This window comes from Luteimonas sp. RC10 (assembly GCF_014192745.1).
Lineage (GTDB): Bacteria > Pseudomonadota > Gammaproteobacteria > Xanthomonadales > Xanthomonadaceae > Luteimonas.
The window spans coordinates 222660-453345 of sequence record NZ_JACHYJ010000002.1 but is presented as its reverse complement, the minus strand read 5'-3'; the positions used below and the strand labels follow the sequence as shown (position 1 = coordinate 453345).

Annotated in this window: 201 protein-coding genes, 6 tRNA genes and 1 pseudogene (2 of these 208 only partly in view); 128 read left to right on the top strand and 80 right to left on the bottom strand. The window is 69.0% G+C overall.

Annotation, left to right across the window (positions count from 1 at the left end):
- The 9 genes from FHW73_RS05835 to ccmA all read right to left on the bottom strand — a co-directional run.
- A protein-coding gene (locus tag FHW73_RS05835; RefSeq protein ID WP_183425766.1) for a tetratricopeptide repeat protein crosses the window boundary here: on the bottom strand, positions 1-909 show its 5' portion. 114 nt of this gene lie to the left of the window's left edge; 909 of the gene's 1023 nt are visible here — the first part of the coding sequence; the start codon lies at positions 907-909; the stop codon falls past the left edge of the window.
- The gene (locus FHW73_RS05830) at positions 909-1352 is read right to left on the bottom strand and encodes a cytochrome c-type biogenesis protein (RefSeq protein WP_183425765.1); all 444 of its coding nucleotides are present in this window, start codon (positions 1350-1352) and stop codon (positions 909-911) included. The genes FHW73_RS05835 and FHW73_RS05830 overlap by 1 nt, the downstream gene beginning before the upstream one ends.
- Entirely contained in the window at positions 1349-1912 is a 564-nt protein-coding gene (locus FHW73_RS05825) for a DsbE family thiol:disulfide interchange protein (protein ID WP_183425764.1), read from the bottom strand. The genes FHW73_RS05830 and FHW73_RS05825 overlap by 4 nt, the downstream gene beginning before the upstream one ends.
- Positions 1909-3843: a heme lyase CcmF/NrfE family subunit gene (locus tag FHW73_RS05820; protein ID WP_183425763.1), complete on the bottom strand. Its 1935-nt coding sequence runs from the start codon at positions 3841-3843 to the stop codon at positions 1909-1911. Before FHW73_RS05820 ends, FHW73_RS05825 begins: the two co-directional genes overlap by 4 nt.
- 36 nt (positions 3844-3879) lie before the next feature.
- Positions 3880-4356, bottom strand: a complete 477-nt coding sequence (ccmE, locus tag FHW73_RS05815; protein WP_183425762.1) for a cytochrome c maturation protein CcmE — start codon at positions 4354-4356, stop codon at positions 3880-3882.
- Positions 4353-4526: a heme exporter protein CcmD gene (gene ccmD, locus FHW73_RS05810; protein ID WP_183425761.1), complete on the bottom strand. Its 174-nt coding sequence runs from the start codon at positions 4524-4526 to the stop codon at positions 4353-4355. The genes ccmE and ccmD overlap by 4 nt, the downstream gene beginning before the upstream one ends.
- A complete protein-coding gene (locus FHW73_RS05805; RefSeq protein WP_183425760.1) occupies positions 4523-5281 on the bottom strand; it encodes a heme ABC transporter permease in 759 nt (252 codons plus the stop codon). Before FHW73_RS05805 ends, ccmD begins: the two co-directional genes overlap by 4 nt.
- A 105-nt stretch (positions 5282-5386) precedes the next feature.
- Positions 5387-6076 (bottom strand): heme exporter protein CcmB, encoded by a 690-nt coding sequence (gene ccmB / locus FHW73_RS05800; RefSeq protein ID WP_183425759.1) that lies wholly within the window; start codon positions 6074-6076, stop codon positions 5387-5389.
- A complete protein-coding gene (gene ccmA / locus FHW73_RS05795) occupies positions 6073-6708 on the bottom strand; it encodes a heme ABC exporter ATP-binding protein CcmA (RefSeq protein WP_183425758.1) in 636 nt (211 codons plus the stop codon). The genes ccmB and ccmA overlap by 4 nt, the downstream gene beginning before the upstream one ends.
- Before the next feature lie 212 nt (positions 6709-6920).
- On the opposite strand from ccmA, the gene FHW73_RS05790 reads away from it, so the two are divergent.
- The 3 genes from FHW73_RS05790 to FHW73_RS05780 all read left to right on the top strand — a co-directional run bounded on the left by FHW73_RS05790 (position 6921) and on the right by FHW73_RS05780 (position 9539).
- Positions 6921-8066, top strand: coding sequence for a pyridoxal phosphate-dependent aminotransferase (locus FHW73_RS05790; protein WP_183425757.1), 1146 nt, complete (start codon positions 6921-6923; stop codon positions 8064-8066).
- A 157-nt stretch (positions 8067-8223) separates the two neighbouring features.
- Positions 8224-8808, top strand: a complete 585-nt coding sequence (locus FHW73_RS05785; protein ID WP_221187431.1) for an SCO family protein — start codon at positions 8224-8226, stop codon at positions 8806-8808.
- 83 nt (positions 8809-8891) lie between these two features.
- Entirely contained in the window at positions 8892-9539 is a 648-nt protein-coding gene (locus tag FHW73_RS05780) for a response regulator (protein ID WP_183425755.1), read from the top strand.
- A 246-nt stretch (positions 9540-9785) separates the two neighbouring features.
- Here FHW73_RS05780 and FHW73_RS05775 read toward each other — a convergent pair whose 3' ends face one another.
- The gene (locus FHW73_RS05775) at positions 9786-13055 is read right to left on the bottom strand and encodes an Rne/Rng family ribonuclease (protein ID WP_183425754.1); all 3270 of its coding nucleotides are present in this window, start codon (positions 13053-13055) and stop codon (positions 9786-9788) included.
- Between the two features lie 400 nt (positions 13056-13455).
- On the opposite strand from FHW73_RS05775, the gene FHW73_RS05770 reads away from it, so the two are divergent.
- Complete coding sequence (locus FHW73_RS05770; protein ID WP_183425753.1) at positions 13456-14418, top strand: RluA family pseudouridine synthase; 963 nt, start codon at positions 13456-13458, stop codon at positions 14416-14418.
- Positions 14419-14437: 19 nt separating this feature from the next.
- On the opposite strand, the gene FHW73_RS05765 is transcribed toward FHW73_RS05770, so the two are convergent.
- Both FHW73_RS05765 and FHW73_RS05760 read right to left on the bottom strand, forming a co-directional pair.
- On the bottom strand, positions 14438-14830 hold the full coding sequence (locus FHW73_RS05765; protein WP_183425752.1) for an energy transducer TonB: 393 nt from the start codon (positions 14828-14830) through the stop codon (positions 14438-14440).
- Positions 14830-15171 carry a 4a-hydroxytetrahydrobiopterin dehydratase gene (locus FHW73_RS05760; protein WP_183425751.1) on the bottom strand — a complete coding sequence of 114 codons (342 nt, stop codon included), beginning with the start codon at positions 15169-15171 and terminating at the stop codon, positions 14830-14832. The genes FHW73_RS05765 and FHW73_RS05760 overlap by 1 nt, the downstream gene beginning before the upstream one ends.
- A gap of 99 nt (positions 15172-15270) precedes the next feature.
- On the opposite strand from FHW73_RS05760, the gene FHW73_RS05755 reads away from it, so the two are divergent.
- Positions 15271-15864, top strand: a complete 594-nt coding sequence (locus FHW73_RS05755) for an NfuA family Fe-S biogenesis protein (protein WP_183425750.1) — start codon at positions 15271-15273, stop codon at positions 15862-15864.
- A gap of 31 nt (positions 15865-15895) precedes the next feature.
- The gene (locus tag FHW73_RS05750; RefSeq protein ID WP_183425749.1) at positions 15896-17524 is read left to right on the top strand and encodes a hypothetical protein; all 1629 of its coding nucleotides are present in this window, start codon (positions 15896-15898) and stop codon (positions 17522-17524) included.
- Positions 17525-17775: 251 nt separating this feature from the next.
- On the opposite strand, the gene FHW73_RS05745 is transcribed toward FHW73_RS05750, so the two are convergent.
- Positions 17776-18171: a cytochrome c gene (locus FHW73_RS05745; RefSeq protein WP_255492769.1), complete on the bottom strand. Its 396-nt coding sequence runs from the start codon at positions 18169-18171 to the stop codon at positions 17776-17778.
- Between the two features lie 38 nt (positions 18172-18209).
- Positions 18210-18575 (bottom strand): cytochrome c, encoded by a 366-nt coding sequence (locus FHW73_RS05740; protein WP_183425747.1) that lies wholly within the window; start codon positions 18573-18575, stop codon positions 18210-18212.
- Positions 18576-18812: 237 nt separating this feature from the next.
- Here FHW73_RS05740 and FHW73_RS05735 point away from each other — a divergent pair, with 237 nt between their 5' ends.
- From FHW73_RS05735 to FHW73_RS05725, 3 genes are read left to right on the top strand one after another with little or no spacing between them, the layout of a single operon-like run.
- Entirely contained in the window at positions 18813-19937 is a 1125-nt protein-coding gene (locus tag FHW73_RS05735) for an efflux RND transporter periplasmic adaptor subunit (RefSeq protein ID WP_183425746.1), read from the top strand.
- Positions 19937-23443, top strand: a complete 3507-nt coding sequence (locus tag FHW73_RS05730; protein WP_183425745.1) for an efflux RND transporter permease subunit — start codon at positions 19937-19939, stop codon at positions 23441-23443. Before FHW73_RS05735 ends, FHW73_RS05730 begins: the two co-directional genes overlap by 1 nt.
- A complete protein-coding gene (locus tag FHW73_RS05725) occupies positions 23440-26526 on the top strand; it encodes an efflux RND transporter permease subunit (RefSeq protein ID WP_183425744.1) in 3087 nt (1028 codons plus the stop codon). The genes FHW73_RS05730 and FHW73_RS05725 overlap by 4 nt, the downstream gene beginning before the upstream one ends.
- An 85-nt stretch (positions 26527-26611) precedes the next feature.
- On the opposite strand, the gene FHW73_RS05720 is transcribed toward FHW73_RS05725, so the two are convergent.
- The 7 genes from FHW73_RS05720 to ykgO form a co-directional block, all read right to left on the bottom strand.
- The gene (locus FHW73_RS05720) at positions 26612-27823 is read right to left on the bottom strand and encodes a TraB/GumN family protein (RefSeq protein WP_183425743.1); all 1212 of its coding nucleotides are present in this window, start codon (positions 27821-27823) and stop codon (positions 26612-26614) included.
- A gap of 4 nt (positions 27824-27827) precedes the next feature.
- On the bottom strand, positions 27828-28373 hold the full coding sequence (locus FHW73_RS05715; RefSeq protein WP_345776149.1) for an N-acetyltransferase family protein: 546 nt from the start codon (positions 28371-28373) through the stop codon (positions 27828-27830).
- 5 nt (positions 28374-28378) lie between these two features.
- On the bottom strand, positions 28379-29281 hold the full coding sequence (locus FHW73_RS05710; RefSeq protein WP_183425742.1) for a carbon-nitrogen hydrolase: 903 nt from the start codon (positions 29279-29281) through the stop codon (positions 28379-28381).
- A 91-nt stretch (positions 29282-29372) separates the two neighbouring features.
- Positions 29373-30575 (bottom strand): serine hydrolase domain-containing protein, encoded by a 1203-nt coding sequence (locus FHW73_RS05705; RefSeq protein ID WP_183425741.1) that lies wholly within the window; start codon positions 30573-30575, stop codon positions 29373-29375.
- Between the two features lie 88 nt (positions 30576-30663).
- On the bottom strand, positions 30664-31716 hold the full coding sequence (locus FHW73_RS05700; protein ID WP_183425740.1) for an agmatine deiminase family protein: 1053 nt from the start codon (positions 31714-31716) through the stop codon (positions 30664-30666).
- Between the two features lie 4 nt (positions 31717-31720).
- A complete protein-coding gene (locus tag FHW73_RS05695) occupies positions 31721-32044 on the bottom strand; it encodes a hypothetical protein (RefSeq protein WP_183425982.1) in 324 nt (107 codons plus the stop codon).
- Between the two features lie 237 nt (positions 32045-32281).
- The gene (gene ykgO / locus FHW73_RS05690; protein ID WP_005913193.1) at positions 32282-32407 is read right to left on the bottom strand and encodes a type B 50S ribosomal protein L36; all 126 of its coding nucleotides are present in this window, start codon (positions 32405-32407) and stop codon (positions 32282-32284) included.
- A 107-nt stretch (positions 32408-32514) separates the two neighbouring features.
- On the opposite strand from ykgO, the gene cmk reads away from it, so the two are divergent.
- The 7 genes and pseudogenes from cmk (at position 32515) to galU (ending at position 40704) form a co-directional block, all read left to right on the top strand.
- Positions 32515-33195, top strand: a complete 681-nt coding sequence (cmk, locus tag FHW73_RS05685; protein ID WP_183425739.1) for a (d)CMP kinase — start codon at positions 32515-32517, stop codon at positions 33193-33195.
- A gap of 264 nt (positions 33196-33459) precedes the next feature.
- Positions 33460-35148, top strand: coding sequence for a 30S ribosomal protein S1 (gene rpsA, locus FHW73_RS05680; protein ID WP_183425738.1), 1689 nt, complete (start codon positions 33460-33462; stop codon positions 35146-35148).
- Between the two features lie 39 nt (positions 35149-35187).
- Positions 35188-35514 (top strand): annotated as a pseudogene (locus tag FHW73_RS05675) (integration host factor subunit beta); the annotation flags it as partial.
- 181 nt (positions 35515-35695) lie between these two features.
- Complete coding sequence (gene lapB / locus FHW73_RS05670) at positions 35696-36874, top strand: lipopolysaccharide assembly protein LapB (RefSeq protein WP_183425737.1); 1179 nt, start codon at positions 35696-35698, stop codon at positions 36872-36874.
- Positions 36875-37879: a glycosyltransferase family 4 protein gene (locus tag FHW73_RS05665; RefSeq protein WP_345776148.1), complete on the top strand. Its 1005-nt coding sequence runs from the start codon at positions 36875-36877 to the stop codon at positions 37877-37879. It begins immediately after the preceding gene.
- A 6-nt stretch (positions 37880-37885) separates the two neighbouring features.
- On the top strand, positions 37886-39805 hold the full coding sequence (locus FHW73_RS05660) for a nucleoside-diphosphate sugar epimerase/dehydratase (protein ID WP_183425736.1): 1920 nt from the start codon (positions 37886-37888) through the stop codon (positions 39803-39805).
- Positions 39802-40704, top strand: a complete 903-nt coding sequence (galU, locus tag FHW73_RS05655; RefSeq protein ID WP_183425735.1) for a UTP--glucose-1-phosphate uridylyltransferase GalU — start codon at positions 39802-39804, stop codon at positions 40702-40704. Before FHW73_RS05660 ends, galU begins: the two co-directional genes overlap by 4 nt.
- A gap of 60 nt (positions 40705-40764) precedes the next feature.
- On the opposite strand, the gene FHW73_RS05650 is transcribed toward galU, so the two are convergent.
- Both FHW73_RS05650 and FHW73_RS05645 read right to left on the bottom strand, forming a co-directional pair.
- On the bottom strand, positions 40765-41781 hold the full coding sequence (locus FHW73_RS05650) for a DUF6624 domain-containing protein (protein WP_183425734.1): 1017 nt from the start codon (positions 41779-41781) through the stop codon (positions 40765-40767).
- A gap of 39 nt (positions 41782-41820) precedes the next feature.
- A complete protein-coding gene (locus tag FHW73_RS05645) occupies positions 41821-42015 on the bottom strand; it encodes a hypothetical protein (RefSeq protein ID WP_183425733.1) in 195 nt (64 codons plus the stop codon).
- Between the two features lie 190 nt (positions 42016-42205).
- On the opposite strand from FHW73_RS05645, the gene FHW73_RS05640 reads away from it, so the two are divergent.
- Entirely contained in the window at positions 42206-43315 is a 1110-nt protein-coding gene (locus tag FHW73_RS05640; protein WP_183425732.1) for a hypothetical protein, read from the top strand.
- A 197-nt stretch (positions 43316-43512) separates the two neighbouring features.
- Here the strand turns inward: FHW73_RS05640 and tsf are convergent, their stop codons facing one another.
- The 7 genes from tsf to FHW73_RS05605 all read right to left on the bottom strand — a co-directional run bounded on the left by tsf (position 43513) and on the right by FHW73_RS05605 (position 50900).
- The gene (gene tsf / locus FHW73_RS05635) at positions 43513-44391 is read right to left on the bottom strand and encodes a translation elongation factor Ts (protein ID WP_183425731.1); all 879 of its coding nucleotides are present in this window, start codon (positions 44389-44391) and stop codon (positions 43513-43515) included.
- A gap of 138 nt (positions 44392-44529) precedes the next feature.
- Positions 44530-45315: a 30S ribosomal protein S2 gene (rpsB, locus tag FHW73_RS05630; protein ID WP_183425730.1), complete on the bottom strand. Its 786-nt coding sequence runs from the start codon at positions 45313-45315 to the stop codon at positions 44530-44532.
- Between the two features lie 288 nt (positions 45316-45603).
- A complete protein-coding gene (locus FHW73_RS05625) occupies positions 45604-46653 on the bottom strand; it encodes a spore coat U domain-containing protein (RefSeq protein WP_221187430.1) in 1050 nt (349 codons plus the stop codon).
- Positions 46653-48989: a fimbria/pilus outer membrane usher protein gene (locus FHW73_RS05620; RefSeq protein WP_183425728.1), complete on the bottom strand. Its 2337-nt coding sequence runs from the start codon at positions 48987-48989 to the stop codon at positions 46653-46655. The genes FHW73_RS05625 and FHW73_RS05620 overlap by 1 nt, the downstream gene beginning before the upstream one ends.
- Positions 48989-49762: a fimbria/pilus periplasmic chaperone gene (locus tag FHW73_RS05615; protein WP_183425727.1), complete on the bottom strand. Its 774-nt coding sequence runs from the start codon at positions 49760-49762 to the stop codon at positions 48989-48991. Before FHW73_RS05615 ends, FHW73_RS05620 begins: the two co-directional genes overlap by 1 nt.
- Positions 49763-49796: 34 nt before the next feature.
- Positions 49797-50348 (bottom strand): spore coat U domain-containing protein, encoded by a 552-nt coding sequence (locus FHW73_RS05610; RefSeq protein ID WP_183425726.1) that lies wholly within the window; start codon positions 50346-50348, stop codon positions 49797-49799.
- 9 nt (positions 50349-50357) lie between these two features.
- Entirely contained in the window at positions 50358-50900 is a 543-nt protein-coding gene (locus FHW73_RS05605; protein WP_221187429.1) for a spore coat U domain-containing protein, read from the bottom strand.
- Between the two features lie 332 nt (positions 50901-51232).
- Between FHW73_RS05605 and map the strand changes: the two genes are divergently transcribed.
- The 8 genes from map (at position 51233) to FHW73_RS05565 (ending at position 61816) form a co-directional block, all read left to right on the top strand.
- Positions 51233-52015 carry a type I methionyl aminopeptidase gene (map, locus tag FHW73_RS05600; RefSeq protein ID WP_183425725.1) on the top strand — a complete coding sequence of 261 codons (783 nt, stop codon included), beginning with the start codon at positions 51233-51235 and terminating at the stop codon, positions 52013-52015.
- A gap of 1 nt (position 52016) precedes the next feature.
- Positions 52017-54632: a [protein-PII] uridylyltransferase gene (gene glnD / locus FHW73_RS05595; RefSeq protein WP_183425724.1), complete on the top strand. Its 2616-nt coding sequence runs from the start codon at positions 52017-52019 to the stop codon at positions 54630-54632.
- Between the two features lie 30 nt (positions 54633-54662).
- Positions 54663-55496 (top strand): 2,3,4,5-tetrahydropyridine-2,6-dicarboxylate N-succinyltransferase, encoded by an 834-nt coding sequence (dapD, locus tag FHW73_RS05590; protein WP_183425723.1) that lies wholly within the window; start codon positions 54663-54665, stop codon positions 55494-55496.
- An 81-nt stretch (positions 55497-55577) separates the two neighbouring features.
- The gene (locus tag FHW73_RS05585; protein ID WP_183425722.1) at positions 55578-55934 is read left to right on the top strand and encodes an arsenate reductase; all 357 of its coding nucleotides are present in this window, start codon (positions 55578-55580) and stop codon (positions 55932-55934) included.
- A 96-nt stretch (positions 55935-56030) separates the two neighbouring features.
- Positions 56031-57173, top strand: a complete 1143-nt coding sequence (gene dapE / locus FHW73_RS05580; protein ID WP_183425721.1) for a succinyl-diaminopimelate desuccinylase — start codon at positions 56031-56033, stop codon at positions 57171-57173.
- 70 nt (positions 57174-57243) lie between these two features.
- Positions 57244-57732 carry an 8-oxo-dGTP diphosphatase gene (locus FHW73_RS05575; protein ID WP_183425720.1) on the top strand — a complete coding sequence of 163 codons (489 nt, stop codon included), beginning with the start codon at positions 57244-57246 and terminating at the stop codon, positions 57730-57732.
- A 164-nt stretch (positions 57733-57896) separates the two neighbouring features.
- The gene (gene mprF, locus FHW73_RS05570) at positions 57897-60464 is read left to right on the top strand and encodes a bifunctional lysylphosphatidylglycerol flippase/synthetase MprF (RefSeq protein ID WP_183425719.1); all 2568 of its coding nucleotides are present in this window, start codon (positions 57897-57899) and stop codon (positions 60462-60464) included.
- The gene (locus FHW73_RS05565) at positions 60461-61816 is read left to right on the top strand and encodes a virulence factor family protein (RefSeq protein ID WP_183425718.1); all 1356 of its coding nucleotides are present in this window, start codon (positions 60461-60463) and stop codon (positions 61814-61816) included. The genes mprF and FHW73_RS05565 overlap by 4 nt, the downstream gene beginning before the upstream one ends.
- A gap of 3 nt (positions 61817-61819) precedes the next feature.
- Here the strand turns inward: FHW73_RS05565 and FHW73_RS05560 are convergent, their stop codons facing one another.
- The 4 genes from FHW73_RS05560 to rlmJ all read right to left on the bottom strand — a co-directional run bounded on the left by FHW73_RS05560 (position 61820) and on the right by rlmJ (position 67703).
- Entirely contained in the window at positions 61820-62425 is a 606-nt protein-coding gene (locus FHW73_RS05560; protein WP_183425717.1) for an HD domain-containing phosphohydrolase, read from the bottom strand.
- A complete protein-coding gene (gene mfd, locus FHW73_RS05555; RefSeq protein WP_183425716.1) occupies positions 62425-65952 on the bottom strand; it encodes a transcription-repair coupling factor in 3528 nt (1175 codons plus the stop codon). Before mfd ends, FHW73_RS05560 begins: the two co-directional genes overlap by 1 nt.
- A 197-nt stretch (positions 65953-66149) precedes the next feature.
- On the bottom strand, positions 66150-66737 hold the full coding sequence (locus FHW73_RS05550) for a GNAT family N-acetyltransferase (protein ID WP_183425715.1): 588 nt from the start codon (positions 66735-66737) through the stop codon (positions 66150-66152).
- A 108-nt stretch (positions 66738-66845) separates the two neighbouring features.
- Positions 66846-67703, bottom strand: coding sequence for a 23S rRNA (adenine(2030)-N(6))-methyltransferase RlmJ (gene rlmJ / locus FHW73_RS05545; RefSeq protein ID WP_183425714.1), 858 nt, complete (start codon positions 67701-67703; stop codon positions 66846-66848).
- Between the two features lie 68 nt (positions 67704-67771).
- On the opposite strand from rlmJ, the gene creB reads away from it, so the two are divergent.
- The 3 genes from creB (at position 67772) to creD (ending at position 71367) form a co-directional block, all read left to right on the top strand.
- Positions 67772-68452, top strand: coding sequence for a two-component system response regulator CreB (gene creB, locus FHW73_RS05540; RefSeq protein ID WP_183425713.1), 681 nt, complete (start codon positions 67772-67774; stop codon positions 68450-68452).
- Between the two features lie 9 nt (positions 68453-68461).
- A complete protein-coding gene (gene creC / locus FHW73_RS05535) occupies positions 68462-69910 on the top strand; it encodes a two-component system sensor histidine kinase CreC (protein WP_183425712.1) in 1449 nt (482 codons plus the stop codon).
- Positions 69911-69987: 77 nt separating this feature from the next.
- A complete protein-coding gene (gene creD / locus FHW73_RS05530) occupies positions 69988-71367 on the top strand; it encodes a cell envelope integrity protein CreD (protein ID WP_183425711.1) in 1380 nt (459 codons plus the stop codon).
- 97 nt (positions 71368-71464) lie between these two features.
- Here creD and FHW73_RS05525 read toward each other — a convergent pair whose 3' ends face one another.
- From FHW73_RS05525 to FHW73_RS05495, 7 genes are all read right to left on the bottom strand, one after another.
- Positions 71465-71998, bottom strand: a complete 534-nt coding sequence (locus FHW73_RS05525) for a phosphatase PAP2 family protein (RefSeq protein WP_183425710.1) — start codon at positions 71996-71998, stop codon at positions 71465-71467.
- Positions 71979-73166, bottom strand: coding sequence for a glycosyltransferase family 1 protein (locus FHW73_RS05520; RefSeq protein WP_183425709.1), 1188 nt, complete (start codon positions 73164-73166; stop codon positions 71979-71981). Before FHW73_RS05520 ends, FHW73_RS05525 begins: the two co-directional genes overlap by 20 nt.
- Positions 73167-73278: 112 nt before the next feature.
- Positions 73279-74823 (bottom strand): exopolyphosphatase, encoded by a 1545-nt coding sequence (gene ppx / locus FHW73_RS05515; protein WP_183425708.1) that lies wholly within the window; start codon positions 74821-74823, stop codon positions 73279-73281.
- Between the two features lie 133 nt (positions 74824-74956).
- A complete protein-coding gene (ppk1, locus tag FHW73_RS05510; protein ID WP_183425707.1) occupies positions 74957-77107 on the bottom strand; it encodes a polyphosphate kinase 1 in 2151 nt (716 codons plus the stop codon).
- Entirely contained in the window at positions 77104-78432 is a 1329-nt protein-coding gene (gene phoR, locus FHW73_RS05505; RefSeq protein WP_183425706.1) for a phosphate regulon sensor histidine kinase PhoR, read from the bottom strand. The genes ppk1 and phoR overlap by 4 nt, the downstream gene beginning before the upstream one ends.
- A 141-nt stretch (positions 78433-78573) precedes the next feature.
- Entirely contained in the window at positions 78574-79263 is a 690-nt protein-coding gene (gene phoB / locus FHW73_RS05500; protein ID WP_183425705.1) for a phosphate regulon transcriptional regulator PhoB, read from the bottom strand.
- Between the two features lie 148 nt (positions 79264-79411).
- The gene (locus FHW73_RS05495) at positions 79412-81085 is read right to left on the bottom strand and encodes a M48 family metalloprotease (RefSeq protein ID WP_183425704.1); all 1674 of its coding nucleotides are present in this window, start codon (positions 81083-81085) and stop codon (positions 79412-79414) included.
- Between the two features lie 207 nt (positions 81086-81292).
- Between FHW73_RS05495 and grxC the strand changes: the two genes are divergently transcribed.
- From grxC to FHW73_RS05480, 3 genes are all read left to right on the top strand, one after another.
- Complete coding sequence (gene grxC, locus FHW73_RS05490; protein WP_183425979.1) at positions 81293-81541, top strand: glutaredoxin 3; 249 nt, start codon at positions 81293-81295, stop codon at positions 81539-81541.
- Positions 81542-81603: 62 nt separating this feature from the next.
- A complete protein-coding gene (locus FHW73_RS05485; protein WP_221187460.1) occupies positions 81604-81939 on the top strand; it encodes a carboxymuconolactone decarboxylase family protein in 336 nt (111 codons plus the stop codon).
- 141 nt (positions 81940-82080) lie between these two features.
- A complete protein-coding gene (locus tag FHW73_RS05480; RefSeq protein ID WP_183425702.1) occupies positions 82081-83088 on the top strand; it encodes an isocitrate dehydrogenase in 1008 nt (335 codons plus the stop codon).
- A gap of 85 nt (positions 83089-83173) precedes the next feature.
- Here FHW73_RS05480 and FHW73_RS05475 read toward each other — a convergent pair whose 3' ends face one another.
- Positions 83174-83935 carry a Bax inhibitor-1/YccA family protein gene (locus FHW73_RS05475; RefSeq protein ID WP_183425701.1) on the bottom strand — a complete coding sequence of 254 codons (762 nt, stop codon included), beginning with the start codon at positions 83933-83935 and terminating at the stop codon, positions 83174-83176.
- Between the two features lie 145 nt (positions 83936-84080).
- Here FHW73_RS05475 and FHW73_RS05470 point away from each other — a divergent pair.
- Positions 84081-84157, top strand: a tRNA-Pro gene (locus tag FHW73_RS05470).
- Positions 84158-84189: 32 nt separating this feature from the next.
- A tRNA-Arg gene (locus FHW73_RS05465) sits at positions 84190-84266 on the top strand.
- A 160-nt stretch (positions 84267-84426) separates the two neighbouring features.
- Here FHW73_RS05465 and FHW73_RS05460 read toward each other — a convergent pair.
- The 3 genes from FHW73_RS05460 to FHW73_RS05450 all read right to left on the bottom strand — a co-directional run bounded on the left by FHW73_RS05460 (position 84427) and on the right by FHW73_RS05450 (position 86418).
- Entirely contained in the window at positions 84427-84924 is a 498-nt protein-coding gene (locus tag FHW73_RS05460) for a ferritin-like domain-containing protein (protein ID WP_183425700.1), read from the bottom strand.
- A gap of 256 nt (positions 84925-85180) precedes the next feature.
- Positions 85181-85474, bottom strand: a complete 294-nt coding sequence (locus FHW73_RS05455) for a hypothetical protein (RefSeq protein WP_183425699.1) — start codon at positions 85472-85474, stop codon at positions 85181-85183.
- Between the two features lie 152 nt (positions 85475-85626).
- A complete protein-coding gene (locus FHW73_RS05450; RefSeq protein ID WP_183425698.1) occupies positions 85627-86418 on the bottom strand; it encodes an isochorismatase family cysteine hydrolase in 792 nt (263 codons plus the stop codon).
- Positions 86419-86483: 65 nt separating this feature from the next.
- Here FHW73_RS05450 and FHW73_RS05445 point away from each other — a divergent pair.
- The 7 genes from FHW73_RS05445 (at position 86484) to lon (ending at position 93805) form a co-directional block, all read left to right on the top strand.
- Positions 86484-86560, top strand: a tRNA-His gene (locus FHW73_RS05445).
- A 75-nt stretch (positions 86561-86635) separates the two neighbouring features.
- Positions 86636-86711, top strand: a tRNA-Lys gene (locus FHW73_RS05440).
- Positions 86712-87287: 576 nt separating this feature from the next.
- A tRNA-Leu gene (locus FHW73_RS05435) sits at positions 87288-87372 on the top strand.
- Between the two features lie 347 nt (positions 87373-87719).
- Positions 87720-89027 (top strand): trigger factor, encoded by a 1308-nt coding sequence (gene tig, locus FHW73_RS05430; protein WP_183425697.1) that lies wholly within the window; start codon positions 87720-87722, stop codon positions 89025-89027.
- A gap of 58 nt (positions 89028-89085) precedes the next feature.
- Positions 89086-89712, top strand: a complete 627-nt coding sequence (clpP, locus tag FHW73_RS05425) for an ATP-dependent Clp endopeptidase proteolytic subunit ClpP (RefSeq protein ID WP_047137988.1) — start codon at positions 89086-89088, stop codon at positions 89710-89712.
- 112 nt (positions 89713-89824) lie between these two features.
- Positions 89825-91114: an ATP-dependent Clp protease ATP-binding subunit ClpX gene (gene clpX / locus FHW73_RS05420; protein ID WP_183425696.1), complete on the top strand. Its 1290-nt coding sequence runs from the start codon at positions 89825-89827 to the stop codon at positions 91112-91114.
- A gap of 231 nt (positions 91115-91345) precedes the next feature.
- Positions 91346-93805: an endopeptidase La gene (gene lon / locus FHW73_RS05415; protein ID WP_183425695.1), complete on the top strand. Its 2460-nt coding sequence runs from the start codon at positions 91346-91348 to the stop codon at positions 93803-93805.
- Positions 93806-94116: 311 nt separating this feature from the next.
- Here the strand turns inward: lon and FHW73_RS05410 are convergent, their stop codons facing one another.
- A complete protein-coding gene (locus FHW73_RS05410) occupies positions 94117-94662 on the bottom strand; it encodes a Smr/MutS family protein (protein WP_183425694.1) in 546 nt (181 codons plus the stop codon).
- A gap of 123 nt (positions 94663-94785) precedes the next feature.
- Here FHW73_RS05410 and surE point away from each other — a divergent pair, with 123 nt between their 5' ends.
- The 4 genes from surE to FHW73_RS05390 are packed head-to-tail and all read left to right on the top strand — an operon-like array spanning position 94786 to position 97566.
- Positions 94786-95568 carry a 5'/3'-nucleotidase SurE gene (gene surE, locus FHW73_RS05405; protein ID WP_183425693.1) on the top strand — a complete coding sequence of 261 codons (783 nt, stop codon included), beginning with the start codon at positions 94786-94788 and terminating at the stop codon, positions 95566-95568.
- Positions 95565-96260 carry a protein-L-isoaspartate(D-aspartate) O-methyltransferase gene (locus tag FHW73_RS05400; RefSeq protein WP_183425692.1) on the top strand — a complete coding sequence of 232 codons (696 nt, stop codon included), beginning with the start codon at positions 95565-95567 and terminating at the stop codon, positions 96258-96260. The genes surE and FHW73_RS05400 overlap by 4 nt, the downstream gene beginning before the upstream one ends.
- Entirely contained in the window at positions 96260-96844 is a 585-nt protein-coding gene (locus FHW73_RS05395) for a YqaA family protein (RefSeq protein ID WP_183425691.1), read from the top strand. Before FHW73_RS05400 ends, FHW73_RS05395 begins: the two co-directional genes overlap by 1 nt.
- Positions 96778-97566: a peptidoglycan DD-metalloendopeptidase family protein gene (locus FHW73_RS05390; protein WP_183425690.1), complete on the top strand. Its 789-nt coding sequence runs from the start codon at positions 96778-96780 to the stop codon at positions 97564-97566. Before FHW73_RS05395 ends, FHW73_RS05390 begins: the two co-directional genes overlap by 67 nt.
- Positions 97567-97640: 74 nt before the next feature.
- Here the strand turns inward: FHW73_RS05390 and FHW73_RS05385 are convergent, their stop codons facing one another.
- Both FHW73_RS05385 and yhbY read right to left on the bottom strand, forming a co-directional pair.
- Complete coding sequence (locus FHW73_RS05385; RefSeq protein ID WP_183425689.1) at positions 97641-98024, bottom strand: Mth938-like domain-containing protein; 384 nt, start codon at positions 98022-98024, stop codon at positions 97641-97643.
- Between the two features lie 15 nt (positions 98025-98039).
- Positions 98040-98345, bottom strand: coding sequence for a ribosome assembly RNA-binding protein YhbY (gene yhbY / locus FHW73_RS05380; protein ID WP_183425688.1), 306 nt, complete (start codon positions 98343-98345; stop codon positions 98040-98042).
- An 83-nt stretch (positions 98346-98428) separates the two neighbouring features.
- On the opposite strand from yhbY, the gene rlmE reads away from it, so the two are divergent.
- From rlmE to FHW73_RS05280, 20 genes are all read left to right on the top strand, one after another.
- Positions 98429-99055 (top strand): 23S rRNA (uridine(2552)-2'-O)-methyltransferase RlmE, encoded by a 627-nt coding sequence (gene rlmE, locus FHW73_RS05375; protein WP_183425687.1) that lies wholly within the window; start codon positions 98429-98431, stop codon positions 99053-99055.
- 116 nt (positions 99056-99171) lie between these two features.
- The gene (gene ftsH / locus FHW73_RS05370; RefSeq protein WP_183425686.1) at positions 99172-101100 is read left to right on the top strand and encodes an ATP-dependent zinc metalloprotease FtsH; all 1929 of its coding nucleotides are present in this window, start codon (positions 99172-99174) and stop codon (positions 101098-101100) included.
- 135 nt (positions 101101-101235) lie between these two features.
- Positions 101236-102135 carry a dihydropteroate synthase gene (folP, locus tag FHW73_RS05365; RefSeq protein ID WP_183425685.1) on the top strand — a complete coding sequence of 300 codons (900 nt, stop codon included), beginning with the start codon at positions 101236-101238 and terminating at the stop codon, positions 102133-102135.
- Positions 102136-102256: 121 nt separating this feature from the next.
- A complete protein-coding gene (locus FHW73_RS05360) occupies positions 102257-103678 on the top strand; it encodes an amino acid permease (protein WP_183425684.1) in 1422 nt (473 codons plus the stop codon).
- A 22-nt stretch (positions 103679-103700) separates the two neighbouring features.
- Positions 103701-104687, top strand: coding sequence for a tRNA (adenosine(37)-N6)-dimethylallyltransferase MiaA (miaA, locus tag FHW73_RS05355; protein ID WP_183425683.1), 987 nt, complete (start codon positions 103701-103703; stop codon positions 104685-104687).
- 155 nt (positions 104688-104842) lie between these two features.
- Positions 104843-105121 carry an RNA chaperone Hfq gene (hfq, locus tag FHW73_RS05350; RefSeq protein WP_183425682.1) on the top strand — a complete coding sequence of 93 codons (279 nt, stop codon included), beginning with the start codon at positions 104843-104845 and terminating at the stop codon, positions 105119-105121.
- A gap of 20 nt (positions 105122-105141) precedes the next feature.
- On the top strand, positions 105142-106464 hold the full coding sequence (hflX, locus tag FHW73_RS05345; protein ID WP_183425681.1) for a ribosome rescue GTPase HflX: 1323 nt from the start codon (positions 105142-105144) through the stop codon (positions 106462-106464).
- A gap of 196 nt (positions 106465-106660) precedes the next feature.
- Complete coding sequence (hflK, locus tag FHW73_RS05340; RefSeq protein WP_183425680.1) at positions 106661-107821, top strand: FtsH protease activity modulator HflK; 1161 nt, start codon at positions 106661-106663, stop codon at positions 107819-107821.
- Entirely contained in the window at positions 107818-108681 is an 864-nt protein-coding gene (hflC, locus tag FHW73_RS05335) for a protease modulator HflC (RefSeq protein WP_183425679.1), read from the top strand. The genes hflK and hflC overlap by 4 nt, the downstream gene beginning before the upstream one ends.
- Before the next feature lie 8 nt (positions 108682-108689).
- Positions 108690-108881, top strand: a complete 192-nt coding sequence (locus FHW73_RS05330) for a DUF2065 family protein (RefSeq protein ID WP_183425678.1) — start codon at positions 108690-108692, stop codon at positions 108879-108881.
- A 239-nt stretch (positions 108882-109120) separates the two neighbouring features.
- Entirely contained in the window at positions 109121-110413 is a 1293-nt protein-coding gene (locus tag FHW73_RS05325) for an adenylosuccinate synthase (protein ID WP_183425677.1), read from the top strand.
- Between the two features lie 182 nt (positions 110414-110595).
- Entirely contained in the window at positions 110596-111651 is a 1056-nt protein-coding gene (locus FHW73_RS05320; protein WP_183425676.1) for a DUF2931 family protein, read from the top strand.
- A gap of 204 nt (positions 111652-111855) precedes the next feature.
- Positions 111856-112458, top strand: coding sequence for an RNA polymerase sigma factor (locus FHW73_RS05315; protein WP_183425675.1), 603 nt, complete (start codon positions 111856-111858; stop codon positions 112456-112458).
- Entirely contained in the window at positions 112451-113605 is a 1155-nt protein-coding gene (locus tag FHW73_RS05310) for a FecR domain-containing protein (RefSeq protein ID WP_183425674.1), read from the top strand. Before FHW73_RS05315 ends, FHW73_RS05310 begins: the two co-directional genes overlap by 8 nt.
- A gap of 133 nt (positions 113606-113738) precedes the next feature.
- On the top strand, positions 113739-116000 hold the full coding sequence (locus FHW73_RS05305; protein WP_183425673.1) for a TonB-dependent receptor: 2262 nt from the start codon (positions 113739-113741) through the stop codon (positions 115998-116000).
- Between the two features lie 124 nt (positions 116001-116124).
- Positions 116125-118242 carry a TonB-dependent receptor gene (locus tag FHW73_RS05300; RefSeq protein WP_183425672.1) on the top strand — a complete coding sequence of 706 codons (2118 nt, stop codon included), beginning with the start codon at positions 116125-116127 and terminating at the stop codon, positions 118240-118242.
- A gap of 54 nt (positions 118243-118296) precedes the next feature.
- A complete protein-coding gene (locus FHW73_RS05295; protein ID WP_183425671.1) occupies positions 118297-120447 on the top strand; it encodes a prolyl oligopeptidase family serine peptidase in 2151 nt (716 codons plus the stop codon).
- Positions 120448-120844: 397 nt separating this feature from the next.
- Positions 120845-121546, top strand: a complete 702-nt coding sequence (locus tag FHW73_RS05290) for an EAL domain-containing protein (RefSeq protein WP_183425978.1) — start codon at positions 120845-120847, stop codon at positions 121544-121546.
- Between the two features lie 160 nt (positions 121547-121706).
- Positions 121707-122147, top strand: a complete 441-nt coding sequence (locus FHW73_RS05285; RefSeq protein WP_183425670.1) for a DUF2231 domain-containing protein — start codon at positions 121707-121709, stop codon at positions 122145-122147.
- Positions 122144-123553, top strand: a complete 1410-nt coding sequence (locus FHW73_RS05280; protein ID WP_183425669.1) for a sorbosone dehydrogenase family protein — start codon at positions 122144-122146, stop codon at positions 123551-123553. The genes FHW73_RS05285 and FHW73_RS05280 overlap by 4 nt, the downstream gene beginning before the upstream one ends.
- A 75-nt stretch (positions 123554-123628) precedes the next feature.
- Here the strand turns inward: FHW73_RS05280 and FHW73_RS05275 are convergent, their stop codons facing one another.
- Positions 123629-124030 (bottom strand): RidA family protein, encoded by a 402-nt coding sequence (locus tag FHW73_RS05275; RefSeq protein WP_183425668.1) that lies wholly within the window; start codon positions 124028-124030, stop codon positions 123629-123631.
- A gap of 124 nt (positions 124031-124154) precedes the next feature.
- Here FHW73_RS05275 and FHW73_RS05270 point away from each other — a divergent pair, with 124 nt between their 5' ends.
- From FHW73_RS05270 to FHW73_RS05255, 4 genes are all read left to right on the top strand, one after another.
- Positions 124155-125081: a LysR family transcriptional regulator gene (locus FHW73_RS05270; RefSeq protein WP_183425667.1), complete on the top strand. Its 927-nt coding sequence runs from the start codon at positions 124155-124157 to the stop codon at positions 125079-125081.
- A 438-nt stretch (positions 125082-125519) separates the two neighbouring features.
- On the top strand, positions 125520-126287 hold the full coding sequence (locus FHW73_RS05265) for a histidine phosphatase family protein (protein ID WP_183425666.1): 768 nt from the start codon (positions 125520-125522) through the stop codon (positions 126285-126287).
- Positions 126284-127180, top strand: coding sequence for an NAD(P)H-hydrate dehydratase (locus FHW73_RS05260; protein ID WP_183425665.1), 897 nt, complete (start codon positions 126284-126286; stop codon positions 127178-127180). The genes FHW73_RS05265 and FHW73_RS05260 overlap by 4 nt, the downstream gene beginning before the upstream one ends.
- A gap of 291 nt (positions 127181-127471) precedes the next feature.
- Positions 127472-127801 carry a hypothetical protein gene (locus tag FHW73_RS05255; RefSeq protein ID WP_183425664.1) on the top strand — a complete coding sequence of 110 codons (330 nt, stop codon included), beginning with the start codon at positions 127472-127474 and terminating at the stop codon, positions 127799-127801.
- A gap of 133 nt (positions 127802-127934) precedes the next feature.
- On the opposite strand, the gene FHW73_RS05250 is transcribed toward FHW73_RS05255, so the two are convergent.
- Positions 127935-129326, bottom strand: coding sequence for an NAD-dependent succinate-semialdehyde dehydrogenase (locus tag FHW73_RS05250; protein ID WP_183425663.1), 1392 nt, complete (start codon positions 129324-129326; stop codon positions 127935-127937).
- Positions 129327-129573: 247 nt separating this feature from the next.
- Between FHW73_RS05250 and FHW73_RS05245 the strand changes: the two genes are divergently transcribed.
- Positions 129574-130122: a hypothetical protein gene (locus FHW73_RS05245; RefSeq protein ID WP_183425662.1), complete on the top strand. Its 549-nt coding sequence runs from the start codon at positions 129574-129576 to the stop codon at positions 130120-130122.
- A gap of 5 nt (positions 130123-130127) precedes the next feature.
- Here FHW73_RS05245 and FHW73_RS05240 read toward each other — a convergent pair whose 3' ends face one another.
- A complete protein-coding gene (locus FHW73_RS05240; RefSeq protein WP_255492672.1) occupies positions 130128-130895 on the bottom strand; it encodes a hypothetical protein in 768 nt (255 codons plus the stop codon).
- Between the two features lie 194 nt (positions 130896-131089).
- Between FHW73_RS05240 and FHW73_RS05235 the strand changes: the two genes are divergently transcribed.
- Positions 131090-131638, top strand: a complete 549-nt coding sequence (locus FHW73_RS05235) for a YaeQ family protein (protein ID WP_183425661.1) — start codon at positions 131090-131092, stop codon at positions 131636-131638.
- 209 nt (positions 131639-131847) lie between these two features.
- Here the strand turns inward: FHW73_RS05235 and FHW73_RS05230 are convergent, their stop codons facing one another.
- Positions 131848-133041, bottom strand: coding sequence for an MFS transporter (locus FHW73_RS05230; RefSeq protein ID WP_345776147.1), 1194 nt, complete (start codon positions 133039-133041; stop codon positions 131848-131850).
- Between the two features lie 112 nt (positions 133042-133153).
- Here FHW73_RS05230 and FHW73_RS05225 point away from each other — a divergent pair, with 112 nt between their 5' ends.
- From FHW73_RS05225 to FHW73_RS05215, 3 genes are all read left to right on the top strand, one after another.
- Positions 133154-134092: a LysR family transcriptional regulator gene (locus tag FHW73_RS05225; RefSeq protein WP_183425660.1), complete on the top strand. Its 939-nt coding sequence runs from the start codon at positions 133154-133156 to the stop codon at positions 134090-134092.
- Between the two features lie 183 nt (positions 134093-134275).
- Entirely contained in the window at positions 134276-136480 is a 2205-nt protein-coding gene (locus FHW73_RS05220) for a diguanylate cyclase (protein ID WP_183425659.1), read from the top strand.
- A gap of 172 nt (positions 136481-136652) precedes the next feature.
- Positions 136653-138275: a hypothetical protein gene (locus FHW73_RS05215; protein WP_183425658.1), complete on the top strand. Its 1623-nt coding sequence runs from the start codon at positions 136653-136655 to the stop codon at positions 138273-138275.
- 228 nt (positions 138276-138503) lie between these two features.
- On the opposite strand, the gene FHW73_RS05210 is transcribed toward FHW73_RS05215, so the two are convergent.
- The 3 genes from FHW73_RS05210 to FHW73_RS05200 all read right to left on the bottom strand — a co-directional run bounded on the left by FHW73_RS05210 (position 138504) and on the right by FHW73_RS05200 (position 143291).
- Positions 138504-140996, bottom strand: a complete 2493-nt coding sequence (locus FHW73_RS05210; RefSeq protein WP_183425657.1) for an AAA family ATPase — start codon at positions 140994-140996, stop codon at positions 138504-138506.
- Between the two features lie 64 nt (positions 140997-141060).
- Positions 141061-142911, bottom strand: a complete 1851-nt coding sequence (locus FHW73_RS17555; protein ID WP_183425656.1) for a DUF2075 domain-containing protein — start codon at positions 142909-142911, stop codon at positions 141061-141063.
- 29 nt (positions 142912-142940) lie between these two features.
- Complete coding sequence (locus FHW73_RS05200) at positions 142941-143291, bottom strand: nucleotide pyrophosphohydrolase (RefSeq protein ID WP_255492671.1); 351 nt, start codon at positions 143289-143291, stop codon at positions 142941-142943.
- A 66-nt stretch (positions 143292-143357) separates the two neighbouring features.
- Between FHW73_RS05200 and FHW73_RS05195 the strand changes: the two genes are divergently transcribed.
- From FHW73_RS05195 to FHW73_RS05165, 7 genes are all read left to right on the top strand, one after another.
- Entirely contained in the window at positions 143358-144053 is a 696-nt protein-coding gene (locus tag FHW73_RS05195; protein WP_183425654.1) for a DUF429 domain-containing protein, read from the top strand.
- 356 nt (positions 144054-144409) lie between these two features.
- A complete protein-coding gene (locus FHW73_RS05190; protein WP_183425653.1) occupies positions 144410-145063 on the top strand; it encodes a hypothetical protein in 654 nt (217 codons plus the stop codon).
- 187 nt (positions 145064-145250) lie between these two features.
- Positions 145251-145670, top strand: a complete 420-nt coding sequence (locus tag FHW73_RS05185; RefSeq protein WP_183425652.1) for a hypothetical protein — start codon at positions 145251-145253, stop codon at positions 145668-145670.
- A complete protein-coding gene (locus tag FHW73_RS05180) occupies positions 145636-146088 on the top strand; it encodes a sigma-70 family RNA polymerase sigma factor (RefSeq protein WP_221187428.1) in 453 nt (150 codons plus the stop codon). Before FHW73_RS05185 ends, FHW73_RS05180 begins: the two co-directional genes overlap by 35 nt.
- Before the next feature lie 131 nt (positions 146089-146219).
- Positions 146220-147035 carry a hypothetical protein gene (locus FHW73_RS05175; protein ID WP_183425650.1) on the top strand — a complete coding sequence of 272 codons (816 nt, stop codon included), beginning with the start codon at positions 146220-146222 and terminating at the stop codon, positions 147033-147035.
- Between the two features lie 120 nt (positions 147036-147155).
- Complete coding sequence (locus FHW73_RS05170; RefSeq protein ID WP_183425649.1) at positions 147156-147776, top strand: type IV toxin-antitoxin system AbiEi family antitoxin domain-containing protein; 621 nt, start codon at positions 147156-147158, stop codon at positions 147774-147776.
- A 70-nt stretch (positions 147777-147846) separates the two neighbouring features.
- Entirely contained in the window at positions 147847-148635 is a 789-nt protein-coding gene (locus FHW73_RS05165; protein WP_221187427.1) for a nucleotidyl transferase AbiEii/AbiGii toxin family protein, read from the top strand.
- 19 nt (positions 148636-148654) lie between these two features.
- Here the strand turns inward: FHW73_RS05165 and FHW73_RS05160 are convergent, their stop codons facing one another.
- The 3 genes from FHW73_RS05160 to FHW73_RS05150 are packed head-to-tail and all read right to left on the bottom strand — an operon-like array spanning position 148655 to position 150870.
- Complete coding sequence (locus FHW73_RS05160) at positions 148655-149254, bottom strand: TetR/AcrR family transcriptional regulator (RefSeq protein WP_221187426.1); 600 nt, start codon at positions 149252-149254, stop codon at positions 148655-148657.
- 19 nt (positions 149255-149273) lie between these two features.
- The gene (locus FHW73_RS05155; protein ID WP_183425647.1) at positions 149274-149864 is read right to left on the bottom strand and encodes an NAD(P)H-dependent oxidoreductase; all 591 of its coding nucleotides are present in this window, start codon (positions 149862-149864) and stop codon (positions 149274-149276) included.
- A 52-nt stretch (positions 149865-149916) separates the two neighbouring features.
- Complete coding sequence (locus FHW73_RS05150) at positions 149917-150870, bottom strand: LysR family transcriptional regulator (RefSeq protein WP_183425646.1); 954 nt, start codon at positions 150868-150870, stop codon at positions 149917-149919.
- A 92-nt stretch (positions 150871-150962) separates the two neighbouring features.
- On the opposite strand from FHW73_RS05150, the gene FHW73_RS05145 reads away from it, so the two are divergent.
- Positions 150963-152168 carry a serine hydrolase domain-containing protein gene (locus tag FHW73_RS05145; protein ID WP_183425645.1) on the top strand — a complete coding sequence of 402 codons (1206 nt, stop codon included), beginning with the start codon at positions 150963-150965 and terminating at the stop codon, positions 152166-152168.
- A gap of 208 nt (positions 152169-152376) precedes the next feature.
- Here the strand turns inward: FHW73_RS05145 and FHW73_RS05140 are convergent, their stop codons facing one another.
- Positions 152377-153201: a formate/nitrite transporter family protein gene (locus tag FHW73_RS05140; RefSeq protein ID WP_183425644.1), complete on the bottom strand. Its 825-nt coding sequence runs from the start codon at positions 153199-153201 to the stop codon at positions 152377-152379.
- Positions 153202-153407: 206 nt separating this feature from the next.
- On the opposite strand from FHW73_RS05140, the gene FHW73_RS05135 reads away from it, so the two are divergent.
- The gene (locus tag FHW73_RS05135; protein ID WP_183426003.1) at positions 153408-153593 is read left to right on the top strand and encodes a hypothetical protein; all 186 of its coding nucleotides are present in this window, start codon (positions 153408-153410) and stop codon (positions 153591-153593) included.
- Between the two features lie 241 nt (positions 153594-153834).
- Here the strand turns inward: FHW73_RS05135 and paoC are convergent, their stop codons facing one another.
- The 5 genes from paoC to fabR form a co-directional block, all read right to left on the bottom strand.
- The gene (gene paoC, locus FHW73_RS05130) at positions 153835-156033 is read right to left on the bottom strand and encodes an aldehyde oxidoreductase molybdenum-binding subunit PaoC (RefSeq protein WP_183425643.1); all 2199 of its coding nucleotides are present in this window, start codon (positions 156031-156033) and stop codon (positions 153835-153837) included.
- On the bottom strand, positions 156030-156989 hold the full coding sequence (locus tag FHW73_RS05125; protein ID WP_183425642.1) for a xanthine dehydrogenase family protein subunit M: 960 nt from the start codon (positions 156987-156989) through the stop codon (positions 156030-156032). The genes paoC and FHW73_RS05125 overlap by 4 nt, the downstream gene beginning before the upstream one ends.
- Entirely contained in the window at positions 156986-157639 is a 654-nt protein-coding gene (paoA, locus tag FHW73_RS05120; RefSeq protein WP_183425641.1) for an aldehyde dehydrogenase iron-sulfur subunit PaoA, read from the bottom strand. The genes FHW73_RS05125 and paoA overlap by 4 nt, the downstream gene beginning before the upstream one ends.
- Positions 157640-157982: 343 nt before the next feature.
- Complete coding sequence (locus FHW73_RS05115; RefSeq protein WP_183425640.1) at positions 157983-159029, bottom strand: XdhC/CoxI family protein; 1047 nt, start codon at positions 159027-159029, stop codon at positions 157983-157985.
- A gap of 510 nt (positions 159030-159539) precedes the next feature.
- Entirely contained in the window at positions 159540-160211 is a 672-nt protein-coding gene (fabR, locus tag FHW73_RS05110) for an HTH-type transcriptional repressor FabR (protein WP_255492670.1), read from the bottom strand.
- Positions 160212-160345: 134 nt separating this feature from the next.
- Here fabR and FHW73_RS05105 point away from each other — a divergent pair, with 134 nt between their 5' ends.
- Both FHW73_RS05105 and FHW73_RS05100 read left to right on the top strand, forming a co-directional pair.
- Complete coding sequence (locus tag FHW73_RS05105) at positions 160346-161452, top strand: ferredoxin reductase (RefSeq protein WP_183425638.1); 1107 nt, start codon at positions 160346-160348, stop codon at positions 161450-161452.
- Positions 161453-161470: 18 nt separating this feature from the next.
- On the top strand, positions 161471-162607 hold the full coding sequence (locus tag FHW73_RS05100; protein WP_183425637.1) for an acyl-CoA desaturase: 1137 nt from the start codon (positions 161471-161473) through the stop codon (positions 162605-162607).
- A gap of 22 nt (positions 162608-162629) precedes the next feature.
- Here the strand turns inward: FHW73_RS05100 and FHW73_RS05095 are convergent, their stop codons facing one another.
- Together FHW73_RS05095 and FHW73_RS05090 are read right to left on the bottom strand one after the other, a co-directional pair.
- A complete protein-coding gene (locus FHW73_RS05095; protein ID WP_183425636.1) occupies positions 162630-163121 on the bottom strand; it encodes a GNAT family N-acetyltransferase in 492 nt (163 codons plus the stop codon).
- Positions 163118-163453: a DUF1778 domain-containing protein gene (locus tag FHW73_RS05090; RefSeq protein ID WP_255492669.1), complete on the bottom strand. Its 336-nt coding sequence runs from the start codon at positions 163451-163453 to the stop codon at positions 163118-163120. Before FHW73_RS05090 ends, FHW73_RS05095 begins: the two co-directional genes overlap by 4 nt.
- Before the next feature lie 107 nt (positions 163454-163560).
- Between FHW73_RS05090 and FHW73_RS05085 the strand changes: the two genes are divergently transcribed.
- The 4 genes from FHW73_RS05085 to FHW73_RS05070 all read left to right on the top strand — a co-directional run bounded on the left by FHW73_RS05085 (position 163561) and on the right by FHW73_RS05070 (position 171765).
- On the top strand, positions 163561-166083 hold the full coding sequence (locus FHW73_RS05085) for an excinuclease ABC subunit UvrA (protein ID WP_183425635.1): 2523 nt from the start codon (positions 163561-163563) through the stop codon (positions 166081-166083).
- Between the two features lie 210 nt (positions 166084-166293).
- Complete coding sequence (locus FHW73_RS05080) at positions 166294-168552, top strand: S9 family peptidase (RefSeq protein ID WP_255492762.1); 2259 nt, start codon at positions 166294-166296, stop codon at positions 168550-168552.
- A 29-nt stretch (positions 168553-168581) separates the two neighbouring features.
- Complete coding sequence (locus tag FHW73_RS05075; protein ID WP_183425973.1) at positions 168582-170372, top strand: DUF885 family protein; 1791 nt, start codon at positions 168582-168584, stop codon at positions 170370-170372.
- Positions 170373-170430: 58 nt separating this feature from the next.
- Positions 170431-171765 carry a DUF763 domain-containing protein gene (locus FHW73_RS05070; protein WP_183425633.1) on the top strand — a complete coding sequence of 445 codons (1335 nt, stop codon included), beginning with the start codon at positions 170431-170433 and terminating at the stop codon, positions 171763-171765.
- 179 nt (positions 171766-171944) lie between these two features.
- Here FHW73_RS05070 and FHW73_RS05065 read toward each other — a convergent pair whose 3' ends face one another.
- Positions 171945-172523 (bottom strand): nucleoside triphosphate pyrophosphatase, encoded by a 579-nt coding sequence (locus FHW73_RS05065; protein WP_183425632.1) that lies wholly within the window; start codon positions 172521-172523, stop codon positions 171945-171947.
- A gap of 255 nt (positions 172524-172778) precedes the next feature.
- Here FHW73_RS05065 and FHW73_RS05060 point away from each other — a divergent pair, with 255 nt between their 5' ends.
- The 8 genes from FHW73_RS05060 to fabF all read left to right on the top strand — a co-directional run bounded on the left by FHW73_RS05060 (position 172779) and on the right by fabF (position 179280).
- Entirely contained in the window at positions 172779-173297 is a 519-nt protein-coding gene (locus FHW73_RS05060) for a YceD family protein (RefSeq protein WP_183425631.1), read from the top strand.
- 22 nt (positions 173298-173319) lie between these two features.
- Positions 173320-173514, top strand: coding sequence for a 50S ribosomal protein L32 (gene rpmF / locus FHW73_RS05055; protein ID WP_183425630.1), 195 nt, complete (start codon positions 173320-173322; stop codon positions 173512-173514).
- Positions 173515-173697: 183 nt separating this feature from the next.
- A complete protein-coding gene (locus FHW73_RS05050; protein WP_183425629.1) occupies positions 173698-174681 on the top strand; it encodes a beta-ketoacyl-ACP synthase III in 984 nt (327 codons plus the stop codon).
- A gap of 72 nt (positions 174682-174753) precedes the next feature.
- On the top strand, positions 174754-175548 hold the full coding sequence (locus tag FHW73_RS05045; protein ID WP_183425628.1) for a serine/threonine protein phosphatase: 795 nt from the start codon (positions 174754-174756) through the stop codon (positions 175546-175548).
- A 139-nt stretch (positions 175549-175687) separates the two neighbouring features.
- The gene (fabD, locus tag FHW73_RS05040; RefSeq protein ID WP_183425627.1) at positions 175688-176635 is read left to right on the top strand and encodes an ACP S-malonyltransferase; all 948 of its coding nucleotides are present in this window, start codon (positions 175688-175690) and stop codon (positions 176633-176635) included.
- A gap of 137 nt (positions 176636-176772) precedes the next feature.
- Positions 176773-177516: a 3-oxoacyl-ACP reductase FabG gene (fabG, locus tag FHW73_RS05035; RefSeq protein ID WP_183425626.1), complete on the top strand. Its 744-nt coding sequence runs from the start codon at positions 176773-176775 to the stop codon at positions 177514-177516.
- 131 nt (positions 177517-177647) lie between these two features.
- Positions 177648-177887 carry an acyl carrier protein gene (gene acpP, locus FHW73_RS05030; protein ID WP_047137282.1) on the top strand — a complete coding sequence of 80 codons (240 nt, stop codon included), beginning with the start codon at positions 177648-177650 and terminating at the stop codon, positions 177885-177887.
- Positions 177888-178041: 154 nt separating this feature from the next.
- Positions 178042-179280, top strand: a complete 1239-nt coding sequence (fabF, locus tag FHW73_RS05025) for a beta-ketoacyl-ACP synthase II (protein WP_183425625.1) — start codon at positions 178042-178044, stop codon at positions 179278-179280.
- A 661-nt stretch (positions 179281-179941) separates the two neighbouring features.
- Here the strand turns inward: fabF and cysS are convergent.
- Positions 179942-181309 (bottom strand): cysteine--tRNA ligase, encoded by a 1368-nt coding sequence (cysS, locus tag FHW73_RS05020; protein ID WP_183425624.1) that lies wholly within the window; start codon positions 181307-181309, stop codon positions 179942-179944.
- Between the two features lie 182 nt (positions 181310-181491).
- Between cysS and FHW73_RS05015 the strand changes: the two genes are divergently transcribed.
- From FHW73_RS05015 to FHW73_RS04950, 14 genes are all read left to right on the top strand, one after another.
- The gene (locus tag FHW73_RS05015) at positions 181492-181965 is read left to right on the top strand and encodes a hypothetical protein (RefSeq protein ID WP_183425623.1); all 474 of its coding nucleotides are present in this window, start codon (positions 181492-181494) and stop codon (positions 181963-181965) included.
- Positions 181966-182239: 274 nt separating this feature from the next.
- Positions 182240-183250: an N-acetylornithine carbamoyltransferase gene (locus FHW73_RS05010; RefSeq protein ID WP_183425622.1), complete on the top strand. Its 1011-nt coding sequence runs from the start codon at positions 182240-182242 to the stop codon at positions 183248-183250.
- Between the two features lie 52 nt (positions 183251-183302).
- Entirely contained in the window at positions 183303-184511 is a 1209-nt protein-coding gene (locus FHW73_RS05005; protein WP_183425621.1) for an argininosuccinate synthase, read from the top strand.
- Positions 184512-184628: 117 nt separating this feature from the next.
- The gene (locus FHW73_RS05000) at positions 184629-185723 is read left to right on the top strand and encodes an acetylornithine deacetylase (RefSeq protein ID WP_183425620.1); all 1095 of its coding nucleotides are present in this window, start codon (positions 184629-184631) and stop codon (positions 185721-185723) included.
- Between the two features lie 105 nt (positions 185724-185828).
- Entirely contained in the window at positions 185829-187145 is a 1317-nt protein-coding gene (locus tag FHW73_RS04995; RefSeq protein WP_183425619.1) for an acetylglutamate kinase, read from the top strand.
- Between the two features lie 10 nt (positions 187146-187155).
- Positions 187156-188103 (top strand): N-acetyl-gamma-glutamyl-phosphate reductase, encoded by a 948-nt coding sequence (gene argC, locus FHW73_RS04990; RefSeq protein ID WP_183425618.1) that lies wholly within the window; start codon positions 187156-187158, stop codon positions 188101-188103.
- Between the two features lie 75 nt (positions 188104-188178).
- The gene (gene argH, locus FHW73_RS04985) at positions 188179-189474 is read left to right on the top strand and encodes an argininosuccinate lyase (protein ID WP_183425617.1); all 1296 of its coding nucleotides are present in this window, start codon (positions 188179-188181) and stop codon (positions 189472-189474) included.
- Positions 189471-189737 carry a YciI family protein gene (locus FHW73_RS04980; RefSeq protein WP_183425616.1) on the top strand — a complete coding sequence of 89 codons (267 nt, stop codon included), beginning with the start codon at positions 189471-189473 and terminating at the stop codon, positions 189735-189737. Before argH ends, FHW73_RS04980 begins: the two co-directional genes overlap by 4 nt.
- Before the next feature lie 11 nt (positions 189738-189748).
- A complete protein-coding gene (proB, locus tag FHW73_RS04975) occupies positions 189749-190897 on the top strand; it encodes a glutamate 5-kinase (RefSeq protein WP_183425615.1) in 1149 nt (382 codons plus the stop codon).
- Positions 190894-192369: a PA2928 family protein gene (locus FHW73_RS04970; RefSeq protein WP_183425614.1), complete on the top strand. Its 1476-nt coding sequence runs from the start codon at positions 190894-190896 to the stop codon at positions 192367-192369. The genes proB and FHW73_RS04970 overlap by 4 nt, the downstream gene beginning before the upstream one ends.
- Positions 192366-193184 (top strand): hypothetical protein, encoded by an 819-nt coding sequence (locus FHW73_RS04965; RefSeq protein WP_183425613.1) that lies wholly within the window; start codon positions 192366-192368, stop codon positions 193182-193184. The genes FHW73_RS04970 and FHW73_RS04965 overlap by 4 nt, the downstream gene beginning before the upstream one ends.
- 73 nt (positions 193185-193257) lie before the next feature.
- Complete coding sequence (locus FHW73_RS04960) at positions 193258-194508, top strand: glutamate-5-semialdehyde dehydrogenase (RefSeq protein ID WP_183425612.1); 1251 nt, start codon at positions 193258-193260, stop codon at positions 194506-194508.
- A gap of 341 nt (positions 194509-194849) precedes the next feature.
- On the top strand, positions 194850-201959 hold the full coding sequence (locus FHW73_RS04955) for an FG-GAP-like repeat-containing protein (protein ID WP_183425611.1): 7110 nt from the start codon (positions 194850-194852) through the stop codon (positions 201957-201959).
- A complete protein-coding gene (locus tag FHW73_RS04950; protein ID WP_183425610.1) occupies positions 201943-202380 on the top strand; it encodes a hypothetical protein in 438 nt (145 codons plus the stop codon). Before FHW73_RS04955 ends, FHW73_RS04950 begins: the two co-directional genes overlap by 17 nt.
- A gap of 40 nt (positions 202381-202420) precedes the next feature.
- Here the strand turns inward: FHW73_RS04950 and FHW73_RS04945 are convergent, their stop codons facing one another.
- Complete coding sequence (locus FHW73_RS04945; protein ID WP_183425609.1) at positions 202421-204100, bottom strand: AMP-binding protein; 1680 nt, start codon at positions 204098-204100, stop codon at positions 202421-202423.
- A gap of 168 nt (positions 204101-204268) precedes the next feature.
- On the opposite strand from FHW73_RS04945, the gene FHW73_RS04940 reads away from it, so the two are divergent.
- On the top strand, positions 204269-204622 hold the full coding sequence (locus FHW73_RS04940; RefSeq protein ID WP_183425608.1) for a hypothetical protein: 354 nt from the start codon (positions 204269-204271) through the stop codon (positions 204620-204622).
- A gap of 17 nt (positions 204623-204639) precedes the next feature.
- Here FHW73_RS04940 and FHW73_RS04935 read toward each other — a convergent pair whose 3' ends face one another.
- A complete protein-coding gene (locus FHW73_RS04935) occupies positions 204640-205884 on the bottom strand; it encodes an MFS transporter (protein WP_183425607.1) in 1245 nt (414 codons plus the stop codon).
- Positions 205885-205968: 84 nt separating this feature from the next.
- Positions 205969-206045: transfer RNA gene (locus FHW73_RS04930), tRNA-Pro, on the bottom strand.
- A gap of 186 nt (positions 206046-206231) precedes the next feature.
- On the opposite strand from FHW73_RS04930, the gene cydD reads away from it, so the two are divergent.
- Genes cydD through FHW73_RS04900 form a run of 6 tightly spaced genes read left to right on the top strand, consistent with a single transcriptional unit; the run spans position 206232 to position 213640 of the window.
- Complete coding sequence (gene cydD, locus FHW73_RS04925) at positions 206232-207950, top strand: thiol reductant ABC exporter subunit CydD (protein WP_183425606.1); 1719 nt, start codon at positions 206232-206234, stop codon at positions 207948-207950.
- The gene (gene cydC / locus FHW73_RS04920) at positions 207947-209629 is read left to right on the top strand and encodes a thiol reductant ABC exporter subunit CydC (protein ID WP_183425605.1); all 1683 of its coding nucleotides are present in this window, start codon (positions 207947-207949) and stop codon (positions 209627-209629) included. Before cydD ends, cydC begins: the two co-directional genes overlap by 4 nt.
- 39 nt (positions 209630-209668) lie before the next feature.
- Positions 209669-211054 carry a histidine--tRNA ligase gene (gene hisS / locus FHW73_RS04915; protein ID WP_183425604.1) on the top strand — a complete coding sequence of 462 codons (1386 nt, stop codon included), beginning with the start codon at positions 209669-209671 and terminating at the stop codon, positions 211052-211054.
- Positions 211051-211368, top strand: a complete 318-nt coding sequence (locus FHW73_RS04910; RefSeq protein ID WP_183425603.1) for a hypothetical protein — start codon at positions 211051-211053, stop codon at positions 211366-211368. The genes hisS and FHW73_RS04910 overlap by 4 nt, the downstream gene beginning before the upstream one ends.
- Positions 211365-213281: an aromatic amino acid lyase gene (locus FHW73_RS04905; protein WP_183425602.1), complete on the top strand. Its 1917-nt coding sequence runs from the start codon at positions 211365-211367 to the stop codon at positions 213279-213281. Before FHW73_RS04910 ends, FHW73_RS04905 begins: the two co-directional genes overlap by 4 nt.
- Positions 213278-213640: a hypothetical protein gene (locus FHW73_RS04900; protein ID WP_183425601.1), complete on the top strand. Its 363-nt coding sequence runs from the start codon at positions 213278-213280 to the stop codon at positions 213638-213640. The genes FHW73_RS04905 and FHW73_RS04900 overlap by 4 nt, the downstream gene beginning before the upstream one ends.
- A gap of 79 nt (positions 213641-213719) precedes the next feature.
- On the opposite strand, the gene FHW73_RS04895 is transcribed toward FHW73_RS04900, so the two are convergent.
- Positions 213720-214043 carry a tetratricopeptide repeat protein gene (locus tag FHW73_RS04895; RefSeq protein ID WP_183425600.1) on the bottom strand — a complete coding sequence of 108 codons (324 nt, stop codon included), beginning with the start codon at positions 214041-214043 and terminating at the stop codon, positions 213720-213722.
- A 232-nt stretch (positions 214044-214275) separates the two neighbouring features.
- Here FHW73_RS04895 and FHW73_RS04890 point away from each other — a divergent pair, with 232 nt between their 5' ends.
- From FHW73_RS04890 to hisIE, 9 genes are read left to right on the top strand one after another with little or no spacing between them, the layout of a single operon-like run.
- A complete protein-coding gene (locus tag FHW73_RS04890; RefSeq protein ID WP_183425599.1) occupies positions 214276-214605 on the top strand; it encodes a YerC/YecD family TrpR-related protein in 330 nt (109 codons plus the stop codon).
- Between the two features lie 9 nt (positions 214606-214614).
- Positions 214615-215529 carry an ATP phosphoribosyltransferase gene (gene hisG / locus FHW73_RS04885; RefSeq protein WP_183425598.1) on the top strand — a complete coding sequence of 305 codons (915 nt, stop codon included), beginning with the start codon at positions 214615-214617 and terminating at the stop codon, positions 215527-215529.
- Positions 215526-216863: a histidinol dehydrogenase gene (hisD, locus tag FHW73_RS04880; RefSeq protein ID WP_183425597.1), complete on the top strand. Its 1338-nt coding sequence runs from the start codon at positions 215526-215528 to the stop codon at positions 216861-216863. The genes hisG and hisD overlap by 4 nt, the downstream gene beginning before the upstream one ends.
- On the top strand, positions 216860-217942 hold the full coding sequence (hisC, locus tag FHW73_RS04875; RefSeq protein WP_183425596.1) for a histidinol-phosphate transaminase: 1083 nt from the start codon (positions 216860-216862) through the stop codon (positions 217940-217942). The genes hisD and hisC overlap by 4 nt, the downstream gene beginning before the upstream one ends.
- Entirely contained in the window at positions 217939-219018 is a 1080-nt protein-coding gene (gene hisB, locus FHW73_RS04870; protein ID WP_183425595.1) for a bifunctional histidinol-phosphatase/imidazoleglycerol-phosphate dehydratase HisB, read from the top strand. The genes hisC and hisB overlap by 4 nt, the downstream gene beginning before the upstream one ends.
- Positions 219015-219632, top strand: coding sequence for an imidazole glycerol phosphate synthase subunit HisH (gene hisH, locus FHW73_RS04865; protein ID WP_183425594.1), 618 nt, complete (start codon positions 219015-219017; stop codon positions 219630-219632). The genes hisB and hisH overlap by 4 nt, the downstream gene beginning before the upstream one ends.
- Positions 219629-220366: a 1-(5-phosphoribosyl)-5-[(5-phosphoribosylamino)methylideneamino]imidazole-4-carboxamide isomerase gene (gene hisA / locus FHW73_RS04860; RefSeq protein ID WP_183425593.1), complete on the top strand. Its 738-nt coding sequence runs from the start codon at positions 219629-219631 to the stop codon at positions 220364-220366. Before hisH ends, hisA begins: the two co-directional genes overlap by 4 nt.
- Positions 220360-221133 (top strand): imidazole glycerol phosphate synthase subunit HisF, encoded by a 774-nt coding sequence (gene hisF / locus FHW73_RS04855; protein WP_183425592.1) that lies wholly within the window; start codon positions 220360-220362, stop codon positions 221131-221133. The genes hisA and hisF overlap by 7 nt, the downstream gene beginning before the upstream one ends.
- Positions 221134-221188: 55 nt before the next feature.
- On the top strand, positions 221189-221797 hold the full coding sequence (gene hisIE / locus FHW73_RS04850; protein WP_183425591.1) for a bifunctional phosphoribosyl-AMP cyclohydrolase/phosphoribosyl-ATP diphosphatase HisIE: 609 nt from the start codon (positions 221189-221191) through the stop codon (positions 221795-221797).
- A 51-nt stretch (positions 221798-221848) separates the two neighbouring features.
- On the opposite strand, the gene FHW73_RS04845 is transcribed toward hisIE, so the two are convergent.
- The 3 genes from FHW73_RS04845 to xseA all read right to left on the bottom strand — a co-directional run bounded on the left by FHW73_RS04845 (position 221849) and on the right by xseA (position 226397).
- Positions 221849-223309 (bottom strand): aldehyde dehydrogenase family protein, encoded by a 1461-nt coding sequence (locus tag FHW73_RS04845; RefSeq protein WP_183425590.1) that lies wholly within the window; start codon positions 223307-223309, stop codon positions 221849-221851.
- A gap of 34 nt (positions 223310-223343) precedes the next feature.
- A complete protein-coding gene (locus FHW73_RS04840; protein ID WP_183425589.1) occupies positions 223344-224990 on the bottom strand; it encodes an acetolactate synthase large subunit in 1647 nt (548 codons plus the stop codon).
- 78 nt (positions 224991-225068) lie between these two features.
- Positions 225069-226397: an exodeoxyribonuclease VII large subunit gene (xseA, locus tag FHW73_RS04835; RefSeq protein ID WP_183425588.1), complete on the bottom strand. Its 1329-nt coding sequence runs from the start codon at positions 226395-226397 to the stop codon at positions 225069-225071.
- A gap of 118 nt (positions 226398-226515) precedes the next feature.
- Between xseA and FHW73_RS04830 the strand changes: the two genes are divergently transcribed.
- Together FHW73_RS04830 and FHW73_RS04825 are read left to right on the top strand one after the other, a co-directional pair.
- Positions 226516-227022 (top strand): copper chaperone PCu(A)C, encoded by a 507-nt coding sequence (locus FHW73_RS04830; protein WP_183425587.1) that lies wholly within the window; start codon positions 226516-226518, stop codon positions 227020-227022.
- A 521-nt stretch (positions 227023-227543) separates the two neighbouring features.
- Complete coding sequence (locus tag FHW73_RS04825) at positions 227544-227735, top strand: hypothetical protein (RefSeq protein WP_183425586.1); 192 nt, start codon at positions 227544-227546, stop codon at positions 227733-227735.
- Between the two features lie 129 nt (positions 227736-227864).
- Here the strand turns inward: FHW73_RS04825 and mtnC are convergent, their stop codons facing one another.
- The 5 genes from mtnC to FHW73_RS04800 all read right to left on the bottom strand — a co-directional run.
- Complete coding sequence (mtnC, locus tag FHW73_RS04820; protein WP_183425585.1) at positions 227865-228554, bottom strand: acireductone synthase; 690 nt, start codon at positions 228552-228554, stop codon at positions 227865-227867.
- A 38-nt stretch (positions 228555-228592) separates the two neighbouring features.
- Positions 228593-229150 (bottom strand): acireductone dioxygenase, encoded by a 558-nt coding sequence (locus FHW73_RS04815; protein ID WP_183425584.1) that lies wholly within the window; start codon positions 229148-229150, stop codon positions 228593-228595.
- 110 nt (positions 229151-229260) lie between these two features.
- Complete coding sequence (locus FHW73_RS04810) at positions 229261-229905, bottom strand: methylthioribulose 1-phosphate dehydratase (RefSeq protein WP_183425583.1); 645 nt, start codon at positions 229903-229905, stop codon at positions 229261-229263.
- 30 nt (positions 229906-229935) lie between these two features.
- Positions 229936-230187, bottom strand: a complete 252-nt coding sequence (locus FHW73_RS04805) for a hypothetical protein (protein WP_183425582.1) — start codon at positions 230185-230187, stop codon at positions 229936-229938.
- Positions 230184-230686: the 3' end of an amino acid permease gene (locus tag FHW73_RS04800; protein WP_183425581.1), read on the bottom strand. Its footprint extends 805 nt past the window's final position; the window shows 503 of its 1308 coding nt (coding positions 806-1308); its start codon lies off the right edge, out of view; its stop codon occupies positions 230184-230186. Before FHW73_RS04800 ends, FHW73_RS04805 begins: the two co-directional genes overlap by 4 nt.

Sequence of the window (230686 nt, the reverse complement as noted above, 5' to 3'; positions counted from 1 at the left end):
GATCCGGGCGACGACTTCGACCTCGTCCAAGGCCGACAACGGCTGGGTCGGCATCGGGCTGTCGTCGTCATCGAGCACGATGTCGAGCGGCAACGCGGACAGGCGGTGGCGCTGCGCGGCCACCGGCATCGGCGGGCCACCGGGCTGGCGGGCCATCACGAACACACTGGCCTCGGGCGGCAGTCGCGCGGCCAATGCCGCGGCGTCGCCCGCGATACGCACGCGCACGTGCAATGCGCGCGCCGGGCTCGCAGTGGCTGTCTCGGTAGCCGGGGCCACGGCTGCGGGCATGCCCGCAGCCTCGCGCGCGGCGGCGATCTGCTCGCGCAAAGTGGCGGCGGTCTCGCCGTCGAGTTGGGCCAGCAGCGGCTCCCAGGTCGCGACTGCAGCGGCGTCGTCGCCGGCCTGGCGCTGGGCGATGCCCAGGAACCAGCGCGCGTGCTGCTGCTCGGGGTTGCGCGCGAGCACCGTGCGCAGGATCTCGACGGCGGTATCGTCGAAGCGGCGCTGCGGATGCGCCTCGGCGCGGGCCCGGGCGTATTCGACCTGCAGCGTGTCGTCGTCGGGCAGCAGCTTGGCCGCACGCTCGATCGCATCGCGCGCCTTGCCCGGCTCCTGCATCGCCGCATAGCTGCGGCCCAGCAGCAGCCAGCCCTCGGGCTGGCGCGGGTCACGTTCCAGGTCGGCCTGCAGGCGGGTGATCGCCTCTTCCAGCGAACCGGGCGCGCGCAGCGACTGCGGATCGAGCGCGGCGGGGGTGCCGACGATGGTGTACAGGCCGCCGACCAGCACCGGCACCAGCACGGCCACCGCCAGCGCCACGCGCGGCGCACCGGTGCGCAGGACATGGACCAGCATGGCGACGGTCGCCAGCGTGATGCAGATCGCGATCGCAACGAAAACGGCCATTACCACTCCTGGGGTTCATCGATCGGCGGCAACGGCTCGCGACGACGCGCGGCCACGATCCGCCAGATCACCACGCCACCGGCGCCGAGCACGAGCAACGGGCCGAACCACAGCAGCCAGGTCGCCGGCCCGACACGCGGGCGATAGAGCACGAACTCCCCGTAGCGCGCGACCAGATGCTCGCGGATCTGCGCATCGCTCTGCCCGCGGCGCATCAGCGTGAGCACTTCACGGCGCAGGTCATGGGCGATCTGCGCATTGGAATCGGCCAGCGACTGGTTCTGGCACATCACGCAGCGCAATTCGAGGATCAGACTGCGGAAGCGCTTTTCTTCGGCGGCGTTTTCGAACGTCAGTGGCGCCGGATCGACGGCCGCCTGCGCGCGGGCCGCGGGCGGCCAGGCCAGGCACAGGGCCAGTGCGAGCAAGAGCGCACGGATCATGGCGCCTCCAGCCGTTCGACCTGCGGCAGCAACTGCGTGCGCAGCACCTCGGGGGTCATCGGGCCGACGTACTTCCAGACGATGGTGCCGTCGCCGTCGACCAGGAAGGTCTCCGGTGCGCCGTAGATGCCCCAGTCGATCGCCGCGTGGCCCTCGTAGTCCACCAGCACCAGCCAGTACGGATTGCCGAACTGCTCGAGCCAGCGCAGCGCATCGCTGTGCTCGTCCTTCCAGTTGTAGCCGATCACGCGCACGCGCTTGGTCTTGGCGAACTCGCTGATCACCGCATGTTCCTCGCGGCAGCCCGGACACCAACTGCCCCAGACATTGAGCAGGTAGGGTTCGCCGCGCAGCTCGGCCGCGGTCACCATCCGGCCCGGCTCATGCAGCGCCGGCAGGCGGAAGTCGGGCGCGGGCTTGCCGATCAGCGGCGAGGGCAGGGCGTCGCGATTGGGATTGCGGCTCAGCCAGACGCCCGCGGCGAGCAGCACGGCGATTGCCGCGAAGACCGCCAGCGGCAACCAGCGGCCGCGGGAGCGACGGGTCGGGGACGTGCTCATGCGGACGGCTCCCTGCGCGGCGACGGCGGGCGGCGGAAACGGCGATCACCGGCGACAATGAACGCCCCCAGCGCCATCAGGAACGCGCCGGCCCAGATCCAGCGCACGAACGGCTTGACGTGCACACGCAGCGCCCAGGCGCCGCCGCCGAGCGGCTCGCCGAGCGCGACATAGACGTCGCGGGTCACCCCCGCCTGGATCGCGCTCTCGGTCATCACCTGGCCGCCGCTGACGTAGGCACGTTTCTCGGGGTGCAACGTGGCGACCAGGCGGTCGTCGCGCAGCATGCGCACGGTGCCGCGGTCGGAAATGTAGTTCGGTCCCTCGTGGTGCTCGACGCCGTCGAGCACGAACGCATCGCGGCCCATCTCCAGCGTCTGACCGGGTGCCAATGCGACTTCGCGCTGGACATTGAGCGCCTCGACCAGCAATGCGCCGACCAGGAACACCGCGATGCCCAGGTGGCCGAGCAGCATGCCGGTCATCTCGGGCGTAAAGCGCTTGGAGCCGGTGCGCAGCCGCACCCAGACGAAGCGCAGCGTGCCGGCGGCGACCCACACCGCACCCGCGATGCCCATCGCGACCTTCCACGGGCCTTGCGGGGCCACATAGAAACCGATCGCGCCGAGCACCAGCGCCAGCACCGCCCAGGGCGCAAGCATGCGCAGCGGGCGGCTGGCCGCGTCGTTCTGCCACCGTGTCAGCGGGCCGAACGGCAGCAGCAGGACCAGTGGCGCCATCAGCACCAGGAACAGCAGCGAGAAGTACGGCGGACCGACCGAGATCTTGCCCAGGTCCAGCGCGTCGGCCAGCAGCGGATACAGCGTGCCCAGCAGCACCATCGCGCAGGCCGCCACCAGCAGCAGATTGTTGGCCAGCAGCAGGGTTTCGCGCGAGGTCGCGGTGAACGGCTTGCCGCCGCGGCCATCGGGTGCGCGCAGCGCATAGAGCAGCAGTGAGCCGCCGACGACGACCCCCAGGAACACCAGGATGAACAGGCCGCGTGCCGGGTCGGCCGCGAAGCTGTGCACGCTGGTCAGCACACCCGAGCGCACCAGGAATGCGCCCAGCAGCGACAGCGAGAATGCGGCGATCGCCAGCAGCAGCGTCCAGCCGTGGAAGCTGCCGCGCTTCTCGGTCACCGCCTGCGAATGGATCAGCGCCGCGCCGGCCAACCACGGCATGAAACTGGCGTTCTCGACCGGATCCCAGAACCACCAGCCGCCCCAGCCCAGTTCCGCATACGCCCACCACGAGCCGAGCGCGATGCCGATGGTCAGAAACGCCCAGGCCACGTTGGTCCACGGCCGCGTCCAGCGCAGCCAGCGCGCATCGATGCGACCGTCGAGCAGCGCGGCGATCGCGAATGCGAACGGCACCATGAAGCCCGAATAGCCGATGTAGAGCATCGGCGGGTGCACGATCATGCCCGGGTCCTGCAGCAGCGGGTTGAGATCGCGGCCGTCGAGCGGCATCGGCAGGATGCGGTCGAAGGGATTGCTGGTGAAGATCAGAAACGCCAGGAAGCCGAAGCAGATCGCGCCCATGATCCCGAGCACACGGGCCAGCACCACATCGGGCACGTCGCGCGAGCCCCAGGCCACCGCGCCGTTCCAGCACGCCAGCAGAAAGCCCCACAGCAGCAGCGAGCCTTCATGGCCGCCCCACACCGCGGTGATCCGGTAGACCATCGGCAGCAGCAGGTTGGAGTTGTCGGTCACGTAGCGCACCGAGAAGTCCTGCACCATGAAGGCGACGGTGAGCAGCACCCAGGCGGCGAGCAGCAGGATCGCCTGCGCGTAAGCGGCCGGTCGCGCGGTCGCCATCCACGGCGCGATGCCGCGCCGCGCGCCGAGCAGCGGCAGCACGGTCTGCAGCAGCGAGGCGACCAGCGCCAGCAGCAGGGTGATCTGACCGAGTTCAGGCAGCATCGGTGCGCTCCGGGCGCGGCCCGCAGACCATCGCCGTCATTGCGCGGCCTCGGCCGGCGTCGCGACCCCGTGCTTGTCGTGGGCCAGGCCCATCTTGTCGGCGACCTCCTTGGGCACGTAGGTCTCGTCGTGCTTGGCCAGCACCTGTTCGGCGACGAATACGCCGTCGGCCATGCGCCCGGTCGCGACGACGGCCTGGTTCTCGCGGAACAGGTCGGGGAGGATGCCGGTGTAGCTGACCGGCAGCTCGGCATCGCCATCGGTGACGCGGAAGTGCGCTTCCATCGAGCCGGTGGCGCGCGAGAACGATCCATCGGCGACCATGCCGCCGAGGCGGAAGCGCGCTTGGCCCGAGGCGACCGCGGGGCCGGCGGTGCCGGCCAGCACCTCGGCCGGGGTATAGAGATACGAGACGTTGCGCTGCAACGCGAAGGCGATCAGCGTGGCCGACAGCGCGCCGGCGGCGGCGAGCGCGACGACGAAGCCCAGGCGGCGTTTGCGGACGGGGTTCATCGGGTCAGCTCCGTATCGGGGGCGGGGACGACGGCGGCCTGGCGGCGCGCCTCGAGGGTGCGGACCGCACGCAGCGTCTGCGCGATGCGGATGCGCGGGGCGACGAAGTCCCACACCAGCACGGCCGCGAACACCGCGTAGGCGGCGACGACGTATTCCAGATAGCTCATGCGTGTTCTCCCGGTGCGCCGGCCATCCGCCGCACCCAGTCCTTGCCCGCTTCGCGGCGCAGGTTGTCGGCGCGCGCGCGCGCCAGCAGCGACCCGACGAACCAGAACTTGGTCGCCACGATCATCCACAGCAATGGGCCGATCATGCTCGCGTCCATGCTCGACTGGCCGAACACGCGGATCGTCTGGCCCTGGTGCAGCGAGTCCCACCACACCACCGAGTAGCGGATGATCGGCAGCAGCGCGACGCCGACGATCGCCAGCAGCGATGCCGCGCGTGCGGCCGTGCGGCGGTCCTCGATCGACTGGTACAGGCCGATCACCCCGAGGTACAGGAACAGCAGGATCAACTGCGTGGTCAGGCGCGGATCCCAGTCCCACCAGGTGCCCCACATCGGCTTGCCCCAGATCGAGCCGGTCACCAGCGTGATCACGGTGAAGGCCGCCCCGATCGGCGCGCAGGCCATCGCCAGGATCTCGCACAGCTTGATCCGCCAGATCAGCGCGATCGCGCCGTAGAGCGCCATCAGCGCGAATACCGCCAGGCTCATCCAGGCGCTGGGCACATGGATGTAGAGGATCCGGAAGCTGTCGCCCTGCTGGTAGTCGGCCGGGACCTGGAACAGCGCGCCGTACAGGCCGACGGCCATCGTCAGCAGCGCCAGGCCATAGGCCCATGGCGCCCAGCGCCGCGCGAAGCGGTCGAAGGTCGGTGGCGAGCCGAGCTGATGGAACCAGAGGACGATGGGATTCATGCGTGCGGGCGTGCTGGCGTGAACGGGCTGGCGGGAGCGTGCGGCGCGGCACCGGGCCGCGGGCGGAACGGTGATGCATCGGTGGCGGTCATTGGCTGCATGACCTCAGGTCAGCGCGATGCGGATGGCGGCGGCGGCGGCGACGGGCGCCAACACCACGGCGGCGACGAGCCCGGCGCCGAGCAGCAGCAGGCCGCCGGTCGGATCGTGGCCCTGGGCCGAGATCGCCACGCTGCCGGCGCCGAACACCAGCACCGGGACGTACAGCGGCAGCGCGAGCAGCGCCAACAGGATACCGGAACGGCGCATGCCGATGGTCAGCGCGGCGACGACCGCACCGAGCAGGCTCAGCAGCGGTGTGCCCAGCGCGAGTCCCGCCAGCAGCACCGGCAGCTGCGCGCGAGGCAGCCCCAGCAGTTCGGCCAGCAGCGGCGCGGCCAGCAGCAACGGCAAGGTCGTGGTCGCCCAATGCGACACCGTGCGCACCAGCACCAGCCAGGCCAGCGGGACCGGGGCGAGCATCCACTGCTCGAGCGAGCCGTCGTCGGCATCGCCGCGGAACAGCGTGTCGAGCGCCAGCAGTCCCGACAGCAGCGCCGCGACCCACAGCACGCCCGGCGCGACCCGGGCCAGCATCGCCGCGTCGCTGCCCAGCGCCAGCGCGAACAACACGATGACGATCAGCGCGAACAGCGCCGGCTGGAACGCGTCGCCGCGCCGGCGCCACAGCAGTCGCAGATCGCGTGCGATCAGCGCCCGGGCGCTGCCGGCGAGGGTGGGCAGCGGCGCACTCATGCCGCTGGATCCAGGCACAGCTCGCGGGTGCGCACCGGCGGCGCGGCATAGGCGCCATGGGTGGTGACCAGCGCCGCGCCGCCGTCGTCGAGCTGGGCGCGGACCATGCGGTTGACCAGCTCGATGCCCTGCAGGTCGAGATTGGCGTAGGGCTCGTCGAGCAGCCACAGCGGGGCGGGCGACATCCACAGCCGCGCCAGCGACAGGCGCTTCTTCTGCCCGGCCGACATCTGCCGCACCAGCAGATGCGCGTGCGCGGCCAAGCCGACGACAGCGAGCGCACGCTCGGTCGTCTGGCTCGTCCGGCAGCCCTGCAGGCGCGCCAGGAACGCGAGGTTCTCGACCGCGTCCAGGTCGGCCTTCAGCCCGGGCAGATGGCCCAGATAGGCCATGGTGCCGGCGCGCATCGCGCGGGCGATCGGGCGGCCGGCGACTTCGACCGTGCCGTCGTCGGCCTCGAGCAATCCGGCCAGCACGCGCAGCAACGTGGTCTTGCCAACGCCGTTGCCGCCGCGCACCAGCAGCGCCTCGCCGGCCTGCACCGCGAAGTCCAGCGGCCCGAAGACCGGACGCTCGTCACGCGAGAAGCGCAGGCCGCGGGTGGCGAGCAGGGGCGGAACGGCAGCGGGCATCGGGCAGGCGGTCGGCGGGCAGAAGGGCCGCGTCGGACGTGCATTCTAGGGACTGCCGACGCCCCCGGCATTGCGCTGGGTCAATGCCGCCCCCGACGCGCACCCCAAAACCCGGGTCAGAGTGCAATTTTCTGGTGAAATTGCACGCTGACCCCGGTTTTGGGGCAGATGGCCCGTACACTCGGTGCCCTTTCACGATGGACGCAGGCCAGATGATCCGGACCAAGCTGCCCAAGGTCGGCACCACGATCTTCACCGTGATGTCGCAGTTGGCGGCCGAGCACGGCGCGGTCAATCTCGGACAGGGCTTTCCGGACTTCGAGGTGCCCCAGCGTCTGGTCGACGCGCTCGCCGAGGCGATGCGTGCCGGCCACAACCAGTACGCGCCGATGACCGGTATCCCGGCGCTGCGCCAGGCGATCGCCGAGAAGACCGCGCGCGTCTACGGCCATTCCCCCGATCCCGAGACCGAGGTCACCGTGACCAGCGGTGCGACCGAGGCGCTGTTCAATGCGATCCACGCGGTCGTGCGCGCCGGGGAAGAGGTGATCGTGCTCGACCCGGCCTACGACAGCTACGAGCCGGCGATCGAGCTGGCGGGCGCGGTCGCGGTGCACGTGCCGCTCGATCCGGCCACCTTCGCACCCGACTGGCAGCGCGTGCGCGAGGCGACCACGCCGCGCACCCGCCTGCTGATCGTCAACAGTCCGCACAACCCCTCGGGCGCGATGTTCACGGCCGACGACATGCAGGCAATCGCCGACATCGTCGCCGAGACCGGCATCTACCTGCTGTCGGACGAGGTCTACGAGCACATCGTCTTCGATGGCGCGCGCCATGAGTCGGCGCTGCGCTATCCGGCGCTGCGCGAGCGTGCATTCGTGGTCTCGAGCTTCGGCAAGACCTATCACTGCACCGGCTGGAAGCTCGGCTACTGCATCGCGCCGCCGGCGCTGAGCGCGGAGTTCCGCAAGGTCCACCAGTACAACGTGTTCTGCACGTTCGCGCCGGCCCAGCACGCGTTTGCGGCGATGCTGCGCGAGGAACCCGAGCACTACGAGCAACTGGGTGCGTTTTATCAGGCCAAGCGCGACGCCTTCGCCGCGCAGTTGGCGACGACCCGCCTGCGGCCGCTGCCGGTGCCCGGCGGCTACTTCCAGCTCGTCGACTACTCGGCGGTCAGCGACCTCGACGATGCGGCGTTCTGCCGCTGGCTGACGACCGACAAGGGCGTGGCCGCGATCCCGCTCTCGCCGTTCTACGCCCGGCCCCCGCAGGGCCAGCGGCTGGCACGGCTGTGCTTTGCCAAGAATCCGGCCACGCTCGACGCGGCGATTGCGCGGTTGCGCACCCTGTAGCCGGTCTTCGACCCCGCGGGCCCGGGCCGCCGCGCGGGGGCTGCGACGATCGGTCGCAACCGGGCCTTCAGCGCCCAGCGCCTAGAATCATGGGGCCTGGCGCTCACGCGGCGCTGTGGTTGTCCTTCCCGAATCCTCAAACGTCCCCGTGCGATCGTTGCTGCCCCCTGTTCTTTGTCTCGCGCTCGCGCTGTCGGCCTGTGCGTCGCCGCCTGCCGGCCCGTTCCACGGCACCGACCTGTCGGGCGTGTCGTACGGGCGCAGTCTGGATCTGCAGGACACCGACGGCCACCCGCGTGGCCTGGGCGATTTCCGCGGCGACTACGTCCTGCTGTCGTTCGGCTATACCCATTGTCCCGAGGTCTGCCCGACCAGCCTGCTCAAGGCCACTCAGGTGCGCCGCGCGTTGGGCGAGGACGGTCAACGGCTGCGGATCGTGTTCGTCACCGTCGATCCCGAGCGCGACACCGGCGCGGTGCTCGAGGAATACGTGCGTGCATTCGGCGACGGCATCGTCGCCTTGCGCGGCGATGCGATGCAGACGCGGCTGGCGGCGCAGACGTTCCGCGTGACTTACCGGCAGGTGCCCACCCGGTCGTCGTATGCGATGGACCACACGATGGTGAACTACGTGATCGGGCCCGACGGCCGCCTGCAATTGGCCTTCCAGTACGATCAGCCGGTCGCACAGATGGTCGACGACCTTCGGGTCCTGATGACGCGCGAGCGCGGCACCCACTGACCTTGCGGTCGGATTTCTCCGACTTGCGGCCACCGCGACGCAACGCTTAGCCTCGTTCTGGGGAATACAACGGGACAACAAGGATGAAGATTCGTGTGTTCATGGTCGACGACCATGCATTGGTACGCACTGGCATGCGCATGATCCTCGACGGCCAGGACGATATCGAGGTCGTCGGTGAGGCCCAGAGTGGCGAGGAGGCGCTGCCGCAGATTCGCAAGCTGCAGCCCGACATCGTGCTGTGCGACCTGCACCTGCCCGGGGTCAGTGGCCTGGAGGTCACCGAGCGCATCGTGCGTGGTGGCTCACCGACACGGGTGATCGTGGTGTCGATCCTCGAGGACGGCCCGATGCCGCGGCGGCTGATCGAAGCCGGCGCCTCGGGCTATGTGGGCAAGGGCGGCGATGCCGGCGAACTGGTGCGTGCGGTGCGCGATGTCGCGCGTGGCAAGCGTTACCTCGCCAGCACCATCGCGCAGAATCTGGCGCTGGCCGGCGTCGACGGCGATGGAACGCCGTTCGATGCGCTGTCGAGCCGCGAACTCGAGGTCGCGATGCTACTGCTGCACGGGTTGCGGCAGGAAGACATCGCCAAACGCCTGAGTCTGAGTGCGAAGACCGTCAATACCCACAAATCGCGGTTGTTCGAGAAGTTGCAGATCCAGGATGCGATCGCGTTGGCGCGCTTGGCGAGCCAGTACGGCATCGCGCCACCCGACATGGCGGTGTAGGCGCGCCGCGCCCACCGATACCTGCGCGCACGCGCACAGGCGGCTGCCGCAACGCGGAGTGCACCGCGGCTCGGTCGCCTGGTGCGGCGAGGCAGGGCCGTTGCGCTGTTCTCTCAGTCCTGCGGTCGTGCGGCATCTGCGGCCAAGCATCATGACTGGCGATCGAGTGCGCGGGCATCGCGGAGCCCCAGCCCCAGGCGCAAGACCAAAAAAAGCCCCGGACATGCCGGGGCTTTTTCGTGTGGCTCAGGCCTCGCGGCTCGGACGTGGGTCTGGCTGCGCGTCCTGCTTGGCCTCGGCGTCGGTCGCCGACGGCGCCCCCGTCGGGGCTGCGGACCCGGGCGCGTCAGTGCGCTCGGCGTCGGCCTCGGGCTGCGCCTCTGGCTCGGCCGCATCCCCCGATTCTGCCTGGGACGGCGCCGCCACGTCACTACCGACCGGCGCCGTGTCCGCTGCCGGATTTGCGTCCGTGGCCTGCGGCGCTGCGTCGGTCGCCTCGGGCCGCTCGACCTCGGCGGCCTTGGCCTCGACCGCTTCGACCTGCTCGACCGCGTCGGTCGCCGGGTCGACGGGCGTCGGCGCATCGAACAGGCCCGGGGCCGTGTCGCGGCTGCTGGTGTCCGCCGTCGGTCGCTCGACCGGTGAGGCGGGGACGGCAGCATCGGCATCGGCCTGGGCGGTCTCGACCGCGGACGGGATCGACAGCATTGCGGCGGGGTCGACCGGGTCGGCGTCCTGTGCCGGACCGGCCGTGTCGGCCATGCCCGCATCGACGGCCGTCTGCGGAGCTTCGGTCGTCGACAGGGGCGGCGCGGTCGGCGGGGCCGATGCGGGTGCCGGCGATGACGATTCGGACGCGATGTCGACAGGCGCCGGCGCCGCGACCTCGGCGCCGGTCGCGACCACGGCCGCGGCGGCTGCCGGGACCGGAGCCGGCGCTGCGACGGGCGTGGGCGCAGGTGCCGACGTCGGCGCCTGGACCGGAGCCGCCGGCAGGTCGTCGAAATCGAACTCGGGCTGGGCGCGGTCGGACGGGACGATCCCGTGGTCGTCCGCGGCCTCGTCATCGTCCTGCTGCGACTCGTCGCCCGCGACGCTGCCGTCGCCAGCCTTGCCACGGCGACGACGGCGGCCGCCGCGACGACCGCGACGGCGACGGCCATTGCCGGCCTCGTCATCGTCGCTCGCGGCCGGTACCTCGTCGGTCTGGTCGTCGTCGGTCGGATCGGCAGCGACCACCGCCGGGGCGACCGGGGTCGACGCGGCGTCCGCTGCCAAGGCGGAGACGTGCCGATCGGCCTCGGCTGCGGCCGAGGCCTCGGGCTTCGGCGACGCGGCCGGTGCCGGGGCGGCCGACGGTGCCGTGGCGACCTCCGTGCGTGCGGGGGCCGTGGCCTGGGCCGCCGGCGTCGACACTGCCGCGACGGCCGGAAGCGTCATCGAATCGACGGCCTCGTCCTCGTCTCTCGGCGGACGCGGGGCACGCGGCGGCTTCTGCTTCTGGCGACGCTCCTGGGGGCGCTTGTCCTGGGCGGACGGCTGCTCACGGCGCGCTTCGCGCTGCGGCGCGGCCGCCTGCTCCTCGCGAGCGGGTGCCGGGGCGCCTGTCTGCGCCCCCTGAGCACCCTGGCCACCCGAACGCGACCCTCGGCGGTCGCGGCGCTGACCATTGCGGCCGTTACCGCGTCCTTCGCCGCGCGGCTGACCGTCGCGGGCCTGGCCCTGGCCGTCGGGACGCGGTGCGCGGGTGTCCTGGCGCGCGGGCTGCGGCGCAGCCGGTGCGGGCGCGGCGAACAGCGTCTTGAGCCAGCCGACGAAACCGCCGGACGAGGCGGGGGCCGGCGCAGGCGCGGGTGCGGCCACGGGCGCGGGCGCCGGGGCGGGGGCTGGCTCGGGCTTGGGTTCGCGGACCGGCGCAGGCTGGGCCGGGCGGACATTGGTCACGGCCGGCGGCGGCACGTTGAGGTTGCTCTTGCTCAGCGCGATGGTCGCCACGCGACGCGGCGTGCCGCGCTGGTAGCTCGGTCGGCTGGTCTCTTCGCCGAGCTCGTTCTCGCGAATGCGCGAGACCTCGTAATGCGGCGTGTGCAGTTGCTCGTCGGCGACGATGATGATCGGGGCGCCGTGGCGCTTCTCGATCTCGGCCAGCGCGCTGCGCTTCTCGTTGAGCAGGTAGTTGGCGATCTCCACCGGCGCCTGCACCAGCACCTGCCCGGTGTTGTCCTTCATTGCGTGCTCTTCGGCGACGCGGATGATCGACAGCGACAGCGATTCGATGCTGCGCATGCGGCCGTGGCCTTCGCAGCGCGGGCACACGATCTGGCTGGACTCGCCCAGGCTCGCGCGCAGACGCTGGCGGCTCATCTCCAGCAGCCCGAACTTGGAGATCCGGTTCTGCTGCACGCGCGCGCGGTCGTACTTGAGCGCGTTCTGCAGCCGGTTCTCGACGTCGCGCTGGTGCTTGTTGGACGACATGTCGATGAAGTCGATCACCACCAGACCGCCCAGGTCGCGCAGGCGCAGCTGGCGGGCCACTTCGTCGGCCGCCTCCAGGTTGGTGTTGAACGCGGTCTCCTCGATGTCGCCGCCCTTGGTGGCGCGCGCCGAGTTGACGTCGATCGCGGTCAGCGCCTCGGTCTGGTCGATGACCAGTGCACCGCCCGAGGGCAGGCGCACGGTGCGCTCGTAGGCGCTCTCGATCTGCGACTCGATCTGGTAGCGGTTGAACAGCGGCACGTCATCGGTGTAGTGCTTGAGCTTGCGCAGGTTGTGCGGCATCACCTGCTCGACGAAGTCGCGCGCCTCGGCGTACATCTCGGGCGTGTCGACCAGGATCTCGGCGATATCGGCGCGCATGTAGTCGCGCAGCGCCCGGGTGATCAGGCGCGACTCCTGGTAGATCAGGAACGGCGAGGGCTTGCTGAGTGCGGCCTCGGCGATCGCCCGCCAGATGCTCAGCAGGTAGTCCAGGTCCCACTGCAGTTCTTCGGCGTCGCGGCCGACGCCGGCGGTGCGGATGATCACGCCCATGTCGTCGGGGATGTTCAGCGCGTCCATCGCCTTCTTCAGCTCGGCGCGGTCCTCGCCCTCGATCCGGCGCGAGACGCCGCCGGCGGTCGGCGAGTTGGGCATCAGCACCATGTAGCGGCCGGCCAGCGAGATGAAGGTGGTCAGCGCGGCGCCCTTGTTGCCGCGTTCTTCCTTGTCGACCTGGACGACGACCTCCTGGCCCTCGCGCAGCAGTTCCTTGATCGAGCCCTTGTTGGGGTCGACGCCGGCCTGGAAATAGTCGCGCGAGACCTCCTTGAGCGGCAGAAAGCCGTGACGGGCGGCGCCGTACTCGACGAATGCGGCCTCAAGCGAGGGTTCGATCCGGGTGATCCGGCCCTTGTAGATGTTGGACTTCTTCTGTTCCCGCGACGGCTGTTCGATATCGATGTCGTACAGGGACTGGCCGTCGACGATGGCGACGCGCAGTTCTTCTGCCTGCGTCGCATTGATGAGCATGCGCTTCATGAATTGCGTTCCTCAACGCGCTCTCGCGCGCGGAACGTCGGGGCGTTTCGCCTGGATGAAGCCTGAAGCCGCCGCGCACGCGCAGCGACGAACCGGATTTTCCAGCGCTACGACACCACGGCGGGCCGCGGGAGCGCTCGTTGTTGTCTGGGTGTTGCGGGCCGCTGGCCGCTCGCGACCGGTCTTGGACCGGGACGGGCGCCGCGCGGGACGTGTTCAGCGCCGATGCCAGGCATCGGGCGATAAGCAGCGTTGCCGTCCAGCCGCTAACATGGCCGCCCCTGGGGCGGTGGCCGCGCACTGTCCGGAGACCTTCGGAAGGTGGGCTTTTGGCCCGTGATCTTCCAGGGAAATCAGCACCTTATATCGCGGGCCGAGTGTAGCAGATAAATAAGCGACGATGACTGACAACGATTCCGGCCCGGCCGGCGGCGGTGTGCGGCTGGTCCGGGTGACCGACGACCGCGCCGGCCAGCGCCTCGACAACTTCCTGCTGGGCCAGCTCAAGGGCGCGCCGCGGTCGATCGTCTACAAGATCGTGCGCAGCGGCCAGGTGCGGGTGAACGGCGGCCGCGCCAAGGCCGAGCGCAAGCTCGAGGCCGGTGATGAGGTCCGGATCCCCCCAGTCAGGCTGGCGCCGGCCGGGGAGGCGGGCACACCGTCGCGCGGACTGCTGGCGGCGATGGAGGCGAGCATCGTGTTCGAGGATGCGCGGTTGCTGGCGATCAGCAAACCGTCGGGAATCGCCAGCCATGGCGGCAGCGGGATCAGTTTCGGGGTCATCGAGACCTTGCGTGCGCTGCGCCCGAATCAGTCGTTGGAGCTCGTGCACCGGCTCGACCGCGACACCTCGGGGCTGATGGTGCTGGCCAAGAAGCGCTCGGCACTGACTCAACTGCAGGCGCTGATGCGCGAGGACCACGGCGCGGGCATCCGCAAGCGCTATCTGGCGCTGCTGGCCGGGCGCCTGCCCTCCGGCACGATGAGCGTCGATGCGGCGTTGCACGTGGGGCTGCGCCAGGGCGGCGAGCGCCATGTCCAGGTCAACGCCGCGGGCAAGCCCTCGCTGAGCCATTTCCAGGTGCTCGAGCGCCGTGGCGGGCACTCGTACTGCGAGGTGCGGATCGAGACCGGGCGCACTCACCAGATCCGGGTGCACGCCCAGCACATCGGCCATCCGGTGGCTGGCGACGACAAATACGGCGATCTTGCGGTCAACCGGCGGCTGCGCGAGCAGATCGGGCTGCGGCGGCTGTTCCTGCACGCCGCATCGCTGGAATTCGCGCTCGACGATGGCGAGGCCTACGTCCTCAACGCGCCGCTGGCCGATGATCTGCGCGAGGCGCTGGATCGGCTCGGCTGATCAGGGCGCGGGCCGGACTTCAGTTCTGCAAGGTGAACGTCTGCGGAATCCGGACATGGCCCCGCACCGGTTTGCCGTTGCGCCGCGCGGGGGCGTAGCGCCAGTGTCGTGCTGCTTCCATCGCGGCGGCATCGAGCGGGGGGCTGCCGCTGCTCTTGACGATCCGCACATCCCGGAAGGCGCCATCGGCACCGACCTCGATTTGCATCTCGACCGTGCCGCTGACGCCCTCGCGGACGGCCTCCGCCGGATACTTGGGCGGGTGGCTACGGACACTGCGGATGTCGACCGACGCCCCCACGGTGTTGGTGTCGGCGTCGGCGGCCTCGCCGGAGCTGGCCACCTGGCTCGATACGCAGGCCGCAAGCCAGACGGCGAGGGCGGCGGCGAGGGCGATTCTGCGAACGGCCATCAGGCGACCAGCGCGTCGGCCTTGGCCGCGCAGATGAAGTCGTTCTCGCTCAGCCCGCCGACATCGTGGGTCGAGTAGCGGACCTCGACGCGGTCGTAGTGCACACCCAGATCGGGGTGGTGGTCCTCGCGGTGGGCGATGAACGCCAGTGCGTTCACGAACGCCATCGTCCGATGGTAATCCTCGAAGCGGAACGTGCGGGTCAGCGCGCGTCCGTCCTCGGCGAGGGCCCATTCGGGCAGTTGCGGCAGCAACTCGCGCACCCGCGCTTCGGTCAGGCGGTGCTCGGCGCCGCGGCGGGCGATGCAGTGGGCCTGGGCGAGGGGGATGAGATCCGACATCGGCAACTCCTTGGGCAGCGGCGGCCGTTCCCGGACGGCCATTCATGCGACAGACGGCGACCGGCATGTGCGCCGGCGCAGGCTCGCTAGAATACCCCCATGATCAATATCACCGAATCCGCACAGACGCATTTCCGCAAGCTGATCGAGCGCGAAGCGCTCCCGGGGCTGGGGGTGCGCCTGGCCGCGGTCCACGCCGGCACCACGCGCGCGGACGTGCGGCTGGAGTTCGCCGAGCCCGGCGATCTGACCGGCGACGAATGGGCGATCGACTGCGAGGGCTTCACGTTGTGGCTCGACGCGCCGAGCGTGCCCTATCTGGACGGCGCGCAGATCGACTACGAGGCCCGCGCCACGGGCGGGCAGTTGCAGATCCGGGCGCCGAAGATCAAGGGCGAGGCGCCGCCGGAAGCCGCATCGCTGGTGGAGCGGGTGCACTGGGTGGTCGAGAACGAGGTCAATCCGCAGCTCGCCCAGCATCGCGGCAACGTCTCGGTGCAGGAGATCACCGCCGAAGGCGTGGTGGTGCTGCGCTTCGGCGGTGGCTGCCACGGCTGCGGCCTGGTCGATGTGACGCTCAAGCAGGGCATCGAGAAAACGCTGATGGAGAAGGTGCCCGGCGTCACTGCCGTGCGCGACGCGACCGATCACGACAGCGGCAGCGCGCCGTACATGCCGCGCGACGCGGCCTGATCCAGGTCCGGCAGCCGGCGGCCTGCGACGGATGTTCACCTCTGCCGACCTGATCGAGGTGCTCCGTCGCCGGCGGCGGTCGGCCGGATCGACCGAAACGCCGGGGCGCTTTCCGCCCGGATGGGCCGACTGGTTCGCCACCATGCGGGTGCGCGGCGGTGCGGTAACCGGCGCGGCTGCGGCGGCGATCGCCACAGCGCTGGCCGGCCGCCCAGTGCCTCCGCGTCGTCGCGGCACGCCGCCGGCCCATGCGCTGGCCGCCTGGGCCAGCCTGGCCTATCCGCTGTGGGAGCACGATCCCCGGGACGAACGCGGCCTGCGGATCGTGTCGCTGGTGAGTACGCTGCTGATCCAGCTGACGTGGCTGGGCCTGTTGCTGCTGCTGATGCAGGCGCGGTTCCTGGCCGTGACCGACGCTGCCCAAGGCGAGGAACATGTCGTCGAGGCGGTGTTCATCGGCGACGGCACGCCTCGTGACGCCGGGGGCGGCGCAGGCGAGCAGGCACCGGCGCCGCCGACGCCGACGGCTGCCGTTCCGGCTCCGCCTGTCGAGCCTGCCTCCGCACCGGCGCCCGCACCCGTGGCGCCACCAGCGGCCCAGGATCCCGCGCCCGCGAGCACGGTGGCCGATGCGGACGGCGCGCCTGCGCAGGACGTGCTGCAGGTCACCGAGACGCCGCTGCCCGACAGCGCATTCACCTTGCCGCCGCCGCGTCCGGCGGTGCCGGTGCCGGAAGTCGCGGTCCGCGAGCGCCAGGTGCCCGACGCCACGCTGCAGGCGGTCGAGGTGCCGGCCATCCGTGGGCCGCAACGCATCGACCTGGCGCCACCTAGGCCCGAGGCACCGACATTGGAGGTCGAGGTCCGCGAGCGGGCGGTGGCGCAGGCGACCGAGACGGTGCGCCTGCCGACCGCGACGCGGCCGCAAGTGGCGGTCGAGGCCCCGACGCCGGCATCGCGGCCCACGCCCGAGGTGGCCGCGCGCGAACGCTCGGTGCCGCTGCGCGATCCCGCGCCTGCGCCTGCTGCCGAGGTCGCGGCCACCCCGGCCCCGGCCGCGGTGCCGGCGCCGCCCGTACCAAGTGGCGCGGCGACGCCCGTGCCTGCGCCAGGCGCGGGCGAACGGACGCCGGCGTCGACTGCCGGTCGCGGGCCTAGCGTTGCGTCCCCGCCGGGGGCTGCGCCGTCGACCCGTGCCGCCGATGACTGGGGCGACGCCGACACCGCGCGCGACGGCGGCCGTCCCGGCAGCCCGTCGGGCCTGTTCGGCGCCGATGGCCGCCCGCGCCTGGCCGACGGTGGGCGTGTCGGCGGCGGACTGCCGCCGGGCACGATCACCGAGGATTTCGAGAAGATCGACCGCATGGGCACCTGGCTGCGGCGGCCGGCGCCGGGCTACGAGTCGACACGCTTCGACCGCTACTGGGTGCCCAGCGAGTCGCTGCTGGAAGAATGGGTGCGGCGCAGCGTGCAGACGGTGCTGATCCCGATTCCCGGCACCAGCAAGACCATCCAGTGCAGTGTTGCGTTGCTGGCGTTCGGCGGCGGCTGCGGGATCACCGATCCGAACATGCAGGACGTCGAGACCGACGGCCGTCCGCCGCCGGACGTGCCGTGGAAGCCGGAGTTGCAGGAAGACCGCGACAGCCTGCGCAAGTGAGGCCGCGGGACGCCGAGCTTTTTCGATGACCGAACACGCAGCCCAACCTCGGGCGAGGGCTGCGCTTCGACCCATCGCGCAGTAATGCTGGGCTCGCTCTACGGCGCGCAGGTCAGGCCAAAGGCTGAAACCCGCAGCCGACTAGACCCAATAGCAGCGCAGATGCAGAGCGGATCAACGTGTTGATCCGCGCACGGGGCCCCATCCTGCGTTGAGAGAACGCACCCGGACTTGCGCGACGGCAACGACGGTTAGCGGTCGTGCACGCCGCGCAGATCGCGCAGCTGGCTGGGCTGGTCGGCGAAGTAGGCGGCGAGGTCTGCAATCTGCTGATCGCTCAGGCCCGTGGCCTGCTGCGACATCAGTGCGTGCTCGCGTGTCCCGTCGCGGTAGGCCTGGAGTGCATGGGCGATGTAGTCGCGGTACTGCCCACCGATCTTCGGATAGGTCGGGTCGAGCGGCGCATTGCCGCCGGCGCCGTGGCAATCGATGCAGGTCTGGCCGGTGGCGGCGCTCTTGACGTTGGCGGCGCGCTCGCCTGCCTGCACAGAGCCATTGGGCAGGCCGGCCGAAGACGTGCCGCCGCTGGCATGCGCCTGGTCATCGGCAGCGGGGCCGCTGCAGGCGGCCAGCGCCAGGCAGGTCATGGCGGGGATCAACACAAAGAGGGTCCGGTTCATGCCGCTCACTGGGTCAGCTCCGAAAGAAACGCGGCGATGTCGGCGATGTCCTGGTCCGAGAAGCTCTGCGCCTGCGCCTGCATCGTCGGATGCCGGCGGGTGCCGCGCTTGTACTCGTTGAGCGCATTGACCAGGTACTGGGAGGATTGACCGCCGATCCGGGGCACGTGGTAGTGCGGATACACGTTGCGGTAGCCCTCGACGCCGTGGCAGCCCTGACAGGTGTAGGTCAGGGTCCGGCCGTTGCCGGCATCGCCCACCAGCGGCGCATTGGACGCGGTGGCAGGGGCGGCGGCGGTCTGCGCAGGGGCGGAGGGGGACGCCATCGCGGCGAGGGTGAGGCAGGAGGCGAGCAGCAGCGGTCGCGTCATCTTGGTATCCGCAATCCTGAGTGGCTGGAACGGCTGTCGGGGGAGCGTCGGACGTGACCCGCGGGCGGTCGCTGAACCGCGGGCAACCAGTCCAGTATAGCCATGGGTGTTGTGCAAACCCAACGACTCCGCGTGGACCATGCCTGACGCCGGAGGTCACCATGACCAATGGCGGATGGAACCCGTATGTTCGGGTGAACTACATTGCTACCACACCGTAGGGGTCATTCCATTCCAATGTCGACACTGCTCGTCCGCGCGTCCACGGGACGCATCCTCACTGGTGGCCTGTTGCTGGCGGCCGCCCTTGGCTTGAGCGCTTGCAAGGGGGGCGGGGGCGATGCCCAGGCCAAGCCCGGCGAGGCGGCGCAGGCGCCGGTGCCGGTGGAGACCGACACCGTGGCGCGGCGCAGCGTGGCGGCGAGCTACGTGGGCACCGCGTCGCTGGAGGTGCCCCGTGGCGCGGATGTGGTCGCCAAGACCTCGGGCATCGCGCTGGAGGTGCTGGCCGAGGAGGGCGATGCGGTCCGTGCCGGCCAGCCGCTGGTGCGACTCGACCCCGACCGTGCGCGCCTGGCGGTGCTGCAGAGCCGGGCGACGATGGGCAAGCTGGAGAACAGCTACCGCCGCGCCCAGCAACTCGTCGGCCAGCAGATGATCAGCGCCAACGACCTGGACCAGATCAAGTTCGATCTCGACACCGCGCGCGCGCAGTACGAGATGGCGCAACTGGAACTGTCCTATACGACGGTCACCGCACCGATCGCCGGGGTGATCTCCCAGCGCATGATCCGTACCGGCAACTTCGTGCAGATCAACACGCCGATCTTCAGCATCGTCGACAACGCGCGCATCGAGGCGACGCTCAATGTCCCGGAGCGCGAGTTGCGCGTGCTCAAGCGTGGCCAGCCGGTCCGGTTGCAGGTCGATGCACTGCCGGGCGAATCGTTCGAGGGCGTCGTCGAGCGCGTCGCCCCGGTGGTCGAATCGCGCAGCGGCACGTTCCGCGTGGTGACCGCTTTCGCTGGCACCGATGCGCTGCGCGCGGGCATGTTCGGGCGCATCCACATCGACTACGACCAGCGCGCCGACGCGCTGGTGATCCCGCGCGCCGCGCTGCTCGACGACGGCGACCAGGCCGCAGTGTTCACCGTGCGTGACGGCAAGGCGGTGCGCGTGCCGGTGACGCTGGGCTATGTCGACGGCGATCTGATCGAAGTTCGTGACGGCCTTGCGGACGGCATGCAGGTGGTGACCGCGGGCAAGGTCGCGCTGCGCGAGGGCAGCCCGGTGCAGGTGATCGGCGCGGCCCCCGTCGCAGCTGCCAAGCCCGCCACCGACGCCAAGAGCGACGCGCAGTAATGGCCGGCGCCTCCCACGAGGGCCCCGCCGGCGACGGCCCGGCCGCGGACCCGCACGCCACTGCGCCCAGGCGCTTCGATCTGGTCGAGTTCTCCACGCGCCGCCGCGTGACCGTGTGGATGGTCGCGATCAGCATGATGCTGTTCGGCCTGATCGCGCTGACCAACCTCAAGGTCAACCTGCTGCCCGATCTCAGCTATCCCACGCTGACCGTGCGCACCGAATACACCGGCGCGGCGCCGTCGGAGATCGAGACGCTGGTCAGCGAGCCGGTCGAGGAGGCGCTGGGCGTGGTCAAGGGCGTGCGCAAGCTGCGCTCGATCTCGCGGACCGGTCAGAGCGATGTGGTGCTGGAGTTCGCCTGGGGTACCGACATGGACCAGGCGAGCCTGGAGGTGCGCGACAAGCTCGAAACCCTGCAGTTGCCGCTCGAGGTCAAGCCGCCGGTGCTGCTGCGCTTCAACCCGTCCACCGAGCCGATCCTGCGCCTCGCACTGACCGCGGGCGACAAGGGCGATGCGGTCGACGAGCTGACCCGCATGCGTCGCTACGCCGACGACGATCTGAAGAAGAAGCTCGAGCCGGTGGGCGGCGTGGCCGCGGTCAAGGTCGGCGGCGGCTTCGAGGACGAAGTGCAGGTGGAGCTGGACCTGCAGCAGATGGCGCGCATCGGCCTGCCGATCGAGAACGTGATCCAGCGCCTGCAGCAGGAGAACATCAACCTGTCGGGTGGTCGTCTCGACCAGGGCACCCAGCGCTACCTGGTGCGCACGGTCAACCAGTTCGCGAGCGTCGAGCAGATCGGCGAGATGCTGGTGGCCACGCAGTCGGGTGGCGACAACGCCGCGGCCAGTGCGGCGCAGCAGATGGCCGCGATCGCGGCGGCGAGCGGCTCGCAGGCGGTGCTCGCGGCGGCGGCGTCGGTGCAGAACGCCTCGGGCGCGGACGGCGCGACGATCGCGGGGGGGCGTGCGATCCGCCTGCGCGACATCGCCACCGTGCGCCAGGGCTTCAAGGAGCGCGAGAGCATCATCCGGCTCGGCGGCGACGAGGCGGTGGAGCTGGCGATCTACAAGGAGGGCGATGCGAATACCGTGTCGACCGCCGATGCGATCCAGGCGAGGCTGGAGGTGATCCGCAAGGATCTGCCGACCGGCATGACGCTGACCGTCGTCGACGACCAGTCCAAGTTCGTGCGGGCGGCGATCAACGACGTGCGCACCGATGCGCTGATCGGCGGCACCCTGGCGGTGCTGATCATCTTCCTGTTCCTGCGCAACGGCTGGAGCACGCTGGTGGTGAGCCTGTCGCTGCCGGTCTCGATCATCACCACGTTCTTCTTCATGGGCCAGCTGGGGCTGAGCTTGAACGTGATGTCGCTCGGCGGCCTGGCGCTTGCGACCGGCCTGGTGGTCGACGATTCGATCGTTGTGCTCGAGTCGATCGCCAAGGCGCGCGAACGCGGGCTGGGCGTGCTGGAGGCCGCGATCACCGGCACGCGGGAAGTGGGCATGGCGGTGATAGCCTCGACGCTGACGATCATCGCGGTGTTCCTGCCGCTGGTGTTCGTCGAGGGTATTGCCGGCCAGTTGTTCCGCGACCAGGCGCTGACGATCGCGATCGCGGTCGGCGTGTCGCTGCTGGTGGCGATGACGCTGATCCCGATGCTGGCCTCGCTCAAGGGCCGGCCGCCGCTGGCGTTCCCGGAAGAAGCGCCGCATCCGCAGTGGCGCCCGGAGCGCCGCTGGCAGAAACCGTTCGCAGCCACCGGCCGTGGCATCGGTGCCGGCATCCGCGGCGTGCTGTTCGGCCTGGCCTGGCTGCTCATCCGTCTGTGGCGCGGCGTCTCGCACGTGGTCGGCCGCGTGATGGGACGCGCCAGTGATATGGCGATGGCGCCCTACGAGCGCGCCGAGCGCGGCTATATGCGCATCCTGCCGGCGGCGCTGGCGCGTCCGTGGCTGGTGCTGGGGACCGCGACTGCGGTGTTTGTGGTCAGCATGTTCGCCGTGCCACTGCTGGGTACCGACCTGATTCCGCAGCTGGCACAGGACCGGTTCGAGATGACCGCCAAGCTGCCACCCGGCACGCCGTTGCGCGAGACCGACCGCATCATGCGCGAGGTGCAGCAGGCGCATCGCGACGATGACGGCGTGGCCTTGCTGTTCGGCGTGAGCGGCAGCGGCACCCGGCTGGACGCGAATCCCACCGAGAGCGGCGAGAACATCGGTCGGCTGAGCATCGTCATGAGCGGTGGTGGCAGCCGTGAGTTCGAGGCGCAGCAGACCGACCGTCTGCGCGAGACCATGCGCCGGTATCCCGGGGTCGCGGTCGACTTCTCGCGGCCGCAGATCTTCAGCTTCTCCACGCCGCTGGAGATCGAGCTGCGCGGCCAGGATCTCGAGGGGCTGGCGAAGGCCGGGCAGCGCATGGCCGAACTGTTGCGGGCCAATCCGCACTACGCCGACGTCAAGAGCACGGTGGAACAGGGCTTTCCCGAGATCCAGATCGTCTTCGACCAGGAGCGTGCGGGTGCGTTCGGCCTGACCACGCGGCAGATCGCCGATGCGGTGGTACGTGCGGTGCGCGGCGAAGTGGCCACACGCTACAACTTTCGCGACCGCAAGATCGACGTGCTGGTGCGTGCGCAGGAGCACGAGCGCGATTCGGTGGAGCGCATCCGCAACCTGATCGTCAACCCGGGCAGTGGCGCTGCGGTGCGGCTGGATTCGGTCGCCGACGTGATCGCGACCATCGGCCCGAGCGAGATCCATCGCGCCGACCAAGTGCGCGTGGCGGTGGTGTCGGCGAACCTGCGCGACATCGATCTGGGCGCGGCGATGGCCGAGGTGCGGCAGATGGTCGCCCAGAATCCGCTCGGCCCCGAGATCGGGTTGCACATCGGTGGCCAGGGCGAAGAGCTGGCCGAGTCGATGCGCTCGCTGCTGATGGCGTTCGCGCTGGCGATCTTCCTGGTCTACCTGGTGATGGCCTCGCAGTTCGAGTCGCTGCTGCATCCGTTCGTGATCCTGTTCACGATCCCGCTGGCGATGGTCGGTGCGATCGGGGCGCTGCTGCTGACCGGCAACACGATCTCGGTCGTCGCCTTCATCGGTTTGATCCTGATGGTGGGCCTGGTGGTCAAGAACGCGATCATCCTGATCGACAAGGTCAACCAGCTGCGCGAGGCCGGCATGGCCAAGCGCGAGGCACTGGTCGAGGGCGCGCGCTCGCGTCTGCGTCCGATCGTCATGACCACGCTGGCGACGCTGTTCGGCTTTCTGCCGCTGGCGCTGGCGCTGGGCGAGGGCGCGGAGGTGCGCTCACCGATGGCGATCACCGTCATGGGTGGCCTTGCGGTGTCGACCGTGCTCACGCTGCTGGTGATTCCGGTGGTCTACGACCTGCTGGATCGCAAGTCCGATGCGTTCTACGCCGAGCGCGGTCGTCGCGCGCGCCTGGGCGCGGCGGCCGAGCGTGATGGGGCGGAGGCCGGCACGCCATGAGCATCGCCGAGCTGAGCCTGCGTCGCCCGGTCACCACCATCATGTGTTTCGTCTCGATGGTGGTGATCGGTCTGATTGCCGCGGTCCGCCTGCCGCTGGAGGCGTTGCCCGATCTGACGATGCCGATCCTCTACGTGCAGATGCCGTATGCCGGCTCGACGCCGGCGGAAGCCGAGCAGAATCTGCTGCGCCCGGCCGAGGAAGCGCTGGCGACGATGGGTGGGATCAAGCGCATGCGCGGCGAGGCGAGCGCGGATGGTGCGGGCGTCTTGCTGCAGTTCTCGGACTGGGACCGCGACATCGCGATCAGCGCGGCCGAGGCGCGCGAGAAGATCGACGCGATCCGCAGCGACCTGCCCGACGACTTTCGTCGCTATTTCGTCCACAAGTGGACGACCAGCGACGAGGCGGTGCTGCGCCTGCGGCTGGCCGCCAATGTCGACCTGTCGGGCAGTTACGAAATGATCGACCGGCAGCTCAAGCGCCGGCTCGAACGGGTGCCCGGTGTGGCGCGGGTGGAGATCAGTGGCGCGGCGCCGAACGAAGTCGAGATCGCGGTCCAGCCCGATCGCCTGACCGCACACGGCATCGAACTCAACGCCCTGGCCACCCGCCTGCGCGCATTGAACTTCTCGGTCTCGGCCGGCCAGATTCTCGATGGCGGGCAGCGCCTGCGGGTGCAGCCGCTGGGTGAGATCCAGGACCTTCAGCAACTACGTGACCTGGTGATCGACCAGAAGGGGCTGCGGCTGTCGGATATCGCCGATGTGCGCTTCAAGCCGCAGCGCATGGATTACGGCCGGCGCCTCGACGGGCGCGCGGCGGTGGGGCTGGAAATCTTCAAGGAGCGCGACGCCAACCTCGTCGAGGTCGCGCGTACCGTGCTGGCCGAAGTCGAGACCGCGCGCAGCGAACCGGGGCTGGAGGGCATCGACGTCAAGGTCATCCAGAACATGGGTGAGGAAGTGACGTCCTCGCTGCTGGAACTGGTCGAGGCGGGCGCGATCGGTCTGGTGCTGTCGATCGTCGTGCTGTACTTCTTCCTGCGTCACTGGCCATCGACGCTGATGGTGACGCTGGCGATCCCGATCTGCTTCATCATCACCCTGGGCTTCATGCATTTCTTCGATGTCACGCTCAACGTGCTGTCGCTGATGGGCTTGCTGCTGGCGGTCGGCATGCTCGTCGACAATGCCGTGGTGGTGGTGGAGAGCATCTACCAGGAACGCGAACGCATGCCCGACCAGCCCTGGCTGGCCTCGGTGCTGGGTACGCGGCACGTCGCGATCGCGCTGTCGGCCGGCACGCTGTGCCACTGCATCGTGTTCGTGCCCAACATGCTGGGCGAGACCAACAACATCAGCATCTTCATGAACCAGCTGGCGATCACCATTTCGGTGTCGTTGCTGGCCTCGTGGCTGGTCGCCGTGAGTCTGATCCCGATGATGTCGGCGCGCATGAAGACGCCGCCGGCGGTCTCGCGGCCCAATGGGCTGATCCCGCGCATGCAGCGCGGCTATGCGCGGGTGCTGCGCTGGTCGCTGCAGCACCGGGGCTGGTCGGTGGCCGGCATCGCCTTGGTGGTGGCGTTGAGCCTGCTGCCGATGAGCCAGATCAAGTTCGATATGTTCGGCGACAGCGGCGGCGGCAAGGAAATCCAGCTCTACTACCAGTGGAAGGGCAGCTACAACCTGCAGCAGCGCTCCGAGGAGGTGCGTCGCTACGAGACGTTCCTCGACGAGCACCGAGAGCAGTATCGGATCCGGCAGCTCTATTCGTGGTTCGGTGAGGGCGGCGACTCGGGCACGATCATCACGTTCAATGACGATGTGGGGGACACCCGGGTGCTGTCGGACGCGATCAGCGAGGCGCTGCCCAAGTCCGCGCGCGCCGATGTGGGCGTGCGTGGCGGCGGCGGTGGGGGCGGCGGTGGCGGGGCCGGCGGCAGCCAGGGTGTGCAGGTGCAACTGGTCGGCGATTCGACCCAGGTCCTGCGCGAGATCGCCGATGGCGTGATCCCGATCCTGGCGGCCAATCCGGCGCTGCGCGACGTGCGCGTGGACTCGGGCGATCTCAACCACGAGCTTCGGATCAGCGTCGATCGCGACCGTGCGGCCGCCTTTGGATTCTCGGCCGAGCAGGTGTCGAACTTCGTCGGCCTGGCCCTGCGCGGCAGCCAGTTGCGCGAGTTCCGGCGTGGCGACGACGAGGTGCCGGTGTGGGTGCGCTTCGCGGGCGCGGAGACCTACAGCGAGGCCGATATCGCCGCGTTCATGGTCCGCGCGCCCGATGGTCGCAGCGTACCGCTGACCAGCCTGGTCGAGATGCGCGTCGAGCCCTCCTCCAGCAAGATCACCCGCAACGACCGGCAGACGTCGTTGACGCTGCAGGCCAACCTTGCCGGTGGAACCACGATGCCCGACGCCCGCAAGGCGCTGGAGCAGACGCTGGACACGGTCGCGTTCCCCGCCGGCTACGGGTACAGCTTCTCGGGCAGCGGCTTCGAGGACGATGCGGCAGCCAGCCAGCAGATGCTGTTCAACCTGCTGATCGCGGTGATCATGATCTACGTGGTGATGGCGGCGGTGTTCGAATCGCTGCTGTTCCCGGCGGCGATCATGAGCTGCGTGCTGTTCTCGGTGTTCGGCGTGTTCTGGCTGTTCTGGCTCACGGGCACCGCGTTCACGGTGATGGCCTTCATCGGCATCCTGGTGCTGATGGGCGTGGTCGTGAACAACGGCATCATCATGGTCGAGCACATCAACAACCTGCGCCGACGCGGCATGCCGCGCCTGGAAGCGCTGGTGGAGGGCAGTCGCGAGCGCTTGCGCCCGATCATGATGACAATGGGCACCGCGATCCTGGCGATGGTGCCGATCTCGCTCAGCGACACTGTCGTCCTCGGTGGTCTGGCGTACTCGCCGATGGCGCGTGCGGTTGCCGGCGGGTTGGCGTTCTCGACCGTGGTCAGCCTGCTGTTCCTGCCGACGATCTACGCGATTCTCGACGACCTGCGGCACGGCACGGCGCGCATGCTCCGCCGCGCACGGGGCGTGCCGGCGAGCGTATCCACGGCGTCGTAGCCTCCGTGGTCCGCGTCGCTCGGCGGCGCGGGCCATGCCGTCTTGAGATCCGGTGGTCGGCGCCGGACCTGCGTGTCCGCGGCGGTCAGTGCAGCAGCTTGCCGAAGATCCGAAGACCGGCCACCCACACGCCGATGCTCGATCCCAGGTTGGTGAACAGGAAGTTGAGGATCGTCCGCGAGACGCGGTTGCGGTACCAGCCGCGGAACGTGCCGGCATCGTCGCGCAGGGCCAGGAAGTCGCCGTAGGCGGGCTTGCGCATGTGCGCCTCGATCAGCGCACTGAACAGACCGGGCGACACGCCCGGTGGGCGGAACGGCTTGAGCGGCGCGGCAATCGCCGCGGCCAGGATACCCAGCGGATGCGCGGCGGCGGCAATCGCGCCCAGCGCCGCGAATACGGCGGTGATCAACACCCATTCCTCGAGCAACTGGCGGCCGACGTCGGCGCCGCCATGCCAGTAGCCCCAGCCGATCATCGCCAGGATCAGCGCCATCAACAGGGTGGTGAACCACGGGAACCGGCGCGTACTCGGCGCCTGCTCCAGCTCGGTCCGAATCGCCGACGGCGCCTGGGTATCCTCGGCGAGGTGGCGCGCGATGCCGGCCAGGTGGCCGGCGCCGACGACCGCCAGCACTTCGCGGGCCTGACCGACATCGCCGCGCAGGCGCGCGGCCATGTAGCGGTCGCGCTCGGCGATGATGGTCTCGTAGAGCTTGGGATCGCTGCGGGCAAAATCACCGAAGCTCGACTCGAGCATGTCGCCCTGCTTGAGCTTCTCGATCTCGTCCTCGCCCATTTCCTCGTTGGTCAGCAGGCCCGACATCAGGCTGCTGCCGAGCCGGAGCTTGCCCAGCAGCCCGAGCCGTGCCGAGGTGCGGCGGAAGGTCAGGCCGACATCGCGGTCGATCAGTGCGACCGGCAGGCCGCGGGCATCGGCGAGCGCGACGGCGCGCTTGAGCTCGGCGCCCGGTTCGATGCCGAGCTGCTCGGCGAGCCTGCGCTGGTAGGCCGACAGCGCCAGATTGGCGGCAAACAGCGCGACCCGGCCCTTGCGGATCACGTCGACCAGATTGAGCTTGCCCAGCGCGTCGGGGTCGGTGATCGCCTGCAGGCGCTGCGGGTCGAGTTCGACCGCGACCGTGTCGAATGCGCCGCTGCCGATCGCATCCTCGACCGCCTCCACGCTGACTTTCGAGACGTGGGCGGTACCCAGCAGCGTGTAGCGCACACCGTCGCGCTCGACGATCGCGTGCGGCTGCGTCTGCCAGGACGAGGGGGCGGCGGAATCGGTCATCGGGTCATTCGTCTTCGGGTGGGGTGGTGGCGCCGGCGCCCAGCGCGCGTTGCATCAAGATGGTGTCGAGCCAGCGGCCATGCTTGCGGCCCGAGCCGGGCAGCACGCCGACGGTCTCAAAGCCCAGGCGCGCGTGGAACCGGACCGACGGGCCGTCCTGCGGCGGGCCGATCACCGCGATCATCTGGCGGAAGCCACGCTGCGCGCAGGACTCGATCAGCGCCTCCATCAGCCGACGTCCGACGCCCTGGCCGTGCACCGCCGGCACGATGTAGACCGAGCTTTCGACGGTGAAGCGATAGCCGATGCGCGCGCGGAAACTGCCGGCATAGGCATAGCCGGCAAAGCGGCCGTCGAGCTCTGCGACCAGATACGGAAAGCCGGCCTGGCGCAGCGCCGCCCAGCGTCGGCGCATCTCGTCGCTGTCCGGCGCGTCGTACTCGTAGGTGGCCACGCCGTCGACGACCTCCCGCGCATAAAGCGCGGCGATCGCGTCCAGGTCGCCGTCGGTCGCGTCGCGGATCAGGACGCCGGAGGTGGGGGCGGCCACCGGCGTCAGTCGATATAGCGCTTGAGCAGATCGCCGTAGGCGTCGATCCTGCGGTCGCGAAGGAACGGCCAGATCCGGCGCACATGCTCGCTGCGCCCCAGATCCACCTCGCAGGTCAGCAGCGTCGGATCGCCGCCGGCCTGCGCAAGGAACTCGCCCTGCGGGCCGAGCACGTGGCTGTTGCCCCAGAAGTCGATGCCGGCCGCACCCAGCGGTGAGGGCTCGTGGCCGACCCGGTTGCACGAGAGCACCGGCAGGCCATTGGCCACCGCGTGCCCGCGGTGGCTGAGAATCCAGGCATCGCGCTGGCGGGTCTTCTCGGCGTCGTCGTCGCCCGGATCCCAGCCGATCGCGGTGGGGTAGAGCAGCAGGTCCGCGCCGGCCAGCGCCATCAGCCGGGCGGCCTCGGGGTACCACTGGTCCCAGCACACCAGCAGGCCGAGCCGGCCGACCGAGGTGTCGATCGGCTTGAATCCCAGATCGCCCGGGGTGAAATAGAACTTCTCGTAGAAGCCCGGATCGTCGGGGATGTGCATCTTGCGGTACTTGCCCGCCAGGCTGCCGTCGGCGTCGAACACCACCCCGGTGTTGTGATACAGGCCGGCGGCGCGGCGCTCGAACAGCGAGCTCACCAGCACCACCTGATGCTGGCGGGCGAGCGCGGACAGGCGCTCGGTGCTCGGGCCGGGGATCGGCTCGGCCAGGTCGAACGCGTCGACGTTCTCCTCCTGGCAGAAGTACGCGCCGTTGTGCAGTTCCTGCAGCAGCACCAGCCGCGCGCCTTGGCGCGCCGCCTCGCGCACGCGCGTCTCGATGATCGACAGGTTGGCCTCGGCGTTGTCGGCGCCGCGATCGATGATGGCGCGTTCCTGGATCAGCGCGACGGGCAGGGTGGTCTTGCGGGTCATGGCGGCAGCGATGCGGGACTTGAAAAGGCCGACCATGCTAACGCGGATGAGCGCGTGCGCCCGCGCGCCGGCCACCGCCGTTCAGAGCGCGTCAAAGCGTGGCTGCGAGCGCGACAACGTCGGCGGTGAAGCTCGGATAGTCCAGCGCCGGTGCATGCGGGGTGTCGCGGCGCCGGATCTGCCGCACCGCGACCAGGCGCTTGTCGGGCACGACGACGATGTACTGTCCGAGGAAGCCCTCGGCGGCGTAGGCCACCACCGGCCCGGTGTCCTCGTCGAACAGGTCCGCGCGCGCGATGCCGCGTTCGCTGACCTCGCGGGCGTAGATCGCCGGCCAGTCGTCGCCCAGCAGCTCGCCGAGCGCGGTCCGCAGGCCGGCGGTGCCTGCCAGCGGCTTGTCGCGCAGTTGCGCCAGAGCCTCGATCCAGCGCGGGTCGGCCCCGCGCGTGCGGGCGGCATCGATGGCCTCGGGGCGCAGGCGCAGGACCTGCCAGGCCGGGATCCGCCACCACAGCAGGCCCACGCGCGCCGAATGCGGTCCCGGCGTGAACAGCGCGGTGACGAACCCTTCGGGCAGCAGACGCTTGCCGTCCGGGGTCACGCCATCGTCGAGCAGCAGACGGCCGATCTTGGCCGCGTCGTGCGCGGTCAGCGGCAGGCCGGCCATGCCATGCGGCTGGCCCGACACGTCCCGGTACCAGGGGCCTGGCACGATGCCCAACGGCTGGAACAGCCGCTCGTTCAGATAGACGTCCATCGGACGTCCCGCCGCCTTGCCGATCAGGCCGGCCAGCAGGTTGGTCGCCTTGTTGTTGTAGGCGAAGACCTCGCCCGGCGGCGTCGACAGTTCGGCGGCGAGCGCGAGCTGTACGGCGTCGGGGGCCGGGTAGATCTCCTCGCCGGCGTTGGGCGCGTTCTGCAGGCCCGAGGTGTGGTCGAGCAGCATGCGCACGGTGATGTCGCGTTTGCGCCCCTGGGCCCACTCGGGGAAGAAGGTGTGGACGGGGGTGTCGAGCGAGTCCAGCTTGCCATCGGCCAGCAGCAGGCCCACGCCCAGCGCCACTACCGACTTGGTCGCCGACATCAGTTCGATCGGCGCGCGCGCCGGGTCAGTGGCGGTGTCGACCAGCACGCGACCGTCGTGGACGATCAGCAACGCATCGGATTCGGCGGCCGTGGAGGCCGCCTGCAACCGGGCCAGTGCATCGGCGGGGGTGTCCTGGCCCGGCGCGGACGCCAGCGCCGTGGCGGACAACAGCAAGGCCGCGAGAGCGGCGAGCACGGGGCGGGGCATCGAAAGCACTCCAGGCGGCGGGCCAGAGTGGCGACACGTGTAGTCAAGCTCCAGTGCCGTTGGTCATGCCCGCCCGGGGCTGCGCAGCTCAGCCTGCGAGCAGCCCCTGCGGCAACTGCATGGTGATGCAGTGCAGGCTGCCGTTCTGCCAGATCAGCGGACGACAGGGCACCTGCACGATCTCGCGTCCCGGATACGCCTGCGCCAGCACGGCGGCGGCGGCCTCGTCGGCCGGGTCGCCATAGGCGGGCATCAGCACCGCGCCGTTGAGAATCAGATAGTTCGCATAGCTGGCGGCAAGGCGACGTCCCTGGTCGAGGATCGGCTGCGCCCAGGGCAGCGGGAACAGCCGGTACGGCGTGCCCTTGGACGTGCGCAGTGCCGCGATCTCGTCGGCCATCGCCTGCAGTTCGGCGTGATGCGGGTCGTTCGTGTCGTCGCAGGCCTGGAAGACGATCGCATCGTCCGGCGCGAACCGGGCGAGCGTGTCGATGTGGGCATCGGTGTCGTCGCCCTCGAGGTAGCCGTGGTCGAGCCACAGCACGCGGTCCTGCGCCAGCCAGTCCGCCAGCCGCGCGCTCAGTACCTCACGCGAGGTCTCGGGGTGGCGCTCGTGCAGGCAGCGCCAGGTCGTGAGCAGCGTGCCGGCCCCGTCGGTCTCGATCGCGCCGCCCTCCAATGCGAAGTCGATCTGCCGGCGCTGGGCGCGGCCTTCGAACAGCCCGGTCGCATGCAGGTGCCCGACCAGCAGGTCGTCGCGGCTGGCCTCGAACTTGCCGCCCCAGCCGGTGAAGCGGAAGTCGTTGAGGACGAACGCATCGCCGCCCGCATCGCCGCCGACGAGCGTGATCGGCCCCGAATCGCGCAGCCAGGTATCGTCGTAGGCCGCCTCGACGAAGCGCACGCGGTCCATATCGACGCGGTTGGAGGCCAGGCGTACATAGGCGTAGCTCTGGACGTCCTCGTCGGGCACGCAGATCAGCACCGGTTGGAAGCGGGTAATGGCCGCGACCAGCGCGATATAGGTGTCCTCGACCTCGCCCAGGCGCTCGGCCCAGTCGGTGTCTTCGGTCGGCCAGGCGATCAGGATCGCGGACTGGGGTTCCCACTCCGCGGGGAAGCGCATTGCGGTCTTGGTCATGGACTCAACGGATGGCGGGCTTGGGGCCGATCTCGGACGCGGTCGCGCGATTGGCGACCGTGTCGACGACCCGGTTGCGCTCGAAATAGACGGTGAAGGCGGGATAGACCCAGCGGTGGATCGTCGGCCATTGCCGCTTCTGCCCACCGCGCGGTTCGAGCCGTTCGGATGGCGCGCCGAAGTCGGCTTCGACCTGCGCCATCGTCATGCCGCGTGCGGGGACCGCCAACCCGGCTGGCTGTCGGCTGCGGTCGACCAGCAGGGTGTCGGCCGTGGCCGGTGCGGTGCCGAGCAACAAGGTGGCGCCCAGCGCGGCGGCTGCGAACATCGTGACGGGGGAACGCGACATGACGGACTCCTGGCCTGCGAACGGGAAGGCGTGGCCGGGAACCCGGCCGCATGGCGGCGGTGTAGCAGACGGCCTGCGATGGCGCTGCATGCGGCCGGCGCCGATACGACGAAGGGCCGCATCGCTGCGGCCCTTGCGTGCCGCGCCCGGCCCGCAGGGCTGGCGCAGAATTGCCGGAACACCGCGGCGCCGGGGCGCGCGTGCTCCGCCTCGCTCTTAGCGCTGACGCGCCTTGAAGCGGGGATTGGACTTGCAGATCACGAAGACCTTGCCGCGGCGACGCACAACCTTGCAATCGCGGTGGCGGGTCTTCGCCGACTTCAGGGACGACAGGACCTTCATGACAAACCTCTGGGATGGGATACGAACGGCAAGCCGGCTATTCTAGCGGCTTATTTCCACCTGATTCAAGCGCTTGGGCCCTCGGGCGCCTGCGCAGGAGACGCATTATGACGGCCGAGGTGCCAGTGTTGACGATCGACGGGCCCTCCGGGTCGGGCAAGGGCACGATCAGCCGGGCGGTCGCGCAGCGGCTGGGCTGGCATTACCTGGACTCGGGGGCCTTGTATCGGGCGGTCGCCGTGTCGGCCGGCTGGGCCGATCTCGATCTGGGGGATGCCGGCGCGCTGGTGCGCTGCGCCTTCGATACCACGATCGCCTTCCGTGACGATGCCTTTGGCGAGCCGCGGGTGATCGTCAACGGGCACGACGCCACCGACGAGCTCCGGACCGAGACCGCGGGGGCGGCGGCCTCGGCGATCGCGGCCATTCCCGAGGTCCGTGCGGCGCTCAAGGACCGGCAGCGCGCATTCAGGACGCCGCCGGGACTGGTCGCCGACGGGCGCGACATGGGCACGGTCATCTTTCCCGACGCGCGCTGGAAGGTGTTTCTGACCGCGAGCGCCGAGGAGCGCGCCGAGCGTCGCTATAAACAGTTGAAGGGCAAGGGGGTTTCGGTGACAATGGACGGTCTGCTGCGCGAGATCCTCGCGCGTGACGCCCGCGATGCCAGCCGCGCAGTGGCGCCGTTGCGGCCGGCCGAGGAGGCCGTCCGCATCGACACCACCGGCCTGGGCATCGAGGCCGTCGTGGCGCAGGTGCTGGCGCTGCTGCCGGCGCGCATGGACTGAACCCCGGTCCGGCGCGCCTGCTGTCGCCGGCGCGCCCAGCAGTCGCGTGCCCCCGGACGGAGCGTCCGGTCGCATGCCGCAGCCGCAACACCGCGTCATCGCTCCAACGGTTCCGGCATCGCGCCCAAGGCGCGGCGCCGGGTGTTCTTCCATGCCAACACTCACGGCCCTGCAATCCCGCGACGGCCGATCAACGGGTGGACCTGACGGTACCGCGCTTCGTCGCTGGCCGGCCCGGTCCGACATCAACCAGGTATTCACCAAATGACCGAATCATTCGCAGAACTGTTCGAACAGAGCCAGACCAACCTGGCCAAGCTCAAGCCGGGCGCCATCGTCACCGGCGTCGTGGTGCAGGTCCGCACCGACGTCGTCGTGATCAACGCCGGCCTGAAGTCCGAAGGCATCGTGCCGATCGAGCAGTTCCGTAACGAGGCCGGCGAGATCGACGTGGCCGAGGGCGACACCGTCAAGGTGGCGCTGGACTCGCTCGAAAACGGCTTCGGCGAGACCGTGCTCTCGCGCGAGAAGGCCAAGCGCGCGATGGTGTGGGACGAACTCGAGGAAGCGCTCGAGAAGAACGAGACCATCACCGGCCGCATCAGCGGCAAGGTCAAGGGCGGCTTCACCGTCGACATCAAGGATGTCCGCGCGTTCCTGCCCGGCTCGCTGGTCGACGTGCGCCCGGTCCGCGACCCGGTCTACCTCGAGGGCAAGGAACTCGAGTTCAAGCTGATCAAGCTCGATCGCAAGCGCAACAACGTCGTCGTCTCGCGCCGCGCGGTCGTCGAGAGCGAGCACTCCGAAGAGCGCGAAGCGCTGATGGAGAAGCTGGTCGAGGGCGCCGTGCTCAAGGGCGTGGTCAAGAACCTCACCGACTACGGCGCGTTCGTCGACCTGGGCGGCATCGACGGCCTGCTGCACATCACCGACATGGCCTGGAAGCGCGTGCGCCATCCGTCCGAAGTGGTGGAAGTGGGTCAGGAGCTCGAAGTGCGCGTGCTCAAGTACGACCGCGAGCGCAACCGCGTCAGCCTCGGCCTCAAGCAGCTGGGCGAGGATCCGTGGGACAACATCTCGCGCCGTTATCCGTCCAACACCCGCGTGTTCGGCAAGGTCTCCAACGTCACCGATTACGGCGCGTTCGTCGAGATCGAGCCGGGCGTCGAGGGTCTGGTGCACGTCTCGGAGATGGACTGGACCAACAAGAACGTCAACCCGTCCAAGGTGGTGCAGGTCGGTGACGAGGTCGAGGTCATGGTGCTCGACGTCGACGAAGAGCGTCGCCGCATCTCGCTGGGCATCAAGCAGGTCACCAGCAACCCGTGGGAGACCTTCGCTGCGATCCACAAGAAGGGCGACAAGGTTGACGGTCAGATCAAGTCGATCACCGACTTCGGCATCTTCATCGGTCTGGACGGCGGCATCGACGGCCTGATCCACCTGTCGGACATCGCCTGGAACTCGACCGGCGAGGACGTGGCCCGCAACTTTAAGAAGGGCGACACCCTCGAGGCCGTCGTGCTGGCGGTCGATCCGGAGCGCGAGCGTATCTCGCTGGGCGTCAAGCAGCTCGAGCAGGATCCGCTGGGCCAGTTCATGGCCAACAACCCGCGTGGCTCGAAGGTCTCGGGCACCGTGAAGGAAGTCGACGCCAAGGGTGCGGTCATCGACCTGGGCGAGGGCGTGGAAGGCTACGTGTCGGCGCGCGACATCAGCGACCAGCGCATCGACGATGCCAGCCAGCATCTGAAGGTCGGCCAGGAGATCGAGGCCAAGTACTTCGGCATGGACCGCAAGACCCGTTCGTTGCAGCTGTCGATCCGCGCCAAGGACGAGGCGGAGACCGCCGAGACCCTGGCCGAGTACAACAAGCAGGCCTCGGACGCGTCGAGCGGCACCACCAAGCTGGGCGCGCTGCTGCGCGAACAGCTGGGCAACAAGTCGGAGTAATGCGTTCGGCGCCGGTCCGGGGGTCGTCCCCGGGCCGGCGTTTGCGCATCTGCAAACAGAGACATGACGAAGTCGGAACTCATCGAGCTGCTGACCCAGCGGCAGGCCCACCTCAAGGGCGAGGACGTCGACCTGGCGGTCAAGGCCATGCTCGAAATGATGGGCGGCGCGTTGGCGGCGGGCGATCGCATCGAGGTCCGTGGCTTTGGCAGCTTCTCGCTGCATTTCCGTCCACCGCGTACCGGCCGCAATCCCAAGACCGGCGACGCTGTGGCGCTGCCGGGCAAGCACGTCCCGCATTTCAAGCCGGGCAAGGAACTGCGCGATCGCGTCAGCGACGTGCAACCGCTGCCCGCGGACGAGTGAGCGCGCCAAGGCGCGCCGTTTTCTTTCTTCCCGGTGCCGCCGCAGATGGTTGGCACCGCCGATCCCCGAGCGGTTAGGATCGACGACGGCCCGTCGACCGTCGTCGCGATGCCGTGGTCGCGTGTGTCGGCCGCGCCGCGCGACGTGGACGCAAGACGACCTTCCTGATGGAGCGTGATCCATGGCGTTTGTCACCGAGTGGTTCTGGTTCTTCCTTCTGCTGCCGATCGCGGCGCTCAGCGGCTGGGTGATCGGGCGACGCGGCGGCGAGCGGCACAGCGATACCCAGGTCAGTCGGCTGTCGACGACCTATTTCCGCGGTCTCAACTACCTGCTCAACGAACAGCCCGACAAGGCGATCGAGCTGTTTCTGCACATCGCCGAGCTCGACAAGGACACGTTCGAGACCCAGGTCGCGCTTGGCCATCTGTTCCGTCGGCGCGGCGAGGTCGATCGTGCGATCCGCCTGCACCAGGGGCTGGTGCAGCGTCCCGATCTCAACGACCAGCAGAAGGTGCAGGCGCTGCTGGCACTAGGCGAGGACTACATGAAGTCCGGCTTGCTCGACCGCGCCGAAACGGTGTTCAGCGATCTGGCCCGCATCGACCAGCGGGCGCCGCATGCGCTGCGCCACCTGATCGGCATCTACCAGGCCGAGCGCGACTGGGCGAAGGCGATCGAGAATGCCACCCGCTACGAAGCGGCGACCGGCGAACCGATGGGCAAGCTGATCGCGCAGTTCGAATGCGAGCTGGCCGATCGCCATCGCTCGGCCGGTAACCCCGACGAGGCGCGTGCGGCGGTCGCGCGCGCGTATGCCGCGGATTCGGGCTCGGTGCGCGCCGGCATCCTCGAGGGCCGGATCGAGATCGATGCCGGCAACGATGTCGCGGCGATCCGCGCGTTCGAGCGCGCAGCCCGCCACGATCCCGATTTCCTGCCCGAGATCCTCGGGCCGCTGCTGGCCGCCTACGAGCGGGTCGGCGACACGCCCGGTGCGCGCAACTTCCTGTCGCAGATGACCGAGCACTACCCGGGCGTGGCGCCGGTCCTGGCGCTCACCCGGCTGGTCGAACAGGAGGAGGGCGTGCATGCGGCGCGCACCTACCTGGCGCGCCAGCTCAAGGACCGGCCGTCGGTCCGCGGCGAGGCGGCGCTGATCGATCTCACGCTTGCCGACGGCGTCGACCATGCCGGCACGCTGCAGGAGCTGCGGCTGATCACCGAGCAGTTGCTGGTGCGCAATCCCAGCTATCGCTGCAAGCAGTGCGGTTTTGGCGCGCGCAGCCATCACTGGCAGTGTCCCAGCTGCAAGGAGTGGGGCACGATCAAGCCGCTGCTGAACTACGCCGTGGTCTGAGTGCAGCCGCAGGCGCTCATCGCAGTCGCCGCCCTGGCCCTGGTCTCGGCGTTGGCGGGGACCTGGCTGGCGCGTCGCTATGCGCTCTCGCGCCAGTTGCTCGACGCCCCGGGCGAACGGCGCAGCCACGTGGTGCCCACCCCGCGTGGCGGCGGTATCGCAATCGTGGTCGTGATGCTGGGCGTGTTCGCATGGACGGCCTGGCAGGCGGCCTTCCCCGGCGTGCCCCTGGCCTTGCTGGCCGGCTTGGTGCTGGTTGCCGGCATTGGTTGGGTCGACGACCACCGGCCGTTGTCGCCGTGGTCCAGGCTGGCGGTCCACGCGATCGCCGGGGCGTTGTTGGCGGTCGCGGTGGTCCATGCCGGTCAGCCGCTATGGTGGGGCGCGGCGGTGTTCGTGCTGGCGGTCGGCCTGATCAATGTCTGGAACTTCATGGACGGGATCGACGGCATCGCGACGAGCCAGGCGATGCTGGCGGCCCTGGCCGTTGTGTGGGCCGCCGGGGCCTGGGGCGGGGCCGGCATGCTGGCGATCGCACTGCTGGCCGCGTGTGGCGGCTTTCTGCCGTTCAACTGCCCGACGGCGCGGATCTTCCTGGGCGATGTCGGCAGCGGCAGCCTCGGCTTCGTGCTGGCGGGCCTGATCGCGGCAACGTCGCTGGAGATCGGTCACCCTGCGGTCTGGGCGCTGGGTTTTCCGCTGGCGCCGTTCCTGATTGACGCGTCGTTGACACTCGTTTCACGCATGCTGCGCGGCGAACGCTGGTGGACGCCGCATGTGCAGCATGTCTACCAGCGCGCCGTGCAGGCCGGGCATCCGCATGCGAGGGTCGCCGCAGGCTATGCGGCGCTGTCGATGGTCGGGGTGCTGGCGTGCGGATTGCTCGCCGGGCACGGTCGCCCGGTTATCATCGGAGCCTTGGTCGCATGGTATTTGCTCATTGTCTCCGTCTGGTGCGCGGCCCGCGTCCGCTTGCTCGCCGGGCAACGTTGCCCTCAAGGATGAATCCCGATGCATGATGTAAGGACCCGCCTCGGCGTCCTGGGACCCCGCGTGGCGGTGGTCGTGCACGATCTGGCCATGGTGTGGCTGTGCTGGGTCGGCCTGCACCAGTTCCGTCTCTCGGTCATGGCACTGGCGCCCGCCTTCTCGCCGGTGTCGGTTGAGGTTGCGCTGATCCTGATCGCGCAAGGCGTGATCTTCTGGCGCGTGGGCCTGTACCGCGGCGTGTGGCGTTTCGCCAGCATTCCGGATCTGCTCAACATCGTGAAGGCGTCGGTGCTGGGCCTGCTCGCGATCCTGCTGGTGCTGTTCGTCTACAACCGGCTCGATCTCGTCCCGCGCAGCGTGCTGATCGTCTACCCGTTGCTGCTGGCAGCGTTGCTGGGCATGCCCCGGCTTCTGTACCGGGCCTGGAAGGACCACGGCAGCGTGCGGCTGGACCAGACCGCGACCCGGGTGCTGATCCTTGGGGCCGGTCAGGCCGGCGAGACCCTGGTGCGCGATCTGCGCCGGACCGGCGCCTACGATCCGGTCGGGTTCCTCGACGACGCGCCGAAACTGCGCGGCAGCCAGTTGCAGGGCGTGCCGGTGCTCGGCCGGGTCGAGGACGTGGAGCGGATCGCGCCGGAGACCGCCGCCAAGCTGCTGGTGATCGCGATGCCGTCGGCCGATGCCGCGGCGATGCGCCGCGTGGTCGCGGCCTGCGAACGGACGGCGCTGCCGTTCCGGACCGTGCCCCGGCTCGACGACCTGCTCGAAGGCCGCTCGCTGCCGGGCGAACTGAAGGAAGTCGCGATCGAGGATCTGCTCGGGCGCAAGCCGGTGCTGCCGGACTGGAAGGCGATCCGTGGTTGGTTGCGCGGGCGCTGCGTGCTGGTGACCGGTGCCGGCGGTTCGATCGGCTCGGAACTGTGCCGGCAGTGCGCGCGCCATGGCGCCGCGCAGATCGCGCTGGTGGAGATCGACGAACTCGCGCTGACCCGCATCGAGGCCGAACTGCGGCGTGATTTTCCGCATATCCGGGTCACGCCCGTGCTCGGCGACTGTGGCGATCCCGCGGTGATGGGGCACGCGATGCGGCTGTCGTCGCCAGATGCGGTTTTCCATGCCGCGGCCTACAAGCAGGTGCCGGTCCTGGAGCAGCAATTGCGCGAGGGCGTGCGCAACAATGTGCTGGCCACCCGCAATGTCGCCCGTGCGGCGGTCGAGCACGGCGCGAGCACGTTCGTGTTGATCTCCACCGACAAGGCAGTCGATCCGGTCAACGTCCTCGGTGCGACCAAGCGCCTGGCCGAGATGGTCTGCCAGGACCTGGCGAGCGCCGGCGGGACCGGCTTTGTGACCGTGCGCTTCGGCAATGTGCTCGACTCGGCCGGCAGCGTGGTGCCGCTGTTCCGCGAACAGATCCGGCGCGGTGGCCCGGTGACGGTCACCGATCCCGAGGTGACCCGCTACTTCATGACCATTCCCGAGGCCTGCCAGCTGATCATGCAATCGGTCGCGATCGGTGCCTCGCAGGCCGTCTACACGCTCGATATGGGCGAGCCGGTCTCGATCCGCCTGCTGGCCGAGCAGATGATCCGCCTCGGCGGCAAGCAACCCGGCCGCGATGTCGCGATCGTCTACTCTGGGTTGCGTCCAGGCGAAAAGCTGCACGAGACCCTGTTCCACGCCGACGAACGCTACCGGCCCACCGTGCATCCGAAGATCCTGCAGGCCGAGGCGCGTCCCGTGCATCCCGACAAGCTGGCCGCGGCGCTGGCGCGCCTCGAGGATGGCGTCGCGCGCTACGACCTCGAGCAACTGGGGGCAACGCTGCGCGACGCCGTGCCCGAGTTCAAGCCGGCCGCCGCGGATGCGACACTGCAGCGCACCAGTACCACAGCGACCATCGTCGCCTTTCCCCCACGACACGCGAGACAACCATGACGCAAAGGATTCGAAAGGCGGTGTTTCCCGTCGCCGGCCTGGGAACGCGGTTTCTGCCCGCGACCAAGACCGTTCCCAAGGAAATGCTGCCGATCGTCGATCGCCCGCTGATCCAGTACGCGGTGGACGAGGCGATCGAGGCCGGTTGCGACACACTGGTGTTCGTCACCAACCGCTACAAGCACGCCATCGGCGACTACTTCGACAAGGCCTACGAGCTCGAAGACCGGCTCGAGGCGTCGGGCAAGCACGAACTGCTGGAGAAGGTGCGCCGGCCGCTGCCCGACGGGGTCCGCGCGATCTTCGTGACCCAGCCCGAGGCGCGTGGCCTGGGCGATGCGGTCCTGTGTGCGCGACCGGTGGTCGGCGACGAGCCGTTCGCGGTGATGCTGCCCGACGACCTGTTGTGGAACCGGGGCGGCGACGGCGCGCTCAAGCAGATGGCCGATGCGCACGCGCAGACCGGTGCGAGCATGATCGCGGTGCAGGACGTGCCGCCGGAGAAGACCGCCAGCTACGGCATCGTGGCCACCGATGCGTTCGAGGGTCGGCATGGCCGCATCCACTCGATGGTCGAGAAGCCCAAGCCCGAGGACGCACCGAGCACGCTGGCGGTCGTTGGCCGCTATGTGCTCGATGGACGCATCTTCGCGCTGCTCGAGCAGACCCAGCCGGGGGCGGGCGGGGAAATCCAGCTCACCGACGCCATTTCGGCCCTGCTCGCCGAAAAGCCGGTGCATGCCTACCGCTTCCGCGGCACGCGCTTCGACTGCGGCACGCACCTGGGGCTGATCGAGGCGACGATCCGTTACGCGCTCGACAACGAAAAGCTCAGCGAGCCGGCCGCGGCGCTGATGCGCAATGCGCTTGACGAACTCGGCGTCCGCGACCTCGATTGACCGCACAGGCCACGGGTTCGCTTGCGCCTGGCTGCGTGAGCGGGCCCGTTTCGCGCCGCGTCACGGCGCCGTGGCGCAATCCGGAAAACGGGCGAGATACTCACGCAGCGGGGGCATCTTCAGCTCGGCGCGCAACGCGTCGACCTGTCCCGCATCTTCCAGCGGCTGCGGCGCGCGTCGGCCCTCGATACAGGTGACCTGGGTGCCGTAGCGCTGGCGGCCGTCGAGCTTGAGCATGACCCGGTCGTAGAGAAAGCCGTAGCGGGTGGGCATCGGGCCGCCGGCATGGCGCTGTTGCATGGCGAGCAGCGCCGCGTGCTGGAGATCAGGCCGCTGGTCGGCGTGCTGGACCAGCAGCCACAGCTGGGCCTGCGCCTGTTCGGGCAGTGCGGTGGGCGCGGGCCAGCCGTCGTGACGGCCCATCAACTGCGCCGCGAACGCGGCGTTGTCCGCGTCCAGCCGGCGCACATCGTCGCCGAGCGCGAACGCGTAGGTCGCGTACAGCGGATCGCCGGGCGTCATCTCGCGGCCGGGCACGCCATCGAGGGCATAGCGCAGGATCTGGTCGTTGATGGCGCGCCGTTGCAGGTCCGCAGCCAGCGTGCCGGCGTCATCGGCGTCCGGCGCCGGGGCCTGGACTTGGGACACGATCTCCACCGCGCGGCGCAGGCCCAGCACGTACGGCCACGCGTCCCGGGCGGACGCTTCGAAGGCCGGCCAGTCGTCGAATGCGGACGCCGTCGCTTCCGCATCCAGGATCAAGCCGCACCGCCGGTCCCCGTAGCAGGCCTCGGGGAGCGCCGCGGCGTCGACGCCGCGCGTGCGCAAGCTGTCACGTAGCGCCGCGGTGCGTGCACGCCGTGCGGCCTCGGCCCATCCTAGAAGCGCCTGCCAGTGCGCGCGCTCGGCCGGATCGGGCGAGAAGCGCGGCCGGATCCAATCCAGCCGGGTCAGATCGACCGCCTGTTCGCTGGGAACACGATCGAGCAGCTCGGGCGTCGGCGTGCCGGCCCACGCGGTCGAACCGGCAGCGAGCAGCAGCAGCGCGCTCAGCGCTCGGCGCGTTGCGCGGTCCATCAAGCGGAGGTCGGCCGGGCAGGGTGCCCGGCCGGTGACTCAGGCATCGGCATCGTCGACGACGATGATCTGCGCCGAGACCTGGGCCGAGAGCTGGGTCCGCGAGGTCGTGCCGCCGGCGACGGCGTCGATCTCGGTGTCGGTGAGGTCACGCGCGAGCTGGCGGCTGAGCAGGCGGAAGCTGCCGGGCGCGTCGGCGGCGGGCGATTGGGCGGCGGGTCCTGGCTTCGACATGGCGACGTCTCCTTTTCGATTCGCGGCGCCGTCGACATGGCGGCGTCCTTGGTGTCTTAGTCCATGACCGTCCCCTGTGTCAACTCATCCGTAAAGCGCAGGCTCGCGGTGTCGGGCGCCGACCGGCCGCTCGCATGGTGGCTGCGGTCTGAGGTAGAACACCCGCATCGCCATCGACGGAACGCTCTTCATGCCTGGACATCTACGCGTGGTCACCCATCCCGGAGATGTCCATGCAGGCGCGGTGGCATGGGCGCTCGCCGATCGCGGGATCGCGACGCGCTGGATGTGCCTGAGCGACTTTCCGGCGCGCGCGACCCACAGCTTCGAGCTGGGCGAGACCGCGCATGCGGTGTCGGGCAGCCTGCCCGATGCCGACTGCGACTTCGTGTGGATCCGCCGGATCGGACGCTCGCCCGGCGTGCCGGACGGCCTGGATGCCCGCGATGCGGAGGCCTGCCGCCGCGAAAGCGAGCGCTTCTTCTGGGGAATGCTGCATGTGCTCGCGCCGCAGGCCTGGTGGGTCAACCCGCTGACGAGCTTCATGACCAGCCGGCACAACAAGTTGCATCAGCTGCGTCTGGCGCAGGCCTGCGGCATGACGGTGCCCCAGACGCTGGCGAGCAACGATCCGGCGCGTATCGGCGCGTTCGTGCGCGCGCACGGCGGCCGCGTCATCGCCAAGCCGTTCTTCCCACATCTGTGGAACACGCGCGATGGCCGTTCGTACGAGTATCTGTCCTCGCTGGTGACCGAGCAGGATCTGGCCGATCCGCGTGTCCTGCAGGCGTCCCCGCTGATCTACCAGCACTTCGTCGACAAGGCGTTCGAGGTGCGGGTGGCGATCTTCGGGCAGGCGGTGATCGCCGCGCGGCTGGATACGCGCGGCGATCCCGATCTGGCGGTGGACTGGCGCCACGCTGCCAAACATCCGACGGTGACGCCGTTCCAGCTGCCCGATCATGTGCGCGAGGGCTGCCTGCGGGTCATGGCGATGCTGGGCCTGGTCCACGGCTCGTTCGACTTCATCGTCCGGCCGGATGGCGGCTTCGTCTTTCTGGAGGTCAATGAGTCCGGGCAATGCCTGTGGATGGAAGAGGATTGCCCGGACCTGCCGGTGCTCTCGGCCCTCGTGGGCCTGTTCCTGGCGCGCAGGCCGGACTTTTCGGACGCGGATCTGGCGCAGTTCCCGTACCGGTTCGCGGCGTTCCGGGGGAGCCCGGACTACGAGGCGTTCCTGCAGGGCGCGGCCCAGGACCACCTGCCGGTGTCGATGGAGGGCGTGGTGTTTCAGGAGTGAAGCGCGTGCGTCGCGTGGCGGGATCGCAAAGCGGTCCGGACCGAGGGGAGCGCGGCTTCCGGCTGGCAGGCCGCTGCCGTTTTCGAAGAAGCACGCTCATTTTCGCGAACGAGGGAGATGAAGCAAAAAAAAGCACGCCCGCAAGGGGCGTGCTTTTCGGTCGCCTGGCGATGTCCAAGGACACCGCGGCGGATGGATCAGGCCAGGCCGGCCTGCTTCATCACTTCGGCAGCATAGTCCTCGACGACCTTCTCGATGCCTTCGCCGACGGCCAGGCGCTTGAAACCGAGCACGTCCGCGCCGGCAGCCTTGAGCGTGGCCTCGACCGTCTTGTCGGTGTCGAGCACGTAGGGCTGACCGTAGAGCGTGACCTCGTTGACGATCTTGTTGAGCTTGCCGCTGATGATCTTCTCGAGGATGTCGGCCGGCTTGTTCTTGTCCTTGTCGGACATCTTCGCCAGCTCGATTTCCTTTTCCTTCTCGATGAACTCGGCCGGGACATCGGCGGCCTTGTTGTGCGGCGGGTTCATCGCCGCGACGTGCATCGCCAGGCCGCGCGCCAGATCGGCATCGCCGCCCTGCAGCTCGACCAGCACGCCGATGCGGCCGCCGTGGACGTAGGCCGCCAGGTTGTGGCTGCTCTCCATCCGCACGATGCGGCGCACCTGCACGTTCTCGCCGACCTTGGCGATGACCGCAGCGCGCGCTTCCTCGACGGTCTCGCCCGAGGCGAGCTTCGCGGCCTTGAGCGCGTCGATATCGGCAGCGCCCGAGGCGAGGGCGGCCTGGGCGACGGCTTCGGTGAAGCGCAGGAAGTTGTCATCCTTGGCGACGAAGTCGGTCTCGGAGTTGATCTCGACCAGCACCGCGGCGCGATCGTCCTGGGTGGCGACGATGCGGCCTTCGGCGGCGACGCGGTCGGCCTTCTTGTCGGCCTTGGCCAGGCCCGACTTGCGCAGGGCTTCGGCGGCGGCGTCGATGTCGCCGGCGGTCTCGCCCAGCGCCTTCTTGCACTCCATCATGCCGGCGCCGGTGCGCTCGCGCAGTTCCTTGACCAGGGATGCGGTGATTTCCATGGATGACCTCAGTGTTCGGTGGATGCGTCGGCCGCGCGGAGCACGGCCGGTCGTTGGCGGTCGCCGTTCGCAAGCGAACGGCGACCGCGCCGGAGGCGCTGCGGCTGCGCAGCATGGCGCAGCCGCATGTCGCGGCGATTACTCGGCCGCGGCTTCCTCGGTCTTCTTGCCGCGCGGGGCGCGGGCCGGCTTGTCGCCGCCTTCTGCAAACTCTTCCTCGCGCACGGTCGCCGCGCTCGGCGCGGCCGCCTTGCCTTCGAGCACGGCGTCGGCCGCGGCGTTGGCGTACAGCTGCACGGCGCGGATCGCGTCGTCGTTGCCCGGGATCGCGTAGTCCACCAGCGCCGGATCGTAGTTGGTGTCGACAACGGCGATGACCGGGATGCCGAGCTTCTTGGCTTCCTGGATCGCGATGTTCTCGTGGCCGATGTCGATGACGAACAGCGCGTCGGGCAGGCGGTTCATTTCCTTGATGCCGCCCAGCGAGGCCTCGAGCTTGTCGCGCTCGCGACGCAGGCCCAGCACTTCGTGCTTGACCAGCTTGTCGAACGTGCCGTCGGTCTCGGCCGACTCGAGTTCCTTCAGGCGCGACACCGACTGCTTGACGGTGCGGAAGTTGGTCAGCGTGCCGCCCAGCCAACGCTGGGTCATGTACGGCATGCCGCAACGCTCGGCCTCTTCCTTGATCGCCTCGCGCGCGCTGCGCTTGGTACCGACGAACAGGATCATGCCGCGCTTCTGGGCGATGCCCGAGATGAAGTTCATCGCGTCGTTGAACAGCGGAACCGTCTTCTCGAGGTTGATGATGTGGATCTTGCCGCGGGCGCCGAAGATGTACGGCGACATCTTGGGGTTCCAGTAGCGCGTCTGGTGGCCGAAGTGCACGCCGGCTTCCAGCATCTGGCGCATGGTGATCTGAGGCATTTCGATAGTCTCGTGATGGTGGAATCGAGCGAAGCCGGTGTCGTGGCAAGTCCGCACGCAGATGCGCAGGCACTTGGCGATCGGATTCGCATCTCGATTCCGGGGTTGGGCCTCCCCGTCGCCTCCGTGGCCGAACCTCTTGCGAGGCACCCCGGCACGGGTCGATGCGACAGGTGTGTATTCGCCGGTGACGCCCGGCGTTGCGTGTCGGGCCCGACGAGCGGGCACGGCAAGCGCGGGATTCTACCCCGCGCTGCCGACTGGGCGCAATCGGCCCGGGGCCGGAACCTAGAAGCGGATGTCGACCCGGAGCGTGTCGCGGTACACCCCGGGCGGCGGCGTGGGCTGGGTCGGGTCGATCAGCGCCCGGTACGTGAAGCCCTGCGCGGTCGCGCCGGTGTGGACGCCGGGATTGAGCTCGGCGCCGGCGCTCGAGCGCCGCTCGGCACCGACGCTGCCCCAGCGCTCCCCCGAGGCCGCGCCCTTGTAGAGCGCGTAGCGCAGGAACTGGGTGGGCGCGAGGTCGTCGCGCATGCGCCGCCAACCTGCGGAGAAATGCTGCCCGTCGTCGATTCCGACCGTGTATGCGGCGCCCGCGCTGCAGCGGACGGTGATCTGTTGCACCACGGGCTCGAAGGCGCCGGCCAGCGGTGCGCTGCCAAAGTCCAGGGGCGGGGCCGAGATCGCGCAGTCGTTCTCCAGCCGCAACACGACATTCACCGTCACCGGGATGCCGGTGCCCCAGTTGATCGGCGTCAGCAGGCCCGGGCGGACGAAGCCGGGACTCTGCGAGTAGGCGCAGACCGGCCCAAGGCCGAGCGTGCAGATCGAGAAGTACCAGCGCAGATTGACCGTGCCGGTATAGGTGCCCGCACGCAGGCCCGGGGTGGGCGCGGTGCGGATGTACAGCGGCAGGCTGCCGCCCGGTCCGCTGAAGAGGTTGAGCAGGTTCAGTGCCGAGAAGTCGAATTCCTGACCCTGACCGATCTGCGGCCCGGTGCTCTGGGCCAGCACCGTGAACGGGATCGACGGTCCGCCGCCACCGTGGGCCAACTGGAAGGTCGAGCTTTCCAACCGCACCTTGATGTACGAGGCGCTGAGCAAGGCCAGTGCACTGCACGCCAGGCCGCCGCTGCCGGCCGCCTGGCGCGGGCTCTGGGCCAATGCCAGCGTGCCGGTCGTGCCGAGATCGGCCTGCGCGCTCGTCACTGTGCACGAGCCGGTGTCCTGCGCCTGCACGGCGCCGGCCACGCACAGCATGCACAGCATCAGGACAGAGGCCAGCTGGCACAGCAGGCGGCTGCGCGGACTCGGGGCGGCGTGGGCACGCGGGCGCATCATCGGCAGACCAATGGGCCGATCCGCGCCATTGCCTCGATGTCGGCCTCGAGCGTGAAGCGCGCAGTGCAGGACGGTTGGTCGGGCGGGTGTGCGGTGAGCACGTTGTCCAGCGCCAGTCGCGACAGGTAGACCAGCCCGTCCCAGCCCACATGGGCTTGTTCACCCTGATCGCTGGTCACCGGCGTGCCCGGTGCGAGTTCGACGCCCCGGGCATCGTGCAGGGTCACCAGGGCGGCGCGGGCGCGCTCGACCGGGAAGCGCATCACAAAGCCACTGCCGCGGCGGACCGCGACGCGCTGCTCGACCACCGGCGTGTGCACATGTGCGGGCAGTTGCAGCGGATCGATCTCGAACTTCGCCGCGTAGTGCGCGCCCGACCAGGGCACCAGTAGCCGGCCGTTGCGGTCAGTTGTGCCCACGGTCACGTTCTCGTAGCGGACCGGGATGTCCGCAAAGCCGTTGGTGTCGACCACCACGAAGGCATCGGAGATCCGGTTCGACAGGAAGGTGCCGCCGTCCATGCGCACGATTGCACCGGCGGCATTGGCCCACAGCGTGTGCGCGCCGCCGCTGCCACGCAGGCCGCCGCCGAGTTGGACATGGCGGCCGCGCCACAGCGTGTCGAGCTGGAGCTGATCGTCGCCGCCGGCGAAGCGGCTGTAGCCCAGCCCCAGCCCCAGGCCGCCATCGCTGGGGACCGGGCGGGTGTAGCGCAGTCGTTGCGCATCGCCGCGACCGCTGGCGCGATCGTGGGTCGCGGTGACGTTGCCGTTGCGCAGCGAGACGACGACCTGGGCGACCGCCGACCAGGTTCCGGCGTCGATGTCGCGGTTGCCCGACAGGTAGAGCCCGATGTCCGGCCACGGCGACACGCTCCACGACAGGTTGACCAGCCGGGTGCGCGAGGCGTCCGCATTCTCCAGCGCGATATGGCCCAGGCCCACGCTGCCCCAGCGCCCGAGCGCCACGCTGCCGGCGACCACCGTCGTGTGCGGCCGCAACGGCAGCGCGGCCCGCGGGTCGTAGCGTGCGAGGTCGACGAAGTCGTCGTCGCTGCGCTGATGCTGCGCCGACAGCGTGAATCCGCGGCGCGCGTACTGGTAGCCGACATCGAATTGCGCGCCCGACCGGCCCTGCGATGTGCTGTGGCTGTAGGCGGCGTTGACGATGCCCAGCATGCCCAGCCGGGCCGCGCCGCCGGCGCCGACCCGGGTCAGGCCATCGGCTGCCTCGCCGAGCGCCTCGACAGTCAGCGCCTCGGTGAGCCCACGGCTGTAGGCCGCCGAGGCGACGACCGGGCCGTAGGCGAAGTCCTGGAGTCCGTAATCGCGACGCAAGGCGCCGACCGAGAGCGCGAAGTCGCTCAGTCCCGGCGCGAGCAGGCGGCTGCTGACATAGAACGGCACGGCCGTGGCGACCTGCCGGCCCAGCGCATCGGTCACCACGACCACCGCCTCGCCGGCGCCATTGATGAACGGCACGTCGGTCAGTGCGAAGGGGCCGGGATCGACGCGCTCACGCGCGGCGAGCGTGCCGTTGACGTACAGGTCCACGGCCGATGGCACGCCGGCCTGGCCCGCGAACTGCGGCAGTGGATAGGTGACGATGTCGGGCCGGAGCGAGAAATCGCGCGAGAACTGCAGACCGCCGACCCGCACCGGCGAGGTCCAGGCCGGCCCGCGCGTGATCAGGTCGCCCGCTTCCCAGAGCCGCGCATGCGCCTCGTCGACGCGTTGCCAGCGGGTGTCGTAGCGCACGAACGCCCGGCCGCTGCCGCCGTGGCGCCAGGCCCCTGACGACGACAGCGTGCCGGGGTCGCCGAACAACCGCAGATCGGTCCACAGCGAGGCGGCGGTGGACGCATCCGCTGCCCGCGTGGCGTAGAGATCGTAGTTGAGCAGCACCCCGCGGCTGGACTGCGACGGATGCCGGGTGAGCCCGCTGTCGCTGTCGACGTGTTGCAACGGCAGCCAGTCAACGGGCACATCGAGGCGCAGGCGCAGGTGGGCGATGTCGTAGGCGACGGTCACGCCCGGCAGGCGGTCGACCGCGACCCGGCCGTCGCGATCCGGCGTGTCGACGCGCACGTGCAAGGCGCGCAGCGCGGCCGCGTCGACCAGGTAATGGCCGTCGCGCAACTCGACCGGCACCACGCGCCCCGATGCCAGCCCGTTGACCACCAGTTCCAGGTGCACCACGCCCTCGCCGATGGCATCGGTCGCCTGCGGGGGCGGCGGCAGCCGGCCCGGCGGACCGGCCTGGGTCGTCAACGCCGGCGCCAGGCCTGCGCACAACAGCGCCGGCGCCAACCGCACCGATGCCGAGCCCGGCATCAGCGATTCGGCCCTGGCATGCGCGGAATCGTGCGCAGGCGCCGGTGATCGTCCACATGCGCCTCAAGCGTGCCCTCGGCCTGCGTCGCATCGGTCAGCGGCCAGCGTGCGACGCTGCCGGCCAGCACGTAACCCAACTGCGCATTCTGCAAGGGGACGTGCGCGCCGCGCTGCCGACGAAACCCCAGGCCGGTCAGGCGCGCATGGCGGTGGCCGTGGTTGTGCACCAGCAGGAAGGTTTGGCCCTCGCGTTGCTCGAGCGTCCATGCCAGTTGCGGCCCGTCGTGCGCGGCGGTCTCGCCGAGGACGAACAGCGGGATCGAGTAGCGGAACTGGAAGCGCACCCCGGCCGGCGCGTCCGCCTGGGCCGTGTCCGCCGCCTGGACGGGAATCTCGTCGACCACGACCCGGTAGGCGAGCTCGCGGGGCACCGGCGTTGGCGCAGTCCGGGTCAGCCGGACCAACTGCCGCTGGCCCGGCGCGATACGGGTCATCGGCGGTGATCCGACGATGTCGTGCTGGACGCGGTAGTCGTCCTCGCCATCGAGCTGTTGCCAGGCGAACACGCGCAGCTGCAGGTGCGCGGTGGTCCGCCCTTGGTTCTCGATCCACAGCGCGGTGGCCTGCTCGCCGGGCCGGATGGTCGGATTGACCGGCCAGATCAGCAGCGAATTGGCCGCAGGGCTCACGGTCGCTGCCAGCGCCAGCAGTGCGGCGATCAGCCAGCGGACAATGGGGAATGTGGGGCCTTGGCGGCAGGGAGGGATCGGCATGACAGGTCCTTGTCGATGGCCAGGCGCAGGCGCCTCACCAGTCCAGCGTCACGGTGACGGTATCGGTGTAGGTCCCGGGCAGGGCGTCTCCAGGAAGTGCCAGTCGGCCGTGGACCGGCAATGCGACGCCGAGCAGCCCGGTGCCGGGGACGGTGATCGCCTGCGCCTGGTCGATCGCGATTTCCTGGGTGAACGCGGGATCGCGATACAACCGGTACGGGATCCGGCGATCGACCGAGGCATGACGCAGTTGCCGCAGGCCCCCGGCCGCATGCGCGCCCCCGTCGATGCGCATGCGCATCACCACCCCGGCCGTGCAGCGCAGCGTGACCACCTGCGTGGCGCCGGCATTGGCCGTGCGCACGGCGCTCGACAGCGCACTGTCGGTACCGAAATCGAGCGTGGCCATCACGCCCGCGGCGCCGCTGCTGCCCAGGCCGTCGATCGCGCAGCCGGGAATCACCGTGGCCGAGACCGGAAAGGTGGCCTGGGTGTCAGCCTGCAGCGCGCAAGGCGATGCGGCCAGCAGGCTCGCGAGCAGGCCGCCGGCAAGGCGGGCGCCGGGCCGGTGCGGGTGGGCGCACATCGCGGTCGATCAGAGCGTGATCACCACGCCGATGACATCGGTATAGGTGCCCGGCAGCAGCGCCGTCCCCCCGAATGCACGCCCGTAGACGTTGACTGTCTGCGCGCTGCCGTCGGCAGGCAGCGTCAGCGGGTCGCCATTGGCGATCACGGTCGACCTGCCGGCATCGGAGTACAGCTCGTAGCCGATGAAGCGCGGCTCCGCGCCGCCCTGCAGCGCCAGCGCCCGGGTGGCGCCGCCATTGGGCGCTGTGCCTGGGTTGAGGCCGCCATCGAATGCGATGGTGGGCGCCACGCCTTCCGAACACCGGATCGTGATCGCGCTGCCCGCGTTCTGCACCTCGGCATCGGCCTGGTCGAACACCGTGGTCTCGGTGCCGAAATCGAGCGTGCCCAGGGTGCCGGCGCTGGTCCCGTCGGTGGTGTCGACGCCGTTGATGATGCAGCCGGCTTGGAGTGTCATGGTGGCGTCGATCTGGCCGGTGATATCGGCGTGGGCGGTCGTAGCGACCAGCCCGAGCAGGGCGGCGGCGGTCAATGGCATCAAGCGCATGGGACATCTCCGTCTTGTGGGATCGGAAGGACATGCGGGCAGGGAGCGACCGGCGTGCGGTCGTCAGCAGCTGGACGCCGGGGCGGCAAGGTCGCGGCGGCAATGTCGGCGTCCAATGGCGGTCTCCTGTCCGCGCTGCCCGAGGCCGTTGCGGCCCGGCAGCGTCACTGCGTATTCATCGATAAGGCAGTGCATCCTGTGCGCGGCCATACTGAAACGCCCGTCGGTGAAGGGGCCGTGAGTCGGTGGGTGACCCGTGGCAATGGGCGTGTCATGCCGCGATGCCGCGGCCCCGCGCGCGGCAGGCCGGAGCGATCTGCGATAATGGCCGGATGAGCATTCAGACCAAGACGCCCGACGAGATCGAGAAGATGCGCGTGGCCGGCCGCCTGGCCGCCGAAGTCCTGCAGATCGTCGCCCCGCACGTCAAACCCGGGGTGACCACCGACGAGCTGGACCGCATCTGCTACGAGCACATCGTCAACGTGCAGGGCGCGATCCCGGCGAACGTCGGCTACAAGGGCTATCCCAAGACCACCTGCATTTCGGCCAACAATGTCATCTGCCACGGCATCCCGAGCGATGCGAAGGTGCTCAAGGATGGCGACATCATCAACATCGACGTGACCGTCATCAAGGATGGCTGGCATGGCGACACCAGCCGCATGTACTTCGTCGGCACGCCGTCGGTGATGGCCAAACGGCTGGTCGAGGTGACCCGCGAGGCGATGTGGCGCGGCATCCGCGCGGTACGGCCGGGCGCCACGCTCGGCGATGTCGGCCACGCGATCCAGAAGTACGCCGAAAGCGAGCGTTTCAGCGTCGTGCGCGAGTACTGCGGCCACGGCATCGGCAAGGTCTATCACGACGAGCCGCAGGTGCTGCACTACGGCACGCCGGGCACCGGCGTCGTGCTCCAGGAAGGCATGACCTTCACGATCGAGCCGATGATCAACGAGGGCACGCGCTTCACCAAGGTGCTGCCCGACGGCTGGACGGTGGTTACCAAGGACCGCAAGCTCTCGGCGCAGTGGGAGCACACGGTCGCGGTCACCGCCGACGGCGTCGACGTGTTGACCCGGATTCCGGGCGACGACAACGACGCGTTCCTCTGACGTGGGCGAGCGCACCGCCGCCACCGCACCTGCCGCCGACGACGGCGACGCGGCCTGGGTGGCGGAGGCGCGCGATGCGCTCGCCGCGCACGACGCCCGGCTGATCCAGGGCTTCGATGCCGGCCAGCACATCGACCGGCTGCTGGCCGCACGCGCCAACGCCGTCGACGGCTGGGTCCGCAAGGCCTGGGCGCGCTGCATTCCCGGCGAGGCGGTGCTGGCGCTGTTCGCAGTCGGCGGTTATGGCCGCGGCGAGCTGTTCCCGCATTCGGATATCGACCTGCTCATCGTCGGCGAGCCGGAGGTGCAGGCCGCGCACGCCCAGGCCCTGAGCCGGATGCTGGCGCTGCTGTGGGACTTGGGGCTGCCGGTCGGCCATGCGGTGCGCAGCTTTGCGGAGTGCACCGAGGCCGCCGCCGATGCGACCGTGCTGACTGCGCTGCTGGAGGCGCGTCCGCTGCTGGCCAACATCAGCGAGGTGCGCGCGCTGATGGACGCGATCGCCGATCCCAAGGTCTGGCCGGCCGCCGAGTTCTTCCACGCCAAGCGGCGCGAGCTCGAAGCCCGCCACGCGCGCTTCGGCGACACCGCCGACAACCTCGAGCCCAACATCAAGGACGGGCCCGGTGGCCTGCGTGATGTGCACAACCTGCGCTGGATGGCGCGCCGCGTCCTGGGTATCTACGGTCTGGAAGAACTGATCGCACTCGGCCAGCTCGGGGTCGACGAGCACGCCACACTCGAACGCGAGTGGCGCACGCTCTCGCGGCTGCGCTTCGGGCTGCACCTGGTCGCCGGCAAGGCCGAGGAACGGCTGCGCTTCGATTACCAGAAGGCGCTGGCCGCGCGATTGCATCACGTCGAACAGGCCGACAACCCGCTGGTCGAGAAGATGATGCAGGAGTTCTACCGCAGCGCCGCGGTGGTGCAGCGGATCAGCGAACGCCTGCTGCAGCGGTTCGAGGAACAGATCGAGGGCGAGGGCGCGCTGCGGCCGCTCGATGCCGAGTTCGGCGTGCAGCGCGGCTACCTGGTGGCGCGCGATGACGTCTGGCCCGGCGGCGACATCGCGCGGGTGTTCGATCTGTTCGCGATCTGGGCCGACCGGCAGGAGCTGCGCGGCCTGCACTCGCAGACCGCGCGTGCGCTGGCCGAGTCGCTGCATGCATTGCCGTCGTGGCGCAGTGCCTCGCCGGCGCTGCGCGAGCAGTTCATGGCCCTGCTGCGTGGGCCCACGCCGGTGCGCACGCTCGAGCGCATGGCCAGGCTCGGCGTGCTGGGGGTATGGATTCCCGAGTTCGCCAATGTCACCGGGCGGATGCAGTTCGACCTGTTCCACGCCTATACCGTCGATCAACACACGCTGGCGGTGCTGCGCAACATCGCCAGTTTCGCCTCCGAGGCGCCGGACGAGCGGTTTTCCACCGCACACGAAGTGTGGCCGCAGCTGCGCAAGCCCGAACTGTTGCTGCTGGCTGGCCTGTTCCACGACATCGGCAAGGGGCGCGGCGGCGACCATTCGGAACTGGGCGCGGTCGATGCGCGCGCGTTCTGCGAGGGCCATGGGCTGGGCGAGACCGACACCGCGCTGGTCGAATGGCTGGTGCGGCGCCACCTGTTGATGTCGACCAGCGCGCAGAAGCTCGATATCTCCGACCCGGCGGTGATCCACAAGTTCGCCGCCGAGGTCGCCGACCGCGAACGGCTGGATTACCTGTACCTGCTGACCTGCGCGGACATCGCCGGCACCTCGCCCAAGCTGTGGAACGCCTGGAAGGACCGGCTGCTGACCGATCTGCGCAGCGCCACGCGGCTGGCGCTGCGCCGGGGTCTCGAGCACCCGGTGGCGGCGATCGAGCGCATCGCCGAAGCGCGCGACCGCGCCCGTGGACTACTGTCGGCCCACGGCATCGACGATGCCCAGGCCGACGCCCTGTTCGCGCGGATTCCGCAGGAGAGCTTCCTGCGTGGGCGCGCCGACCAGGTGGTGTGGCAGGCGCTGGCGCTGCGCGACAGTGCCCAGGGCGGGCTGGTGGTGCGTGTGCGCCGGCTTGCCGCCGGGGCACAGGCGTTGGAGGTGTTCGTGCATTCGCCCGATCGCGACGGTCTGTTCTCGGCGATCGTGATCACGCTCGACCGTCTGGGTCTGGCGATCCAGCAGGCGCGCGCGCTCGATGGGCCGGGCGGCACGATCTTCGACGTCTTCCAGGTGCTGCCGATGGACACGCGCCATCCGCTGGAACTGGCCGCGATCGAGCGCAAGCTCGCCACCGTGCTCGGCGGGGCGCTCGACCTGCGCCCGGCGCGTCGTGCCCAGCCGCGCCACCTGCGGCACTTCCGCGTGCCGCCGCGGATCGAATTCAATCCCGGTGCCGACGGACGACATACAGTCTTCAGTCTGGTGTGCACCGACCGGCCGGGCCTGCTGGCCGACGTCGCGCATGTGCTGCGCCAGCACGGCATCCGCGTGCACGATGCGCGCGTGGCGACGTTCGGCGAACGCGTCGAGGACGTGTTCCGGCTCGTCGGCGCCGACGGCCAGCCGCTCGACGAGGCGGCGCAGGACACGCTGCGCGCTGCGTTGCTCGCTTCGATCGACGGTGACATGGCACGATAGCGCCCCTGTTTTTCCCCACGAAGATCCGCCATGACCCACGCGCTGCAGACATTGATCGAGGACGCGTTCGCGCGTCGCGCCGAGCTCACCGCCCAGGAGATCGGCGATGTGGTCAAACCGGCGGTCGAACAGGCGATGGCCGGCCTGGAATCGGGCGAGCTGCGCGTGGCCCAGCCTGATGGCAACGGCGGCTGGCAGGTCAACGAGTGGCTCAAGAAGGCGGTGCTGCTGTACTTCCGCAGCAACGACATGGCGGTGATCGATGCCCAGCCGGCGCCGTTCTGGGACAAGGTCGAGGCGCGCTTTGCCGGCTTTGATGAAGCGCGTTTCAAGGCCGCCGGCGTGCGCGTGGTGCCGGGCGCCGCGGTGCGCCGCGGCACGTACTTCGGCCGCGACGTGGTGCTGATGCCGAGCTTCGTCAACATCGGTGCCTACGTGGGCGAGGGCACGATGGTCGACACCTGGGCCACGGTGGGCTCGTGTGCGCAGATCGGCAAGCACGTGCATCTGTCGGGCGGCGCCGGCATCGGCGGCGTGCTCGAACCGCTGCAGGCCAGCCCGACGATCATCGAGGACCATTGCTTCATCGGCGCGCGCTCGGAGGTCGTCGAGGGTGTCGTCGTCGGTCACCACAGCGTGATTGGCATGGGCGTGTTCCTCGGCCAGTCGACGCGCATCTACGACCGCGCGACCGGCGAGATCTCCTATGGCTACGTGCCGCCGGGCAGCGTCGTGGTCTCGGGCCAGCTGCCGGCCAAGGACGGCTCGCATTCGCTGTACTGCGCGGTCATCGTCAAGCAGGTTGATGAAAAGACCCGCAGCAAGACCTCGGTCAACGAGTTGCTGCGCGGCCTGGCCGACTGAGCCGGCCGGACGGCCGCCGCACTTGCAGCGGCCGACGACCTCACGCCGGGTCGATCCCGGCGCTTGTTCAAGGACTCTCCCATGACCACGCTCTACGGCCTGAAAAACTGCGATACCTGCAAGAAGGCGCGCAAATGGCTCGACCGCTTCGGTGTCGCGCACACCTTCGTCGACTACCGCGATGACAAGCCGACCCCCGAGACGCTGGTCGCCTGGGCCACGCAGCTGGGCGGTTTCGAGGCGATGGTCAACAAGTCCTCGACCACGTGGCGGCAGTTGCCCGACAACCGCAAGGCTGCGGCCAGTGAGGCGGAATGGAAGCTGCTGCTGCGCGAGTACCCGCAGCTGATCCGGCGCCCGGTCGTGGTCACCGAGGACGGCACGGTCACCCAGGGCTTCAGCGACAACGGCTTCAAGAAACGCTTCGGCATCGACTGAAAGGCTCCGGCGCAAGGCTCCCGGCGGGCGTGTCATGCCCTCCTGCCGGGCCAACCGCCGGTGTGCGTGCACTGACCGTGTTCCAAGCGAGCTGCCATGTCCGACGTTCTCGATCTCACCTGTGACCTGATCGCCCGCCGCTCGGTGACACCCGATGATGCCGGCTGCCAGGCGCTGCTCGCCGGACGCCTGGCCCAGGCGGGCTTTGCGATCGAATCGCTGCGCTTTGGCGACGTCGACAATCTCTGGGCCACGCACGGGGCCGGCGGGCCGGTGCTGGTGCTGCTCGGCCATACCGACGTGGTGCCCAGCGGCCCGGTCGCGGACTGGCGCTCGGATCCGTTCGTGCCCGAGATCCGCGACGGCGCGCTGTACGGGCGCGGGGCGGCCGATATGAAGGGCAGCGTCGCCGCGTTCGTGATCGCGGCCGAGCGCTTCGTCGCCGCGCATCCCGAGCATCCCGGCACGCTGGCGGTGCTGCTGACCTCCGACGAGGAAGGCGCGGCGATCGACGGCGTGCGCCGGGTCGCGCGCACGTTCGCCGAGCGCGGCACGCGGATCGACTGGTGCATCACCGGCGAGCCGTCGTCGACCCGGCGCCTGGGCGATCTGCTGCGCGTGGGCCGGCGCGGCAGCCTGTCGGCCACGCTGACCGTGCACGGCGTGCAGGGGCATGTGGCCTATCCGGACAAGGCGCGCAACCCGATCCATCTGCTGACGCCGGCGCTGGCCGAACTCGTCGGCCGGCACTGGGACGACGGTTTCGACTCGTTCCCGCCCACCAGCCTGCAGGTCAGCAACATCGCCGCCGGCACGGGCGCGACGAACGTGATTCCCGGCAGTGCAACGGTGCACTTCAACCTGCGCTACAACCCGCATTGGGACGCGCCGCGGCTGGAGGCCGAGATCGCCGCGCTGCTGGCGCGGCACGGCCTGGATTGCACCCTCGACTGGCATCGCAGCGGCGAGCCGTTCCATACGCCGGAAGGGCCGCTGCGCGCGGCGGCGCGCGAGGTGCTGACGGCCTTCGCCGGCACCGCGCCTGAGGAAAGCACCGGTGGCGGCACGTCCGATGCCCGCTTCATCGCGCCGTTGGGCGCGCAATGCATCGAGATCGGTCCGGTCAACGCCAGCATCCACCAGGTCGACGAACACGTCCGCGTCGCCGATCTCGAAGCGCTGCCGGCGCTGTATGAGACGCTGGTGGCGCGGTTGCTGCTGCCCGCCGCGCCCGGCTGAGCGCCAGCACGGCAGGATCTGCGGCGGGGCTCGCTACAATGCCCGGCTTCCCGACGCAGGCCTGTGCCCGATGCCTTACACCCCGATCGTCGCCACGCTCGGCTACGTGCTGTCCCCCGATCGCCGACGGGTGCTGATGATCCACCGCAATGCGCGGCCCGGCGATCAGCACCTGGGCAAGTACAACGGCCTGGGTGGCAAGATCGAGCGCGACGAGGACGTGGTCGCCGGCATGCGCCGGGAAATCCGCGAGGAAGCGGGCATCGAGTGTGACAGCCTGCGCCTGCGCGGCACCGTCAGCTGGCCGGGCTTTGGTCGCAACGGCGAGGACTGGCTGGGCTTCGTGTTCGTCATCGACGCCTGGCATGGCACGCCGCTGACCGCCAACCCTGAAGGCACGCTGGAATGGGTCGAGGCCGATCGCGTGCTCGAGCTGCCACTGTGGGAAGGCGACCGCCAGTTCCTGCCGCTGGTGTTCGACGACGATCCGCGCGCCTTCCACGGCGTGATGCCGTATCGGAACGGTGCCATGCAGTCCTGGTCGTACTCGCGGGTCTAGGCCGCTTTCAGGCTGGTTTTGGCGGGCCGCGGGACGGCTGAACGGCGTGCCGTGGCCGGCGCGGCGTGTGCGCCTGCCGGACACGGAGGCGGGTGTATGCTCCGCGGCCTTCGTGCCCTGCGATCGCCGTGGGGCGTACGCGCGAGGTGGACATGGCGGTGTCGATGCGACGTTCGCTGCAGACGGTCAGCGCCTGGTCGATCGCGCATGCCGAGGCGCTGCGCCGTGTCGCGATCGTCGCGGGTGTCCTGGCGATCGGCGCACTGCTCGCAGTCGCCTTGCACGGCTTGTGGCACGAGTTGCGCTACGACGAGATCGTCGCCGCGATCGAGGCCACGCCGGGTCTGCGGATCGCACTGGCGATCCTCGCCACCGCGATCAGCTTCGCCGCACTGGTCGGCTACGACGCGAGTGCGTTGCGTTATGTCGGTGCGCGCGTGCCCGCGCGGACGGTCGCCAAGACCGCGTTCGTCGCCTACGCGCTGAGCAACACGATCGGCCTGGGCGTGTTCACCGGTGGCGCGGTGCGCATGCGGCTCTACGGGGCCGCGGGCGTGGAGCCGGGCGAGGTGTCGCGCGCGATCGTCTTCAATGCATCCGCATTCGGGCTTGGCGCCTGCGCGGTCGGCGGCGCCGGGCTGTGGTGGGATGCCGCTGCGCTCGCGCCGATGCTGCGCCTGCCGGCCTGGGCCGTGGCCTCGCTGGGTGCGCTGGCGGTGGCGGCGGTGCTCGGGCTGCTGGTGCTGTGCCAGATCCGCGGGCACGTGGGCCGTCTCCGCCTGCCGAGGCCCGGCCTGGCATGGACCCAACTGGCGCTGTCGATCGTCGACATCACCGCGGCCGCCGCGGTGCTGTGGCTGCTGCTGCCCGAAGGCGCGGTCGGCTTCGCGACGTTCCTGGGCTTCTATGCCGCGGCCGTGGTGGTGGGGGTGGTCAGCCATGTGCCGGGCGGGCTGGGCGTGTTCGAGGCGGTGATGCTGGTCGCGCTCGCCGATCGCGTGCCGGCGGGCACGCTGGCCGGTGCACTGGTGCTCTATCGCCTGGTCTATTACGTGCTGCCGCTGCTGATCGCGCTGGGCGTGCTGGTGCTGCACGAGACCGGACGGGTGGCATCGCCGGCGCGTCGGTTCCTGGCCGGGTTGGCACCGCGTGTGCTGGCGGGCGCAACCCTGGTGGCGGCGGTGATGCTGCTGGTCTCGGGCGTCACCCCGGCCACCGGCCGCGCGCTGCGCATGCTCGCGCTGGTCCCGCTGCCGCTGATCGAGGCGGCGCATTTCCTCAGTTCGGTCATCGGCGTGTTGTTGCTGTTTGTCGCGCGCGCGTTGCTGCGGCGGCTCGATGCTGCCTGGTGGGCGGCGGTCGTGCTGGTGGCGCTGGCGCTGGTGTTCGCGCTGCCCAAGGGCGTGGCGGTGACCGAGGCGGCGGTGCTGGCGGCGCTGTTGCTGGCGCTGCTTGCCTCCAGGCGTCAGTTCACGCGCCGCGCCTCGCTGCTGGCGGTGCCGTTCACCGGCGGCTGGCTGCTGGCGATGGCGGTGATCTGCATCGCGGTGGTCGGCCTGCTGTTCTTCGCCTATCGCGATGTCGCCTACGCGCACCAGTTGTGGTGGCAGTTCGCGCTGTCGGGTGAGGCGCCGCGCTCGTTGCGGGCCTTGGTGGCGATGGCGGTGGTCGCGCTGGCGCTCGCGCTGCGGCAACTGGTACGTCCGGCCGCGCCGCCGCCGCCATTGCCCGATGCCGCGCAACTCGCCCAGGCCCAGGCGATCGTGCGTGCGCACGACAGCGCCGACGCGGGGCTGGTGCTCACTGGCGACAAGCATCTGTTGTTCTCGCCGGCCGGCGATGCCTTCCTGATGTACGGGCGGCAAGGCCGCTCATGGATCGCGCTGTTCGATCCGGTCGGCCCGTATGAGGCCTGGCCGGACCTGGTGTGGACGTTCCTGGAGCGCGCGCGCGATGCAGGGGCGCGCGGCTGTTTCTATCAGGTGGGCCCGGAGGCGTTGCCGCTGTACCTCGATGCCGGCCTGCGGCTGTTCAAGCTGGGCGAGTACGCGAGCGTGCCGCTGCCCGGCTTCTCGCTGCAGGGCAGGCGGCGCGGCAGTCTGCGTACCGCCGTCAACCGCGCCGAGCGTGCGGGCCTGCGGTTCGAGATCGTCGACACGCCGCAGGTACCGGCGCTGCTGCCCGCACTGCGGCCGGTGTCCGATGCCTGGCTGGCGCAGCACCGGACCGCGGAGAAGCGCTTCTCCATCGGCGCGTTCGATCCTGCGTATCTCGCTCGGAATCCGATCGCGGTGGTGCGCGACGAGACACGGATCATCGCGTTCGCCAGCCTGCTCCTCGCAGGCGATCCGGCGGGCGAGGCGTCGGAGGCGAGCATCGATCTGATGCGCCACCTGCCCGATGCGCCGCCCGGCACGATGGATTTCCTGTTCGCGCGACTGCTTCAGCACCTGGCCGCAGACGGTTACCAGCGCTTCGGGCTGGGCATGGCGCCGCTGTCGGGCATGGCGACCCACGCACTGGCGCCGCAGTGGCATCGCATGGGGCGGCTGTTGTTCGCGCGCGGCGAGCAGTTCTACAACTTCCGTGGGCTGCGCGCGTTCAAGGACAAGTTCGATCCGCAGTGGAGTGCGCGCTATCTCGCCTCGCCCGGCGGCATCGCGCCGCTGCTGGTGCTGGCCGATGCCGCGGCATTGATTGCGGGCGGCTACCGAGGAGTGTTGTCGAAATGAAGCCGGTCGTGATGTGGGGCGTTGTGGCGGCGTTGCTGCTGGTGGGGCCTGCAGCTGCGCAGGAACGGCTGCGGCATGGGTTCTTCGAGGACGTCGTGCTGACACGGCCGGCCGGGCAGGCGACGCATACCGTGTTGTTGCTCGACACGGGCGACGACCACGCCACCGCGCAGGCCCTGGCGGACGACGGTGCCCTGGTGGCCGAGATCGATGTGGCGCGGTTGCGGGCGGCGCTCGCGCGCAGCGCCGCGGCCTGCGTATTCCCGGATGGGGATCTGGAAAACCTCTCGCACTGGTTGCAGGGGTATGCGCGATTGCCCGACTACCGGCCGCCGGTCCTGGTCGGCCAGGGCGAAGGCGCGGCGCTCGTCTACGCGATGGCCGCGCAGGCCCAGCCGGGCGTGTTCGCCGGCGCGGTCACGCGCGGCGCGTTGCCGCCGCTGGCGCTCGGCAAGCCGCCTTGTCAGGGGGCAGGCACGCTGTTCGCGGCGCACACGCCTCAGCCCGATACGGTGACGCTGCAGCCAGTCCCGGCCCTGGTCATGCCCTGGCTGGCACTGACCAGCACGGCCGAACTGGGCGCGCTCCAGCGCTTCGCGCGTGGCATCGACGGCGCCGCGGTGCGCGCGCATGGCGATGCGCCGGCGCCGTTGCGCGCCGCCGTCCAGCGCCTGGCGCGCCTGTCGGCGCGCGCGCAGCCGGCCGCACCACCTTCGGACGTGCGCGATCTGCCGCTGGTCGAGGTGCCGGCCCGCGGGCCGGCGCAGCCGGTGTTCGCGATCCTGCTCAGCGGCGACGGCGGCTGGGCAGGGCTCGACACCGAGGTCGCCGATGCCTTGGCCGCGCGCGGCATCGCGGTGGTGGGATTCGATTCGCTGCGCTATTTCTGGTCGGCGCGCACGCCCGACGGCCTGGCCCACGATCTCGACCGCGTGGTGCGGAGCTACGCCGCGCGCTGGGGCCGGGCGCAGGTGTTGCTGATCGGCTACTCGCAGGGGGCCGACGTGCTGCCTTTCGCGGTCAACCGGCTGTCGCCGGCCACGCGCGCGACGGTCGCGCACACCGTGCTGATCGGGCTGGGCCGGCGTGCCTCGTTCGAGTTCCATGTCGGCAACTGGCTGTCGGCGAGTGATCCCGACGCGCTGGAGATCGCACCCGAAGTGCTGCGCCTGTCGGCCGACCAGGTGCTGTGCATCGAAGGCGAGGGCGACGATGACGCCACCTGTGCGACCTTGCCACCCGGTCACGTCACCGTCCGGACCTTGCCGGGCGGCCACCATTTCGACGGCGACTACGCGCGCCTGGCCGGCGCGATCCTGGACAGCGTCGGCGGGACCGCGCCGCCGCGCTAAGCGTCAGCCCGGGCTGGTGTGCAGGACGCCGATGAAGGCGTCCACCAGGTCGGGATCGAGTCTGCGCGCGGCATCGGCCCGCAGCCGCGCCAGGGTCTGATCGACGCCCAGGGCCGGGCGGTACGGGCGGTCGCTGGTCATCGCGTCGTAGCTGTCGACGACGGCCAGCATGCGCGCCTCGAGCGGAATCGCCTCGCCGATCAGGCCATCGGGATAGCCGCTGCCGTCGACCGCCTCGTGGTGGTGGCGGATGATCCGCGCGACGTCGTGGGCGTCCTCGCGACCGGTGGCCACGAACACCCGCGCCCCGCGCGCCGAATGGGTGCGCATGATCGCCAGCCGGTCCGGGTCCAGTCGATGCGGGTGCAGCAGCACGTCGTCGGGGATGCCGATCTTGCCGATGTCGTGGAAGCGCGCGGCCAGCACCAGCGCATGTCGACGCGTGCGCGACAGACCGAGCCGGCGGGCCAGCGCACCGGCCAGCCGTCCGACGCGGTCGCAGTGGCCGTGGGTGTAGGTGTCGCGCTCGTGCAAGGCCACCGTCAGCACATGCAGCGAGGCGACGAGGTCGTCGGGCGCGCGGTCGATATGCGGGGCGGTGGTGGGCATCAGCGGGCGGGCGGCGACGAGGACGGGGCGAGTGCGATCAGCAGGCCGCGGGCGGTCTTGATCCGTGACTCGGCATCGGGCAGGTCGAGCACGACACGCAGCTTGTCCGGCCCGTCCATACGGTAGCGCTGCGGCTGCCCCTGCACCAGTCCGATCACCGCCAGCGGGTCGACCTTGGGCTTGTCGGCGAACTGCACGCGGCCGCCGGCCTCGCCCAGGTCGAGTTTGCGGATGCCCAGCGCGGTGGCCTGCAGCTTGAGGTCGGCGACCTGGAACAGGTGCCTGGCGGCGTCGGGGAGCAGGCCGAAGCGGTCGATCATCTCCACCTGCAGTTCGCGCAGTCGCTCGGCGTCGCGGGCGCCGCTGATGCGCTTGTAGAGCATCAGACGGGTGTGCACATCGGGCAGGTAGTCCTCGGGAATCAGCGCCGGGACGTGCAGTTCGACCTCAGCCCCGCGCGCATCGGCCTCGTCGACGTCGGGCAGCTTGCCTTGCTTGATGCTGCGCACCGCCCGTTCGAGCAGCTCGGTGTACAGGCTGAAGCCGACCTCGGCCATCTGTCCGCTCTGGCCTTCGCCCAGCAGTTCGCCGGCGCCGCGGATCTCCAGGTCGTGGGTGGACAGCGTGAAGCCAGCGCCGAGCTCGTCCATCGAGGCGATCGCCTCCAGGCGCTTGCGCGCGTCGCTGGTGATGCTGCGCAGATCCGGCGTGACCAGGTAGGCGTAGGCGCGGTGATGCGAGCGGCCGACGCGGCCACGCAGCTGGTGCAGCTGCGCCAGGCCGAACTTGTCGGCGCGGTTGATGATGATCGTGTTGGCGTTGGGGATGTCGATGCCCGACTCGATGATCGTCGAGCACAGCAGCACGTTGAAGCGCTGCTTGTGGAAATCGAGCATGACCCGCTCGAGCTCGCGTTCGGGCATCTGGCCGTGGGCGATGCCGATGCGTGCATCGGGCACCAGCTCCTGCAGCTGGCGCTGCATGCGGCCGATGCTCTCGACATCGTTGTGCAGGAAGTAGACCTGGCCACCGCGGCTGAGCTCGCGCTGGAACGCTTCGCGCAACTGGGCATCGTCCCAGGGCACGACGAAGGTCTGCACCGCCAGCCGGTGCGCGGGCGGGGTGGCGATGATCGACAGGTCGCGCAGGCCGGCCATCGCCATGTTGAGCGTGCGCGGGATCGGGGTCGCGGTGAGGGTCAGCAGGTGCACATTGGCGCGCAGTGCCTTGAGCGCTTCTTTCTGGCGCACGCCAAAGCGCTGCTCCTCGTCGACGATCACCAGCCCCAGGTCCTTGAACTTCACGTCCGGCTGCAGCAGGCGGTGGGTGCCGACGATGACGTCGATCTCGCCGCGGGCGAGCTTTTCGAGCTCGGCCTTGATCTCCTTGCTGCTCTTGAAGCGCGAGAGCACCTCCACGCGCAGCGGCCAGTCGGCAAAGCGGTCGGCCATCGTGCGGTAGTGCTGCTCGGCCAGCAGCGTGGTCGGCACCAGCACGGCGACCTGCTTGCCGGCGGTCGCGGCGACGAAGGCCGCGCGCACTGCGACCTCGGTCTTGCCGAAGCCGACGTCGCCGCAGACCACGCGGTCCATCGGCTGGCTGCTGCCCAGGTCGCGGATCATCGCCTCGATCGCGGCGTGCTGGTCGGGCGTTTCCTCGAACGGGAACGCGGCGGCGAACGGCTCGTACATCGAGCGGTCGACCTCCAGCGCCAGCCCGGCCCGCGCCTGGCGCTTGGCCTGGATCTCCAGCAGCTCGGCGGCGACGTCGCGGACCTTGTCGGCCGCCTTCTTCTTGGCGCGCGTCCAGGCCTCGCCGCCGAGCGAATGCAGCGGCGCGGTCTCGGGCGAGGCGCCCGAGTAGCGGTTGACCAAGTGCAGTTGCGACACCGGCACGTACAGCCGGTCGCCCTTGGCGTACTCGATGTCCAGGTACTCGCCCGGTTGGCCGCCGGCCTCGAGCACGACCAGACCGCGGTAGCGCCCGACGCCATGGTCCTCGTGGACGATCGGCGCGCCCTCGCTGAGCTCGCCCAGGTCGCGGATGATGGTCTCGGGATCGCGCCCGGCCCGGCGTCGGCTGCGCGGCTGCGCGGCGCGTTCGGGAAACAGCTGGCGTTCGGTCAGCACCGTCATCTGCGGTGCATCGAGCGCGAAGCCGTCGTCGAGCGGCGCCACCGCGATCGCGAAGCGCGCAGCGTCGTCGACGAACGCGCCGAAGTCCGCCAGCACCGTGGGGCGCAGGTCGGCGGCCTGCAGCACCTCGAGCAAGGCCTCGCGGCGACCGGCCGAATCGGCCGAGATCAGCACACGCCCGGCATAGCTGCCCAGGAAGGTCTTGAGCGCCTGCGCGGGGGCCTGGTCGCGGGCGGCCAGCGGCAGCTCGGGCGCCGGCTGCTCGCCCAGCGCCGCGGCCTGGCCGTGACGCGGGTGCGCGGCGTCGCACAGTTCGATCCGCGCGCCCTGGTTCAGGCGTTCGCGCAGCGCGTCGGGCGCCAGCCACAGCTCGGCCGGCGGCAGCAGCGGGCGCTCGATGTCATGGCGCAACTGATCGTAGCGATGGTCGATCTGCGCCTGGAACTGGTCGCTGGCCGCCGACACCCCGACATCGAGCACCGGCAGCGTGTCCGCAGGCAGGTAGTCGAACAGCGTGGCCGTGCTCGGCGCGGGGGCGCCGCGTTCGGCCAACGCGCGGCGCGGCGCATCGAAGAACAGCGGCAGGTAGTACTCGATGCCGGCCGGTGCGGCGCCGGCCTTGAGATCCTGATACAGCCCGCTGCGCCGGGTGTCGATATCGAAGCGCTCGCGCAGCGCGTCCATCGCGCGCGCCAGCGACGTCTCGTCCAGTGGCACTTCGCGGCCGGGCAGCATGCGCAGGGCGTCGATCTTCTCCAGCGACCGCTGCGATTCGGGGTCGAAGGCGCGGATCGTCTCGATCGCGTCGTCGAACAGCTCGATCCGGTACGGCTGGTCAGCGCCCATCGGGAACACGTCGAGCAGCCCGCCACGCACGGCGAAGTCGCCCGGATCGTGGACCTGCGGGACATGGGCATAGCCCGCGCTTTCCAGGCGGCGTTTCTCGGCGTCGAGATCGAGGGTCTGGCCGACGGTCAGGTCGAAGCTGCTGCCGGCGATGTGCTTGACCGGCGCCAGCCGCTGCATCAGCGTCTGCACCGGGACCACGACGATGCCGCGGGTCAGCCCCGGCAGGCGGTGCAGCGCGGCCAGGCGCTGGGAGACGATGTCCGGGTGCGGGCTGAAGCGGTCGAAGGGCAGCGTCTCCCAATCCGGGAACGGCACCACCGGCAAGGCCGGATCGTCCCCGCCGAGCGTGCGCAGGTCGTGTTCGAGCTGATGGGCGCCGTGGTTGTCGCGTGCGACCAGCAGCAGCGGCCCGGTGTGTGCGCGTGCGGCGTGCAGCACCGCCCAGGCCAGGGCACTGCGGCTGGCGGGCGCGCGCCACCAGGCGCGGGTGTGGCCGGCGCCAGGCAACGGCGGGACGGCGGAGGCAGCGGGAGACTTGGGCATCGGGACGTCGGCAAGCGGTACGGCGGCGGGAGCGGCGGAGCAGTGGGAACAGGGCAAAACGACGACAGCGCCGGACGCCATCAGGCTTCCGACGCGATCAACCTGTCAGTCTAATCGAAGCGGTCTCGCGCCCTGAGACAGGGCGCGTGATGCATGCACCGCCGGGCGTGCCGGAGATGCGCGGAATGGCCGGGCTGTCAGCCCAGCGGCAGGTGCGGCGCCTCGGCGCTGGCGGTCTCCGGCAGGCTGCGCTTGAGGTCCAACGAGACCCGGATCATGCCCGGTGCCTCGCCGGCGGTCTGCTGGAAGCCGAGCGACTTGGCCAGCGCGCGCATCGGCTCGTTCTCTTCGAGCACATCGCCGTACAGCCGGTCCAGGCGCTTGCCCTTGGCCCAGCGCACCAGCCGCCGCATCAGATGACGCCCCAGTCCCATGCCGGCCACGTAGTGGCTGACCAGGATGTGGAACTCGGCATGCCGGGTGCCGGGCAGGATCGCGGCGCGCGCCACCGCGCCGACCAGCGCCTCGCCCGGCGTCATCGGCTCGGCGGCGACTAGCACGAACTCTGACTTGGGGTTGGGTTGGGTCAGCCGAAGCGCGGTCTCGGGCGAGAGCTCCTTCTTGGCGTACAGGAAGCGCTGGCGGACCTCGTCGGGTTCCAGCAGCGCGAAGGCCGCGCGCAGCGGGTCGGCATCGGCGGGACGGATCGGCCGGATCAACACCTGGCGGCCGTTCGCGAGACGGATTTCCTCGTGCCAGGGAGGGAGGCGGTTGCGTGCGGTCATCGAAGGTCGGGCTGGAAGGGTGGGGCCGACCATACCCAACTCCGCGATTCAGGTACCGTGAAGGCAGGCCGAGAAGCGCCGCAGTCGCTGCCACATCCTTCGCGGTCCTCAGGCCGGCTCGCGCAGCCAGTGCAGGCGAGTGTCGGCGCCGGCCTCGCCCAGAGTCTGGCGCAAGGCCTCGAGCGCTGGCGCGAGCGTGTCGGCCAGCGACCAGGGCGGGTCGATCAGCAGAAGCCCGCTGCCGTTCATCCGCAGCGGCGAGTCGTCGCCCCGGACCAGCAGCTCCACCACCAGGGTCGAGCGGCTCTGCAGCCGGCCGGCGGCGCGCAGGAACGGGGCGAGCGTGCGCCGTTGCTTGATCGGGTACCACAGCGCCTGGACCGCCTGCGGCCAGCGCGCCAGCGCATCGCGCATGGCGAGCAGGGCGGTGTCGAACTCCGCACGCTGCGCTTCGTAGGGCGGATCGATCAGCACCAGGCCACGGGCGAACTTCTGCGCGCCGTGCCGCGGCGGCAGCAGCGCGCGGCAGGCCTCGTAGCCGTCGCGCGCATGCACCGCCACGCGCGGATCGCGGCCGACCGCCAGCCGCAGCGCGGCCAGTGCGCCGGGCTCGATCTCGCAGCAGGCGATGCGGTCCTGCGCACGCAGGGCATGGGCGAGCAGCCAGGGCGAGCCGGGGTAGGTATCGGCGCCATGGGCGGCGCGGCAGGCCGCGATGGCGTCCAGGTAGCGCGCGATCGCCGGCACCGCGGGCGGCGCGGCCAGCAGGCGGCCGATGCCCGCCTCGGCCTCGCCGGTCCGGCGCGCAGCGTCGTCGACCAGACTGTAGAGGCCAGCGCCGGCGTGAGTGTCGAGCGCGAAGCAGGGCGCCGGCTTGACCGCCAGCGCGTCGCAGATCGCGAGCAACACGACATGCTTGAGGACATCGGCGTGATTGCCGGCATGGAAGGCGTGGCGGTAGTTCATCGGCATAGGGTAGCGGCGCGCGACGGGCCACGCCGTATGCTGTGCGCGGTTTCCACTCGCGCCGTGCCATGTCCCGCATCCTGCTCGTCGAGGACGAGTCCGCCATCGCCGACACCGTCGCCTACGCGCTGCGTGCCGAGGGCCACCAGATACGGCATTGTCTCGACGGTCGCACGGCGCTTGCCGCGGCGGTGGCCGAGACCTTCGATCTGGCCATCCTGGATGTCGGGCTGCCGGATGTCAGCGGCTTCGCCCTGTGCGCGGATCTGCGCCGGCACGCGCCGTTGCCGGTGATCTTCCTGACCGCCCAGGCGGCCGAAGCCGAGCGCGTGCTCGGCTTCGAGCTCGGCGCCGAGGACTATGTCGCCAAACCATTCTCGCTGCGCGAACTCGTCGCTCGCGTGCGCGTGGCGCTGCGACGTGCCGCACCGGCCACCGAAGGCCGCGAGGTCGCCCGCGCCGGTGCGTTCGAGCACGACCGCGCAGGACTGCGCATCCGCTACCACGGCCAGCCGCTCGAGCTGACCCGCTACGAGTACGGCCTGCTGGCGGCCCTGCTCACACGCCCGGGCGCGGTGCTCTCGCGTGCGCAGTTGATGGATCGGGTCTGGGAGGACGCTCCCGACAGCGGCGACCGCACCGTCGATACCCACGTCAAGACGCTGCGCGCCAAGCTGCGCGCGATCACCCCCGATGCCGACCCGCTGCGCACGCACCGCGGCCTGGGCTATTCGCTGGATGTGGACTGAGGGCGCGCCATGCGGATCGGGCTGCGGATCCTGCTGGGCTACTTTGCGATCGTCGCGATCGCCGCGCTGCTGCTGCTGCGGGTGTTCACCCAGGAAGTCAAGCCGGGTGTCCGCCAGGCGATGGAGGACACCCTGGCCGACACCGCCGGCGTGCTCGCCGAACTGGCGACCGACGACTTCCTGGCCGGGCGCATCGATGATGGCCGGTTCGCCGCGCGCATCCGCGCCATCGCCGCGCGGCGCGTCGATGCCGAGATCTGGGGCTTTCGCAAATCCGACGTCGCCTACCGGATCTACATCACCGATGCGCAGGGCATCGTGGTGTTCGATTCGAGCGGGCGCGACGTCGGTCGCGACTACTCGCGCTGGAACGATGTCTACCTGACCCTGCGCGGCCGCTACGGCGCGCGTTCCAGCCGCCTGGATCCGGACGACGACGCCAGCTCGGTCATGCACGTGGCCGCGCCCATCCGCGACGGCCACCGTATCGTCGGCGTGCTGACGGTGGCCAAGCCCAATCGCACCATCGCGCCGTTCATCGCACGCAGCCAGGCCACGATCCTGCGCTGGGGCGGCGTGCTGCTGGGCGCGGCACTGGCGATCGGGCTGCTCGCCGCCTGGTGGCTGTCGCGCCAGCTCGGCGCGCTGCGCCGCTATGCCGATGCGGTCACGGCCGGCGCGCGCGCGTCGCTGCCGCGCAGCGCCGGCGAGTTCGCAGATCTGGGCCGCGCACTGGAGACCATGCGCGAACGGCTCGAGGGCAAGCAGTACGTCGAGCGCTATGTGCACAGCCTGACCCACGAACTGAAGGCGCCGTTGTCGGCGATCCGCGGCGCCGCCGAGCTGCTGGAGCAACCGCTGCCCGATGACGACCGCGCGCGTTTTGCAGCGAGTGTGCGCACGCAGAGCGAGCGCATGACCCAGACGATCGACAAACTGCTGGCGTTGGCGGCGGTCGAGCATCGGCAACGCATCGAGCGGCCCGAGCGCGTCGTGCTGGCCGATGTGCTCGATGCGGCAGTGGCACCGTTCGCGGCCGATCCGGGCCGGGTGCCGGTGCGGCTGACGATCGACCCGGCCTGTCGCGATGCGGTGGTCTCGGGCGATGCCTACCTGCTGCGGCAGATGATCGCCAATCTGGTCGACAACGCCTGCGACTTCTCCCCCGACGGTGCAACGGTCGAGGTCGCCGCGGCGCCTTCGGATGTCGGTGTGCGGGTGACGGTCGGCGACCGTGGGCCGGGCATTCCGGACTACGCGCGGGCACGCGTGTTCGAGCGGTTCTACTCGTTGCCCAGGCCTGGCGGCGGCAGTCGCAGCAGCGGCCTGGGCCTGGCCTTTGTCGCCGAGGTCGCGGCGCTGCACGGCGGCCATGCCGCGCTCGACAACCGCGACGGCGGCGGCGCGCTCGCGGTGGTCGAGTTGCCGCGCGAGAGTGCGACACGCCCGACTTCATAGTCGCTTCACACAGCCGCCATCGTCGCCCCATCGCGCCCGGGCACGCTGCCGCCACGTTCCCAGATTGGAGTGGTGCCATGCGGTTGGCGTTGAAAGTCCTGATCGTGGCCGGGCTGAGCCTGGCGATCCTGTTGCCGTTGTTGATGATCCGGGGCGTGATCCTCGATCGCCAGCGCTATCGCGCCGATGCGGTCGAGCGGATCGCCCGCAGCGAGGCCGGGAGCCAGACCCTGACCACGCCGGTGCTGGTGGTGCCGTACGTGGAAACGGTCGAGGTGGAAGAGAAGGACGTCAACGGGCGCTCGACCGGGACCGTGCAGCGCGAGCGCGAGAGTCGCTGGATCTTCTTCCCGAGCACCACCGATCTGACCGGCACGATGGCGCCCTACACCCGACGGCTGGGGCTGCACGAGGTGCGCATGTACGTGTTCGAAGGCCAGTTGCGGGCCGGCTTCGACGTGCGTATCCCCGACGATCGCGATGCCGTCGCACCGCGCCGGATTGGCCGCCCGTACATCAGCTACGGCATCACCGACGTGCGCGGCCTGCGCGGCACGCCGCGGCTGCGGCTCGACGATGCGCAGGCCGAATTGAAGCAGGGCGCCGGCGGCGACCTGGGCTCGGGCCTGCATGCGGCGCTGGCGCCGCTTGCGAGCGGCGACCGGCTGCAACTGCGGACCACGCTGGACCTGGCGCTGTCGGGCAGCGAGACGCTGGCCGTGGTGCCGCTGGCCGGCGAAACCCGGGTCGCGGTGGATTCGCCCTGGCGCCATCCGCTGTTCAACGGCCGCTTCCTGCCGACCGCACGCGAGGTCGGCGAGGATGGCTTCCACGCCGAGTGGGCGGTGTCCTCGCTGGCCAGCGATGCGCAGTTGCAGGTGCTCAACGGCGCCCGCGCCGAACGCGGCACCGCGGCGATGCTGCGCGAGAACGGCGAGGCCGGGATCGACGCGCTGGGGATCGCGCTGGTCGACCCGGTGGATGCCTACGTGCGCGCCGATCGCGCCAGCAAGTACGGCGTGCTGTTCGTGCTGCTGACCTTCGCCGGGTTCTTCCTGTTCGAGATGCTGCGGCAACTGCGCATCCACCCGATCCAGTACGCAATGGTTGGGTTGGCGCTGGCGATCTTCTTCCTGCTGCTGGTCGGCCTGTCGGAGCGCATTGCGTTCGGTTGGGCGTACCTGGCCGCCAGCGTGGCCTGCATCGGCCTGATCGGCGTCTACCTGTCGGCGGTGCTGCGCAGCCGCGCCTGGGGTGCCGGCTTTGCCGGTATGCTGGCCATCCTGTATGCCGCGCTTTACGGACTGCTGGTGTCGGAGGACAACGCGCTGGTGCTCGGGGCTGGTCTGCTGTTCGCGATCCTGGCGGCGATCATGCTCACGACCCGGCGCGTGGATTGGTACGCCCTGGCCGACGCACCGGCGACCGCCACGCCGCCGCCGCTGCCTGATCGCTGACGCGCGTCAGCGACACGCGACGCAACCGCGGGCTTCGGTCCGCGGTTGCGTTGTTTCCGGACCGCCGCCCTGCGATATGCCGGTGCGACGGATGCGCTCAAAGGCCGACGCTCCACAGCGAGGCTGTGCCCAGTGCGCCGCCGATCGCGGTCGCGGCGAGCACGTCGCTGGGATAGTGCAGGCCGAGCACCACACGCGAGGCGGCGACTGCGGCCGCGAACGGCACCAGCAGCCAGGCCAGCACCGGGTAGTGCGCGATGGCCACGGTCGAGAACGCGACTGCATGCAGGGTATGGCCGGACGGGAAGCTGAACTCGTCCAGCGGCGCGACCCAGGCGCGGATCCGCACGTCTGCGGCGAATGGCCGCGGCCGCCTGGTCCAGCGTTTGAGGCGGCGGTACAGCAGCAAGGCCACCGCGCCGGTGGCGGCCATGTGCGCGGCCGCGAGCGCGCCGTCGAGGCCGTCGAGCACCACCAGCGCGGTCATCAGCCCGTACCAGAACACGCCGTCGCCGAGCCGGCTGACGGTGGCAAAGGCGCGGCGGATCCACAGCCGGGTGCAGGCGCGGTTGGCGCGCAGGCACCAGCCCATGTCGTGGAGATGCAGACGATTACGCGGCGCGGTGTGCATGGCGATCGGCCTGTCGGACGGGAACAGAGACGACACGCGCGCGCGGCGCGGCCAGCAGCGCATCGAGTTCGGCGGCGACCTGGGCCGGCGTCAGCCGTTGCATCGCCCGGCGCCCGGCGCCGGCCATCGCCGCGCGGCCGGCGTCGTCCTGGGCCAGCCGCAGCGCTGCGGCGACGAACGCCGCCTCGCCGTGCGCATCGTCCGCGATCCGGGCGCCGTGCAGGCCGTCGACCAGGTGCTCGGAGGCCGCGCCCAGGTCGAAGGCCACCTGCGGCACGCCGCTGGCCATGGCCTCGAGCACGACATTGCCGAAGGTCTCGCTGCGGCTGGGAAACAGGAACAGGTCGGCACTGGCGAAATGCCGGCCGAGGGCCTCGCCGCGCTGCGCGCCGGCGAACACAAGGTCGGGGTGGGCATGCGCGAGCGTGTCGCGCAGCGGCCCGTCGCCGACCAGCACCATCCGCGCCTCCGGCCGCTGCCGCTGCACCATGCGGAAGGCGTGGATCGCCAGCGGCAGGTTCTTCTCGGCCGCGAGCCGGCCGACATGGATCACCGCCAGTCCGTGCGGCGGGAGGCCCCAGGCCGCCCGCAGCGCCGGGTCGCGCCGCATCGGATCGAACTGCGCGCAATCCACCGCGCGCGGCAGCGCGACCGCATGGCCGATGCGCTGGGCCTGCAGCCAGGCGGCGAGCGCCTGGGTCGCGACCACGGTGGCATCGGCACTGCCATGGAAGCGCCGCATCCACGCCAGCGCCAACGGCGCCAGCGCGCGCAGGCCGTAGTCGGCCATGTACAGGTCGAAGCGGGTATGCAGCGCGGTGACGACCGGGATACCGAGCGCACGCGCGGCGCGGATCGCCGAGCCGCCGAGCAGGGTCTCGGTCGCGACGTAGACAGCATCCGGACGCTGCGTACGCCAGGCCGCCTGCAGGCGCGTCTGGATCGGCAGCCCGACGCGCAGCGAGGGATAGCGCGGCAGGCGCAGGCCGCGGACCCGCACCGCGCTCGCCTCGCCATCGTCGTCGCTCAACGGCGCACCCGGCGGGCGGGGCCGGATCACCTCGACCGCATGGCCGCGGGCGCGCAGGCCGGCGACGTAGGTCTGCAGGGTCAGCGCCACCCCGTTGAGGTCGGGCGTGTAGGTGTCGGTGACGATCGCATAGCGCATCGTTCGGTCCCGCTGCCGTGGCTGCGGCGATGATCGCGGCGCGACATGCCCGCGCCATGACCGCGCGGCGACGGAACGGTGACAGTGGCAGGCGGCCTGGCGCGCGCTGCGTCTACTCGGCGGCGAGCACCAGCTTCACGCCGAGCGCACCGATGTCCTCGGGCTCGCATTCCAGGTCCACGCGCAGCAGCGGCCGGGCCTCGAGCCAGTGCCGGGAGACCTGCAACCGCAGCGCGTCGCCATAGACGCTGGCCTGCAGCTGCGGGATCTCGTCGGGCTCGTGGCTGCGGTGCAGCAGCACCGCCAGCCGCAGCAGGGTGGCGGTGTAGCGGGCCTGGCGCAGCAGGCGGTCGGGCAGGGCGTCGAAGGCCGACTTGGGCACCTTGCGGCGGTGGCAGCGCACCAGCGCGGCCAGGAACTGCTGCTCCTGGCGCGAGAAGCCGGCGATGTCCGAGTGCGCCAGCACGTAGGCGCCGTGGACGTGGTACTGGCTGTGCGCGATGACCAGGCCGATCTCGTGCACGCGCGCGGCCCAGGCCAGCATGCGCAGGTCGTCGCCGTCGAGCTGCCACGGCCGCGCGACCTGGTCGAACAGCCGCAACGCGGTCGCCTCCACCCGCGCCGCGTGGGCGCCGTCGATGCCGTAGCGCTGGACCAGCGCCTCGATCGAGGCCTCGCGCGGATCGGCTTCACCGCGGCGGCCGAGCATGTCGTGCAGCACACCTTCGCGCATGGCCGCCTTGCTGACGTGCATGCGCTCGATGCCCAGCACCTCGAACGCCGCCTCGAGCACGAGCACGCCGCCGGCGATGATCGGCCGGCGGTCCTCCGACAACCCGGGCAGGTCGATCGCATCGATGTGGCCGGCCTGGAGCAGGCGGTCGCGCACGACCGGCAGCGCGTCGGCGGTCACCGCGCCCTTGGTCAGCTTCATCGCCGCGCATATCTCGCCGATCGCCTTGTTGGTGCCCGAGGCGCCGACGACTTCCTGCCAGCCGAGCGCGCGGTAGGTGCTGGCGAACTGCTGGAACTCGGCGGCGACTTCGGCCAGCGCCTCGCGCCAGCGGCGCCGGGTCAACTTGCCGTTGGCGAAGAAGCGCCGGGTGCTGGCGATGCAGCCTACCTGCAGGCTCTCGCGCTCGAGCGCATCGAAGCCGCTGCCGATGATGCATTCGGTCGAGCCGCCGCCGATGTCGATCACCAGCCGGCGGTGGCCCGGCTTGGGCGGCTGCGCGTGGGCCACGCCCAAATAGATCAGGCGCGCCTCCTCGCGGCCGGCGATGATCTCGATCGCATGGCCCAGCGCGGTCTCGGCCGGCACCAGGAAGGCCTGCGGCGCGGCCAGTCGGCGCACGGCGTGCGTGGCCAGTGCGCGGACGTGCTGTGGCGGGATGTCGCGGATGCGTTCGCCGAAACGCGACAGACACTGCAACGCGCGCTGGCGCACGTCGGCATCCAGGCCGCCGCGCGCATCCAGGCCTTCGGCCAGACGCACGGTCTCGCGCAGACGGTCGACCACACGCAGCTGGCCCAGCGTGTAGCGGGCGACGATCATGTGGAAGCTGTTGGATCCCAGGTCGATCGCGGCGAGCATGTCGCCGTCCTCGATCGGCGGCGTCAGCGCATCGGCGAGTGCGAGCGTGTCCTGTCCGGTCATCACGGTCCTGCGTGGCGCGACGCACGCGGCGCCACGTGGCGGTGGAAAGTGCGCATGGTAAAGCATGCTGCGGGCACGCAAACCGTGACGGCGTACGCGATGCCGCAATCCACACACATCGGTCGCTGTGATGTCAGCCGCACAGGCGCGCGAGCAGCCAGCCCTGCGCCGAGTGCGGCATCGCCTCGCCCTCGGGTGTGAGCCGCACGTAGCTGCCGTCCTCGCGCAGTTCCCAAGCGTTGACGTTGTCGGCCAGGTAATTGTCCAAGGACTCGGTGCGTACCCGGGTCGCGATCTGGGGGTCGAGGATCGGAAAGCAGGTCTCCACGCGCCGCAGCAGATTGCGCTCCAGCCAGTCGGCGCTGGCGCAGAACAGTTCCGGATCGCCGTCGTTGGCGAACCAGTACACGCGATGGTGTTCCAGGAACCGTCCGACGATCGAACGCACCCGGATGTTCTCCGACACGCCGGGCACGCCCGGCCGCAGCGCGCAGGCGCCGCGCACGATCAGGTCGATCTGCACCCCGGCCTGTGAGGCCGCATACAGCGCGCGCATCACCTGCGGCTCGTTGAGAGCATTCATCTTGGCCACGATCCGCGCCGGACGGCCCTGCTCGGCGTGCCGGGTCTCGCGCTCGATCCGCGCGATGATGCCGGGCTGCAGCGTGAACGGCGATTGCAGCAGGCGCTCCAGTTCGATCGCCGGTGCCAGCCCCGAGAGCTGCTGGAAGATCAAGTGCACATCGTTGCCGATCTGCGGGTCGGCGGTGATCAGCCCGAAGTCGGTGTAGGCGCGTGCGGTGCCGGCGTGGTAGTTGCCGGTACCCAGGTGCACGTAACGGCGCAACTTGCGGCCCTCGCGGCGCACGATCAGCAGCATCTTGGCGTGGGTCTTGAAGCCGACCACGCCGTAGACCACCTGCACGCCGGCTTCCTGCAGCCGGTCGGCCAGGCCCAGATTGGCCTCCTCGTCGAACCGCGCGCGTAACTCGACGACGACCGTGACGTCCTTGCCGTTGCGCGCGGCGGTGACCAGGTGCTCGACGATCGCCGAATCCTTGCCGGTGCGGTAGAGCGTCTGCTTGATCGCCAGCACGTTCGGATCTTCGGCCGCCTGTTTGATCAGTTCGAGCACCGGCGCGAAGGAATCGAAGGGGTGGTGCAGCAACACGTCGCCATCGGCGACGGTCTCGAACATCGCGTCGTTGCCCGGCAACTGGCGCTGCTGGAACGTCGGGAACTTCAGGTCCGGACGCTGCACCAGATCGAAGATCTGGCTGACGCGGTTGAGGTTGACCGGCCCGTCGATGCGGTAGACCGCGTTCTCGGGCAGGTCGAAGTTCTGCAGCAACGTGCGCACGATCGCCTTCGGGCAATTGGCGGCGATCTCCAACCGCACCGCGCGCAGATAGCCGCGGCCGGCGAGTTCGTCGCGCAGGGCCAACGCCAGGTTCTCGACCTCTTCCTCGTCGACGATCAGCTCCGAGTTGCGGGTGACCCGGAACTGGTAGGCGCCACGCACGTCCATGCCCGGGAACAACTCGTGCACGAACTCCGACAGCACCGCCGACAGGAACACGAAGTCGTACTCGCCGCCCGATACACGCTCGGGCAGTTGGATGATCCGCGGCAGCGAGCGCGGTGCGCGCACGATCGCCAGATTGCCGATCCGGCCGAACGCGTCCTTGCCCTTGAGCACCACGACGATGTTGAGCGACTTGTTGAGGATCTTGGGAAACGGGTGCGCCGGGTCCAGCCCGAGCGGCGAGAGCACCGGCATCACTTCTTCGCGGAAGTACGCCCGCAGCCAGCGCTTCTGCCGCGCCGTCCAGGTGTCGCGACCGAGGATCCGCACCCCGGCCGTGCCCAGCGCCGGACGCAGGATCTGGTTCCAGCAGGCGTACTGCGCCTCGACCAGCGCGGCGGCCCGCTCATGGATGCGTTTGAGCACCGTCGCCGGCGGCAGGCCGTCGGGCGGCAACGGCATGCCGAAGTCCTGCGCATGGCGCACGGTCGCAGCGCGGATCTCGAAGAACTCATCGAGATTGGTGCACGAGATGCACAGGTACTTCACCCGCTCGAGCAGCGGCACCGTCTCGTCGAGCGCCTGGGCCAGGACCCGGAAATTGAAGTCGAGCTGCGACAGTTCGCGGTTGAGATAGAGCGCCGGATCGAGCAACGGATCGCCCGCGGTCTGCGACGGCGGCGGCGCGGCGTCGCGTCCGGCGTTGCGCGCCGGCCGGCGCGGACGCGGCGGCTTGCCGGGGGCGGGGGGACGGCTCATCCGAAGGCTCCTGTGACATGGGGGTCGCGCGCGCGGACGCGCTCGGCGGCGAAATGACAGGCGAAGCGGCTGCCGCGTCCGACTTCGCTGTCGATCTCCAGGCGCGCCTGATGCAGATGCAGCACGTGTTTGACGATCGCCAGCCCCAGCCCGGTCCCGCCCGACTCGCGCGAGCGGCTGGTCGAGACCCGGTAGAAGCGCTCGGTGATGCGCGGCAGATGCGCGGCCGGAATGCCGTAACCCGAATCGTCCACCGACAGCGCGACTCCACCCTCGCGCGTCGCGGCATAGCGGATCGCGATGCGCCCGCCCGGTGGCGTATAGCGCACCGCATTGCTGACCAGGTTGGAGAATGCGCTGTGCAGCTCGCGGGTCGACCCGACCAGGTCGGTATCCGATGCATCCTCGACCTCGATCGCATGCCGGCCCTGGCTGAGCATCTCCAGCTCCCGGCGCAGCGAGGCCAGCATCGAGGCCATCGACACGATCTCGTCGCCGACGCCCTCCTGCGCCTCCAGCCGCGACAGCGTGAGCAGGTCTTCGACCAGTTGGGTCATGCGCTGCGACTGGCGCTGCATCTCCTGCAACATCGGCGCCCATTCGGGCTGTTCTTCCGGGTCGAGCATGTCCAGGTAACCGTGGACCACGGTCAGCGGGGTGCGCAGTTCGTGCGAGACGTTGGCGACGAAATCGCGGCGCATCTGCTCCAGCCGCACCATGCGGGTGACGTCGCGCACCAGCAGCAGCCACAGGTCATCGGAATAGGGAATCAGCCGCAGTTCCAGCCGGGTGCCCGACGAAAATGGCGAAGGCACGTCCAGCAGCGGCTCGGCGCGCCGGCCCTGAGCCAGCCAGTGCGCCAGCGGCAGCGGCTGCAACGCCTCGCCGACTGGGCGGCCGACGTCGCGCGGCATCTGCAGGCCGAGCAGTGTGGTGGCCGCGCGGTTGACCCACTGCACGCGTTGACTGTTGCGCTCGACCACCACCACCGCATCGGGCAATGCCGCGGCGACCGCGCGATAGGCGCGCAGCATCGCGATCAGCCGCCGCTTGCGGTTGCGCATATCCTGCTGGCCGCGGTGCAGCAGCCGGTCGGCTTCCTGCCAGACTCCGTCGCCTTGGGGCGGCGGGACCCGGCTGCGCGAGGTCAGCCGCCGCAACAGGTCGTAGAGCTTCCAGTAATGCCAGGCGATCACGCCCAACGCGGCGAGCGCCAGCGCCATCCATGCATGGCCGACGAGAGCCCCGACAATCGTCGCGGCCGCGAGCACGGCCCCGAGCTGCAACAGCGTGCGGGTCCAGGCGGCATGGAGACGAGGAGGCATGGGGGCAAGTCTAGGCAAAGTGGGCGGGCAGGTCTGCGAGGGCGGGTGCCGCGCGGCGCGCGCGCGGCGTGCGGCGCGACCCAGCATCGTCGCGGTGCACGGCGACGGACGACGGCACACACGCGCCGCGCGGAGCGACGCTCACACCGACGCCGAGAACCGGTAGCCGGCGCCGCGGACCGTCTGCACCATGCCGTCCAGTCCGCTGGGTTCGAGCGTCTTGCGCAGCCGGCGGATGTGCACATCGACCGTGCGCTCCTCGACATAGACGCTGCCGCCCCAGACGTGATCGAGCAGCTGCGAGCGGCTGTAGACGCGCTCGGGATGGGTCATGAAGAAATGCAGCAAGCGGTACTCGGTCGGGCCGATCTGGACCGGTTCATTGCCGGCAAACACCCGATGCGCCGCGCCGTCGATGCGCAGCGTGCCCACCGTCACGCTGCCGTCCTCGTCGTCGTCGCGCGCCCGGCGCATCACCGCCCGGATGCGCGCCAGCAACTCGCGCGCCGAGAATGGCTTGACCACGTAGTCGTCGACGCCGGCCTCCAGCCCGCCCACGCGATCGTTTTCCTCGCCGCGCGCGGTGAGCATGATGATCGGGATGTCGCGGGTCAGCGCGTCCTTGCGCCAGCGCCGGGCCAGTTCCAGGCCGCTGGTGCCCGGCAGCATCCAGTCGAGCAGGATCAGGTCGGGGACGCGGTCGACGATCGCCGACTGGGCCTCGCGTGCGTCGCCGGCGTGCATCGGCTCGAACTCGCCCTTGCGCAGCGCGAACGCGACCATGTCGCGGATCGCCGGTTCGTCGTCGACGATAAGGATGCGCTTCTGCATGGAGCCTTCCGTAGGACCGGGGAGCCCCATTACACGACAGTTTTATGACGGACCGGTGACAGGGGCGGCCGAATGTCTGGACGCCGCCGCGCAGCCGCCGCCGCAGCAGGCAGGGCCGTGGACGCGGCGCCTGCCCGGACGCCCCCGGTCAGCGCCGACGCAAGTCCTCGTCGCGGACGCCCTGGCGGTGCAGTTCGAGCACCATCGGCGTGATCGCGGCGATCCGCGCGTCGATCCGCGCCCGGGCGTAGTAGTCCAGGTCGTCGCGCTTCTTGAGCGTGTTGAGCTGGATCAGCGCCTGCTCCGCGCGGCCCCCGAGGAACGCCGCCTCGGCCCAGGCTTCGCCCGCCCGCACCGGGTCGCCGGCCATCTCGCTGGCGCGGGCGAACGCACGCTGGAACGCGGGGTCTTCGCTCGAGCCGTTGAGCAGCGGCCGCAGCAGCGCCTGGGCGCGGCGCCCGGACTCGGCCGAGTCGCGCTCGAGCAGCAAGGTCGCATAGCTCAGTACGACCGCCGGATTGCGCGGCATCCGCTCCACCAGCGCCTCCAGGCGCCGGTCGGCGGCCGCGGCCCGGCCCGCGCGCGCATCGGCCTCGGCCATGCCCAGCGACAGCCAGACATCGCCGGGATAGGCGTCGAGCAGGGCAGAGAGCTCGCGTGCGGCGACCTCGGCCTCGTTGGCGCGCAGGCGGGCAAAGGCCAGCCCATAGCGCTGGGCGTCGGTCAGAGAGCCGCTGCGGCGCATCGCCTCGTACTCGCGGATCGCCTGCGCCGGCGTATTGGCGCTGAGCACGCGCAGCCGCTCGCGCGCCCAGCCGAACTGCACCGGATCGGTGCCGCCAGTGGCGCCGGGCGGCAGCCGCAGGGCGGCCGGCAGCAGCGGGTTGTCGAGCGCACGCAGCGGCGCCTCCGGCGCGCCGTCCACCGGCACGCGCTCCACGCGCGAGCCCTGCGGCGTCGTGGTGGTGACCTGGACCGTATCGCGGGCCATGCGCTCGGCGCGGTCGCGCGCCTCGCTGATGCGGGTCGTGGTCACCGGGTGGGTCTTGAGATAGTCGGGCAGCCGCTCGCGTTCGCCCCCCTGATTGGTGCGCGAGACCGCCTGCATGCGCTCGAACATCGAGGCCATCGCCTCGGGATCGTAGCCGCTGCGCGCCAGGGTGCGGATGCCGAGCCGGTCAGCTTCGGACTCGTTGGAGCGGGTGTAGTCGATCTGGCGCTGCAGGGCCAGGCCCTGGGCGCCGGCCAGCACCGCCATCGCGGCATCGTCGGAGGAACTGCTGCTGCTCTGCGAGGCCACCGCGATCGCGCCGAGCATCGCCAGCAGCATCGGCACCTGGTCGCGCTGGGCGCGCTCGACACCGCGCAGCACGTGCGATTGGGTCACGTGCGCGACCTCATGCGCCAGCACCGCGGCCACTTCGTCCTCGCTCTCGGCCGCCAGCACCAGGCCGGCGTTCATGCCGATGTAGCCGCCAAGCGTCGCAAAGGCGTTGATGCTGCGGTCGCGCATCATGAAGAAGGTAAAAGGCTGCTGCGGGCGGTCGCTCGAGGCCGCCAGCCGCGTGCCGGTGGCGCGCAGCCAGTTCTCGACCAGGGGGTCTTCGAGCACGTAGTTGTAGTGCCGCAGCTGCGCCAGCAGCATCTGCCCGTATTCCGATTGCTTGGCGGGGCTGAGCACCGTGCCGGCCGACGAGCCGATGTCCGGCAGCCGGGTGTCCTGGGCCGGCGCACCGACCGACGCTGCGACCAGTGCCAGGGCGACCGCCGACGGCAGCAGTCGGATGCGGAAAGGAGAGCAGCGGAGTCGGATCGTGGGCATCGGCTCGAAGTCGGATGGGCGGGGCCGCGCAACCAGCATGCCGGCGGGCTCAGGCACAGGCGTGAATCCCATGTTAAGCCGGCGGCACGCGGTGGTCGCGACATCATCGCCCCGTGACCCGGCTTTGACCGACAATGGCGGGACAAGTTTCCCCGGAGACCGATCTTGACCAGCCCATCCCCCGACCCGGCGGCGCCGGAGATCGTGATGTACACCAGCGCGATCTGCGGCTACTGCGCGGCCGCGAAGAACTTCCTCAAGAGCCAGGGCCTGTCGTGGCGCGAGGTGCGCGTGGACCTGGATGCCGATGAGCGCCAGCGCATGGTCGAACGTGCGCGCCGCACCAGCGTGCCGCAGATCTTCGTCGGCCAGACCCACGTCGGCGGCTACGACGACATGATGGCGTTGCACCGCCAGGGCGGCTTTCTGCCGCTGGTCGAGGGCGCAGCTTCGTGAGCAGCGCCCAGACCGAAGGCGAGGGCGACCGGCTCGCCGAGTTCACCGCGTTCCGCAAGCGCATGAACGAGCGCATCCTCGCCGAGCCCAACCAGGTGGTGCGGCGCTTCTTCGCGCTCGATACCCAGACCTACCAGGCCGGCGCGCTCGACGTGAAGACCAAGGAGTTGCTGGGGCTGGTGGCGTCCCTGGTCCTGCGCTGCGACGACTGCATCAGCTACCACGTTGCCCAGTGCAAGGAGGCCGGTGCGAGCCGCGAGGAACTGTTCGAAACGTTCTCGGTGGGCCTGGTCGTGGGCGGCAGCATCGTCATCCCGCACTTGCGCCGCGCGGTCGATTTCCTCGATCGGCTGGAGCAGGGCGAGGCCACCGCGCCTGCCGGCCACGACCACGGCTGAGCCCGCCGCGTGCCGCGCGCGTGCAAACCCCGGTTTGGGGCCGTCTGCGCGCATCGGGCATAATACGGCGGTTTTCTTCCTTCATTTCACCCTGGCGCCGCGCGCAGCGCGGCGTCCCCTGCGCAGGGACCTCCCCCCGACATGACGCACACGATTACGGTTATCCGCGGCGACGGTATCGGCCCGGAAATCATGGATGCCACGCTGCACGTGCTCGACGCGATGCAGCTGGGGCTCAAGTACGAGGACGCCGACGCCGGCCTGATGGCGCTCGACAAGCACGGCGAACTGCTGCCGGCCGCGACGCTCGAATCGATCCGCCGCAACGCAGTCGCGCTCAAGAGTCCGCTGACCACACCGGTGGGCGGTGGCTTCAGCTCGATCAACGTCGAACTGCGTCGCCAGTTCGATCTCTACGCCAACGTCCGCCCGGCGACCTCGTTCCCCAACACCCGCTCGCGCTTTGCCAGCGGCGTCGACCTGATCACGATCCGCGAGAACACCGAAGGGTCGTACATCAGCGAAGGCCAGGAAGTGTCGGCCGACGGCGAGACCGCGGTGTCGATCACCCGCATCACCCGCAAGGGCTCGGAGCGCATCGTGCGCTACGCGTTCGACCTGGCGCGCAAGACCGGCCGCAAGAAGGTCACGATCGTCCACAAGGCCAACATCCTCAAGAGCACCTCGGGCCTGTTCCTGAAGGTCGCCCGCGAGGTCGCGGCCGACTATCCGGAGATCGAGGCCAACGAGATGATCGTCGACAACACCTGCATGCAGCTGGTGATGCGCCCCGAGCAGTTCGACATCATCGTGACCACGAACCTGTTCGGCGACATCATCTCCGACCTGTGCGCCGGTCTGGTCGGCGGCCTGGGCCTGGCCCCGGGCGCCAACATCGGCAAGGACGCGGCGATCTTCGAGGCCGTGCACGGCTCGGCGCCGGATATCGCCGGCAAGGGCGTGGCCAATCCCTGCGCGCTGCTGCTGGCGGCCGCGCAGATGCTCGACCACCTGGCGCTGCCCGAGCAGGCGCAGCGGCTGCGCGGCGCGATCGTCGCCACGCTCGACGCGAAGGACGGTGTGACCCCGGACCTGGGCGGCACCGGCACCACGATGGGCTTTGCGCAGGCGATCGCCTCGCGCCTCTGAGGCCACTGGCCAGTCCACACGACAAGGGCGCCATTCGGCGCCCTTGTCGTCTCTGGTCCGGAAGATTCGATCCCGGCGCGGCGGCTCAGTCGCGCGACTGCAGCTTCGCCAGCAGGCGCAGGAACTCGACGTACAGCCACACCAGCGTGACCATCAGGCCGAACGCGCCGTACCACTCCATGTACTTCGGCGCGCCGTGCTCGACGCCGGTCTCGATGAAGTCGAAATCCAGCACCAGGTTCAGCGCGGCGACCACGACCACGAACAGGCTGAAACCGATGCCGATCAGGCCCGATTCGTGGATCAGCGGCACCTGGATGTTGAACAGGCCCAGCACGATCGTCGCCAGGTAGACCAGGAAGATGCCGCCAGTGGCGGCGGCCACACCGAGCTTGAAGTTCTCGGTCGCCTTGATCAGACCGCTGCGATACACCGCCAGCAGCGCGAACAGCGTGCCGAAGGTCAGCATCACCGCCTGCATCACGATGCCCGGGAAGCGTGCCTCGAACATCGCCGAGATCGCGCCGAGAAAGCACCCCTCGACCAGCGCGTACATCGGCGCGGTGACCGGCGCCCAGGTCTTCTTGAATACCGTGACCAGGGCCAGAATCAGGCCGCCGATCGCGCCGCCCCAGGCATACAGCCCGAAGCTGGCGGTCGGCGTGCCGTCCGGGCCGATTGCCTGCGTCCAGGCGAAGGCGGCCGTCAGGACCGCGAGCAGGAGCAGCAAGCCGGTCTTGTTGACCGTGCCGTTGAGCGTCATCGCCTCGCCGTCGCGGGTGACGACGCTGCCGCTGGCGAGGTCGAGGAACGTGGATTCCTGAAGCGTGGGATTGCCGCTGCGCATCGAATAAGCCCCTGGTGGTTCATGTTGAATCGCCGGGCAGGATACACCGCGGCGCCAGAGCGGCGCGTTGACAGCGCGGCTGCGCCTTCCGACAATGCCCGGGTCCTCCGGCCTGCCGGCGGGCGATTCGACCGCTCGATTCCGGCGGGGTATAGCGCAGTCTGGTAGCGCGCCTGCTTTGGGAGCAGGATGTCGGGGGTTCGAATCCCTCTACCCCGACCACACGGCGAGCCCGGTCGCAGCGTGTCCCGCGGGCGCCCGTAGCTCAACCGGATAGAGCACCGACCTTCTAAGTCGGGGGTTACAGGTTCGATTCCTGTCGGGCGCGCCATTGCATCAATGGCTTGCGGCAGCTGCCGCCGCCCCTCCATACAAATCTCCATACAATTCAGGCGCCTGATCGGACGTTCCGGTCGTCAGGCCTGTGGCGGCGCGTGCATCGAAGCGCGCGCCGCATCGGGCCGGGCGTTGCGCCCGGCCCGTTTCCACGGTCAGGCGTTCTCGGCCGCAGCCTGGTTGCCGCCCTGTTCGGCCAGCAGCGTCAGCTTCTCGTCGGTGGCCTTCTCCTCGGCCAGCGTCTCCTGCAGCAGCTTGACCGCGTCGGTGTACCCGAGCTGCTTGGCGAGCGCACACAGCGTGCCGTAGGACGCGATCTCGTAATGCTCGACCTTCTGCGCACCACCGATCAGCGCAGCGTCGCGCAGCGGGCCTTTGTCGATCGAGTCGATGACTTCCTTGCTCTCTTCGACCAGGCCTTCCATCGCTGCGCATTTGATGCGCTTCAGACGCGTGTCCAGCAACTCGACCACACGGTCGAGGCGCTCGATCTGCAGGTTGGTCTCTTCCAGATGCGCTTCGAACGCCGCCGCCAGCTTCGGATTGTCGGCCGCACGGGCCAGGCGCGGCAGCGCCTTCGCCATCTGGCGTTCGGCCGAATGGGTGTCCGAGAGTTCATGGATGAACAACTCTTCGAGCGTCTTGACTGCCATTGCAATCTCTCCTTTGGGGAACGGGACGCTCTGTTTAAGGATCGCGTCGTCGGGGGTGCGTGAGGCGGCAGGCGTCGTGAGGCGCAAGGTCTGCAAAGGTGAACCGCCGATGCCGGCGCAGTGCGGCACGGTGCTGGGCGCGCGCGTGCAATGCACATGCGAGGGCATAACGCGAGTTGCGTGTGTGCCCGGCGTCGCAATGCCGCGCCTTGTGATTGCGCGATTGCCGCGTGTCGTGCGGTCCGCCAGGCACGCCTTAGCGCGTCGAAGGGGTGTTGGGTGCAGGGGGCGTCGCTGCCGTATCCGCGGTCTGATCCGTGGCCGTGCGACGGGGGCGACGGCCGTAGCCGTGCGCCTCGGCCAGCGTCAGCAACCGGTCGAATGCGGCGTCCGCAAAGGCGGCGAGTTCGGGCGTGACGAGCCGTTCGATCACCGCTTCACGCTCGTGCCAGTGCTGCCAGAACTCCTCGATCCCGGGCTTCGCCTCGAAGAGCAATACAAGTTCGCCTTCCCATGCGGCGAACAGCGTGTCGAGATTCCGGTGAGGCATGGGCGACCATGGTGAAGAAGGTCTCGCAACATGGCCGTTGGGTTCGCGATCAGGCTGTGAGCATCGCGGCGACATCGCTGAATGGGCGTGACAAGTTTGCATGCGCCGCGCGAAGCGTGAGGCACCTGATGTAGCCCTCGCGGTGCGTCAGCCTAGCCGCGGTCGAAGACAGCCAGTGCGGCGCTCGCGCGCACGACGGGAAAATCGCAATGCCGCAGCACCGAGAGCCCATCCCGGTGACGTTGCGCGCTGCTCGCGGCGACGCAGTCCGCCACGACCGCCACGTCGATCTCCAGCATGCGTGCATCCAGCGCGGTGGCGAGCACGCAGGCCTCGGTCGACACGCCGGTGACCAGGAGGCGACGGATCCCGCGGCTTTCCAGGATGAAGTGCAGGGCGGTCTGGTGAAACGCCGAATGGCGCGGCTTGAGGATCAGCGCGTCGTCGGGCTGCGGTTCGAGGTGGTCGAGAATCGGTTCGGCTTTCGAGGCCCGTGCCAGCGTGACCAGCGCCGCGAAGTCGGAGCGCCAGGCGCCGGTGTTGTCGTTGGCATACAGGCACATGCCACCTTGTTCGCGCACGCGCCGCTTCAACCGGGCTAGCCTGGGCGCGATGTCGATCGCGGCGCGGCGGAGCGGCGCGCCACGAGGAAAGTCGAAGGTGCTGATCATGTCGACGATGAGCAGGGCGGGCGTTGCGGTCATCGGCGGGTCTGTTCCGGAAGCATGGCGGGTCGGCGAGGGCGGCCGGTTGCGGTCTGGCGGGGTTATTGCCGCGTAGGCGTGGGAGGCGTGTGAGCAGACCGATGCCTGGGCGGGCATCACGCGCATTCGTGGCGCGGCGCGCATGCGCACATCGCACACGATGCGCTGCCATTTCGGCCGGTGCCGCGCTACAATGCGCGCCCGCCGCGCGGGCCGTTTCGAAAGCATGTCGTTTGCCATGCGTTTCGGGATAGAATGCGCGGCCGCCGGGCGACCCTTGGGTCGGCAGGCGATGCGGATCTGTGGTGGCTGTAGCTCAGTTGGTTAGAGTACTGGATTGTGATTCCAGTGGTCGGGGGTTCGAATCCCCTCAGCCACCCCACCGTTTCAAGATGCGATGCCCTTTCGGTGTTGCATTGGCGCGCAAGGCAGTATTACAATGCGCGCCCGCTTCATCGGGCCGTTAGCTCAGTTGGTAGAGCAGTTGACTCTTAATCAATAGGTCCAAGGTTCGAATCCTTGACGGCCCACCAGTTACGAAAGACGCCCGGCACCGCCGGGCGTTTTTCGTTCTGGGCTTGGCTGCAGGATTCGAACCTGCGGTTCGCCTGCTGCGCAGGTCCGGCCATGCGCAGCGCGCATGGCGTTCGCCCGGGCGCGAACCGGTGGTTCGCAAGCCGCCCGGACTCACCCTTGACGGCCCACCAGTTACGAAAGACGCCCGGCACCGCCGGGCGTCTTTCGTTCTTGGTCTGGCCGCAGGATTCGAACCTGCGGTTCGCCTGCTGCGCAGGTCCGGCCATGCGCAGCGCGCACGGCGTTCGCCCGGGCGCGAACCGGTGGTTCGCAAGCCGCCCGGACTCACCCTTGACCGCCCACCAGTTACGAAAGACGCCCGGCACCGCCGGGCGTTTTTCGTTCTGGGCCTGGCCGCAGGATTCGAACCTGCGGTTCGCCTGCTGCGCAGGTCCGGCCATGCGCAGCGCGCATGGCGTTCGCCCGGGCGCGATGCGAGGGCTCTCGCAGGTAGCTGGGCCTACGGGCGAGGCTGGGATGGGCGCGGAGGCTGCGATCGACTACGATGCCGCCGTCCGCCAGGCGGGCACGAAGCGAAAGTGGCGGAATTGGTAGACGCCCTGGTTTTAGGTACCAGTGCCGCAAGGCGTGCGGGTTCGAGTCCCGCCTTTCGCACCAGCCCAGGTGGAACCCAAAGCGGCAGGCATGAGGAACGCGCGCTCGCGCGTGGGGATCGTGACGCCGCAGGCTTTTCAAAGGGTTGGGGCAGGGCGCGCCGCCGCGGGCTGTTCGAGGCTTTCCCAGTGACGTCACCCAGCGCCGCACCCGCCCCGGCCGGGCCCTGGTCGCCTTCAGGCGGCCCGGTGCACACCCCGGCGCGCGGCCCGGTGGCGGCCAGCCCCCGAATCGGCCAAACTACGCCGTTCCGTCGCCAGCCGCGCAGGTCGCGGGCGGCCGGCCGCCGTCGGAACCAATTTCCCAACAAGTCAGAGTCGTGCGGCGCCGTCCGCAGCGCAGGAGTGGATATGCAAGTTTCGGTCGAATCGCTGGGCACCCTGGAACGCCGGATGACGTTCCGTGTGCCATCCGAACGCCTGGAGACCCAGGTCGCTGGCCGTCTGCGCGAGATCGCGCGGACCACGCGGCTCAAGGGCTTCCGGCCTGGCAAGGTGCCGGCCAAGGTCGTCGAGCAGCGGTTCGGCGAGCAGGTCCGTGCCGAGGTCCTGGACGGGCTGCTGCGCGAGGGCTTCGACCAGGGCGTGCGCGAGAACGCGCTGCGCCTGGCCGGTCAGCCGCAGATCGCGCCGTCCGACGCCGCGGACGAGGGCGAACTGGCCTTCACCGCCACGTTCGAGGTGGTGCCCGATTTCGGTGACATCGAACTGGAGAAGCTCCAGGTCGTGCGTCACACCGCCGAGGTGGCCGAGGACGACATCGATCGCATGATCGAGAACCTGCGCCTGCAGCGCCGCAGCTGGAGCGCGGTCACGCGTGGCGCACAGACCGGCGACGCGGTCGATGTCGAGACCTGGTCGCAGATCGGCGACGAGCGTCTGCCGGCCGAGGGCGCTGAGCGCGGCGTCACCGTGCTCGGCTCGGGCGCGATGTTCCCGCAGATCGAGGAGGCGCTGGTCGGCCTGTCGAAGGGCGAGGAAAAGACGATCGAGGTCAGCTTCCCGCAGGACTGGCGCGTGCCGCAGCTGGCCGGCAAGCAGGCCACCGTGCACGTCAAGATCGAGCAGGTCTCCGAGCAGCAGCTGCCCGAGGTGGACGCGGCGTTCATCCGCAGCTTCGGCGTCAAGAGCGGCGAGATGGACCAGTTCCGTACCGAGATCCGCAGCAACCTGGAGCGCGAGCTCAAGGGCGCGCTGATGAACCGCCTGCGCCGCGAGGTCGGCGAGCAGCTGGTCGCCGCGTTCGCGCACGTCGAACTGCCGCCCAAGCTGGTCGAGGCCGAGGCCCGGTCGCTGCTGCGCCAGACCGTCGAGCAGGCCCGTCGCAACGGCCAGAACCCGAACGTGGGCGAGGATGCGCACACCGGCTTCATGGAGCCGGCGCGCAAGCGCGTGCTGGTCGGGCTGCTGGTGGGCGAAGTCGCGCGCCGCAACGAGCTCAAGCTCGATCCCAAGCGCGTGAACGAGACCATGCGCCTGATCGCCTCGACCTACGAAGAGCCGCAGCAGGTCATTGAGATGTACCGCAACGACCCCCAGCTGATGTCGGGGCTGCAGAACCGCGTGATGGAAGAGCAGGTGATCGACTGGATCGCCGAGCGCGCCCAGCACACCGAGCAGCCGCTGTCCTTCCAGGATGCCATCGCCCCGCAGGGGTAAGCGGCGTCCGTCCGTCCGGCCCAACGGGGCCGGACGTCCCTCCGACACGGAACGATTGATGAGCATCGAAACCAAAGCCCTCAACCTGGTGCCGATGGTGGTCGAACAGACCAGCCGCGGCGAACGCGCGTACGACATCTACTCGCGCCTGTTGAAGGAGCGCGTGATCTTCCTGGTCGGCGGCATCGACGACCACATGGCCAACGTGATCGTGGCCCAGTTGCTGTTCCTCGAGGCGGAGAACCCCGAGAAGGACATCAACCTGTACATCAACTCGCCCGGCGGCGTGGTCACCGCCGGCATGGCGATCTACGACACCATGCAGTTCATCAAGCCGGACGTGAGCACGATCTGCGTCGGCCAGGCGGCCAGCATGGGCGCCTTGCTGCTGGCCTCGGGCGCGGCGGGCAAGCGCTACGCGCTGCCGAACTCGCGGGTGATGATCCACCAGCCGCTGGGCGGCTTCCAGGGCCAGGCCACCGACATCGATATCCATGCCAAGGAAATCCTGTCGATGAAGCAGCGTCTGAACGAGATCATGGCTCAGCACACCGGCCAGCCGTTCGAGACGATCGCGCGCGACACCGAGCGCGACAACTTCAAGAGCGCACAGGCCGCGCGCGAGTATGGCCTGGTCGACCAGGTGCTCGAGCGCCGTCCCGACGAGACGATCACCCCCGCCTGACGTTCCAAGTCATTGATTCATCAGGCATGCAAGCGCCGGGACCGCCCATGAGGGCGGTGCCGGACGCTGTGCTATTCTCGAAACGTAACCGCAATACTGATTTGGCGAAGGCATGAGCGAAGACCGTCAGGGTCGTTCCGGCGACAGCAACAAGATCCTCTACTGCTCCTTCTGCGGAAAGAGCCAGCACGAGGTGCGCAAGCTGATTGCGGGCCCCAGCGTGTTCATCTGCGATGAGTGCGTCGAGCTCTGCAACGACATCATTCGCGAGGAGCTCGAGGAAAAGGCGCAGTCGGCGCGCAGTTCGCTGCCCAAGCCGCGCGAGATCCTCGAGGTGCTCGACCAGTACGTGATCGGCCAGAAGCGTGCGAAGAAGACGCTCGCCGTGGCCGTGTACAATCACTACAAGCGCATCGAGAGCCGCAGCAAGAACGACGAGGTCGAGCTGGCCAAGTCCAACATCCTGCTGATCGGTCCGACCGGCTCGGGCAAGACGCTGCTGGCCGAGACGCTGGCGCGCCTGCTCAATGTGCCGTTCACGATCGCCGATGCGACGACGCTCACCGAGGCCGGCTATGTCGGCGAGGACGTCGAGAACATCATCCAGAAGCTGCTGCAGAAGTGCGACTACGACGCCGAGAAGGCGCAGCAGGGCATCGTCTACATCGACGAGATCGACAAGATCTCGCGCAAGAGCGAGAACCCGTCGATCACCCGCGACGTGTCGGGCGAAGGCGTGCAGCAGGCCCTGCTCAAGCTGATCGAGGGCACGGTCGCCAGCGTGCCGCCGCAGGGCGGTCGCAAGCATCCGCAGCAGGAATTTCTGCAGGTCGACACCAAGAACATCCTGTTCATCGTCGGCGGCGCGTTCGCGGGCCTGGACAAGGTGATCCAGCAGCGTTCGACCGAGGCGGGTGGCATCGGTTTCGGCGCCAAGCTCAAGAGTTCCGAGCGCAAGGCCGACACCGGCAAGGTGCTGGCCGATGTCGAGCCTGAGGATCTGATCAAGTTCGGCCTGATCCCCGAGTTCGTCGGCCGCCTGCCAGTGGTCGCCACGCTCGAGGAACTGGACGAGCCTGCGCTGATCCAGATCCTGACCGAACCCAAGAATGCGATCAGCAAGCAGTTCCGCAAGCTGTTCGAGATGGAAGGCGTCGAGCTGGAGTTCCGGCCCGACGCGCTGTCGGCGATCGCCAAGAAGGCGATCAAGCGCAAGACCGGCGCCCGCGGCCTGCGCACGATCGTCGAATCGGTGCTGCTCGACACGATGTACGAGCTGCCGTCGCTGGAGAATGTCAGCAAGGTCGTGGTCGACGAATCGGTCATCGAGCACAAGTCCGAGCCGTACCTGATCTACGAGACCCCGGTCGCCGAGCAGAAGGTCGCCTCCTCGGGCGAGTGACCGCAGCGCCCGGAACGAAACGTTCCGGGCCCCGCGCCGTTCAGCTGCGGGGCCCGCCCCAAGGCCGCCACGAAGCGCCGCGATCGGTCCGATCGCGGCGCTTTCGCGTGGGGCGGGGCGACCCGCTTGCATCCGGCGCCCGCGCGCCCCATAAACGACTGGCCCCAGGCGGCCTCGTCCGGTCGCCGGGCCGGCGCCGCCGGCCGGACGCGATCTTTCAAGGAACCCCCCATGAGCTCACGCGCCACTCCCGACACCTACGATCTCCCGGTCCTGCCGTTGCGCGACGTCGTCGTGTTCCCGCACATGGTGATCCCGCTGTTCGTCGGCCGCGACAAGTCGATCCGCGCGCTCGATGTGGCGATGGAGGCCGACAAGCGCATCCTGCTGGTCGCGCAGAAGTCCGCCGACATCGACGACCCGGGCGCAGACGATCTCTACCAGGTGGGCACGCTCGCCCAGGTGCTGCAACTGCTCAAGCTGCCCGACGGCACCATCAAGGTGTTGGTCGAAGGCACCGAGCGCGTCTCGCTGCGCGATATCCGCGAACACGAGGGCGCACTGCTGGGCACCGGCGTGCCGCTCAATGCCGTCGAGTCGCGCGAGCCACGCGAAGTCGAGGCGATCGCGCGCTCGCTGATGGGCCTGTTCGAGCAGTACGTCAAGACCAACCGCAAGCTGCCGCCCGAGCTGCTGCAAACGCTGGCCGGCATCGACGAGCCCGGTCGCCTGGCCGACACGATCGCCGCGCACCTGGGGGTGCGCCTGGCCGACAAGCAGCGGCTGCTCGAATCGGCCGACACCGCCGACCGCCTGGAGCTGCTGGTCGGCTTCGTCGATGGCGAGATCGATGTGCAGCAGATGGAAAAGCGCATCCGCGGCCGCGTGAAGTCGCAGATGGAGAAGTCGCAGCGCGAGTACTACCTCAACGAGCAGATGAAGGCGATCCAGAAGGAGCTGGGCGAGATCGACGACGCGCCCAACGACATCGAGGAGCTCGCCCGCAAGATCGCCTCGGCCGGCATGCCCAAGCCGGTGGAGACCAAGGCCCGCGCCGAGTTCAACAAGCTCAAGCAGATGCCGCCGATGTCGGCCGAAGCCTCGGTCGTGCGCAACTATCTCGACTGGCTGCTCGGCGTGCCGTGGAAGAAGCGCAGCAAGGTCCGCAAGGATCTCAAGGCCGCCCAGGACACGCTCGACGCCGACCATTACGGTCTGGAGAAGGTCAAGGAACGCATCCTCGAGTACCTGGCCGTGCAGACGCGCGTCAAGCAGATGAAGGGCGCGATCCTGTGCCTGGTCGGCCCGCCCGGCGTGGGCAAGACCTCGCTTGGCCAGTCGATCGCCAAGGCGACCAATCGCAAGTTCACCCGCATGGCGCTGGGCGGGGTGCGCGACGAGGCCGAGATCCGCGGCCATCGCCGGACCTACGTCGGCTCGATGCCGGGCCGCATCGTGCAGAGCCTCAACAAGGTCGGCACCAAGAATCCGCTGTTCCTGCTCGACGAGATCGACAAGATGTCGATGGACTTCCGCGGCGACCCGGCTTCGGCGCTGCTGGAAGTGCTCGATCCCGAGCAGAACCACACCTTCAACGACCACTACCTGGAGGTCGATCTCGACCTGTCGGAGGTGATGTTCGTCGCGACATCCAACTCGCTCAACATCCCCGGCCCCTTGCTCGACCGCATGGAGGTCATCCGCATCCCGGGCTACACCGAGGACGAGAAGCTCAACATCGCCACGCGCTACCTGCTGCCCAAGCAGCTCAAGGCCAACGGCCTGAAGGCCGATGAGCTGGCGATCTCCGAAGGCGCGATCCGCGACATCGTGCGCTACTACACGCGCGAGTCGGGCGTGCGCAATCTCGAGCGCGAGATCGCCAAGGTCTGCCGCAAGGTGGTCAAGGAGATCGCGCTGGCCGGTCCGGTCCAGACCAAGGGCAAGGGCGCAAAGGCGATCAAGACGGTCAAGGTCACCGAGAAGAATCTCGACAAGTACCTGGGCGTGCAGCGTTTCGATTTCGGTCGTGCCGAGCAGGACAACGAGGTCGGCCTGGTCACCGGCCTGGCCTGGACCGAGGTCGGCGGCGACCTGCTGCAGATCGAGGCCACGCAGGTGCCGGGCAAGGGACAGCTGACGCTGACCGGCCAGTTGGGCGATGTGATGAAGGAATCGGCCTCGGCGGCGATGTCGGTAGTGCGCGCGCGGGCCGAGCGGCTCGGCCTGGAGCTCGACACGCTGCAGAAGCACGACATCCATGTGCACGTGCCCGACGGCGCGACGCCCAAGGACGGTCCCAGTGCCGGCATCGCGATGGCGACGACGCTGGTCTCATTGCTCACGCGCATCCCGGTGCGTGCGGATGTGGCGATGACCGGCGAGATCACTCTGCGCGGCCGCGTGACCGCGATCGGCGGTCTGAAGGAGAAGCTGCTCGCGGCGCTGCGCGGCGGCATCAAGACCGTGATCATCCCCGAGGAGAACCGCAAGGACCTGGCCGACATCCCGAAGAACGTCACCCAGGGCATGAAGATCGTGCCGGTGAAGTACATCGACGAGGTGCTCGACCTGGCCCTGGAGCGGCCGCTGCCGCCGCCGCCCTCGGCCAAGCCCGAACCGAAGAAGGCACGTTCGAAGGTGGTGCCCAAGAACGGCGGCGAAGGCCGGCGCACCCGCGTCAAGCACTGACGCCCGCGCAATGCCGCACCGAAGGAGGGCCGCAAGCGATTGCGGCCCTTCTTTTGGGTCTTGATCGGTTTGCGGCGTTCAACGCACTTGCATTGCAAACGTCCGCAGCAGCGGATTGTCAGCTGGTGGCCGCGTTGAGCGCGCCATGGATGGCGCGCGCCCGAGTCAAGGCAGGAAGCCTTGACCGAGGGGGAAGCGGCTTCCGGCCGGCAGGCCGCTGTCCCACCGAAGTGGGACTGCAGTCGTGAAATCGAGAGAGGATGAGATCATCAGCAATGACCTCGGTCTGGGCGCCGTCTATTGGTCAACGGTCAGCGCCGCGGGCGCAGCAGCACCAGCACCGCGCCAGTGCCGCCTTGCGCGCCCGGCGCGCTGTGGAACGCGAGCACGTCGCCGCGCTGGCGCAGCAAGCGATCGACCAGATTCTTGATGACCGGCGCGTCGGGCGAGGAATTCATCCCCTTGCCATGCACGATGCGCACGCAGCCCACGCCGGCATCGACCGCGTCGCGCAGGAACAGCCGCAACAGCGCCGTCGCCTGCGCGGCGTCGGCATGGTGCAGATCCAGTTCCTCCTGTGCCGCATATTCGCCGCGGCCGAGCCGGCGCAGTACGCGTGCAGGCACATCGTCGCGGCGGTACTGCATCGCGTCGCCGCCCTGCAGCAGCGGACCATCGAGCAGCTGCCGGAACTCGCTGCGCGCCTCCTCGTCGTCGCGCTCGGCCATGCGCGTGGCCGGGCGCGGGCGGGGCGCCTGTGGCGGTGGCGGCGCGCTGGGCAGTTCGCGCACCGCGCCGATGGCGGCGCGGAACAGCGCGGCGTCGTCGTCGTCGGGCGCGTCGTGGTTGCGGCTCATGGCGCCAGCGTAGCGCGGACGCGGGTCATGCGCAGGATCGTGCGCCCGCGCAAGCTGGGGCGCGTAGGACGCATCCGTTATCATGTCCGCTTCGCCAACCGCAGGGGGCTTTCGGAAACGTTCATGCGCGTACTGGTCAGCAACGACGACGGCGTCGACGCACCGGGCATCCGGATCCTCGCCCAGGGGCTGCGCGATGCGGGGCACGAGGTGCTGATCGTCGCCCCCGACCGCGACCGGTCCGGGGCCAGCAACTCGCTCACGCTCGACCTGCCGCTGCGCGTGGTGCAGCTCGACGAGACGACCTGGCGGGTCCATGGCACGCCGACCGACTGCGTGCATGTGGCGATGACCGGCCTCCTTGATCGCGAACCCGACATCGTCGTGTCGGGCATCAACAACACCGCCAACCTCGGTGATGACGTCATCTATTCGGGCACTGTCGCCGCGGCGATGGAAGGCCGCTTCTGCGGGCTGCCGGCGGTCGCGATGTCGCTGGTCACGTCCCATCACGACGGGCGCCACTACGAAACCGCCGCGCGCGCCGCAGTCGAGATCGTCGCCCGGCTCAAGGCCGATCCGCTGCCGGCCGACACGATCCTCAACGTCAATGTGCCCGATGTCGCCTGGGACGCCCTCGCAGGCTTCGAGGTCACGCGGCTGGGCAATCGCCACCGCGCCGAAGGCTGCACGCCGATCGTCGACCCGCGCGGGCGGACGTTCTGGTGGATCGGCGCCGCCGGCCCGGAACAGGACGCCGGCCCCGGCACCGATTTCCATGCCGTGCGCACGCGGCATATCTCGATCAGCCCGATCCATGTCGACCTCACCCGTTACCAGGCGCTCGAGCATGTCGCCAACTGGGTCGGTGGGCTGGAGGCCGGGCTCCGGGCGACGCAGGCATGATGGCGCGCCTGCGGCTGCAACCCGAGGCATTGGGCGTGGGCATGACCTCGCAGCGCGTGCGCGATCGCCTGATCGAGCGACTGCGCGATGGCGCGCATCCGGGGGGCGGGATTTCCGACGAGCGCGTGCTCAACGCGATCCGCACCGTGCCCCGGCATCTGTTCGTCGACGAGGCGCTGGCGACCCGCGCCTACGAAGACACCGCGCTGCCGATCGGGCACGGCCAGACGATCTCCCAACCCTGGGTGGTCGCGCGCATGACCGAAGCGCTGCTGGCCAACGGCATGCCGCGCAAGGTGCTCGAAGTGGGGACCGGCTCGGGCTACCAGGCCACGATCCTTGCCGCGCTGGGTATCGAGGTGCACACGGTCGAGCGGATTGGCGAGCTGCTGCGCGTGGCGCGCAAGCGCTTCCGCTCGCTCGGCCTCAATGTCCGCAGCAAGCATGACGACGGTCGTATCGGCTGGCCGGAGAACGGCCCGTTCGACGGCATCGTGGTCACGGCGGCCGGCCCTGCGCTGGTCGAGGCATTGACCGCGCAGCTCGCGGACGGCGGCACGCTGGTCGCGCCGGTCGGCGCGGCGGGTGCGCAGCGGCTGCTGGTGCTGCACAAGCAGGCCGACGGCCGGCTCGTGCAGCAGGATGTCGCCGCGGTGGCGTTCGTGCCGTTGCTTTCGGGGTACATCGACTGATGCGGCTGTTCGAGGCGCTCTACGAGCGCGTGTTGTCCTGGGCCCGGCATCGTCATGCGCCGCGCTATCTCACCTTCATGAGCGCCGCCGAATCGGTGGTGTTCCCGATTCCGCCCGATGTCATGCTCGCGCCGATGGCGCTGGCGCAGCCTCGGAAGTGGTGGCGTTACGCGCTGCTGTGCACCCTCGGTTCGGTCGTCGGTGGCCTGCTGGGCTACGTCATCGGCCATTACGCGCTGGATCTCGTCTGGCCATGGATCGTGCGAATGGGCTGGCAGCCGGCGTTCGAGGAGATCCAGGCGCTGTTTCTGCGTCATGGCTTCGTGTTCGTTTTCCTCGCTGCCTTCACGCCGATTCCGTACAAGGTATTCACGATTGCGTCGGGTTCGCTCGGCGTGGGGCTGTTACCGTTCATCGCCGGCTCGCTGGTGGGGCGCGGCGCGCGGTTCTTCCTCGTCGCCGGGCTGATGGCCTGGGGCGGCCCGCGTGTGGAGCCGATCCTGCGGCGCTACATCGAATGGCTGGGCTGGCTGATGGTCGGCCTAGTCGCAGTCGGACTGGTCTGGATGGAGTTTCGCCGATGAGGATCGTGGTACTGGTGTTGACGGCCTTGCTGCTCGTCGGCTGCGGCAGCAGTCGGGTAGTGCGCGAGGGTGGCGCGGCGCGCACCTCGACCCCGAAGCCGGGGCAGAGCGTGGTCGTGCAGCGTGGCGACACGCTGTACCGCATCGCGTCAAACAACGGCATCAGCGTCCTGGACCTGGCGACCTGGAACAGCATCCCGCCGCCGTACACCATCTATCCCGGCCAGCGGCTGCGCCTGTATCCGGGCGGACGCGGCGGGTCCGTCGCCGCGTCGTCGGGCGGCACGCGCCAGCCGGTGCAGCCGACCCAGTCGGCGCCGCAGCCGCCCGCGCCGCCACCGGCGCGCAGCCCATTCCAGTGGCAATGGCCGACCGACGGGCAGTTGATCGCGCGCTACGTCGCCAACGAACCCACCAAGCAGGGCATCGACATCGCCGGCACTGGCGGACAGCCGGTCCGCGCGGCGGCCGATGGCGTCGTGGTCTATTCCGGCTCGGGCCTGGTCGGCTACGGCGAGTTGATCATCGTCAAGCACGACGAGCAGTGGCTGTCGGCCTACGGCCACAATCGCACCCGCCGGGTCAACGAGGGCGAGCGCGTCCGCGCCGGACAGCAGATCGCCGAGATGGGCCGCAGCGGCGCCGCCCGCGACATGCTGCACTTCGAGATTCGCTACAACGGCAAGCCGGTCGATCCGTTGTCGTATCTGCCGGCGCGATGAGCCGGCGTCATGGGGCAGGCGTGAAGGCGTGATGCGTCGACGTCAGCGGTGCGCCGCTGACATCGAATCAGCGATCACGACGCGCCGCCCTCCAGCACGAAGGCCGCCACCACCCGCCGGCCTTCGCCCGCGAGCACATTGAAGGTGCGGGCTGCGGCGGCATTGGTCATCGCTTCCAGGCCGACGCCGCGCGACAGGCAGGCGGCCATCGTTGCGGCCGGCGGAAACGCCTGGCGAGCGCCGGTGCCCAGCAGGATCACTTCGGGCTCAAGTGCCAGCACCGGGGCGAGGGCGTCGAGGTCGAGCGTGCGCACCGAGGTGGCGGGCCAGTCCTCGACCAGCGCACGCGGTGCGACGATGAAGCTGCGGGTCAGCTGGCGATCGTTGACCCGCGCGCTGCTGCCGTCCGCGCCGCGCAGGACGTAGTCGAAGTCGGGCGTTTCGAGGCTGAGCTGCATCGGCGAAGCGGGCGCTCAGGCCCGCGGCAGCACGATCTGGCGACGGTCGCGGCTCTGCCGGTAGAGCACGGCGACATGGCCGATGCGCTGGACCAGCGCGCTGGCCGTACGCTCGGCCAGTTCGGCGATCATCGCGTCGCGAGCCTCGCGGTCGGCGGCCCCGACCTTCACCTTGATCAGTTCGTGATGCTCGAGCGCGGCATCGATCTCGGCGACCAGCGCATCGGTGATGCCCTTGCCGCCCACCTGCAACATGGCCTTGATGCCATGGGCCTGGCCGCGCAGAAAACGGGTCTGGGCAGCGGTCAGGACGTTACTCATGGATGAACCGGTCGCAGGAATGAAAACGGCCCGCAGGATATCATGGCCGTTCGCGTCCTCCGTTCAGCCCGACCGAGCCGGCAATGGCCTCCCGCAGCAAAAGCAGCCAGCGCTGGCTGAAAGAACATTTCTCCGACCCCTACGTGAAGAAGGCGCAGGCCGAGGGGCTACGCTCGCGTGCGGCGTACAAGCTCGAGGAACTGGTCGAGCGCAGCCGGCTGCTCAAGCCGGGCATGGTCGTCGTCGATCTGGGCGCGGCGCCCGGCGGCTGGTCGCAGTGGGTCCGGCAGGCCTTGGGCGACAGCGGGCGGGTGATCGCGCTCGACATCCTGGAGATGCCGTCGCTGGCCGGGGTCGAGTTCCTGCATGGCGATTTCCGCGAGGATGCGGTGCTGGCCGCACTCGAGGCCGCACTCGGTGGCCAGCAGGTGGACCTTGTGTTGTCGGACATGGCCCCCAACAAAAGCGGTATCGACGCTGTCGACCAGCCACGGGCGATGCACCTGGCCGAGCTGGCGATGGCGTTCGCCGACGACCACCTGCGCACCGGTGGCACCTTCCTCATCAAGCTGTTCCAGGGCACCGATTTCGACGCCTACGTGAAGGACCTGCGGCAGCGGTACGAGAAACTCTCGATCCGCAAGCCGGCCGCCTCCCGGCAGCGTTCGCCCGAGGTCTACGCCCTGGCCCAGGGCAAGCGGCCGCGTTGAGTGGACGCGCCTGCCGGGCCTTGGGACCATGAACGGCGGCACCACGCGGCCGTAGTACCATCGGCCGGCGTGGCGACGGTTTTCTCGCTCCACCTAATGAAGAGTCGAACAATCACATGAACGATCTGGTCAAGAATCTGTTGCTCTGGGTGGTGGTCGCCATCGTGCTGATGGTGGTCTTCCAGAGCTTCAGCCCGCGCACCGGTGCTGCCGGCGGCCAGGACGTCCAGTACTCGCAGTTCATGGAGCAGGTGCGCCGCGACCAGATCGGCTCGGTGAAGATCGCCGAGGACGAGCGCACCATCACCTTCAAGACCAAGGGCGGGCAGACCGGCACGGTGATCGCCCCGCGTCGCGACGACCGCATGATCGACGATCTGATGAACCACAACGTCGCGATCGATCAGGCGCCGCCGTCGAGCGGCATCTCCTTGGGCTACATCCTGATCCAGCTGTTGCCGGTCGCGCTGATCATCGGCTTCTGGTTCTTCATGATGCGGCAGATGCAGCAGGGCGGCGGCAAGGGGGCGATGTCCTTCGGCAAGTCGCGCGCCAAGCTGCTCAGTGAGGAACAGACCAAGGTCACCTTCGCCGACGTCGCCGGCTGCGACGAGGCCAAGGAGGAAGTGTCCGAGCTCGTCGAGTTCCTGCGCGATCCGTCCAAGTTCCAGAAACTCGGCGGCAAGATTCCGCGCGGCGTGCTGATGGTCGGCCCCCCGGGCACCGGCAAGACGCTGCTCGCCAAGGCGATCGCCGGCGAGGCCAAGGTGCCGTTCTTCTCGATCTCCGGTTCGGACTTCGTCGAGATGTTCGTCGGTGTCGGCGCCTCGCGCGTGCGCGACATGTTCGAGCAGGCCAAGAAGCAGGCGCCGTGCATCATCTTCATCGACGAGATCGACGCGGTCGGCCGCCATCGTGGCGCCGGCCTGGGCGGCGGTCACGACGAGCGCGAGCAGACCCTCAACCAGTTGCTGGTCGAGATGGACGGCTTCGAGGGCGGCGAGGGCGTGATCGTGGTCGCCGCGACCAACCGGCCCGACGTGCTCGACCCGGCGCTGCTGCGTCCGGGCCGCTTCGACCGCCAGGTCGTCGTGGGCCTGCCCGACGTCAAGGGCCGCGAGCAGATCCTCAAGGTCCACATGCGCAAGGTCCCGCTCGACGAAGACGTGCAGCCGCTGGTCGTGGCCCGTGGCACGCCGGGCTTCTCCGGCGCGGATCTGGCGAACCTGGTCAACGAGGCGGCGCTGTTCGCCGCGCGCGAGAATGCCAAGGAGGTCCGCATGGACCACTTCGATCGCGCGCGCGACAAGATCCTGATGGGCGCCGAGCGCCGCTCGATGGCGATGAGCGAGGACGAGAAGACGCTCACCGCCTACCACGAGGCCGGCCACGCGATCGTCGGTCGCCTGGTGCCCGAGCACGATCCGGTCTACAAGGTCACGATCATCCCGCGCGGCCGCGCGCTGGGCGTGACCATGTACCTGCCCGAGGGCGACAAGTACTCGATGAACCGCGTGGCGATCGAATCCCAGCTGTGCTCGCTGTACGGCGGGCGCGTGGCCGAGGAGCTGATCTTCGGCGAGGACAAGGTCACCACCGGCGCGTCGAACGACATCGAGCGTGCGACCAAGATCGCCCGCAACATGGTCACCAAGTGGGGCCTGTCGGACGTCATGGGCCCGATCGCCTACGGCGAGGAGGACGACGAGGTGTTTCTGGGCCGTTCGGTCACCCAGCACAAGAGCGTCTCCGACGACACCGCGCGCAAGATCGACGAAGTCGTGCGCGAGATCCTGGACCGGGCCTATGCCCGCACCCGCGAGATCCTGACCGGCAACATCGACAAGCTGCATGCGATGTCCAAGCTGCTGCTCGAGTACGAGACCATCGACGTGCCGCAGATCGACGCGATCATGGAAGGCCGTGACCCGCCGCCGCCGATGGGCTGGGGCAAGGCCAATCCGCCCGGCGGTGGTGGCGATGACGGCGACACCGGCGGCAAGCGCCCGCTGCAGCCGATCGGCGGGGCCGCCGAGCAGGCCTGAGGGTCAGGCTGGCGCACGAGATGTGATTCAACGCAGCGGCACCCGGGCGACCGGGTGCCGTTTTGCTTGAGCGGCGTCGCGAGGCCGGACGTCCGATAATCGACGCCCCGTCTCCACGCCGAGTCCCGACGCCTCATGTTCGACACCGCACCCCAGCTCGACTGCAACGGCCGCGTCCTGCGGCTCGACCGCCCGCGGGTCATGGGCATCGTCAATGTCACCCCCGATTCGTTCTCCGACGGCGGGGCGCATGCGACGGCCGAGGCCGCGATCGCGCACGGCCTGCAGCTGGCGGCGGCGGGCGCCGACGTGCTCGACATCGGCGGCGAGTCGACCCGGCCTGGCGCCGATGCGGTGCCGGTCGATGAAGAACTGCGGCGGGTACTGCCGGTCATCGAGGCGTTGGTCGCGCAGACCGCGCTACCGATCAGCATCGACACCTCCAAGCCCGAGGTCATGCGCGCCGCGGTCGAGGCCGGCGCGGGTCTGATCAACGATGTCTACGGGCTGCGCCGCGAAGGCGCACTCGAGACCGCGGCCGCGCTCGGCGTGCCGGTGGTGCTGATGCACATGCTCGGCGAGCCGCGCGGCATGCAGGACGCGCCCGAGTACGACGACGTGGTCGGCGAGGTGCACCGGTTCCTGGCCGAGCGCATCTTCGCCGCCGAGATGGCCGGCATCGAACGCCGCCGGATCGTCGTCGACCCGGGCTTCGGCTTCGGCAAGACCACCGCGCACAACCTGGCGCTGCTGGCGCAACTCGCGCGTCTGGGCGAACTTGGCGTGCCGGTGCTGGCCGGTCTGTCGCGCAAGCGCAGCATCGGCGAGCTGACCGGGCGCGAGGTGGCGGCCGAGCGCGTCGCCGGGTCGGTCGCCGCGCACCTGATCGCCGCCCAGAACGGCGCCCGGCTGCTGCGCGTGCACGATGTCGCGGCGACCGTCGATGCGCTGCAGGTCTGGCAGGCGGTGGCGGCGGTGCCGCGCCCGCGGGTCGCGACGGCGGCGCCGTCGATCCAGTGGCCCGACGACGCCTGAGCGTCGCTGGCGGCGTCGGGTCGGCGTCGCAGGGGGCTGCGACCGGCTGCCGCAGCGCACATCGCAATGGGGCGGGGGATGCCCCACACTGTGCGCTTCGTTTCGGGGTGGGGATTTCCGCATGCAGGCCTGGTTGCGGCGCAAGAACATCGATCTGATCACCGTGCACGAGGAGGGCCGCCGGCTGGTGCCCACCCTCGGCTGGCCGCACTTGGTCGCGCTGGGCATCGGCGCGATCGTCGGCACCGGCATCTATACCCTGATCGGCGTCGGCGCGAACCTCGCCGGGCCGGCGGTGCTGCTGTCGTTCCTCGTCGCCGGCGTGGTCTGCGCGTGCGCCGCGCTCGCCTACGCCGAGATGTCGACGATGATGCCGGCCGCCGGCAGCGCCTACACCTACAGCTATGCGGTGCTCGGTGAGGGCATCGCCTGGATCGTGGGTTGGAGCCTGATCCTGGAGTACTCGCTGGTCGTGAGTGCGGTGGCGGTCGGCTGGTCGGGCTCGGTGGTCGAGTTCCTGACCGGCATCGGCGTGACCGTGCCGCAGGCGATCGCGGTCGGCCCCCATGCGGGCGGCGTGGTCAACCTGCCGGCGGTGCTGATCACCTTCGCCGTCGCCGGCCTGCTGGTCGTGGGCACCAAGGAGAGCGCGACGCTCAACGCGGTCCTGGTGGTGGTCAAGGTCGTCGCGCTGGCGGTGTTCGTGGCGATCGCGCTGCCGCACTTCGACGCGGCCAATCTCGAGCCGTTCATGCCGCACGGCTTTGCCAAGAGCATGGGCGGCGATGGCGTGGAGCGTGGGGTGATGGCGGCCGCGGCGATCATCTTCTTCGCCTTCTACGGCTTCGATGCGATCTCCACCGCGGCCGAGGAAACCCGCAATCCCAAGCGTGACCTGTCGATCGGCATCATCGGCTCGATGGTCGGCTGCACGGTGATCTATCTGCTGGTCGCGTTGGCGGCGGTGGGTGCGATGCACTACACGCTGTTCGCCCAGAGCCCGGCACCGCTGGCGCTGATCATGCGCGAACTGGGGCAGGGCACGGCATCTGGCATCGTCTCGGGCGCGGCGGTGGTCGCGCTGCCGACGGTGCTGCTGGCGTTCTTCTATGGCCAGAGCCGCGTGTTCTTCGTGATGTCGCGCGACGGCCTGCTGCCGCGCGCGCTGTCCAAGGTCGATGCCCGGCGCGGTACGCCGGTGATGATCACGCTGTTCACCGCAGTGCTGGTCGCCGCGCTCGCCGGCGTGGCCCGCCTGGACGAGATCGCAGCGCTCGCCAATGCCGGCACGCTGGCCGCCTTCACCGCGGTCGCGCTGTGCATGCTGGTGCTGCGTGTGCGCGACCCGCAGCGCCCGCGCGTGTTCCGCGCGCCGCTGGCCTGGGTCATCGGCCCGATCGCGATCCTCGGTTGCACCTACCTGTTCTGGAGCCTGCCGCAGCGCACGCAGTTGTGGTTCCTGGCCTGGAACGTGTTCGGTGTCCTGGTCTACCTGCTCTACGCGCGGCGCAACAGCGTGCTGGGCCGCGGCGGCGACGCATGAGGCCCGCGCGCATCTGCACGCGATGAACGTCGGCGACGTCCGGCCCTGGGCGATCGCGCTGATGGGCCCGACCGCCTCGGGCAAGTCGGCGCTGGCGCTGGCCCTGGCCGAACGCCTGGGCGGCGAGATCGTCAGCGTCGACTCGGCGCTGGTGTATCGCGGCCTTTCGATCGGTGCGGCCAAGCCCGATGCCGCCGAACGCGCTCGCGTCGCGCATCACATGCTCGACCTGCGCGATCCGTGGCAGACCTATTCGGCGGCCGAGTTCGCCGTCGATGCCCGCCGCGCGATCGAGGACATCCTCGCGCGCGGCCGGCTGCCGATCCTCGCCGGCGGCACCGGGCTGTACTTTGCCGCGCTGCTCGAAGGCCTGTCGCCGATGCCGGCCGCCGACCCGGCCGTGCGGGCGGAGATCGCCGCGCAGGCCGCCACACTTGGCTGGCCGGCGTTGCATGCTCAGCTTGCGGCGGTCGATCCGGACGCCGCGGCGCGGATCGGGCCGGGCGATCCGCAGCGCATCCAGCGCGCGCTCGAAGTGCATCGCCTGAGCGGCGTGCCGATCAGCGACTGGCAGCGCCGCCCGTCCGAGGCGCCGCCGTTTCCGGCGCGCGTGCTGCAGTTGGCGATCGCGCCGCCCGAACGCGCCGAGCTGCATGCGCGGATCGCCGCACGCTTCGATGCGATGCTCGCTGCCGGCTTCCTCGACGAGGTTCGCGCGCTGCGTGCCATGCCACCGCTGCGTGCCCATCCCGCGCCGCTGGCGTTGCCGGCGATCCGCGCCGTCGGCTACCGCCAGGCCTGGGAGTACCTGGACGGGCTGGGGGATCTGGCGTCGATGCGCGAGCGCGCGATTGCCGCGACCCGGCAACTGGCCAAGCGCCAGTTCACCTGGCTGCGTGGGCGCAGCCAGGTGCGCTGGTTCGACCCGGTGCGCGAGCGCGCCGCGCTCGATGCCGCGGTGGACCAGGCATTGGCCGCGCACCCGGCGCCCACGACAGCGGGCGGCTGAGGCGCCGGGGCGGTATCGCGCGCCCGGACCCGCCGCTCAAGACGAACCGTCCCGTACGCGCGAGGCGAGGGTTGTGTAACATCGGCGGGTCGCGTCGCGGGGGAGTGGCGTCGACGGGCCAGCGCCCGACAACAATAACCAAGCTGGGGAACACGATGTCCAAGGGACAGTCCTTGCAGGATCCTTTCCTGAACGCACTGCGCCGTGAGCGCGTACCGGTCTCGATTTACCTCGTCAACGGCATCAAACTGCAGGGCACGATCGAGTCGTTCGACCAATTCGTGGTGTTGCTGCGCAACACCGTGAGCCAGATGGTCTACAAGCATGCGATCTCGACCGTGGTGCCGGCGCGCAACGTGCGTGTGGCGCCCGGTGGCGGTTTTGTCGAGTCCGCGAATGGTGCGGGCGACGACGCCGCCGAACAGCCCGAATGAACCCAGAGGTCTGACCCCGCTTGTTCGAACGCTCCCGAAAGGGTGAAAACGCGCTGCTGATCCAGCCCCACGCACACGGCCCGGCCGACGAAGGCGTGCTCGAGGAATTCTCCGAGCTCGCGCGCTCGGCCGGTGCCCATGTCGCCATGGTGATCGCCGCGCGCATCGACCGCCCCAATGCGGCCACGCTGATCGGCAGCGGCAAGCTGGAAGAGGTCAAGGCTGCCGCCGAGGCCAGCGGCGCCGACCTGATCCTGGTCAACCACCGGCTCTCGCCCGGCCAGGAGCGCAACCTCGAGCGTGCGCTCGAGCGGCGCGTGGTCGACCGCACCGGACTGATCCTCGACATCTTCGCCCAGCGCGCGCGCAGCCACGAAGGCAAGCTGCAGGTCGAACTGGCCCAGCTGCGCCACATGGCCACGCGCCTGGTGCGCGGCTGGACCCACCTGGAGCGCCAGCGCGGTGGTTCGATCGGCCTGCGCGGCCCCGGCGAGACCCAGCTCGAGACCGACCGCCGCCTGCTGCAGAAGCGGGTCGAGCAGTTGCAGGCCAGGCTGGGCAAGGTCGAGGTGCAGCGCACCCAGATGCGCCGCGCGCGCGTGCGCAGCGAACTGCCGCGCGTCGCGCTGGTCGGCTACACCAACGCCGGCAAGTCGACGCTGTTCAACACGCTCAGCGGCGCGGATGCCTACGCGGCCGACCAGTTGTTCGCGACCCTGGATCCGACCGTGCGCCGGGTCGACCTGTCGGGCGGGGCGATCGTGCTCGCCGACACCGTCGGCTTCGTCCGCGACCTGCCGCACGAACTCGTCGCCGCATTCCGCTCCACGCTGAGCGAGGCGCGCGAGGCCGACCTGCTGCTGCACGTCATCGATGCCGCCGATCCGCTGCGCAACGCGCGCATCGCCCAGGTCGACGCGGTGCTCGGCGAGATCGGTGCCGGTGAGCTGCCGCAGTTGCTGGTGTTCAACAAGATCGACCGCATCGACGGCGCCACACCGCGCTACGACATGGACCCGGCGGCGCTCGCCGACGATGCCGTGCGCGAGGCGGTGTGGATCTCCGCACGCGACGGACTCGGCCTGGACCTGCTGTCGCAGGCACTGGCGCGCCGCTTGGGCATGCGCCGCATCGTCGGTCGCGTGGCGTTGCCGCCCGAGGCCGGCCGCTTGCGCGCGCGCCTGCACGCGCTCGAGGCAGTGCGCGAGGAAGCGGCCGAGGAGGCCGGTGGTTGGCGGCTGCAGGTCGATCTGGCGCATGCCGATGCTGCGCGCCTGGCCGCGCAGCCCGAGGGCGCCCCGTTGCGCGCGCTCTTGCCTGCCGACGATCCCGACACCATCTGATCTGGGGCGCAGGTCGTGGGTGTGCCCCGCGCAGGCGCATCCATCACGCTCTTTCCCTGATCTTCCCCGCGTTTTTCCGACATCGACGACCGTGTTTCCTGCTGGCGCCGTGGCGTCCGCAGCCCGGGAGCCGGTTAGACTATGCAATCCCCGCGCCGTCGCCGACGCAGGCTGCGCGCCCGAAACTGGAGCAGGCATGGCCTGGAACATTCCCGGCAAGAACAAGGACAACGAGTCACCGGACCGTCGCGGATCCGGCGGCGGCGACCGCAATCCCTGGCCGCCGCGCCGCAACGGCGGCCGCCGTGGTCGCGGTGGCGGTGCGTTCGACGGCCTGATCGACCAGCTACGCGGCCTGTTCGGCGGAGGCGGTGGCGGCAACCCGCTGCGCTGGGTCGCCGTGGCGCTGGTGGTCATCGTGTTGCTCAACTGCTTCGTGCTGGTCGGCGAACAGCAGCGCGGCGTGGTGCTGCGTTTCGGCCAGGCCGCGCGTGTCATGGGCCCGGGTCCGAACTTCAAGCTGCCCTGGCCGATCGAGCGCGTGACCAAGGTCGATGCGACCACGGTGCAGTCCTACAGCAACACCGTGCCGGTGCTGACCCGCGACGAGAACATCGTCGTGGTGTCGTTCAACGTGCAGTACCGGGTCGGCGATCCGATCAAGTACCTCTACGGCACCCGCAACGCGCGCGAGATGCTCGAGCAGACCGCGGTCAGCGCGGTGCGCGAACAGATCGGCCGTGCCAACCTCGACGCCGCGCTCAATGCCCGTGGTCCGTTGTCGACCGCGGCGCAGGAATCGCTGCAGGCCTCGCTCAACAGCTATCAGACGGGCCTGGCGGTCACCGAGCTCAACCTGCAGGACGCGCGTCCGCCCGAAGAGGTCAAGCCGGCCTTCGACGAGGTCAACAGCGCCCAGCAGATGAACGAGCAGCTGGTCAAGGAAGCCGGCGCCTACGCCGCCAAGATCGTGCCCGAGGCACGCGGTGAGGCCGCGCGTATCCGCGCCCAGGCCGAGGGCTACAAGACCGCCGAGATCGCCCGCGCCACCGGTGACGCGACCCGCTTCTCGCTGCTGGTCGAGGAGTACGCCAAGGTGCCCGAGGTGACCCGCAAGCGCCTGTGGCTCGACACCGTGCAGCAGGTACTCGCCAAGAACCGCACCGTGGTCGGCGGTGACGGCCGCCAGCTGATCTACGTGCCGATGGCCGGCGGTGGCGGCTCGTCCCAGCCGGCGCCGTCGCTGGTTCCGCCCGAGGTGCTGTCGCCGACCGTCGAGGCCACCCGTGAGGCCGCCCCGGCGCCCGCGCGGTCCTCGCAGCTGCCGCGCCCGCCGCGTGATGGAGGCTCCCGATGAGACTGAATTTCGTCATTCCGCTGCTGATCATCGTGCTGCTGGGCCTGATGGGCTCGGTGTTCGTGGTCCGCGAAGGCCAGGTCGCCCTGGTGCTCAACCTCGGCCGCGTGGCCCGCACCGATATCGGACCGGGCCTGCACTTCAAGCTCCCGCTGATCGAGTCGGCGCGGATCTTCGACCGCCGCTTCAACGCCAGCGCGTTCTCGCCCGAGCGCTCGCTGACCTCCGAGCGCAAGGACGTGAGCGTGGACTTCGTCGCGATCGTCACCATCAGCGACGCTGCCGCGTTCTATCGCGCCACCCAGGGCCGCGAGGACGATGCCAGCCTGCGCCTGGAGCCGATCATCAAGAACTCGCTGCGCAACGAGATCAACGCCAACACGCTGACCGAGCTGGTCTCGGGCAACCGGGCGCAGTTCGTCGACCGCCAGTTGCCGGGCATCAACGAGGCTGCCAAGTCGCTGGGCATGCAGATCGTCGACATCCGCCTCAAGCAGATCGACCTGCCCACCGACAGCCAGGTCATCGTGCAGGTCTACGACCGCATGCGCGCCGAACGCCGCGAAGTCGCCACCCGGCTGCGCGCCGAGGGCGAGGAGCAGGCGCGTGCGATCCGCGGTCAGGCCGATCGCGAGCAGACGGTGCTGCTGGCCGAAGCCGAGCGCGATGCGCAGAAGCTGCGAGGCGAGGGCGATGCCGAGGCGACCCGCATCTACGGCGAGGCCGCCAGCCGCGATCCGGGCTTCTACGCCTTCCAGCGCAGCCTGGAGTCGTACCGCAAGGCGTTCGAGAAGGGCGACAGCGTGATCGTGCTCGAGCGCAACGACCCGTTCCTGCAGTACCTGCGCAGCGACCGCTGAGCACGTCGATGGCGCAGTTGTGGGCAGCGCTGTGCCTGGTGGCGGTGATCGAGGGCCTGATCCTCTTCGTCGCCCCGGGCCTGTGGAAGCGCACCGCAGCCCAGATGCTGGCGATGTCGTCGGGCGCGCTGCGGCGCGTGGGCGGGGTGATCCTGCTGCTGGGCGTGACCGCCCTGGTGCTGGTGCGCGGCGCAGGCTGAGCGCCTGTGCGCCAGGGATGAACCCCTGGCCGCACCCGGGGTGGCCCCGCGCGACGAAAACCCGGAGAATGCACAAAAGCCGGCAGGCGGCCCTCGCAAGGGCGCGGTTGCCGGCTTTTTCCGTGTCCGGGTCCGGCGCGGTGGACGGCGCCCCGATGGCGCGGTCCGCAGCGGCGCGTCGGTCCAGGTGCGGACCCACCCAGCGGCCCCGATGGCCGCATGCAACAGGAGTCATCAAGATGGGTCAGTCAGTCGTGGTGCTCGGCGCTCAGTGGGGCGACGAAGGCAAGGGCAAGATCGTCGACCTGCTCACGCAGGACATCGGCGCCGTGGTGCGCTTCCAGGGCGGCCACAACGCCGGCCATACGCTGGTCATCGGCGGCAAGAAGACCGTCCTTCACCTCATTCCCTCGGGCATCCTGCGCGACGATGCGCTGTGCCTGATCGGCAACGGCGTGGTGCTCAGCCCCGCGGCGTTGATCAAGGAGATCGGCGAGCTCGAGGCGGCCGGCATCGAGGTGCGCTCGCGGCTGAAGATCAGCCCGGCCACGCCGCTGATCATGCCCTACCACATCGCGCTGGATCAGGCCCGCGAGAAGGCCGCCGGCGGCAAGGCCATCGGCACCACCGGCCGCGGCATCGGCCCGGCGTACGAGGACAAGGTCGCGCGCCGCGGCATCCGTGTTGCCGATCTGCACTATCCCAAGCAGCTCGAGGACCAGCTGCGCACCGCGCTCGACTATCACAACTTCGTGCTGACCCAGTACCTGGGCGTGGACGCGGTGGATTTCCAGAAGACCTACGACGAAGCGCTGGCCTTCGGCGAATACGTCGAGCCGATGAAGTCCGACGTCGCCGGCATCCTGCACGACCTGCGCAAGCAGGGCAGCAAGGTGCTGTTCGAGGGCGCGCAGGGCGCGCTGCTCGACATCGACCACGGCACCTATCCCTACGTCACCAGCTCCAACACCACCGTCGGCGGCGCGCTGGCCGGCACCGGTGTGGGCGCGGACGCGATCGACTACGTGCTGGGCATCGCCAAGGCCTATGCCACGCGCGTGGGCGGCGGCCCGTTCCCGACCGAGCTCGACGACGAGATCGGGCAGGGCATCCGCGACCGCGGTCAGGAATACGGCGCCTCGACCGGCCGCCCGCGCCGCTGCGGCTGGATGGACATCGTCGCGCTCAAGCGTGCGGTCGCCATCAACGGCATCTCCGGGCTGTGCATCACCAAGCTCGACGTGCTCGACGGCATGGAGAAGCTCAAGGTTTGCATCGCCTACGAGTACCGCGGCAAGCGCACCGAGTACGCCCCGCTCGACGCTGCCGGCTGGGATGAGTGCACGCCGGTGTATCTCGAGTTCCCGGGCTGGGAAGAGACCACCCACGGCATCACCGAGTGGGACGACCTGCCGCCCGCCGCCCGCGCCTATCTGCGCGCGCTCGAGGAGCTGGCCGGCTGCCCGATCAGCATCGTCAGCACCGGTCCCGACCGGGCGCACACGATGGTGCTGCAGGACCCGTTCGCCTGATCGCGGACGCGGCATGACCGACACGGCCCGGCATGTCCGGGCCGTGTCGTATCCGGGCGCAGCGTGCAGTCGCCTGGCGGGCAGGCGCCCGGTCCGCGACGGGCTTGCGCGCAGCGACGCCCGAGGCAACGATGCGGCAGGCCCGCCGGTTCCGGCGGCCATCGTCTGCTGCCGAGATCGCCATGCGCCTGTTCCCCGCCGCCCTCGCCATCGTTGCCACCCTGTGCGCAGGCTGCCAGGCCGACGCGAAAGACCCGCCGCTGCCGTCGTTCGGCATCGACCTGTCGCATCCCGACAATCCCTACCTGGTCACGCCGGTCGAAGGCCATGTCGGACTGCTCGATGGCCGCCAGGTCGCACTGCCCTACGGCAGCAGTTCCGGCACCTGGGGCCAGTCGGGAAAGGGCGCCGGCGAGGATCGCGGCATTCCGGTGGGCGCGCAGATCGTCTACTACGCCCGCTACGACGACACCTTCTACCGCCTGGATGCGACCTTCCCGCGCGCGCTGATGGAAACCCTGGCCTACCGGGCCTATCCCAACAGCGAGTCCGATTCCAGCGATCAGCCGCTCCAGCCCTATATCGACGTGCGCCAGGTGCCGGACTACGCGCGGCAGTTCAATCGCTTCGGCATGAGCTACTACCCGATGCGCGGGCTGGTGTTCGGTTTTGCGCCCGAGGGCCTGGTCGCGGTCTGGGTGCGCTACGGCGCCCAGCAGGTCCAGGTCGGCACGTTCCGGGCCGAGCCGGTCGAGGACGATGCGCGCTACGCGGACGCGCTGTTTTCGACCATCTCGGTGACCCGAGCGCAGATGCGGGCACAGAGGATGCCCAGCGCCTCGGCGCAACCGTGGCTGGACTACCAGCAACGCTACGACTGGGCCCCGGTGTTCGAGCCGCCCAGCCCCGATGCCGAGCTCTACCAGGTGATCACCGAGTACTTCAACGGCGAGCGCGAGATCATGCTGCGTCCCTGGGTGGGGCAGGGGATCGCCCAGTCGCGGGCCGTGCCCAGGGAGATGACCCTGTATTGGCGCTCGCCCCGCGGCACGACGCTGGAGACGGCGGCGCGGTTCGACTGGGCGGTGTTGAACCGGCTGTTCGCCGCCCAACCCGATGCCCATGCACTGCGTTTCGTCGATGACGGCCACGGCGGCCTGGAGGTCAGGTTGGGCGATGTCGCCGTGCCGACGCTGCACCTGGATTCGGCGCGCAGCGGGTTCACGTTCAAGCCCTGAGCGGCTGGCCGCTGGGGCGTCGCGGCCGGCGAGGGCCCGGCCGCCACAGGCGCGATGGACCGCCGGCGACGGCCCGCTGCCCACCGCTGCGCGCGCCGATTGTCCACAGCCTCGCGGCTTGCCATGATGCGGGCGAGGGTTCATCGGTTTGCCGGATGCAGGCCACGCATTTCACTTTTGCAGGGCTGGTTCGTCCAGGCATCCATGGAGTCCGTCCGTCACCCGATCGACCGCTTGCCCGAGCCCGACGCGCCTGCTGCGTCGCCGGCGGGCCGGCCTGCACCCGGCACGCTCGATGCGGCCGAACTCGTGCGCAACCTCAACACGACCCTGGTCCGCTCGCTGCAGCACCGGCTGGGGTCCTACGAGGACGCGCGCGAGGTCGCGCAGGAGGCCTACGCCCGGCTGCTGCATCTGGGCAATGCGCAGGTGGTCAGTTTCCAGCGCGCGCTGCTGTTCAAGATCGCGCAGAACCTGGCCACCGACCTGCTGCGGCGACGCGCCTACACCGAACTCCCCGAGCCGGACGGGCTGGAGCTGTGGCCCGACCCGGGCACCGATCCCGAACGCTCTGCGCGTGCCCGGCGGGTGGTGGAGCGGCTGCCGGCCGTGCTCGCCGAGCTGCCGGAGAAGTGCGCCGAGGCCTTCCGCCTGGTGCGGATGGAGCAATGCAGTTTCAAGGAAGCGGGAGAGCGTCTGAACCTGACCGACCGGATGGTGCGGATCCATGTCGCGCGCGCGCTGGCGCTGTGCCAGCTGCGCTTCGATGAACTCAGGGACGATGCGGAGGGCGACGACCATGCATGACGCCACCGCCGCACGCCGCGCCCAGGCGCTCGAAGAGGCCGCGACCTGGCTCATCCGGCTGGGCGAGCACGACCTGAGCGACGCCGACGTCGATGCCTGGAATGCCTGGATGGAGGCCTCGCCGCTGCATGCGCAGGCCTTCGCCGATATCGATCTGCTCTGGGAGGCCGCCGCGGATGTCGACCCCGACCGCGTCCAGGCCGCGCGCGAGGCGCAGGCGCCCCGCGTCGCCCCGGTTGCGGGCGATGACGCGGCGCGCGCCGCGATCACCCCGGCGGTCACCGAGGCCACGTTCCGGCCACGGTCGTCGGTGCGCACGGCGCGCGCGGGCCATCGCGGTCGCCGTGCCGGGGCGTGGGCGGCGCTGGCCGCCAGCGTCGCCGCGGTCGCCGTGACCGTGGGCCTGTGGCGTGCCGATGCGCCACAGGCCGGGTCCGAAATGCACCTCGTCGCCGCGGTCGGCACACCGCGACAGACGACGCTCGCCGACGGCTCTCGCATCGATCTCGACGCCGGTAGCGAGATTGTCGTGCAGTACAGCAGCCAGCGGCGGCAGGTGGAACTGGTCCGTGGGCAGGCCTATTTTTCGGTCGCCAAGGATCCGGCGCGGCCGTTCGAGGTCCGCGCCGGTGGCGCGATGGCCCAGGCGCTGGGCACGCGTTTCGTGGTCGCGCGTCGGGCCGAGGGCGAGCGCGTGTCGGTCACCGAGGGCCGCGTGCAGGTGACCGACCTGCGGGTCGACGGCGGCGCGGCCCACCAGGTGGTGCAACTGGCGGCGAACCAGAGCACGACCCTGGTCGAGAACGGGCCGCTGCTGGCGCCGGTGGCGCACGAGCCCGCATCGACCCTGTCCTGGCTCGACGGCAACGTGACCTATCGGCGCGAGTCGCTGCGCAACGTGGTCGCCGATCTCAACCGTTATTCCTCGCGCCCGATCGTCCTGCAGGACGAGGCCATGGCGCGGATGCAGGTGACCGGGCGCTGGCAGACCAATGACCTGGATGCCTGGCTCGACAGCGTCGCCCGCGCGCTGTCGCTGCGGGTCGTACGTGATGGCGAGCGGATCGTGCTGACCCGCTCGGGACCCGCCCCGCGCGCGTCCGATCAAAGCGGCGCGGATGCGCTGACCGCGCGGGGGCTGCAATGACCGGGAGATGCTTGAGAGCTTGAGCGCACACCGTCGCCGGGCGGCATCCTGCGTTCCCCGCGCTCTGCGGTCGGGGGCGGGCGCGCGATGGCTGCTGTCGGCGTTGGCGGCGGTCTCGTTGTGGTCCGGCCCGGTGCGCGCCGTCGAACCGCCGGCCGCGCGGACCGTCTTCGACCTGCCGCCGCAGGCGCTCGAGGATGCGTTGATCCAGTTCTCCGAGCAGTCGGGCCGGCAGTTCGTGGCGATCGGCGATCTGCGTGCCGCCCCCAGGACGCCCCGGGTGCACGGCGCGATGGACGATCGCGATGCACTGCGGCGCTTGCTCGCCGGCAGCGGTTTCGACTTCCGGGTCAGCGAGGACGGCGTCGTCGCCATCGCCCCGGCGACCGCGGCGCCACCGCGCGCGAGCGCGACGCCGGGTCAGCCGGCCCCGGCGCAGAGCCGCACACCGGTCGACATGGGCAAGGTGCAGGTGACCGCCCGGCGTCGGACCGAGCGCAGCCTGGACGTGCCGCTGGCGGTGACCGCGCTGCGTGGCGCGCAGCTCGAGGCCGCTGGCGTGATGAATGCCGCCCACGCGATCGATTCGGTGCCCGGCGCATCGACGGTCGATGTCGGCGGCGGTTTCACCCAGGTGCAGATTCGAGGGGTGTCGAGTTCCCTGGGGGGCAACGACAACGGCTACTACCTCGACGAGATTCCGTTCACCGGCGTCACCGTGCCCTGGCACCCGGATGCGCGTGCGTTCGATCTGGACCGCGTCGAGGTGCTGCGTGGCCCGCAGGGCACGCTGTTTGGCGAAGGCTCGATGGGCGGCACCGTCCGCATCCTGACCAACGCACCGGCCTTCGACCGCGTCGCGCTGCGCGCCACCGCCGGCCTGTCGACGGTGCGCGACGGCGGCAACGGCCGCAGCGCCAAGCTGATGGCCAACCTGCCGCTGGTGGCCGAGCGCCTGGCGTTGCGTGCGGTGGCCACCGACGAATCGCTGCCCGGCTGGGTCGACGACAACCGCGACGGCCGACACGACATCAACAGCCAGCACGTGCGCACCGGCCGCTTGCGCCTGTCCGCACTGCCCACCGACCGCTGGCGGCTCGACGTTGCGCACTGGACGTTCGATTCGGATGCCCCGGGCGGCGGCTACGCCGCCGATGACGCGATGCAGACCTCGTACTTCTACAGTCGCGATGCGCGTTGGACCACGTCCAACCTGGTCAGCACCTATGAGGCCGATGCCTCGACCCTGGTCTACACGCATGCGCAGGCCGACCTCGAGCAGCAGCAGGCCGGCGAGATCCTGCCGGGTATCGCCTACGCCAGCGCGATCGACATCGCGCTGCGGACCGACGAGCTGCGCTGGAGCTCGCGCGGACGCGGTGCGCTGTCATGGACGCTCGGCGCCTACCGGCGGCACGCGGCGCGCGCCGATGTCGCGGCGATCGGGGCCGTCGCGCCCAGCCGCGCCCGGCAGACCAACGAGGGTGCGGCGTACTTCGGCGATGCGACGTTGCAATTGCCCATTCCCGAGTGGAGCGTCAATCTGGGGCTGCGCTACTTCGAGGATCGCGTGCGCGGCACGTCGTTGACCACCGATGCCCAGACCGGGCTCGACGAGACCTTCCACAGCTGGAATCCGCGTCTGGGCGTGTCGTGGAAGCCGGATCCAGATGCGACTGTCTACGCGAGCCTCGCCAAGGGCTTCCGCTCGGGCCAGTTGCAGCCGGTGACCTCGGTGCTGCTGGCGCAGGCGGCCGGTATCGCACTACCCGCCAGGATCGATGCCGACCGCATCCTGACCAGCGAAGTCGGCGCGAAGCTGCTGCTGCACGATCGGCGGGTGCTGCTCGAGACCGCGGTCTTCGACAGCCGCTGGCGCGACGTGCCCGTCCGCGTGCCCGTGACCGACGTGTTCAACGGCCTGGTCAATTCGGAGGGCGCGCGGATCCGCGGCGCCGAACTCGGGCTCACCGTGCAGTCGCGCACCGACACCCGTTTCGAGTTCGAAGCGGCGTGGATCGATGCTGCCTATGTCGCGCGCGTCGAGGGCACGACCATCTCGCCGGGCACCCCGGTCTACAACATTCCGCGGCTGACCGCCGGGGCCTCGGCCGAGCATCGCCATGCCGTGCGCGACGGTCTGCAACTCGTCACCCGCGCCGGGCTGCGCTATCACAGCGCACGCCAGGTCTCGCTGACCCAAGGCTCGCCGGGCGATGCGATTCTGTGGGCGGGCGCGCGCGTGGGGCTGGAATCGGACGCCGGCTGGAGTCTGGCCCTGTACGGCGACAACCTGACCAACGAATCGGGCGCGGACGATGCCCGCAACGTCCGCGGCATGGCGACGCGTCTGCGGCCGCTGACGGTGGGCGTGGAGTTCGAGACGCGCTACTGACCTGCGCGCATGACAGGCGCGTTTCACTTTTCCTTCATTCGCTCGTCACGGCTTTTGGAAGGCCATGCACGACGCCTGGTCTTCGACGCGCACATCGCGCCCCACCGATCGCCAGGAGAGAGCCGTGACCCGTACCGCCCGCGCTTCGCATCGTCCATCCGTCCCCGTCCGCCAGGTGCTGTGCGTGGGCATTGCCACGGCGCTGCTGTTTGCCGCCAATGCGCAGGCCGACGACGCCCTCGCCACCGACGCCCAGGTCGCCGACACCGCCCCGGCCGCGTCGCACAACGACGCGGTCAAGGAACTGGGCAGCGTGACTGTGACCGCGCGCAAGCGCAGCGAGCGCCAGATCGACGTGCCGATCGCGATGTCGGCCATCACCGGCGAGCAGATCGACGCCTTCGGCATCAACAATGTCTCGGAGATCATCACGATGACGCCCGGTGCCGCCTCGGTCGACAACGGCGGTGGCTTCACCCAGGTGCAGATCCGCGGCGTGTCCAGCTCGTTGGGCGGCAACGACAACGGCTACTACCTCGACGAGATCCCGTTCACCGGCGTCAGCGTGCCGTGGTATCCCGAAGCGCGCTCCTGGGACATCGACCGCGTCGAGATCCTCAAGGGGCCGCAGGGCACGCTGTTCGGCGAAGGCTCGATGGGCGGCACCGTGCGCATCCTCACCCGCAAGCCTGATTTCAACACCTTCGGCGGCGCGTTCGAGGGCTCCGCGTCGACGACCAAGGGCGGCAGCAACGGCTGGGGCGGCAAGGGCGTGGTGAACATTCCGCTGATCGACGACCGCCTGGCCGCGCGCGTGGCGGTGACCGATGAAAAGCTCTCGGGCTGGACCGACGACAACGTCACCGGCGACCAGGACATCAACGAGCAGCGGGTCAAGACCGGGCGCGTGAAGGTGCGCTTTGCGCCGGTCGAGCAGTGGACCATGGACCTGGCGTACTGGAAGTACGAGTCCAAGGCCCCGGGCGGCGGCAATGGCGCGCTCGACGACCTGACGACCAACTCGTTCTACAGCAACAACGACGAGTGGCACACCGCCAGTTTCGTCAGCACCTACGACTTCGGCGGCTCGGAGCTGTTCTATTCGTTCGCCGACGCCGAGCTCGACTATGCCAACGACGGCATGCTCAATCCGACCACGACCTACGTCAGCAACATCAACCTGCAGGTGCGCACCCAGGAACTGCGCTGGTCGTCCACCGGCGACCGCCAGGTCGACTGGACCGTGGGCTACTACCTGCGCGAAGCCGAGCGCAACGACGCCTCGCAGGTTGGCGGCGCGCCGCCGAGCCAGTCCAGCCAGACCAACGATGCCTATGCGGTCTTCGGCGAGGTCACGGTGAAGCTGCCCGATCCGCGCTGGGCGCTGACCGGCGGCCTGCGCTACTTCAGCGACGACGTCGATGCGATCTCGGTCTCGACCACCCGCACCTCGACGCTCAACGCGACGTTCGACAGCTGGAACCCGCGCGTGTCGCTGTCGTTCAAGCCTGCGCGCGACACCACGCTGTACGCGAGTGCGGCGCGCGGCTTCCGCTCCGGTCAGCTGCAGCCGATCTCGTCGATCCTGCTGGCCGAGCAGAACGGCATCGTGCTGCCGTCGACCATCGATCCCGACTCGATCACCACCTACGAGCTCGGCGCCAAGTCGCTGTTCCTCGACGGCAGCCTGCTGGTCGAAGGCGCGCTGTTCTACAGCGACTGGAAGGACGTGGCGGTGCGCGTGCCGATCACCTCGACCATCAACGGCCTGACCAACTCCAAGGGCACCGAGAACAAGGGCGTCGAGTTCAACCTGGTCTATACCCCGACCGCCTCGCTGATGCTGCAGTTCGGCGGCGCAATCATCGACGCCACCTACGTCGCCGATGTGCCCGGCACGCCGCTCAACAAGGGCACCGATGTCTACAACGTGCCGCGCAACAGCCTGTCGGCCTCGGCCGCCTACAGTTGGGACCTCCGCAGTGACCTGCGTGGCGTGGTGCGCTCGGGCCTGGTCTATGACTCGGCGCGCGAGACCGCGTTGACCGCGGGCTCGCCGGGCGATGCGATCACGATGCTCGATGCGCGCATCGGTGTCGAAGCCGATGCCGGCTGGTCGGCCTTCCTCTACGGCGAGAACCTCACCGACGAGGACGGCGCGCTCAATGCCCGCACAACCCTGGGCGTGGCCAACCGCCTGCGGCCGCGGACCTTCGGCGTGCTGGTGCGCTACAGCTTCTGACCCGCCCCGACCGGCGCCCGCAACGGGCGCCGATCTTTTGACAGGACCGACCTCATGCCTTTCTCGCAACGGATTCACCCCGGTGCCCGGGTGCTGGCGCTCTCGGCGCTCGCGGCCGTCGCCCCGGCGATGGCACAAACCGCCGATCCGCAATGGCTGGAACCGCCGCACGATGCCCGCGCGCTGGACTGGGCGCGGGGCAAGACCGCGGCCTCCGAAGCCGCGATCCGCGCAATGCCCGCCTATGCCCAGGTCAAGGCCGAACTGGCCGGCGCGCTCGCCACCGGCGCCGCCGAGCCCGACATCACCTTGATGGGGCCGCGTGCGCTGCGCTTCTTCCGCGATGCCGCGCATCCCTACGGCCTGCTGCAACTGGCCCAGCGCGACGCCGACGGCATGCCCGGTCCGTGGCGCACCGTGCTCGACGTCGGGCAACTGCGGCAGGCCGAAGGCACGCCGTTCGAGCTGCAGGCCTATGACCTGTCCAGCGCCTGCCTGGCACCAGCGTTTGCGCGCTGCCTGCTGCGGCTGTCGCCGGCGGGCGGGGACGAGGTCGAGATCCGCGAATTCGACCTGGACGCCGCGCGCTTCGTCGACGATGGCTTCCGCACGCCGAAGGCCCGCGCCTTCGCCGAATGGATGGGCCCCGACCAGGTGCTCGTCGAACACACCGCCGATGGCGCGCCGAAAACGATGGCCGGCTGGCCGGCGTCGGTGCGCCTGTGGCAGCGCGGTGAGCCGCTGGCACGTGCGCGCGAGGTCTATGCCGCGCAACCGACCGACGCGATCGTGCAGCTGTTCGCGGTCGGCGAGGGCGCGCAGCGCCGCGGCGTGATCGTGCGCGCGATCGACTACTCCACGTTCGAGGTCTTCGGCGTCGACCAGGACGGCGCCGTCGAGCAGGCGCCGCTGCCGCGCACGCTCAAGCCGATGGCCGTGCAGGCGCTGGTCGGCGGACAGGTGGTGGTCCAGCTCGGCGTCGATGCCGCGGTCGAGGGCACCGCGTATCCCGCCGAGACGCTGCTGGCCTGGAACAGCGACCCGGCCACGAGCGGTGCGCGTGTCACCCGCATCTATACGCCGGCCGACGGCGATTACCTGGGCGGCCGCAGCGACATCGCCAGCGCACAGGGCAAGCTGGCTTTCGTGGTCAACCGGCTGCTGGTGCCGCGCGTGTTGCTGGCGACGCCAGGCGAGTCAGGCTGGCGCGTCGACGAGGCGATCGCCGGCGGTCCCGGCGATACACTGTCGGTGCGGGGCGGTGGCAGTTCGGCCGACGATCTGATCGTGACCCGCGAAGGTTTCGTCGCACCGCGCCGGCAGTCGCTGTACCGGCCCGGACAACCGCTGCGCCTGTTGGCCGAGGACCGCAGCCTGTTCGACGGCGCCGGCTACATCACTGAGATCCGCACCGCGACCTCGCGCGACGGCACCACGGTCGACTACTGGCTGCTGCGACCCAAGACACTGGCGCCGGGTCCGCAGCCGTTGTTCATGACCGGCTACGGCGCGTTCGGCATTTCCTACCGTCCCGGCTACTTCGACCACACGGTCGGCGGCCCGGCCTTCAAGCTGTGGCTCGACCGCGGCGGCTCGCTGGCGATTCCGGCGGTACGCGGCGGCGGCGAACGCGGCGAAGCCTGGCACCAGGCGGCGATCCGCACCCAGCGTCAGCGCTCCTACGACGACTTCATCGCCGTCGCCGAGCAACTGGTGTCGAGCGGCTACACGGTCCCGGCGAAGATCGGCGTGTTCGGCATGTCCAATGGCGGCCTGCTGTCGGCGACGCTGGGCACCCAGCGCCCCGACCTGTTCGGCGCGGTGGTCAGCGACGTGCCGTTGACCGACCTGATCCGGATGCGGCACATGGGCATGGGCGCGGCCTGGATCAACGAGTACGGCGATCCCGACAAGCCCGACGAGGCGGCCGCGATGCTGGCGTACTCGCCGATGCAGAACGTGCGCGACGGGGTGCGCTATCCGCCGTTCCTGGTGACGATCTCGACCGAGGACAACCGCGTCGGGCCGGGCCATGCCCGCAAGCTGGCGGCGCGGCTCTATGACGTGGGCGCGCCGGTGTACTTCCTCGAGGACGAGGAGGGCGGTCACGGCGTCAGCGATGCGTTCCGCAACCCGGACCTGATGGCCCTGCGCATGACCTTCCTGATCGACGCCTTGCTGCCGGCGGCGAACGCCACACGCTGACGGCGCACACGACCACGCCAGGTGTCGCCTGGCGTGGTTTTTTTGCATATGGCGCAGGCGAGGGCGCCGGTCTGCGGACCCGCCAGCGCGTTGCCCCCACCCAACCCTCCCCCGCAAGCGGGGGAGGGCGACGGGGCACGTCCGGCGCTTCGGTCGCTGATGTGACCCCGACTCGTGTAAGTGGGAGCGCTTTAGTCACGCATGGAGACGGCGCGATCGCGCTGCGCGCATCGCGTAGCATGGCGGGGCTCGGGTGCACGATCGCGCCCGCGACCCACCGCAAGACCGACGGCTCGAGGGAGCGCCCGTGTACCTGCAGACCGTGTTCGGCGATGCGCGCCATCCCAATCCCTGCCGCGGCTGCGGCGCCGACGATCCGCTCGGCTTCGATGTCCGCATGGCCTTCCAGCCGATCGTGGACGCGCGCGACCGCTCGATCTTCGGCTACGAGGCGCTGGTGCGGTCGATGGACGGCGGCGGTGCGGCGGCCGTGATCGCGCAGGTGCGCCCCGAACAGCTCTACCGCTTCGACCAGACCTGCCGGGTCAAGGCCATCGAGACCGCCGCGCGGCTGGGCCTGCGCGAGCGCCTGTCGATCAACTTCTTTCCCAATGCGGTCTACGAGCCGGCGACCTGCATCCGCCTGACGCTCGCCGCCGCGCAGACCTTCGGCTTCCCCACCGACAAGCTGATCTTCGAGACCGCGGAATCGGAACAGGTGCGCGACCATGGCCACCTGACCCGGATCTTCCGCGACTATCACAGCCGCGGCTTTTTGACCGCGATCGACGATTTCGGCGCTGGCTATGCCGGCCTGGGCTTGTTGGCGGATTTCCAGCCCGACCTGCTCAAGCTCGACATGGCCCTGGTACGCAACGTCGATGCCGACCCTAACCGCGCCGCGATCATCGGCGGCGTGGTGCAGATTGCGCAATCGCTGGGGTGCACTGTGCTCGCCGAAGGCGTCGAGCGCGACGCCGAGTACCGCACACTGCGGGCCTTGGGCGTGCCGTTGTTCCAGGGCTATCTGTTCGGCAAGCCGGCGCTGGAGGCGCTGGTGCCGGTGCCGGATGCCCTCTGGGCCCATCTCGAGGCCTGAGGTCCGGCGACGACCGCCAGGGCGCGACCAGGCTCGGTCGGCGAGGGCAGGGACCATCGCATCGCGGGCGTTTCACCGGCCCTTGCCGCCGCATCGGGGAGGATGCCCGGTGCCGCGCGTGGCCCGCGCGCGACGCGTCCCGCCCTCACCGAGACCTTCCATGGACACACGCCCTGTCGTCGTGGCGCCATTGCACAGGCCGCTGCACCCCTTGCACATGCTGCTGGTCACCAGCGCATTCCCGCTGTTTCTCGGCGCGCTGATCGCCGATATCGCCTACGCGCGCAGCTACGAGATCCAGTGGACCAACTTCGCCTCCTGGCTGCTGGTCGGCGCGATGCTGTTCGCCGTCGTCGGCCTGGTCTGGGCGCTGGCCTCGCTGGCCACGCCGACCGCGCGCACGCGCACCCGGTTCCTCTATGCCGGCCTGCTGGCGCTGACCTGCGTGCTGGGCTTTCTCAATTCGCTGATCCATGCGATGGACGCGTGGCAGAAGATGCCGCAGGCCCTGGTGTGGTCGACGCTGTGCGTGCTGTCGATCGCCGCGACCCTGTGGTTCGCGCTGGGCGGCACGCTGCGCCGCCGGGAGGTGGTGGCATGAACATCAGGCATTTCTCCCGATCGAAGCTCGCATTGCGGGTGCTGGTGCCGGCACTGGCGTTCGCGCTGGCGGCCTGCAACGGCACGCCGGAGGAGACCTATGTCGGCCCATCGCCCGACCTGCCCAAGCCGCAGCGCGGTCTGTTCCCGACGTTGAAGGTCTCGCTGCCGGCGCAGTGGGGCGACGAGCGCCCGCAGGTGCCCGAGGGCTACGAGATCACGCCGATCGCCGACAACCTGCAGATCCCGCGGCAGATGCTGGTGCTGCCCAACGGCGACATCCTGGTCGCCGAAGGCCGCGGTGGCCGCGCGCCCAAGCTCACGCCCAAGGACATCATCGCCGGCGTCATCAAGGGCCGCGGCAATACCCAGGTCGAGAGCGGCAACCGCATCACCTTGCTGCGCGACGGCGATGGCGATGGCGCCTACGAGAGCCGCTCGATCTTCGCTGAAGGCCTGGATGCGCCCTACGGCCTGGCGTTCGGCAACGATTCGATCTATGTCGCCACGCAGGATGCGCTGCTGCGCTTCGACTACACCCCTGGCGCCGTCAATGCCGCCGGCCCGCCGCAGGAGATCACCCGGTTGCCAGCGGCGATCAACCACCACTGGACCAAGTCGCTGGCGATCAGCCATGACGGGCGCTATCTGTTCGTGGGCATCGGCTCGGACAGCAACATCACCGAGCGGGGGCTTGCGGTGGAAGAGAACCGCGCGATGATCTGGCAGGTCGATGCCCAGACCGGTTTCCATCGTGTCTTCGCTACCGGCCTGCGCAATCCCACTGCGCTGGCGATGCAGCCGGGCATGGACCAGCTGTGGGCGGTGGTCAACGAGCGCGACGAGATCGGCGACGAACTCGTGCCCGACTATCTGACCAGCGTGCGCCCCGGCGGCTTCTACGGCTGGCCCTACAGCTACTGGGGCCAGCACGTGGACGCGCGCGTACGCCCGCAGAAGCCCGAGAAGGTCGCCAGCGCGATCGTGCCGGACTTCGCGCTCGGCTCGCACGTCGCGGCGCTGGGGCTGGCGTTCTCGTCGCCCGCGATGGGCGCGCAGTTCGCCAATGGCGTGTTCGTCGGCCAGCACGGCAGTTGGAACCGCGATCCGCCGGTCGGCTACAAGGTCTCGTTCGTGCCGTTCCGCGACGGCCGCCCGTCGGGCGAGGCGATCGACTTTGCGACCGGCTTCCTCGGCCAGGACGGCAAGGCCCGCGGCCGCCCGGTGGGTGTGGCAGTGGACCCGCGCGGCGCGCTGCTGGTGGCCGACGACCTGGCCAACACCATCTGGCGGATTGCGCCGACCGGTGCCGGCGCCCGCGCCAGTACGCCGGCGGCATCGTCCGCGCCGGCGGCAGCGCCACCGGCCGACGCGCCTGCGCCGGCATCGTCGCCGCCCGCAGGCTGAGCCGGATTCGCATGCAACGAAGGACGGGCCCTGCGGGGCCCGTCCTGCCGACTGGCGTTGCGTGGGGTGCGTCGCTCAGCCGCCGGCGCGCGGGAGCTTGGCGACCACCTTGATCTCGAAATCGAAGCCGGCCAGCCATGTCACGCCGACCACGGTTGCGGTCGGGAACGGCGCCTGTCCCCAATACTCGGGCACGATCGCCCACGCCTGCTCGAACCGGGTCGCTGGATCGACAACGAAGAACGTCACATCGATCACGTCGTCGAATGTGCAACCGGCCGCGTCGAGCACCGCGTTGAGGTTCTCGAACGCCCGGTGCACCTGGCGCGCGAAATCCGGCTCTGGCGACCCGTCTTCGCGGCTGCCGACCTGGCCGGAGACGAACAGCAAGCCGTCGGCGCGGATCGCCGGCGAGTAGCGGTGGCGCTCGTACAGCGCATGGCGGTGGGCGGGAAACACGACATCGCGTGTGGTCATGGCGGTGCACCTTCAACAAGAACAGGATGGGCACCAGTCTGGTGGTCGCCGGCGGCGGGATAAACGCGCCGCGCTGTCCAGCACTGTTCGTAGAATCCGGACAATCTCATCAATCGGATGCCCGATGGACCGTTTCGACGCGATGCAGGCCTTCGCGCGCGTGGTGGAGACCGGCAGCTTCACCAAGGCCGCGGCCACGCTGCACATCAGCCGCACGACGGTGACCCAACTGGTGCAGCAACTCGAAGCGCGGCTGCGGGTGCGACTGCTCAACCGCACCACACGCCAGGTCAACGTGACCGCCGACGGCGCCGCCTACTACGAACGCGTCGTGCAGTTGCTGGCCGACATGGACGATGCCGAGACCAGCCTGTCGAGCGCAGCCGCTGCGCCACGCGGGCGGCTGCGGGTGGACGTGCCCAGCCCGTTCGCACGCCTGGTGCTGGTGCCCGCGCTGCCGCAGTTCCATGCCCGCTACCCGGACATCCAGCTTGACCTGGGCGTCAGCGACCGCCGCGTCGATCTGATCGGCGAACACGTCGACTGCGTGGTGCGCGGTGGCACGATCACCGACCAGTCCCTGATCGCGCGGCACATCGGCGACCTGCAGCTCGGCGTGTACGCCGCACCCGCCTATCTGCAGCGCAGGGGCGTGCCGGCGCATCCGCGCGAACTCGAGGACAGTGCGCACCGCATCGTCGCTTTCCTGTGGGCGCGCACTGGCAAGCCGCTGTTGATTGCGATGCGCCGCGGCGACGACCACCTGGAGGTGCAGGGACGCTACGTGGTCGCGCTGGACGACGGCAACGCCTACCTCGCCGCCGGGCTCGCCGGCCTGGGCGTGCTCTGGCTGCCCGCCTACATGGCCAAGGCGCCGATGGCGAGCGGTGCCTTGGTGCGCCTGTTCGAGGACTGGCAACTCGATCCGATGCCGATGCACATCGCATTCCCACCCAACCGCCACGTCAGCGCGAAGGTCCGGGTGTTCATCGACTGGGTCATCGAGCTGATGGCCGAGCACGCCCCCCTGGCCCGGCAGCCACCGACCTGACGCCGACCGCTCGCCACATCACGTCCTCCCCGCGTGTGGGGGAGGGCCGCGGGGGGCTTCACCGCACGCCACAGCACTCCCTCCCCCGCGTGCGGAGGAGGGCCGGGGAGGGGGCACTCGCCGCACGCCGCACTCCCTCGCGCGGAGAGAACCGAGTGCACGTTACTCCGGATGCCGACATGGAACTCCCTCCCCCGCGTGCGGGGGAGGGCTGGGGAGGGGGCGCCCGCCGCACGCTGCACACCCAACGCCGCCCGCCAACCCGCGGATTCGCACCTCCTTGACGATTCGCTGGCGATCCTGCGGTGCCCCGCCATGGAGACCTGCATGACGATGAGCGCCTGCGGCCTTGGCCGCATCCCGATCGCAGCGTGGGCCGATCGCCTCGCGCCGGCTTCGCCTGCTGCCTGCGGCACACGCCGCGCGGAGCGCTGACCGATGGCGCGGCTTCGACACACCGACTGGCCGGACCGGCTGTGGATCGTGCGGCATGGGCAAAGCGCCGGCAATGTCGCACGCGACGAGGCCGAACTCGCACAGACCCACCTGATCGATATCGAAACCCGCGATGCCGACACCCCGCTCTCGGACCTCGGACATCGCCAATCCAAAGCGCTGGCCGCCTGGTTTGCCGATCTGCCGGCCGACGAACGCCCCAACGTGTTGCTGACCTCGCCCTTCGTCCGCGCCCAGCAGACCATCCATGCCGTTGCCGATGCGCTGCGCATCGATCGCGCCGACATCGTCGTCGACGAGCGCCTGCGCGAAAAGGAGTTCGGCATCCTCGATCGCTACACCGTGGCCGGGATCCAGGCCACGTTTCCGGAACTGGCCGCGCAGCGCGCGCAGGTCGGCAAGTTCTACTTCCGTCCGCCGGGCGGTGAAAGCTGGTGCGATGTGCTGCTGCGTCTGCGCAGCGTGACCGAGGTGTTGCGCCGCGACCATGTCGGCGAGCGCGTGCTGATCGTCGCCCATCAGGTCATCGTCAACTGCTTCCGCTACCTGCTCGAGTGCATGGACGAACAGCAGATTCTCGATATCGACCGCAAGGCCGACGTGCCCAACTGCTCGATCACCGAGTACGCACTCGACCGCAACTGGCGCGATGCGCGCTTCGAATTGCAGGTCGCGAACTTCGCGCTGCCGGTCGAAGCGGGCGGGGCACCGGTCACCGACGCCGCCGACGCCCCGGTCGGACCGAAATGACCCCGCGCGCGCCGCGTCGCCCCAATGTTCGCCGGCTGACCGCGCCGCTGCTGCGCGCCTGGCCATTGCCCGACCCGTCGGGCGGGCAGAGCAAGGAGGACCGCGGCCGTGTGCTGGTGATCGGCGGCAGCGTGCAGATCCCGGGGGCTGTGCTGCTGGCCGGCCTGGCCGCACTGCGTGCCGGCGCCGGCAAACTGCAGGTCGCCACCGTCGCCGAGGCCGCACTGCCGCTGGCGATCGCAATGCCCGAGGCCAAGGTCATGGGTGTGCCGGGCACCCGCGCCGGTGCCATCCGCGACCTCGGCCGCGAGGCCAACGCTGCGGCCCGCAGCGCAGACGCGGTGCTGGTCGGCCCCGGTATGGACTGCACCGCGGCCACGCGACGCAACGTCGCTGCCGTGCTCGATGCGGCGGCCTGCCCGGTCGTACTCGACGCCGGCGCCTTGCAGGCCGATGTCGTGCGCAGGTTGCAGCGCCGGGCGGGCCAGGGCGCGACCATCATGACGCCGCACATCGGCGAAATGGCCGGCATGCTGGGCATCGACGCCGACGCGATTTCCGCCGACGCGCAGGCCATCGCCCGCGACCATGCGCGCGACTGGGGCGTGGTGCTGGTGCTCAAAGGCCCGACCACGACCATCGCCGCGCCCGACGGGCGCATGTGGGTCAACACCGCCGGCAGCGCGGGCCTGGGCACCTCGGGCTCGGGCGATGTGCTTGCCGGCCTCATCGCCGGTCTCGTCGCCCGCGGCGCGGCGCCCGAACAGGCCGCCGCCTGGGGGGTGTACCTGCATGCACGCGCCGGCGCCAAACTCTCGCGCCGGCTGGGCCTGGTCGGCTTCCTCGCCCGCGAAATCGGCGACGAGATTCCCGCGCTGATGCAGCGGCTGTAATCAGGCAGACAAGAGGGCGCAGTCATCGCTGTCGCGCGATGCCGCCCGACGACGATCCCGGCCGCTTGTCGCCACCGTTTTCGGCAGCGGAACTCAGCACACTCGACAGGCGGGATCAGCACCGGACCGATGGGCGTGACCGTGCCCCGACTGCAGTCTGGGCACGTCGGGCGGCAGGTCAGGGCACCGCAACACCGCACACGTCGCATGCAGGCCATGCGCGGAGTGGGATGCGCGCTGCTTCACCGCCGCGACGCGACGACGCGCAGCCATCCAGCCAGGAGCACCCCAATGCCGATCATCGACACCGGAAAGAAGGCCACCACCGCCAGCAACAGCGCGATCAGCGCGCTGCACAGCGAGAAGCAGAAAGGCATCGCGAAGTGGAAGTCGTACCTCGACCCGAGGAACACCAATCCGGACCTGTATGTCCTGGCCGGCGCCGTCGTCGTGCGCCTGGATCGCTTCGACCCGAAGACCTACAACGGCACGGGCACGGTCTACGAGGACAAGAGCGGCCACTACTACGGCGAAATCGTGCCGAGCGACCAGAGCGGCGACGCCATCCCCCCGCAGCCCAACCGCGGCATGCCGCCGTCTTCGGACGACGAAGACGACTGAGGCACTTCCTGCCCGCAAGCGGAGGAGCGCTGCGGAAGGGGCAAGCCACGCCCGCACCCGCCTCACCCCGCATCGCATGTTCCGCTCCCTCCCCCGCAATGCGGGGGAGGGCTGGGGTGGGGGCGAGCGCGCCTCAGAACGACCCGTGGATATCCGTCACCACCACGACCTTCTCGTTGACGAATTCCGTCAGTCCGAGGTCGATCAACTCATGGCCATAGCCCGAGTTCTTGACGCCACCGAATGGGATGTCCGCCTTCACACCGGTCGGCTGGTTGATGTAGACCATGCCGGTCTCCAGTCGCGCCGCCACGCGCTTGGCACGCTCGGTGTCCTGGCTGAAGACCGAACCGCCCAGGCCGTACGGCGAATCGTTCGCCAGCTTGATCGCCTCGTCCTCGTCGGCGACGCGGTAGACCTGGCTCACCGGCCCGAAGAACTCGGTGCGGTAGGCCGGGTTGTCGGCGGTGATGCCGGTCAGCAGTGTCGGCTGGTAGAACGCGCCCTGCGTGGGCACCGGCGCGCCCAGCGTCTCGGCCTTGGCGCCATTGGCGATGGCTTCCTCGACCTGCCGCGCCAGCCCGTCGCGCGCGCCCTGCGACGACAGCGGCGCCAGCGTCGTGGCCGGGTCCATCGGATCGCCGGCCTTCAGCGCAGCCACGCCGGCACGGTAGTGCTCGAGGAACGCGTCGTACACCGGCGCCTCGACGATGATGCGCTTGGACGAGACGCACACCTGTCCGGCGTTCCAGTGACGGCCGAACACTGCCCACTTTGCGGCCTGCGCGACATCCGCGTCCGACAGCACGATGAATGCATCGGCGCCGCCCAGTTCCAGCGTGCTCTTCTTCATGTACTTGCCCGCCAGCGCTGCGACCGCCGAACCTGCACGCTCGCTGCCGGTCAGTGCCACGCCGCGCACGCGCGGGTCAGCGACCACGCGCTCGACGTTGTCGTGGGAAACGAACAGGTTGGTCAGCAGCCCCTCCGGTGCACCGGCATCGCGGAACAACTGCTCCATCGCCAGCGCCGACTGCGGCACATTGGCCGCATGCTTGAGCACGATCGCGTTGCCTGCGGTCGCCTGCGGCGCGGTGATGCGGATCACCTGGTAGAACGGGAAATTCCACGGCTCCACCGCGAACAAGACGCCCAGCGGCTCCTTGACCAGTTGCACGTCGGTCTCGCCGAAGCCCTCGGCGGGCAGATAGCGCGGGCCCATCGCCTTGGCACCGTGCTGGACGTAGTAGTCGAGGATCTTCGCGCACAGCTCGACTTCGGCCTCGGCCTCGCCGATCAGCTTGCCCATCTCCAGGGTCAGAATCTGCGCGAACTCGCGCGGCTTGGCACGCAACAGCTCGGCGGCGCGGCGCAATACCTGCGCACGCTGCTCGAACGAGGTCTCGCGCCAGCGCAGGAACGCGGCGTGCGCGCGGCCCACGGCCGCGTCGATCTCCGCAGGCGTGGCCTCCTCGAACGTCTTGACGGTCTCGCCGGTGTAGGGATTGGTGGTCGCAAATGCCATGGGTGTCTCCTTCGCAGGGATGGGCAGCTCGTGGACACAAAGCAGGGTGAGCTGTCCAAGGAGACCCTGCGTCGGCGGCGTCGCGATGCAAGCGGCTGCGTCCGGTCCACAGCACGTTGGGGCGAATCGGCGGGGCGGCAATGCGACACGATGCCGCGGGCGCAGAACGATGCGTGCCGCACGCAGGCGTGCCACCGGCGGGAAGATCTGCACAAGACCGCGGTCACCGTGTGCCCGCTGTGCGCCGGTGTCCTACGATGCCCGCCCGCTCGTCCACGACTGCGCCATGTCCGCCCGACTGCCCGCCACATCACCCCGCGATGCCCGCTTCGCGACTGCCCATGCGCCCGACGTCGCCGTGTCCCGGCTGGCCGCGGGGGCACAGCGACGCGGCATCCTGCCGCCGCGCGAAGAGGTCATGATCGGGCGGGTCAAAGAGCGGCGGGTCGTGCTCGAGCGCCACGTCCCGCGCACGCGCAACGCCTTCAAGCCAGTGTTCGTCGGCCGCTTCCAACCCGTGGGCGCCGGTAGCGTCCTCGTCGGCCGCTTCGCCATGCACTGGAGCGTGCGCGCCTTCCTCGCGTTCTGGTTCGGCTTCGCGGTGCTGTGGACGGGCGGTGCCGTCGTGCAGGTGATCGCCGGAACGCCGCGCGCCTGGCTGCTGCTGCCGGTGGGCGGCGTGTTGGGACTGATCGGCGCCGGTCTCGTCGCATTCGGCCGGAGCCTGGCGCAGACCGACATCGCCTGGCTGTCGGCCCGCATCACCGCCGCGCTCGACAGCCCGCCCGATCGCTGATGCGACTAAGGCGTCTGGGCTTCCGGCGCCAGGGTGTGCACCACTTTGCCCTGCGCATCGAGGAACTCGATGGCGCCATAGCCTTCCGGCGTGACAGTCAAGCGCAGACGGGTCCGGTCTTGCGCATCGTTCAGGGCGATCGCCGGCGTGCCATCGGCGGCCACGCGCATCTCGATCCGCGTGGGGACCTGCACGCCCGGCACCAGCTTGTTGTCCAACGCGGGTTCGCGGATCGGCGGCGGTGCCTGGTTGATCGAGAACCGGACGTCGCCATCAGGCGACACCCGCCAGCCGATCGCATCCATGGCCGGATGATCCAGTGCGAGCACCGCCATCCCGCCATCGATATCGGCGGTTCCCAAGCCGCCGCGCTCGCTGCCGGTCTCGTCGTACAGCACCATGCCCGCCACGTTGAACGCGCGCTTGTACTGGATGCCGTCGATGATCGGCGCCGGGGTCTGTCCCGACAAGGTCATGCGGATCACGCCCTTGTCATCCACGATGTCGATGCGCCGTGCAGTGATGCGCTCGCTGTCGGGCGTGTCCACCCGCGTCTGCGGAGACCGATCGACGATCAGGCGCTGCAACTGCTCGGCCGATGGGCGCTTGGGGGCGTCCGTGGAATCGGCCCATGCATCGGCGCCCACGAGGGCGGCGATGGCGATGGCGAACTGTCCGATCTGCTTCATCTGATCCCCTTTTGTAGCCGGTGGTGTCCGTAACAGGTGTTGGCCGCGCCGAGTGCGTACCAGAACAACATGCGGACGCGCCAAGGTGGCCCTGTCCACGACCGGGACCGCGGCGTGGTCGGCGGTTGCGCGCAGTAGACCACAGCGCAGGCCATCGGGATTGAAGGCGCCTCCCGCCATCCGCGTCCACGGCGCGTCGGCGGCAAGATCGCAGCGGCGCGACCGGCGGCGACCGCGCCGCGCGCCTACAATGGCGCTTCTCTCCAGATGGCCTGCGCATGGCGCCCAACGCGACGATCTACCGGCTGGAACTGCAGGTCAGCGACATGGACCGGCACTACTACGCCGAGCACAACCTCACGCTCGCCCAGCATCCGTCGGAAACCCCGAACCGGCTGATGGTGCGGCTGATCGCGTTCGCGCTGTATGCGCACGAGCGGCTGGAGTTCGGCCGCGGCCTGAGCAACGACGAAGAGCCCGACCTGTGGCTGCGCGATTACACCGGCGACATCGAGCAGTGGATCGACCTTGGCCAGCCCGACGAAAGCCGCATCCGCAAAGCCTGCGCCCGGGCGCGCAGCGTCGTCGTGGTGAGCTACAGCGGCGGCAGCGCCGAGATCTGGTGGAGCAAGCAGGCCGCCACGCTCGCGCGGCTGAAGAACCTGACCGTCCTCGATCTCGACCCCGCCGACGTTGAGGCCGCTGTCGGCCTGCTGGAGCGCGGCATGCGCCTGACCGCGATGATCCAGGATGGCGAACTGCAGTTGATGAGCGACCGCGCCAGCGTTGCGCTGACGCCGCGGGTGCGGATGGCGCCCGCCGGATAGGGCACGCGTCGCCTTCGGAACGCGCGCGGTAAGGCTGGGGAAAGCTGGCCCGGATCGGCCCCGCCAAGGGCGGGCGCTGGCAGGTCCTGCCATAACGACGATCCGTGGCATCGACAAACGCGTCGGTGGCGATGCCGCGGATGCATCGTCATTGCGCAATGGCCTCGGTCATGCAGACAGACATCACCGCCAAACAGGTCCCGTCCTGCCTACGGCGTCGCGACGCCGCTGGCCCTGCTGCCACTGCGCCGGGTCCAGCCCTGCACCGCCAGCGCGAGCGCCAGCAACAGCAGCAGCGCGGGCACGAAGCTCCCCGGGCCCAGGCGGTCAAGCAATAAGCCGCCGATCAGGCCGCCGCCGGCGATCGCCGTGTTCCAGGTGGTCACCAGCATCGACTGCGCCACATCCACCGCGTCGCCTGCCGCGTGCGCCAGCGCGGTCTGGAGCAGCGTCGGCACGCCGCCGAAGGCCAGGCCCCAGAGCGCGACCGCGAGATAGACCAGCGCTGGCTTACCGACGGCTGTGGCCAGCAACAGCGCGGCCAGGCCGAACAGCAGCGTCGCCGCCAGCGTGAGCAGGCGCAGATGGCGATCGATCCAGACGCCGACCACGCCGATGCCGGCCAGCGACGCCAGCCCGAACACCAGCAGCACCCGGTCCGTACTGTCGAGCAAGCCTGCCGACGCCAGGAACGGCGCGATGTAGGTGTAGAGAATGTTGTGCGCCAGCACGAACATCAGCACCAGCCACAGCACCGGCGCGATCCCTGGCAGCCGCGCCACCTGCACAAGCGGGCGGCGTCGGCCGCTCGGCTGACCCGCAAAGTCCGGCACCTGCAGCCACACCCAGGCCGCGGCGACCAGCGCCAGCAGGCTCATCACGCCGAAGCTGGCCCGCCAGCCGAGCCAGCCGCCGAGAAATGTCCCGGCCGGCACGCCCAATGCCATGGCGACCGGTGCGCCGAGCATCGCCACCGCGATCGCGCGCCCAGCCTGTGACGGCGGCACCAGCCGCGCCGCATACCCCGCGAGCAAGGCCCAGAGCAGCCCGGCCGACACCCCGGCCACGCCGCGGGCGATCAACGTCAAGACGTAGCTGCCCGACAGCGCGGTGACGGTATTGGCGACAAAGAACCCCGCGATCGCGGCCAGCAGCAGTGGCCGTCGCCGCCACCCTTGCGTGGCGGCGGTCAACGGAATCGCCGCCACCAGCGAGCCGACGGCATACACCGTGACGGTCTGTCCGGCCCAGGCCTGGGAGACGCCGAGACCGGCAGCCAACTGCGGCAGCAGCCCGGCGGGCAAGGCCTCGGTAAGGATGGTCACGAAGCCGGCCATGGCCATGGCGAGCAATGGGCCGAGCGGCAATGGCACAGGTGCGACAGGGGACGACGACAGGGACACGGCACACACTCGAAGCGAAGGGGCGCCATCGTCGGTCGCCCTCGATTGCAGATAAAGCGGGCTATAGTTCCGCGCTCTGCGGACATCGGTGTCCGGAATCGAGGATGTCGTCTTGGATCGCCTCAGCGGCTTCACCGTATTCGTGCAGGTGGCTGAGACCCGGAGTTTCGTTGCCGCCGGGCGCCTGCTCGGCGTGTCGGCCTCGGCGGTGGGCAAGCGGGTCGCCCGGCTCGAGCAGCGGTTGGGCGTGCGCCTGTTCCATCGCAGCACCCGCAGCATCACCCTGACCGCCGAAGGCGCCGCATTTCTCGAGCGCAGCCGCCGCGTGCTTGCCGAGATCGAGGCGGCCGAGCAGGAGATCGCCCAGGCCGCGGCCATGCCGCGCGGTCGCCTGCGGGTGAGCCTGCCGCTGGTCAGCGGCCTGGTGCTGCCGGCGCTCGGCGCGTTCATGGGCGCCTATCCGGAGATCGAACTGGACCTGGACTTCACTGACCGGCTGGTCGACGTCATCGACGAAGGGTTCGACGCCGTGGTGCGGACCGGCGTGCCCAGCGATTCGCGCCTGGTCGCGCGTCATCTGGGCGACTTCGAGCTGCTGCTGGTCGCCTCGCCCGGCTACCTGGCCGAGCGCGGCACGCCGGGGACGCCGGAAGACCTGTTGACGCATGCCTGCCTGCACTTTCGCTTTCCCAACAGCGGCAAGCTCGAACCCTGGCCCCTGCGGCGACCGCCGGGCGCGGCCGACCTGCCACTGCCGGTGGCGATGATCTGCAACAACATCGAGACCCGCCTGTGCTTCGCGATCCAGGGGCGCGGCATCGCCTGTCTGCCGGACTTCGCGGTGCGCGACGCCCTGGCCGACGGCCGGTTGCAGCGCGTGCTGCCGGCGCACGCCGGGCGGAGGGCGGCCTTTCACCTGCTCTGGCCGGCGAGCCGGCACCCCGCACCGAAGGTCCGCGCGCTGGTCGACTTCCTCAGCGCACGGCTGTTTGCCGAGACCGCATCTGGTGGCGAGGTAGGCACTGCCTTGGAGTTGGACGATCCAGCGTGATGCAATCCACCTCCCACAGGTGACCGCCATCACGTAATCTTCACTACAGATCGGGCAGCCGCTGCCGATACGAGGAATCCGGACGATGCGACATCGCGTCGCAGGCCGGGGAGGGCGATCGACGGCGGCGCGCCGATCGGCCAGGGAACGCCAGCGCGCCAGAGTCTTGCTGGGGACCTGTCCATGTCGCGTTGCGCCCGTTCGCACTCGTTGCTGTTGCCGTGCCTGCTTGCCGCCGCCGGCCCCTCGTGGGCCGCCGACCCGGTGCCCGCCGAATCCTGCACCACCCCGGCAGACGTGCCGGCCTGCGTCGCTGAACTCACCCCCCGAGACCCGGCCGCTGCGCTGCGCATGGGCGAACCGGCATGGCAGGCGAACGCATCGGCGGACCCGGATGTCGCCCTGGGCCTGGCTTTGGTCGATGCGGCTGGCGCTGCCAGCCGACGCGATGCCGTGGTCGAGATCGGCAGTGCACTGCGCACCCGCGCAGCGCTGACGCCCGAGCAGATGCTGCGGCTGCTCAAGCAGCTCAACGGCGCGATCTGGGTGGCTCGGGATGCGGCCGGCATCGCCGAACTCGAAGCCGAGACCGCGCGCCTGGAAACCCGCCTCGGCGGCGAGCACGACCTGGCCGAACTGTGGCGGCAACTCGCCGCGTCCTACTACAACATGGGCGCGCAAGAGGACGCTTTGCGCGTGGCGCGCATCGCGCTGTCGAAGGTGCCCACGCACCCGCATCTGGTGGAGTACAACGCCAACCAGATCGTCTTCATCGTCTCCGCCCAGCAGGGCCACATGCCCGAGGCGATCGAGGCGTTGCTGGAAGTCGAGCGCGTGGGCAAGGCGCTCAACCGCCCGGCGGACCCGGCCTTGCTCCACAACGCCACCGGCGTCTTCGTCTACGCTCAGGACTGGCCCAAGGCCATCGAGTACGGCCGCCGCGCGCTGGCCGCCTACGACGCCAAGCCCCGGCCGGGCCTGTCGCGCGCCGAGATCCTGAGCAACCTCGCTTCGGGCTACGAAGGCGCGGCCCGCCTGGGCCAGGCCGAAGCGCTGTATCGCCAGGCACTCGACAGCGCACGCGCCGAAGGCGTCTCGCCGGTGGCGGCCCTCAACAACCTGGCCAACGTGCTGCGCCGGCTCGATCGCCCGCGCGAGGCACTGCCGCTGCTGCGCGAAGCCGCCGCTGCGATCGAAGGCGCCGGCGACAACGGCGAGGCCGCCATCGTCTACTCCAATATCGGCGCCGCACATGCGGACCTGGGCGAACACGAGGCCGCGGCCGTCGCGTTCGAGCGCTCGCGCGCACTGTTCGCCCAGTCCGACAACGTGCCGCGCCGGCTGGAGCTCTACCCGCGCATGATCGACACCCTCGATGCACTGGGCCGTCATCGCGAGGCGCTGGCGCTGATGCGCGAGTACAAGGCGCTCAACGACGAATCGGTGAACGTCGAATCGCGCACCCGTATCGCCGAACTCGAATCGGCCATCGGCCTGGCCCGCAAGGAGAGCGAACTGGCCGCCGTCGAGCGCGCCCGCGCCGCCGAACAGGTCGCCTTCGCCGCGCTGCAGACCAGCGAACAACGCCAGCGCAGCATCGTCTACGGCCTGCTGGCCGCCTTGCTGGCGCTGGGCACATTCGTGGTGCTGAAACTGCGCGAAGGCCGCCGCCGCCGTCACGCCAATGCCGAACTCGCCCGCAAGAACGTCGAGATCGAGGCCCAGCACCGCGAACTCGAACAGCTCAACGCCGCCATCCGCCGCCAGAGCGAAGAGGACGCACTGACCGGCCTGCGCAACCGCCGCTACGTGCAGACCTGGCTCGACGCGCGCGTCGCCGCGCAGGCCCAGGGGCAGACGCAGCCGCCGATGCTCGTTGCACTGCTCGACCTCGACCATTTCAAGCGCGTCAACGACCTGCACGGCCACGAGGGCGGCGACCATGCCCTGATGCACCTGGGCGACATCCTGCGTGACTGCGGGCGCACCGGCGACGTCATCGCCCGCTGGGGCGGCGAAGAATTCCTGTGGATCTGCCCCGGCAGCACGCTCGCCGACGCCCCGGCGCTGTTCCGTCGGCTGCGCGAACGCCTGCAGGCCGAATCACTGGTGCGCCCCACCGGCACCGTCGAGCTCAGCGTTTCGATGGGCGCCAGCCTGTTTCCCGCGCACCCCAGCCGCAGCGGCGACTGGCCACTGAGCCTGCGCATCGCCGATGCCGCGCTCTACCGCGCCAAGCACGAAGGCCGCGGCCGCTGGGTGGGCTACGCCATCACCGGCGATGGCCCGCTGCTGGCCGACGACGAACTCGACCTGGCCGTGGACCTGCTGGAAACGCGCGGGCGGCTGCGTCGGGTGGGGGATGCAGCTATGACACCCGCGCACTGACGGGGTGGGGCGTCACCATCGCTCAGCTTGGACGTCGTATGACGGCTGGGCGAGTGTGAACGTTTGGCTATCGACATCCCGATGAATAGGGTCGCCCCGGGTTGACCCTAGCTGGTCCTCGCGCGGGCCCTGGCTACCCTTTTGGGCATCTTTTCCAAGCCAGGGTGGCAGCATGGGCGTCGAAGGCATCCAGCAATGTAATGATCTGAATGCAATTGCGGACAACGTCCTCAAGGAAGGCGACAGGCCCTTCTGGGGAGACGATCTGGACGGTCGGCTCGATTTCTTCGCCGAGCAACTGACCAACGTTAGGCCCGAAGAGCGCAGCGAACTCATCGACACCATCGTGGAGAAGGACGGCGGCGCGACGATGTCCTGGCTGACGTCCGAGAAGCTGGACAAGCTGGTCGAAGATGGTCGCATTACTGACCTCGAGCGCGAGACGATCACGCAAGCCGTGGCCGACGCTTACGTTGATGGCGCCATCGGCTTCCAGGACGTTGTGAGCTTCACCAATATCTTCGGCAACGGCGCCGTGGCGCCGGCTGGCCTCAACCCAAATGGCGCGGTGGTCACCGATACCATCGACGCACTGGCCAACAGCGCCAATGGCACTGCGTTCATCGAGAAATTCGCGGGCGAGTTCCTGTCCGAGCGTATCCTGGCCGAACCGCCGATGTTCACGCCGATGGAGCAGGGCAACTTCGCCGGTGTCATGCTCAACGCGCTGGACCAGGCGGGTGGCTCGGCTTCCGTCAATGCCGTGCTGTCCGACCTGTCCGGCGACGCGCGCAGCACCCTGCAGGAGGCGGTTTCCGCCCATGGCATGGCGTTCACCAACCCGGCCTTCGAGGGTCGCAATGTGCGCGACCCGATGGCGATCCTGATCGACACCGTCTCCGAGCACGGCACGTCGCAGGACGTGAACGATTTGGTGCGTTTCGTGGGGGACAACTCCCGCGGCGACTCCTTCGATAATCATTACTTCGACCATCAGAACAAGCCGCTACCACAGCGTGCCGAGGCATTGAGCGACCTGTTCGTGAACCACTCGGACACCATCCTCAACGAACTCACGGTGGGCAACGAGGGCAAGCCGAGCGGCTCGACCAACCCCAATGAGACCCACGTTGGCAACGACCTGGCCACCTTGTCCAATCTGTTCCGCCTGACTGGCCTGAACCCCGATAACCCGAAGGCCTCGCAGGTGATGGACGCCGTCGCGGACTTCACGACCGAGGCCATCAACATCAGCAACAAGCTTGAGGGCGTGGATGACGTGGACGGCAACGGCGTCGTCGATCATCAGGATCTGCGCATGATCGAGGGTGCCACCGCGGATGTCGCCATGATCACCGCTGCGCTGCAGGATGCGGTGGCCACCGGCTACGCCGATCTTGAAGCCGACAACGCCGCCCGCGACGCGATGGCCGGCTTCCTGATCGACGTGGCGGTCTCGGCCATCCCGGTGGTGGGCTCCAAAGCCTCGGGGCCGATCGCCAATGCCGTTTCTGACGCGCTTGGTGGCCTGAGCGAAGGCGTCCGCAAGGAAATCGCCGACGCCCTGGCCAGCATCCCCGAGGAACTGCTGACCACCGCGCAGGGCCAGCTGACCGATACCGCGAAGGCCGCCATCATCGACGCCTTGCCGGAGGACTACCAGTACCTGGAGGGCATCTCCCAGGATGCCGAGAAGTTCATCTTCGACACCATCTACGCACAGGCCGCCCGCATCAACGACCTCTCCAATACCGTGCAGAAGTACCGCGGCTTCATTGATTCGGCGCGTGGCTGAGCACTGAGTGCGTCCGCTCGACAGCAGGACAGGGCCCAGGTAACCGGCCCCGCATCTTCGTGGGATACAGACGGGCAAGGCCGCATGGGCGGAGCGGAGAAACTACTGGGCTTGTCCGGCTTGGTTAGCACGGGCCGATTGCTTTTGATGTCATGTCGATGGCCGCATGAAACGGTCAAACGCAGTTGCAAAATCAGCAAAACTCATTTGATGGAAAAGATGTACGAGTCAGGTCTGCCGAGATCGGGGGCTGATCCTTCTTTCCTTGTTGTTCTTTATCTCCCGGCGCTCCGCAATTCGCTTATGGAGCTGATCAATATCATCTCGAATAGATATGATCCAAGGGTAAAGATCATTCGAAATAATAGGAAAAACTCTTTTGTCTTCCATCTTCATGGAAGTTAAGAATATGTTGCATATCTTTAGCCAGCCTGGGTGGTCTTTTTGGGCCTCCTCGCGGATCTTAAGTGTAGTGATCTCATCCGCGATCGATGTCACAAGGGCCATCTGAGAAAGATAAACGTTGTCACTAAATACTAGTCTTGCGTGAGCGCTGCCTGCCGGGCTTACGCGAATTAATGTTTCTTCTCTTACTGTTCGTTCTGATGGGTCGTAAGCTTCGATAAGATTTCTGAAGAACAATCTGTCTATATAATATCTGAATGTGTCGCGATGAATCCCTAGGGAGTGGTGGTTATCCCAGATCTGGGAGATGCTGACAAACCTGTCTCTTGTCGTGGATGCTTTTTCGTCTACGGAAGTTAAATAGCGAATTAGGTATAGAGCAAGGAATGGGGATGTAAGTGTTCCGGCGGGCCTGGAGAAGACATTGATTAGAAAGTTATGCTTGTCCTCGTCAAATATCGTGCCGTTCTGGAGAACGAGAGATGTTATGAGGGCAGTTCTCTTTGGTCTCACATCTCCTTTTGCAACATACATTCTTAGGAGTTCCTCAAGTCCTATCCATGGTGAAGAAAGAATTTCTCCAGAAAGCTCTAGGCTCCTTCTGACGTCATAGTTACACAGTCGGCCGATTACTGCGGTAATGTCGGAGGTCGAGACGAAAATGGATTCTACAGCCGCGCAGAAAGACTCCGCATTTGCAATGGTTAAATTCATCCCTTTCCCTACAAGGGCGCTCTGAGGCTTTGCATCCTCTGGCTTCCGAAGTTCTGATTTTAGGACATGGAGTCGCTTTGCGAATACATCTTTAAGGCTGGGGACAGGGAGAAAAAAAGCTCTCGAGTGAAAGCTCTGCAGAGGCCCTGCTTTGCTGAGTGACCATACTGTGGTGTCGGTGACGGGGCAGATAAGAAATGAAGCTACGCTGCTAGATATTCCTACCGCGTACTGGAAAACTATGTCTTGCGTGTCTCTGGGCAGGTGGTCGACGTTGTCGAATATGATTATCGGTAAGCGATGCTCTCCTCCCAATGCGCGAGTTAGTAGGCCTAGTAAGTATTCTCTAGGCGAGTCTCGCCTTAGGGTGCTCAGTTCTTCCCCGAATTTTTGGCGGAATGCATCTGGATCTCTTTGATATAGAGGTGCCAGTTCGCCTGACCTCATTCGTGTGTACATGCGCCAGAATGCGCCGCGCAGTTGATCGAATGTGGGGGTTGTTCCGAAGAGTTGTTGCTCGGACTGCTGTATTAGCTCATTTGAGATCCAATCTGTAAGATGCAGGTCGGATCCTTCGCTTTTTAGTAGATCAACTCCGAGATTTATCACTCTGTCCTTAAGGCTTGCTGGAAGGATTTTTGAAAAAAACCTATTAAGGAATGTGGTCTTTCCGGAGCCTTTGTTGCCAACAAGCAATACAAACTCGCCTATTCTTAGCTCTACTGCTTGCTCTATTAAGCCTTGAAGGCTGTCTGGATTTGACGCGTCAATGGAGTCAAGTCTTCTTATGGCTCGATCAATTAGCTCATTAACTATTTTCTCGAAAGCTACGTCGGCTTCCCGGCTTGCTCTTGTTTCTACAAAGCATTCTATAAGCGCCTGCTTTGACTTTGTGTTTATGCGAATGAAGGACCTTCGGAAAAGCTCGCTCAAGGTGAATGCTAGATCCGATGTCTGCGGAACCCTCTTGTAACTGCGATCAAATGCCTTGAAGTAAGAAGCTCTAATTGGAACGGTGCCAGACTCTTTTTCCTGTAGAAAATTTAAAAGCCTATGCTCTTCCAGTCCGATCTCTGACATGAAGTCATAGAAGTGCGTCCAGGAGTTGATTAGTGACGTTGACGATGAGAAAACAACGGCTAACCCCTCTTGAGGTGGCTTCCCATCGCCTCTGTATGCGCGGAACAGGATCCATTGATGTCCGTTGGTGACGGCCCCTAAAGCTGACCCCATTCGAGCCGCATATCCAATAGCCTGGCTAACGCCGCTAGCCGCCCCTTTGAGGGCTGAGCTACTCAAAGGTACTACGGAAAAGTCGTCTTGCTTGAGTGAGCATAGCTCTGTTCCGTTGCGTTTTGCTTCTAAAATAATTCGACAGCGTCCCGAAGTGTTTAAAGAGTAGTCGGCGTAGCCGGCGCCCTCAATGTAGGGTTCAACTTTTATCGAGCTCTTTTGCCATCCGATTTCATGAACTAGGAACTCATCTATGACATGGAAGCGAGTTTGTGCTTCGTTTCCATCGTCTTTGAGGGACTCGCTGTAGGAAGAAATGCGATCTGCGAGTCCAATTTCCTTTCTTGACGATTCGGTCAGTGTTTCCATTTGATCCCTCTGTCCTTGGCGGGGTTTCTGTTTAAATAATAGGCACGATACGTAAATACCGTGCTTAGCGGGTATGTGGTTTTGTTAGATGTCTCGCATACACATAACACCCCTTCATCCCCCGGCTCATCAGCGTCTTGTAAGTGTTGCGGATGATCCGATCCACGCGCTCTCGCGTGGCTTCGGGGTCCTGCTTCATCAGCGTCTTGTAACCGCGAATCGAGCGGTCCATGCGCGAGCGGTGTTCGGGGGCGGTGACAAGCTGGCCGTCGCGTGATTGCAGGTCGGGGCCGATGATCACGCCGACGTAGTCCAGCTCCAGGCCCTGGCAGGTGTGGATGCAACCGACCTGTTCGACAGAACCGTCGGCCACGATCCAGAGGCTGCCATCTCGGCCCAGGTTCCATTGCGCGCGGTAGTCGAACGCCGGGATCACGATGTCGTCGGCGTTCGGATTCTTCTTGCTGTTCCAGTCCCAGCAGTAACCCGCCACGACGCGCGACTTGTTGTTGACCTTGTTCTTCTCCCGAATCAGATCGTGCAGTTCGACCGGCGAATCGACGATGCGGAAGTCGAAGGCGTCTCGGTCGAAATCCGGATTGGCGGTCTCGCGCAGGCCCAGCCAGTCGTCGAGCCAGGCGATATAGCCATCCGAGCCGCTGCAGCGGAACTGGGAGGCGAGTTCCAGCATCGTCACCTGAGCGCCGGCGGCGTTGGCCCACTGGACGAGTTCGTTCGTGTGGCCGATGTCAGCCAGGGTCACGATCTGGTCGTCATCGACGAAGAAGATCGTGCATTTGGCGCTGCGGATCAGTTCCATCACCTGGTTGTGGCCGAGGTTACCGTACAGGCCGCTCTTGGCATTGAGGCGGTGGGCCTCGTCCACGACCAGCGTGTCGAAGACATTGGGATCGGCGGTGTGGAATCGGCCGGAGCCTGAGAACAAGGCGCCGATCTCCGCCTTGCGCAGGTGACCGGCCAGCTTCTGTGCGTACACCGCGCGAGGCGCGGCGTTCTTGGACACGTACTGGGTCACCAGCCCCCGCTTGGTCAACTCGACCAGCAGGTTTACTGCCACGACGGACTTGCCGGTGCCCGGGCCACCTTTGACGATGACCACCTGCTTGCGCTCGGGGCTGGCTTCCACAGACCGCGCCAGGCAGGTCTCGTAGACCACCTTCTGGTCGTCGATCAGTACGAACTCGCGATTGCCCTTGAGCATTTTGACGACGCTGTCGGCCAGCATCTTGGAGGGGCGGATGCGGCCGTTCTCGATCTGGTAGAGCAGGGCGCCGCCGTCGCCCTTGCGCACGTGCTGGCGGATGAATGCGCGCAGGCGTTCCAGCTCATCGTCACCTCGGAGGAACAGCGGTGCCTTGTCGAGGTAGGGCGCGTAATGCGGGTGGCGGATGACGCCGTCGTCGCGGTAGTTGTGCAGGTAGGCGCACGGCCGCAGTTCGGTGCCGCTGTCGTAGACGGCCTCATTGAAGCTGTCGAGCAGCGCGGCGTAGGACCACGCCTGATAGCTGGGGTGCGGGCCTTCGGTCTCGCGGCGGCCGCCACGGTTGGCGACGATGAGGCCGTCCTTTTCGCTCAGGCGCGCGCTGGACCACTGCTTGAGCTCGACAATCACCACGTGCGGTGTGCCGTTCTCGGCATGGCCGGAGAGGATGAAGTCGATACGCTTTCCGCTTTGCGGAATGCCGAACTCGACGCCGATGCCGGTGTCGTTGGGAATCTGGCGGTCACGCAGCACGCGAGCCATCTCACGCAAGGAGCCGTGCCAGGCACGGGACTCGCTCTCGCTGGCGTAGCGTCCGGTCTTGCGCAGGTACGCATCGCGGATCAGATCCTCGATATCGCGGTTGTCGCTGTCGTCGAGAAACTGTTGCTTGGTGGACTGGTAAACGATCACGCGGCCGGTTCCCCCCGGTAGGCCTGTGGTTAGAGCTCGGTGTACTTGGCGCTGCTGCCCTTGGCGCGCTCGACGGGATAGCGCTCGGCATTGCGGGCGAGCTTGTCGCGTGCGGCGGCCAGGGGGTCGATGCCCAACTTGTCGGCCAGTTGCAGCAGATAGAGCAGCACGTCGGCGATCTCGTCGGCCACCTGCGCCGTGCGCTCGGCATCAAGCTGGCGGCTCTGCGCCTCGGTGAGCCACTGGAAGTGCTCCAGCACTTCGGCGGCCTCGATCGACAGCGAGGCGGCGAGGTTCTTGGGGCTATGGAACTGCTCCCAGTCGCGCGCCTGCGCGAAGGCACGCAATGCGGCCTGGAGGGCCTTGATGTCCTGGCTCAAGCAGTGAGGTCCGTTCCCTGTTGGCTGGCAGTATAGGCGGGTCGGCGGCGGACGAGGATGCGACCAATGGACTGCGTGGGAGTGGACGGTGCTGGGGCCGGCTGGGTCGCCGTCTGGCGTGGCAGCGCGGGGCTCATGTTCGCGGTGTACGCCAGCCCGCAGGCGCTCTTGGATGCCCATCGGCAGGCCCGGGTCGTGGCAGTGGACGTGCCGATCGGCCTGGCCGAGCATGGGGCGCGTCTGGTCGACAGTCTGGCGCGCAGGTTCGTGGGCGGGCGCCGCGCCTGCAGCGTGTTCTCGGCGCCGGTGCGGGGCATCCTGGATGCGGCCAGTCAGCCCGAAGCCTCCCGACGGCATCGGGCGATCGATGGGCGTGGATTTGGCGCGCAGGCGTTCGGCTTGCTGGCGAAGATCCGCGCCTGGGACACCGTGCTCCAGGCCGATGCTCATGCGCGCGCGTTGGTGTACGAAGTGCATCCCGAAGTGTCGTTCGCGGCGTTGAATGGCGGCCTTGGCTTGGCGGCTGGCAAGAAATCGGAAGCTGGCGCCGCAATCCGGACGCAGTTGCTGTCGGAGGTCTACGGCACGCACATGGAGGCGTTGTTGGCCGCAGTGCCGCGACGCCTGGCGGCCCGCGATGACGTGCTGGATGCCGTGGCCGCGCTATGGAGCGCCGAGCGTATCGCGGCGGGTGTTGCGTGTTCGCTGCCGTCACCGCCTGGGCGGGATGCAGTGGGGCTACCCATGGCGATTTGGTACTGAGCCCGGTTGGAGATTCATCGTCATATTAATTGGCGGTCTTGCCGGTTAATCGCGGCGGGCATTGAGACAAGAAAAAAAGTATATCCAGGGCTTGACATTCCATCTTTTCAGTAGCACGCTCCTCCACGGAGCCTCGAAACTCCTCGTATAGCGGTACCCACCTCCGAAAAATCGGTGGGTTTTTTGTGCCTGCGATGTTTGCAGGCGCAACCGGCGCGATGTCTGCGTCGGGAGGGCGGTGAATACAACACCCGTAAGGGGAATAAGCCCGCCGGCTATACGCGGTTTCGAGCCTCCCGACTTCCCGTCCACCGTGCGCGGTGGCGGGGTATTTCCCATGGAATGGAGGCAACGCAATGTCCAAGCATCACGATGACTATCAGGATCAGCCGGGTTACTTCGTGCCGGAAGACAGCCGGACGCGGCTGCGGCAATTGGTCGAGCATATGCAGTTCCTGTCGGAGTTGGCGCAGCCGCGCTCATTGGTGGACGAAGAGCAAGGAATCCCGCAGGTGCGTGGCGGCGATCTGGCGACCTGCCTGACGCTGCTGGCCGAGCAGGCCGATCAGGTGCTCGAGGCGATGGCGTGGCGGTCTTCGCGTGCAGCGCGGCAGGATGCGTACACACCGCCCGAGGACGTGGAGCCTGCCGAGGCCGCGGATACCGATGACGCGTCGGAAGGTGTGACGATGGGCGCTTACGCCAAGGCGCGCGCAGCCCAGGCGGCCGAGGTACCCGAGGACTTCGTGTTCGGCGTCACCATCGATCAGGCCGATGCGCTGGACCGTCTGGTGCAGACGCTGATGGCGCATGGCGATGTGCTGGCGTCCGGTCATGAGGACGATCTGGCTGACGCCACGATCTCGACGCTGGGGCTGGCGATCTCGGAGGGCGCCGACACGGTGCGCGAGATTCTGGAGCAGGTGCAGGATCAGCCGTTGCACGCGCCGTCGCGGGCGCCGACGGGTGTGCGTGAGCCGCGTCCGACTTACGGGGCTGCGCTGCACTGATCGGATGAGGGGTGGGCCGGGCGCGCCGCGCTGACGTTGCGCGCCCGGCTTTGAGTATCTAAAATTCAGATCAAGGGTGACGGAAACTTCGCAGTGCAGGTCGGGCCAGGAGGGGGCGCGGCCTGTGGCCTCTGCGGGGACACCCGGACTGACTTCTCTGGACTCACTGCACAGGAAGCTCGCCGACATGACAACGCAACGGATGATGGCCGGGGTCACGCTGGATCAAGTGGATCGACTCGACCACTTGCTGCAATCGATCACCGCCCTGGGTGATGTACTCGCGATGGGGGAGGTCCCCCTCCTGCAGGAACATACGGTGTCCACGCTTGGGCACGCGGTCTTTCGCGCCGGGCTCGAGGCGCAGGAGATTCTGGACACGGTCGGCACGCAGCGGCTTGCGGCGGACGTCAAAGTCGACCATGCGGCCAGCTGCGATGTCGACAGTCGCAAGTCGCGCTCGGTCAAGGAGAACGAGTTGCGGCGCCGCCTGTCGGAGGCGCGCACGCGCGAGGAACTGGAGCGCGTGCTGGAGGACAGCTACTTCGACAGGATCCGTCAGGTCCTGGCCGATGGACCCGGCGGACCTGTCAAGGACGATGCGTAGGCCCGAGGCGCGGGCGCTGTTCGATGCCGCGGTGCCGGGCTTGCGTCGGGATTGCTTGAGGTACTTGCGTCGTCGCGTTCGCCATGCGGATGTGGCCGAAGATCTGACCCAGGAAACGCGCGTGCGCCTAATGTCGTATCGGGAGAATCCTGACATCGAAAGCCATACGCGCCTGATGTATCGGATTGCACAGAACTTGATAATCGAGTTCAGACGCGCTCGCGGGCGCCGGCAAGCCGCACAGCATGTCTGCCTGGACGATGCCGGCATGCTGCCGGCGCCGCTGGCCCCGGTCGAGGAGGTCGTGGAGATGCGTTCGACGCTGGTTGCCGTGCTGGCGCGTGGGCTGCCCGGCTTGCCTGCCAAGTGTCGGCAGGCCTTTGAACTGAGCAGGTTCGATGGGCTGACCTACGACTAGATCGCGGCACGAATGGGCATCTCCATCAAGACGGTGGAAAAGCACATCAGTCGGGCGCTGTCGACGTTACGCACTGCAACAAGCTGACGATCCGTGCTTGGTGTTGCAGCGCGATCTGCGGGTCGCACGCGATGTGTCGCGTCGCGAGCCGCCTGAAACGGATCGAAGGACGTTTCCCCCACACATGGAGGTCAATCATGACCGGATCATCGAACGACACGGACGAACATCTGGGTTACTACCTGTCGGTGGATGCACAGTTCCGCCTGGAGCGGCTGCGCGTATTCATGCGCTTCATCGCGCGGCTGGCCGAGCCACGCACCAGTGAAGACGACCCGCCGCAACTGGACTGGCAGGAGTTGCAATTCTGCATGGAGCAGCTGGCCGAGCAGATCGACAGCGTGATGGAGGTGCTGGACTGGCCGGCGCGGCGGAATGCGGCCGACCGCACTGCCGAGGACGCAACGTCCGCGTCGGTGGACGAGGGCGTGCACGACGCGGCGCCTGCCGAACGTGTAGCCAAGACGTCACGGCCCGGCGGCCAGGCATCGCGCGCGTCGGCTGGGCAGGGCGAGGACGCGCCTGCAGCGACCTCGTTCGGCCAGTGTACGGACGGCGAGCCGTTTGTCTTCGGCCTGACGACCGACCAGGCCGATGCGCTGGGGCGGCTGTTGCAGACGATTGCCGCGCATGGCGACGTCATCGCCTCCGATCACGCCGACGATCTTGCCGACGACACCTTGTCGACGCTGGGCCTGGCGATCTCCGAGGGCGCGGATGACGCGCGTGTGCTGCTGAATCAGATCGAGAGGCAGCGTCTCGGCGTCGCCTCGCGGCCGATCCACGGCGTCGAAGAACCCCGGCCTCGCTATGGCGCCGGCGTGGTGCAGCTCGCACATCGTCGCACCCATCTGCGCACGGCCGCACCGGCGTATCAGGTGCATTGAGCGGTTTGGCGCTGCCGGACGCGTCCGGTAGCGCCAATACCGGCCCGGACCGGCATGGGTTCACCTTTCGATTGATATAAAACCTAGGCTAGAATCGAAATGTTCCGAGGTTTCATATCAATGCTTTCGACCAGGACATCCCAGCGGGATCAGGCGCTGCTGCTGCTGCAAAGCCGTGGCATGGTGCGTCTGCGGGAGTTTGTCGGTCGTGGGATCACGGCCGCGACGGTCTCGCGCATGGAGCGCGACGGCGCTGTTGTGCGACTGGCGCGCGGTCTGTATCAACTCCCCGATGCGGACCTGGACGAACAACACGCGCTGGCCGAGGTCGCCAAGCTGATCCCCAAGGGGGTGGTGTGCCTCACTTCGGCGCTGGCGTTCCATGGGCTGACCGACCAACTGCCAGCACGGACCTGGGTCGCCCTAGGACGGAAGGATTGGCGCCCGAGTACGACATCTCCGCCGGTGCGGATCGTGCGCTTTCCAGACCACCTGCTGAGCGATGGTGTGGAGCATCACGTCGTGGAGAACGTGTCTGTCCCCGTGTTCAATGTGGCCAGAACCGTGATCGATCTCTTCCGGTATCGACGTGTCGTTGGCGAGACCATCGCGATCGAGGGGCTGCGGGAGGCGCTGCGTCAGCGCCGCGCGTCGTCGGCGGAGATCGCCCGGCTCGCGAAGCAGGTCCGGGTCTGGGATGCCATGCGACCCTACCTGATGGCGCTGGGGACCGATGCGTAGGCTCCCAGCCGATACTGCCGCTTCGGTGCGCGCGCGATTGCTTGGGCTTGCGCGCTCGACCAATCGGCCGTTGGATCAGTTGCTGACTCGTTACGCACTCGAGCGTCTGCTGTACCGCCTGAGTCAATCGCACTATCGAGCGCAATACGTGCTCAAAGGTGCGGTCCTCATCACCGCATGGTTCGATAGCCCGCATCGTCCTACCCGGGACGTCGACTTCCTCGGGTTCGGTGATCCGTCCATCGACGCCCTGTTGGCACGATTCCGTGAGATCGCCGCCATGCCCGGCAATGACGGTCTGCACTACGACTGCGCGGCACTTGCTGCACGCGCCATTCGCGAAGATCAGCACTACGGCGGGGTGAGATTACGCACCATCGCCACCTTGGCCGGCGCACGTATCCCGGTTGTCGTCGATGTCGGTTTCGGCGACGCGGTTGCGCCGGGCGTGCAAGAGATCGAGTTGCCGGTGATGCTTGGGATGCCTGCACCGCGTTTGCTGGCCTATTCTCCCGAAACGGTAATCGCGGAGAAGTTCGAGGCCATGGTCAAGCTAGGCCTGGCGAACTCACGGCTGAAGGATTACTACGATGTCTGGGCGCTTGTGACCACACTGAATCTGGATGTCGATCGGCTCGCTGATGCGATCGACGCGACGTTTTCGCGTCGTGGCACCGCCTTGCCGGCCGTGGTGCCTGATGCGTTGACCTTGGCGTTTGCTGCGGATGACGGGCGCGACGCGCAGTGGCGTGCGTTCACGAGGAACGTCGAACACGACGCGCCTGCATTGGATGTGGTGGTCGCCGAGCTTGAGCGGCACCTGATGCGAGCGGTCCGTCGACTGACCAGCCGTTCGTAGCGAACGCGCGCATGGGCGCTTACTTGCAGCGCCGAACCACCGATACGATCGTCTGTTCGAGTTCGTCCTGGGCCTGCGCAGGCGTGATGTCGCCGGCGCAAGCGGCATCGGACAGGGCGTCGGCGGCGCCGAGCACCGCCCAGCGCGATGCCGTCGGCAGGCCCGCCGGACCGGCGAACGGGGCGAGGACCGCGGCGCATTTGTCCAGGAACGTGTGCTGGTAGCGGCGTTTGACCGCGGCCAGTTCGGGCGAACCGCTGAGCGCGGCCAGCACGCCGGCGATCTCCGCGCCCTGGGTCAACACGCAGTCCACATAGCTGGTGGCGATGGTGCGGGCCTTGGCCTGCAGCGTTGGCCGTGCGGCGGCGACGGCGGCATCGAAGAGTGCCGTCTGGCGCACGTCGAAGTCCTCGTACAGCGCCGCCAGCAGACCGTTGCGCGTGCCGAAATGGTCGTAGACGACGGGCTTGGTCACGCCCGCGGCCTCGGCCAGCCGTGCCAGCGTCAGGGCGTCCGTGCCTTCGTGGCCGATCAGCGTCCAGGCGGCGTCCAACAGCTGCCGCGTGCGCTCGGCACGTGGCAGTCGGCGGCGGGTGTTGTCGGGGGCGGGCGAGGGCAAGGTGTCGTGTCCGGTGTCGTCAGGGGCGGGGGGCAAACACACGTTGGCCCAGCGCGTGGGCGGTGTCGAGGTGCGCCTGTGGAAAGCCGGCGTCGGAGGCGAGCAGCAGTTCGGAAGTCAGCACCCGGGCGCCGCAGTAATCGAAGATGCCATGGTCGATCTGGGTCTTCATCGCGCCGAAGTAGCCATGCCGCGCCATGGTCCGCTGGTCGGCGCCGCCGTTGGCGATCAGGTGCACCTGCAGGCGTTGCAGCTTCTTGTGGAGCTTGCCGCCGTCGTCCTGGTCGTAGGCCCAGCCATTGGTGAAGACGCGATCGATCCAGCCCTTGAGCAATGCGGGGAACGACCACCAGTAGATCGGGTAGACCAGTGCCAGCGCATCGGCGCGCTCGAGACGCGCGTGTTCGGTGGCCACGTCGCTCGGTGGGGACGCTTGTTGATGGAACAGCGCAAGGTCGGCCTGGTTGAACCGGGGATCGAAGCCTTCCGAGGCCAGATCAGCAGTCTCGGCGGTATGGCCGCTGGCTTCGATGCCGGCGACAAAGTGCGCGGCGATGGCGTGGGTCAGGGAGGCAGGGTTGGGATGGGCGACGACGACGAGAGCGTGCACGGGAGATCCGGGGGAGATAAGTTCCTACGGATAGTAACTTACGAATAGTAATTTATGCTGAAGCGCCAGGCGCACGGTCGGCTGCCAAGGCGGGCAGCGCGTCGCAGAAGAAGTCCACGAACACACGCAGCTTGGGCGCCATCCACTCACGCGCCGGGAAGTACAGATAGAAGCCCGGCTGCGCGCAGCGATAGTCGGCCAGCACCTCCACCAGCCGACCGGCGGCGAGATCGTCGGCCACGCATTGCGCGAACTGCCATGACAGGCCCAGGCCGCCGCGCGCGGCCTCGCGCACGAGGCGGTCGTCGGCGAACACCAGGCGGCCGTGGACGTCGAGGTCGATGTCGGTGCCGGTGCCGGTGCCGGTGCCGGCCTCGCCGAAGCGCCAGGCCTCGATGCGGCCACTGCCAGGCAGGCGAAAGCGGATGCAGTCGTGGGCGGTCAGGTCGCTGGGTGAGGCCGGGATGCCATGCCGGCGCAGGTAATCCGGGGTGCCGACGACGACGCGCTGCTGGTCGCCACCGATCGGCCGGGCGATGACGTCGCGCGCAAGCGAGGGGCCGAACCGGATGCCGGCATCGAAGCCGCCGGCGACGAGATCGGCCAGGGTGTCGTCGGTGAACAACTCGACCTGCAACTCAGGGTAACGGGCAAGAAAGTCCGGCAGTCGCGGCACCACCAGCAGGTCGGCGGCCAGGCGCGACAGATTGATCCGCAGCAGGCCGCTCGGCTGACCGCGGCCGGCGCGTGCCTGCTGCATGGCGATGTCGATCTGGTCGAGCGGGGCGTCGATCTGTTGGAGGAATGCGTGCCCGGCCTCGGTCAGCGTGACCCGGCGGCTACTGCGGTGCAGGAGCCGCACACCGAGTCGGGCCTCGAGCGCACGCACCCCTTGGGACACCGCGGACGGGCTGACGCCAGCGGCATCGGCCGCGCGGGTGAAGCTGCCCAGCCGCGCGACGCTGCGGAATGCGGCCAGGCCGGCGAGGGTTTCGTGCTTGGACATGAAGCAGAACTTACAGCCCGGTGAAGCCCGATCCGCTGTTTCTGGCATGTCGTGGGCGGGACAGTGTGTGCCCCGCAGCCCGAGAGTCCGCCATGACCGCCTTGTCTGCCTTGCTTGCCCTGTCCATTGCCGCCAGCAGCGCGCCGGCCACGCCATCGCCGCAGAACCTTACGACGCGGCTCGACGCCGTGCTCGACACCGCGGTGCGCGAACAGCGCATCGTCGGCGCGGTGCTGCGGGTCGAGCGCGATGGGCATACGGTCTACCGGCGGGCCGTGGGCCAGATCGACCGCGAGGCCGGCCGTTCGATGCCCGAGGACGCGGTGTTCCGCCTGGCCTCGGTCAGCAAGCCGATCGTGACGCTGGCGGCGCTGCGCCTCGTCGACCAGGGCAGATTGCGGCTGGATGATCCGGTCACCCGCTGGATTCCGGCGTTCCGCCCCGCGCTGGCCGACGGCCGTGTGCCGACGATCACCGTGCACTACCTGCTCACGCACAGCGCCGGGCTCGACAGTCCGGGCGCGCAGCCACCGGAGGGGCCGTATCACCGGCTGGGTATTTCCGATGGGCTGGACCGGCGTGCGCTGACGCTGGCGCAGAACGTGCAGCGGATCGCCGATGCGCCATTGGTCTATGCGCCAGGCACCGGCTGGCGGTACTCGCTGGCGATCGACGTGCTCGGCGAGGTCGTCGCCCAGGCGCACGGCACCGACCTGCCACGGGCGATAGCCGACCTCGTGACCGGGCCGCTCGGCATGGCAGATGCGGCGTTCCAGGTCGCGCCGTCGGCGCGGGTCGCGGTGCCGTACGTCGATGGTGCACCGACGCCGCGGCGTATGACCGGCGCGATGGACGTGCCGCTGCCGCCGGGACTGGGCGTGTCGCTGCGCTTCGATCCCGAGCGTGCGTTCGATGCCGAGGCCTTCGCGTCGGGCGGTGCAGGGATGCTGGGCACGGCTGATGATGTCGTGCGCGCGCTCGACGTCTTCCATGGGCGCGGGCCGTTCTTGCAGCCGGCCACCATCGCCCAGGCGAGGCGCGACCATCTCGGCGCGGCCGCGGCCACGCAGGGGCCGGGCTGGGGCTTCGGCTACGGCGGCGCCGTGCTCGTCGACCCCGCCGCCGCCGCCACCCCGCAGGCGCCCGGCACGCTGCAGTGGGGCGGGGTGTACGGCCACACCTGGTTTGTCGACCCGGCCAACGGTCTGACCGTCGTGCTGCTGACCAACACCGCATTCGAAGGCATGTCCGGCGCACTGCCGCGCGAGGTCCGGGATGCGGTGTATGCGGGCGAGTAGCGCAAGCAGCGGGTCATCGCCTGCCCGGGCTGTGGCAGGGATGGCGCGAACGTGCCAAACCGCAGGCCATCTTGCCTCGCGGCGCACGGACATTTCCCGCAGACGCGTCGGATGTGATGTGTCCTGTGCTTCGGGCCTGATCCGCAAATCGCCGTCTATTCGCCGCATTCCGTGCGGTGAATCGCGCACTTAATCGCCGCAAGCGCGGTCACGGGCGGAGTCGCTCGTCGCGCCGCAGGTGGATCGCCCAATAGCCGAGCCCGACGCAGGCACCGCCGAGGATGTTGCCCAGCGTCGACCAAACGAGGTTGGCGCCGGCGCTGGCCCACGACAGGTCCACGGGCGGCGCGATGCCGCTGGCGGACGCGGCCAGCAGGCCGAGCGGCAGCAAGGACATGTTGGCGATGGAGTGCTCCAGCCCGAGCGCGACGAAGGCGGCGATCGGCGGCACGATCACCGCGACCTTGTCGACCGCGGTCTTGGCGCCGGCCGCCATCCACACCGCCAGGCAGACGAGGATGTTGGCGAGGACGCCGCTGGCAAGGATCGTGGTGGGGGATTTCGCGGTCTTGCTCGCGGCGAGTTCGATCGCCGACGCCGTGACTGCGCCGTCGCCCGCGGTGTGCAGGCCGGCGGCGATTGCCAGCAGCACCAGCGCGAGCGCGCCGACGAGGTTGGCGAGCCAGACCACGCTCCAGGCGCGCAGCAGACGCGCCGGACCGAGCCGTCGCTGGGCGAGCGGCAAGGTCATCAGCGTGTTGCCGGTGAACAGCTCGGCGCCGGCCAGCAGTACCAGGATCAGGCCGAGCGCGAAGCCGGTGCCGATCGCGAGTTGCGCCGGGCCGTAAGGCAGGTCGGCGGTACCGGCGCCAAGCAGCGCTGCCATCAGGCTGCCGAATCCGATGTAGGCGCCGGCCAGAATGCCCAGGCCCGCCATCGCGCCGAGCGGCCGATGGGCCTTCTCGACGCAGGTCTCGGACATGGTCTTGGCGATGTCCTCAGGCGGTGGCATTGCAAGGGCAGGCGTCGTCATCGGCGCGGTCCGTGCGGAGGGACAGGTGTAGCGGATGCGCGGTGAACGTTGCGGCCAGGCGCATCGGGGGGCAGGCATCGGGTGGGGCTGGTTGTACCGTGATTGGTGCAGTAGATGCCGATCGGAGGATCAGCACGGTGCGCCTTCCGCAGTGGTCTTCACGCACGCGGCCCTAGCCTCGAGGCTCCACCACCGGGATCAACGCCATGACCACGCAAGCGGGCAAGACGCAGGGCGGCGCCACGCCGCAGGACGAGGACAACACGCGCACCCCCACGCGCGATCCGAAGACAGGGATCGACCGCGAGGTCGGCGATCTCGATGATCCGGATGCGCCCGAGAACGACGATGCACTGCCGGGGCGTGCAGGTGGGGGCCTCGCGGGCGGATGACGCCGAGCGCATGTGCGCTGTACCGCCTCGATTGCCGTCGGCGCGCGCAGCGCACCGGCGAAAGCGGCGCGTTGCGACCCGCATTGCGCTCGCCACAACATCACGTCGGACGCGACGCCGGGGTTCGTGCAGTCGACGCGCGCGTTGGAGCCATCGTCCGCAGTAGTGACCGAAACGCACGAGACGAGGTTGTCGCCTCGTGCGTTCCGATGCAAAGCGCCAGGCCGGCGATCAGACGAGATCAGGCCACGTCCGGCAAACCGGGCAGCAGCTTGTCGAGCGTGATCGGGTAATCGCGCACGCGCACGCCGGTGGCGTTGTGGATGGCGTTGGCGATCGCGGCGCTGACGCCGCACAGGCCCAGTTCGCCGACACCCTTGGCCTTCATCGGCGAACTGTCGGCGTCGGCTTCATCCAGGAATACGACCTCCTGCTCGGGCACGTCGGCATGCACGGGGACTTCGTAGCCGGCGAGGTCGTGATTGACGAAGAAGCCGAGGCGCTCGTCGACGGCCAGTTCCTCCGACAAGGCGGCGCCGATGCCCATCGTCATCGCGCCGATGACCTGGCTGCGTGCCTGCTTCGGGTTGAGGATGCGACCGGCGGCGCACACGGCGAGCATGCGCCGCACACGGGTTTCGCCCGTCAGCGCGTCAACGCCGACTTCGCAGAAGTGCGCAGCGAACGTCGACAGCTGCTTCTGCTTGTCGAGGTCGCCAAACTCAATCGCATCCTCGACGACGATCTGGCCGTCGCCAGCCACGTCGGCGAGCTTGACCGCGCGCCCTCCGCCGCGCACTTCGCCATCGACGAACTCTGCGGTCGCCGGGTCGAGGTCGAGCCGGGTCGCAATCACCTCGCGCAATTTCATGCAGGCGGCGTACACGCCGGCGGTCGCGCTGTTGGCACCCCATTGGCCGCCGGAGCCGGCGGAAGCGGGGAAGTCGGAATCGCCAAGCTTGACCTCGATCTGTGCGATCGGCAGCCCCATCGTTTCGGCGGCGGTCTGCGCAATGATTGTGTAGCTGCCGGTACCGATGTCGGTCATGTCGGTTTCGACCGTGACCCGGCCGTCGGGCTGCAGGCGCGCACGGGCGCCGGACTTGGTGACCGGCGCATTGCGGAAGCCGGCGGCCATGCCCAGGCCGACGAGCCAGCGACCGTCGCGCACGCTGCCGTGCGCGGCACGACGGTTCCAGCCGAAGCGCTCGGCGCCCTGGCGCAGGCACTCGACCAGTTGTCGTTGCGAGAACGGCCGCTCCGGTTTTTCGGGATCGACCTGGGTGTCGTTGCGGATGCGGAACTCGACCGGGTCCATGCCGAGCTTCTCGGCCATTTCGTCGATCGCGATTTCCAGCGCCATCAGGCCGGGCGTTTCGCCAGGCGCGCGCATCGCATTGCCCTCCGGCAGGTCGAGCGTGGCCAGGCGCATCTTGGTCATGCGGTGCTCGCCGGCGTAGAGCAGGCGGGTCTGTTGGATCGCGACCTCCGGGTCGCCGCCGGGCAGGTTGCCCGACCAACTTTCGTGGCCGATCGCGGTGATGCGGCCGTCGCGGCGCGCGCCGATGCGGATGCGTTGCTCGGTCGCCGGGCGGTGCGTGGTGTTGTTGGCGATCAATGGGCGGTGCAGGGCGACCTTGACCGGGCGCTTGGCCGCGCGCGCGCCGAGCGCAGCGAGAATCGCATCGGCGCGCACGAACAGCTTGCCGCCGAAGCCGCCACCGATGTACGGCGAGACCAGGCGCACCTTCTCCGGGGCGAGGCCGAGCGTGCGCGCGACGTCGCCGCGACTCCAGGCGATCATCTGGTTCGAGGTCCAGATCGTCACATGGTCGCCGTCCCAGGCCGCGAGCGAGGCCATCGGCTCCATCATCGCGTGCGACTGGTCGGGGGTGGTGTAGGTGGCATCGAGCGTGACCTCGGCCGATGCGAACGCGCTGTCGAAATCGCCGACCGCAGTGTCGGCCGGGGTGTCGCCGTCGGGCTTGATGGCGCGGTCTTTTTCGGCGTGCAGCGAAAAGCGGCCGGGCTCGCGTGCGTAGGTCACGCGCACCAACGCCGCCGCGGCGCGCGCCTGCTCGAACGTCTCGGCGACAACCAGCGCGATGGCCTGGTGGTAGTGCTCGATCGCCGGGCCGCCGAGCAAGGTCGCGGTGTTCATTCTGCCCTTGCCGAGCTCGCCGGCGTTGCGCGCGGTGACCACGGCCAGCACGCCCGGTGCGCGTTCGGCCGCCGAGGTGTCGAGCGCGGCAATGCGGCCCTTGGCGATGCCGGCGCCGACAACGTGGCCATAGGCGGCGCGCTCGGTGACGTCATGCCATTCATAGGCATACGGGGCGGTGCCAGTGACCTTGTGTGGGCCGTCGATGCGGTCGAGCGGCTGGCCGACCACGCGCAGGCGGTCGATCGGATTGGGGCCGGCAGGGGTGTCGAACTTCATGTGCGGGTCTCCTGTGCCTCGATGAGCACGGCCGCGATCGTGCGCTGGGCGAGCGTGAGCTTGAAGCGGTTGTCGTCGGTTGGCGTGGCGCCCTCGAACAGGCGCGCGGCGACCGCGGCCGCCCCGTTGGGCAGTTCGGCATCGGCCGCGTCGCTGCGCCAGGGCTTGTGGGCGACGCCGCCCACGGCGATGCGGCCGCGGCCGTCGTCGTGCACGATCGCTGCGACCGAGACCAACGCAAAGGCGTACGAGGCGCGGTCGCGGACCTTGCGGTAGAGCTGGCGGCCGCCGACTGGCGGCGGCAGCACGACCGCAGTGATCAGTTCGCCGGGGGTGAGCACGGTGTCGCGCTGCGGGGTGTCGCCGGGGGCGGGATACAGCTCGGCGAGCGCGATGCGACGTTCGCGGCCATCGGGCTGCACCGTCTCCACGACCGCATCGAGTGCACGCATCGCGACCGCCATGTCGCTGGGGTGGGTGGCGATGCAGGCGCGGCTGCCGCCGATGACCGCGAGCTGCCGGCTGTAGCCGTCCAGTGCGCCACAGCCGCTGCCGGGCAGGCGCTTGTTGCAGGGTTGCGCGGTGTCGTAGAAGTATGGGCAGCGCGTGCGCTGCAGCAGGTTGCCGGCAGTGGTCGCGCGGTTGCGCAACTGGCCGGAGGCGCCGGCGAGCAGGGCGCGCGACAGCAGCGGGTAATCGCGGCGCACACGCGCGTCGGCGGCGAGCTCGGTGTTGCGCACCAGCGCGCCGATGCGCAGGCCGCCGTCGGGCGTTGCGTCGATCGTGTCCAGGGCCAGGCCGTTGACGTCGATCAACTGGGCAGGCGTCTCGATCTCGAGCTTCATCAGGTCGAGCAGGTTGGTGCCACCGGCGATGAACTTCGCGCCCGGCGTACGGGCAGCAGCGGCTGCTGCCTCGGCCGGGGAGGCGGCGCGTGTGTAGTCGAAGGCCTTCATGCGCCAGCCTCCGCCCGGCGGCGGCCGCCTGCGACGTCCTCGATCGCGTCGAGGATGTTGGCGTAGGCGCCGCAGCGGCAGAGGTTGCCGCTCATGCGCTCGCGGATCTCATCGGGGCTGAGCGCAGGACGGGCAGTGAGGTCGCCGGTGACATGGCTCGGAATGCCAGCGCGCACTTCCTCGAGCGCCGCGACCGCCGAGCAGATCTGCCCGGGCGTGCAATAGCCGCACTGGTAGCCGTCGTGCTTGACGAAGGCCGCCTGCATCGGATGCAGGCGCTCGGGCGTGCCGAGGCCTTCGATCGTGGTGACCTTGGCATCGGCGTTCATCACTGCCAGCGTCAGACAAGTATTGATGCGGCGGCCATCGACGATCGCGGTGCAGGCGCCGCACTGGCCGTGGTCGCAGCCCTTCTTGGTGCCGGTGAGCTGCAGGTGCTCGCGCAGCAGGTCGAGCAGCGTGGTGCGCGTGTCGACCTCGCGCTCAATGCGGCGGCCGTTGACCTCCAGCGAGACGCGTTGCATGACCGGGGGGCGGGGCGGGGCGGCGGTCACGGAGGCGGTGGCGGCCTGGGCGATGCCGGGCGCGGCGACGGCGCCGGCCGAGGCCGCGCCTGCCTTGAGCAGTTCGCGGCGGGAGAGCGGTGACATGGCGGAATCCTTCTGGCTGGCGACCGGGGGCACGGGCTGGCGGGGATCTGGCGGGATGGGGGCGCTGGCAGGGCGCACACGCGTACGGTGCAGGGGCGAGCGTGCCGGTCGTGGCGTGTCGAGGGGATCAAGAACGGGGCGGATTTGCCGTCGGTGTGATCACGTTCGGCGTGGTCGGGCGTGCCCATTCATTCGATGCGAGCGGGTGGGCGTGCGCTTGCGCTGTCTTGGCCCGAGCTTCGCTGTCGCGAACGACAGCGCATCATCTGCGCGCGATTCGGCGTACACGCTGGCGTGATTTGAAACGAGGGCAGCGCTCGACGCGCGCGTGCCTCATGCGCGGCTACGCTTGCGCGCCGCGCCAGTGCTGCAACTGTGTGGCGATGCTCAACGCGATCGCCGCAGCACCGCGGCCGCAGCCGGGGATGCCAACCGGCGACTGCAGACGGTCAGCAAGCGCGTCGCGATCGTCGGGGCGCAGCAGCTTGAACAGGTCGCGGCGTCGGCGATCGGGGCCGAGCAGGCCGATGAACGGGATGTGCGAGGCCGCCAAGGCCTCGAGCGCGTCTCGGTCGGCCTCGAAGCCGTGGTGCATGACCAACGCGACATCGGCATCGGCATGGGTGGCGATCGCGTCAATCGGTGTCGCCTCGATCACGTCGATATCCGGCGCGACGCGCGCGCGCCACGCGGGGCGGGCATCGGCGACCACCACACGCCAGCCCAGCGTACGCAGCATCGGCACGAGCACCGGCGTTTCGGGGCCGGTGCCGAGGACGAGAACGGACGGGGCGCGTCGCACGATGACGGGCCATTGCGCCACGGCGGAGGGCGGGACCGGATCGCTGGGCAGGCACCAGTGCCCGCTGCGTGCGCCGATATGCCAGCCGATGTCGCCGTGACGATCGAGCGTGATCGTCAGGTCCTGGCGATCGCCAAGCCAGGTCTGCAGCGCGGTATCGACGCCGGGCAGCGCGGCGAGCGGCAGCAGCGCGATCAGCTGGCGGCCGCGGCAGCCGACGGCCGAGCCCAGGAACAGGGCGCCATCGTCGGTGGTGTCGATCTCCAGCCAGCCGATGCGCTCGCCGGCTGCGGCCTCCATCGCCAAGCGCGCGATCTCGGGTTCCAGACACCCGCCGCTGATCCAGCCATGCTGCAGAGCCTCGCTGAACAGCGCGAGCGTGCCAGGCGCGGCATAGGTCGAGCCCTCGGTCTCGACGACGATCGCCAGCACCGGGCGCGTCCCTGCCGCCAGCGCATCGCGCGCTGCCCGCAGTACGGCGCCTGGGTCGCCGTCCGCAAAGCGGGAGCACGGCGCCTGCGGACGTGGCGTCGATGCCGGTCGGGTCGGCATCGGCGACGTGCGGAGCAGGGGGGCGACTGCGGCCATCGGGATCGGGTAGGCCGGCAGCGGGATGCGATGCCGGACAGAAGCGAAAGGAGCGGCCAGCCTCCGCCAGTGGGTGTGAAGGGGGGTTGTAGGTGGTGCGGGCGGTGGGCTTGGCGCTTCGGGGAAAAGCGGCCCCCATCCCAACGGAGTAAAGGCGTCGCTGCTATCCACCTCCCCCGCTTGCGGGGGAGGTCGCCGCGCGCAGCGTGGCGGGTGGGGCGGGCCGTCGCGGGAAAGCACCCCCACCCCAACCCTCCCCCGCGATGCGGGGGAGGGCGCCAAGGTCGCCGCGCGCAGCGTGGCGGGTGGGGGACGGGCCGTCGCGGGAAAGCGCCCCCACCCAACCCTCCCCCGCGATGCGGGGGAGGGCGCCAAGGTCGCCGCGCAGCGTGGTGGGTGAGGGACGGGTCGTCGCGGGAAAGCGCCCCCACCCAACCCTCCCCCGCGATGCGGGGGAGGGCGAAAAGGTCGCCGCGCGCAGTGCGGCGGGTGGGGGCCACTCTTCGCGCGTCAGCCGCGGTGCGCGCGATCGGCGCCGACGGCGGCGGCGCCGCGCAGCAGCATGCGGATCATCTTCGCGAGGTCGTCGACCAGGGCGTCGTCGCGTTCGGGCGGCGAGTCGAGCGCGGTGCCGCCCAGCGCGAACACCAGGCGGGTGATCGCGCGGGCCACCAGCGCCGGTTCGTGGAAGGCCGCGCCCTGGGCAGCGGCAATGCGCACGAGGTCGGCGCGCAGTTCGTCCTCGAAGAAGTGCAGTTGCCGGTCCACTGCGCGCTTGAAGGCGTCCGAGCCCACGGTGCCCTCGCGCAGCAGCACGTGCAGCAGCTTGTCGTCGGCGCGCAGGCGTTCCATGAACGCCTCCAGCGACCCGCGCACGATGCTGCGGCCCGAGACCGCGCGCTTGCGGGCGTCACCGACGATGCGGCGCAGCGATTCGCCGGCCTGGTCGATCAGTGCGACGGCCAGTTCGTCCATGTCGTGGAACTGGCGATAGAAGCTGTTGGGGGCGATGCCGGCCTCGCGCGCGACTTCGCGCAGGCTCAGCGTCGAGACGCTGCGGTGCGGACCGATCAGGCGCAGCGTCGCGGCGATCAGGTCATCGCGGACGATGGTCGGCTTGCGGCCGGGTTGACCGTCCGGAGCGGCGGGATCGCCGGCGGGCGCGGGAGCGGTGACGGTCAAAGGGGAAGCCAGGTGAAGCGGGCGACCAGCATAACAGTGCATCCGGAACGGCCGCCTGACCGCGGGAGACGGCGCGCTGAACAATTAATGCACAAGTGTATACACGCCTGTGCGGATGCCTGTACAGTCGCCCCATGTCCGCCGTCTCCCCGCTTGCCTCCCGCCCGCGCAGCCCGCTTCGTCGGCTTGCCGCGCCCTTCGTCGCGCCCCCGGTGTTCGACTTCTGGGCCCGCCGGCTGCATCCCACGTGGACCTGGGAGCGGCCGCTCGCACGGGTCGTGGGCCGGGTGCCGGCCGCCGAAGGGGCGGTCACGCTGACCTTGCAGCCCAATCGCCACTGGACTGGTGCGCAGCCGGGCCAGCACGTGAATCTCGGGGTCGAGATCGACGGCGTGCGCGTCACGCGCAGCTACAGCCTCGATGCGCCGGTCGGCGCCGACGGCCGTCTGACGATCACGGTCAAGCAGGTCGAGGGCGGCCGCGTCAGTGGACACTTGCTCGAGCGCGCACAGCGCGGCGACGTGTTCGACATCGGTCCGGGCTTCGGCGATCTCGTGCTGCCCGAGGCGCCACAGGGCAGCTGGCTGCTGCTGGCGGCCGGCAGCGGGATTACGCCGATGATGGCGCTGATCCGGCAACTGGCCGCGCAGGACATGCCGGTGCCGGTGACGTTGCTGTACTGGGCGCGCCATCGCACGCAGGCTTGTTTCGTCGAGGAGCTCCGCACGCTGGCCACACGCCACGCCGGCTTCGACGTGCGCTTCGTGCTGACGGGCGAGGCGCCCGTGGCCGGCGACGAAGCCGGCGGCCGCATCGATGCTGCGCTGCTGGACACGTTGGTTGCTGATCTTGCGCAGCGCCAGGTGTACGCCTGTGGGCCCGGTGGCTTCGTCGCCACCGCGCAGGCGCTGCTCGACGGACGCGTGCCGCTGTTGCGCAGCGAGGCCTTTACGCCGCCGCCGAGTCCGCCGGTCGACGACACCGGCACGGTGTCGGTTCAACTGGCACGCAGCGGGCGCGCGCTGACATTGCCGCGCGGCACCAACCTGCTCGCAGCGCTCGAAGCCGAGGGGCTCAAGCCCAGCTCGGGCTGCCGCATGGGCATCTGCAACACCTGCGCTTGCGGCAAGGCCGCCGGCGCCGCGCGCGACCTGCGCACCGGCCACGTCCACGGCGAGCCCTCGGCTGCACTGAAGCTGTGCGTCAGCAGTGCGGTCACCGATCTCGTTCTCGATCTGTAGAAATTGCGGAGCTCCCTCATGTCCAAGACCACCGCCCGCCGCCTGGGCGCGCAGGAACTCGAAGCCTTCGGCGCCGAACTCGACGCGCTGCACACGCGCACGATGGCGCAGGTGGGCAAGGTCGATGCCGACTACATCCGTCGGGTCGTCGCCGCGGTGCGCTGGACGGGCCTGGCCGGGCGCGCGCTGTTGATGCTCGGTGCGATCGCCGGTGCGTTCGTGCCGTGGGTCCTGTGGGCGGCGTGGCCGGCGGGCGTGCTGCTGCTGGCGCTGGCCAAGATCCTGGAGAACATGGAGGTCGGGCACAACGTGATGCACGGCCAGTACGACTTCATGGGCGATCCGCAGCTCGAGGGCCAGCGCTACGAGTGGGACATCGTGGCCACCGCCGACAACTGGCGGCATTCGCACAATTACCGCCACCACACCTACACCAATGTGCGCGGCATGGACGACGACATCGGTTACGGCCTGCTGCGGATCTTCCCCGAGCAGCGCTGGAAGCCGTTCTACCTGCTGCAGCCGCTGATCGCGCCGGTATTCGCGCTGTACTTCCAGTGGGGCGTGGCGATCCAGGAGCTGAAGGTCGGCCGCTGGTTCGCCGGCAAGATGCCCAAGGGCAAGCTCGCGCGCGATTTCGCGCCGGTCGGCCGCAAGATGGGCCGGCAACTGCTCAAGGACTACGTGCTGTTCCCGGCACTGGCCGGCCCGTTCTTCCTGCCGGTGCTGCTGGGCAACCTGGTCGCCAACGGCCTGCGCAACATCTGGACGTTCGTGGTGATCTTCTGCGGCCATTTCACCGCTGATGCCGAGGTGTTCCCGAAGGACTGCCTGCGCCAGGAGACCCGCGGCCACTGGTACCTGCGCCAGCTGCGCGGCTCGTCGAACATCGGTGGCGGCCGGTTGATGCACCTGCTGACCGGCAACCTGAGCCACCAGATCGAGCATCACTTCTATCCCGACGTGCCGGCGCATCGTTATGGCGCGATGGCGGTCGAGGTGCGCGAGATCTGTGCGCGCTACGGCCAGCCCTACAACACCGGTTCGCTGCTGCGGCAGTTCGGCCAGGTGACCTGGCGGATCGTGCGGCACGCGTTCCCGAGCCGGCCGCGCCGCGCCGCCGCGCCGCTGGTCGGCGCGCCGCAGCAGGCCTGACGCACCGGCACGCACCGCGCGGTCAAAGGCTCGCGCGCAGGTCGGTCAGGGTCGCCATCAGCAGCATTGGGTCGAGCGGGGACGGCTCGAATCCCACCTGCAGGTAGAAGCGGGCGGCGTCCTGCGAGAGCGCATGCACCAGCAGGCCGCGGATGCCGATGGTGTCGGCCGCCTGCAGGACGCGCAGCGCGGCATCGCGGACGAGCGCGCGTCCGATGCCGCGCCCCTGCAGCGACCGGTCCACGGCCAAGCGGCCGAGTACGACCACTGGGATCGGCTCGGGCATGTTGCGTCGGAAACGGCCCGGCGCCGAGGCGACGGTGACTGCGCTCGATGCCAGTGCGTAGTACGCCATGACGCGTCTGTCGGCGCATGCGACAAAGGTGCGTGACGCGCCGCTGGTCTGGTTGGCGAGTGCGCGTCGTCGCAGCCACCGGTCCAGACCGTCTTCGCCCGAGTCGAACGCGTCGACATCGTGCTGGGCGGTCAACGTCTCGGGAGCAGCGAGCGTCATCGCTTGTGCGTGGCGGTGTCCCAGGGCGCCGGGGTCTGCATGGTCGTACGCAACCGGGCATTCGGCTCGGGCGGCTGGTCCAACCGGGCCAGGAAGGCGGCGTAGGCCTTGCTGTCGACATGGAAGGTTGCCTGGTCGAGCAGTGCTTCCTCGGCGGCCGCACGGGCGGCCGCCAGCACGAAGTCGGTGCGGTTCTTGCCCCGAGACTTGGCGGCGCGATCGATCAGCGCCCGGTCCTCAGTCCGGATCCGCAGATTCAGGGTCTCGCGCTTGACGGGCGGGCGACCGGTGGTGGGCATGACGTTGGGCCGGGCGGTGAATGAGGCAATCATCGCACAGGTGTAATGACGGTGTCGTTACGCAAGCCGGAGCGACGGCCGACGCCGCCGACACGGCGGCGGGCCGATAATGCCGGCCGTTTCCGCTTTCAGGCTGCCCCATGCCCAAGCCACCGTCGCCGTCGACACCGCCCGGTCCCGCGCACTGCGTGCGGGTGCGTGGCGCGCGCGAGCACAACCTCAAGGACGTCGATGTCGACATCCCGCGCGATGCGCTGGTGGTGTTCACCGGCGTATCGGGCTCGGGCAAGTCGTCGCTGGCCTTCGGCACGCTGTTCGCCGAGGCGCAGCGCCGTTATCTCGATTCGATTTCGCCCTATGCGCGCCGGTTGATCGACCAGGCGGGCGTGCCGCAGGTCGATGCGATCGAGGGCCTGCCGCCGGCGGTGGCGCTGCAGCAGGCGCGTGGCACGCCCACCGCGCGCTCATCGGTGGGCAGCCTGACGACGATCTCCAACTCGCTGCGCATGCTGTACTCGCGCGCCGGCGACTACCCACCGGGGCAATCGATCATCTACGCCGACGGGTTCTCGCCCAATACGCCGGCCGGCGCCTGCCCGACCTGTCACGGGCTGGGCCGGATCTACGACGCGACCGAGGCGTCGATGGTGCCCGATCGCAGCCTGACGATCCGCGAGCGCGCGGTCGCGGCATGGCCCGGTGCCTGGCACGGCCAGAACCAGCGCGACATCCTGACCACGCTCGGCATCGACGTCGACGTCCCGTGGTCGAAGCTGCCGAAGAAGACCCGCGACTGGATTCTGTTCACCGACGAGCAGCCGGTGGTGCCGGTGTATGCGGGCTTCGGCCTGGACGAGGTGCAGCGCGCGGTGAAGAAGAAGATGGAGCCCAGCTATATGGGCACGTTCACCAGCGCACGGCGGCATGTGCTGCACACCTTTGCCAACACCCAGAGCCCGCAGCAGAAGAAGCGCGCGGCGCAGTACCTGATCGGCGCCGACTGCCCGGAGTGCCATGGCAAGCGACTGCGTCGCGAAGCGCTGTCGGTGACCTTCGCCGGGCTCGACATCGCCGCGTTCTCGCAGCGTCCGCTCGACGAGCTCGCCGGCCTGCTGGCCCCGGCCGCGGACGGAAAGACCCATGCCCGCGCGCACCCGGAGCAGGCGCTGGCCGCGCAGCGCATCGCGCAGGATCTGCTGGCGCGCATCGCGGTGCTGCAGGACCTGGGGCTGGGCTATCTGACGCTCGCGCGCAGCACGCCGACGCTGTCGCCGGGCGAATTGCAGCGACTGCGCCTGGGCACGCAGATCCGCTCGCAGCTGTTCGGCGTGGTCTACGTGATGGATGAGCCCTCGGCCGGCCTGCACCCGGCAGATGCGCAAGCGTTGCTGCGCGCGCTCGACCAGCTCAAGAGCGCCGGCAATTCGCTGTTCGTGGTCGAGCACGAGATTGATGTGATCCGGCATGCCGACTGGATCGTCGACGTGGGGCCGGCCGCGGGCGAGCAGGGCGGTCGGGTGCTCTACAGCGGACCGCCGGCAGGCCTGGCGGACGTCGAGGCCTCGGCGACGCGGCGTTATCTGTTCGCCGGGCACGCCCCCGAGGCCAGTCGCCTGCGCGCGCCGACCGGCTGGCTGCAGTTGCGCGGCATCGTGCGCAACAACGTGTGCGGGCTCGATGTCGACCTGCCGCTGGGCGTGTTCGCGACCGTCACCGGCGTCAGCGGGTCGGGCAAGTCGTCGCTGGTGAGCCAGGCGCTGGTCGAACTGCTCGGCGCGCACCTGGGCCAGGCCGGCGATGCCGACGAGGTGCCGCTTGATCCACTCGAACGCGGCGTCGAGGCCCCGGTGGAGGGCCGCATCGTCGGCGGACTCGACGCGGTGCGCCGGCTGGTGCGGGTGGACCAGAAGCCGATCGGGCGGACGCCGCGCTCGAATCTGGCCACCTACACCGGCCTGTTCGACCATGTGCGCAAGCGCTTCGCCGACACCCCGGCCGCGCGTCGTCGCCGCTTCGATGCCGGGCATTTCTCGTTCAATGTCGCCAAGGGGCGCTGCGCGACCTGTGAAGGCGAGGGCTTCGTCAGTGTGGAATTGTTGTTCATGCCCAGCGTCTATGCGCCGTGCCCGACCTGCCACGGCAGCCGCTTCGATGCGAAGACATTGGCGATCACGCTGCGCGGCAAGACCATCGCCGACGTGCTGGGCATGACCGTCGCCGAGGCGGCAGTGTTCTTCGAGGACGATGCCGCGATCGCGCGACCGCTGCAGGTGCTGCTCGAAGTCGGCCTGGGCTATCTGCGGCTGGGCCAGCCGGCGACCGAACTGTCGGGCGGCGAGGCCCAGCGGATCAAGCTGGCCAGCGAGCTGCAACGCGCGCAGCGGCGCGGCACCGTCTACGTGCTCGACGAGCCGACGACCGGCCTACATCCGAGCGACGTCGACACCTTGATGACGCAGCTGCACGGGCTGGTCGACGCGGGCAACACGGTGATCGTCGTCGAGCACGACATGCGCGTGGCGGCTGCCAGCGACTGGGTCGTCGATATGGGGCCGGGGGCGGGCGCGGCGGGCGGCCACGTGGTCGTGGCGGGGACACCGGAGGCTGTCGCGAAGCACCGCAGCAGCCGGACTGCGCCATTCTTGCGCGAGGCGATGCCCTAGACCCGACGCCGGCGCGGCAGGAATCGCAGCGCAGTCGTGGCCCTACGTGGCGAATGGCGGTTGTCGTCGCCGCGCGAGATGTGGCATACGAACCGATTGGCCGACGGGGCCGCTGCGGCGACGGGGACGATGGCACGACCGGACAAGGGTAGCGCGAGGCGGCTGGCCGCGTGGGGACTGGTGGCGCTGCTCGCGATCCCGGCGATCGCGATGGCCGCTGGACCGAGTGCCGACGACTACGCACGCTCGCTGGCATTGCGCGCGCAGTGGAGCGGATTGACGCGCAATGTGACCTGGCCGGCGCGCTGGACCGACGATGGGCGCTTCCACTATCGCGCGACGGTCGAGGGGGGCTTCGCCTTCCTGCGCTACGACCTCGCTGGCGGCGGGTCGCGCCGCGCGTTCGACCATGGCGCGATCGCGGCCGCGTTGGGCCGCGCCGATGGCACGCGCCACGATCCGTTGCAGCTGCCGTTCGAGACCTTCGACTACGAGGCCGGCGGTCGTGCGATCGCGTTCCAGGTCGGCGAGGTGCGCTGGGGCTGCACGCTGCAGCCCGCGCATTGCGCGCGCAAGCCGGCGCGCCCGGGCCGGCCGCGTGCGTTTGGCGTGGTGCGCGACCTCACGGTGGCCGCCGACACGACGCCGCGGCCCTCGCCCGACGGGCGCTACGAGGCGCAGGTCGAAGGCGACAATGTCGTCGTGCGCCGGGTGGCCGATGGCCAGGTGGTGCTGCGTGGCAGCGGCGGCAGTACGACGGCATTCGACGATCCGCAGACGTTGGCCTGGTCGCCCGACTCGCGCTGGCTGGCGGTCTACCGGGTGGTGCCGGGCGATCGCCGCGAGGTCGTACGCGTGGAGAGCGCGCCGCGCGACCAGCGCCAGCCGCGCGTGCACACCCAGCTCTATCCCAAGCCCGGCGACTGGGTCGATATCGAGCGGCCGGTGCTGTTCGACGTCGCGCAGGGCCGGCAGTTGGAGATCGACGCCTCGACGTTCGCCAACCCCTACCGGCTCTCGCCGATCCAGTGGCGCCGCGACAGTGGCAGCTTCGCGTTCGAGGTGGTGCATCGCGGCCACCAGCGCGTGGATGTGATCGCGGTCGACATGCCGACCGGCGAGGGTGAGGCGAAGGCGCGGATCGCGATCGCCGAGCCCAGTGCGACCTTCGTGGATACCTGGCGCGGGTTTCGGCATGACCTCGGTGGACTGGGCGATGAGATCGTCTGGGTATCGGAGCGCGACGGCTGGCGTCACCTGTACCTGTTCGACGGCCGCAGTGGTGCGATCCGCCGGCAACTTACGCGCGGCGACTGGGTCGTGCGTGACGTGCTGCGCGTCGACGAGGCCACGCGCCAGGTCTGGTTCACCGCCAGCGGCATGGACGCCGGGCGCGATCCGTATTTCCGCCAACTGTTCCGCGTCAGTCTCGACGGCGGCGACCCGGTGCGCTTGACCGACGCGGATGCCGACCACGACATCGCACTGTCGCCCGATGGCGCGTACTACGTCGACGTGTACTCGCGGGTGGATCTGCCGCCAGTGATGGAACTGCGCCGCGCCGACGGCCGCCTGGTCGCGGAGATCGCGCGCGGCGACATCACAGCGCTGCGCGCGGCCGGCTGGCGGCCGCCCGAGCCATTCGTCGCCAAGGGCCGCGACGGTGTCACCGACATCTGGGGGCTGGTCGTGCGGCCGCGCGACTACGATCCGGCGCGGCGCTACCCGGTGATCGAGAACATCTACGCGGGCCCGCATGATGCGTTCGTGCCCAAGACGTTCTGGCCGTTCGGCTATCACAGTGGCGGCGACAAGGTGATCGGCATGCAGGCGCTGGCGGATCTGGGCTTCATCGTCGTGCAGATCGACGGCATGGGCACGGCGCACCGCGGCAAGGCCTTCCACGATGTGGCCTGGCGCAACCTCGGCGACTCGGGCTTCCCCGACCGCATCGCCTGGCATCGTGCGCTGGCCGCGGTCGACCCGGCCTACGACATCTCGCGCGTGGGCATCTACGGCGCCTCGGCCGGCGGCCAGAGCACACTCGGCGCGCTGTTGTTCCATCCTGACTTCTACAAGGTCGGTGTGGCCTGGAACGGCTGCTACGACAACCGCATGGACAAGATCAGCTGGAACGAGCAGTGGATGGGCCTGCCCGAGGGCGAGGGTGACCACTACGCACGTGCTTCGGGCGTGGACAATGCGCACCGCCTGCAGGGCGAGCTGCTGCTGATCCTCGGCGAGCAGGACGACAACGTCGACCCGGCCTCGACGATGCAGGTCGCCGACGCGCTGATCCGCGCCGGCAAGGATTTCGAACTGCTCGCGATTCCTGGCGGCGGCCATACCGTCGGCCGGTCCAGCGGGCCGATCGACTACGCGCACCGCCGCCAGGCCGAGTTCTTCGTCCGCCACCTGCTCGGCGCCGCACCGCCGCGCTGGAACCGCGTTGCGGCCGCCGCCCCATGAATCCGTTGTCCAGGAGTTGCCCGATGTCCATGCCGCCGCGCCGTCGCACGACGCTGTCCGTCCTCGCCCTGTCGCTCTCGCTTGCGGTCGGCGCCGCCGTGCCGGCATGGGCGCAGGACGCACCCGCCGCTCCGCTGGCCGCGCCCGCCAATGCCGCAGAAACCGCCTTGCGCGCGCTCTACACGCAGGAGTGGGCGTGGCGACAGCAGGAGTTCGTGCGCGTGAAAGTCGACGGGCGCTGGCAATCCGGCGACCGGCTGCCGTCGGTGACCCCCGAGGCCTGGGCGCGCCGCGCCGACTACTGGACCCGGACGCTGGCCGCGCTCGATGCCATCGACGCCGAGGCGCTCGGCAGCGAGGAGCGCATCAATGCCGCGGTGTTCCGCGCCACGCTTCAAGCCAACGTCGCCAATGCGCAGTGGCGCACCTACGAGGCGCCGTTCAACAGCGACAGCTTCTTCTGGGGTGGCATCAATCCGCGCCAGCCGTTCCAGACCGAGGCCGACTGGCGCCGGTTCATCGGCCGGCTGGCGGACGTGCCGCGGTACTTCGACGAGCAGATCGCGAACATGGAGCGCGGCCTGGCACGGGGCTGGAGCGTGCCGCGGGCGACCCTGGACGGCCGCGACAACACGCTCGACCCCTATCTGCAGACAGGCGAGGGCAATCCGCTGCTGGCGACCTTCGAGCGCATTCCTGCCAGCATCCCGGAGCCGGTGCGCACGCAACTGCGCGACGAGGGCCGGCGCGTGGTGCTGGAACGCGCGATCCCGGCGTACTCCAAGCTGCTGGGCTTCATCCGCGGCGAGTACCTGCCGCGCACGCGCACCACGCTCGCCGCCAGCGATCTCCCCGACGGCCGCGCGTTCTATCGCGCGCAGATCCGCGAGTACGTGACCCGCGACATGGACCCGCGGCAGATCCACGACCTGGGCCTGGCCGAGGTCGCGCGGATCACCGCCGAGATGGAGCAGGTCAAGCAGCGCGCCGGCTTCACCGGCACCTTGGCGCAGTTCATCGAGTTCCTGCGCACCGATCCGCAGTTCTACGCGACCACGCCGCGCGGGCTGCTGGCCGAGGCGTCGCTGATCGCCAAGAAGATCGACGGCCAGTTGCAGTACGTCGTCGGCACGCTGCCGCGCTATCGCTTCACGATCCTGCCGGTGGCCGACGACATCGCGCCCATCTACACCTCCGGTCGCGGCGGGCTGGAGGCGTGCTTCTTCAATACCTACGACCTGCCGTCGCGGCCGCTGTACAACCTGCCGGCGCTGGTGCTGCACGAGTGCGCGCCGGGCCACAGCTTTCAGGCCGCGCTCGCGCTCGAGGCGCCGGCACGTCCGCATTTCCGTCAGCAGACCTACTTCTCCGGCTACGGCGAGGGCTGGGGGCTGTACACCGAGTGGCTGGGCACGCGCATGGGCCTGTACGAGACGCCGTACGAGGAGTTCGGGCGGCTCACGTTCGAGATGTGGCGCGCGGCGCGACTGGTGATCGACACCGGCCTGCACGAATACGGTTGGACGCGCGAGCAGGCGATCGATTACCTCGCCAGCCACACCGCGCTCGCCAAGCACGATGTCGTGACCGAGGTCGACCGCTACATCTCCTGGCCGGGCCAGGCGCTGTCGTACTACATCGGCTACAAGACCATCCTCGACCTGCGCGCTGAGGCCGAGCGCGAACTCGGGCCCGCCTTCGACCAGCGGCCGTTCCACGACACGATCCTGAATCTGGGCTCGGTGCCGCTGCCGGTGCTCGAGACGGAGGTGCGCCGCTTCATCGCGGAAGAGAAGGCGAAGCCGGCCGCGCAAGGCTGACCGACGGCGCAGGCGCGCGGTCTCACGGTTTGAGACGTCGCCGCGGCAGGCTGTGCGCATGTCCCGACGAACCGGCAGCGCCGATCTTCCCCTGCATGGCGGGCGCGTGCCCGCGTGGCTGGGCCAGCGCATGACCCGGCTGGGGGCGGTGCTGTGCGAGGCCATCGTGCTCGAGTACGGGCGCGCCGAGCTGCTGCGCCGGCTGGCGCACCCGTTCTGGTTCCAGGCCTTCGGCGCGGTGATGGGCATGGACTGGCATTCGTCGGGCATCACCACCAGCGTGGTCGGCGCGCTCAAGCGCGGGTTGGCGCCGTTGTCGGGCGAGCTCGGTTTGCATGTCTGCGGGGGGCGCGGGCGGCACTCGCGGGCGACGCCCGACGAACTGCTGGCGGTCGGCGCGCGCACCGGGCTCGACGGTGCGGCGCTGGCGCGCACCAGCCGGCTGGTCGCCAAGGTCGACAGCGCGGCGGTGCAGGACGGCTTCGATCTCTATCTGCACGGCTTCATCGTTGCCGATGACGGCCAGTGGGTCGTGATCCAGCAGGGGATGCACGGCGGGCGGGGACAGGCGCGCCGTTATCACTGGCTGTCCGAGGGCCTGGAGAGCTTCGTCGACGCGCCACATGCCGCGATCGACGGGCCGGGGCAGGGGCGGATCGTCAATCTCGCCGACCGGCGCGCGGCGGCATCGCGTGCATCGCAGGTCGCGCTGCTGCAGGAGATGGCACCTGCGCAACTGGTGCGGGAGTTCGGGCAGCTCGAACGGGCGCCGGGCGCGGCGCCGGCACGTGTTCGGGCTGCGACATCGACGCAGTCGACGCCGGGCACGACCGGCGATCTGTTTGCGGCCGCCGGTGGCGACGCGGCTCCGCTGCAGCCGCACCTGAGCCTGCCCGATCATCACGACGTGCGCAGTGGCGATGTCGTGCTGCGGCGGCTGCATGGCGCCCTGGCCGCGGCGGCCGAGTGCGGCCCGCGCGACTTCACCGAACTGCTGGAGGTGCCAGGTGTCGGGGCGCGCACGGTGCGCGCACTCGCGCTGGTCGCCGAGGTCGTGCACGGCACGCCGTGCCGGTTCAGCGATCCGGCGCGGTTCTCGCTGGCACACGGGGGCAAGGACCGGCATCCGTATCCGGTGCCGACGAATGTGCTGGACCACACGATCGAGGTCATGCGCACCGCAGTGACGCGCGCCAAGCTCGGCAACGACGACCGGCTGGCGGCGATCCGTCGGCTCGATGCGCAATCGCGCGCGCTGGAGGCGACCGCGAGCGGCCCGTCGCTGGCGGCCTTCCTGGCCCAGGAGCGCGCCGCCTCGCACGCCTACGGCGGACGCAGCGTGTTCGGCTGGGAGCCGCCGGCGGGAGATGCGGAGATGTCGCGCGCGGGTTGAGGTACCGCGAGGCGTCTGCCCGCCCCAGCCCACCACTTATAAAGGGCGCAATGCCCGCACGCGGGGAGGGGGCGTTGCCCAGCGGACGGGGCGCTTCGCGATGCGGTCACCTCCCCCGCATCGCGGGGGAGGTCGGCGCGCACCGTGCGCCGGGTGGGGGCAGGCTTCGGGCAGGATTCTCAAGGCACCGCGTAGCCCGCCTCGCGCAGCAGGCGGGCGGTCTCGATCAGCGGCAGGCCGACCAGTGCGGTCGGGTCGTCGCTGGTGATCGCCTCGAACAGGGCGATGCCCAGACCTTCGCATTTGAAGCTGCCGGCGCAGTCGAAGGGTTGCTCGGCGTCGACGTAGCGCTCGATCGTCGCCCGGTCGAGGGCGCGGAAGCGCACTTGCGTGCGGTCGAGGGCCTGGCGTGCCGGTTCGCCATTGCGGACCAGGGCGACGGCGGTGTGGAACACCACGGTGCGGCCGGCCATCGCCGACAACTGGACGATGGCGCCGTTACGGTCGCCGGGTTTGCCCAGCGGCGCGCCATCGAGCGCGGCGACCTGGTCGGAGCCGATGACCCAGGCGTCCGGTGCATGGGTCGCCACGTCGACCGCCTTGGCCAGCGCCAGGCGTGTCGCCAGCGCCTGCGCGTCCTCGCCCGGTGCCGGCGTCTCGGACACCTCGGGGCGCCGGCATTCGAAGGGCAGGCGCAGGCGGGCGAGCAGGTCGCGGCGGTAGGGGGAGGTGGAACCGAGGATCAGGGGCGCGGGCATCGTGGGTCCTGTGCAGCAGGGGATCAGGGCGGGTGGGGCAGAGAGGCGCGGCGTGCGCCGTCATCCTCGCCTGAATGGGTCGGCGATCGCAGTGTGGCCGCCCGCGCCGCTACAATACCGACCCATCGGCCGGCGCCTGCGGTGCGATCGGCCACTGTCGAACGATAACGGCAGCATCGCCGGGCGGTCGAAGACGATTCCGGGGCGATGGCGTATTTGACAGGCTCTCGGCACGTCTTTAACATTCAGCGGCTTATGTCCGCGCAAATGCCCGAGTTGGTCGATGCTTGGCGTCTGGTCGCGGCCGGAAGCCGTCTGGAAGCCAAGGTTCCGTTGTCGTCGATGTCGCGTCTTCGCGACGTCCTGGCCGATACCGAGGCCGACGATGTCGTCTGCTCGATCGAGTTCGGTCGCGACGCGCTGCAGATTCCGTATGCGGAACTGCGGATCGACGCGATGCTGCCGCTGATGTGTCAGCGCAGTCTGCAGCGGTTCGTGTTGCCGGTCGGCACGGTGCAGCGGTTGGGCCTGATCCGCGACGAGGCGGACGAGGCCGGGCTGCTGCCGGACTACGAAGCGCTGCTGGTCCCCGAGGACGGCATGTTGTCGCCGGCCACGCTGGTCGAGGACGAGCTGATTCTCGCGGTGCCGCTGATTCCGGCGGCCCCGGGGTCGGAAACGGTCGAGCGCGATTGGCCGGTGTCGACCGAAGAAGAAACACGCGTCAATCCGTTCGCGGCATTGGCGGATCTGAAGAAAGAACGAAACAACTGAACCTGTTGCTGGAGCAATTCCCATGGCTGTGCAGAAATCCCGAGTGACCCCGTCCCGCCGTGGCCAGCGCCGCGCGCACGACAAGCTGAGCGCCAAGCTGCTGTCGACCGACCCGACGACCGGCGAGACCCATATCCGCCACCACGTCACGGCCGATGGCTACTATCGCGGCAAGCAGGTGATCCAGCCCAAGACGCGGATCGTCGAGGAAGACTGAAGTCTTCCCCCGGGTCCGTCGCATCACGGCGGACCCTTCGGCGTGTATCGCGCTTTTTGGTATCACGCTTTCCAGGCGACGCGCCGCGTTGCGGCATAGCGCCGGTCGCTTTCGCGAGTTCGCGGACGCTCCGGTCGCCGCCGTCCTTCCCAAGACGTTCATGAGGCGAGGGCAGTCCGCACGATGAGCAGCGAACGCATCTATTCCCGCATCGCAGGCACCGGCAGTTATCTGCCCGAGAAGGTGCTGACCAACGACGATCTGTCGAAGATCGTTGACACCAGCGATGAGTGGATCGCATCCCGCACCGGCATTCGCGAGCGTCACATCGCGGCCGAAGGCGAGACCACCAGCGATCTGGCCTTCCACGCCGCCACGCGCGCGATGGAGGCGGCCGGTGTCTCGGCCGGCGAGCTCGACCTGATCATCGTCGGCACCACCACGCCCGACATCATCTTCCCGTCCACCGCCTGCCTGCTGCAGGCGCGGCTGGGCGCGGGCGGTTGCGGCGCGTTCGACGTCAACGCGGCCTGCTCGGGCTTCCTGTTCGCGATGTCGGTCGCCGACAAGTTCATCAAGTCCGGCGATGCCAAGACCGTGCTCGTGGTCGGCGCCGAGACGCTCACCCGCATGGTCGACTGGACCGAACGCACGACCTGCGTGCTGTTCGGCGACGGGGCCGGCGCGGTGGTGCTCAAGGCCGATCGCGAGACCGGCATCCTCAGCACCCATCTGCATGCCGATGGCGCGAAGAAGGAACTGCTGTGGAACCCGGTCGGCGTGTCCGCCGGTTTCAAGCCCGACGAGCCCAATGCCGGCGTGCGCATCCGCATGGCAGGCAGCGAGGTGTTCAAGTACGCGGTCAAGGCGCTCGACTCGGTGGTCGACGAGACGCTGCACGCCAACGGCCTGGATCGCCACGACATCGACTGGCTGATCCCGCATCAGGCCAACCTGCGCATCATCGAGGCCACCGCCAAGCGGCTGGACATGCCGATGGATCGGGTGGTCGTGACCGTGGACCGGCACGGCAACACCTCGTCGGGGTCGGTGCCGCTGGCGCTGGACGAGGCGGTGCGCTCGGGCCGCGTCGAGCGCGGCCAGTTGCTGCTGCTGGAAGCGTTCGGCGGCGGATTCACTTGGGGTTCGGCGCTGCTGCGCTACTGAATGCCGATCGTGGCGCGCGCGTGACCGGTCCGGCCCGCGCGGACCGGCTGCGATCGCAGGGAGGATGCCGCCATGGGCGTGCAATCGATCGTCATCGCCGGGCGCGAGGCCTGGCTCAAGGCCTATGAGGCCGGAGACAGCCGTAAGCTGACCCTCGGCCTGCTCGACGCCGTCGTCCGCAAGCTGGAAATCGATGCGCTGCGTCCGCCGCCGCATCCCGGCGGCGAGGAGGCCAAGGCCATCGAGGCGCGCCGCCTGGCCGAGCTCGAAGCCCTGGGGATCCGTGTGCCGCGGGTGCTCGGAGAAGGCGAGTCGACCCTGCTGCTCAGCGACATCGGCACCACGCTGGCCGCACGCCTGCGCGCCGCCGATGGCGATGCGGCCACGATCGATGCGCTGACCCGGCAGGTGATCGCTGCGATTTCCGATGCGCATGCACGCGGCGCCTATTTCGGGCAGATGGTCCCGCGCAACATCACCATCGATGACGCCGGCCGCGTGGGCTTCATCGACTTCGAGGAAGATCCGCTCGAGGTCATGTCGCTGCCGCAGGCGCAGGCGCGCGACTGGCTGCTGTTCGCCTTTGGCATCGCCAAATACTACGACGGACGCACCGACGCGCTGGCCGATCTGCTCGCGCCGGCGCTGCGTGATGGGCCCGGCGAGGTTGCGTGGCATGCGGGGCAGGTGGGGCGCCTGCAGGGGCTGGCGCGGCGCATGCAGTGGCTGGGGCGCTCGGCGCGGCATATCGCCCATTCGATCCTGGTGGTGCATGCCGCGACGTTGCTGCCGCTGCTGGTGCTGGCCTTCGTGCTGTGGGACTGGATCGATGACGGTGAGATCGATCTGCTGCAGATGTTGTTCTGAACCTGCGTGACTGGCCGCTGCGCTGCTGCGCCGAGGGCGTGACCGCGCGCACGCGTCGTCGCCCTGCATACGCCTGAGTACAGACAATGTCGTACCCGGGCCCTTATCATCGCCCCGGTTTTTTCCGCTGGAAGATCGTGTGACCGCATCGCAACTCGCATTCGTGTTTCCCGGGCAGGGCTCGCAGTCGCTGGGCATGCTCGGCGAACTGGCCGCGCAGCACCCGATCGTGATCGACACGTTCGCGGAAGCTTCCGACGGTGCCGGCGTGGACCTGTGGGCGCTGGCCCAGCAGGGGCCGGAAGCTGAGTTGGGCCGCACCGAGTTCACCCAGCCGGCGCTGTTGGCCGCTGGGGTCGCGGTGTGGCGCGCGTGGCAGCAGCGCGGCGGTGCCCGCCCGGCGGTGCTCGCCGGCCACAGCCTGGGCGAATACACCGCGCTGGTCGCGGCCGGTGCGCTGTCGCTGGCCGACGGTGCCCGCCTGGTGCGCCTGCGCGGGCAGCTGATGCAGGACGCCGCGCCCGCCGGGACCGGGGCGATGGCCGCGGTCATCGGCGCCGAGGATGCGATGGTCGAGGCCCTGTGCCGCGACGTGTCGGCCGACACCTCGGTGGTGGTACCGGCCAACTTCAATTCCCCCGGCCAAGTCGTGATCGGCGGGCATGCCGACGCCGTCGACCGGGCGATCGCGCTGCTGGGCGAGCGTGGCGTGCGCAAGGTGGTGAAGCTCGCGGTCAGCGTGCCCTCGCATACCCCACTGATGCGCGAGGCCGCCGACCGGCTGGCCGACGCGATGGGTGAGATTACCTGGCAAGCGCCTGCGCTGCCGGTGGTGCAGAACGTCGATGCGGCCGTGCACGACGAGGTCGGAGCGATCCGCGATGCGCTGGTGCGCCAGCTCTACTTGCCGGTGCAGTGGACGCGTTGCGTCGAGGCCCTGGCCGCGCGCGGCACCACCCGTATCGCCGAGTGCGGGCCGGGCAAGGTGCTGGCGGGCCTGGTCAAGCGCATCGACAAGTCGATCGAGGCGCGGGCGCTGGGCCTGCCGGCCGATTTCGACGCCGCCCTGGCCGATTGGGCCGCCTGATCCCCGGGCGACGGATCGGCCGGCTGGCGCGGATCGCGGGCAGGGCGGACGGGCATTGCACCGTGCGCCGTGATCTCGATCGATCCGTGACCCCGCTGTAGATCCGTCGCACCCGACGTCTTTTTTTGGAGCATTCCATGAGCACACCGCTTTCGGGCGAGATCGCCCTCGTCACCGGCGCCAGCCGCGGCATCGGCGCCGCGATTGCCGACACCCTGGCCGCGCAGGGCGCGACCGTGATCGGCACCGCGACCAGCGAGGCCGGCGCTGCGAAGATCGGCGAACGCCTGGCCGCGCATGGTGGCCATGGCCGCGTGCTGGATGTGGCGCAGGCCGGCGCGATCGAGGCGCTGGTCGAGTCGATTGCCGCCGAGTTCGGTGCGATCTCGATTCTCGTCAACAACGCCGGCATCACCCGCGACAATCTGCTGATGCGCATGAAGGACGAGGACTGGCAGGCCATCCTCGACACCAACCTGACCAGCGTCTACCGCAGCTCCAAGGCAGTGATGCGCGGCATGATGAAGGCGCGCCGCGGCCGCATCGTCAACATCGCCTCGGTGATCGGTGTGACCGGCAACGCCGGCCAGGCCAACTACGCCGCGGCCAAGGCCGGGATCATCGCCTTCAGCAAGTCGCTGGCCAAGGAGATCGGCTCGCGCGGGGTCACGGTCAACGTGGTCGCGCCCGGCTTCATCGCCACCGACATGACCCGCGACCTGCCCGAGGCCTCCAAGGCCGCGCTGACCGAGCAGATCGCGCTCGGCCGCCTGGGCGAGCCGAACGACATCGCGCAGGCGGTGGCGTTCCTGGCCAGTCCGGCCGCCGCCTACATCACCGGTGAAACCCTGCACGTCAACGGCGGCATGTACATGCCCTGAGACGGCCGTCACCGTCCTCCCAATTTCGAGGGCAAGTCGTTGAATGGCAAGGGCTTCGATGGTGGTGCGCCCGCTGCCCGGCTTTCCCTTACACTATCCACCGCAAATCGCCTCCCCGGAGCAGAAGACCTATGAGCAACATCGAAGAGCGCGTCAAGAAAATCGTGATCGAGCAGCTGGGCGTCAAGGAAGACGAGGTCAGCAACAACGCCTCGTTCGTCGACGACCTGGGCGCCGACTCGCTGGATACCGTCGAGCTGGTGATGGCGCTGGAAGAAGAGTTCGAGTGCGAGATCCCGGACGAAGAAGCCGAGAAGATCACCTCGGTGCAGCAGGCGATCGACTACATCAAGGCACACGCCAAGGGCTGATGCCCGCGTCCTGCGTCGCGCCGCTTTGCGGTGCGCGCAGGTGCCGACCGGTCCGCCGGTCGGCTGCCCGATCCGAATCTGTCACGAGGCCGCACTGCGGCCTCGTGCGTATCGGCGGCCGCGATCTGCGCCGCATCCACGTCAGGAGTTCACCATGGCCAAGCGCCGCGTCGTCATCACGGGCATCGGCATTCTCTCGCCGCTGGGCAACGACCTGGCCTCGAGTTGGGACGGCATCGTCAACGGGCGTTCGGGCATCGGCCCGATCACGCATTTCGACGCCTCCAACTTCGCCACGCGTATCGCTGGCGAGGTCAAGGGCTTCGATGCCGGACAGTGGATCGGGCCCAAAGACATCAAGAAAATGGACCCCTTCGTGCACTACGGCGTGGCCGGCGGCCTGATGGCGATCGCCGACGCCGGGCTTGAGATCCGCGAGGCGGACGCCGAGCGCATCGGTGTGGCGATCGGCGCGGGCATCGGTGGCCTGAAGGGCATCGAAGAAACCGCAATCAAGTACCACGAGGGCGGTCCGCGCAAGATCTCGCCGTTCTACGTGCCCAGCACGATCATCAACATGATTTCCGGCCAGGTCTCGATCATGACCGGGGCCAAGGGGCCGAACATCGCCGCGGTCACCGCGTGCACGACGGCCACCCACAACATCGGCCTGGCGATGCGCATGATCCAGTACGGCGATGCCGACGTGATGATCGCCGGTGGCGCCGAGTTCGCGACCACGCCCACCTCGGTCGGCGGCTTCTGCTCGATGAAGGCGCTGTCCACACGCAACGACGACCCGACCGCGGCCTCGCGGCCGTGGGATCGCGACCGCGACGGCTTCGTCATGGGCGATGGCGCGGGCATCCTGGTGCTCGAAGAGTACGAACGCGCCAAGGCGCGCGGCGCACGCATCTACGCCGAGGTCGCCGGTTTCGGCATGAGCGGCGACGCCTACCACATGACCGCGCCCAGCGAGAACGGCGAGGGCGGCGCACGCTGCATGCGCGCGGCGATCGCCGACGCCGGTATCGACGCCTCGCAGATCGGCTACATCAACGCGCACGGCACCTCGACGCCGGCCGGCGACCTGGCCGAGACGATGGGCATCAAGAGCGTGCTTGGCGATCAGGCCGGCAAGGTGATGGTCAGCTCGACCAAGTCGATGACCGGCCATCTGCTCGGCGCAGCCGGCGGCGTGGAAGCGGTGTTCTCGGCGATGGCGCTGCACGCCGGCATCATTCCGCCGACCATCAACCTCGACCATCCGGGCGAGGGCTGCGACCTCGACTACGTCCCGCACACCGCGCGGCAGGTGCAGGTCGAGTACGCGATGTCGAACTCGTTCGGCTTCGGCGGCACCAACGGCTCGCTGGTGTTCCGCAAGGTCTGACGCCTCCGGTATCCAGACGACGACAAGGCCCGCGCAAGCGGGCCTTGTCGTTGGTGGCAGTCGGGAGCCTTTCGCGCGCGCGATCAAAGTTCGCTCCGTAGGCGGGGACGGCGCACGATCCAGGCCCTCCCGCGTGCGGCGAGGCGGCGCGATTACGGCCTCCCCCCGTGCGGTGAGGCGAGCGATCAAAGCCCTCCCCCGCGTGCGGGGGAGGGCTGGGTGGGGGCCGCAGTGAAACAGCCACCCGCATCGCGCGCAGGAGCAGCCCCCACCCGGCGCCTGTGGCGCCGACCTCCCCCGCCGGCGGGGGAGGTGAACGAGAAAGCCTTCCCTCGCGTGCGGAGATGCGCGCGATCAAAGCCCTCCGGCGTGCGGAGAAGCGGCGCGATTAAAGCCCTCCCGCGTGCGGGGAGGCGGTGCGATTGCGGCCTCCCGCGTGCGGCGAGGCGGCGCGATCGAAGCCCTCCCCGCGTGCGGGGGAGGGTTGGGTGGGGGCCGCAGTGCAGCGGACACCCGCATCGCGCGCAGGAGCAGCCCCCACCCGGCGCCTGTGGCACCGACCTCCCCCGCCGGCGGGGGAGGTGAACGACAAAGCCTTCCCCCGCGTGCGGGGGAGGTGCGCGATATGGCGTTCTCCCGCAGGCGGGACGGCACGCTTTCGTCAGCCGCGCTTCCAGCGCACGCCCTGGGGGGTGTCCTCGAGCACGATGCGTTCGGCGGCCAGTTGGTCGCGGATGGCGTCGGCGCGGGCGAAGTCGCGGGCGGCCTTGGCGGCGACGCGTTCGTCGATCAGGGCCTGGATGCGGGCGTCGTCGTCGTCGCTGGCGCCGCGGCCGAACCAGTCGGCCGGCGCCTGTTGCAGCAGGCCCAGGGCCAGCCCGGCGCCGAGCAGCGCGGCTTTGTGCGTAGCGCGGACCTCGGGCGTTTCGGCGCGCCGGGCCTCGCCGGCGATACGCGCCAGTTCGGCGAGTGCGGCCGGCGTGTTGAGATCCTCGTCGAGGGCCTGCTCGATGCTGTCGGGGATCGCCGGAGCCGCGTCGACGTCCTGCAGGTCGCGCAGGGTGCCGTAGAGCCGGTCGAGGGTGCGCACCGATTGCTCGATCAACGCGTCCGACCAGTCCAGCGGCTGGCGGTAGTGCGCCGACAGCAATGCATAGCGCAGCGCCTCAGGCGGGTGGGCGCGGACGAGGTCGTGTACGCGCTCGATGTTGCCCAGTGACTTGGACATCTTGCTGCCGGCGAAGGTCAGCATGCCGTTGTGCAGCCACACGCGCGCGAACGGCGCGCCGCCATGGGCGCACTCACTCTGCGCGATCTCGTTCTCGTGGTGCGGGAACTGCAGGTCGACGCCGCCGGCATGGATGTCGATCGTGGTGCCCAGATGCGCGGCGGCCATCGCCGAGCACTCGATGTGCCAGCCCGGGCGACCACGGCCCCAGGGCGAGTCCCAGCCGGGCAGAGACTCGGTCGAGGGCTTCCACAGCACGAAGTCGCCGGGGCCGCGCTTGTAGGGCGCGACCTCGATGCGGGCCCCGGCGAGCATGTCGTCGGGGTCGCGGCGCGAGAGCTTGCCGTAGCCGGCGAAGGTGTCGACTGCGAACAGCACGTGGCCTTCGGCGGCGTAGGCGTGGCCGGCGGCGATCAGCGATTCGATCATCGCGACGATGCCATCGATGTGCGCGGTCGCGGCCGGTTCGATGTCCGGCGGGGCGACGCCGAGCGCGGTCATGTCCTCGCGATAGGCGGCGACGAAGCGGTCGGTGATCGCCGAGATCGGCACGCCCTGGGCGGCTGCGGCGGCGTTGATCTTGTCGTCGACGTCGGTGATGTTGCGCGCATAGCGCAGCGCGCCATGCCGGCGGCGCAGCAGGTCGGCCAGCACGCCGAACACCACCGGGCCGCGCGCATTGCCGATGTGCACATAGTTGTAGACGGTGGGGCCGCAGACGTACATCGTCGGGCAGGCGGGGTCGAGTGGGGCGAAGGGCTCCACCTGACGGCTCAGGCTGTTGTACAGATGCAGGGACATTGCGTGCTCGCCGGATAACCGCTCGATTCTAGCGGCGGGGCGCTGCCGGCGACAGGTCGCACACGGCCTTGGCATGTCGCCAAGCCGGCCGGGTCACGACAGCGAGGATTCAGCCCCGGTCGCCGGGGGGCGCCTACACTGGTTCGGTGCCCACGCTCGCCCGTCGAATCCGCCGCTCGTCCATGCCGGTGCCCGTCCTGGCCCTGCTGGCCGTTGCCGCGCCAGGGGCAGCGCTCGCACAATCGCCGGCCGCATCGGCGCCGACGGCGCAACAGCAGATCGAGAACGCGCGTATCGAGTACGCCCAGGTGCTGCGCGCCGAGCCGGTGTACCAGACGTTGCGCGCCACCAGCATGGTCGAGCGCTGCGAGGCGACCACGCCGGTGACGGCCGACTCGCAACGCCGCGGCTTCGCGCGGGTGGTGGGGGCGGTCAAGGACGTGCTGCGTTCGGACGATGAAAAGGTCGAGGAAGTCGACCGCTCGGCCGGCGGCGACTGCCGCATGGTGCCGGTCGAACGCGAGTTCCGCAGGCCGATCGCCTATGACGTCGACTATGTGTACAAGGGCGTCAAGTACCGCTCCCGGCTGCCCTACGATCCCGGCAACCGGCTGCGCGTACGGGTCTCGGTGACCCCGATCGTCGAACCGCGTTGAGCCGGCAGCCGGCGCCTGTTGCAGCGCAGCGCAGCGCGTGCGAGGATGCGCGCCCATGACCGCATGCCGCGCCGACGCTGACATCCTGACCTCCGCCCGTATGGCGTCGGGCATGACCTCGCGCGCGCGTCGACCGCAAGCCCACATCCTCCCGGGCTAGACGGAACCTGCCTGCGCGTTGGCGCAGACTCCGACCAAACCCGGCCCATGCCGGGTTTTTTCGTTTCCGCACCGGCCATTTCCTTCCTTCCCGCCTCCCTCGAGCCCATTGCCGATGACCGCCATCCGCCATTTCCTCAACACCCAGGACTGGAGCCGCGCCGACCTGGACGCCGTGCTGGCCGATGCCGCGCGCTTCAAGCGCGAGAAGCTCGGCGATGCGCTCAAAGGCAAGTCGATCGCGCTGGTGTTCTTCAATCCGTCGATGCGCACGCGCACCAGTTTCGAGCTCGGCGCGTTCCAGCTCGGCGGCCATGCCATCGTGCTGCAGCCCGGCAAGGACGCCTGGCCGATCGAGTTCGATCTGGGCACGGTGATGGACGGCGACACCGAGGAGCACATCGCCGAAGTCGCGCGGGTGCTGGGCCGCTACGTCGACATGATCGGCGTGCGCGCGTTCCCGAAGTTCGTGGACTGGCAGTACGACCGCCAGGACATCGTGCTCAAGTCGTTCGCCAAGTACTCGCCGGTGCCGGTCATCAACATGGAGACCATCACCCATCCCTGCCAGGAACTGGCGCATGCGCTGGCCTTGCAGGAGCACTTCGGCACCTCCGACCTGCGCGGCAAGAAGTACGTGCTGACCTGGACCTATCACCCCAAGCCGCTCAACACCGCGGTCGCGAACTCCGCGCTGACCATCGCCACGCGCTTGGGGATGGATGTGACCCTGCTGTGCCCGACGCCGGATTACATCCTCGACGAACGCTACATGGACTGGGCGAAGCAGAACGTCGCCGAGAGCGGCGGCTCGCTGGCCGTCAGCCACGACATCGACAGCGCCTACGCCGGCGCCGACGTGGTCTATGCCAAGAGCTGGGGTGCGCTGCCGTTCTTCGGCAACTGGGGCCCGGAGAAGCCGATCCGCGACCAGTACCAGCACTTCATCGTCGACGAGGCGAAGATGGCGCTGACCAACAACGGCGTGTTCTCGCACTGTCTGCCGCTGCGGCGCAACGTCAAGGCGACCGACGCGGTGATGGATTCGCCGCAGTGCATCGCCATCGACGAAGCCGAGAACCGCCTGCATGTGCAGAAGGCGGTCATGGCGACCCTGATGCGCTGACCCGCTGCTCGACACCGAATCTCCTTTCTACGCCTCTCACGGACCACGCCCCATGACCAGCGCCCATACCTCCCGCGACATCGTCCTCGCCTTCTCCGGCGGCCTCGACACCAGCTTCTGCGTGCCCTACCTCAAGGAGCAGGGCTGGACCGTGCACACCGTATTCGCCGACACCGGCGGCGTGGATGCCGAGGAGCGCGCGTTCATCGAGCAGCGTGCGGCCGAACTGGGCGTCGCCAGCCACGTCACCATCGACGGCGGTCCGGCGATCTGGGACGGCTTCGTCAAGCCCTTCGTCTGGGCCGGCGAGGCCTACCAGGGCCAGTATCCGCTGCTGGTGTCGGACCGGTACCTGATCGTCGATGCCGCGCTCGCGCGCGCCGCCGAACTGGGCACGAATGCGATCGCGCACGGCTGCACCGGCATGGGCAACGACCAGGTGCGCTTCGACCTGGCGGTCAAGGCGCAGGGCGATTACCGCATCGTGGCGCCGATCCGCGAGATCCAGAAGGAACACACCCAGACCCGCGCCTACGAACAGGCGTATCTGGAAGAACGGGGGTTTGGCGTGCGCGCCAAGCAGCAGGCCTACACGATCAACGAGAACCTGCTGGGCGTGACCATGTCCGGTGGCGAGATCGACCGCTGGGAGGCGCCGGGCGAGGGCGCGCGCGGCTGGTGCGCGCCGCGTGCGCAGTGGCCCGAAGCGCCGCTGCAGGTCACGCTGCGTTTCGAGCAGGGCACGGCGGTTGCCCTCGACGGCGAAACGCTGCCGGGCGCGCAGATCCTGGCCAAGCTCAATGCGCTGTTCGCGCCCTACGGTGTGGGCCGCGGCGTCTACACCGGCGACACCGTGATCGGGCTCAAGGGCCGCATCGTCTATGAGGCCCCGGGTCTGATCTCGCTGCTTGCCGCGCACCGCGCGCTCGAGGACACCGTGCTGACCAAGCAGCAGAACCGCTTCAAGCCCGAGGTCGCGCGCAAGTGGACCGAGCTGGTCTACGAAGGCTTCTTCCACGATCCGCTCAAGACCGACATCGAGGCGTTCCTGGCCTCGTCGCAGGCCAACGTGACCGGCGAGGTCGTGCTCGAGACCCGCGGTGGCCGCGTCGACGCGGTGGCGGTGGCCTCGCCGCACATCCTCAACGCCAAGGGCGCGACCTATGCACAGTCGGCCGACTGGGGCGTGGAGGAGGCGGAAGGCTTCATCAAATTGTTCGGCATGAGCAGCACGCTGTTCGCTCAAGTCAACCGCGGCTGACCGCGGTTGACTTGACTGGGCATTTCACCTTAACCCCGCGCCGTTGGTGCGCCCTCTTCAACAAGAAGGGGGCTCTCCTCCAGCCGGATAGAAGCAGTTCTGAAGGCTTGCCGATCCATGCTTGGACAGACCCTCGACCATCTCGAACGGCTGGTGTCCTTCGACACCCGCAATCCGCCGCGCGCGATCGGCACCGATGGCATCTTCGACTACATCCGTGCGCAACTGCCTGGTTTCGCGGTCGAGGTCATCGACCACGGCGCGGGTGCGGTCAGCCTGTACGCGGTGCGCGGCGCGCCGAAGGTCCTGTTCAACGTGCACCTGGATACCGTGCCCGACTCGCCGGCCTGGTCGGCCGATCCGCATACGATGCGGCGCCTGGATGACCGCGTGGTCGGGCTGGGCGTGTGCGACATCAAGGGCGCGGCTGCGGCGCTGATCGCGGCCGCCAACGCCTGCGAGGGCGATGCGGCCTTCCTGTTCTCGTCCGACGAAGAAGCCAACGATCCGCGCTGCATCGCCGCGTTCCTGGCGCGCGGGCTGTCGTTCGACGCAGTGCTGGTCGCCGAGCCGACGCAGTGCGAGGCGGTGCTGGCGCATCGCGGCATCAGTTCGGTGCTGATGCGTTTTTCCGGTCGCGCCGGGCACGCCTCCGGACGCCAGGACCCGGCCGCGAGCGCGCTGCATCAGGCGGTGCGCTGGGGCGACCGCGCGCTCGACCACGTTGCCTCGCTCGACGCCGAACGCTTCGGCGGGCTGACCGGACTGCGCTTCAACATCGGCCGGATCGAAGGCGGCATCAAGGCCAACATGATCGCCCCTGCGGCCGAATTGCGCTTCGGCTTCCGGCCACTGCCGTCGATGGATGTCGACCGATTGCTGGCGACCTTCGCCGGCTTCGCCGAGCCTGCGGCCGCGCATTTCGAGGAAACCTTCCGCGGCCCGAGTCTGCCGTCCGGGGACATCGCCCGCGCCGAAGAGCGGCGGCTCGCCGCGCGCGACATCGCCGATGCGTTCGAACTGCCGATCGGCAATGCGGTCGATTTCTGGACCGAGGCCTCGCTGTTCTCGGCTGCCGGCCATACCGCGCTGGTGTATGGGCCCGGCGACATCGCCCAGGCGCATACCGCCGACGAGTTCGTGACCCTCGACCAACTGCAGCGCTATGCCGATGCGGTGTACCGGATCATCGACGGTGGATCGTGTCCATGAGTGCGTCACCCGACCTGCATCGCCGCGCCGCCGCGACCTGACCCAGCGGCCGATCGTTCTCCTTACCGTCCGCGCCCGGTGCGCGGCACAGCACAAGCCCAGACCATGCACGCACACCAACAGACCCGCCAGACCATCGTGCGCCTGCTTTCGAGCATGGCCAGCGCGAAAGAGATCAGCCAGTACCTCAAGCGCTTCTCGCAGCTCGACGCCAAGCGCTTCGCCGTGGTCAAGGTCGGTGGCGCGGTGCTGCGCGACGAACTCGACGATCTGACCTCGTCGCTGTCGTTCCTGCAGGAGGTCGGCCTGACTCCGATCGTGCTGCACGGCGCCGGCCCGCAGCTCGACGCCGAACTGTCGGCGGCCGGCATCGAAAAGAAGACCGTCGACGGTCTGCGTGTGACCACGCCCGAAGCGCTGGCGATCGTGCGCCGGGTGTTCCAGGCCGCGAATCTGCGCCTGGTCGAAGCGCTGCAGAAGAATGGCGCGCGCGCGACCTCGATCACCGGCGGCGTGTTCGAGGCACGGTATCTGGACCGCGAGACCTACGGATTGGTAGGCGAGGTGGAACGCGTGAACCTGGCGCCGATCGAGGCCAGCCTGCAGGCCGGCTCGATCCCGGTGATCACGAGCCTGGGCGAGACCGCCTCGGGCCAGATCCTCAACGTCAACGCCGACTTCGCCGCCAACGAGCTCGTGCGCACACTGCAGCCCTACAAGATCATCTTCCTGACCGGCACCGGCGGCCTGCTCGACGAGAGCGGCAAGGTCATCGACTCGATCAACCTGTCGACCGAATACGACCATCTGATCCGGCAGCCGTGGCTGCACGGCGGCATGAAGGTCAAGATCGAGCAGATCAAGGACCTGCTCGAAGGGCTGCCGCTGGCCTCGTCGGTGTCGATCACCCGGCCCGCGGACCTGGCCAAGGAGCTGTTCACGCACAAGGGCTCGGGCACGCTGGTCCGGCGTGGCGAGCGCGTGCTGCGCGCCACGTCGTGGGACGCGCTCGACCTGCCACGGCTGCGCACGCTGATCGAGTCGAGTTTCGGACGCACGCTGGCCGACGACTACTTCGAGCGCACGCCGCTGCTGCGCGCCTACGTCAGCGAAAACTATCGGGCCGCGGTCGTGCTGAGCGCGGCCGAGGGCAGCACCTATCTCGACAAGTTCGCCGTGCTCGATGACGCCCAGGGCGAAGGCCTGGGGCGCGCGGTCTGGCAGGTGATGCGCGAAGAGACGCCGCAGCTGTTCTGGCGCTCGCGTCACCACAATCCGGTCAATATCTTCTACTACGCCGAATCCGACGGCTGCATCAAACAGGAGAAATGGAAAGTGTTCTGGTATGGCCTCGACGGCTTCGAGCAGATCCAGCGCTGCGTGGCCCATTGCGCAACGCGCGCCGCCACGCTGGCGGGCTGAGGACAGCGACATGACGGACAAGAAAACCATCGGCATCGTCGGCGCGCGCGGTCACACCGGCAGCGAACTGATCCGCCTCGTCGCCGCGCATCCGGGCCTCGAACTGCTGTTCGTGTCCTCGCGCGAACTCGACGGCCAGCGCGTGGCCGACCACAACGACACCTGGCAGGGTGCATTGTGCTTCGAGAATCTCGATGCCGACGCCGTGGCGGCCAAGGGTGCCGACGCGGTGATCCTCGCGCTGCCCAACGGCAAGGCCGCGCCGTTCGTGGCTGCACTCGACGCGGCCCGGCCCGAGACGGTGATCGTCGATCTGTCGGCCGATTACCGCTTCGATCCGGCCTGGTACTACGGCCTGCCGGAGCTGACCCGTGACACCTACGCCGGCCAACGCCGCATCAGCAATCCCGGCTGCTATGCCACTGCGATGCAGTTGGCGATCGCGCCGCTGCTCGATCAGCTCGCCGGCCCGCCGCAGTGCTTCGGCGTGTCCGGCTATTCGGGCGCGGGCACCACGCCGTCGGACAAGAACAACGTCGCACTGCTGGCCGACAATCTGATGCCCTATGCCCTGACCGGCCATGTGCACGAGCGCGAGGTTTCGGCCCGGCTCGGGGTACCGGTCGAGTTCATGCCGCATGTGGCGCCGCATTTCCGCGGCATCACGATGACCGTGAACCTGTGGCTGCGCGCGCCGATGTCGCGCGATGCGGTCAAGGCGCGTTACGAGGCCCGCTATGCCGACGAACCGCTGGTCGAGGTGGTCGACGAGGCACCCTGGGTGAGCCGCATCGCCGGCCAGCATGGCGCCCAGGTCGGCGGCTTCGTGATGGCCCAGGGCAACGGCCGCGTGGTCGTGGTCGCCACGCTCGACAATCTGCTCAAGGGCGCGGCGACCCAGGCCATGCAGAACCTCAACCGCGCGCTGGGCTTCGACGAGCTGACGTCGATTCGGTAACGCAAATCCCTCGCAAGCGCCCGCACATCCGTGTGCGGGGATTCAACGAACAGCCCCATTTTGAGACGCATTTCGATGAGCAATCTCCTCTGGCAGAAGCCCGGCGTCGCCGTCGACACCCAGATCCAGGCGTTCCTGGCCGGCGACGATGTGATCCTCGACCGTGCGTTCTTCCTGCACGACATCGCCGCCAGTGCCGCACATGCGCAAGGACTGCAGCGTGTGGGCATCCTGTCGTCTGACGAACTCGCCGGCCTGGAGCGCGAGCTGGCAACGCTGGCCGAGGACTTCCGCAGCGGCGCGTTCGTGCTCGACGACCGCTTCGAGGACGGCCATTCGGCGATCGAGGCGCGCCTGACCGAGCGCCTGGGCGATGCCGGCCGGCGCATCCACACCGGCCGCAGCCGCAACGACCAGGTGCTGGTCGCCACGCGTCTGTGGCTCAAGGAGAAGCTGGCGCGTCTGGCCGCGCTGTCGCGCGAGATCGCGAAGATCGCGTTGGATCGTGCCGACGCCGAGCGCGACCTGCCGATTCCCGGCTACACCCACATCCAACGTGCGGTGCTGTCCTCGGGCGGCATGTGGTGGTCGGGCTGGGCGGAAGCCTTCATCGATGACGCGGTGCGCGCGGCCGACACCTTGGAACTGATCGACTGCAATCCGCTGGGCACCGCGGCCGGGTACGGCGTGAACCTGGCACTCGACCGCGACCACACGACCGCTGCCCTGGGGTTTGCGCGACTGCAGGTCTCGCCGGTCTATGCGCAGCTCTCGCGCGGCAAGTTCGAACTCGCCGCGCTCGAGGCGCTGGGCAGCGCCACGCTCGACCTGCGTCGCCTGGCCTGGGATCTGTCGCAGTTCACCAGCGCCGAGTACGGCTTCGTCGCGTTGCCGGCGCAGTACACCACCGGCAGTTCGATCATGCCCAACAAGCGCAATCCCGATGTCGTCGAGCTGATGCGCGCCACGCACGCCAGCGTCGCGGCCGCGCGCACCGAGATCGAGCAGTTGCTGTCGCTGCCGTCGGGCTATCACCGCGACCTGCAGAGCTCCAAGGGCGCGATCTTCCACGGCTTCGGTCGCGGTCTGGCCGCGCTCGAACTGCTGCCGGCCTTGCTGGCGAACCTGGAATGGCGCGAGGAGCGGCTGCGTGCGGCGGTCGATTCGGGCATGTACGCGACCGATGTCGCGGTGGAGGCGGCGATCGCCGGCGTGCCGTTCCGCGAGGCCTACCAGGCGGCCGCGGCGAGCGCCGACACCGCCGGTCAGGGCCGCACGCCCGAGGGCAGCCTGGCTGCACGGACTTCGCCGGGGGGCGCGGCCGACCTGCGGCTCGATGCCTTGCGTGCGCGCTGGGACGCGCTGGCATGAGCACGACCACGCGCTACCTGGTGCTGGCGATGCGGCGGCCCGACTTCGATGCCTCGGTCATCGCGCCGCACCTGGCCTTTCTCGACGACCTGCGCGCTCGCGGCCTGCTGGAGATGACCGGCGGCTTCGGCGACGGCAGCGGTGGGGCCTACGTGCTGCGCAATGTCGCCTCGCTGGAGGCGGCCCAGGCCATTGTCGCGGCCGACCCGCTCGCGCTGCAGCGGACGAGCGACCTGGTCGTGCGCGAATGGCACACCCGCTGAAGGCAGACGCGATGTCGGTGTCCCAGTCTCCGGTGTTTCCCGAGCAGCCGCTGCCGCCGTGGCGCCGCGCAGTGCTCAAGGTCGGCAGCAGTCTGCTGGCCGCCGATGGCGGCGGGCTGTCGCCGCAGTACGCCGCCGCGCTCGCCGGTTTCGTGCGCGCCGTGCATGCCGCTGGGCGCGAGGTCGTGCTGGTGTCGTCGGGGGCGGTGGCCGCTGGCCGCGCGATCCTGCAGGCCGGCGGTGAGCCGGGTGCGCCCATGGCCGAGCGCCAGGCGCTGGCCGCGCTCGGCCAGGCCCGGCTGACCGGGTTCTGGCAGGGCTTCTTCGCGCGGCCGGTCGCGCAGGTGCTGCTGACCCACGACGACCTGCGCAATCGCCGTCGGTATCTCAACGCGCGCGCCACGCTGCAGACACTGCTGCGCCACCGTGCGCTGCCGGTGGTCAACGAGAACGACACGGTGTCGGTGGACGAACTCAAGCTCGGCGACAACGACAACCTCGCCGCGATCGTCGCCGCACTGGTCGATGCCGAGGTGCTGTTCATCGCCACCGACATCGATGGCCTCTACGACGCCGACCCGCGGGTGGAGCCGTTTGCGCGGCCGATGCCGGTGGTCGCGCAGATGAGCGGCTCGCTGCTGGCGGTGGCCGGCGGCGCCGGCAGCAGTGTCGGCACCGGCGGCATGCGGACCAAGCTCGAAGCCGCGCAGCGCGCCGCCTCGGCCGGCATCGCGACCGTGCTGTTCAACGGCCGTCGCGCCGACGTGCTCGAGGCGCTGGCCCACGACCGGCTGACCGGGACGCGCATCCATGCGCTGCGCACCCGTCTGGCGGCGCGCAAGCACTGGCTGCGCAATGCACCGGCCGAGCCGGGGGCGCTGGTCGTCGACGCCGGCGCCGCCCATGCCCTGGTGGAGAAGGGCGCCTCGTTGCTGCCCGGTGGCGTAGTCGCAGTCGAGGGGGCGTTCCGACGCGGCGACCTGGTCGAGATCGTGCGGCGCGATGGCGATGGTCAGGACGCGGTCGCGCGCGGTGTCAGCCAGTACTCGGCTGACGACATCCGCCGCCTGTTGCGCCGGCATACGCGCGACATCGAGTCGGTGCTGGGTTACAGCTACGGCGGCAACATCGTCCATCGCGACGATCTGGTGCTGACATGACCGGCGCGCAACTGCGCAAGTCCGTGTTGGCGATGGGCATGGGGCTGGCGATGGTCGCCGGCATCCCGCTGCTGATCGCCTGGATGCTGTCGCGCCATGCCGACAGCCGGATCCAGTCCGGCCCGCTGCTGCTCGACGATACCGATGCGCCGCAGATGGCGTTCGTGCTCGAGGACACCCGTGCGCACGCGGTCGAGAACGGCATCGTGCGCAGTCGCTCGCGCCAGTACGCGCAAGTGGTCGACATGCGCGACGGCCGGCTGCTGTGGAGCCGGCGCCTGGACGCCGAGGATGCGCAAGGCCGCGATTGGGGGCGTGGCGCGTTGCTGGGCGCATCGCAGCGCCACCTGTTTGCCTGGCGCAATGCGGTCTATGCCTTCGACCGGGCCGATGGCCACCGTGAGAAGCCGGATGGCCCCCTGGCCGCACCGGTGGAACGGGCGCGCTACGACGCCCAGGCCGAACGGCTGGCGATCGTCGACGCGCAGGGCCGCGCCTGGCGCATCGACGGCGACACGCTGGCGGCGACGGCCGCAGACGATATCGATCCGGCGACGCTGTTCGACGAGGCCGACCCCGCGATGGCCGCGCCGACGTTGGCCTCCGCCTCGGCGGCGATCGACGCCGAGGGCCTCTGGACGTTGCTGGCGGCACCGGCCGAGGCGCAGGCGCTGGCCGCCGGCCGCGAGCGCAGCGGCGACGACATGCTCGATGCGCGCCGCCAGTTGCTGCGCGGGCGGTTGGATTGGCGATCGCCCGAGGCCAACCGCTTTGCGCCAGTGGGCGAGGCGGTGTTCATCCGTGGCGTATTGCTGCGCGACCCGGCACATCCGCCGTTGGACATCGACACGGTGTTCTCGCAGTCCGGCGCGGAGGACGACGTGCCGATGCCCGAGTCGCCGCGCATGCCGCATTTCGGGCGCGAGCCGTCCGATTTCCCCAGCGAGGCCGCCTATCGGCAGGCACGGGCGCGCTACCGTGCGCAGTTGCCGGCCGCGCTGCGCCGCTTCCATGCCGAGCAAGCGGCGTACATGCGCGCGATGGCAGCCTACCGCGAGCAACGGCAGCAGGCCGATGCGCGTGCGGGGCAGGCGCGCGGTGCGCGCAATGCCTACATCAACGCGATGCGTCCCTTGCTGCAGCGCGCCTGGCTCACGGCCGACGAGGCGCTGTGGACGGTCGGCGATGCGCGCGATCGCCTGGTGCTGCACGCCACCGACGCGGCGCGTGGTGCGCCGCAACTGCTCAGTGCGGTCGGCGAGGACGGCGTCGTGCGCTGGACGCTGGCGCTGGGCGTGGACCGGGTCGATGCGATCTGGCATGCGCGCGACGGCGCCCTGTTGGCCGCGGGGCGCAGCGACGACGCGCGTTCGGACGTGCTGCTGCGGGTGGACCTGGGCAGCGGCACCGGCTGGCGCTATCTGGCGCGGACACGCGAGACACAGCCGTTGACGACGGAGGCGCGCCGATGATCGAACTGATCCTGGTGCTCATGGCAATGGCACTGGCGACGCTGGCGGCGGCATGGGCCGCGGTGTGGCCGCTGCGGCAATGGTGGCGCGTGCGCCGGATCGCCACCGCTGGCGTTCGCCGTGAGGCCGAGGTGGTGTCGGCGACCGCAGGGCCGGGCCCGGCGACCACGGTGACCCTGGCGTTCGACAATCTGGGCGGGCATCGAATCCAGGATGCGGTGACGCTGGTCGACACTCGGCCGCAGCTGCGCCGGTTCGTACCCGGTGGACGTCTGGCGGTGCGGCTGGCACCGGATCCGCGCCGCGTGCCGCAACTGGTGATCGAGGGCGCGCGTTCGCGCCCAACCCTCTGGGTCTGGGCCTTGCCGCTGCTGCCGCTGGGCATCGGCGCGCTGTGCGCCTGGCGCCTGCGGCTGCGCCATTACCAGGCCGGCGGCGAATGGTCGGAGATGTTCGGTCATGGTCAGGCCGAGTTCGGGCTGGCGATCGCGGTGCTGTTGCTGGTGGCGGTGCTGGCGTTCATGGGCCGGACGCTGCGGCGCCATGCGCTGACCGTGCCGGCCGAGCTGCGTTATGGCGGCGTGCCGGCGATGGCCGAGGTGCTGTCGGCCGAGCACACCGGCACGGTGATCAACGACGCGCCGGTGATCGCCCTGCGCCTGCGCTTCGTCGACCGCGCCGGCGTCAGCCACACGGTGGTCGCCGAGCGTGCGATCGCGCCGCTGCGGCTGGCGCGCGTGGAGACCGCGCGGACGCTCGAGCTGCTGTATCTGCCCGCGCAACCGACGCGGATCGCCTTGCCGACGCTGGAATAGGCAAAGGCGCAGGTCCCAGGCACGGCCTCTCGGTGCTACGGTGACGCCCTGTTTCCTCGGCACAGGAGCCGGCATGCAGACTCTCCGCGACCAGGCCCTGGCATGCCGCGAGGCCGCCCGCACACTGGCAGGCTTGCGCACCGCCGCGCGCGATGCGCTGCTGCGCGCGATGGCCGATGCGCTGGACGCGCACGCCGAGGCGATCCTCGCAGCCAACGCCCGGGACGTCGCCGCCGCCCAGGCGCGTGGCACCACCGGCGCGTTGCTCGATCGCCTGCGCCTGGACGCGGCGCGGCTGGCCGGCGTGTCGGCCGCAGTCCGCGAAGTCGCCGCGCTGCCCGACCCGGTCGGGCAGGTGACCCGCGATGACGTGCGCCCCAATGGCTTGCACGTGCGCAAGGTGCGCGTGCCGCTGGGCGTGATCGCGATGATCTATGAGGCGCGCCCCAACGTCACCGCCGACGCCGCGGCGCTGTGCATCAAGGCCGGCAACGGCGTGATCCTGCGCGGCGGCAGCGAGGCCATCCACTCCAACACGGCGATCGCCACTGCGCTGCGCGAAGCGATCGCCGCGCACGGGGTCGGTCCCGATGCGCTGACCCTGGTGACCGACCTGCGGCGCGAGACCATGCTCGCGCTGCTGCAGCTGGTGGACATCGTCGATCTGGCCATCCCGCGCGGCGGCGAGGGGCTGATCCGCTTCGTCGCCGAGCATGCGCGGGTGCCGGTGATCAAGCACTACAAGGGCGTGTGCCATCTGTTCGTCGATGCCAGCGCCGATCCCGAGGTCGCGTTGCGGCTGCTGATCGACGGCAAGACCAGCCGTCCCAGCGCCTGCAACGCGCTGGAGACGGTGCTGGTGCATGCCGGCATCGCCGCGACGTTCGTGCCGCGCGCGGTGCAGGCATTGCAGGCGGCCGGCGTCGAGGTCCGCGGCGATGCACGCATCCGCGCCCTGGCCGGCGATGTCGTGGAGGCGAGCGAGGACGATTACGCCGCCGAGTTCCTCGACCTGGTCATCGCCGCACGCGTGGTCGACTCGCTCGACGAGGCGCTTGCGCATATCCAGCGCTTCGGCTCCGACCACACCGAGGTCATCGCCACGCGCGACGATGCGAATGCCGCGCGCTTCGTCGCCGCGCTGCGCGCGGCGGTGGTGATGGTCAATGCGTCGTCACGCTTCAGCGACGGCGGCGAGCTGGGCCTGGGTGCGGAGATCGGCATCTCGACCACGCGTCTGCACGCCTACGGGCCGATGGGCCTGGAGGCGCTGACCATCGAGCGCTTCGTGGTCGAGGGCGCCGGGCAGGTGCGGCACCCGTAGCGGCTAGCGCTATAACGACGCAGTGGTCTGTTGCGGATGTCCGTCGGCGGCAGCATCTTTGAATGGTCTGGACTGCATGTAGCCCAATACCTTGGCGTTGGGCTGATGATCTACAGCGCAGGTGGCGCACTGGATCCGCAAACTTGCAAGCGGATCTTGATTACCCGAATGTCCGCACATGAATAGGCATTGACGAGGTCGCCCGCCAAGCGTACAAGGTGAGCCGCCGGATACGTGCTGCCGCTCCAGGACTCGCCGTATAAGTGCCGGTGATGGATCGTTTCCATTGCAACGGATGCAGATGCGCCTGGAGCGCGCGCTGCGGTTTGGGGAGCCGCACAATGAAAGTTTCGTACCTCGCGCGCCACAGGCGCGCGGTGGTGTTCTTCTGCATTCTGACCTCCATGGCGCTCGCGGTGCTAGGTGCACGAGTTCTCGCCGATGGGGGTGGCGGTACCCCTGCGACGGACGTTGTTGCAGAGATCGCCTCAGATTCAGTGGCTGCTACAGCGGCCGAGTTTCGTGTCGACGAGTCAGGCGCCGCGACTTACTCCATCCCCCTTTACACCGTCCCCGGAACCGCCGGCGTTGCTCCCGAGCTATCGCTCAATTACTCAAGCCAAGGGGGAATCGGCCCGATGGGTCGAGGCTGGTCGATCGGAGGGGGATCGTCGATCCAACGCTGTCGGTCTACACGCGAAGCGGGTGATTTCATCTCTGGCGGCGTTGCCGTCGATGGAACCCCCAGGGCGATCAACTACACTGCATCCGATCGTTTCTGTCTTGACGGACAGCGGCTGCTGCCCGGCGTTGGCGGCGAAGCATGTCCGGCGGCCTCCGGTGCGAGTGGCCGTCACCTGCGGACAGAGATCGAGTCATTCCAGCGCGTATGCGCTTACTCTCCTGATGGTGATGCCGCGAATCCCGCATTCTTCACCGTGGAACGCAAGGATGGATCGATCTCTTGGTACGGCGACCGCGACAACAGCGATAGCGCGAACCGTCCTGATGGCTATGTCGAAACTAATACGCCTGGGCATACCAGAAAAGCGTTGACTTGGGCGCAGACCCGTTTCCAGGACTCAACTGGCAACTACATTGACTATATCTACATCGAGAATCCAGGAGCAGGGGCAGGATCGGCAGAGCATTTGCTGAGGGAGGTTCGCTACACGGGCAAGACCGTACTTCCCGGTCAAAACGGGCCAGCGCGTGCACCTTACGCCCGCGTTGTATTCGGTTATGGAGAGACCACAGCGGCGAAATGGAGCTCGGGTTATCTGCCTGCTGGTGGAACGCGTACTCAGCGGCACCGCCTCAATGCTATCAGCGTCTGCACCTCGCTTAATAGCTGCGCGGTAAGCAGCCAAGCGCGGTACTACGTCTTGAGTTACGCGGCATCTAACTCAGGATCTACCGTCGACCAACTCGTCCAACTGCAGGAGTGTAGAGACAGCAGTAAAGCAGTGTGCATGTCACCCACGACCTTCGAGTGGAGCGGCGGAAAGTACGACTTCTCCACCATCGAGCGTCCTGGCAATCTTGCACTCGCAAACGATCATATCCGCGGCTTCAAGACTGGCGATATCAATGGTGATGGACGCCAGGACATCGCATTTCTCTACCTCGCCGGGCATGGCTGTGTAGGGGGTAGCTGGGTTATCAGCGCGATCAGCGCAATGAACGGAGCCGGAGCGCCGACCTTCTCTAACATCCTTTGGAACTGCGTTCCCAACAATATCGTCGATCGCGGCGATGGCGCGTGGCATCTCTTCGATTACGACGGCGATGGACGAGACGATCTGTTCGTTTCGGGGCCGACGGGGCAAGGCTGGCGAGTACACCCAGGTACAGATGTTGGGTTCGACATGAGCCGCAATCTGATCTCGGGACTAAGTCCGATCATTCCATCCCTCGACGCTAAAGCCTCCCAAGTTCAGCTGGCTGACCTCAATGGCGACGGGTTGGTCGACATTATTTACCCTGTAGGCGAAAGCTTGCAGGCCAGACTGATGCAGCGGAGCGGAAAAAACTTCTCATGGGGTGCGCCGCGCACTGTCGTCATTGATCAGGCGTCTCTTGGAGCATTGGACTGCTTTGGGACAGGTACCTCTATCCGCAACTGCGGCCGCAGCATCTCCGGTGTCCCGACCACCAAGACCAACTTCACACAGATGTCCGATTTCGATGGAGACGCATCGTCGGATATCCTGCTCCGCGTTACCACCCGTGCCGAGTACTGGGTAGGTGGTCCTGGATGTAATCCACAGATGCCTCTCGGTGGCGCGACGCTCTCCGAGGATTGGGATCCCGATCTCTTGGGCGCGTTCTTCGACCATGATGACTTACAGCAGCCGAACGCACCGGGGGGGGCGTGTTGGCAAGTTGTAAGGACCGATCAGCTCCATGCGATGACGATGAAGTCGCTGAGTGCAAGTGCGATCACCCTGACGAACTATGGCGCAATTGGTAGTGGCAACCCCGAAGCCTTGGTAATTGCTGATCTCAACGGCGACGGCTTGAGTGACGTGGTCAGCCGCGCAACTTCAAGTAGTGACTGGGTTGCCCGCATCAACACGGGCAGCGGCTTCACGACTGCCGGTGCAGGAACGCTGCCTCTTGGTGAGTACCGGGAACACGCACGCTTCGTCGACATTAACGGCGATGGGCGAGCGGACATGCTCTATCTCGCTAATAATGGGGTCAATAAGGTTTACCATGTCCGTTACTCACTCCCAAATGGAGGTTTTTCTAACGGTGTTGTTTTGCCTGGTGGGAATGCACGGCTGTGTGAAGGTTCCGGCTGCGACCCCGGTCAGCGATCTTCGATGTTCATGGATGTTGATGGCGATGGTGTTCTCGATTTCCTTTCTTTCAACTTCTCGACAGCCAACCTCGGGTTATACGTGTCGAGAAGTGCATCCCGTTTCGTCCCGCGCGACGTCGTTCAAAGTTTCACGAATGGATTTGGTTCTCGGACCGAGATCGTATACGCGCCTTTGACCAACAAGGATGTGTATCGCCGAGATAGCGGTGCGCGCGCGCTCAACTGGGGTCGGGGCTCTCCTGTCATGGAGTTTCTCGCTCCGACGTATGTCGTTGCTAGTGCGTCAAGCAGCTCACCGCAGCACGGTGCCCCCGGTGCAATGGCAACTTTGCACTATCGCTATACGGGAGGCAAGGTTCAGTCGGGTGGCCGCGGGTTTCTGGGGTTCCGGCAGATCGTCAGTTTCGACGTCAATCAGTCTGGTGGCTATGTCGCAACAGCGACATCTTATGCGCAGAACTTTCCGTTCGTCGGCATGCCAATGACGACGGTAAAGCGGGTGTTCACGGAGCCTTACTCACTTCCCTCCTGCCTTGGCGGTGAGGTCGGTAATCATTGTTTCATCGGGCCGGGGCAGGCGTTTCCGGCCGTCGGTGGATCCACCTTTTCGACAGCTCAGCACGAATGGGAAGGCGATTCCGATATCGGTGCAGCAGTGCGCAGTTTCGCCCCCGGCGAGCAACGTCCAATCCACGTCAGGACACTTGGTACGAGTGAAGTTCTTCGAGATCCGTTTACGAACACGAATACCAGTCGAGTGGAAACCGCATTCGATTATGGATCTTACGGGAATGCGACGCTAACCAACGTAGACACCTATTCTGGCGGCGGGACGCTCATCTCTACTCTGAGTACAGCCAATAACTATGCCAATTACGGCGGTTGGAAGCTTGGCAGATTAACGGGGAGCGTGGTGACACATTCGCGCCCAAATCGAGAGTCCATCGTCCGAAAGGCGAGCTTTGTATACGAGAACGGCGGCGCGAAAACAGGTCAGCTGCTGGCTGAACGACGTGAGCCCAACGGTGACGTCTCAATGGACTTGCGAACGCATTACAACCTCGACGAGTATGGCAACCGAACCCGTGAAACCACGTGTGCGGCTCCGGCCACAAACTGCGCCACGGCAGCCTTCGATTTCATGCCGGCCAGCCGCCTTCGGGTGCATCGCTACGTGCGCACTGTTTATGACGGTGCGGGTCGGTATCCTGTCGAAACATGGGAGCCGTTCCGTACGACTGGAGGCAGCGCGGAGGCGCGGACTAGCCGCGTAGTCGCCCGCGATCGATTCGGTAACGTCACCCGTGCATACGATCACAATGGGCGAGATAGCTTTGCCGTTTTCGGGAGTTTCGGACGCGCTTACTACACTTGGCAGGAGACGGTGCCCGGAAGCGTGCCAGGAGATCCGGAAGGCGGAATCACCAGCATGACTACTTATCGTTGGTGCGGCGGCACAAGCGGTCAGGTCACCTGTCCGGTCGGAGCGCGAATTCGGCAGCAAATCGTCAAGAGCGGGTCGCCTTCAAGTTGGCAGTACCTGGATATGCTTGGGCGGCCTGTTCTACAGCTTACCCAGAGCTTCAACGTGGGCAGCAGCGGGAAGGATGTGGTGGCGGTTTGCACCGGATACGATGCCGTGGGGCGCCCCACGCGTGTGTCGAACCCGTTCTTTCTTAGTGGTAAGGGCGTGCAGGTTTCGGCCAGTACCTGTACGTCCGCAGGCCTGAAATGGACGACAACCATGTACGACGTCATTGGCCGCCCTGTCCAGGTGATCGGACCTGATGGCGCGGTCGTGCGGACAACGTACGCTGGGGTTACCACAACGGTAACCGACCCACGCGGTAACGCTACTGCACAGACACGCAACGCTCTTGGCGAGATCTCGCGTGTCGTTGACGCAGTGGGTACGACGATGACCTACATCTACAATGCAGATGGCACCTTGCAGTACGTGCATCGCGATGTCGGCAGGGGGCAGGTCCGCAATACGTTCCAGTATGACATCCAGGGCCGTAAGCTGCGTCAGGTCGATCCTGATGCCGGCACGACCGACTTTGAGTACAACGCGCTTGGTGAACTCATTGCGCAACAGCATGCCAGCGGAAGCAGAATCGAGTACGAGATTGACGCGCGTGGAAGGACTTGGCGCAAGACTGTTCGCGCGGCGGACGGCACCATTGAAACCACCTCAACATTTGAGTATGACACTGCGGCAAACGGCCGCGGGCAGCTTGCTCGTGAAGCGATATCCGGCTCATATGCTGCCTGGCAAGCGCAGCCTAGCCTTGCTCATGCGTTCACGCGGACCCATCGCTATGACCTGCTAGGCCGTCCGGTCGCGACGACTACGACGATCGACGGTCGCGACTATATCAACGAGATTGTGTACGACGCGTCTGGCCGCATCTGGCAACAGTTGGACGCGAGTGGCCGGTGGTCGCAGAATGCATATAACACTCGAGGATTTCTGCGGGCGGTGTGTTACATCCAGACTGGAACGGCTGGATGTAATAACAGTGCTACCTATAACCGCATCATCGAGACCAATCCTTGGGGGAGTGTGGTTCGCGAGCGGCGTGGAGACAAAGCGGATATGGATGTGATGCGTGAGTACTGGGAGGATACTGGGCGTATCGCGGGAATATGCGCCGGCAACATCGCCAGTTGCGAGTTGATGGATGAGGGCTATGCCTGGGATGCAGCCGGCAACTTGCACACCCACGTAAAGGAGTCTCGCTATATGGAGACCTTCACCTACGATGCCCTTAATCGCCTCAGTAGCGCGACCTTGGCGATGCGCAACGGGGTTTCGGCAAACCAGTCTATGCTGGCTCAGGACTACGACCGATTAGGCAATGTCTGCCATCGCGATGAAGGCGGGGTCAGCGCGGCTTACTCGTACGCTGGACGTGCGGGGTGTGGACTCGGCAGTGGTAACAGTGATTCAGGCGCAGGAGGCGGCGGTGCACGTGCGCATGCGGTCACTAGTTTCCGAGGCATGACCTATGGGTACGATAGTCGCGGCAACCAGACCACCAGAAGCGGTGGGGGGGCTCCCACTCGTACGATTCGTTACAGTCAGGACGACCATGCCTACGAAATCACGATGGGCAACGGATCGCGCATTCGATTCTGGTATGGGCCGGATGGTCAGCGGTATAAGCGGGAAGATCAGGATGGCAAGCGCACGCTGTACCTGGGCAACGTCGAGATCGATCTGCAAGGGAGCGCCTCGACAATCCGTCGTGTAGTCGCCGGTGTCGTACAGCAAACGATCATCGGCACGACTGCAACCAATCGCTATCTGTTTCATGATCATCTCGGCAGCTTGGTTAGGATCACCAACTCGAATGGTACCGTTCAGGGTAGCCAGGATTATCGTGCGTATGGTGAGCGACGTAGTTACACCGAGCCAGGAGGCTTGGGTGTTGCGTCGACCACGACGCCGCGAGGCTTTACAGGCCATGAGCACCTGGACGGGCTCGATGTGATTCATATGAACGGACGAATCTACGACCCAGTTCTGCACCGCTTTCTACAGGCGGACCCGGTCATCCAGTCGCCAGATAACTTGCAGAGCTGGAACGCCTACACCTACGTATTCAACAATCCGCTTGCGTATACAGACCCAAGTGGAATGATCAGTTTGCGACAGGTTCTGGGGATTGTTGTGGGGGTCGTCGCGGCGGTATTCGGCCAGTACTACATTAGTCAAGGGGCGTGGGCCGCGGCTTTTGCCGTGGCAGCAGCGGGTGGCTTCGCTTCCGCGTACATTGCGACTGGGAGCTTCAGGTCAGGCGTCATCGGTGCACTTGCAGGAATGTCTACACTTGGAATTGGAATCCAATTTAGTGGGATGGAGGCGATCGCCGCCCACGCGGTTTCCGGGGGGATTGTAGAGAGTCTGCAGGGCGGAAAGTTTGGAAACGCGTTCTTCGCGGCGGGGCTTTCATCCGCATTTATGCCTCAGACTGGAAGAATCAGCGGCGACGTCAAGCGAGCTGCCGCGGGAGCGTTGATCGGTGGGACGATCAGCGCAGCCACAGGTGGGAAGTTCGCCAATGGCGCGGTGAGTGGAGCAATTCAAGCAGCTCTTGCACAGAGAAATGTGCGCTCGACAAAAGTTCCAAGGGAAAGTTCCGACTTAAGTGATGTGCCCAATGAGAGATTGAAGTCTCTTATGCTTTCTAGAAAAGCTGACGACCGATTGGAAGCAGCTCGGGAGGCGTCTAAATACTTTGGCATAGACGATGATGGCGTTAACTACGTTTATAACTCCCATCGCAATGCCCATCCTGGAGTAATGTTGATGAATGGCGATCTTGTTCTGGGGGCAAAGGCTTTTAGTTCATGGGCAAGGCTGGGAAGTGTTTTAGGCCATGAAATAGAAGTTCATTGGAGAGTGCAAATTGTAGGAAGGCGGTGGGAAAATAGTCCGCAAAGGCTGTGGGCTGGAGAATATGAGGCTTACAAGTATAATGTAGATAACGCAGCCAGGTTTGGGAATGGGGTATCGGACGTGGAGTTTTTTAGGCGCGAGATGGATAGGGCATTTAGAAATCTTACAACTTTGAATCAGCAGAGTGTGAGGGATGGGAAGTATGAATGGGTTGATTAGCGCTGGTCTGATTGTTTTATTTTTACCGCTATTAGGATGTCATAAGTCTCTTGGTGTCGAAGCCTGCTTGGATGCTAAGAGTGAGGACGTTCGGGTTAGATTATTTAACAATTCAGGTCGTTCGATTGAGGTTTCTAGTAGCTCTCCATTCATTGGGTGTTGTGATAATTCCGGGTTTTCCTTGTTTGTTTCTGATTCGGAAGGTGTGGAGCTGGATAGATGTGGTTTCGCTGATTCGTTTGATATGGATAGAAAGGTGGTCCAGTCTGGTGAGGGGTTTGATTATGAGATGAGCGGTTATTCATTGCGTAGGTTGTACTGCGACGTCGACCTAAAGGGCAAGTTTTTATCTGCTCGTGTTGGGCGGGGGCTTGATAGTGATGTTTCCGGGATTTCGGAAATGATAGGTAGTTGTGAATGAGTTAGTTTTAAGTTTTTAATTTAATCGGGTGTAATTTGTTTCATTTTTGGTTGTCGAAGGCTTCCCATTCTTCGCGCATCCGGTACTTCTGCGCCTTGCCGGTGATCGTCATCGGGAAGCCGTCGACGAAGTCGATGTAGCGCGGAATCTTGTAGTGCGCGATGCGGCCGCGGCAGAACGCGCGGATCTCGTCGGCGGTGCAGGTGGCGCCGTCGGCCAGGCGGATCCAGGCACAGATCTCCTCGCCAAAGCGCGCATCAGGCACGCCGAACACCTGCACATCGGCCACGGCCGGGTGGGTGTGCAGGAACTCCTCGATCTCGCGCGGATAGACGTTCTCGCCGCCGCGGATGAGCATGTCCTTGAGCCGGCCGACGATGCGGCAGTAGCCGTCGGCGTCGAGCGTGGCCAGGTCGCCGGTGTGCATCCAGCCGTCGGCATCGAGCACCTCGGCGGTGCGCACCGGCTCGCCCCAGTAGCCGCGCATCACCGAGTAGCCGCGGGTCTGCAGTTCGCCGGTCTCGCCGCGCGGCACCACTGCGCCGTCCTTGTCGACGATGCGCACTTCCACGTGCGGGTGCACCCGGCCGACCGAGTCGACGCGCCGGTCGAGCGGATCGTCGGGCGTGGTCTGGAAGCTCACCGGGCTGGTCTCGGTCATGCCGTAGGCGATCGTGACCTCGGTCATGTGCATGCGCTCGACGACCTTCTTCATGACCTCGACCGGGCAGGGCGAGCCGGCCATGATCCCGGTGCGCAGCGACGACAGGTCGAACTCGCCGAAGCGCGGATGGTCGAGCTCGGCAATGAACATCGTCGGCACGCCATGCAGGCCGGTGCAGCGTTCGCGCTCGACCGTCTGCAGCGTCGTCAGCGGGTCGAAGCCTTCGCCGGGCACCACCATGCACGCCCCGTGGGTCACGCAGGCCAGGTTGCCCAGCACCATGCCGAAGCAGTGGTAGAACGGCACCGGGATGCACAGCCGGTCGGCCTCGGTCAGGCGCATCGCCTCGCCGACGAACCAGCCATTGTTGACGATGTTGCGGTGGCTCAGCGTTGCGCCCTTCGGCGCGCCGGTGGTGCCGGAGGTGAACTGGATGTTGATGGCATCGTCCGGGGCCAGGCGGTCCTGCAGTGCCGCCAGCCGCGCGTGCGCATCGCTGTCGTCGCAGGCGGCGACCGCATCGAAGCGCAACGTGCCCGGCACCTCGTCGCCGTCACCCAGCACCAGCACATGGCGCAACTCGGGCAAGCGGGCGGCCTGCAGCGCGCCGGGCGTGGCGCTGTCGAGCTCGGGCGCCAGCTCGCGCAGCAGGCCGACGTAGTCGGAGGTCTTGTACGCCCGCGCCAGCACCAGCGCGCGGCAGCCGACGCGGGTCAGTGCGTACTCGAGCTCGTGCGTGCGGTAGGCCGGGTTGATGTTGACCAGGACCAGGCCGGCGCGCGCGGACGCGAACTGCATCAGCACCCATTCGGCGCGGTTGAGCGACCAGATGCCGATGCGCTCGCCCGGTTCGAGCCCCAGCGCGAGCAGGCCGGCGGCCAGCCGTGTGACCGCGGCATCGAACGCACGGTAGCGCAGCCGCACCGATTGCGACGGCACGACCAGCGCCTCGCGATCGGGGTGCCGGGCCGCGACGCGCGCGAGCATCGCGCCGACGGTCTCCTCGAGCAGGGGTGTGTCGGTGGGGCCGGTGACGTGGCTGGGCGTGTCGTGCATGGCAATCGGCTGCGCTATCGTGAGTGCGCAGGATACGAGGCTCGTCCGGGAAGTTCACGGCGTGGCGGCCGCGGTACAGCTGGTGCGACACGCAGATTCAGGCGTTTGTGACCGAACGCGCGCACCGATGCCTGCGATTCGCCTTGCCGGATACGGACCTTTCGCCAGTTGAGCACTTTCGTCTTTCTCTTCCAGCTGTTCGGCGGCATCGTCGGTCAGGTCGCGTTGATGCAAGGCATGTTCGTGCTGCGTCCGGCCGAGGCGGGCATCGACCATCCCTCGCGTCCGCATCGGATGTTCTATCGCGGCATGGCGCTGCTGATGTGCAATCTGTGGTCGCTGCTGGCGACCGTTCTGCTGCTCGATGCGGCTGGCATCGATGTGCTGGCGCCGGGCCTGTCGCAGCCGGCGCGCGTGGCGATCTTGGTGCTGCTGCCGCTGCCGTTGCTCGGCGTGTTCTATGGGCTGTACCGGCGATTTCTGCGCTGGGCAGCGCGCGGCGATGGGCGCTCGAACCGCTGACCGCCGGACCCCGTCGCTTACCAGCTGTCCTCGAGCGCGCGCGGCTTGCAGGCCAGCCAGCCGCCGACCAGCAGCACGGCGACGAAGCCGTAGAGCATCGCGAACGGCCAGTGCCAGCCGCCGGTCGCGCCGTGCAGCACGCCGAACAGCAACGGGCCGGCGCAACTGAGGGTGTAGCCCACGCCCTGCATGAAGCCCGACAGTGCGGCCGAGCCGGCCGGTGTGCGCGTGCGCAGGTTGATCAGTGTCAGCGCCAGCGGGAACGTCGACGGGCCCAGCCCCAGCAGCACGACCCATAGCACCGGTGCGGCCATCGGCGCGAGCAGCAGGCCGGAGAACGCCGCGATGTGGCAACAGGCGCACAGCAGCACGATCGCGAACGGATTGCGCACGCGCACCGCAAGCGCGGGCATGCCCAGCGCGCTGACTAGACCGAGCGCGGAGAACAGGGCGACCATCGTGCCGCCGAACGCAGGCGATGCGCCGGCCTCGCTGAGCAGGGTCGGCAGCCAGGTGAACATCGCGTAGGTGATCAGCGAGGTGGTGCCGAACATCATCGCCATGCCCCAGGCGACAGGCGAGCGCCATGCCCGTCCGCGTGCGCCACCGGTCGGGACACTGGCCACCGCGGTGGAGGGGCCATCGACCCGCACGCCGCTGCCGCGCCGCCGCGCCATCGCCAGCAGGCCGATCCACGGCAGCGCCGCGGCCAGCGCGGTCAAGGTCCAGGCGCCGAGCGCCACCCGCCAGCCGGCGGCCTCGGCCAGCGGGACGGCAAGCAATGCAGGCAGCATCGTGCCCAGCTGCAATACGGTGATGTAGAGCGTGGAGACCGCACCGACCCGATCGGGGAAGTAGCGCTTGACCAGCGGCGGCAACACCACATTGCCGATGCCCATGCCGGCCAATGCGACGATCGATCCGGCCATCAGCAGGCCCACGCCGCCGGCGCACGAGCGCAGCGCCAGGCCGGCGGTGGCCAGCAGCATCGCCAGCAGGGCAGTGCGCTCGATGCCGACACGGCGTGCCAGCATCGGCGTGGTCACGCCGAACACCGCGAAGGCCGCGGTGGGCAGCATGCCCAGCACGCCGGCGGTGGCCGAGCCGAAACCGAACTGCGTGCCCAGCAGATCGAGCAGCGGGGTGAGCGACGTCACCGCGGTGCGCAGGTTGAAGGCCGACAGCGCGATGCCCAGCAGCACCACCAGGCGCACCGTGCGCAAGGCGATCGGTGGACGGGCGGCGGGGGATGTGGGGATCATGGCGGGCGGCATCGCATGCCGCGAACCGGGCACGGCCTTGAATAGACGAAAACCGGCACGAAGGCCGGTTTCGGGTCACCAGATTGGTCGGGGAGACAGGATTCGAACCTGCGACCTCTACGTCCCGAACGTAGCGCTCTACCAGACTGAGCTACACCCCGACAGGTGAGCCGCGCATTCTACCGATGCACCCGTCGTCAGGGCAAGGGGGTCGTGTTCGACGGGGGCGATCGGCCTCCTGGTGGAGGGCGGTCGCGTCGTCGGCGCGGCGGGCTGCGATAATAGCGGGCACGACGCGATACCGACAATGGGGTCGCCGTCATCCGCTGCTGGATGTTTCCGATTTCATGACCTCGCCGCCGCAAGGAAAGGACCGCACCGGTCCTCGTCGTCTTCGCCTGCAATGGCTCGATGCGCAACTGCTGCCGAGCCGGTCGCGTCACCGCGTGGCCCAGGCCAGCCAGGTGCTCGCCGGCTGGCTGCTGGTGCCGCAGGCCGCGGCGATCGCCTGGGGGCTGGACGCGGCATTGATCGACGCGCACGGGGCAGGTGCGCTGCATGCGCCGCTCGCGCTGCTGGCGGTCACGTTGTTGGCGCGCACGCTGCTGGGATGGCTCGGGCAGCGCGCGGCCGCCGATGCGGTCGAGGACACGCTGGCGCGCATGCGCGTGGGGCTGGCACGCGCGGCGATCGCGCGCGGGCCGGTGTGGCTGCGCGGGCGGCGCAGCGGCGAACTGGTCGCGCTGTCGACCGGCCATGTCGATGCCGCCGCGCCGTACTTCGGCGGCTATCTGCTCGCGCGCGCCGAGGTGATGCTGGTGCCGCCGGTGTTGCTGGCCGCGGTGTTCGCTGCCGACTGGATCGTGGGCCTGCTGTTGTTGGCGGCCGCGCCGTTGGCGCCGTTCTTCATGGCGCTGATCGGCATGCGCGCCGAAGCCGCCGGCCGCGCGCAGCTGTCGGCGCTCGCCAGGGCCGGTGCGCATTTCACCGACCGCTTGCGTGGACTGGACCTGATCCGCGTCTACGGCCGCGGCGAGGCGGAGCTTGCGCAGGTGGGCGAGGCCACCGAAACGATCCGCGTGCGCAGCATGCGCGTGCTGCGTATCGCCTTCCTGTCCTCGACCGTGCTCGAGTTCTTCGCCTCGGTCAGCGTCGCGCTGGTGGCGCTGTATTTCGGCTTCAGCTACCTGGGGTTGATCGCACTGCGCGACCCGGCCCCGACACTGGCGACCGGCCTGTTCTGCCTGCTGCTGGCGCCGGAGTTCCACGGGCCGATGCGTCGGCTGGCCGGGCATTACCACGACCGCGCGAACGCGCTGGCCGCGGTTGCCGAGGTCGAGGCTGCGTTCGACGACAGCCGCCCCGCGCTCAGTGCAGTGCCGGCGGCCGACCCGGCACCGATGACGCCAGGTGCGCCGGCGGTGCGGATCGAGGCGGTCACGCTGCGTCATCCAGGCGCCGCGGTGCCGGCCCTGGCCGGTGCCTCGCGCGACATCCCGGCCGGGCAGCGGCTGGCGATCGTGGCGCCCAGCGGCGGCGGCAAGAGCACGCTGCTCGACGCACTCGCTGGCTGGCTGCCGCCGGAATCCGGGCGTATCCATGTACCGGCCGGCACGACGATCGCCCTGGCCGGGCAGCGGCCGTGGCTGTTCCAGGGCAGCCTGCTCGACAACCTGCGCATCGGCGCGCCGCAGGCCGACGAGGTCGCGGTGCGTGAGGCAGCGCAGATCGCGCAGGTCACGCGGTTTGCCGCGCACCTGCCCGAGGGCCTGCACACGCCGATCGGCGAGCACGGTTTCGGGCTGTCGGGCGGGCAGGCGCGCCGCGTGGCGCTGGCGCGCGCATTGCTGCTGCGCCCGCAACTGCTGTTGCTCGACGAGCCGACGGCGTTTCTCGATCCCGCAACCGAAGCCGACCTGCTCGCCGCACTCGACACCTCGTTGCGCGACTGCACGGTCATCGTCGCCACGCACAGCCAGGCGGTGATGGACTGGGCCGATGCGGTCTGGCGCTTGCCCGGGCCGCTGGCGGCCCCGGTCGAGCCTGCCATGGAGGCGGCGCGATGAGCGCGGCACACGATCGCGACATCGCCAGCACCCGCACGCTGCTGCGCCGACATCGCGGGCGCGTGGCCGCGGCGATCGGCCTGCTGGCGCTGACGCTGGTGTCCGGCGTCGCACTGCTGGGGGTGTCGGGTGGGTTCATCGCCGCGAGTGCGCTGACCTTCGGCACGCTGGGCAGTTTCAATGTCTTCACCCCATCGGCCGGCATCCGGGCGCTGACCTTCGCGCGCATCGCCTCGCGCTATGTCGAAAAGCTCGCCGGCCACGACGCGATGCTGCGCATCGCCCGCGACCTGCGCAGCTGGTTCTTCGCGCGCGCACTGCGGCTCACGCCCGGTCAGCTGGGGCGGCTGCGCACCGGCGACCTGCTGGCGCGACTGTTGGGCGACATCGACGCGGTGGATGGTTTGTTGCTGCGCGCGACCGGCCCGTTGCTGGCGCTGCTTGCACTCGGCATCGCGGGCCTGGGCATTGCCGCCTGGTTGCACCCGCCGACCGCGGCCTGGCTGGCGCTGGTTGCGCTGGCGACCGGGCTCGGCGTGCCCTGGCTGGTCGCGCGCGGGCGGTCGGCCGCCGAGGCCGAGCGGGCCCGGCGCCGTGCCGAACTGCGCGCCCGCCTGCACGAGCTCTACGACGGCCAGGCCGATCTGGCGGCGCTGGGCGTGGCCGATGACTGGCTGGCCCGGGTCGACGCCGACGCGCAGGCCGTGGGCGAGGCCGAGCGCGTGCGCCGGCGGCAACTGGCCGATGGCGGCCTGTGGCACGGGCTGGCGACCGGCGTCGGCCTGGTCGGCACGCTGTGGATCGTCGCTGTGCCAGCGCTGGACGGGACATTGCCAGCCGCGCATGCAGCGGCGCTGTTCTTCCTCGCGATCGGGCTGTTCGAGGCCTGGGCCGGGGCGGGCCTGGCGTGGCAGGCGTTGCTGGCCGCGCGCGCGTCGATCGCGCGGCTCGACGCGGTGGCCGGCACCGAGCCGACGGTGGTCGATCCCGCGGTGCCGGTGGCCTTGCCGGCGGCCGGCGCGCTGCGGTTCGACGACGTGACTTTCGCCTGGCCGGGTCAGGACCGGCCGGTGCTGCGCGGTCTGACGCTGGCAATCGCGCCGGGCGAACGGGTGACGATCGGCGGCGACAGCGGCGGCGGCAAGTCCACGCTGGCCGCGCTGTTGCTGCGCAGCGCCGAGCCCGAAGCGGGCACGCTGTCGTTCGGCGGCGTCGACCTGCGCACAGTGCGCCAGCGCGACTGGTTCGCGCGGATCGCCTGGTTGCCGCAGAACGCCCCGGTGTTCGCCGGCAGCGTGCGCGACAACCTGGTCTTCGGCGCGCCGCAGGCCGATGACGCGCAGCTGTGGGCGATGCTGGCGCGGGTGCGGCTGGCCGACTGGGCGCGCGCGCTGGGCGGGCTCGATGCCTGGGTCGGCGAGGCCGGCATCACCATGTCCGGCGGCCAGGCGCGGCGGCTGGCGCTGGCCCGGGCACTGCTGCGCGATGCTGCGCTGGTGGTGCTCGACGAACCCACCGAGGGTCTGGACCACGACACCGCCGACACGCTGCTGCGTGAGTTGCCCGATCTGCTCGATGGCCGCAGCTTGCTGCTGATCACCCACGGTGCGGTGCCGCCGGGGCTGGCGGACCGCCACCTGTGGCTGCGCGACGGGCACCTGCAGGCCGACACGCCCTAGAATGGCGGTCTCCCTCCGCACCACCGACGAGCTGCCCGCATGATCAAGCCCCGGACCCCGCCCGGCGTCATGGAACTGTTGCCGCGCGACCAGATCGCATTCCAGCGCATGCTCGATACGATCCGCCGCACGTTCGAGGGCTTCGGATTCCTGCCGATCGAGACGCCGGTGTTCGAACTGTCGGAGACGCTGCTGACCAAGTCGGGCGGCGAGACCGAGCGGCAGGTCTATTTCGTGCAGTCGACCGGGGCGCTGGCCAAGTCGTCGGAAGGCGGGCAGTCCGAGGGCCTGCCGGAGCTGGCGCTGCGCTTCGACCTGACCGTGCCGCTGGCGCGCTATGTCGCCGAGCACGAGCACGACCTGGCGTTCCCGTTCCGCCGCTACCAGATGCAGCGCGTCTACCGCGGCGAACGCGCCCAGCGCGGGCGGTTCCGCGAGTTCTACCAGTGCGACATCGACGTGATCGGCAAGGACACGCTGTCGCCGCGCTACGACGCCGAGGTGCCGGCGGTGATCAGCGCGGTGTTTGCAGCGCTCGATATTGGCGAATTCACGATCCAGCTCAACCACCGCAAGCTGCTGCGCGGCTATTTCGAAGGGCAGGGCATCGACGACGCGCAGCAGATGACCGTGCTGCGCGAGATCGACAAGCTCGACAAGCGCGGCGAGGACGCGGTGCGCGCGACGCTGACCGGCGAGGGGTTCGGACTGTCGGACGCGGTCGTCGAGCGCCTGCTGGCGTTCTCGCGCGTGCGCTCGACCGGCCACGACGATGCCCTGGCCAGGCTCGATGCGCTCGGCACCGGCACGCCGCTGTTCGAAGAAGGGCGCGACGAACTGCGTGCGTTGCTGGGCCAGTTGCGTGCACTGGGCGTGCCCGAATCGCGCTACGCGCTGAACCTGTCGATCGCGCGCGGCCTGGATTACTACACCGGCATGGTCTACGAGACCGTGCTCGATGCGCATCCGCAGATCGGTTCGATCTGCTCGGGCGGCCGCTACGACAACCTCGCCAGCCACTACACCAAGTCCAAGCTGCCGGGCGTGGGCATTTCGATCGGCCTGACCCGGCTGTTCTGGCAACTGCGCGAGGCGGGGCTGGTGCATACCGCCGACAGCTCGGTCGATGTGCTGGTGACGCTGTTCGACGATGCCGGCCTGCCGTCGGCGCTGGCGCTGTCGCAGCGCCTGCGCAGCGCCGGACTCAACGTCGAGACCCAGCTCGAGCCGCGCAAGCTCGCCAAGCAGATGCAGTACGCCGATCGCGCCGGTATCCGCTTTGTGGTGATCCGCGGGGACGAGGAAGCGGCGCGCGGGGTGGTCGCGGTCAAGGATCTGCGCCGCGGCGAGCAGTTCGAGGTGGCCGACGACGACCTGCCGCGTACGCTGCTGGTCGAGCGGGAACAGTGGCAGGCGATGCGATGACCCTGCGGTCGCTGGCGCCTGCGGCGCTATTGCTGCCGACGCTTCTGCTGCTGGCTGCCTGCTCGCCGTTCGGCACCCGGTTCGAACGTGTGTCCCCCGGCCTCTATCGCGTCGAGAGTGTCCAGTGCGCGGCGTCCGGCGACGTGACCCAGGTGCTGGCCGATATCGCTGCCGAGGCCGAACGCCGCTGTCGTGGCGGCCATCGCCTCGACGGCACCGCGACATCGTATCTGGGCATCCGCGGCAGTGTCTTCGGTGAATGTCCGGCCGCTCACGTCACCACGACGGTGACCTGCATGGAGTCCACCCGATGAAGGCCATCCGCCTCGACGGCCGCTCGCTGACCCGGGCGCAACTGGTGATCGTCGCGCACGGCGCGCCGGTCGAACTCGACGATCAGGCGCTGCGCGCGGTGGCCGACGCGGCCGACTTCCTCGCCGAGCAGGTGCGCCGCGAAGAACCGATCTACGGCGTATCCACCGGCTTTGGCAGCAATGCCGACCGCCTGCTCGGGGCGCGCCCGCTGCGCGACGACCTGCCGGGCGCCACGCCCTCGGGCCGTGCGTTGCACGAGGAACTGCAGCACAACCTCATCGTCACCCATGCGGTGTGCGTCGGCGAGCCGTTGGCGCCGGAGGTGGTGCGCGCGATGCTGTGCATCCGCATCAACACACTGCTCAAGGGCCATTCGGGTATCCGCGTGGCGACGTTGCAGGCGCTGGCCGACCTGCTCAACGCCGGCATCGTGCCGGTGGTCCCGGGGCTCGGCTCGGTCGGCGCCTCGGGCGACCTGGCGCCGCTGTCGCACCTGGCGATCGTGCTGCTGGGCGGCGGCGAGGCGTTCTTCGAGGGCGAGCGCATGCCCGGCGCGGAGGCACTGCGGCGCGCCGGCCTGGCGCCGGTCACGCTGTCGTACAAGGAAGGCCTGGCGCTCAACAACGGCACCGCGCAGATGCTCGCCACCGGCGTGCTGGCGCTGCACCGGCTCGACGCGCTGCTCGACACCGCCGATCTCGCCGCGGCGATGACCATCGATGCCTTCGCCGGGCGCCTGGGCGCGTTCGACGCCGACGTCCACGCGCTGCGTCCGCACCCCGGGCAAGTTGAAGTCGCCGCGCACCTGCGCGAGCTGCTTGACGGCTCGACGCTGGCCGACATCGCCTACCACCTGGTGCCGAAGTTCCGGCCGTGGCTGCCGTCGAGCTGGGACACCGAAGCGGCGCAGGCGCTGCGCTTCGACATCGGCTGGGACTGGGTGCCGAGCGACCAGCGCCATGGCCGCGAGAAGTTCTACGCCCGGTTCCGGCCGTTCCGCGGCGGCAAGAAGCACCAGCCGCAGGACGCCTATTCGCTGCGCTGCATCCCACAGGTGCACGGGGCGGTGCGCGACGCGGTCGAGCAGGCCAAGCGCGTGTTCGACGTCGAGCTCAACGCAGTCACCGACAACCCGCTGGTGTTTCCGGGTCGCGAAGCCGAGCACGTCGAGCAGCAGGTGATCTCGGCCGGCCACTTCCACGGCATGCCGCTGGCGCTGGCGATGAGCTACGTCAAGGCGGCGATCCCGGTGCTGGCGTCGATCTCCGAGCGTCGCTTGGCCAAGCTCCTCGACCCGGCGACCAACGACGGGCTGCCGGCGTTCCTGATCGGCAACGAGGACGCCACCGAATCGGGTTTCATGATCGTGCAGTACACCGCGGCGGCGCTGGTCAACGACCTGGCCACCCGCGCGCATCCGGCGAGCGTGTATTCGGTGCCGACCAGCGCCAACGCCGAAGACCATGTGTCGATGGGCACCAACGAGGCGCGCCACGTGCTGGCGATGGCCGACGACCTGGGCAAGGTGCTCGCGCTGGAGCTCTACACCGCGGCGCAGGCGCTGGACCTGCGGATGGACATGATCAATGCCGCCCGTGACCTCGCGCGCCGGGCCGATGCCCAGGCGCTGGCGACGAAGGTGCAGGGCGGCCCGGCGCAGGACCGCGCCACGCACGCCGGGTTTCTCGACGAGGTCGAGGCGCTGCGCGGCGAGCTGGCTGCATGCGCGCCGTTCCACCCCGGCGCGATCGTCGCGCAGGCGCATGCACGCATCCGCGAAGCGATCCCGTTCCTCGACCGCGACCGCGCGCTCGACGGTGAAGTCGCCGCCGCCGTGCGCCTGGTCGCCGACGGCACCCTGCTGGGCGTGCTGCCGCGCTGGCGGGTGCCGGCCACCGGGCCTGCGGCGTGAACCTGCCGCTGCACTTCGGCTGGCTCGGGGTGCTGGAAGCCGCGCTGATCGCGATGGCGGTCGGCGCGCTGTGCTATCTGCTGTTCCATTGGCTGGGTGCGCGCTATCGCTGGGCGCACGGGCATTCGATCGGCTGGAGCAGCCTGGGTGCGCTCGCGATCGCGGTCGGCATCGACGCCTGGCACCTGTTCTACATGGGCGTGGTCAAGCTCGAGTCGCCGGTCTATGCGCGCATCGCGCTGCAGAAGATCCACGATCCCGACTTCCTCGCCACCCGGGTGTTCCTGTCCTCGATCGCCGCGTTCTCCGGTGTCGCGCTGGCCTGGCTGGGCATGCAGGCGCGCACACGCAGCGACTGACACCCTCTCAAGAACCGGGGTCAGAGTGGATTTTCTTCGCAAAAATCGACTCTGACCCCGGTTTTGTTCTGGGTGGGGATCAGGTCTTCGAATGCCGTGCGCGTTCGATCCGCCGCAGGAACACCGTCATCTCCTTCGACGACTGCACGTCGCCGCGCCGCGCCGCGGCGTCCAGCCCGGCGCGCCACGCCGCTTCGGCGTCGTCGTCGCGCCCCAGCGCCAGCCACGCCTTGCCGAGCAGCTTCCACGCCGCCGAGTAGTCGGGATCGTGCCGCGTCGCGGCGGTCAGATGCGTCGTGGCCGCAGCCGGATCGCCTGCCTGCAGGCAGGCATTGCCCAGCCCGAAGCGCAGCAGCGCGTCATCGCGCCCGGCATCGAGCAGGGCCTGCAGTCGTTCGCGCATGGCGCCTCCGAATCTGGAAGGTCGATGCGGGATCTTCGCGGATCGGCAGGCGAGGGCGGTGGAACGCTGCAATCCAGTCGACAACAGCGCGGACCGCCTGCAGGGCCACTGCGACGCGCGCGTCGACGAGCGCTTGCACCGCTGCTGTACGGCGTCGCTGTCCCGGTTGACTTCGGATCGGAAAGGCGTAATGTACTAGCACGCTATTACATTGATACGTTCATCGACGCCCGTGAAGCAACGCCCCGAACCCCTCCCAGACCATGAAGCCAGCGCCTCGCTGCAGGCGCTGGCCCGCGCGTTCGCGGCGCTGAAGACCGCCGACGAGGTCGCCCGGTTCCTCGACGACCTGTGCACGCCGGCCGAGCTCGAGGCCCTGGTCGACCGTTGGCGGGTCGTGCCGCTGCTGCAGCAGGGCGTGCCGTATCGCGAGATCCACGAGCGCACCGGCGTCAGCGTGACCACGGTCGGCCGCGTCGCGCGCACGCTCGACCGCGGCGCCGGCGGCTATGCGATCGCCGCGCGCCGTGTGGCGCGTACCGCGTCCCCCGATTCCCACTGAGGTTCCCCCATGAGTCCTGTCACCGGCGGCGCCGCGCGCGACCGCCTGCGTATCGCGATCCAGAAATCCGGCCGGCTCAGCGAGCCTGCACGCGGGCTGCTCGCGTCGTGCGGTCTGTCGTGGCGCGAGAGCCGCGACAAGTTGTTCTGCTACGGCGAGACGCTGCCGGTCGACCTATTGCTGGTCCGCGACGATGACATCCCCGGACTGCTCGCCGACGGCGTCTGCGATTACGGCATCGTCGGCCGCAACGTGCTCGACGAGGTCGCGGCCGATCGCGCGCTGCGCGGCCTGCCACAGGTCTCCAAGGCGGTCCGTGCACTCGGCTTCGGCGGCTGCCGGCTCGATATCGCGATTCCCGAGTCGCAGGACTGGTCGGGGCCGGCGCAATTGCAGGGCAGCCGCATCGCGACCAGCTACCCTGGCCTGCTGCAGCAATGGCTCGACGCGCAGGGCGTGCAGGCGAGCATCGTCACGCTGTCGGGCTCGGTCGAGATCGCACCGCGACTGGGCCAGGCCGACGTGATCTGCGACCTGGTATCCAGCGGCGCCACACTGACCGCCAACCAGCTTAAGCCCGCGGTCACGCTGATGACCAGCGAGGCGGTGCTGGCCGGCCCGGTGCAGCCGTTCTCCGATGTGCGCGGCGATCTGGCCGCGTTGCTGCTGCGCCGGCTCGATGGCGTGATGCGGCTGCGCGACAGCCGCCTGCTGATGTTCCAGTCGCGCCGCGACGGCGTCGATGCGCTGCTCAAGTTGCTGCCCGACGCCGAACCGCCGACGGTGCTGCAGCTCGATGGCAGCGAGACGGTCGCGCTGCAGGTGCTGTGTCATGGCGAGTTGACCTGGCCGCGGCTCGAGGCGCTCAAGCAGGCCGGTGCGGCCGGATTGATGGTGCTGCCGGTGGAGCGGATGCTGGCATGAACGCACTCGATGCTTTTTCGCTGGACGGTGCGATCCCGGCGATCGTCGACTGGGCGGCGACGGACGCCGCGGCGCAGGCCGAACTGCTGCGTCGCCCCACGCAGACCGTCGCCGCACAGACGCGTGCGGCTGTCGCCGAGGTGTTCGACGACGTGCGGGCCCGTGGAGACGCCGCGCTGCGTGCGTTGACCGAGCGCTTCGACCGCGTCGCGCTGGACGAGTTCGAGGTCGGCGCCGACGAATTCGCTGCGGCCGAGGCCGAGGTTTCGCCCCGCTTGCGCGAGGCGATGGCCAACGCGGCCGCACGGATCGAACGCTTCCATGCCGCAGGCATGACTGCCGGCTACGCGGTGCAGACCGCCGATGGCGTGGAGTGCGCGCGGATCGTGCGGCCGATCCCGCGGGTCGGGCTGTACGTGCCGGCCGGCACCGCGCCGCTGCCCTCGACCGCGTTGATGCTCGGCGTGCCGGCGCGCCTGGCCGGCTGCCGCGAAGTTGTGCTGTGCACGCCGCCGCGTCCCGACGGCAGCGCCGATCCGGCGGTGCTGGTCGCCGCCCGGCTGACCGGCGTACACCGGGTGTTCAAGCTCGGCGGCGCGCAGGCGGTCGCCGCGATGGCCTTCGGCACGACCTCGGTGCCGGCCTGCGACAAGCTGTTCGGGCCGGGCAATGCGTTCGTCACCGAAGCCAAGCAACAGGCGGCGCATTCGGGCACGGTCGCGATCGACATGCCGGCCGGCCCGTCGGAGGTGCTGGTGATCGCCGATGCGGGCGCCGACGCGGCGTTCATCGCCGCCGACCTGCTGTCGCAGGCCGAGCATGGGCCCGACTCGCAGGTGCTGCTGCTGTGCGACGACGAGGCGTTGCTGCGCCGCGTGCGCGTCGAACTGGCGACGCAATTGGCGGCGCTGCCGCGTGCCGACATCGCGCGCCGGGCGCTGGCGCGCTCGCGCCTGCTGCGGGTGCCGACGTTGGACGTCGCGTTCGACATCAGCAACCGCTATGCGCCCGAGCACCTGATCCTGGCCCTGCGCACGCCACGCGACTGGCTCGACCGGGTCGAGGTCGCCGGCTCGGTGTTCCTCGGCGACTGGACGCCCGAGGCGCTGGGCGACTACTGCAGCGGCACTAACCACGTGCTGCCCACCGGCGGCGCCGCGAGCGCCTGGAGCGGGGTCGGTGTGTCGAGCTTCCAGACCCTGGTCAGCGTGCAGACCGCCGATGCCGCGGGCATTCGCGCGATCGGTCCCGATGCGGTGACGCTGGCGCGCGCCGAAGGGCTGGATGCGCACGCCAATGCGGTCGCGCTGCGGCTGGCGAGGGCGGGCGCATGAGCGCGGTGCTCGATCTGGTGCGCGAGGACCTGCGCGCCTTCTCCGGCTACGCTTCGGCCCGCACCCAGGCGCTCGAGGGCGAGGTCTGGCTCAATGCCAACGAGGCGCCGTGGGCCAATCCCGGTGACGCCGACGGCCAGTGCCGGCGGTATCCGGCGCCGCAGCCACCGGCGCTGCAGGCCCGGCTGGCCGCGCTGTACGGCGTGGACACGTCACGGCTGCTGATCGGCCGCGGCAGCGACGAGGCGATCGACCTGCTGGTGCGCGCGCTGTGCGTGCCCGGGCGCGACGCCGTGCTCGCCACGCCGCCGGTGTTCGGCATGTACGCGGTCAGCGCCCGATTGCAGGGCGCGCCGTTCGTCGAGGTGCCGTTGCACGATACCGCCGACGGCTTCGCACTCGATGTCGATGCCGTACGCGAGACCGCGCTTGCGCGCGGCGCGCGGCTGGTGTTCCTGTGTTCGCCGTCGAACCCGACCGGCGGCCTGGTGCCGCTGGCCGACGTCGCGGCGCTGGCCACGGCGCTCGATGGGCGCGCGGTCGTCGTCGTCGACGAGGCCTACGCGGAGTTCGCCGACGCGCCGTCGGCGACCACCCGGCTCGACGCCCATCCCAACCTGGTCGTGCTGCGGACACTGTCCAAGGCGCATGGCCTGGCGGCGGCGCGGATCGGCGTGGCGATCGGCGACCCGACGCTGATCGCGGTGTTGCGGCGCTGCCAGGCGCCGTATCCCGTGCCCACACCGTGTGCCGAACTGGCGCTGGCTGGACTCGCCGACGCGGCGCTCGCGCAGACCCGCGCGCGGGTGGCGCAGACGATCGCCGAGCGCGACGCACTGGCTGCCGCGCTGGCCGGGACGCCGGGTGTGCGCCGGGTGTATCCGTCGGCCGGCAACTTCCTGCTGGTGCGCTTTGCCGATGCGTCGCGCGCGTTCGCGGCGCTGCTGGCCGCCGGCATCGTCGTGCGCGACCAGCGCGCCGCCCCCGGGCTGGACGACGCGCTGCGCATCACGGTCGGCACGCCGGCGCAGAACGGGCGCGTGATCGAGGCGCTGCAGGCATTGGAGATCGCAGCATGAGTGGCAGCAAGATCCTGTTCGTCGATCGCGACGGCACCTTGATCGAGGAGCCGGCCGATTACCAGATCGACGCCTACGAAAAGCTGCGCTTCGTGCCCGGCGTGATCCCGGCGCTGCTGCGGTTGCGCGATGCGGGCTTCGAGTTCGTGATCGTCAGCAACCAGGACGGCTTGGGCACCGAGGGTTATCCGCGCGCCAGTTTCGACGGCCCCAACGACCTGATGCTGCAGATCTTCGAGAGCCAGGGCATCGTGTTCCGCGAGGTGCTGATCGACTGCAGTTGGCCGGCCGACAACGCGCCCACGCGCAAGCCGGGCCTGGGGCTGGTGATGCATTACCTGCGCGACCGCGCTATCGATCTCGATGCCTCGGCGATGGTCGGCGATCGCGATACCGACCTGCAGTTCGCCGACAACCTGGGCGTGCGCGGCTTCAAGCTGCGCACGCCCCAGTTCGGCGGCGACTGGGACTGGCCCGGCATCGCGCACGCGCTGAGCGATGCACCGCGCCAGGCGCGCATCGTGCGCAACACTCGCGAAACGCGCATCCGGGTCGAACTGGACCTCGATGCCGCGCGTGATGCGCAGGTTGCGACCGGGTTGCCGTTCTTCGACCACATGCTCGACCAGATCGGCAAGCACGGTGGCATCGCGCTGACGGTGCAGGCCGAGGGCGACCTGGAGATCGACGAGCACCACACGGTCGAGGATGTCGGCATCGCCCTCGGCCAGGCGCTGCGCGCGGCGCTCGGTGACAAGCGCGGCATCGCCCGCTACGGGTTCACGCTGCCGATGGACGAAACCCTCGCCAGTGCCGCGCTCGACTTCGGCGGCCGGCCGTACCTGGTGTTCGACGGCACGTTCCGACGCGAGCGCGTCGGCGATCTGCCGACCGAACTGGTCGAGCACTTCTTCCGCTCGGTCTGCGACGCGGCGGCATTGAACCTGCACCTCAAGGTCGAGGGCGACAACGACCACCACAAGGTGGAGGCCTGCTTCAAGGCCTTCGCGCGTGCGCTGGGCCAGGCGGTGCGCCGTGACGGGGACGCACTGCCCAGCACCAAGGGGGTGCTGTGATGCGTGTGGTGATCGTCGATGCCGGCGGCGCCAACACCGGCTCGGTGCGCTACGCGTTCGAGCGCCTGGGCGTGACCGCTGCGTTGGTCACCGACGCCGAGGCGATCCGCGGCGCCGACCGCGTGATCCTGCCCGGGGTCGGCACCGCGGCGCAGGTCATGGCGCGGCTGCGCGCGCTCGATCTGGTCGAGGTCCTGTGCACGCTGGAGCGGCCGCTGCTGGGCATCTGCGTGGGCATGCAGCTGCTGTTCGAGCGCTCGCAAGAAGGCGATGTCGAGGGCCTGGGCCTGTTGCCCGGTGTTGTCGCGCGGCTGCACGGCGGGCCCGGGATCCGGGTGCCGCACATGGGCTGGAACCGGCTGCAGCCCAAGGCCGACAGCGCGCTGCGCACCGGCATCGACGACGATGCGCAGGCCTTCTTCGTGCACAGCTATGCCGCGCCGGTGACCGACGACTGCATTCTGGCCTGTGACCATGGTCAGCCGTTCGCCGCCGCGGTGCAGCGGGGCCTGGTCGCCGGCGCGCAGTTCCATCCCGAGCGCTCGGCCGCGGTCGGCGCGCAACTGCTGCGCAACTTCCTGTCGCCCTCGTTCGTTTCCGGAGTCCGCGCATGAGCGGTTTCACTGTCTATCCCGCCATCGACATCCGCGACGGTCGCGTGGTGCGGTTGGCGCAGGGTGACTACGCGCGCGAGACGCGCTACAGCGACGATCCGCTGGCCCAGATCCAGGCCTACGCCGAGGCGGGCGCGACCTGGCTGCACCTGGTCGACCTCGACGCCGCACGCGCGGGTGGCTTCACGCTTGCGCCATTGCTGGCGCGCATCCGTCAGACCACCCGCCTGCAGGTACAGACCGGCGGTGGTGTGCGCAGCGCCGACGACGTCGCGCGCATCCTCGAGGCCGGCGCCGCCCGCGTGGTGGTCGGGTCGCTCGCGGTGCGCGATGCCGATGCGGTGACCGGCTGGATCGGGCGCTTCGGCGCCGAGCGCATCACCGTCGCGCTCGACACGCGCCAGGACGCCGACGGCGTCTGGCGCCTGCCGGTGCACGGCTGGACCGAGACCGCCGAGGTCACGCTCGACACCCTGGCCGTGCACTACGCGCAGGCCGGGCTGCGCCATCTGTTGAGCACCGACATCGCCCGCGACGGCATGCTGTCCGGCCCCAACCGCGCGCTGTACACGCACCTGCGTGCGCTGGCACCGGCGCTGCAGGTACAGGCCTCGGGCGGCGTGCGCGCCCTGGACGACATCGCCGCGGCGCGTACGCAGGGCTGCGCCGGCATCGTGCTCGGTCGGGCACTGCTCGAAGGCCGCTTCGCACTGCAGGACGCACTAGCATGCTGAGCCGGCGGATCATTCCGTGCCTGGACGTGCGCGAGGGCCGCGTGGTCAAGGGCGTGCGCTTCCGCGATCACGTCGACATGGGCGACATCGCCGAACTGGCGCTGCGCTATCGCGATGCCGGCGCCGACGAGCTGGTGTTCTACGATATTTCCGCCAGTCCCCAGGGCCGCTCGGTCGACCGCAGCTGGGTCGAGCGGGTGTCACGGCTGATCGACATTCCGTTCTGCGTCGCCGGCGGCATCCGCGATGTCGACACCGCGCGTGCGGTGCTGCATGCCGGCGCCGACAAGATCTCGATCAACACCCCGGCGCTCGAGCGCCCGGCACTGATCGCCGAACTGGCGGATGCCTTCGGCGTGCAGTGCGTGGTCGTGGGCATCGATTCGATCCGCGAGGCCGATGGGCAATGGCGGGTGCGCAGCCACACCGGCGATCCGGACCACACCCGTGCGCTGGCGGTGCGCACGCTCGACTGGATCGTCGAGGCGCAACGGCTGGGCGCCGGCGAGATCGTGCTCAACTGCATGGACAACGACGGTGTGCGCCGCGGTTACGACATCGCCCAGCTGCGTCAGGCGCGCGCGTTGTGCGAGGTGCCGCTGGTTGCCTCCGGCGGGGCAGGCGAGACCACCCATTTCATCGATGCGTTTCTTCAGGCCGACGTCGACGGCGCGCTGGCGGCCAGTGTGTTCCACAGTGGCCGCATCGCGATTCCCGACCTCAAGCGCGAGCTGTGCGCGGCCGGCGTGGCGGTGCGCGATGTCTGACCGCCGCGACCAGGGTGCGCAGTCCGCCCATCCCCATGCGCCACAGGACGATGCCATGAGCGACCTCCCTTTCGACCCGGCGGCGCTGGACTGGACCAAGGGCGACGGCCTGTTGCCAGCGATCATCCAGGACGCCGATACGCTGCGCGTGTTGATGCACGGCTACATGGACCGCGATGCGCTCGATGCCACGCGCCGGCTGGGCCAGGTGACGTTCTTCAGCCGCAGCAAGGGGCGGCTATGGACCAAGGGCGAGCAGTCGGGCCACGTGCTTGAGCTGGTCGCCATCGACGCTGACTGCGATGCCGACACGCTGCTGGTGCTGGCAAGGCCGCAGGGCCCGACCTGCCACCTGCAGCGGCCCAGCTGTTTCCCGTCCGCTCCGGGCGGTGTGCTGGCCGAGCTGGATGCGCTGGTCGCGCAGCGCGCGCGCGAGCGGCCGGACGGCAGCTACACCACGCGGCTGTTCGACGGCGGCATCCGCCGCATCGCACAGAAGGTCGGCGAGGAAGGCGTGGAGACTGCACTGGCAGCCGTCGCGCAAGGCGACGACGAACTGCTGGGCGAGGGCGCCGACCTGCTGTACCACCTGCTGGTGTTGCTGCGCGCGCGCGGACTGTCACTGCGCGATGTCGAGCGGGTGCTGGCGGCGCGCGGCGGCTAGTGCCGACGCGCTGCCGCACCCAGCGCGCCGGGCGGCGCGGCGACGGCCGACTCAGACCGGGTCGCGGATCACCAGCAGCCGGTCCTCGCACATGTCGCGGATCGCGTAGCGCACGCCTTCGCGGCCGATGCCCGAGTCCTTGATGCCGCCATAGGGCATGTTGTCGACGCGGAAGCTCGGGACGTCGCCCACGATCACGCCGCCGGCCTCGATCCGGTCCCAGGCGCGCATCGCGTGGGCGAGGTTGCCGGTGAACACACCGGCCTGCAGGCCGAAATCGCTGTCGTTCACGCGCGCGATCGCCTCGTCGAAGCTGTCCACCGGTTCGAGCAGGGCGACCGGGCCGAACACTTCCTTGCGCTGCAGGTCGGCGTCGCGCGGCACCTTCTCCAGCAGTGTGGCCGGGATCAGATTGCCCTCGCGCTTGCCGCCGGCGATGACCTTGGCGCCGCCCTTGCGCGCGGCCTCGATCCACGACTGGATGCGGTCGGCCGCATCGGCGTCGATCACGGGGCCGATGAAGGTGGTCTCGTCGCGCGGATCGCCCATGCGCAGTGCGCCGACGGCCTTCTTGAGCTTGCGCCGCAGCGCGTCGTGGATCGCGCGGTGCGCATAGATGCGCTGGACGCCGATGCAGCTCTGCCCGGACTGGTAGTAGGCGCCGAACACCAGCCGCTCGACCACGTGGTCCAGGCTGGCGCCCGGGTCCTCGTCGACGATGCAGGCGGCGTTGCCGCCCAATTCCAGCACGACCTTCTTCTTGCCCGCGCGGGCCTTGAGGTCCCAGCCCACCAGGCCGCCGGTGAAGCTCAGCAGCGCGATGCGGTCGTCCTCGGTCAGCGCGGCCGCGTCCTCGTTGCTGCAGGGGATCACCGAGAACGCGCCCTTGGGCAGGTCGGTCTCGGCCAGGATCTCGCCGATGATCAATGCGCCGACCGGGGTCTTGGCCGCCGGCTTGAGCACGAACGGGCAGCCGGCCGCGATCGCCGGCGCGACCTTGTGCGCGACCAGGTTCAACGGGAAATTGAACGGGGTGATGAAACTGCACACGCCCACCGGCACGCGTTTGACCATGCCGCGATAGCCGCGGGTGCGCGGCGAGATCTGCAGCTCGACGACCTCGCCGTCGAGCCGGGTCGCCTCGCCGGCGGCGATGCGGAAGGTATCGATCAGACGCGTCACTTCGCCGCGCGCGTCCTTGATCGGCTTGCCGGCCTCGATGCACAGCGCCAGCGCGAGCTCCTCGGCGCGTTCCTCGAACCGGCGCACGCAATGCTCGAGCACGTCGCGGCGCTGGTCGGGGGCGAAGGCGGCCATCGCCTCGCGTGCCTTGTGCGCGGCGACGATTGCCTTGCGGATCGCGGTGGCATCGCCCATCGCCACGCGCGTGGCGACGGTGCCGCTGTACTTGTCGCGGACTTCGAGGTCGGCGTTCGCGGCCACGGCAGCGTTGGCGAGGTAGTAGGGATAGCGGCGCGCCAGGCCGGCGGCGCGGCGGGGGGACTTGGCCATCGGGGTCTCCAGGATCGGAAGGCGGGTGGGGTGCTCAGGCCACGGCGGCGCTGCGGCGCGGAATGTCTTCGTTGAGCAATGTGTCGTCGTCGGCGTAGTCGATCGGTACTTCGATCAGGTCGACGCCGGGCGTGTCGAGCGCGGTGCGCAGCAGCGCGGCGAATGCGTGCGCCGAGGTCGGGCGGTGGCCGCGCGCACCGTAGCTGCGTGCGTAGGCCACGAAATCGGGATTGCCGTAGTCCATGCCGTAGTCGGGATAGTGCTCGTGCGCCTGCTTCCACTTGATCATGCCGTAGGCGTCGTCGCGCAGCACCAGCACCACGAGGTCGAGCCGGCGGCGCACCGCGGTCTCGAGTTCCTGCGAATTCATCATGAAGCCGCCATCGCCGCAGACCGCCACGACCCGACGGTCGGGATGGACCATGCGCGCGGCCATCGCCGATGGCAGGCCGGCGCCCATCGTCGCCAGCGCGTTGTCCAGCAGCAGCGTGTTGGGCAGGTGGCAACGGTACTGGCGCGCGAACCACAGCTTGTACAGGCCGTTGTCGAGGCAGGCGATGTCGCGCGGTCCCAATGCGTCGCGCACCACCGCGGCCAGGTGCGGAATGCGCAGCGGAAAGCGGTCGTCGCTCGCCAACGCGTCGATATGCGCACACAGCGCATCGCGCACGCGGCCAAAGCACGCGAAGTCCCAATGCGGTTGCGGTGCCAGCGCCTCGTCCAGTTGCCAGACCGCGTTGGCGATGTCGCCGACGACCTCGATCTGCGGAAAGTAGACCTGATCGATTGCGGCGCTGGCGTAGTTGACGTGGATCACCGTGCGCTGCCCGGCCTGCATCGAGAACGGCGGCTTTTCGATCACGTCGTGGCCGATGTTGACGATGCAGTCGGCCGCGTCGATCGCCCGGTGCACGAAATCGCCCGACGACAGCGCCGCGGTGCCCAGCCACAGCGGCCCGGTCTCGTCGAGCACGCCCTTGCCCATCTGCGTGCTGAAGAACGGGATGCCGAGCCGTTCGACGAACGCGCGCAGTGTCTTGGCGGTGGTCTTGCGGTTGGCGCCGGCGCCGATCATCAGCAACGGACGGCGGGCGGCGGCGATCGCCTCGGCCGCCCGTGCGATCGCCTTGGGCTCGGCCAGCGGGCGACGGCCGTAGGCGGCTGGCAACAGCTGTGCGTCGGTATCGTCGCCGGCGATGTCCTGCGGCAACTCCAGATGGGCCGCACCCGGACGTTCTTCCTCGGCCAGCCGGAACGCGTCGCGCACGCGCGCGGGAATGCCGTCGGCCGAGACCAACTGGCGCGTGGTCTTGGTCAGCGGCCGCATCGTGTCAACGATGTCCACGATCTGGAAATGGCCCTGGCGGCTGCTGCGGATCGGCTTCTGCCCGGTGACCATCAGCATCGGCATCGCGCCCAACTGCGCATAGGCAGCCGCGGTGACCAGGTTGGTCGCGCCGGGGCCGAGGGTGGCCAGACACACGCCGGCCTTGCCGGTCAGCCGACCCCAGGTCGCAGCCATGAAACCGGCCGCCTGTTCGTGGCGCGTGAGCACCAGGTCGATCGAGGAGGCGCGCAGCGATTCGAGCAGGTCGAGGTTCTCCTCGCCCGGCACGCCGAACACGTGGGTCACGCCTTCGGCTTCGAGCGCCGCGACGAACAGGTCGGAGGCCTTGGTCATCGGTCCGTATGCTCCAGCGACAGATCGCCGGTCATCGTGCCAGCCTCGGCGTGATCGCCGGGCGAGGGCAGGGCCGTGCTACTGCACCTCGACCCGCAGCATGCCATCGCCGACCCGTGCATCGAGCCGATCGCCGGGCGCAGCGTCGGCGGTGCTGCGCACGATGCGGCCGTCCTCGTGCTGCAGGATGCTGTAGCCGCGGGCGATCGTGGCCAGCGGGCTCACTGCTTCAAGCGAGCGCACCAGCCCGCGCAGATGCAGCGCGTCGCGCTGCAGCCGCCGCGCCACCGCGGCCTGCGGCCGCGCCTGCAGCGCATCCAGGCGCTGGTGCAATTGGGCGAGCCGCCGTTGCGGGGAGGCTGCGCGCAACACCGCGCCGGCATGCTGGAGCCGCGCCTGGCGCTGCTGCAGTTGCTGCCGATGGGCGGTCTGCAGTCGGCGCAGCGCCGCTTCTTGCCGCTGACGCAAGGCGTCGAGGCGCGCTTGGGGGCGGGTGGCCTGCAAGCGCAGCGCCGCGCGGTCAAGCCGCTGGGCGCAGGTCTGCAGCGTGCGCAGTTGCACCGCATCGACCTGGCGCTGCAACTGGCGGACCCGCCCGAGCAGGTCGGCGCGGTCGGGTGTGAGCAATTCGGCCGCGGCCGATGGCGTCGGCGCGCGCAGGTCGGCTGCGAAGTCGGTCAGGCTGAAGTCGGTCTCGTGCCCGACGGCGGAGACCACCGGCACCGGCGAGGCCGCCACCGCGCGGGCCAGCGCCTCGTCATTGAACGCCCACAGGTCCTCGAGCGAACCGCCGCCGCGGGTCAGCAGCAGCACGTCGTAGCGGCCACTGTCTCCAGCGCGCTGCAGCGTGCGCAGCAACTGTGCCGGCGCCTCGACGCCCTGGACCAGCGTCGGCAGCACCTCGACTTCGAGCAGCGGGAACCGGCGTGCCAGCACGCTGAGCACGTCGCGCACCGCCGCGCCCGACGGCGAGGTGATCACGCCCAGCCGCCTAGGGAACACTGGCAGCGGGCGCTTGCGCTCGACCTCGAACAGGCCTTCGGCCTGCAGGCGGGCCTTGAGCGCGTCGAACGCCCGCCGCAGCGCGCCTTCGCCGGCTTCCTCGAGCGTGTCGAGGATCAACTGGTAGTCGCCGCGCGCCTCGTACAGTGTCACCCGGCCGCGCGCGCGCACCAGCATGCCGTCGCGCGGCACGAAGCGCAGCCACTGGCTCTTCTGCCGGAACAGCGCGCAGCGCACCTGGGCGCGCGTGTCCTTGAGCGTGAAGTACATATGCCCCGACGCCGGGCGTGAGACGTTGCACAACTCGCCCTCGACCGCGACTTGGGGAAAGCTGTCCTCCAGCAACCCGCGGGCGAGGGTGTTGAGCTGGCTCGGGGTCAGGACGTCGCGTGCGGAATCGTGCATGCGCACAAGGATACCGGCATGCGGTGCGTGGGGCTGCGACACCCGGTCGCAGGCGCCATGCCCGCAGCCGGCGATAATGGCCGGCCAGGCGCCGCAGGCGTCGCAGCGGAGTACTCGGATGCGCCATCCCCGTTTCGGTCTTCTTGCCGTCGGCCTGACCGCCCTGACCCTGGCCGCCTGCCAGCCGTCGTCGCCCGATGCCGCCACGCCGGCATCCGCGACCGGTACCGCCCAGGTCACGGTGTCCGACCCCTGGATCCGCGAGACCCCGCCCAATGCGGCCGTGGCCGGTGGCTATCTGACCCTGCGCAGCGCCGCCGACGACCGGCTGGTGTCGGTGGAGAGCGCCGCCGCCGCTGCGGTGGAGATCCATGAGATGCGCCACGACGGCGGCATGATGCGCATGCGCGAACTGCCCGACGGCGTCCCGCTGGCCGCCGGCACGGACGTCGAACTGCGCCCCGGCGGCTACCACCTGATGTTCATCGACCCGGTCGAGCCGCTGCGGGCGGGCGCCACGGTCGAGGCGACGCTGCACTTCGAACACGCGCCTGCACAGCAGGTCCAGTTCGACGTCCGCCCCCTGGCCGGCGATGCCGCGGCCGAGGGCCACAGCGGGCACTGACCCCGCGCGAGATCGCGTCTTGCCGACGTGATCGCGTCGGTGCGGCCTATGTCGCGCGATGCCGGTCGCCGGTGCTCGCACATGACCAGCGCAATGCGGGCGCAACGGTGCTCGAAGACGCCCCCACCCGCCGCGCGTTGCGCGTCGACCTCCCCCGCAAGCGGGGGAGGGGACACACGGCTGCCGTGTGCGGTGTGCGCTCGCGTCGTATCCCGGTCGACTGAGAAGGGCTGTGCTCCCTCCCCTGCAAGCGGGGAGGGAACGCACGGCTGCCGTGTGCGGTGTGCGCTCGCGTCGTATCCACGGTCGAATGAGAACGGCGGTGCTCCCTCGCATGCGGGAGAACGGAATGCAACGGGTGCATTGCCTTGCTCCCTCCCCCGCATGCGGGGGAGGGCTGGGGTGGGGGCGGACGCTCGCGGCGAGCTTTCGGCAACGCCTGTCTGCAGGCGCGTTGTCGCCTGCGTACGCTTGCGACGGTGCGGGGATCGGGGGGCGATCTGTACGAGTGGAGATGCGGCGTGCGTAGCACGGAACACGCATTGCGCACCGAGCGATCGATGAAATGCAAAAACCCGCGCAAGCGCGGGTTTTTGAAAGATGACCGGCTGGCGAGCGAAGGCTGGCGGGCGGGTCGTGCGCGGCTGGCTGGCGAGGGCGGGCTTGCGGCGCGCCTCGATTCTAGCGAGCGCGCACAGGGCATGACGGAATGAGAATTGCTCGCGTTACAGCAGGCGCAGTGCGTGCGACATGGCCTCGGTCTGACGCGTTCGGCAACGATCTGCGCAGTCTCGTCATCATCGTGTCTGCGCGTACCCAGCACGCCGACAGGGCGCGCGTGATCAGGCGGCAGGATCGATCGCGTCGAACGAGGTCACGCGGCGGTGGCCGTTTGCGGCGGTCGCATCGCGCGGTTCGGGGTAGTCGTCGAGGCGGTCGACCAGCACCGTGCGCAGGCCGGCCTCGCGGGCGGCGTCGAGTTCGGCCACGACATCGGACAGGAACACGATCGCCGCCGGTGACTCGTGCAATGCCTCGGCAATGCGCGCATAGCTTGCCGCCTCGCGCTTGCCGCCGACCTCGGTGTCGAACCAGGCCGAGATCAGACCCGTCAGGTCGCCGGCATCGCTGTGGCCGAAGAACAGCTTCTGCGCCGGGACCGAGCCCGACGAGTACACCGCCAGGCGTTCGCCGGCCGCATGCCAGCGGCGCAGGGCCTGCGCCGCGTCGGGGTAGATGTGCGCGGTGAAGTCGGCCTCGCGGTAGCCCGCTTCCCAGATCTTGCCTTGCAAGGCCTTGAGTGCGGTGTGCTTGCGGTCCTCGTCGATCCAGCCCTGCAGTGTCTCGACGATCATCGCGTCGTCGCACATCGCGCCGTGCTCGATCGCTACCGCATCCAACCAGCGACGAACGTCGGGATCTTGACCATGTGCGGCGACGAAACCGGGCAGGGCGCGGCGGGCATAGGGGAAGAGGACGTCTTTGACGAACGAGATGCTGCTGGTGGTGCCTTCGATGTCGGTGAGGATCATGCGATTTATCGGTCCTGGCGCGCGTGTTGAGGAGCGGGTCAGTCGCGCGCGCCCGGCTCGTAGCGCGGGAACTGCTGGGCGATGTCCGAACCGGTGAAGTGGCCGATCCAACCATCGGGCTGCTGGAAGAACCGGATCGCCACAAAGCGCGGCTCCGGGCCCATGTCGAACCAGTGGGTCACGCCATGCGGCACGCCGATCAGGTCGCCCTTGACGCACTCGATCTCGTAGACCTTGTCCTCGACATGCAGCGTGAACAGCCCCGAGCCGTCGACGAAGAAGCGGACCTCGTCTTCCTTGTGCAGGTGTTCGTCGAGGAACTTCTTGCGCAGCTCGTCGCGATTGGGGTTGTCCGGCGCGATGCTGATGACATCGACCGTCGTGAAGCCGCGCTCGGCGCTGATGCGGTCGATGTCGGCCTTGTAGGCGGCCATGACCTGCTCGGACGAGGCGCCGGCAGCGACCGGTTGCGAGGCTTCCCAGCGCTCGAAGGTCGCGCCGAGCCTGCCGAGCTCGCGGGCGATCTCCTCGCCATCGCGGCTGTCGAACAGCGGCGTGTCGGGGGCGTTGTCGGCGAAGATGCGAAGGCGGCTCATGGCGGTCTGGCTCGGGCGAGAGGGTGAGCGCGCCAGACTAGCAGCTGCCCTCGGCGCCGGCGTTGACTGGCGCGGAACGCAGGCGTTCCACGCGCGCGTGGATCGGGAGGTCAGCGACCGCGCAGACGATGCAGCGCCAGTTCGCAATGCAGCAGGAAATCGAAGGCTTCCAGATGCCGGCGCGCCTCGGCCATGTCGCGGCCCCAGGCATACAGGCCGTGGCCGTCGATCAGGTAGCCCCACATGGGGCCGGCATCGAGCAGGCATTCGACCTGCGCGGCGAGCGTGGGCATGTGCTGGCTGTTGGGCAGCACCGGCACGTCGATCGCGGTCTCGTGGGTCGCATTGCCGGCGAAGGCCTTGAGCAGTTCGTAGCCTTCGATGCGCACGTGTCCGGCGCCGGCGTACAGCCGTGAGGCGATCGTCTGGTTGGGCGAATGCGTGTGCAGGATGCAGCCGATCTCGGGGAACCGGCGATAGAGCTGGGTGTGCAACAGCGTCTCGGCCGACGGCCGATGGTCACTGCCTACGGCCTGACCATCGAAATCGACGACCATGATGTCGTCTTCCTGCAGCCGGCCCTTGTCGCGGCCCGACACGGTGATCGCCGCGTGGCGGTCGTCGAGGCGTTGCGAGAAGTTGCTGCTGGTCGCCGGTGTCCAGCCGGCCTGGGCGAGTTCGCGGACGTTGACGATCAACTCGCCGGCGAGCTCGCGCAGGCGGTGGGCATCGAAGGGGGGCGTCGGATCGGGCATGGCGCAGAGTCTACCGCGCGTGCGCACCGATCAACGATGCCAGCGCCAGCGCGGTGGTTCGCCCTTCAGCGCACAGGTTGCGATCAGCAGCGCGGTGGCCAGCGACAGGCAGCCGAAGAAGGCCGCGGGGTCGCGCTGCGGCGGAAACCGCAGCAGCACGACGACGACGCTGATCGCATAGACCGCCAGCACCGCCCAGCCCTGCCAGCACCGCGGCGCCCCCCAGCCCCAGCCGAAGGACTTGGCCGGAAACCAGTAGTCGTCCTTCTGGGGCGTGGTCACGGCGCGGCATCCGGCCGTGCGCGGCGACTGAACCCGCGATAGCCGGCCCAGGCCAGCAGCGCGATGATCGCCGCGCCCATCAGCGTCTCGATCGGCGTCGACCAGACCAGCAGGCCGCAGGCGAGCAGGGCGCCCATGCCGAGCAGGCGCTCGCGCGTGCCCGAGGCATGCGTGCGGTTGCCGAGCAGCAGGCTCAGGCCCGCGGCGGCATAGGCCATCACCACCAGCGTCACCGCCATGTTGATGATCGTCTCGAACTGGCCCGCCACCGAGTCGGAGAAGGTGGTCAGCGCGATCGCGGTCATCGAGATCACCACGATCAGCAGGCCGGTGCCGGCCGCGCCGTTGCGCAGCAGCCGGCCAAAGATCGCCGGCAGGAAACCACGCTGGGCGGCGCGCGCGCCCGACTCGCCGGTCACCAGCATCCAGCCGCCGAGCGTGCCGGTGGCCTTGAGCGCGGCCGCCGCGGCGATCACCGGGATCGCCCAGGCGCCGAACA

Coding starts and splice junctions, on each gene's coding strand:
- FHW73_RS05830 (WP_183425765.1), bottom strand. CDS start 1,352: ATGATCCGTGCGCTCTTGCTCGCACTGGCCCTGTGCCTGGCCTGGCCG.
- FHW73_RS05825 (WP_183425764.1), bottom strand. CDS start 1,912: ATGAGCACGTCCCCGACCCGTCGCTCCCGCGGCCGCTGGTTGCCGCTG.
- FHW73_RS05820 (WP_183425763.1), bottom strand. CDS start 3,843: ATGCTGCCTGAACTCGGTCAGATCACCCTGCTGCTGGCGCTGGTCGCC.
- ccmE (WP_183425762.1), bottom strand. CDS start 4,356: ATGAACCCCGTCCGCAAACGCCGCCTGGGCTTCGTCGTCGCGCTCGCC.
- ccmD (WP_183425761.1), bottom strand. CDS start 4,526: ATGAGCTATCTGGAATACGTCGTCGCCGCCTACGCGGTGTTCGCGGCC.
- FHW73_RS05805 (WP_183425760.1), bottom strand. CDS start 5,281: ATGAATCCCATCGTCCTCTGGTTCCATCAGCTCGGCTCGCCACCGACC.
- ccmB (WP_183425759.1), bottom strand. CDS start 6,076: ATGAGTGCGCCGCTGCCCACCCTCGCCGGCAGCGCCCGGGCGCTGATC.
- ccmA (WP_183425758.1), bottom strand. CDS start 6,708: ATGCCCGCTGCCGTTCCGCCCCTGCTCGCCACCCGCGGCCTGCGCTTC.
- FHW73_RS05790 (WP_183425757.1), top strand. CDS start 6,921: ATGATCCGGACCAAGCTGCCCAAGGTCGGCACCACGATCTTCACCGTG.
- FHW73_RS05780 (WP_183425755.1), top strand. CDS start 8,892: ATGAAGATTCGTGTGTTCATGGTCGACGACCATGCATTGGTACGCACT.
- FHW73_RS05775 (WP_183425754.1), bottom strand. CDS start 13,055: ATGAAGCGCATGCTCATCAATGCGACGCAGGCAGAAGAACTGCGCGTC.
- FHW73_RS05770 (WP_183425753.1), top strand. CDS start 13,456: ATGACTGACAACGATTCCGGCCCGGCCGGCGGCGGTGTGCGGCTGGTC.
- FHW73_RS05765 (WP_183425752.1), bottom strand. CDS start 14,830: ATGGCCGTTCGCAGAATCGCCCTCGCCGCCGCCCTCGCCGTCTGGCTT.
- FHW73_RS05760 (WP_183425751.1), bottom strand. CDS start 15,171: ATGTCGGATCTCATCCCCCTCGCCCAGGCCCACTGCATCGCCCGCCGC.
- FHW73_RS05755 (WP_183425750.1), top strand. CDS start 15,271: ATGATCAATATCACCGAATCCGCACAGACGCATTTCCGCAAGCTGATC.
- FHW73_RS05750 (WP_183425749.1), top strand. CDS start 15,896: ATGTTCACCTCTGCCGACCTGATCGAGGTGCTCCGTCGCCGGCGGCGG.
- FHW73_RS05745 (WP_255492769.1), bottom strand. CDS start 18,171: ATGACCTGCCTGGCGCTGGCCGCCTGCAGCGGCCCCGCTGCCGATGAC.
- FHW73_RS05740 (WP_183425747.1), bottom strand. CDS start 18,575: ATGACGCGACCGCTGCTGCTCGCCTCCTGCCTCACCCTCGCCGCGATG.
- FHW73_RS05735 (WP_183425746.1), top strand. CDS start 18,813: ATGTCGACACTGCTCGTCCGCGCGTCCACGGGACGCATCCTCACTGGT.
- FHW73_RS05730 (WP_183425745.1), top strand. CDS start 19,937: ATGGCCGGCGCCTCCCACGAGGGCCCCGCCGGCGACGGCCCGGCCGCG.
- FHW73_RS05725 (WP_183425744.1), top strand. CDS start 23,440: ATGAGCATCGCCGAGCTGAGCCTGCGTCGCCCGGTCACCACCATCATG.
- FHW73_RS05720 (WP_183425743.1), bottom strand. CDS start 27,823: ATGACCGATTCCGCCGCCCCCTCGTCCTGGCAGACGCAGCCGCACGCG.
- FHW73_RS05710 (WP_183425742.1), bottom strand. CDS start 29,281: ATGACCCGCAAGACCACCCTGCCCGTCGCGCTGATCCAGGAACGCGCC.
- FHW73_RS05705 (WP_183425741.1), bottom strand. CDS start 30,575: ATGCCCCGCCCCGTGCTCGCCGCTCTCGCGGCCTTGCTGTTGTCCGCC.
- FHW73_RS05700 (WP_183425740.1), bottom strand. CDS start 31,716: ATGACCAAGACCGCAATGCGCTTCCCCGCGGAGTGGGAACCCCAGTCC.
- FHW73_RS05695 (WP_183425982.1), bottom strand. CDS start 32,044: ATGTTCGCAGCCGCCGCGCTGGGCGCCACCTTGTTGCTCGGCACCGCA.
- ykgO (WP_005913193.1), bottom strand. CDS start 32,407: ATGAAGGTCCTGTCGTCCCTGAAGTCGGCGAAGACCCGCCACCGCGAT.
- cmk (WP_183425739.1), top strand. CDS start 32,515: ATGACGGCCGAGGTGCCAGTGTTGACGATCGACGGGCCCTCCGGGTCG.
- rpsA (WP_183425738.1), top strand. CDS start 33,460: ATGACCGAATCATTCGCAGAACTGTTCGAACAGAGCCAGACCAACCTG.
- lapB (WP_183425737.1), top strand. CDS start 35,696: ATGGCGTTTGTCACCGAGTGGTTCTGGTTCTTCCTTCTGCTGCCGATC.
- FHW73_RS05660 (WP_183425736.1), top strand. CDS start 37,886: ATGCATGATGTAAGGACCCGCCTCGGCGTCCTGGGACCCCGCGTGGCG.
- galU (WP_183425735.1), top strand. CDS start 39,802: ATGACGCAAAGGATTCGAAAGGCGGTGTTTCCCGTCGCCGGCCTGGGA.
- FHW73_RS05650 (WP_183425734.1), bottom strand. CDS start 41,781: ATGGACCGCGCAACGCGCCGAGCGCTGAGCGCGCTGCTGCTGCTCGCT.
- FHW73_RS05645 (WP_183425733.1), bottom strand. CDS start 42,015: ATGTCGAAGCCAGGACCCGCCGCCCAATCGCCCGCCGCCGACGCGCCC.
- FHW73_RS05640 (WP_183425732.1), top strand. CDS start 42,206: ATGCCTGGACATCTACGCGTGGTCACCCATCCCGGAGATGTCCATGCA.
- tsf (WP_183425731.1), bottom strand. CDS start 44,391: ATGGAAATCACCGCATCCCTGGTCAAGGAACTGCGCGAGCGCACCGGC.
- rpsB (WP_183425730.1), bottom strand. CDS start 45,315: ATGCCTCAGATCACCATGCGCCAGATGCTGGAAGCCGGCGTGCACTTC.
- FHW73_RS05625 (WP_221187430.1), bottom strand. CDS start 46,653: ATGCGCCCGCGTGCCCACGCCGCCCCGAGTCCGCGCAGCCGCCTGCTG.
- FHW73_RS05620 (WP_183425728.1), bottom strand. CDS start 48,989: ATGCCGGGCTCGGCATCGGTGCGGTTGGCGCCGGCGCTGTTGTGCGCA.
- FHW73_RS05615 (WP_183425727.1), bottom strand. CDS start 49,762: ATGCCGATCCCTCCCTGCCGCCAAGGCCCCACATTCCCCATTGTCCGC.
- FHW73_RS05610 (WP_183425726.1), bottom strand. CDS start 50,348: ATGTGCGCCCACCCGCACCGGCCCGGCGCCCGCCTTGCCGGCGGCCTG.
- FHW73_RS05605 (WP_221187429.1), bottom strand. CDS start 50,900: ATGCGCTTGATGCCATTGACCGCCGCCGCCCTGCTCGGGCTGGTCGCT.
- map (WP_183425725.1), top strand. CDS start 51,233: ATGAGCATTCAGACCAAGACGCCCGACGAGATCGAGAAGATGCGCGTG.
- dapD (WP_183425723.1), top strand. CDS start 54,663: ATGACCCACGCGCTGCAGACATTGATCGAGGACGCGTTCGCGCGTCGC.
- FHW73_RS05585 (WP_183425722.1), top strand. CDS start 55,578: ATGACCACGCTCTACGGCCTGAAAAACTGCGATACCTGCAAGAAGGCG.
- dapE (WP_183425721.1), top strand. CDS start 56,031: ATGTCCGACGTTCTCGATCTCACCTGTGACCTGATCGCCCGCCGCTCG.
- FHW73_RS05575 (WP_183425720.1), top strand. CDS start 57,244: ATGCCTTACACCCCGATCGTCGCCACGCTCGGCTACGTGCTGTCCCCC.
- mprF (WP_183425719.1), top strand. CDS start 57,897: ATGCGACGTTCGCTGCAGACGGTCAGCGCCTGGTCGATCGCGCATGCC.
- FHW73_RS05565 (WP_183425718.1), top strand. CDS start 60,461: ATGAAGCCGGTCGTGATGTGGGGCGTTGTGGCGGCGTTGCTGCTGGTG.
- FHW73_RS05560 (WP_183425717.1), bottom strand. CDS start 62,425: ATGCCCACCACCGCCCCGCATATCGACCGCGCGCCCGACGACCTCGTC.
- mfd (WP_183425716.1), bottom strand. CDS start 65,952: ATGCCCAAGTCTCCCGCTGCCTCCGCCGTCCCGCCGTTGCCTGGCGCC.
- FHW73_RS05550 (WP_183425715.1), bottom strand. CDS start 66,737: ATGACCGCACGCAACCGCCTCCCTCCCTGGCACGAGGAAATCCGTCTC.
- rlmJ (WP_183425714.1), bottom strand. CDS start 67,703: ATGAACTACCGCCACGCCTTCCATGCCGGCAATCACGCCGATGTCCTC.
- creB (WP_183425713.1), top strand. CDS start 67,772: ATGTCCCGCATCCTGCTCGTCGAGGACGAGTCCGCCATCGCCGACACC.
- creC (WP_183425712.1), top strand. CDS start 68,462: ATGCGGATCGGGCTGCGGATCCTGCTGGGCTACTTTGCGATCGTCGCG.
- creD (WP_183425711.1), top strand. CDS start 69,988: ATGCGGTTGGCGTTGAAAGTCCTGATCGTGGCCGGGCTGAGCCTGGCG.
- FHW73_RS05525 (WP_183425710.1), bottom strand. CDS start 71,998: ATGCACACCGCGCCGCGTAATCGTCTGCATCTCCACGACATGGGCTGG.
- FHW73_RS05520 (WP_183425709.1), bottom strand. CDS start 73,166: ATGCGCTATGCGATCGTCACCGACACCTACACGCCCGACCTCAACGGG.
- ppx (WP_183425708.1), bottom strand. CDS start 74,823: ATGACCGGACAGGACACGCTCGCACTCGCCGATGCGCTGACGCCGCCG.
- ppk1 (WP_183425707.1), bottom strand. CDS start 77,107: ATGAGCCGTCCCCCCGCCCCCGGCAAGCCGCCGCGTCCGCGCCGGCCG.
- phoR (WP_183425706.1), bottom strand. CDS start 78,432: ATGCCTCCTCGTCTCCATGCCGCCTGGACCCGCACGCTGTTGCAGCTC.
- phoB (WP_183425705.1), bottom strand. CDS start 79,263: ATGCAGAAGCGCATCCTTATCGTCGACGACGAACCGGCGATCCGCGAC.
- FHW73_RS05495 (WP_183425704.1), bottom strand. CDS start 81,085: ATGCCCACGATCCGACTCCGCTGCTCTCCTTTCCGCATCCGACTGCTG.
- grxC (WP_183425979.1), top strand. CDS start 81,293: ATGTACACCAGCGCGATCTGCGGCTACTGCGCGGCCGCGAAGAACTTC.
- FHW73_RS05485 (WP_221187460.1), top strand. CDS start 81,604: ATGAACGAGCGCATCCTCGCCGAGCCCAACCAGGTGGTGCGGCGCTTC.
- FHW73_RS05480 (WP_183425702.1), top strand. CDS start 82,081: ATGACGCACACGATTACGGTTATCCGCGGCGACGGTATCGGCCCGGAA.
- FHW73_RS05475 (WP_183425701.1), bottom strand. CDS start 83,935: ATGCGCAGCGGCAATCCCACGCTTCAGGAATCCACGTTCCTCGACCTC.
- FHW73_RS05460 (WP_183425700.1), bottom strand. CDS start 84,924: ATGGCAGTCAAGACGCTCGAAGAGTTGTTCATCCATGAACTCTCGGAC.
- FHW73_RS05455 (WP_183425699.1), bottom strand. CDS start 85,474: ATGCCTCACCGGAATCTCGACACGCTGTTCGCCGCATGGGAAGGCGAA.
- FHW73_RS05450 (WP_183425698.1), bottom strand. CDS start 86,418: ATGGCAAACGACATGCTTTCGAAACGGCCCGCGCGGCGGGCGCGCATT.
- tig (WP_183425697.1), top strand. CDS start 87,720: ATGCAAGTTTCGGTCGAATCGCTGGGCACCCTGGAACGCCGGATGACG.
- clpP (WP_047137988.1), top strand. CDS start 89,086: ATGAGCATCGAAACCAAAGCCCTCAACCTGGTGCCGATGGTGGTCGAA.
- clpX (WP_183425696.1), top strand. CDS start 89,825: ATGAGCGAAGACCGTCAGGGTCGTTCCGGCGACAGCAACAAGATCCTC.
- lon (WP_183425695.1), top strand. CDS start 91,346: ATGAGCTCACGCGCCACTCCCGACACCTACGATCTCCCGGTCCTGCCG.
- FHW73_RS05410 (WP_183425694.1), bottom strand. CDS start 94,662: ATGAGCCGCAACCACGACGCGCCCGACGACGACGACGCCGCGCTGTTC.
- surE (WP_183425693.1), top strand. CDS start 94,786: ATGCGCGTACTGGTCAGCAACGACGACGGCGTCGACGCACCGGGCATC.
- FHW73_RS05400 (WP_183425692.1), top strand. CDS start 95,565: ATGATGGCGCGCCTGCGGCTGCAACCCGAGGCATTGGGCGTGGGCATG.
- FHW73_RS05395 (WP_183425691.1), top strand. CDS start 96,260: ATGCGGCTGTTCGAGGCGCTCTACGAGCGCGTGTTGTCCTGGGCCCGG.
- FHW73_RS05390 (WP_183425690.1), top strand. CDS start 96,778: ATGGCTGGGCTGGCTGATGGTCGGCCTAGTCGCAGTCGGACTGGTCTG.
- FHW73_RS05385 (WP_183425689.1), bottom strand. CDS start 98,024: ATGCAGCTCAGCCTCGAAACGCCCGACTTCGACTACGTCCTGCGCGGC.
- yhbY (WP_183425688.1), bottom strand. CDS start 98,345: ATGAGTAACGTCCTGACCGCTGCCCAGACCCGTTTTCTGCGCGGCCAG.
- rlmE (WP_183425687.1), top strand. CDS start 98,429: ATGGCCTCCCGCAGCAAAAGCAGCCAGCGCTGGCTGAAAGAACATTTC.
- ftsH (WP_183425686.1), top strand. CDS start 99,172: ATGAACGATCTGGTCAAGAATCTGTTGCTCTGGGTGGTGGTCGCCATC.
- folP (WP_183425685.1), top strand. CDS start 101,236: ATGTTCGACACCGCACCCCAGCTCGACTGCAACGGCCGCGTCCTGCGG.
- FHW73_RS05360 (WP_183425684.1), top strand. CDS start 102,257: ATGCAGGCCTGGTTGCGGCGCAAGAACATCGATCTGATCACCGTGCAC.
- miaA (WP_183425683.1), top strand. CDS start 103,701: ATGAACGTCGGCGACGTCCGGCCCTGGGCGATCGCGCTGATGGGCCCG.
- hfq (WP_183425682.1), top strand. CDS start 104,843: ATGTCCAAGGGACAGTCCTTGCAGGATCCTTTCCTGAACGCACTGCGC.
- hflK (WP_183425680.1), top strand. CDS start 106,661: ATGGCCTGGAACATTCCCGGCAAGAACAAGGACAACGAGTCACCGGAC.
- hflC (WP_183425679.1), top strand. CDS start 107,818: ATGAGACTGAATTTCGTCATTCCGCTGCTGATCATCGTGCTGCTGGGC.
- FHW73_RS05330 (WP_183425678.1), top strand. CDS start 108,690: ATGGCGCAGTTGTGGGCAGCGCTGTGCCTGGTGGCGGTGATCGAGGGC.
- FHW73_RS05325 (WP_183425677.1), top strand. CDS start 109,121: ATGGGTCAGTCAGTCGTGGTGCTCGGCGCTCAGTGGGGCGACGAAGGC.
- FHW73_RS05320 (WP_183425676.1), top strand. CDS start 110,596: ATGCGCCTGTTCCCCGCCGCCCTCGCCATCGTTGCCACCCTGTGCGCA.
- FHW73_RS05315 (WP_183425675.1), top strand. CDS start 111,856: ATGGAGTCCGTCCGTCACCCGATCGACCGCTTGCCCGAGCCCGACGCG.
- FHW73_RS05310 (WP_183425674.1), top strand. CDS start 112,451: ATGCATGACGCCACCGCCGCACGCCGCGCCCAGGCGCTCGAAGAGGCC.
- FHW73_RS05295 (WP_183425671.1), top strand. CDS start 118,297: ATGCCTTTCTCGCAACGGATTCACCCCGGTGCCCGGGTGCTGGCGCTC.
- FHW73_RS05290 (WP_183425978.1), top strand. CDS start 120,845: ATGGCCTTCCAGCCGATCGTGGACGCGCGCGACCGCTCGATCTTCGGC.
- FHW73_RS05285 (WP_183425670.1), top strand. CDS start 121,707: ATGGACACACGCCCTGTCGTCGTGGCGCCATTGCACAGGCCGCTGCAC.
- FHW73_RS05280 (WP_183425669.1), top strand. CDS start 122,144: ATGAACATCAGGCATTTCTCCCGATCGAAGCTCGCATTGCGGGTGCTG.
- FHW73_RS05275 (WP_183425668.1), bottom strand. CDS start 124,030: ATGACCACACGCGATGTCGTGTTTCCCGCCCACCGCCATGCGCTGTAC.
- FHW73_RS05270 (WP_183425667.1), top strand. CDS start 124,155: ATGGACCGTTTCGACGCGATGCAGGCCTTCGCGCGCGTGGTGGAGACC.
- FHW73_RS05265 (WP_183425666.1), top strand. CDS start 125,520: ATGGCGCGGCTTCGACACACCGACTGGCCGGACCGGCTGTGGATCGTG.
- FHW73_RS05260 (WP_183425665.1), top strand. CDS start 126,284: ATGACCCCGCGCGCGCCGCGTCGCCCCAATGTTCGCCGGCTGACCGCG.
- FHW73_RS05255 (WP_183425664.1), top strand. CDS start 127,472: ATGCCGATCATCGACACCGGAAAGAAGGCCACCACCGCCAGCAACAGC.
- FHW73_RS05250 (WP_183425663.1), bottom strand. CDS start 129,326: ATGGCATTTGCGACCACCAATCCCTACACCGGCGAGACCGTCAAGACG.
- FHW73_RS05235 (WP_183425661.1), top strand. CDS start 131,090: ATGGCGCCCAACGCGACGATCTACCGGCTGGAACTGCAGGTCAGCGAC.
- FHW73_RS05220 (WP_183425659.1), top strand. CDS start 134,276: ATGTCGCGTTGCGCCCGTTCGCACTCGTTGCTGTTGCCGTGCCTGCTT.
- FHW73_RS05215 (WP_183425658.1), top strand. CDS start 136,653: ATGGGCGTCGAAGGCATCCAGCAATGTAATGATCTGAATGCAATTGCG.
- FHW73_RS05210 (WP_183425657.1), bottom strand. CDS start 140,996: ATGGAAACACTGACCGAATCGTCAAGAAAGGAAATTGGACTCGCAGAT.
- FHW73_RS05195 (WP_183425654.1), top strand. CDS start 143,358: ATGGACTGCGTGGGAGTGGACGGTGCTGGGGCCGGCTGGGTCGCCGTC.
- FHW73_RS05190 (WP_183425653.1), top strand. CDS start 144,410: ATGTCCAAGCATCACGATGACTATCAGGATCAGCCGGGTTACTTCGTG.
- FHW73_RS05185 (WP_183425652.1), top strand. CDS start 145,251: ATGACAACGCAACGGATGATGGCCGGGGTCACGCTGGATCAAGTGGAT.
- FHW73_RS05180 (WP_221187428.1), top strand. CDS start 145,636: ATGGACCCGGCGGACCTGTCAAGGACGATGCGTAGGCCCGAGGCGCGG.
- FHW73_RS05175 (WP_183425650.1), top strand. CDS start 146,220: ATGTGTCGCGTCGCGAGCCGCCTGAAACGGATCGAAGGACGTTTCCCC.
- FHW73_RS05170 (WP_183425649.1), top strand. CDS start 147,156: ATGCTTTCGACCAGGACATCCCAGCGGGATCAGGCGCTGCTGCTGCTG.
- FHW73_RS05150 (WP_183425646.1), bottom strand. CDS start 150,870: ATGTCCAAGCACGAAACCCTCGCCGGCCTGGCCGCATTCCGCAGCGTC.
- FHW73_RS05145 (WP_183425645.1), top strand. CDS start 150,963: ATGACCGCCTTGTCTGCCTTGCTTGCCCTGTCCATTGCCGCCAGCAGC.
- FHW73_RS05140 (WP_183425644.1), bottom strand. CDS start 153,201: ATGACGACGCCTGCCCTTGCAATGCCACCGCCTGAGGACATCGCCAAG.
- FHW73_RS05135 (WP_183426003.1), top strand. CDS start 153,408: ATGACCACGCAAGCGGGCAAGACGCAGGGCGGCGCCACGCCGCAGGAC.
- paoC (WP_183425643.1), bottom strand. CDS start 156,033: ATGAAGTTCGACACCCCTGCCGGCCCCAATCCGATCGACCGCCTGCGC.
- FHW73_RS05125 (WP_183425642.1), bottom strand. CDS start 156,989: ATGAAGGCCTTCGACTACACACGCGCCGCCTCCCCGGCCGAGGCAGCA.
- paoA (WP_183425641.1), bottom strand. CDS start 157,639: ATGTCACCGCTCTCCCGCCGCGAACTGCTCAAGGCAGGCGCGGCCTCG.
- FHW73_RS05115 (WP_183425640.1), bottom strand. CDS start 159,029: ATGGCCGCAGTCGCCCCCCTGCTCCGCACGTCGCCGATGCCGACCCGA.
- FHW73_RS05105 (WP_183425638.1), top strand. CDS start 160,346: ATGTCCGCCGTCTCCCCGCTTGCCTCCCGCCCGCGCAGCCCGCTTCGT.
- FHW73_RS05100 (WP_183425637.1), top strand. CDS start 161,471: ATGTCCAAGACCACCGCCCGCCGCCTGGGCGCGCAGGAACTCGAAGCC.
- FHW73_RS05095 (WP_183425636.1), bottom strand. CDS start 163,121: ATGACGCTCGCTGCTCCCGAGACGTTGACCGCCCAGCACGATGTCGAC.
- FHW73_RS05090 (WP_255492669.1), bottom strand. CDS start 163,453: ATGATTGCCTCATTCACCGCCCGGCCCAACGTCATGCCCACCACCGGT.
- FHW73_RS05085 (WP_183425635.1), top strand. CDS start 163,561: ATGCCCAAGCCACCGTCGCCGTCGACACCGCCCGGTCCCGCGCACTGC.
- FHW73_RS05080 (WP_255492762.1), top strand. CDS start 166,294: ATGGCCGCTGGACCGAGTGCCGACGACTACGCACGCTCGCTGGCATTG.
- FHW73_RS05075 (WP_183425973.1), top strand. CDS start 168,582: ATGCCGCCGCGCCGTCGCACGACGCTGTCCGTCCTCGCCCTGTCGCTC.
- FHW73_RS05070 (WP_183425633.1), top strand. CDS start 170,431: ATGTCCCGACGAACCGGCAGCGCCGATCTTCCCCTGCATGGCGGGCGC.
- FHW73_RS05065 (WP_183425632.1), bottom strand. CDS start 172,523: ATGCCCGCGCCCCTGATCCTCGGTTCCACCTCCCCCTACCGCCGCGAC.
- FHW73_RS05060 (WP_183425631.1), top strand. CDS start 172,779: ATGTCCGCGCAAATGCCCGAGTTGGTCGATGCTTGGCGTCTGGTCGCG.
- rpmF (WP_183425630.1), top strand. CDS start 173,320: ATGGCTGTGCAGAAATCCCGAGTGACCCCGTCCCGCCGTGGCCAGCGC.
- FHW73_RS05050 (WP_183425629.1), top strand. CDS start 173,698: ATGAGCAGCGAACGCATCTATTCCCGCATCGCAGGCACCGGCAGTTAT.
- FHW73_RS05045 (WP_183425628.1), top strand. CDS start 174,754: ATGGGCGTGCAATCGATCGTCATCGCCGGGCGCGAGGCCTGGCTCAAG.
- fabG (WP_183425626.1), top strand. CDS start 176,773: ATGAGCACACCGCTTTCGGGCGAGATCGCCCTCGTCACCGGCGCCAGC.
- acpP (WP_047137282.1), top strand. CDS start 177,648: ATGAGCAACATCGAAGAGCGCGTCAAGAAAATCGTGATCGAGCAGCTG.
- fabF (WP_183425625.1), top strand. CDS start 178,042: ATGGCCAAGCGCCGCGTCGTCATCACGGGCATCGGCATTCTCTCGCCG.
- cysS (WP_183425624.1), bottom strand. CDS start 181,309: ATGTCCCTGCATCTGTACAACAGCCTGAGCCGTCAGGTGGAGCCCTTC.
- FHW73_RS05015 (WP_183425623.1), top strand. CDS start 181,492: ATGCCGGTGCCCGTCCTGGCCCTGCTGGCCGTTGCCGCGCCAGGGGCA.
- FHW73_RS05010 (WP_183425622.1), top strand. CDS start 182,240: ATGACCGCCATCCGCCATTTCCTCAACACCCAGGACTGGAGCCGCGCC.
- FHW73_RS05005 (WP_183425621.1), top strand. CDS start 183,303: ATGACCAGCGCCCATACCTCCCGCGACATCGTCCTCGCCTTCTCCGGC.
- FHW73_RS05000 (WP_183425620.1), top strand. CDS start 184,629: ATGCTTGGACAGACCCTCGACCATCTCGAACGGCTGGTGTCCTTCGAC.
- FHW73_RS04995 (WP_183425619.1), top strand. CDS start 185,829: ATGCACGCACACCAACAGACCCGCCAGACCATCGTGCGCCTGCTTTCG.
- argC (WP_183425618.1), top strand. CDS start 187,156: ATGACGGACAAGAAAACCATCGGCATCGTCGGCGCGCGCGGTCACACC.
- argH (WP_183425617.1), top strand. CDS start 188,179: ATGAGCAATCTCCTCTGGCAGAAGCCCGGCGTCGCCGTCGACACCCAG.
- FHW73_RS04980 (WP_183425616.1), top strand. CDS start 189,471: ATGAGCACGACCACGCGCTACCTGGTGCTGGCGATGCGGCGGCCCGAC.
- proB (WP_183425615.1), top strand. CDS start 189,749: ATGTCGGTGTCCCAGTCTCCGGTGTTTCCCGAGCAGCCGCTGCCGCCG.
- FHW73_RS04970 (WP_183425614.1), top strand. CDS start 190,894: ATGACCGGCGCGCAACTGCGCAAGTCCGTGTTGGCGATGGGCATGGGG.
- FHW73_RS04965 (WP_183425613.1), top strand. CDS start 192,366: ATGATCGAACTGATCCTGGTGCTCATGGCAATGGCACTGGCGACGCTG.
- FHW73_RS04960 (WP_183425612.1), top strand. CDS start 193,258: ATGCAGACTCTCCGCGACCAGGCCCTGGCATGCCGCGAGGCCGCCCGC.
- FHW73_RS04955 (WP_183425611.1), top strand. CDS start 194,850: ATGAAAGTTTCGTACCTCGCGCGCCACAGGCGCGCGGTGGTGTTCTTC.
- FHW73_RS04950 (WP_183425610.1), top strand. CDS start 201,943: ATGAATGGGTTGATTAGCGCTGGTCTGATTGTTTTATTTTTACCGCTA.
- FHW73_RS04945 (WP_183425609.1), bottom strand. CDS start 204,100: ATGCACGACACGCCCAGCCACGTCACCGGCCCCACCGACACACCCCTG.
- FHW73_RS04935 (WP_183425607.1), bottom strand. CDS start 205,884: ATGATCCCCACATCCCCCGCCGCCCGTCCACCGATCGCCTTGCGCACG.
- cydD (WP_183425606.1), top strand. CDS start 206,232: ATGACCTCGCCGCCGCAAGGAAAGGACCGCACCGGTCCTCGTCGTCTT.
- cydC (WP_183425605.1), top strand. CDS start 207,947: ATGAGCGCGGCACACGATCGCGACATCGCCAGCACCCGCACGCTGCTG.
- hisS (WP_183425604.1), top strand. CDS start 209,669: ATGATCAAGCCCCGGACCCCGCCCGGCGTCATGGAACTGTTGCCGCGC.
- FHW73_RS04910 (WP_183425603.1), top strand. CDS start 211,051: ATGACCCTGCGGTCGCTGGCGCCTGCGGCGCTATTGCTGCCGACGCTT.
- FHW73_RS04905 (WP_183425602.1), top strand. CDS start 211,365: ATGAAGGCCATCCGCCTCGACGGCCGCTCGCTGACCCGGGCGCAACTG.
- FHW73_RS04895 (WP_183425600.1), bottom strand. CDS start 214,043: ATGCGCGAACGACTGCAGGCCCTGCTCGATGCCGGGCGCGATGACGCG.
- hisG (WP_183425598.1), top strand. CDS start 214,615: ATGAGTCCTGTCACCGGCGGCGCCGCGCGCGACCGCCTGCGTATCGCG.
- hisD (WP_183425597.1), top strand. CDS start 215,526: ATGAACGCACTCGATGCTTTTTCGCTGGACGGTGCGATCCCGGCGATC.
- hisC (WP_183425596.1), top strand. CDS start 216,860: ATGAGCGCGGTGCTCGATCTGGTGCGCGAGGACCTGCGCGCCTTCTCC.
- hisB (WP_183425595.1), top strand. CDS start 217,939: ATGAGTGGCAGCAAGATCCTGTTCGTCGATCGCGACGGCACCTTGATC.
- hisA (WP_183425593.1), top strand. CDS start 219,629: ATGAGCGGTTTCACTGTCTATCCCGCCATCGACATCCGCGACGGTCGC.
- hisF (WP_183425592.1), top strand. CDS start 220,360: ATGCTGAGCCGGCGGATCATTCCGTGCCTGGACGTGCGCGAGGGCCGC.
- hisIE (WP_183425591.1), top strand. CDS start 221,189: ATGAGCGACCTCCCTTTCGACCCGGCGGCGCTGGACTGGACCAAGGGC.
- FHW73_RS04845 (WP_183425590.1), bottom strand. CDS start 223,309: ATGGCCAAGTCCCCCCGCCGCGCCGCCGGCCTGGCGCGCCGCTATCCC.
- FHW73_RS04840 (WP_183425589.1), bottom strand. CDS start 224,990: ATGACCAAGGCCTCCGACCTGTTCGTCGCGGCGCTCGAAGCCGAAGGC.
- xseA (WP_183425588.1), bottom strand. CDS start 226,397: ATGCACGATTCCGCACGCGACGTCCTGACCCCGAGCCAGCTCAACACC.
- FHW73_RS04830 (WP_183425587.1), top strand. CDS start 226,516: ATGCGCCATCCCCGTTTCGGTCTTCTTGCCGTCGGCCTGACCGCCCTG.
- mtnC (WP_183425585.1), bottom strand. CDS start 228,554: ATGATCCTCACCGACATCGAAGGCACCACCAGCAGCATCTCGTTCGTC.
- FHW73_RS04815 (WP_183425584.1), bottom strand. CDS start 229,150: ATGAGCCGCCTTCGCATCTTCGCCGACAACGCCCCCGACACGCCGCTG.
- FHW73_RS04810 (WP_183425583.1), bottom strand. CDS start 229,905: ATGCCCGATCCGACGCCCCCCTTCGATGCCCACCGCCTGCGCGAGCTC.